Below are 230,686 nucleotides of genomic sequence, written 5' to 3' on the forward strand. Positions count from 1 at the left end.
GAAACATCTTAGTACCCCGAGGAAAAGAAATCAAAAAGAGATTCCCTGAGTAGCGGCGAGCGAAAGGGGAGGAGCCCAAACCATCGCAAGCGAAAGTTTGCGGTGGGGTTGTAGGACGGAAGCGCAGGGCCACTTGAGGCGCTTAGCCGAATGGTCTGGGAAGGCCAGCCGTAGAGGGTGATAGCCCCGTAGGCGAAAAGCGTAGTAGAGTGGTGCTTCTGATCCTGAGTAGCACCAGTGCCGTGGAAGCTGGTGTGAAGCAGGGGGGACCACCCTCCAAGGCTAAATACTACCGGTGACCGATAGTGGACGAGTACCGTGAGGGAAAGGTGAAAAGAACCCCGGGAGGGGAGTGAAATAGAGCCTGAAACCCTGTGCCTACAAGCAGACGGAGGGGGCGAGAGTTCCTGACGTCGTACTTATTGAAGAACGGTCCGGCGAGTTACTTACGCATGCGAGGCTAAGGCGCGAGAGAGCGCTGGAGCCGCAGGGAAACCGAGTCTGAATAGGGCGAAAGTATGCGTAAGTAGACCCGAAACCGGGTGATCTACCCTTGGCCAGGGTGAAGTGTGGGTGAGACCACATGGAGGCCCGAACCGGTCGTCGTTGAAAAGGCGTCGGATGAGCTGAGGGTAGTGGAGAAATTCCAATCGAACCCGGAGATAGCTGGTTCTCCCCGAAATAGCTTTAGGGCTAGCCTCAAGCGAGTAGCCGCTGGAGGTAGAGCACTGATTGGGCTAGGGGCGCAAAAACGTTACCGAACCCTATCAAACTCCGAATGCTGGCGGTGATAAGCTTGGGAGTCAGACCACGAGCGATAAGGTCCGTGGTCGAGAGGGGAACAGCCCAGACCGACTGCTAAGGTCCCGAAGATGTGGCTAAGTGTGAGAAGGATGTTCAGCCGCGAAGACAACCAGGAGGTTGGCTTAGAAGCAGCCATTCCTTTAAAGAGTGCGTAACAGCTCACTGGTCGAGCGGCTGGGCGCCGAAAATACTCGGGGCTGAAGCCACACACCGAAGCATCGGGTTGCAGCGGAAGCTGCAGCGGTAGGGGAGCGTTCTGCGGTAGGGCGAAGCCCAAGGCGGAAGCCAGGGTGGACGAGGCAGAAGTGAGAATGCCGGAATAAGTAGCGCGAGGCAGGTGGGAAGCCTGCCCGTCGGAAGCCCAAGGGTTTCTGGGGAAGGCGAATCCGCCCAGAGTTAGCCGGGGCCTAAGGCGAGGCCGAAAGGCGTAGCTGATGGGTATCAGGTTGATAATCCTGAGCCACCTGCCGGAGGATATCCTACGAGGCGGGACGCAGGAGGAGCAGGCAACCGGGGAGTTGGTCTACCCCGGCCAAGCGGCGAGCGGGGGTAAGTAGGCAAATCCGCTTACCCGATAACCGTGAGCCGTGATGGGGAGCCGAAATTATAGTAGGCGAAGTGCTGCGCTTCACACTGCCAAGAAAAGCGTCGCGTAGGCGAAGGCAGGTGCCCGTACTGGAAACCGACACAGGTGGGCGAGGAGAGGATCCACAGACGGACGGGTGAAGCACCGCTAAGGAACTCGGCAAACTGACCCCGTAACTTCGGGAGAAGGGGTGCCTAAGGCTTTAGAGGTCTTAGGTCGCAGGGAATAGGCCCAAGCGACTGTTTATCAAAAACACAGGTCTCTGCTAAGCCGAAAGGCGAGGTATAGGGGCTGACGCCTGCCCGGTGCTGGAAGGTTAAGGGAGGGGTGATGAGCTCCGAACCGAAGCCCCAGTGAACGGCGGCCGTAACTATAACGGTCCTAAGGTAGCGAAATTCCTTGTCGGGTAAGTTCCGACCCGCACGAATGGCGTAACGACTTGGGCGCTGTCTTGGCGGTGTGCCCGGCGAAATTGTGGTACCAGTGAAGACGCTGGTTACCCGCGGTTGGACAGAAAGACCCCGTGGAGCTTTACTGCAGCCTGGCACTGTGTTTTGGTGTGCCCTGTACAGGATAGGTGGGAGGCGGAGAAGTGGGGGCGCCAGCCTCCATGGAGCCGGCGGTGGGATACCACTCTGGGTGCACTGGAGCACTAACCAGACACTCTGAACCGAGTGATGGGACACTGTCAGGTGGGCAGTTTGACTGGGGCGGTCGCCTCCTAAAAGGTAACGGAGGCGCCCAAAGGTCACCTCAGCACGGATGGAAATCGTGCGGTATGAGTGCAAAGGCGGTAAGGTGGCTTGACTGTGAGAGAGACATCTCGAGCAGGGACGAAAGTCGGGCTTAGTGATCCGGCGGTTTTCAAGTGGGAGAGCCGTCGCTCAACGGATAAAAGTTACCCCGGGGATAACAGGCTGATCTCCCCCGAGAGTCCACATCGACGGGGAGGTTTGGCACCTCGATGTCGGCTCATCGCATCCTGGGGCTGAAGTAGGTCCCAAGGGTTGGGCTGTTCGCCCATTAAAGCGGTACGTGAGCTGGGTTCAGAACGTCGTGAGACAGTTCGGTCCTTATCCGCCGCGGGCGCAGGGTATTTGAGGGGAGCTGACCCTAGTACGAGAGGACCGGGTTGGACGGACCGCTGGTTTACCAGTTGTACCGCCAGGTGCACGGCTGGGAAGCCAAGTCCGGATGGGATAAACGCTGAAAGCATCTAAGCGTGAAGCCCACCCCAAGATGAGATACCCCACACCGATGAGGTGGTAAGGGTCCTGGTAGACTACCAGGTGGATAGGCCGCATGTGTAAGCGCTGTAAGGCGTTGAGCAAGGCGGTACTAATGGCCCGAGGAGCTTGACCGCAAGATAAGCTTTCCTCCTATTCACTTGCGAGGCTGCTTAAAAATGTGCTGGAAAAGATGAATACAGGTAACAAATCCGGTGGCGAAAGAGCGAGGGTAACACCCGTTCCCATTCCGAACACGGAAGTTAAGCCTCGCAACGCCGATGATACTGTGCTGGAGACGGCACGGGAAAGTAGGTGGCTGCCGGATTTTTTATTTTTGTGTATATGTTAAATGTTTAACAATATCTGCAATAAAAAAGAGAGTTGAGATAGGAGCATCCAAAAAATTACTAGAAATGGAATCTCAATTTATTTCTAAATTATTAAATCGAAAAACGGTTGTCACTAAAAATAGAACAGTCAGCAGAATGGTAATAACCAGCGTTGTTTTTGCATCTTGTAAGCCAAAATTATTTGTAAGCAAAATCAAATTATATGGGCTGAACTTCTTAAGTTTTTCAAACTGAGAGAGTAGAGCAGTAGAATATGCAACTGTACATGCCAAAATTCCAGCTGAGATATTTTTCTTTGTAAAGCTGCTAAGAAGTAATGTGAGCGAAATTACAAACAGGTAGTAAATACACAAAAGAAAGTAAACAGGAACTATGTCAGAGACAGCAATTTTTTGTCCTTCAAAAAGAAGATTGGCGTAATATTGGTCTAAAAACAACCCTACAATCAAGAACAAGCAAACTGCAGCAGAAAAATGTAGAAACTTTGCCATAACAATTTGAGATTTACTTGCACCTTTTGTAAGAGGAAAAACTATTTTTTGAGAATATACTTCCTCATTTATACTGCCTGCAGCAGTGAATATTATAAATAGCGTACCAATCTGGAAAAGATCTTTGATATAATTTGCCAATGCGTCTTTGGGTTTAAACTCAAATAGCTGGTGTATTAAATTGGCAGGAATCTTGTTGCTAACAAAAGATGGAAGGAGCTTTAACATTACTGGATCTAATATAGAGAACAATATTATACCGGTTGCAAGAGCAATGTATTTGTACTGTCTTATCCCTTCAAGGAATTCTTTTTTAAGATATGCTTTAAATGTCATCATTTTTATCTACCACCCTTATGAAGATATCTTCCAGCGAGGGCTTTTTTAAATAAAAGGATAAAATGGGTTTATCTATCTGTGCCAGTACTTTTATTAACTCTCTTTTTGCTATTTCAACATTGTTAACATAAATTGAGACTTTCCCATAGTTGTCAATATCGATTTTTCGAATATAAGGAAACTGAGACAATTTTTCTTCCAGCTTATCAGGGATACTTTCAAACTCAACACAAAAAACAGGACGTATGTATCGCTTTTGAAGGTTTTCTAAACTGTCACTGACAATTACTTTGCCTTCATGTAATATAGAGACATGGTCGCATATTCTCTCTACATCGCTCAATATATGTGTTGAGAAGAAAACAGTGATTCCTTCTTCTTTCAAAGATTTTATATGTTCTAACACTTCAGCTCTTCCTTCTGGGTCTAAAGAAGCGGTTGGTTCATCAAGAAGCAATAGTTTAGGCCTATTAAATATTGCGACAGCTATTCCAAGTCTTTGAAGCATTCCGCCCGAAAAAGTTGAGATTTTTCTTTTAGAAACGTTTGAAAGTTTTACAATCTCAAGAACTTCTTCAGTCCTCTTTTTAATAGTTCTACTTTCAAAATTACAAATTTGTCCTATTAAGCTTAAATACTCAACTGGTGTCAGATAACCATAGAATGTAGGATTTTGTGGGAGATATCCAATTTGCCTCACTATTTCACTTTTGCTTGTTTTAAAATTAAGGTTTTCAAATAAGATTGTTCCTTTATCAAAACTAATTAGTCCAGAAAGAATTTTCATTGTGGTTGTCTTACCTGCTCCATTTGGTCCAAGAAAGCCATGAACAGTAGCAGGTTTTACTTCAAATGATATGCCTTTTAAAGCTTTTACATTTCCAAAGCTTTTATGAAGATTTATCACTTTCAGCAAACTAATCACGCTCTCTTCCAATTAAAAGATAAAGTATGGGACCTATAAAATTAAAAATAATTATAATTAGCGCCCATACCCATTTTGGAAGATATTTAACTTTGTCATTCTTCAACTTGACAAGACAGAAAATCATAAGAGCAAACTGCAGAACAATTACAGGTGCAAGTAATTTTAGCATTTCTTCCATATCCATATTTCCGAGCATTCCAAAACACTCCTTTTCAGTAAGTTTATCTATTTTTATCTTTTAAAATTACCCTTGTTATAAGAAGGTAAATTATAAGACTGCTGGGGAAGTTCAGAAGTCCAAATAGCCCCCAGAGGAAGTAGTATTTTTCGCCACTGTTTTTAGCATCGAAGAATATATATACAGCCTGAGCCATCAACAGGGTAAATAAAATTATTAAAAGACCCAGTGGTATTTTCTCATCAGAAAACTGCTGTACCAAAAAAAATAAAAAACTCACACAAATAATAGAAGTTACGAGAAAGAGTATAAATTTTTTGTTAGCCTTCATTTTATCACACCTTTCCTTTGGAGAATATCAATGATACAGGAATTAAAAGCCAAGGAATAAAGGTTCCGATAAGAACCTGAAGCTTTATAAAAAATTCAAAACCGTTGATATTAATTAGCAATATATAAATAAAAAATACAAAAAAGCTCAAAAGGAAGAACAATATAAAATTAACTTTTTCTTGCTTTTTAGTTTTTGCCTCTATTGCATTTTCAATGATTTTCTGGATATCTATCTCTACTAAAGGAAGTTTATTCATAGGCTCAAGTTTGTTCTTTAAAAGTTTTAGCTTTTTTTCAAGCAAAGCATTATCACAATCTGATTTTTCTAAAGCCTCATTTTTTCTCTCTCCGTAATATTTATCAATAATTAAATCTTGAATTTTCTCATTCTTCTTTGCTTTCACTCTCCAGCACTCCTTTCTTTTCAAGCTCTTTTATCAGAAACTTTATGGCAAAATGAAGCCTTGACCTTACTGTCCCGACAGGACAGTTTAAAATTTTGGCAATTTCTTTGTATTTATATCCATAAAAATGTTTTAGAATAAAAACAGCCCTGAATTTATAATCAAGTGACAAAACAGCGCTACAGATGTCCTTGTATTCACTATTTGATATGGCAACATGTTCTACGTCCTGCACATAATCTTTGTATGAGTCATCCAAGTAGGCATATCTTTTATTTTTTTTCAAAAAATCCTTGTACACGTTTATAGAGATTTTTATAAGCCATGTTGAAAACTTTGCATCTGGTGAGAACTTATCTATGTTCATTATAGCTTTTAAAAGGGTTTCTTGAACAACATCCTGGGCAAAATGATAATCTTGAGTCATCTTCATCACAAAACCTGAGAGGATATTTAAGTTATTTTCAATGAGCGTGTACAGGGCTTCTTTGTTTCCTTTCTTTGCCTCTTCTATTAAACTTTTTTCATCCACTCTCTATCACTCCTGTTGTAAATTAAACGCTATTGATAGTAAAAAGGTTCAAAGTAATTTTAGTTACAAAAATATTAAAAAATCTTGTAAATTTGCTTATCAGTATTGATACCCCTTTTTTGATGCAGTATGATTATAATTAGAAGGATAGACATTATGTAAAGGATGAGTAAGAATGCTTAAAAGAATAATAACAAAAGCTCTGATATTACTTATAATTTCATTAGTAATAGCCTTTATTATCGAAAGCTTGTTTATGGCAGCAAGCGCTAAAAATTTAAACAAATTGCCGGCTTCAGTTCAAAAAGCTTCAAAATCTGCAAAGCAAAATATCCAGAGAGAATTGGTTTTCCAGCAGCAGATAGATTTGAACTCAGATGCGCAGGTAGATACAGTAAGCATTTGGCTTGATAAGAACCAGAAAAAATATGTGCTGAGTGTAAACAATGCGCTTTATCAACCAAAAGAAAACATTTTGCAGGTAATTGGAACTGATGTTGTAGATATAGACAGCGGTGATGAATACAAGGAAGTTTTGTTTCATTACAAATCAAATAAAGGCGAAAAGTATGTTATATTAGAATACAATGGGAAAACTTTAAGAGAGCTTCTGAATACTGATTCAAAACCAATCATCGATGGGAATAAAGAGGTTATTGTTGAAAGGAATATGGATTTCTGGGTAAAAAAAGAAAGATACGTTTTGGAGCAAACTGCATCTGGCGTGCGAACTTTAAAGTTTTCTCCGCAAGAGCTTTACTATGTTGGGGTGTTTGCATATGTTAAAAAACCTTTCGTGCTATATTCGTACAGGGAACAGAAAACTAAGCTCACAACCACAAAAAAGGGTGAAAAAATAGAGATAGTACAATGCGATCCTTCTAACTGGTTTAAGGACCAATCTAAGAAAAATAACAAGATGTACGATTGGTACATGATCAAGACCGAAAAAGGTCTGCTTGGGTGGGCAATGTTGAAAGATTTTATAAACTGCATTGACATTGAGAAAGCTCAGGGGCAGTAAAATAAAAGTTAATAACCAAAGAGGCCATTCACAAGAATGGTCTTTTATTTTTTCAATGGCAAAAATTTATGATATAATAGATACAAACTTTCACAGCAAAACTTAAATGAAAGAGGAAAGATACAAAAAATGAAAAACATTGTGCTCACAGGTTTTATGGGAAGTGGAAAGACAACCATAGGAAAATTAATTGCCGAAAAACTCGATATAGAGCTTATTGACACAGACTCAGAGGTAATAAAAGAGTTAGGTATGACAATTGATAAGATATTTGAAGTGTATGGTGAGAAAAAATTCAGAGAGGTCGAAACAATGGTAATTGAAAGAGTTTCAAAGCTTGAAAATGTTGTCATCTCAACAGGTGGAGGGGTTGTTTTAAATCCTGAAAACGTAAAGCTTTTGAGAGAAAACGGAGTAATATATTTTTTGTATGCTTCTGCCGAAAGCATTCTCAAAAGGCTAAAAGACGATGATACAAGACCTCTTTTAAAAAATGGTGATAAGCTCAGCAACATCATCAGGCTTTTGAACATGAGAATGCCATTTTATAAGAACTGCGATTTTGAAATAAATACAGACATACTTACTCCAGAGCTTGCAGCAGAAAAGATAATCTCAATTCATTTAGCAAAGGAGAGTAAAAGATGATAAGATTTGGTCCTGCAGGAAACTCCCAGAGTTTTTACGATGCTGGTTATAAATCAAGCGTTGATGCGCCAAAGTGGTTAAATAGCATAGGGCTTTCTGCTTATGAGTACCAGTGTAACAAAGGTGTGAATATTTCAAAAGAAAAGGCAAGACAAATCGGTCAGGAAGCACAGAAATATGATATACTTATCTCCATTCATGCACCTTACTATATAAACTTTGGAAGCCAGGAAGAAGAAAAGCTGCAAAAGTCAAAAGAGTACATCTACGAATGCGTAGAAGTTGCAAAGGAGATGAAAGCTCAAAGGATTGTATTCCATCCTGGTTCGTGCACAAAGGTAGAAAGGAGTTTGGCTTTTGAAACAGCCAAAAAGGCAATATTGGAAGTTGTAAATGTGGTAAAAGAGATGCAGGCAGATGGAATTTTTTTGTGCCCAGAGACAATGGGTAAAAAAAACAATCTTGGCAGTAGCGATGAGATAATAGAGATTTGCAAAATGGACGAGATGCTGCTTCCAACCATTGATTTTGGACACATAAATGCTTTCGAAGGAGGGAGCTTAAAAACAGAAGAGGACTTTGAAAATTTACTCAAAAAATTTATTGACCAGCTTGGGTATGAGAGGATGAAATGCTTTCACAGCCATTTTAGCAGGATAGAGTACACATCACAGGGTGAAAAAAAACATTGGAACTATGAAGACAAACAGTTTGAGCCTGACTTTGAACCATTGGCAGAGGCTCTTTACAAGTTAAAGCTTGAACCTGTGATAATCTGTGAGTCAAAAGACTACATGGCAGAGGATGCTCTTGTTCTGAAAAAGATCTATCAAGAAACTTTAGAAAAAAGGATGTGAGTATTTGTAATGAAAAAGGTCTTGGTCATAAACGGCCCAAATCTTAATCTTCTTGGAATAAGAGAAAAAAATATATATGGCAGCGTATCGTACGAAGATGTCCTCAAATCTATTTCACAAAAAGCACAGGAACTTGGATTTGAAGTTGAGTTTTTCCAATCAAACCATGAAGGCAGTATAATAGACAAAATTCACAGTGCATATAATGAGAAGGTTGATGCTATTATAATAAACCCAGGTGCTTTTACTCATTATAGCTATGCAATCCATGACGCGATAAAAGCTGTAAACATTCCAACGATTGAAGTGCACATTTCCAACATTCATGCAAGAGAGGAGTTCAGACACAAAAGTGTGATTGCTCCTGCTTGCACAGGGCAAATCTCTGGTTTTGGCATCAAAAGCTATATAATAGCACTTTATGCTTTGAAAGAAATTTTAGACTAATCAGCGCTGTACTTGTCATTCTAAAATGTAGAAAGGAGCAAAACTTTGGCAATGATTAGCACAAGAATCGAGAAAGTGTTCAAAAGAAATGAGAGTATTAAAGCAGTTTTTGTGTCCAAAAAAGAAAATGTCAGATACCTTAGCAATTTCAAAGGCGATGAAAGCTTCCTGCTTATTACAAGAGAAGGAGCAAAGTATCTTTTGACAGACTTTAGGTATACCGAGCAGGCAAAAAAAGAAGCAACTGAATTTGAAGTTATCGACTACAAAGGAAAACTTTATGATACTATAAAAGACTTGATGGTATCACATAATATTTCAGAGATTTTTATTGAAGGTTATCACCTGCCATTTTCGGTTGTCAATGAGATGAAAGAAAAGCTTGAAAACAGGGTATATGCACTTTCATTTTCTTTGGATGAACTAAGGTGTGTGAAAGACGATGAAGAGATAGAGAAAATAAAAAAAGCTGTTGAGATTGCTGACAGAGCATTTGCACACATTTTAAAACTCATAAAACCGGGTATTTCAGAAAACGACGTGGTTGCAGAGCTGAGCTACTTTATATTAAAAAACGGTGCAAAAGGTTTTTCGTTTGAACCTATAATTGCCTCCGGCAAAAGAAGCTCTTTGCCACACGGTGTTGCAACAGACAAAAAGATTGAAGCTGGCGATACTGTTACAATTGACTTTGGATGCAACTTTGACGGCTACATGTCTGATATAACAAGGACGGTATTTGTAGGGAAAGTAGAAAATCAGATGGTAAAGATATACCATATAGTAAAGGAAGCTCAGCAAAAGGCAGAAGAGTTTATAAAAGAGGGCTTAAAGGCAAACGAAGTTGACAAGATTGCCCGCGACTATATAGGCTCTTTTGGCTATATGGAAAAGTTTGGACACTCTTTAGGACATGGTGTTGGCCTTGAAATTCACGAACTTCCAAGACTTTCACCAAAATCTGAGACGGTTTTAGAAGAAAATATGGTTGTCACAATAGAGCCTGGCATTTATATTGAAGATTTTGGTGGTGTGAGGATAGAAGATATAGTAGTTATAAAAAGAAGTGGATGTGAGATTTTAACAAAGTCATCAAAAGATTTGATGGTAATTTAAAAATTTGGTATTGTCAGATAGTAAGATTTCTGATATACTTAAAGTACAGAATAGTCTTAGGTTTTAGAGAGAGTTTTAGAGAGATTAGAAAGAGCATATTTTTAAGTTTTTTAAGCTTTTAAAAAAGCTGAGAAGAGATGAGAAGAGAACAGAATTAGATGAGAGGAGATGAGCTGTAAAATGGAAAAGGTGGCAAACGTGCGCCCCGAGAGCTCATCGGGGCTTTTTTGTTATCATGATATTGGAATCAATATACCTTTCTTTGAAGAATATTCAAACGATTCAATTGACATATCAAATATAGATTTTGATTCAATCGAGGGGGATTTCTTTTTCTTTGAAAATTCCCAAATGGTGGCTTTTTGCTTTGATAGGCTTTTGTGCGTCACAGTCTATCGTAACAGGATCGAGGTTGATTCTGAAGGTACTAAAAAAGTTTTCTATGGCGATATTTGTACAATGCTTGATAGCATATTGGAAGGTCTAATTCAAAAGAATGCTTATATCACCTGTCAGTTTAGCTACCATGCGGTAAATCTGTTAGAAGACATATATTCTACTGACAGTCCTTATATAGTTCTAAATGTTTACAGAAAAAATGTGCTTATTGATAAACTTACAGGAAAGAAAACTCTTTTGGTGAGCAAAGAATTGGAAAAAGCTGCTGCAATAAATTTAAAGAAGTATCAAAGAACTTTGTTTGATGTAAAGAGCAATGTGGTTTTTTCAACTCCAAAAGAGTACTTTATCAGCACAGTCAAGCAGGCAAAAGAGGATATCAGAAATGGTGAGATTTTTCAGATTGTTCTGTCTCAGATAATATTGGTCAAGAGCAATATCCTAACCAGCCATCTTTTTTACACAATGAAAGAGAAAAATCCTTCAGAGTACAGCATTGTGATAAACAATGAAGAAAGCCAAGTGATTTGTTTTTCGCCAGAGACTCTTATAAAGAAGAAAGGAAACACAGTAAAAACATTTCCAATTGCAGGAACATACAGGATAAATGAAGGCGATGATATTGCCCAGAAAAAGATTGAGATACTAAAAGACAAGAAAGAAATAAGTGAACATGTCATGCTTGTTGACCTTGCGCGAAATGACCTTGGAAGGATTTCAAAACCCGGAACTGTAAAAGTAGAAGAGTACTTGAGAATAAAAAGACTTTATAATCTCATTCATATATATTCAATTGTTACAGGTGAACTTGAAGAAAAAAGCCTCACAAAAACCATACTTTCTGTTTTCCCGGCCGGGACGCTGACCGGCGCACCAAAGATAAGAGCTATGCAGCTGATTGAGAAGTACGAAAGGCAGAGAAGAGACCTTTACGGAGGAGCAATCGGGTATATCTTCAAAGACCAGTTTGACCTTGCTATAGCTATAAGAATGGCTGTAAAGGACAAAAAGGAAAGCATTATCAAGCTTCAAAGCGGTGCGGGAATTGTGAATTTGTCAGTGCCCGAGAATGAATATCAAGAGTGTTTGACCAAACTCAGAGCGTTTTTGAGAATAATGGAGGTGGATGAAAATGATATTGTTAATAGATAACTATGACTCTTTTACGTTCAATCTTTACCAAATGATTGCAAGCAAAACACAGGTTGCTGTGTTCAGAAACGACAAGGTTACAGTTGATACAATAAAAAAGTTAAATCCGGCTGGCATAATAATTTCTCCAGGTCCCGGTAGCCCCAAAGATGCAGGTGTGAGCAAAGAGGTTGTAATTACATTTGCTGGTAGTATTCCGATCTTGGGTGTGTGTCTTGGTCATCAGGTGATTGGAGAGTGTTTCGGAGCACGAATTACTCATGCCAAAACAATTTACCATGGAATGAGATCGAGGATTGACCTACTTGAAAGCGGAAAGAAAAGCAGACTTTTTAAAGGTGTACCAGAGAGGTTTTTTGCAGGAAGGTACCATTCACTTGTGGTTGAGAAATCTTCGTCTTTGAAACAGCTTGATATAGCTGCTGTGAGCGAAGATGATGAGGTCATGTCCCTGGTAAATGATGGCTTGAGAGTCTATGGGATTCAGTTTCATCCTGAGTCAATCCTGACTCCTGATGGTGAGACAATTATTCAAAACTTTTTAGAAATATGCTATGATGGGGTGGGAAAAGATGCTCATCGATGTGCTTGAGGCTGTCACAAACAAAAAGGATTTGGAATATGATCAGGTAAAAAATCTTCTCGACAGTATCTTGGAAGGAGAACTTGATGAGATAAAGTTTGGTGCATTTTTGGCAGCGCTAAAAACAAAGGGTGAAACAGAAAAAGAGATTTCAGCATTTGTTGATGCCTTTTATGACAGGGCAAGAAAAATTAACTTTGACCACCAAAGAACAATTGATACATGTGGAACAGGTGGCGATGGAAAAGGCACTTTTAACATCTCAACAGCTGCTGCTATTGTTCTTAGCTGTTTTGACGTAAAAGTAGCAAAACATGGTAACAGAAGTATTACAAGCAATTCAGGATCAGCCGACATCTTAGAAAAACTTGGTATAGATATCCAGCCTGAGGAAGATAAAGTTTTGAAAGGGCTTGAGAAACTGAACTTTGCATTTTTGTTTGCACCGCTGTATCATCCTGCCATGAAAAAGGTTGCAAATTTAAGAAGAGCGCTTGGTATCAGAACAGTTTTTAACATATTAGGTCCGCTTTTGAACCCTGTACCACTGAAATATCAAGTGGTTGGGACATTCAGCTTTGATGCGCAGGAGAAAGTGGCTTCTGTGCTAAGAGGCAAGAGAAAGAAAGCCGCTGTCATACACAGCCTTGACGGGCTTGACGAGATCTCAGTTTCTCAAAAGACAAGGGTGCTTGAGATACAAGACAACAATATCAAAGAATATTATATTGACCCAAAAGACTATGGAATTGAATTTGATACAAGCTCAATCAGAGGCTTTTCGCCTGAAGAAAACGCAAGGATTTTAATAAGTGTGCTTGAGGGAGAAAAGTCGCCTTATTTTTGGGCTGTTGTTTTAAATTGTGGATTTGCACTTTACATTTGCGAGGTTGCAAAAGATGTTGAAGAAGGAATTAAGCTTTCCTCAAAAGCAATCGAGAGCAGAGAAGCTTATTTAAAACTCCAAGAGCTTAAGCAGTTTTATAAATCGGGAGTGTAACTGGAAATGAGTGTGCTTGAGCGTATCTTGAGCTATAAAAAAGAAGAGGTAGAAAAGTGTAAAAATCTCATACCTGTTGAAAAAATAAAAAAACTTGCAGTTGAAAAGATTAAAAGTCAGTGTTCAGAAAACAAGTTCAAAAGAATATTCAAAAAAGAAAAATTCTGTATAATTGGTGAAATAAAAAGAGCATCACCTTCGGAGGGTGTAATATCAGAGGAGGCCAATGCAAAAGCAATAGCAAAGATGTATGAAGATTTAGGGTTTTTTGCTATATCAGTTTTGACAGAAAGGTTTTTTTTCAAGGGTTCGGAACAAGACTTGATTGAAGTAAAAAAAGCTGTATCTCTGCCTGTGCTAAGAAAAGACTTTATCATTGATATCTGGCAGCTTTACCAGACAAAGATGATAGGCGCAGACGCAGCTTTGCTTATTACGAAAGCTTTGTCAGAAAAACAGCTTACAATATTCATCAAAATTTTGGAAATTCTTGACATAGTACCGCTTGTTGAGGTTGAAAATGAATACGAAATTGAAAAAGCTTTGAAGTGTGGTGCAAAACTCATAGGAATCAACAACAGAAACCTGGATGATTTGTCGGTGGACATAACAAAGACAGAAAGGCTTTTGAAGTATATTCCAAAAGAAGTTGCTGTGATAAGCGAAAGCGGAATTAAAACAAAAGAAGATTTTGAATATATTCTTATGCTCGGTGTTGATGGATGTTTGATAGGGACATCTTTTATGAAATCACAAAATCCGCTTGAAATAATTGGTGATAGGATATGATAGTAAAGTTTTGCGGGCTAAAGAGGCTTGTTGATGTTGAGATGTGCAATAAACTTCAGCCTGATATGATAGGTTTAATATTTGCACCAAGTCCGAGAAAGGTTGAAAAGGACCTTGCAAAAGATATGGTTTTGGCAAAGAGTCCTTCAATAAAATCAGTGGGAGTTTTTAAAGACCAGAACATATCAGAGGTTATAGAAATAGCAACTTATCTTCAACTTGACTTTGTGCAGCTGCACGGCAAAGAAGATTATGAGTGTATAAAGCATTTGAAAGATCTTGGATTTAGGGTTATAAAGGCTATTGAAGTTGAAACTAAGGAAGATATAAAAAGAGCTAAACGCTATGTAGAAATAGCTGACTTTGTGCTTCTTGACAGACCTAAAGGCAGTAGTTTGGATATCACAGAATTTGCAAAACTTGCTGACTTTGATTATATCATTGCAGGTGGAATAACGCCTGAAAATATAGATAAGTTCTTAAATCTAAATCCAGTTGGGATTGACATCAGTTCAGGAATTGAAACAGATGGTTTTAAGGATTTTACAAAGATGAAAAAGATTATTGATAAGGTAAATAAATACAAGGTTGGTGAAACAAAAAATGGATAGGTATTTTGGAAGGTTTGGTGGAATGTATGCACCGGAAACTCTTATGCCAGCTCTTTTGGAGATAGAAGAAGAGTTTTGCAAGCTTGTGAAAGATGAAAATTTTATTCTTGAATATGAGTACTATCTTAAAAACTATGTTGGGAGACCATCGCCACTTTACTTTGCCAAAAACTTGAGCGAGCATCTTGGAGTTAAAATATATCTCAAAAGAGAAGACCTAAACCACACCGGTGCACATAAAATAAACAACTGCATTGGCCAGGCACTTTTGGCAAAGCATATGGGCAAAAAAAGACTTATTGCCGAGACAGGAGCAGGTCAGCACGGTGTTGCCACGGCTACAGTTGCTGCTCTTTTTGGGATGGAATGCGAGATATTTATGGGTGAAGAAGATGCAAAAAGGCAGTTTCATAACGTGCAGAGGATGAAAATGCTTGGCAGCAAGGTAAGAGTAGTTAATAAGGGAAGCAAGACCTTGAAAGACGCAATAAACGAGGCAATGCGTGACTGGAGCGAGACGTTTGAATACACCTTTTATCTTTTTGGCACGGCTGCAGGACCTCATCCATTCCCAACAATTGTAAAATACTTTCAAAGTGTGATCGGGAAAGAGACAAAAGAGCAGATAAAAAGGCTTGAAGGAAGACTTCCTGACTATATCTTTGCATGTGTTGGTGGTGGTTCTAATGCAATTGGCATCTTTTCAGCGTTTTTGGAAGATCATGAGATAAAACTTATTGGCGTTGAGGGTGCAGGAGAGGGAATACATACAGGCAAAACGGCTGCGACGCTATGTAGTGGGTCTGTCGGAATCTTGCATGGTGCAAAGACATATATTTTACAGGATGAGGAAGGGCAAATTCAAAACACACATTCAATCTCAGCAGGGCTTGACTACCCGGGTGTTGGACCAGAACATGCATATTTGAAAGAGACAGGAAGGGTTGAGTATGTAGGGGTTACTGACAAAGAAGCTGTGGAAGCATTTTTGCTGCTCACAAGGCTTGAAGGGATAATTCCAGCGCTGGAGTCGAGCCATGCCCTTGCAGAGGTTATTAAAAGGGCAAAGATGGGACTGTTCAAAACCGGTGACATTGTGGTTGTGAACCTTTCTGGAAGAGGTGATAAGGATATAAATACAGTACTTGAGCTTTGGAAGGATGATGAGCTATGAATTTAATAGATGAAAGATTTGAAAAGCTAAAAAAAGAGGGAAAAAAAGCCTTCATAGGCTATGTTACGTTTGGGTATCCCTCTTTTGAAGAGACACTTGATTATATAAAGCTTGTATATTCATATGTAGACATTTTAGAGATTGGTTTTCCTTTTTCTGACCCTATTGCAGATGGTGAGATTATTCAAAAAGCCTCAAGAAAAGCTCTCAGTGAAGGTGTTAAATTGAACCACCTTTTTGAAAGTATTGAAAAGTTTAAAAAAGATAAGCCGGTTGTGCTAATGCTGTATGCAAACACAGTTTACAAAAAGGGAATTGATAGATTTTTTGAAAGTAGCAAAACTTGCGGTGTGGATGGCGTGATAATTCCCGATGTTTCGTTTGAAGAGAGCTTTGAGTTCAAAGAAGTAGCTGAAAAGTTTGGTATTGTCTATATAGACCTTGTATCAATATCTTCTCTTGATAGAGCTAAGATGATAGCAAAGCAGGCTAAAGGTTTTTTGTACTGCGTTTCAAGAAAAGGTGTGACAGGCTTTAAAGGGCAGATTGATGATAGGATTTTTACTTTTCTAAAAGAACTAAAAACCGTTACCTCAACACCTTTGGCAGTTGGATTTGGTATAAAGAGTAAAGAAGATGTTGAGAAATTTAAAGACCTTGCAGATGGTATTGTTATTGGAAGCGCAATAATCACAAAGATAGATGAAGGAAAAGACAAACTTGAAGATTTTTTGAAAGAAATCTCAGAAAGTCTAAAAGACAAATAAATTTAAGGGGATGCGAAAACATCCCCTTTTTATATTTTCACCTTCCTACCGTGCTACGCTTCAGTTTACAGAAGCCTCCGTATTTTCACTTTCTTTCAAAAGCCGACTGATTTTCTTTGGTGTCTCCTCAATTTTTGAAAACTCTTCTGCTTCAAGATTCTCAAGTTCAACTGGCAGGTTGAATTCTTTTAAATTTATCAAGTTGTAATCAAAATAGATGTCACACCTGGGAGAAAACATTTCAAATCCCCCCTTCCAATATATATTATACCCTCTTTTTCGTTAATATGTTCGATGTATGCAGGGATACTTCAAAAATACATGTATATTTAAATCCCAAAATATTTGCTATAATTAAATATAGTTTGGCAAAAAGGAGAAAAGTAAAATGAGCGCTTTTATAGAGTTTAAAAATGTGAGCTTTTCGTATGTAAGCTCTGATGGGACAAGAACACCAGCTTTGATTGATATAAATCTTAAGATAGAAAGAGGAGAATTTGTTGCGATATTGGGACTGAATGGTTCTGGCAAATCAACCCTTGCAAAACTAATAAACGGTCTTTTAATTCCAGAAAAAGGTTACGTAATTGTAGATGGTATGAACACAAAAGATACAGAAAAAATCTGGGATATCAGAAGAAAGTGTGGATATATATTTCAAAACCCTGACAACCAGCTTGTTGCATCGATTGTTGAAGAAGATGTTGCATTTGGGCCTGAAAACTTAGGAATGCCGAGAGAAAAGATAAGAAAAGCTGTTGATAGTGCACTTTTGGCTGTTGAGATGATGGAGTACAAAAACCATCCTACGTACAAACTGTCTGGTGGACAAAAACAGAGGGTTGCAATTGCTGGTGTTCTGGCGATGAAGCCAGATTGCATAATACTTGATGAACCAACATCCATGCTTGATCCAAAGGGAAGAAAAGAAGTAATTTCAACTATAGAAAGGTTAAACAAGGAAGAGAAAAAGACAATTATTTTGGTTACACACAATGTCGATGAGATGCTCTTGAGCCAAAGAAGCATTGTGCTGGATAAAGGACATATAAAGTTTGATGGACCTTCGCTTGAGCTTTTAAAGCTTGACTGGTTTTATGATATGGGCTTTGACATGCCGCAAATTTTAAAACTCTCAATTGAGCTCAAAAAAAGAGGTGTAAAAACAAATAAGGAAATCTGGTCAGTTGACGAAATGGAGAGATTTTTATGTTCATTGAAATGAAAAATGTAGAGTTCATATATGGCTACAAAACACCATTTGAAAAAAAAGCGCTTGAAAATATAAACCTTTCGATAACAAAAGGTGAGTTTATAGGAATTATTGGCAAAACTGGTTCAGGCAAATCTACTTTGGTTCAGCTAATGAACGGGCTTTTAGTTCCGCAAATAGGTGATGTTTTTGTCGATGGTATAAATACAAGAGACAAAAAAAAGGTAAAAGAGATTCGAAAAAAGGTAGGGCTTGTGTTTCAATACCCTGAATATCAGTTGTTTGAAGAGACTGTTTACAAAGATATAGCGTTTGGTCCTCAAAACCTTGGATTTTCTGAAGAAGAAATAAAAAGAAAGGTAAAAGAGGTTTGCGACCTTTTGGAAATACCTCATCAACTTTTAGAAAAGTCGCCGTTTGAGCTTTCTGGTGGGCAGAAACGAAGGGTTGCAATAGCAGGGATACTTGCAATGGACCCCGAGTGCTTAATTCTTGATGAGCCAACAGCCGGGCTTGATATGCGTGGTCGGAAAAGAATTTTTAATATCATAGAAAGGCTTCACAAAGAAGCAAAGAAGACTATAATTTTGATATCTCATAGCTTAGAAGATGTTGCAATGCTCTGCGAAAGGGTTATTATTCTGAGCAAAGGAAAAATTAATTTTGACGGGTCAAAACATCAGGCTTTCGAGAATGTAGAACTTCTTGAAAAAAGTGGACTTTTACCGCCTGACATTCTTTATCTTCAGCACAGGTTAAAACTCAAGGGTTTTAAAATTGATAAATTTGAATATAGTATTGAAAAAGTTGCTGATATGATTGTAAAAAACCTACACTTGCCATTTGTAGAAGAAGGTGATGGATTCTGATGGTTGATTTTGTAATTGGACAATATATCAAGAAAGACTCTTTTGTTCACAGGCTTGACCCGAGAACGAAGGTGATAGTTCTCTTCTTTTTTTGTATTTCAATATTTGTAGTAAACAATTTTTATGGATATATATTTTTATTTGCTTTTATACTTTTATGGATTTTTCTTTCGCAAACAAACCCGCTTATACTTTTGCGCGGAACAAAACCTGTATTTGTATTTATACTTATAACAGTAGTTTTTAATCTCTTTATGACCCAGGGAAAGCCTCTAATAAAGATATCAGGGCTTGTTATAACCGACAAAGGAATAATACTTTCTGTTTTTTTGGTAATACGGCTTTTGTTGCTCATTTTTGCAACAAGCCTCCTTACTCTAACAACATCGCCAATTGAAATAACAGATGCTCTGGAAGTGTTATTAAAACCTCTAAAAAAGGTGAAATTTCCTGTTCATGAAATTTCTATGATGATGTCAATTGCCTTAAGGTTTATACCAACCATCTACGAAGAGGCAGACAAGATTATGAAGGCTCAAATGTCAAGGGGTGCGGACTTTGAAACAGGAGGATTAATAAAAAAAGCAAAATCACTTTTGCCGCTTTTAATTCCACTTTTTATTTCAGCTTTCAAAAGAGCAGATGAGCTTGCAATTGCGATGGAAGCGCGTTGTTACAGAGGGTCAGAAGGTCGTACAAAGCTCAAAAAACTTGAGTTTAGACTTTCTGACTATATTTCGTTTGTTGTATGTGGTATTTTAATCATACTTGCAATTGTTGTGAGGTGAAAGACTTGAGAAACATTCTCTTGACCATAGAATATGATGGAACAGGATATTTTGGGTGGCAAAAACAGCCCAATAAAAAGACCATTCAGGGAACAATTGAAGAGGCTATAAAAAAGTTGACAGGTGAAGAGGTAAACTTGATTGGTTCTGGAAGGACAGACAGAGGTGTTCATGCTTTGAATCAAAAAGCTAATTTTAAAACAAGTAGCAAAATACCAACAGACAAGTTTCCTCTTGCTTTAAATTCTGTGCTGCCTGGCGATATATCTGTAAAAGACGCAATTGAAGTGTCTTTAGATTTTTCTGCGCGATACAGTGCAAAGCAGAAGACTTATAAGTATCTCATTTATAACAAAAAAAGTCGTCCTGCGCTTTTGAGAAACTATGCGTATTATTATCCATACGAGCTTGATGTTGACGCTATGCAAAGAGCGTGTGAATATTTTATAGGAGAGTACGACTTTAAAAGTTTTTGTTCTGTTGATTCTGAGTCAAAAACAACCGTAAGGAGGATATACAATGCATATTTGACATTTGAAAATGAGTGTATTGCCATATATTTAACAGCCAATGGTTTTCTTTACAACATGGCAAGGATTATTGCAGGGACAATCTTGGATGTGGGAGCAGGAAAATTAAAACCAATGGATATTCCGCTTATAATAGAGAGCAAAGATAGAACCCTGGCAGGAAAGACCTTGCCACCCTGGGGGCTTTATCTTGTGGATGTGGCTTATTGACAAAAATAAATGGTGGGGATAATAGGACTCGAACCTATGACCTCTTGCATGTCAAGCAAGCGCTCTAACCAACTGAGCTATATCCCCACCACTTAACTATTTACTTTTTGCAATATGTATTATAACATATATTTTGTAAAATGCAAGTATCAAATAAAGGCTACCGTTGAACATAAAGGAAAATATAAATAAGGTAACAGGGAGTACGTTAAATGAGAAAGTTTTCGAGAATTTTACTCTACAGCATGGTTATTCTAATTTTTATATTTGTAATTACAGAAGCATCAATAATCGTTTTTGGCATTTCTGCAAAACCTAAAAAGTCAGACTGTATAATTGTTTTGGGCTGTGCAGTTTATGGCAATTTCCCAAGTCCGTTTTTTCGAGAAAGACTTAACAAAGCTTTTGAACTTTATAAAAAAGACTATGCAAGGTACATAATTGTCTGTGGTGCAAAAGGTGCGGGTGAAAACATTTCTGAAGCTGAGGCAGGAAAGAGGTATCTTATAGGTAAAGGAGTTTTGCCTGAGTTTATTTTAAAGGAAGATAGATCTTTTTCGACGTATGAAAATCTTCTCAATGTAAAAAGGATTATGAACAGAAGAGGTTTTAAGAGTGCTATAATAGTTTCAAACATGTTTCATCTGGAAAGAGCGTATTTGATTGCTAAAAAACTGAAAATAAATGCATCAGTTTCGGGTGTATATGTACAGCAGTATTCATATGAAGAATACAAAGGTTTTATACGTGAAATTATGGCTTTATGGTACGAAATTTTCAAAACTCTTAAGCCCTTCTGATTTTTCTCGACCAAATAACTATTGACAACTAAAAAATTAGGTATTATAATATTCACTGTGCAAAGGGGAAAAATGAGCGGGTGTAGTTCAATGGTAGAACACCAGCCTTCCAAGCTGGCAGCGTGGGTTCGATTCCCATCACCCGCTCCAAAAAGAATATAATACCCTCACCAGCAAATAAGCTGGTGAGGGTTTTTTGTTTTCTATTTAAAAACAAAATATTCTATTTCGACAAAATATTACATAAAATACTGAAGGGTTTTTTAGGGTAATATAGAATTAGAAATAATATAACTTTCAAATCGAGGTGCAATAAAATGGATTTTGAAGCAATCATTATGGAAGGAACACTGATTTTAAAGATAAAAGGTGAGCTTGACCAGTACAATGCAGACAGATACCGACTCAGATTTGATATGAAAATTGTAAGTCCAGAAGTTCAAAAGGTTGTAATAGACATTTCAGAGCTTTCGTTTATGGACTCATCAGGTGTTGGTTTTCTTGTAGGAAGGTTTAAAACAGCAAAAGCATTTGCAAAAGAACTTGTTCTTGTTTGCAACTCAAACTATATCAACAAGCTTTTATCAACTTGTGGAATAGAAAAGCTGATAAAGAAATATACAACTATTGAAGAGGCATTGAGTTAAATTAAAAGAATTGAAAGGGTGTGAATTTTTAACAATGAAGGTTTTGAATTATATGGAACTAAAAATTCCGTCAAAAGCTCAAAACGAATCATTTGCAAGAGTTGCTGTTGCTGCGTTTGTTGCCCAGCTTGACCCGACTCTGGATGAAATTACCGAAATAAAAACTGCTGTATCTGAAGCTGTAACAAATTCAATAATTCATGCATATGAGGATAAAATTGGGGAAATAATAATAAAAGGAAAGATTTATGAAAATTATGTTGTTGAGATTGAAGTAATTGACTTTGGTAAAGGAATTGAAGATGTTGAACTTGCTCGGCAACCACTCTTTACAACAAAACCTGATCAGGAGCGCTCTGGCATGGGATTTACTGTGATGGAAACATTCATGGATAAGCTTGAGATTACATCAGAGGTTGGTAAAGGTACATGTGTCAAGATGCTTAAAGCTATTAAAAAACGAAAGAGCGAGGGTGTAGAAAATTGAGCAAGGCTTCCCAGGAGGAATTGATAAGTAAGGCTAAAAACGGCGATAAAGTTGCACGCCAGCAGCTGATAGAAAGTAATCTTGCGCTTGTGTGGAGTGTTGTAAAAAAGTTTGCAGCAAAAGGAGTAGAGCTTGAGGATTTGTTCCAGATAGGTTGCATAGGGCTTATAAAGGCTGTTGACAGGTTTGACCCGTCGTTTAATGTAAGGTTTTCAACATATGCTGTTCCTATGATAATTGGTGAGATAAAAAGGTATTTGCGTGATGATGGCAGGATAAAGGTTTCACGAAAGATAAAAGAAAATCAGAGTAAAATAAAGAAACTGAGAAACCAGTTTGTATCAGACAATGGGAGAGAACCAACAATTTCAGAAATTTCACAGTTGACAGGACTTTCAAGTGAAGAGATTTTGCTTTGTATGGATGCGTCGTCAGAAGTTGCGTCGTTGAGTGAGGTTATAAATCAAGAAGAAGGGAAGCCTATAACTCTTATGGACCTTGCATCTGACGAAGAAGATTATTCAACAAAACTTTTGGATTTGATGGCACTAAAAGAAGGGCTTAAGAAATTAAAAGGACGGGAACGCTACATAATATTTATGCGCTACTTTAAAAACAAAACACAATCTGAGATTGCAAAACAGCTCAATATCTCCCAGGTACATGTATCAAGGATTGAAAAAAGAGCTTTGGAGAGGATAAAAAGGGAGTTTGTTTGACACGCTGTGATTGAGAAAGCGTGTCTTTTATTTTTATATAGAAATTTTTTCCCTTTTGTGATTTAATATAAGTAAAATTCCCTATTTAATTTTTAAAGACTTCAATGGAAAAACTAATTGAATTTTTCTTCCCGCCGAGGTGTGCATTTTGCGGCAAACTTGGCAAAAGCCCGTGCGAGGATTGTAAGAAAAATATAAGGTTTATTTCAGGCAATGCGTGTCAAAAATGCGGAATACCTATTGGTGATACTGCTTTGCCGTTTTGTCCTTCTTGTCTTAGAGAAAACTTTGCATTTGAAAGAGTTTTTCCAGTATTCTACTATGAAGGGGTAGTGCGAAAAGGAGTTCATCTTTTCAAGTACAGAGGTTTTTATCAAAATGCAATAACCTTCTCAAGGCTTATGGTTAAAAAGATTCTTGAAGCCAATATAAATGCCGATATAATAACCTTTGTGCCAACAAGTCGTGATAGATATTTGCAAAGGGGTTTTAACCATTCCTTTTTGCTTGCAAAAAATATCGGGAAGATACTTAAAATTCCAACGATTGACCTTCTTACAAGAGTAGGTTATACAAAACCTTTTTATAACCTTTCACGCCAGGAAAGGCAAAGAGAGATAAAGGGTAAAATTAAGCTTAAAAAAGGGTATGAAAATATTATAAAAGGCAAAAAGGTTATTCTTGTTGACGACATCTTCACAACAGGTGCAACAGCAAATGAGTGTTCAACAGTTTTGCTTGAAAATGGTGTAAAATGCGTTTTTGTCTCTGTTCTTGCGATAACAAAGTTTACAAGGTAAAGTGCCAATTTAAAATTTTAGAAGGGGGTTTTAAAATATGGATGTCAGAAACTGTCGAAGATGTGGTAAAATTTATATTTACGACGGAAGTCCTATCTGCCCTCAGTGCAGAAAAGAGGAGGAAGAGGATTTCAAAAAAGTGAAAGAGTATCTTTATGACCATCCTGGTGCAACCTTGCCAGAGGTGTCAAACGCAACAGGCGTGTCACCTGAAAAGATTTTAAGGTTTTTAAAGGAAGAAAGGCTTGAGATTGTCGGTGAGAGCAATATTATTTTAGAGTGTGAAAGGTGTGGGAAAGCAATTAAGACAGGAAGGCTTTGCGATGAGTGCAAAAGAGAAGTTGGGGCAAGGTTTTTGAGCTATCTTGACGACAAAAAACTTCAAGAGACTAAAAAGAAAAATGAAGAGTTTGCTAAAAGAAAAGAAGCAGGTTACAGGTATCTTTCAAAGGACATTGAAGAGAATGATGATAGATGAAAATTTAATGATATAAATTTGTTAAACTTTTTTGAATTTCTCACGATATATACTTTAGAAGAAGCTTTGGAAAGGTTAGGGCAGGGATATAAAATGAGAATAGAAGATAGGATGAGAATATTTCAGATTTACACACAGACTGCAAACACATCTAAAGTAGAAAAAAAGAAAGAAAGAATTTTTACTGACAAGATTGAAATATCAAGCGAAGCAAGAGATTTTCAGGCAATTTTGAATGCAATAAAGCTCACACCTGACGTTCGTGAAGAGAAGGTAAATGAAATAAAAAAGAAGATTGACTCTGGCATATACAATATATCTGGCAGAGATGTTGTTGAAAAGCTAATAAGAGAATACAAAGTTTCAAAAAAGAGTGAGTAAGTTTTCTGGCTGCTTTTAAATTGATAGCAGCCTTAATGTTTATTTGTAGGTGTCAGTCAGTAGTTTTTTATATTAAAGAGTGGGAAGGAAGCAGGAAAATGAATTATGTAAAAAAATAATTGAACTTTTAGAAGAAGAATATAAGGTGTTTGAAAAGGTGTTGAACCTCAGTAATGAAAAAACAAAATACATTGTAGAAAACAATCTTTCAGGCCTGATTGAACTTTCAAATCAGGAGAAAAAAGAGGCAGAGACAATCAGCAAGCTTGAAAGAGAAAGACAGGAAATTTTAGATGCCTTGTCAAAAGAAAAAATATTGCTATTGCCAATCTAAATGACCTTGCATTCATCGCCACACCTAATGAATGGCGAAAGATAAATGATTTGAAAGCAAAACTTGGCGAAATTATTTTTAAGCTTAAAAAAGCAAATGACCTTAACGCTTTTTTAGTTTCAAGTGCGCTTGAGTATATAGATTTTATGACAAATGTAATTTCATCGTATTTTTCGGACAACACTACATATCAAAAGGATGGGCAAACAAGTGCGCAAAAGAAAAACCTTTTTGATGTTAAGCTGTAGAAAAAAGGAGTTGAAATAGAATGTCGTTTTACGGACTTGAAATTGCAAGGACAGGTATATTTGTCAACAGAAAAGGGCTTGAGGTGACATCGCACAACGTTGCCAATGCTTCAACCCCAGGGTATACAAGACAGGTTTTAAATGTAAAGTCAAATCCGCCATCCAGCAAGGTTGGTTTTTACAGTCCAAAGTTTCAAGTTGGCATGGGTGCTGATGTGCAAAGCCTTGAGCAGATAAGAGACATGTTTTTAGATATGCAATATAGAAACGAATATTCACGCCAGGGAGAGTACGAAATAAAAGCTGATAACCTGAATTTTATAGAATCCATATTCAATGAACCGAGCGACACGGGACTGTCGGCTGTTATAGACCAATTTTTCTCAAGTTTGCAGGAGCTTTCAAAAAATCCAGAAAGCTTAACAGTTCGTGCGCTTGTTCGCCAGAGAGCTCAAGCTTTAACTGATGCGATACATAAGATGTATAAACAGCTTGAAGATTTGCAGAGCGAGCTAAATGACCAGGTATATGATAAAATTTTGGAAATAAACAGCATAGCTTCCCAGATTGCAGATTTAAACCAGCAGATATTTGTTTTAGAGCTCAGAGGCGAAAAAGCAAACGATCTTCGCGACCAGAGAAATCTTCTTGTTGACAAGCTTTCTAAGATTGTTGACACAACCGCTTATGAAGATAAAGATGGCAGGTTCGTTGTCCAGATAGCTGGAGGAGAGACTTTGGTAAATCACTTTACAGTCTATGAGCTTGAGACAGACAAATCAAAGATTATGAGAAAAAGCGGGTTTGACTCAAGTGGTCAGCCAACGGGATTTAAACCAGATGATCCTCTTTCACAACAAAATCTTTATGACGTTCCAGGACTTTTTGTTGTTATGTGGAAGGACACAGGGCAGGTTTTGAATATAAAGTCAGGTGAGCTAAAAGGACTATTGGATATGCGAGACGGTGTTGGTGGTCTGGATGAAGATGTGTCTGTAAATGGTCAGCCAGTTGATGTTCCCAATAAAAATTCTTTTACAGGTATTCCTTATTATTTGAACAGACTCAATGAATTTGCACAAAAGCTTATCGAAAAGTTCAATGAACTTCACACACAGGGCTGGTCACTCAACGGACAAAATACAGGTATAAACTTTTTCGAACCACCTGTTGGCCAGACATTTTTCTATGCAAGGTATATAAAAGTCTCTGATGCTATTATGAACGACCTTAACAACATTGCAACAACTTATGATGCAAGTAATCTTCCAGGTGGAAATGACCTTGTTGTTGATATGCTGAAGCTAAGAAATGACACCTCAATTTTCAAAGAAGGAAAGTTTGAAGATTTTCTAAAATCTTTGATTTCTAACCTTGGAGTTGACTCTCAGGGGGCAAAAAATTTTGCAGAAAACCAAAAAGTAATGGTTACCCAGCTTGACAACAGACGCCAGGCAGTATCAGGTGTTTCGATAGATGAAGAGATGACAAATCTTATCAAGTATCAGCATGGTTTTCAGGCCTCAGCAAGAATGATAAACGCTTTTGACGAGATGCTTGATGTTATAGTCAACAGGCTTGGTATTGTTGGAAGATAGCAGGCTTTTTAAAGAATGAGAAGTTTGTGAGGTGAAGCTTTCGTGAGAATTACAAACAATATGATGGTCAACAACTTTTTGATAAATCTTAATAAGAACTTAAAAAGATTAGATGATATTCAGTACAAAATGGCAATAGGCAAAAAAATTCGCTATCCATCAGATGACCCAGTAATCACTGCAAGGTCTTTGAGGCTAAGAACAGACGTATCTGAAATAGAACAGCTTCAAAAAAACGTAGATGATGCGGTATCGTGGGTTGATACTACAGAAAGTGCTCTTGCGGATATAAATGAAAGTCTTCAGCGGGTAAGAGAACTTGCTGTGCGTGGTGCAAACGGAACAAACACAAAAGAAGACATGGCTCAGATTGCAAAAGAGGTTGCACAGATAAAACAGCATATAATTCAGGTTGGGAATACAAACTATGCAGGAAGGTATATCTTCTCTGGGTTTAAAACAGACACAGCACCTATAAATTCTGACGGTTCTTTTTCAGACACGGGTGATTTTTCTTCTTCTGGTGGATATTCTATTGATTTGTCAACTGGCAATAACATTATTCAATTTGAGCTTATGAAAGCAAACTATATAAATATTAACAAGACAGCTAATCAGGTTTTTTATATTCAGGGTGAAACTGACGAAAACAAAGGGAACTTATTTAAGGTGCTGGATAATTTAATAAATGCTCTTCAAAATGGTGATGCAACTACAGTAAACTCACTTTTGAGCGATATTGACAGGCACATTGACAACGTTGTTGCACAGCGTGGCGATGTAGGAGCACTTCAGAACAGGCTTGAGCTTATTAAAAACAGGCTAAGCGACGACAATGTTAACTTTACAACATTGCTATCAAACAACGAAGATGTTGACATGGCAGAGATTATAATGCAGCTCAAAACTGCAGAAAATGTTTACAGGGCAGCACTTCAGACAGGTGCTCAGATTTTGCCACCAACACTTTTGGATTTTTTGAGATTTTAAATAGCGTTTAGCAAGATTGTATTGAGGAAGTGCTGAAAATGCAGATCCAAAGAATTCAAATTCATCAGGAATTTGTTAGAGTAAAGCTTTCTCAGGAGCATGTAAAGGTAAGGATAAACCAGGACAGGTGTTGGGAAGAGGTAAACCTTGGTTCAACAGACTACCTTGTTCGAAGTTCTGCACAAAGGGGTTATGAACAGGTTTTAAGATATATACAAAAGACAGCAGAAAATGGCAACAAGCTTGCAAGAATAGAAGATGGTGGTCAGCCTATAATTGACATCTGCATAGAAGAGGCATTTCCTGAGTACGACTATAATGTTGATATAATACCAAAAAGCCGCCCGCAAATCTATTTTGAAGGTGGCAAGGTTTATATAGATTTTGAGATGGGTAAGGTTGATGTGAGGGTATGAATTAATAAAGTTCTAAAGGAAATTGTGGATTATTTAAAACTATAAAAAGGGAGAATAAAAAATGGTAGTTCAAAAGTCAGTGGTACAGTCAAGGGTATTTGGAGAGCTTGAAGTAAATGAAGAGAATATAATAACCTTTGAAGAAGGAATTCCTGCGTTTGAAAATTTGAAAAAATTTGTAATTGTCAAAGAAGAAGACAGTCCATTTTTGTGGTTACAGTCGATCGAAGATAAAGACATCGCATTTGTTATCATCAATCCATTTAACATAAAACCTGACTATGAATTTGACATAAGCGAGGAAGTTTTAAAAAAGCTTGAGATAAAATCAGAAAAAGATGTTGCAGTTTTTTGCATTGTTGTAATTCCAGAAGATATAAAACAAACAAGAGTAAACCTAAAAGCCCCAATTATTATAAATGTGAACAAGAGAAAGGGAATGCAATATCTTTTAGATGATGAAAGATACCCGCTTAAGTATTACCTTTTTGAAAATTCAAATTCAAACGTGCAGAAATGAGGTATACAGAAGATGCTTGTACTTTCACGAAAAGAAGGTGACCAGGTTCTAATTGGAGAAAATATAATCATAAAAGTCATCAGCATAGAAAAAGACTGTGTAAAACTTGGAATAGACGCTCCAAAGAATGTGAAGGTTTTACGATATGAACTACTTCAAGAAGTCAAAAACGAAAATGTTGAAGCTTTGCAGGGTAAAGAGAGACTCAGCAAGATTAAAGATTTAAAAGAGATTTTGTCAGATGAGCAAGGATGAAATTGAAAAAATTTAGAAGTATTAATAGTGCCAGTGAAGGCAGGAACAAAACCTGCCTTCTTTATTTTTTGGGGGATAATTTTATTAAGGTGCACTCAAAAATGCAAAGTATACTTTAGAAAATTAACTTAAAAATGCAAAGTATACTTTATATTTTTTGACTAAAAATTAAAAGTATGTGTTATAATATTAAATAGGGAGGTGAAAAAATTGACCATCACAAGCTCAGAAAACATATTAAGAATTTTATACTCTTATAATCCCTGGTGGAGAGAGGGATATTTTCCACAAGATTTATCTAAACCTGTAAAAAGAATGGCATATTATAAGGTTTATAGTTTGCTAAATCACCCAACTATCAGAAGGTATCTAGGTTGTTGAATAAAAATTATTACCAACAATACATAAAATAAACAAAAGTTATTAATTCCATTCATATGCGAAAGAAAACTTCTTACCTTCTACTTTTCTGAGAAGTTGCTCAAACAAAAAAGTAATTAGTATCCAATCAATATACCTTTTATAATTCTTAAACCCCCTGAGCCTTACATTCTCAAGATTATATTCACCTTTTAATTTACTAAATAGTCTTTCAATCTTTGTTCTCTGTTTGTATAGCTTTTTACCCTCTTCAGTTTCTAAAAATCTTATGTTATTTCTTCTAAAAACATTCTTAACATTGTTTTTATCTTTCATGTTTCTTCTATTTATCCCAGCAACAAATTTAACCTTAAGCTCATTTGCTATATTAAACCATCTGCTACAATCGTATCCCGCATCTGCTAATACAATCTCACAGCCAAAGCCCCATGCTTCTTGCCAAAAGCTCTTCTTGTCTTGAGTCATGTTCATTTGCCCCTGTTAAAATCCAGAAAAGTGGTATTACTTCTTCTTTACCTGTACACAAAAGATGTAATTTGTATCCCCTGTAAAATCCTATTGTAATATGTATACCTATTTTTGCTTCTGAATCATTTTTGGCACTTCTCAGCGGCGTAGAGTCTACTATCGCTATACTCATATCAGGTTCTATCTTAGCTATTAATATGTCTTTTATATCTTGCATGTATTCTTTTTCTATTTTTCTTGACAACTTCGCAAAATATGAATAGTCCGGACTTTCTTCCATACCTATTGCTCTTTTAAACTCTGTGTCTTGATTTATTCGATATTCTAATTCTCTGAAACTCTTTATCCCCTTCTTAACTTTGTAAACCAGACAAGCTATTATTTGAAACAAATTAAATTTCCTTGGGCGTCCTCTTCTATTGTGCTTTATTCTCCTTGTCAGAGCTTCAGCAACCTTTTTCACTACAAAAAGTAGCTTTAAAAATTTCTTATTTTGTGCTTTAATATTCATGAGTGTATCTTTTCCCCCTTGTGTTTTGTTGTGGTTTTCTCTTAAATTAAATTATAACACAAGGGGCTTTTTTCATTTGTTACTATGTTTACTTTATATGGTTATTTCTTTTATTCAACAACCTCAGAAGATATCTTATACTTTCGGGTGCACGTCGAGTAGGTAAAACAACCATATTATACCAATTAATAGAGTCGCTCTTAAGAGATAAAGTTCATCCAAAAAAATATTATATGTTTCTTTTGATCATCCTTTGTTTAAACTTTGTTCATTTGATCAAATTTTAAGTCTTTATGAGCTAAATATAAACCAATCAGAGGAAGCTTATGTATTTTTGGATGAAATTCAATACGCAAGCGATTGGGACAGGTGGTTAAAAGTATATTATGATACAAAACCAAAATGGAAAGTTGTTGCAACAGGGTCTGCTTCACCAAAACTTATTGAAGGAGTAAAGGAAAGCGGTGTTGGTCGCTGGACAGTGGTTTGTGTTCCAACTCTTTCGTTTTATGAATTTTGTGAAATACTTGGTGCTAAGGAAAGACCCAAGGATTTACCAAATTTAGATTTAAGAGAGCTTTCAAATTTTAATGATCATCAGATTTCTGAACTTGTCTTTTTGCTTATGCCTTTGCAAAAATATTTTAACAGATACTTGATGGTTGGGGGATTCCCTGAATTTGTATTTTCGGAAGATTGGTTTTTAATTCAAAGAATTTTAAGAGAGGATGTAGTAGATAAGGTCATCAAAAGAGATATTCCTTCGCTATTTAATGTCAGAAACCTGACAGTATTAGAAAAAGTCTTCTTGTACTTGTGTTTTAACTCTTCAAGTGTAATTAATATTTCAACCATCAGTAAACAAATTGAAAACGTATCAGTAACCACAATAGAAAATTATATTCACTTGCTTGAAAATACAAACTTGATTTATAGGAGTCTTCCAATCGAATTAGGTGGCAAAAAGATTTTAAAAGCAAAACCGAAAATATATATATCTGACCCAGCTATTAGAAATGCAGTTTTAATGATAGATAGTCTCTTCACCGATAGCAAAGAACTTGGAATTACAGTTGAAACAGCAGTTTTTAAGTATATATACAGCTTTTATAGTGAAGAGAATGTAAAGATAGGCTATTTTAGAAAACCGACTGATAACCAAAAAGAAATTGATATAGTTGCTCAGTTTCCAAATGGTAAGAGCCTGATTGAGGTAAAATTTAGAGAAGATAGCACACCTGCCGAAAATGATGCAATTGTGCAGATCTGCCAAAAAGAAAAAGATATAATTTCAGCAGTACTTATTACAAAGAGAACAGAAGATTATGGCAAACTTGAGCTTACTGCAAAGGTTCCAATAATAAAGATTCCTGCGTTTGTGTTTATGTATTTGTTTGGGAGAAGGTAATTGAGAGTGTTATTTTGCTAATTTAGTGGGTAATAAAATATCAAATAATAAAAAATGAGGAGGTATGTAGATGAAAATAAGTATTACATTAGGCGATATTGTTTATTGGTTTTTCAGATTAAATGGTTGTTTTACAATACAAAACTTTATCGTGCATAGCGAAAGGAATGCGGTACAAGAGACCGAAGTAGACCTTTTAGCTGTTAGATTTCCAGATAGAAAAGAATTAGATATGCGCGACCATCCTATCTTCTCAAATCAAAAAGTGCAGTTATTTATTGTTGAAGGGAAATTGAATAAATGTTCTTTTAACCCTGCGACAAAGCGAAATTTCGATGAAATTTTACGACGAGTGGGTTTTGTTCATGATGAAGAGGCAGAGAAGATTAAAGAATGTCTGAATGCTAACGGGAAATGGGAAGATGGAAGATGATAAAAGATATATAGAATTAATTTTAGTTACGAAGAATAGAAATCATATAAATGACATAGGAAGGAATCTTTCATTAAAAGACGATATCTTACCGTTTATTTATCAAAGATTTCGACAATATCACGAACAAAAAAAGCAGCATAGGCAATGCTCCAAAACTGGCAAGTTATTATTCAGGCTGGCATCAAAGCTTGATGAAAATGCTTTTATTGAAGAGGTTTTAGCAAATGTTAGAGCAGAGTAATTAGAAATTTTTTAAATTTGAGCTAAACTGCAAAAACTATTTCACCGATATATATATTGAAAACAAAACAAAGCTTCACAGGGACGTGAAGCTAAAAAATTAAAACAGGGAGGGTGTTGTTAAGATGCGTATTAATAACAACATTATGGCTATGAATACTTACAGACAGATGGGTGTTAACAATTCCCAGTTAGCAAAGTCGGTTGAGAAACTTTCATCAGGTTTGAGAATCAACAGAGCAGGCGATGATGCAGCGGGTCTCTCAATTTCAGAAAAGATGAGAGCTCAGATTAGAGGTTTACAACAAGCATCAAGGAACGCACAAGATGGTATTTCTTTAATTCAGACAGCTGAGGGTGCTTTGAATGAGGTTCATTCAATTTTGCAAAGAATGAGAGAGCTTGCAGTTCAAGCAGCAAATGATACAAACGTTACAGTTGACCGTGGTGCGCTGAATGATGAGTTCAAGCAGCTTATCAGTGAGATAAACAGGATTGCTAATAACACACAATTTAACGAGAAAGATATTTTAAAGTCAAATTTTACAGCTAACATTCAAGTTGGTGCGAATAAGAGTCAGGTTATCACTTTGAGTTGGAAGGCCCACACGGCGACTGCGTTAGGGGAGGATGCAGTAGATATCTCAACTCAAACAATTTCTACTTATGGAAACGCACAAACAGCAATAGAAACAATTAATAAGGCGATTGTTTCTGTTTCAAAATCACGTTCTAAGATGGGTGCATTGCAGAACAGACTTGAACACACGATTGCAAATCTTGATAATGCTGCAGAAAACTTGCAAGCAGCTGAATCAAGAATTAGAGATGTTGATATGGCGAAAGAAATGATGAACTTTACAAAACTCAATATATTGAACCAAGCTGCGACAGCTATGCTTGCCCAGGCAAATCAACTGCCACAAGCAGTCTTGCAGTTACTCAGATAGTGATCATTGAGTTTGATTAGGAAAAAAGAAATAGGCTGATACTTCTAAGTATCAGCCTATTTTTAATACAATAAGTTCATCGCGTAAAGAATGTTTAATTATAAAGGAGATGAATTTGGAGCAATGAAAAATAGTAAAACAGCGATTAAAGAGAAAATAGAACAAATTGTAGAGTATTTTCGTGCCCAGGATGAAGGAAAAGCATATACCACACTAATAGAGTTAATTGATGTGCTAATGGAGTATTATACTAATGAAAATAATCAAAAAGAATCTGATATAGAAATGTTGAGAGAGTTGCTTACAGCCATGAAAAATAGGGATACTGTTTTAATTGCAGATATATTAGAATATGAACTGAAAGAAAAGTTTCAATGATGTTAAGCAAATAAGGGTGAAATTAGCAGATGATATTATACGAATGTAACTTACGATATTTAAAAAACACATATACAGAAGTGTATAATCTAATAATGAAAACAATAAAAAATGGATTTTCTGAAAATGCTGATATTATTGTTGAAGAGGCAAAAAATGGAGATCCAACTTTAAAATATTACGACGGAAGTGCTTATTATTATATCCACAGCATTTATAATCCGTGGAAAGAGGCGAAAAAATTTATTGAAACTAACGTCGATAATTACATTGGAAATTATATCGTTTTTGGTTTTGGATTAGGCTATCATGTGATAGAACTTCTAAAATATGAATTTGTAAAAAATGTTTTTGTGTTTGAATTTAACAAAAAAATTTTTTTGAACGCTTTAAACACAATAGATATTTCTCCAATTTTAAATGATAAAAAAGTACACTTTTTCTTGGTAGATGAAATAGATGCCTTTAACAAGTATTTACAAAGTATATTGAATAGTGTGACGCCAGATGATTATAAAGTAATTTATTATGAACCTTTAATAAGATCTATTCCACTTGAAATGAAAGAAGTAAGAGATCTTATATTAGAGTTCAAGATATTGAATTCGACTTTTAATAATAATGAAAATTATTATCTTCTCAGGGATAATTTTAAAAGCAACATTTTAAATTATGATAAACCAATTAATGAACTTTTTAACAAATACAAAAATGTTCCTGCAGTAATTATTGCTGCTGGGCCGTCATTAGAAGAAAATATTGAAAAAATTAAGAATTTAAAAACCAACTTAATATTAATTGTTGTTTCAAGAGTAGCAAGGAATTTATTACAAAATGGAATAAATCCTACTTACATTGCAATAAGTGATCCGTTGCCTATTATGTTAGAACATTTTAAAAATATTGAAATTCATTATGAGCTTCCATTAATAGCTCTTTCAACTGCTTATAAAGGAGTTTTAAAGAAGTGGAAGTGTACTAAATATCTTGCGTTTCAGAAAAACTTTGATTTGTCAGAAGAATATGCTAAAAGAAATTCGTTAGAAACAATAGAGGTAGGAGGTTCAGTTTCTACGTTTGCGACTGAGGTAGCGATCAAATTTGGATGCAATCCTATAATATTTGTAGGTTTAGATTTAGGGTTTACTAACAATAAAATGCATGCTTTTGAGAATTCTGTAATTGACAACTATGGGAGTGTAATAGAAACAACTAATTATTTTAATGAGAAAATTTATACGAATCACAGTTTAAATATATTTAGAAGATGGATAGAAAAGAAAATAGGAACCAACAAACATATAACTTTTATTAATACTTCTCTAAAGGGAGCAAAAATTAATGGTTCTATACCCATGGAAATGGATGAGGTTGTCAAATTGTTGTAAAAAATATAAGAATTAAATTTATGGTTTTTAGAATGGAGGTTATTATAGAAATGAAAAAACCCTTTATACAAATCGGTAACAGAAAAATAGGAGAAGATTATCCACCTTTAGTAATAGCAGAGATAGGAATAAATCATGGAGGAAGTTTAGAGGTAGCAAAAAAAATGGTAGATGCGGCATACGAAGCGGGGGCTGAGGTAATTAAACATCAAACGCATATTGTAGAAGATGAAATGAGTAAAGAAGCAAAAAAAGTTATTCCTGGGAATGCAAATGTTTCTATTTATGAAATCATAAAAAGATGTGCTTTGAGTGAAGAAGAAGAATATGAATTGAAAAGATACGTTGAATCGAAAGGTATGATTTTTTTAAGTACACCCTTTTCAAAAGCAGCAGTTGATAGATTAGTGAAAATGGATGTTCTTGCATTTAAAGTGGGTTCAGGTGAGTGCAACAATTATCCACTTATTGAGTATATCGCATCGTTCGGTAAACCAATGATAGTTTCAACAGGGATGAATGATATAAAAAGTGTTAAGAAAACGGTAGAGATATTGGAAAAGTATAATATTCAATATGCTCTACTACATTGTACTAATTTGTATCCTACGCCACCCCATTTAGTAAGACTTGGCGGCTTATTAGAACTGAAAGAAACTTTTCCGAATGCAGTTATTGGATTATCAGATCATACTGTTAATAATTATGCTTGTTTAGCAGCTGTAGCTTTAGGTGCTTCTATCCTTGAAAGGCATTTTACGGATTCTAAAGACAGACCGGGACCTGATATTGTCTGTTCAATGGACCCCAAAGAATTAAAAGAACTAATTGAAGCAAGTGCTCAAATTGCTTTAATGCGTGGTGGGAAAAAAGAACCAGTACCTGAAGAGAAAGTTACAATGGATTTTGCTTTTGCCACTGTTGTTGCAATTAAGAATATTAAAGCTGGAGATGTATTAACAAAGGATAATATTTGGGTAAAAAGACCTGGTATAGGTGAAATAAAGGCAGAGTATTACTATGATTTGTTAGGGAAGAGAGCAAAAAGGGATATATTGGAGGATGAACATTTAAGATGGGAAGATATTGAACTCTAAAAAAAGTTGATAAGTTGAAGAAACTAGGGAGAGAAAAACTTGCTTTGGAATGAAGTAAAAAGTTAATTAAATTAATAAGTACTAAAAAAAATTGTTTACGAAGCTATGGACGATTAAACTATATTGTTAGCAATAAAACAAACAGATATATCACGAGAAAGGTGATCCATTTGAGAAAAATATTATTTATAACTGGTACGCGAGCTGATTATGGCAAAATAAAACCCTTGATGAGAAAAGTTGAGGAAAGTAAAGAATTTGAATTACATATATTTGTAACTGGAATGCATATGTTATCAAAATATGGTTCAACATGGAAGGAAATAGAAAAAGATGGATTTAAAAATATTTACAAGTTTATTAATCAACAGTATAATTTTCACATGGATATTGCTTTAAGCAATACAATCATAGGTTTAAGCAATTTTGTTAATGAATTAAGACCAGATATGATAGTTGTACATGGGGATAGATTAGAGGCATTAGCAGGTGCAATTGTGGGGGCATTTAATAACATAAGAGTTGCCCACATTGAAGGTGGAGAAGTATCTGGAACGATTGACGAATCAATTAGACACGCTATTACGAAATTTTCGCATATCCACTTTGTTTGTAATGAGGAAGCAAAAAAAAGAGTTATTCAGCTAGGTGAAAAACCGGAAAGTGTATATGTAATTGGTTCTCCTGATATTGATGTTATGCTTTCTGATACACTACCTAGTTTAAGGGAAGTTAAGGAGCATTATGAAATTGAATTTGAAAACTATGCAATTTTTATATATCATCCGGTAACTACTCAAATTGATATATTACATAGAAATATTAAAGAAGTAATAGATGCTTTAATTGAGTCGGGGAAAAACTACGTTGTTATTTATCCTAATAATGATGAGGGCAGTAATATTATATTAAAGGAGTATGAGAGATTTAAAATGAACAAAAGATTCAAAATATTTCCTTCTTTGAGATTTGAATATTTTTTGACTCTTCTTAAACATGCTGATTTTATGATTGGAAACTCGAGTGCGGGGATTAGAGAGGCAGGGATATATGGAGTTAGAGTAATAGACATAGGAATCAGACAAAAGGGTAGATATGATATAAGCAAGTTTAAAAATATTATTCATGTGAATGAAAATAAAGAAGAAATATTAAAAGCAATACAAAAAGTGCAACTTGTGGATAAATTTTATATTAGTGCTTTTGGTGATGGTAAAAGTGCAGAAAGGTTTATTAACATATTAAAAAGTGAAGACGTATGGAATATTGAGATACAAAAAAATTTTGTTGATATAGAGTTTTAAATGGAGGGCATTTGAATGTATAAAGGGAAAACATTTTTAGGCGTAATTCCAGCAAGGGGAGGAAGTAAAGGTATTCCAAGAAAAAACATAATAAATGTTTGTGGAAAGCCATTGATACAATATACAATAGAAGAAGCGCTAAAATCTAATTTTTTGGATAAAGTTATTGTATCAACCGAGGATGAGGAAATTGCGAAAATTTCAAGAGAATGTGGAGCAGAAGTTCCTTTTTTAAGACCTAAGGAATTAGCGGAGGATACTACTAAGACAATTGAAGTTTTGATTCATGCAGTGAATGAAATGAAAAAACAGGGTTACACATATGACTATGTGGTTTTATTACAACCTACACAACCATTAAGAAGATATTGGCATATTGATGAAGCTATAGCGATGATTGTTGATAGAAATGAAGAAAGTTTAGTAAGTGTTAGTGAAGTGAGAGAACATCCTTTGCTAATGAGGAAGATTGATGAGAATGGAAAAGTTATTAATTTATTTGGAGACAATAGTGATTTAAGAAGACAAGAATTTCCTAAAATTTACAAAGTTAATGGCGCTATCTATATCAATAAAATAAACGAAAATTTCAATGCAAAGGTTAGTCCTAATGATAATAAATTGGCTTATATAATGGACAGGAAATATGATATAGATATCGACGAGCCAATTGATGTTGAGATATTCAAATTAATGCTTGAAAGAATTATAAACTAAAATATTCACTATGAGAGTATCTCTGTATTATAATTAGAGACTTGTCAAGAATTTTGTGTCTGATTAAAGTACGCAAACTGCTATAATATTCAGACAATCAAAAAAGAACTAATTTAGAAACACTATAATACAAATGATATATATGGTATTTTGAATTAGGAAAGAAGGGATTACAGTAATGGAATATTCCGTATATAAAAAAATAAAAGTATTTTGGAAAAGAGGTTTAAATACCTTAATAATGTTATAGAAAATTTTTGTATGAATACAGCAAATGTTAAATTGGTAAATGACATTGCTAAAGATGGCAGCATAATTCTTAAACTCATAGCACACAACAAGGTGTATTATTTGAGTAGTAAGTATAACCCCATTGAAGATGCTAAAAAATGGGCAGATTGCTTAGCTCCTAAAAAAGAGGGTTTAAATGTAATAATAGGGATAGGCAATGTTTATCTAATAAAGGAAATATTAACAAGAATTGGTGAAGAAGGACGCTTAATTATAATTGAACCTTTCATTAATGTTTTGATTTCACTTATGGAAACACTCGATATAAGCGATATTTTGAATGATAGACGTGTAATATTGATATTATATAACGATTTAGATGAATTAGAAGAAATACTATATAATTACATAAATTGGAGTGAAATAGGCAAAATAAAGTTTTTTGCATTACCTAATTATGAGAAGATATTAGGAGAAAATTATAGAAGCATTATTCAAGTAATTAATAAAGCAATTAAAAGAAAACAACTTGATATAAATACCTTAAAACAATTCGATAAAATATGGTTTAAAAATTTATTAGAGAATTTGTATTATGTCTTTAGAAGTGGAGAAATTAGTAATTTTGTTCATGCTTTCAAAGATGTTCCTGTAATAATTGTTTCGGCAGGTCCCTCACTAAATAAGAACATTCATTTATTAAAAGATGTTAAAGGAAAAGCAATTATAATAACTGGTGGCAGAACATTGAGATTATTACTAGAAAATGAAATAGTGCCTGATTTTATTGTAACAATAGATGGAAGTTATCGTAACTATGAATTTTTTGAAGGTATTGAATATTCACATATACCGTTGATTTATACTCCTAACGCTAATGCAAATATATTGCAAAATTATAGAGGGAAATATAAAATTCTGGTTAATAATGTTCCTTTTTTGGATAGGATATTCAAAAAGTATGGTGTTGAAACTGGTTTTCTTCCGGGCGGTGGCTCTGTTGCATGTTTTGCTTTTGAAATAGCAACCAAAATTTTTAATTGTTCACCTATAATTTTTGTGGGGCAGGACTTAGCTTTTACTAATGGTTTTAGACATGCTGTTGGTGCAAATGACGCTATGAATGAAGTTTCGCTAAAGGATAATCCAAATTTGCTTTTTGTAGATGGTGTAAATGGCGACAAAGTATTGACTGATTTTGTTTTGTATGATTTTTTGAAGTGGTTTGAAAAGAATATTCTTTATGATAATAGTGGAAGAGTATATATTAATGCAACAGAAGGAGGAGCACACATTAAAGGAACGATTCCAATGAAATTAGCCGATGTGATCAATGAGTATTTATCAGAAAGAGATGCAGTTGAAATAGAAGTAAGAAAAAGTAAGTTTTTTAAGGATTTCAAAACTCTCGATGAGAAATTTGAAGACTTTAAATATAGCTTTATTTCTGAACTGAAAACTATAAAATATGAGTTTGAAGAAATTTTGCAAAAAGTTAATAGGGCAATAGAGTTAAATAAAAAGATATTAGAGGATTATAATGAAAAATTTTTAGATGAATTGGATCTCATTGATAAGTATTTATTAGAGAAGTTTCAAGAAAACAAAATCATTGACGATATTTTGATGACAGTGAGTTATAAAGTTTTGAATTATGATATCGATTGTGAAACCGAAGAAGAGATAAAAACAAAAGTTGTTGAAAAGGGGAATATCTTATATAAAGGTCTTAAGGAAGCAATAGAATTTGCCTTGCCACTTTTGAGTGATTCAATTAACAAATTAAACAAATCAAGAGACAATTAAGCGATCAGAATTAAGTTAAATTATAAATTACTAAAGGAAAGGAGTCAAGAAATTGGTTTTCCAGTTTATTGTTCCACAGTATATGCAAAGTTTTAAATGCATTGCATCCGCCTGCCCAGACAGCTGCTGTATTGGCTGGCGTATTCCACTAGATGAGCAGACTTTTAAGCGGTATAAAGAGTTAAAAACATCACCTCTTAAAGATGAATTTGAAAAGTATATAAAGAAAAATCGTTCTAACCAAACAAGCCAGAATTTTGGTAAGATAGTCATGCAAAAGGATGGAAGGTGTCCTTTTTTGGACGAGCAAAATCTTTGCAAAATTCAAAAATTGCACGGGGAAGAATACTTATCAAATACATGCTATTTTTATCCAAGAACAATAAACCTTGTAAATGGCGTGCTTGAAATGTCTGCAACTCTTTCATGCCCTGTTGTTGCTAAAAGCGTTCAGCTTGAAAAAAGCGGAATAGATTTTGATGTGATACAACTTGATATTTCACCAAGATTTACTGTAAGCCGTGTCATTGACCAAAATGATATAAGAACGAGAAACAGTATAAAAAAATATTTTTGGGACATTAGAACGTTTTGTATCAATCTTTTGAAAACAAGAGAGATTTCTTTTTGGGATAGACTTTTGATTTTGGGATTTTTTATTCAAAAATTAAACGAGCTTGCTTCATCTTCTGATCGAAAAGATGAGGTTCTAAATATTGTCGAATCATATACAAGATATATTGAAAGTGGGTATTTTATAGAAGAACTTTCAAAAGTACCTGTGAATTATAATCTCCAATTAAAACTTTCAAAAGAAATTGCCGATATGCGTTTTTCAGCTGGCCTTCCTAACCAAAAATATTTGGACTTCTTTGCAAAGTTTTTGCAAGGGCTTGGTATAACGCAAGAAGCGGAAAATAGTCAAATTCTCCAAAACTATGAAAGAGCGTTTAATGAATATTTTGTGCCTTTTTTCAATGAACGTCAGTATATATTTGAAAACTATGCTGTAAATCATGTATTTAAAAACCTCTTCCCTTTTGACTGTGATACACCCTTTGAAAGCTATATGCTCCTTTGCACACATTTGGCAACAATCAAGCTTCTTCTCATTGGCCTTTGCAATTATTATAAATCTGATTTCACAGAAGATATAGCAGTAAATCTTATTCAGTCATTTTCAAAAACCATTGAACATAATACTGCCTACCTTGCAAACTTGCTTCAGATACTTGAGAAAAATAATGTTAATACATTGGCATATATGGCGATTTTGATAAGGGGATAAGGAAAATTGACATAAAAGTCTGGGATGGTGAGAAATGTATACGAAATTATGCTGAAGAACTTGCATATTGGTATTTTCGGCTTAATGGTTTTTTCGTTTTAGATAATTATGTGCTGGATAGAAATCGACAAGAGGAAAATAAAACGTATGAAACTGATATTATTGCTATTAGGTTTCCATATGTTTATGAAGAGATTGGGGGAAGGGAAGACGATTGGCATAAAGATTTAAAGAATATGATTCCCAAGTTTGAAGAAAATATTATAGGAGTAATTTGTGAAGTAAAGAGTGGAGAATGTGGTTATTTAGATAGGGATCTATTTATGGAATCTAAAGTAAGAAGATGTTTACAGCGATTGGGGTTTTTTAGAAATGGAAGTGATGAGTTCAAAAAATTTTATGATAAATTGTTAAACAACAGTAGCTATTATTATAAGAATTATACAATTGTTAAAATACTTATTTCACAGAGTAGGCATACAGGAGAGAAATTTGAAAACATCTTGCTTAGTGATATTGATAGCTTTATTACTAAGAGGATAAAGAAATACAGTGAAAAGTATTCTGATAGAAATTTTTTTAATTCTAATCTAATTCAATATAAAATTTGGGAAAGTAAAAAAATTAATGAAAAAAGTTGAATAGAATTTTAACAAGTATTATAATAGGTTGTTGAATAAAAGAGATAACCATATTAGAAAGATGTTGTAATAGGTAAAAAATCACCCTTGTGATATAATTTTAGTTTAGAAAACTCAAACCAACACACAAGGGGTACTTTAAATGAAACTTAATTATGTAAAAGAGGTTGTTGAATAAAAGAAATAACCATATAAAGTAAACATAGTAACAAATGAAAAAAAACCCTTGTGTTATAATTTAATTTAAGAGAAAACCACAACAAAACACAAGGGGGAAAAGATATACTCATGAATATTAAAGCACAAAATAAGAAATTTTTAAAGCTACTTTTTGTAGTGAAAAAGGTTGCTGAAGCTCTGACAAGGAGAATAAAGCACAATAGAAGAGGACGCCCAAGGAAATTTAATTTGTTTCAAATAATAGCTTGTCTGGTTTACAAAGTTAAGAAGGGGATAAAGAGTTTCAGAGAATTAGAATATCGAATAAATCAAGACACAGAGTTTAAAAGAGCAATAGGTATGGAAGAAAGTCCGGACTATTCATATTTTGCGAAGTTGTCAAGAAAAATAGAAAAAGAATACATGCAAGATATAAAAGACATATTAATAGCTAAGATAGAACCTGATATGAGTATAGCGATAGTAGACTCTACGCCGCTGAGAAGTGCCAAAAATGATTCAGAAGCAAAAATAGGTATACATATTACAATAGGATTTTACAGGGGATACAAATTACATCTTTTGTGTACAGGTAAAGAAGAAGTAATACCACTTTTCTGGATTTTAACAGGGGCAAATGAACATGACTCAAGACAAGAAGAGCTTTTGGCAAGAAGCATGGGGCTTTGGCTGTGAGATTGTATTAGCAGATGCGGGATACGATTGTAGCAGATGGTTTAATATAGCAAATGAGCTTAAGGTTAAATTTGTTGCTGGGATAAACAAAAGAAACATGAAAGATAAAAACAATGTTAAGAATGTTTTTAGAAGAAATAACATAAGATTTTTAGAAACTGAAGAGGGTAAAAAGCTATACAAACAGAGAACAAAGATTGAAAGACTATTTAGTAAATTAAAAGGTGAATATAATCTTGAGAATGTAAGGCTCAGGGGGTTTAAGAATTATAAAAGGTATATTGATTGGATACTAATTACTTTTTTGTTTGAGCAACTTCTCAGAAAAGTAGAAGGTAAGAAGTTTTCTTTCGCATATGAATGGAATTAATAACTTTTGTTTATTTTATGTATTGTTGGTAATAATTTTTATTCAACAACCTACGTAATATTATTAACAAACGAATGCCCTTAAAAAATAGTCCATCTAATATTCAAGGGCAAAAAGACAATACTATGCTAAAAGAAAAAGTAGTTATACTTAGAAAAATATAGCTTGTTATTGGGGTCACAAAATGTACATATAAATTATATTTAAAGATATTTAAAGAATATCCAAATTAGACCAGGAGGTATTTTATTGAAACTAATATATTCCATTGGCTATTCATCAACAAGATTTGTTGATTTTTTAGATATATTAAAAAAATATAAAATTTCAGCACTTATAGATGTCAAGGACAAATCCTTTTTCAAGGTTTGCTCCAGAGTATAGGAAGGAAAATTTAGAAAAAGCTTTAGAACAAGCAAATATAAAATACATATTTCTTGGGAATCTTCTTGGTGGGAAGCCAGAGAATCCTTCTTTCTATACTCCAGAGGATTACTGGGATTACAGCGCAATAATCCAGTCAATGGAGTTTAAAGAAGGTATAAATACTTTACTTAACCTTGCAGAAAAAGGAACAATAGCTTTAATGTGTAGTGAGTTTGATCCTGCACAATGTCACAGAGCTCTTATTATCGGACGATATTTATTGAGCTTTCACAATATATCTGTAAATCATTTGATGGGGAAGTGGGTAAAAGTAGTTCAGCGTGAATTAGAAGAGAGTCTTATTTTTGAATATTTTCCTCAAACAAGCGAACAGCATTCATTTTTTAGCGATGAAGAGCTTATCAATAAAGCATATGAACTGCAGATGAAGAAAATATTCAATGTTAAGAACAAATAAGTTTTAACATGGTATTCTAATTCCGTACTCTTTAATTTCTTTTACAAAAGGATTTTCATCGGTAAAATCTTCAGGTCTAAAAGGATGAGGTTCAATCCTAAGGTCAATATCTCTTCTTAGTCGCGTTAATAATCTATCTTCAATGCAGTTACCTTTGAACTGGTCAGAAACTACTGCAAGATCAATGTCGCTATCATTATGATAATTTCCTTTTGCATATGAACCAAATAGATATACATCAATAACGTTTATTTCTTTTTTGAGTTTGCTAATATACTCCATGATTGTATTTTTTACCCTTGAATCAATCTTTTTAACCATTCTGTAACATCCTTCACTTCTCTACAATTATATAACACATAAATAAACACCAATGTTCTTACTAGATATTTTACCACAAATCTAAAACGGCAAAAGTATTTATTAAACTTTTCCCTTTTCCCAACCGATAATATATAAAGAAAACCAAAAAGAGAGGGAAGCAGTATGGTTGTTGATGGCATTGGAGTCAAAAGTATTGACATATCAAACATTGTATCCAGAATTCAAGACAGCAAAAGCAAAATAGAAGATGTAGAAGTTAATTTGCAGTCAGAAAAGGGTATAAATAAAGAAGAAGTCAATTCTAAGTTTGGAGAAAAGAATAAAAATGAACTTGATGAAGATACACTTATTAAAATGATAAATAAAGCAAACAAAGCATTTGAGGCAAAATATACAAGGCTTGAATTTTCTATTCACAAAGAGACACATGAAATTGTTGTAAAGGTGTATGACAAAGAAACAAATGAACTAATAAGAGAAATACCACCAGAAAAGATTTTGGATATAATTGCAAAGCTGTGGGAGTTGGCAGGCATTTTTGTTGATGAAAGAAGATAAGGTGGTGAAAAAAGATGAACGTTAATTCAACAGGCTCTACAAGCTATACAAATCCCTATGATGCTTATAAATATTACACAAGAATAGGTGGGCTTGCAAGTGGACTTGATACAGACTCTATAATTCAGGGTTTGATGAGTGTAGAAAAACAACGATATAATAAGCTTTATCAACAAAAACAGCTTTTGGAATGGCAAAGACAGGATTATATGGACATAGCAAGTGCCATATCAAGCTTTAAAGATTATGTCTTCAGTCTCAAACTTTCCAGTAACTTCACTAAATATAAAACTACTGGTGAGGCAGTAGATGGTGGGTATGTATCTGTTACAGGTACTGCTAATGCTCTTGAAGGGAATTATCAAATAAAGGTTGAACAACTTGCAACACAGGCAAATGCAGTGGTAAGTGATCTAAGTTCAATTACCAAAGATTCTGAAAACAAAGTAAACCTCAAGATTGATTTAACAATTGGCAGTTCAACTGTATCAAAAAATATAACGCTTGTATGGAATCCGACAGATAGTGTGGATACTTTTGGAGCAAATTTAGCAAAAGAAATTAATTCAGCTTTCAGCAGTGATAAGAGTTTGAGAGCTTATTATGATGCAACTATACACAAACTTATAATATCTTCTCAAAAAACGGGGAGCAATGTAAGCTTTAGTGTAAAGGATTTGAATAATAATTCTCAAATAGCAAGTGCTACAGGAACTGATGCAATAGTTTATATTAAAGATAGCTTCAATAATGAATCATTTATTTCGTCACCAACAAATACAATAAACGTATATGGAATGAGCATTACACTTAACAAAACTACAGTAGATGGTTCAAATGTTGCTCAGTATAAATCATTTTCTATCTCCAAAGATGTGGATGCTATTGTAAACAATATTAAAGAATTTATAAACAAATATAATGACCTTGTAAGCAAAATATACAGCAAGATCACTGAAAAAAGAAATAGAGATTATTTACCATTGACAGAAGAGCAAAAATCCCAGATGAAAGATACAGACATTCAAAAGTGGGAGGAAGCTGCTAAAAAAGGACTTTTGTATGGTGATTCAATACTTTCAAGCTATTTGAGTAACATGCGAAACTACTTATATAAACAGGTCACAGGGCTTCCTTCTAACTTGGATACAATATCTGAAGCAGGAATTGAAACATATAGCTATTTTGATAGCAAAGAAGGTAAGATTTATATAAAAGATGAAAGCAAACTCAGAGACGCAATAGCAAATAATTTTGACGCATTTGTAAAACTGTTTACAAACAGTGGTAGTGATACAACTTCTGTTGATGATGATGGCATTCTTCAAAGATTTTACAATCTTGCCAATGATACTTTAAAGAAAATATATGATAAAGCTGGTAAACCATATTTTACAAGTTCTTATGATCCGAATAGTTCTATAGGAAAACAACTCAGAAGCATAATTGACCAAATGAATGCTGAGCAGGATAGGCTAAAACGAGTAGAGGATAGATATTATAAACAATTTTCCCAGCTTGAGAGTTTAATGGCACAGATGAGTACTCAAAGTTCGTGGCTTTCACAGCAGTTTAGCGGGAAATAGGGATATGGTAAATTTTGAATAAATAAAGAGTAAAAAAATATGAGGGGGCAAAATTTATGGATGCAGCAGCAAGGTATCAAGAAGAAATGATAATGACAAAGCCACCGGAAGAGATAACTCTTATGCTTTATGATGGATGCATAAGATTTATTAAACTTGCAATGCAGGCAATTGATGAAAAGAAATTTGATAAAGCAAATGAGAACATAATTAAAGCTGAGAATATCATCACAGAACTTATGTCAACACTTGATATGAGCTATGAGATATCTAAAAATTTGATGAGCCTTTATGATTTTGTTTACAGATGGCTTATTCAGGCAAACCTCAAGAAGGATAATAAATATTTGCAGGAAGCGCTTGAGATTGTGCAGGATTTGCGAAATACATGGGCAGAGGCAATAAAGATTGCCCGCCAACAAAAGAATAAGTAAAAAGGGCTGGGGTTTATGTATAATAAGCTTGTAAGTCTTCTTGAAGAGAAAGAAAAACTTGTTGATAGGTTTTTGACATTAACAAGTCTTCAACAGGAATATATTTTGAATGATAATTTCGATGAACTTTCTAAGATTGTCGACGAAAAAGCAGATCTGATTGAGAGAATAAATAAAATAGATGACCAATTTATGGATGAGTTTGAAAATATAAAAGTTAAAAAAGGGATAAAAAGTTTTGACGAAATAACAGACATTGACAAAGAGACAGGCATTTTGCTCAAAAGCCTCACATCATCTATTTTGCAGAAACTGCAGGTTATAAAGGATATAGACGAAAAGAATAATATTTTAATTCGAGCAAAGTTTGATGAGATAAAAAGGGCTCTGAAAAGTATGAGGTATAAAAAAGAGGCTTTAAAAGACTATTCTCAGTACAAGCAAAATCAGTTTCCAGCTGGTTTTGACAGGAAAGAATAGGGGCTTAAAAAGCCCCTTCTTTGTTGGTCTTTTGCCTAAATTCATTTTCAATTTTTTCAAAAAGCCAGATAGGCTCTTCCACCTCAGGGCAAGTTTCATACAAAACAAGCGGGTCTAAGTCAAGGCAAATTGTCTCATCGTAGTTTCCACTTACATCCCATGCAAGTGTTCCATTTAACACAGTACACCTTTCCATAAAAAATTTTTTATCTTTGAGTCTTTGAAATTCACCTTTTTCAAGCAGACTTGAAGCGTCAAAAAGTTTTATGCTACCATCGTCAAAATATATATACACCTTGTAATCTTCAGTCGGAATAACCTGCACAACCTCAGGGTAGTATTCCATCATGTATCAATTACCCCAATAGTTTTCAAACTAAAGGATTGATTCTCATCAGTAACATTTAGAATATCAACTTCTGCCTCAAATCCAGCAAAAATTATAATCTAATTTTCGTTTAAAATCACATCTAAAAATTGAAGCAAAAATTAGCTTTCAATTTTTATTTTTCTTACAAAATACAAATTCCCCAACGCAAAAATTGCTGCTAATAAAAATACATACTCATACCCAAATTTGTTCCACAGAAAACCAGATAGCATTGGAAGGCTCATTGAAACTGCGTGGTCCATGCTTGTGCCTGTTGAAAGAGTAGGAGTAAGGTCGTCAGGATGTTTTATAATTTTCTTTATGTATGTTGACCTTGCCATTGATGTTGCAAACATCAAGTTGTCGATGATATAACAACCATAAGCAAGGCCAAGTGCAAGCCATTTTATCTTTATGTTCTCAGTTGCTGCATATCCAAGACATATAAGAAAGATTACTATAGCGTCAAAAGTTAGTATCTTTTTTTCACCAAACCTGTCAATGAGCCTGCCAATTATATTTCTAAAGCCAATTCCTAAAAATGAACAGATAATTCCAACAAGCGCAAAATTTGCAACAGGTTGTTTGAAGATTTTTATTAACACCCATGGTGCAAAGGTGATAAATATTTGTTTTCTTGCTCCAAAGAAAACTGAAAGCACATAGTAAAGCCAGTAATCTTTTTTTATTACAAACTTAAATCCCTTATGCTGCGTCTTTTTTGGAAGTTTTATTGGCACAAGAAACAGGGCCGCAAAAAGATACATCACAGCAGCAATAACATACGCAGCTTGGAAAGAAAAATTTAAAAACTTAAAACCTACCATTACTATAAAATATCCAATTATAGATGCCGCTGTTGCCACAGAACCAATTATTCCTAAGATTTTGCCATATTCATCCTCTTTTGAAAGTTCCATTCCAATGCTTGAGGTTAAAACCATGTTAAGGTGTGTGCCTGTGTTGTATATGGCTGTCCAGACAATCAAAAGCAGAAAGCTTGGTGCTAAAAATCCAAGACCAATCAGCGAAAACGAACAAAGAAAAGTGGCAATTATACTTACCCTCAGGTCGCCAAGGAAATATAAAAAGCCAATAAGAAAAATAATTAAAAAACCGGGGGTTTCACGTGGAAACTCAAGAACTCCTCTTGCCATAGGAGATATCTTGTATGTTGCAGCAATATAGTTGTTGAATATTGTGTCATTTATTCCTCCACCAATTCCCATAAAAGCATTTGCTAAAATGAATAGGAAAAGACTTGAGAGAACAACTTTTAAACCTTGCTTTGAATTAAGCTGTGACACTATATTTCATCCCTTTCTGTAGAATTTAAGTCTAAATTATACAAGTTCAATATCAAATATGGGTGTATAGACTCTTTTTCTGTCTATCTCCTCACTCAAAAAGAGAATCACCTTTTCAACAGGAATTTCATCAAAGGTAAAGCTTTCAACAAACTTTTGAAAATTCTCAAAAGGCTCATTTAACACAACATCTTGAGCAATTGTTATATGTGGTGTATACTCTCTTTTTTCTCTTTCAAACCCAATCTCTGCCATTGAATCCTCAACAAGAGAAAAAAGGGTATTAAGTTTTTCAAGGTTGCCATCTGGTTTTAAATACACAACTCTCAGGTTTCCATGCCCTTTAAAGTATCCACACGATGAGATTTTCAATGAAAAACGGGAAAAGTCTTTCAGATTTTTTTCAAGCACCTGTCTGATTTTTTCAACCTTTTCGTATTCAATCTCACCAAGGAATTTGAGGGTTAAATGAAAATTATCAATATATTTCCATCTGCCTTTTTTGCTGATAGACTTTAAAAAGCTTTGCACTTCAACAATCTGTTCTTTTAAGCTTTTTGGGAAATCAATACCAATAAAAGTTCGCATGGTTAATCTTCATTCCTTTCAATACATATTTTTCATAAAAATCTTTGAATGGTAACATTATATTTGGTAGAATAAATATAAACAGTTTTCATCTTAAATTTTATCAGGGGGAAAGGCATTATGGAAGTACTTTATAGCGTAAAACTTTTATATCCAACAGACATTCCTGTATCACCAGGAGTTATAAGCGTTGAAATTTACAAACCTCAGCAGGGAAAACTGCCAATATACATAAAAAGCCTTGATGAAAATGACCCAAAACAATTTATGCAAAATATTGCTTCCATCATACAAGAAGAGCTTTTAAAGAGAATAAATATTGATATTACAACTCAAGCTCAGCTATATATCGTAGAAGGAGATGCAAAATATAAAGTTGTCTTTAACGACAGTTTGAATAACTTTACCATAGAAAAGGAGTAGAAAGTGAAAAATGCGAGATTTTGGAGATGTGAAAAAGATTGTTGTAAAGGTTGGAACAAGTACTGTAACATATCCAACGGGGAAATTAAATCTTTCACGGTTAGAAAAACTTGCAAGGGTTCTTTCTGACATAAAGAACGAAGGAAGGGACGTTGTGCTAGTCACGTCTGGTGCTGTTGCATCAGGTTTGGGCAGGCTTGGGCTTGCCAAAAATCACAAAACAACCCAGGAAAAACAGGCGCTTGCAGCTATTGGTCAGGGAATTTTAATGCAGATTTACGAAAAGCTTTTTGGTGAGTATGGAGTTGTGGTTGCACAGGTGCTTCTTACCAAGGATGTTGTTGATGAAGAGAAAAAGATGCTAAATGTTAAAAACACATTTGAATATTTGTTCAAATATGGTGCAATTCCAATTGTAAACGAAAACGACGTTGTTGCAATTGAAGAGCTTGAGTTTGGCGACAATGATACTTTGTCTGCTTATGTTGCAACAATAATTGATGCCGACCTTTTGGTAATTCTTTCTGATATAGATGGGCTTTATACGTGTGACCCGAGAATTGATAGCAGTGCAAAACTTATAACTGAGGTATTTGAGATTGATTCATATATAGAAAGCATTGCGGGTGGTGCTGGTACTGCAAACTCAACAGGTGGTATGCAGACCAAAATTGAAGCTGCTAAGATTGCAATGCAACATGGGATTCCTATGGTAATTGCAAATGGTGAGAATCCAACAGTTGTGAAGGAAATTTTAGAAGGTAAAGAGATAGGAACTTTGTTTATAAGCAAGAATGCTATTTCAAGGTAAATACAGAAGGGGGAAGAATTTAAATATGAGTGATTTGATAGAAAAAGCAAAGAAGGTTAAAGAAGCGTCAAAAAAGCTCATGAATCTTTCTGAAAATGAAAAGAACAGGGCACTTTCGTGCATATCTCAGAAGTTATTAGAGAAGATGGAGTATATCTTGCAGGAAAACCAAAAAGACATGGAAAATGCTGCGATAAAAGGCATCAAGGGAGCTCTTTTAGACAGGTTAAAACTTACAGAGGATAGAATAAAGCAAATCTGTAAAGGGATTGAGGATGTCATAAAACTTCCTGACCCTGTTGGCGAAGTTATTTCTATGTGGAAGCGTCCAAATGGGCTTATTATCGGGCAAAAGAGAGTGCCAATTGGTGCAATAGGAATAATTTATGAGGCAAGACCAAATGTTACTGTTGATGCAGCTGTGCTGTGTTTAAAGGCAGGTAACAGTGTTCTTTTGCGAGGCGGGTCTGAAGCAATAAACTCAAATATTGCTATTGTAAAGGTAATGAAAGAGGGTTTGCTTGAAGCAGGGATTGAGGAAGGTAGCATAGAGATTGTGGAGGACACATCACGTGAGACTGCTGTTGCCATGATGAAATTAAATGAGTATTTGGACCTTTTAATTCCACGCGGTGGTGCAAACCTTATAAAAACTGTTGTACAGAACGCAACAGTTCCTGTGATAGAAACTGGTGTTGGAAACTGTCATGTTTTTGTTGATGAAAGCGCAGATTTTAATATGGCAAAAGAAATTGTGATAAATGCAAAGACTCAAAGACCAGGCGTTTGCAATGCTGCTGAAAAGCTTTTAGTTCACAAAAACATCGCAGAGCAGTTCTTGCCGATGGTTGTAAAAGAGCTTATGCAAAGAAATGTTGAGATAAGAGGATGTTCTCAAACAGTTGAGATTTGCAGAAAAAACGGAATTGAGATAAAAGAAGCCACTGAAGATGACTGGTATACAGAATATTTAGATTTGATAATGGGTGTTAAGGTAGTTAGCAGCATCGATGATGCAATTGAACATGTCAATAAATATGGTTCTAAACATTCAGAAGCTATTGTAACTAAGGACTACTTCAACGCTCAAAAGTTCTTAGACTTTGTAGATGCTGCCGCCGTGTATGTGAACGCATCAACAAGATTTACAGACGGCTTTGAATTTGGTTTTGGAGCAGAGATTGGAATCTCAACTCAAAAACTTCATGCAAGAGGACCAATGGGTTTGAAAGAGCTTACAACCATAAAATATATCATCTATGGCAGCGGACAGGTGAGAAAATAAAGGTTTTGAGGACGACACAAAGTTGTCCTTTTTTCTTTATAAGGAAAAGTCTTGTGTGCTATAATAGTCAGAGAAGACACTTTGGATGTCTTCTAAAAAACCTGAATAAAAAGGGGTAAGATAAGATTGAATCAAAAAACCTTTAAAGCTTTAGAATACGACAGAGTATTAGAGATGCTGATAAATTTTGCACATTCTGAACCTGCAAAGAAATACTTTCAAAATCTTATACCCTCAACCGACAAAGATTTTATCCAAAAAGAACTTGATAAGGTTGAAGAGTGTTATATCTATATACTAAAATATGGAACGCCACCTGCTTTAGAGTTTTCAGATATTTCCTTAGTTTTAAAAAAAGCAAAAGCACAGGCAATTTTGACACCGCACGAAATCTTAGCAGTGAACAGAATATTAAAGCTTTCACAAGAGGTAAGGTCATATCTTGCAAATGCAGATGGTAACTATCTGAAAAGCAGTCGAGAAAGGCTATTTAATCTCAAAGAACTCACAGCCCGTATTGACCAGACATTTTTGACGCCTGAAGAGATTTTAGACACTGCATCGCCAAGGTTAAAAGATATAAGAGATAGGATAAGACGTCTTGAAGCAAAAATAAGAGATGAACTGAACAGGATGATAAGAGATCCTAAAATCCAGAGGTTTTTGCAAGAGCCGATTATAACAGTTAGAGGGGATAAGCTTTTGCTTCCTGTGAAGGCTGAACACAAAGACAGCATCAAGGGAATTATTCACGACCAGTCTGCAACAGGTGCCACACTTTTTGTTGAGCCGTTTGTGTGTGTTGAAATTTCAAACCAGATAAGGGTTGCAAGGTCAGAAGAAAAAGAAGAGATAGAGAAGCTATTGCAGGAGCTTTCCCAGCTTATTTCAGATAGCTATAATGAGATAAAACAAAATTTCGAGAGTCTTTCTGAACTTGATATTCTATTTACCAAAGCACAGTGGGCACATCAATTTCGGGCTTCAAAGCCAATCCTCAACACAGCTGGATATATTAATCTCAAAAAAGCAAGACATCCGTTGATTAAAAAAGAAAAGGTTGTGCCAATTGATGTGCATCTGGGTAAAGAATTTGATGTTCTTGTAATTACAGGTCCAAACACAGGTGGAAAGACTGTAACTTTAAAGACCATTGGGCTTTTCTGTCTTCTTGCTCAGAGTGGAGTATTTATCCCGGCTGATGATAGGTCTGAGGTGTGTGTGTTTTCAAAGATATTTGCAGATATTGGAGATGAACAGAGCATAATTCAGAGCCTTTCAACTTTTTCAGCGCATATGAAAAATATAATTGAGATAACACAAAATGCAGACAGTTCAACACTTGTTCTTTTGGACGAGATTGGCTCTGGTACAGACCCTGAAGAAGGTGCAGCACTTGCAAAGGCAATTTTGAAATTTCTCCACAATAAGGGTGCTAAAGTTGTTGCTACAACACATTATGGAGAGCTTAAAACATTTGCTCAGCAGGAAGAGAGGTTCGAAAACGCTTCTTGCGAGTTTGATATAAATACTTTAAAACCAACATACAGGCTTTTGATTGGAATTCCCGGTATGAGTAATGCACTTTATATATCTTCTAATTTGGGGCTAAACAAAGAAATAATAGAGCTTGCTAAAGGCTACATGTCTAAAAAAACGCTGGAGCTCACAGATATAATAAACGAGATGGAGAGAAAACGAAGAGAACTGGAAGAGGCTCTTGAAAGTGCAAATAAACTTAAGAGTGAAGCTGAAGAATTAAAGAAAACCTTAGAAGAAGAAAGAAGAAGATTTGAGGCAGAAAAGCAGAAGATAAAAGAAAGAGCATCAAAAGAGGCACGTGAGTTTGTGCAAAAGGTTGAAGATGAAGTTGAAAAGCTATTCAAAGAGCTTAAAAAGATTGCAGAGAGCCTAAAGGAAAAAGAGATGTTAAAACAGCTTGAAGAAAAGAAAAGAGAATATGAAAACCTTGTAAAGAGCATAGAACAGGCATCACGAAAAGAAGAAAAACTACAGTCAAAACTGCCTGAAAACCTTCGACTGGGGCAAAAGGTATATGTCAAAAGCTTTGATGCAGAAGGATTTGTTGAGTCACTGCCTGACTCTAAAGGAAATCTTACTGTTAGAATTGGCATTATGAAGCTTTCTGTAAATATATCAGACATTTTTGAAATAGAAGAAGAGACAGCTACCAAAAACTTGGTTTCTTCTAAAAAAGGAGTTGAAATCAATCAAAAGAGTATTGACATGTCCATTGATGTGAGAGGCAAAACAAGCAATGATGCCATTTTAGAGGTTGACAAGTACTTGGATGATGCATACACAGCAGGATTAAAACAAGTGACAATAATCCATGGGAAAGGCACTGGGGTTTTGCGCCAGACGATAAGGAGTTTTTTGAGGCGGCATCCACATGTGAAATCATTCAGAGATGGAACATATGGTGAAGGTGAACAGGGTGTCACAGTAGTTGAGCTGAAAGACTAATGATTTTCTTGATATTGACTTGGCAGATAAATTCAATTAAACTTATATTTAAGCTTCTATTTTTTAACTTCAGAAAAGAAGGAGACGAATATTGATGATGGAACAGCATCAAACACTGAAACTTCAAAACAAAGTGGTAAAAGAAGCAGTTGAGTGGATTTTATGGATTGGCGGAGCAGTGCTTATTGCTCTTGTCCTGCGCGCATATGTCTTTTCACTTGTAATTGTTCCAACAGGGTCAATGCTCAATACAATTCAGTTAAATGATAAGCTTTTTGTGTATAAGCTTGGGTATGTTCTTCATATAGAAGATGTCAAAAGAGGAGACATTGTAGTTTTCAAGTATCCAGACGATAGGAAAACTTTATATGTCAAAAGAGTTATAGGACTTCCTGGCGACACAATCGAGATAAAAGATGGTGTTTTGTACATCAATGGTAAAGTCTACAAAGAAAATTATCTGAAAGAACCCATGGTAGGAAGCTTTGGACCTTACAAAGTTCCGCCCGGACACTATTTCATGATGGGTGATAACAGGAACGACTCTCACGACAGCCGGTTTTGGGAACATAAGTATGTTCCAAGAGATGATATTATAGGCAAGGTAGTTTTCAGAGTTTGGCCACTCAGCCGCGCAGGAGTATTGAAATAGATAAAGATCAAAAATTTATGAGCGTAATCAATATATTTTAATAAATTGATTTCTGAAAAATTTAAGTGATTTCGGAGGGTTGATTTTAAGTTATGAACGATGTTTTCCATGAACAGCTGATTGTCAGAAAAAAGACCTCTGGTGAAAAGGCAAAACAAGTACTGATTATTGTTGGCGGGGTATTGGTTGGACTTATCACATTTTTAATCCCAGTTTTAAATACCTTGGGACCAGTTTTATTAGTTCTTACTATCTGGGGTGCAGTTTATCTTTCGAGAAACTATAACATTGAATTCGAATACGCAGTAACAAACCACTATCTTGACATAGACAAGATAATTGCTCAGAGAAAACGAAGTAGGGTGGTGTCTTTGGACATCCGAAAGATTGACTATTTTATTTCTTCGAAAGACTCAAGTATGTTCAACGCTCAAAAAAACGACAAGAGTATTGTCCAGTCATTTGACTGCACATCAAACAGCGGCGATGAGAATGTATATGCCATTGTTGCCAATGTAGAAGGCAAAAAAACAAGAATATTGTTTGAGCCGAACGAAGAGATAGTTCAGGCAATAAACAAGTTCTTCCAGAAAAAGCCTTACCAAATTTATAGATAAAAAATTTTCCAAAGGAGATTGAGATTGAGATGGCATTTGAAGATAAAATAATCAAAGAGGCACTGACATTTGATGATGTTTTGCTTGTACCTCAGTACAGTGAGGTTTTGCCAAAGGATGTGGATGTGTCAACTTATCTTACAAAGACGATAAAACTCAACATTCCCCTTATGTCAGCCGGTATGGACACTGTGACAGAATCACGCATGGCAATTGCCATTGCCCGTGAGGGTGGAATTGGTGTTATCCACAAGAATATGACAGTGGAAGAACAAGCAAGCGAGGTAGACAAGGTAAAAAGGTCTGAACATGGTGTAATAGTTGATCCATTCTATTTGTCTCCTGAAAATAAAATATATGAAGCAATGGAGCTGATGGCAAAGTATCGCATTTCAGGTGTTCCAATAACTGTAAACGGCAAACTTGTTGGTATCATTACAAACAGGGATATCAGATTTGAGACAGATTATTCAAAGCCAATCAAGGATGTTATGACGGCAAGTAACCTTATTACCGCAAAGGAAGGCATCACCTTAGAAGAAGCAAAGGAGATCATGAAAAAGCACAAAATAGAAAAGCTTCCTATTGTTGATGATGATGGGAATCTAAAAGGTCTTATCACCATAAAAGATATTGAAAAAGCAGTAAAGTACCCAAATGCAGCAAAGGACAGCAAAGGCAGGCTTCTGTGTGCTGCTGCTGTGGGTGTGTCAAGAGACACAGATGAGCGTGTTGATGCTCTTGTTAAAGCTCAGGTTGATGTGATTGTTGTTGACACAGCTCACGGGCATTCAAAAGGTGTAATTGAAACAGTAAAGAAAATTAAATCAAGGTATCCAAACATTCAGGTTGTTGCGGGCAATATTGCAACGGCTGAGGCAGCCCGTGATTTGATTGAAGCTGGTGCTGACTGTGTGAAGGTTGGAATTGGGCCTGGGTCTATCTGTACAACAAGGGTTGTTGCAGGCATTGGTGTGCCGCAGATAACTGCCATAATGGATGTGGCTAAAGTTGCAAAAGAATATGGTATTCCTGTTATTGCTGATGGTGGAATTAGGTATTCGGGGGACATAACAAAGGCGCTGGCAGCTGGTGCTGATGTTGTTATGATAGGGAGCCTTTTTGCAGGATGTGAAGAAAGTCCTGGTGAGTGTGAGATTTACCAGGGACGAAGGTTTAAGGTTTATAGAGGCATGGGTTCGCTTTCAGCAATGAAAGCAGGAAGCAAGGATAGATATTTCCAGGAAGATGCTTCAAAACTTGTTCCTGAAGGGGTTGAGGGTAGAGTTCCATATAAAGGTCCGCTTGAAGACACTGTTTTCCAGCTCATTGGCGGTTTGAAATCTGGTATGGGTTATTGTGGAGCAAGAACCATAAAAGAGCTTCAGCAGAAGGCAAAGTTTGTCAAGGTTACTCAGGCTGGTGTCAGAGAAAGCCATCCGCACGACATCTATATCACAAAAGAAGCACCAAACTATTCCGTTCATGTTGAGTAGTCAGAAGTTTTGAATAGGGGAGGAAAGTTGTTTTGGAGTTTGTAGAAAAATATCTTGAAAATGGTTTGGAGCTTGTTAAGATATATTCAAAGACAAAAAGTTCATATTTCACAGTTGCACCCGAGCGGGGTGCAATTGTTGTTTTACTCAATCTTTCCGGCAAAGAAATTCTTTATTTGAATGAAGCGACCCTTTTTGACAGAACAAAAAACATAAGAGGCGGAATACCAGTTTTGTTCCCGATATGTGGCAGAGTTGTGGACGGCAAGATTTTTTTCAAAGGTCAAGAGTTTGAGATGAAAAATCACGGGTTTGCAAGAGACAGCAGTTTTAACATAGCGGGGTATATTGACATGCCAGATAAAAATGGTATAGCCTTGAGGCTTTCAAGCAGTGAGTTTACAAAAAAGTTTTATCCGTACGACTTTGAATTTGTAATGCAATATCTAATTGATGATGAAATGTTTGAAGTAAAAATGATTGTGAAAAACGAGGATAGCAGTATAATGCCTTTTTATGCTGGATTTCATCCATACTTTTTGTGTAATAAGGATGAATTTACTCTCAAGCTTGAATGTGAAAAGTGCTTTGACGATGTTGAGAAGAGATTTATTGATCTTCAGGATTTCAAAGAGATTGATTTTTCAAAACCTGAGGTAAATCTTGACTTTTTGGATGTAGGAAGTAGCGAAGTTGAAATTACTCTTGACAGAGATAAAAAAATAGTGCTTTTGAAAGATGAGAATTTCAAAAACATAGTAGTTTGGTCTTTAAAAGATTTTGACTTTGTATGTGTTGAGCCTTGGATGGGCGAGCATGAAGGATATATCAATAACAAGTTTTATTACTTAGAGCCAGGAGCAATCTTTGAAGGATGGTTTGCAATTAAACTTGCAAATGAGTGATTAAAAAAGGCGGGGATTAAAACGTTGGTCGATAAAAAAATTGCATATGAAAAACTTGGAAGGCTAAAAGAAATTATAAAGGGCTATGAAAGTGTGCTTGTTGCGTTTTCGGGGGGAGTTGACTCTACATTTTTGTTAAAGGTTTCGTTTGATGTTTTGGGCGACAAAGTCATCGCAGTATTTTCAAGTTCAGTTTTGAGTCCGCAAAGGGAAAAGGAAGATGCAGAAAAAATTGCAAAAGATATTGGTGCAAAACTGATTGTTATAGAGAGAGATGTTTTTTCAAACGGTGATTTTATGAAAAATGATAGACTCAGATGCTATTATTGTAAGAAAGATTTAGTAAAAAGATTAAAAGTATTGAAAGAAGAATTAAATCTAAACGAAATAGTTGAAGGTTCAAATATAGATGACCTTCAGGATTTCAGGCCTGGAAGAAAAGCACTTGAGGAAGAAGGTATCAAAAGCCCCCTGTTTGAAGCAGGACTAACAAAAGAGGAGATAAGGTATTTGTCGAAAGAGTTTGGGCTTTCCACATATCAAAAACATTCTTCTGCATGTTTGGTTACAAGAATTCCATATGGTGATGAAATTACATTGGAAAAACTTCAAATGATAGAAAAGGCGGAAGATTATTTGGTTCAAAAAGGATTTTCACAGGTGAGAGTAAGACATCACGGAGCTGTTGCGCGAATTGAGGTTGCAAAAGAGGAACTTTCAAAATTTTTCGACACAAAACTACTTGATGAAGTTTCAAACGTTTTGAAAGCTTTGGGATTTAAGTATGTGACGCTTGACCTTTCTGGTTACAGGACAGGAAGCATGAACTGATTTGACACGAAAGGAAGAAGGTAGAAAATGGATGTAAGAAGAATACTTGAGAATGTCAAAGAGGGCAAAATTTCGGTTGACGAGGCACTGAAAGTTTTTGCCAAGATGCCGTTTGAAGACATTGACTTTGCAAAGATTGACCATCACCGCAAGCTCAGACAGGGTATGTCTGAGGTCATCTTTTGTGAAGGGAAGACAAAAGAGCAGGTTTTAAAGATTTTTGGGAGGATGATTGAAAGAGGAGAAGTAAACATTATTGGCACAAGGGCAAGCAGAGAGCAGTATGAATACTTGAGAGAACATCTAAAAGATGATGTGGTATATTATGAAACAGGTAAAATTATCTGTGCAAAGAGGGTTGAGATTATCAAAAATCCGAAAGGACACGTTGCTGTTGTGTCTGCTGGAACTGCCGATTTAAAAGTGGCGGAAGAAGCAGCTATAGTTTTAGAGATTTTAGGGAACAATGTAAAGAGAATGTACGATGTTGGTGTTGCAGGAATACACAGACTGTTTGCCCATCTTGAAGAGATTCAGTCAGCCAACGCAGTTGTTGCAGTTGCCGGTATGGAAGGTGCACTTGCGTCAGTTGTTGCTGGGCTTGTTTCAAAACCTGTTATTGCTGTTCCAACATCTGTTGGTTATGGCGCAAATTTTAAGGGGCTTTCAGCCCTTCTTACCATGCTAAACTCGTGTGCAAACGGTGTTTGTGTGGTCAATATTGACAATGGATTTGGTGCAGCCATTGTTGCACATATGATAAACTCACTTGCAAATCAGAACTTGTAAAGAGGGAAGAAAAAGAGGAGGATAAATTTTATGATTCTCTATTTTGATGCAATTTCAGGTGTTGCAGGTGATATGCTTGTTGCATCACTGATTGATTGCGGAGTTGATTTTGAATATATAAAATCAAATATTTCACTTTTAAAGCTTAACGTAGAGCTTTCTGTTGAGGAGAAGTTTGTAAATGGTATTAAGGCAAAAAGGTTTATAGTAAATACTAATTCACATAGCCATGAACATCACAGCGATAGCACCCATCATCACAGAACTTTTAAAGATATAAAAAAGATGCTGATAGAAAGCTCTTTGCCAGAGACTGTAAAAGAGATGTCGATAAAAATATTTGAGAAGATAGCTTTAGCAGAAGCAAAAGTTCATGGTAAAGAAATGGAAGATGTTTCTTTCCACGAAGTTGGAGCAGATGATTCAATAGTTGATATTGTTGCATTTTCTCTTTGCATAGAGTATTTAAAACCAGAAAAGATAATCTTTTCACCTCTTTGTGACGGCAGAGGATTTACAAAATCAATGCACGGCATTATTCCCGTGCCAGCACCAGCTGTTTTAGAGATTGCAAGGCAAAATAGCATTCCAATTTCTACAAATGATATTGAATCTGAGCTTATAACTCCAACAGGCATTGGGATTGCAGCAGCAGTGGCAAGCTCCTTTTCTCAAATGCCAAATATAACCATCGAAAAGATTGGGTATGGGGCAGGAACAAAAGAACTTCCTATTCCTAATGTTGTGAGAGCTATAGTTGGAAAAAAAAACTGAATTTTGATGGTGATTATTTTGAGATATTTGCAAACATTGATGATATGACAGGTGAGCATCTTTCGCTTGCACTTGAGAAGATAATGCAAAGCGGAGCTTTGGATGTCTATTTTACTCCAATTTATATGAAAAAAGGTAGACCTGCTTACAAGATTGGAGTAATTACAAAAGCAAAGAACTTTGATAATGTTGTCTATGCAATCTTTCGCTGGACATCTACGATTGGTGTGAGATTTGTAAAAATGCAGAGAATAGAGATGGAAAGATATGAAAAGATAATTCAAGACAACCCTGAACTAAGATTAAAGATAAGCTCTTACGAAGATATTAAAAGAATCAAATTAGAATTTGAAGATATTAAAAAGTTAACTGAATAAAAAAGGGGCAATCCAAAAGAGCAGAGTTGGAAAGCCCCTTTTTTGTTGAGCTTTTTAAACATTGAACCTGAATATTACCACATCACCATCTTGCATGACATAATCTTTTCCTTCTGACCTGACAAGCCCTTTTTCTTTTGCCTGGGCAAAACCGCCACACTCTACCAGCACTTCAAACGGTACAACTTCAGCTCTTATAAATCCTTTTTCGAAATCACTGTGGATTTTACCAGCTGCCTGTGGCGCTTTTGTACCTTTTTTGATAGTCCATGCTCTTACTTCTTTTTCACCAGCTGTCAAAAACGAAATCAGCCCTAACAGTTTATATCCTGCTTGAATTAAATTGTCAAGTCCAGATTTTTCAATTCCGAGTTCTTTTAAGAATTCCTTTTTTTCTTCATCTGGCAACGCAGCAATTTCTTCTTCAATTTTAGCGCAGATAACAATTACTTCTGACCCTTCTTCTGCTGCAATTTCCTTTATTATTTTTACATATTCGTTTTCTTTTCCAATATCATTTTCAGAGATGTTTGCTGCATAGATTGTGGGTTTGAATGTAAGAAGGTTCAAAGAGTTTACAAATTTCAAATCATCTTCATCATCGAATTTGAGCGTTCTTGCCATTTTGCCACTTTCCAATGTAGAATAAATCTTTTCCATGATTTCAACTTCATGTGCTGCTTCTTTGTTGTTTTTTGCAAGTTTTCTTGTCTTGTCAAGCCTTCTTTCCAGCATTTCCATATCGGCAAATATTAACTCTAAATTGATTGTTTCAATATCTCTTCTTGGGTTCACGCTTCCTTCCACGTGGACTATATCAGTATCATCAAAACAGCGAACAACATGAACAATTGCGTCAACCTCTCTTATATGAGACAAAAACTTATTGCCAAGGCCTTCACCTTTACTTGCACCTTTTACAAGTCCTGCAATGTCAACAAATTCAATAAAAGCAGGTGTAACCTTTTCAGGATTATATATTCTGGCAAGTATATCTAATCTTTCATCAGGTACTGCAACGACACCAACGTTGGGTTCAATTGTACAAAACGGATAATTTGCAGCTTCTGCACCTGCTTTTGTTATTGCATTGAACAGAGTGCTTTTGCCTACATTAGGAAGTCCAACAATACCAAGTCGCATTTTTCTTTTTTGCCCCCTATGAAAATCTTTTGTTTTTTACAAATAAACAGTATAGAATAATTTTTGTCAAAAATCAATTTAGATATTGTGCAAAATAAAAACACCACCCTGTAAATAAACTTTAACACTTTTTTAAGGTGGTGTTCATATAGTTAAAAAAGTTAATCTTTTTTAAGTTTTTTGCCGATTATCATTCCAATTATCATACCCTTGAAAAGTCCTGTAAGATAAGAGCCGAGCATACACAGCATATTCTTTTTTGCCTTGAGCATGTGGAATTTAGCCCTTTGAGGATTATATAGCTTTCTTTTTCTGACCATTTTTAATCTCCCCCTCATTACTATTAATTTGTACAAATCAAGAGGGGGATTATACATTATCATATTCTCTATATTTTTGCAAATTCATTAGCACTTTTTGCACATAGTTTACAGTTTCATCAAAAGGTGGAATTCCACCAAACTTTAAAACATTTGCTGGACCTGCATTGTAAGCTGCCAGAGCAAGTTCAATGTTACCATCGAATTGTTCAATCTTTTCCTTCAAATATCTTATACCACCATCTAAGTTTTCAATAGGGTCATATGGATTTACACCAAGAGATTTTGCGGTTTGAGGCATAAGCTGCATAAGACCAATTGCGCCAGCCTTAGAGACTGCATCTTGGCGAAAACCTGATTCTGCTTCGATAACACTTAAAACCAGGCTTGGCAAAACTCCATATTGTTTTGCCTTTTGTGTTGCAATAAGTATTATATCATCTTTGCTCAAATTATTAATTGAATTTCTAAAAGAATAACTTGAACTTTTCAGATTATAACTGTTCTGGATTCTAATATTTGAAACTTGCAAAGAAGCTCCAGAAATAGGTATATTACTTTCTACATTAGTTGTTTGAATAGCATTTTCAAAACTTTGGGCAAAAATTTCCTTGAAATTCTGAGGGAGGTTAGTTTTGTTTGACATTCGTTGTGCTATTTGTGAAAATTTCTGTGCAATTAAATCCTGAACGTTATAAATTGTCATAACAAAATCCCCTCATGTAATTTTATTTTTAAAAACTTTAGCATTCAAGATTCATATATTGAAGTTTCACATGATCAAGCTGTTTTACATCATTTTCAAATGCCTTTATCTCATCCTCTGTTGCCTGCATGTGCAAGATGATAAGTCCCTGGTTTGAACAGCTCTCACCTGCTTCATGAATTCCAAGTCTTGTTTTGATAATACATCCATGTTTTGTTAAAATCTCCTGAAGTTTTGGAGCATCATGAAGTCTGTTATCAACTAAAATTGCAGCAATAAAAGTTTTACACATTTTAAAAAACCTCCCTTTATTTTTATAATCGATATTTTGAAAGCTCTTCTTTAAACACGTTTGAAAGATTTTCAAGGTCAGCAACCTTGTTCAAGAGTTCTTTTATACTCTCTGCATACATAGAGATTGAAGCTGCCATCTCCTGGGCAGATGCAGAGTTCTCTTGAGATATTGCTGAAAGTGATGTAATTGATTCAAATACGTTTGAAATTCTTTCTGCTTCCTGAGACAATGACTCAATTTGCAAAATTAAAGTTTCCACTACATTTGATATTCTTTCAATGTTTTGGCTGTTTTTATTCACAACATCATTTAAAGTAGATTCACTCTTTGTAAGCTTTTCAAACTGCTGAGTTAAAGTGCTTGAAAGAGTTTCAATCTCTTCAACAAAAGTTTTAAGATTTTTATTGATTGTCTTTGCGAATGACATTGTGCTATCTGCAAGCTTTCTTATCTCATCTGCAACAACGGCAAATCCTACACCAACATTTCCAGCCCTTGCAGCTTCAATTGATGCATTGAGTGCAAGCATGTTAATCTGGTTTGAGATCTCTGCAACTGTTGATGTTATCTTCATAACCTCATTTGCCTCTTCAGAAAGTTTGCTGCCTTTTTGAACAATCTCAGAGAACTCTGTGCTAATTATGTTTATATCTTTTGCAGCCTCACTAATATCCTTTCCAGAATTATTTAGTGTTTGATTGACATCCGTCAAAATATCTTTTGTCTGAGTTTGCTGGGATACAATTTGTTTTAAATTTTCAATGTTTTCATTTAAAGTTGTTACAGCTTTTTCAATCTCTTCTGCCTGATGGACAGCACCTTGTGCAACATCATTTACGATACCAGAGACTGAATCTGAAAGACTTTTCATCTTGTCAGCAATCTCTTTTATATTTTTGGAGAAGTTAAATATCTCATCACTACCGCCTTTTAATAATAACAAATCTTTTTTAACAGAAGATTTTGTAGTTGCTAACATTTTTGCAAAGTTTTCTAATTTGTCATTTGTCTTTATAATCAGTGAACCGCTGAAGTCCAAGTTCTTGAGAGCGTTTAACTCATCATAAATAGGTTTTAGAGGTCTTAGTATAAAAAATGCAGCAACAAATGTTGTTACAAATGTGAGACCTGCCGTAAGAAGATGATTAGCATATTCAGATTTATTCGAATCAAGTATAAAGCTCAGAACAATTACAGCAATACTTGAGAATATAGAAATTTTAAACTCTAAGGATCTTATAAACCCTAAGCCTGCTATTATGTTAAAATAAGCTTTTTTGATCTTTCGATTTGTTTTTTCAAATCTAATCCTGATTTTTAAGTGATAAAATCCCTCTTCATCTTTGTACCTTTCAAACTCTCCAAAATCCAGTTTTTCATTGAAAAATTCAGCACTTCCTTCAAGAAGACCAAGAAAATAATCATAAAATCCTCTTTTGGATATATATGTTATGTAGGCTTCATTTGGCGATATCTCTTCAAAAATTATTCTGGGTGGTTTTGCACCTTTTATCATTCTGGTAAGCTGGCTGTGGACATCATCCATGTATTCTAAAAAGCCTTTTAATGAGAGCCTTTGAAAATATGAAGGGAACCATTTACTAAAAGTTCTTATATTATTTTTACCAATCTCTCTCCACATCTGCGAAGGGGTGATGTTTGCCTTTTCGCACGCCTTTTCAATCATCTTGTGAACAAGCTCATCATCGATATCATCTGTGGGTGAAATTATCGCTGATTCGTCAAGTCCCATACCCTGCCTTGCATACTTTTTGATATCCTCTCCCCATATATTTCCAATTGTTTCAAGCCAGGTTAAAACAACAGTTCCTTTCAAGCTTTCATTTCCCCTTTCTAAAAAGTGCGATATATTAAAATAATACCACAAAAAATGAAAAAGAGCACAACTTTTATGTGCTCTTTTCAATTCTTCTCTTTGCTTCGCTTTCAATTAGCCTATCTAAGAATATAGATTTTTCAAACACTTCTTTTCGTGCGATGATGCCTTTGTCAACCAAAACTTCAATCAGCGAGGTTATCATCAAAGTAGTCTTATAGTCAACCTCTTTGAGTTGTGAAATTTGAGATAAAATATCAATTGACCCTTTCATTTAACCTCAATACCTCTCCCTCTATATAAAAATTTTAATTGCTATCATTTTGATTATTGGCTAAAATGTAATTAGCTATACATTTGGTTGATTTGGGGGTATGTTGAAATGAACTATTTATGGCTAATATTCGGACTTTTATCAGCTCTGTTTGCTTCTCTTGTTGCAATATTTGGAAAGATTGGTCTAAAAGGCATTGATACGAACGTTGCAACAGCTATAAGAGCTGTGATTATGGCACTTTTTTTAATCGTTGTAGTTGCGTTCCAGGGGAGACTAAACAAGGTTGGGGAGATCTTAGGTGATAAAAAGGCTATTTTGTTTATTGTGTTAAGTGGTGTTGCAGGAGCTATGTCATGGCTTTTTTATTTTCTGGCTCTTAAAAATGGAAAGGTTCAGCAGGTTGCGCCAATCGACAGGCTTTCGGTTGTGTTTGCAATTGTACTTGCTGCCATTTTTCTTGGTGAGAAGATTTCATTTTACACAGCAATTGGAGTGCTGCTAATTGCCGCAGGTTCTATATTTGTTGCGCTGGGGTAAAAGATTATTCAATATAATAATATCATTTTACAGATTTTAGAGAACAAGCTTTGAGACTTTTAAGAGGGGAAAGACAACATTATGAAAACCTGCTTTATAGTCAACACTTCTTTGGAAAAGGGACTTCCTATTTATCTCAAAAGTGTAGGATACAACCGGTCTCAAGAACATATTATTCGAAAGAATGGGCATCCGGATTTTCATTATCTTCACACCGCACACGGTAGTGGAGTTTTGATTGTTGATGGGAAGGAATACATTGTTGATGAGTCTGTGGCATTTTTCTTGTGGCCAGGTGTTCCTCATGAATATTATGCTTTATCTTCCGGATGGTCAACAGTGTGGCTTACTTTTAATGGACCTGCCTCTGAGATGATATTAAAAACCATGGGAATAAAACCTTTTGAAATATTTAAACTCTCAAGCAAGCAGTATTTGGAAGGCATTTTAGAAGCTATTTCAAATAAAGCATCATTTTACAATTATATTATGTCAATTGAGTGTTCACAGCTCATTTATAGCTTCATCCTTCACATGGCATTAAATCTGCAAAATAAAATTGAGAGAAATTTTGAGAGCAACTATTTAAAGCTACTCCCAATCTTGAAATATATTGAAGAAAATTATTCCAAGAACATCACCTTAGATGAGCTTTCAAAGCTGATTGGTCTTTCACCACAGCATCTTTGTTCAGTTTTCAAAAAGACTTTTCAAACAACCCCTTACGAGTACTTGATAAGAATTAGAATTCAGAAAGCAAAAGAACTTTTGATAAAAAACCCGATGGTTCAAATAAAAGAAGTGTGTTATGATGTTGGATTCAAAAATCCAAGTTATTTTTGCTATATGTTCAAAAAGCTGGAGGGGATAACTCCGATGCAATTCAAAAGGCTTTTTGGATAAAAATTTTTTTAAAGGCAACATAACATTTGTAAAAGTGAAGCGTTATATAAAATAGAGCTTAAAAACAATAAAAAAGATGCTATGTAGGAGGGGATATAATTGAAAATAAAAAACAAAAAGATTATGGCTGGGGGTTTGGCAAGTTTACTATTACTATCAACTTTTTTGGTATTTTTCACATTTAAAGTTGATGCATCATCAGCATCTTCTCAACCAAAAACAGAGATTACTGTAAAAGGACAGGCATCGGTGTATGTAGAACCTGACATAGCCATTTTGACATTTGGAGTTTTGAGTGAAGATGTCAGTGCAGATGTTGCATATTCTCAGACCTCAGCAAAGATTAACAAAACTATTGAAGCAGTAAAAAGACTTGGAATTGACTCAAAGGATATAAAGACGCTAAGGATAAATGTTTATCCAAAATATTCTTACAACAAAGATAACGGTACCTCAAAGATAGTTGGATTTTATGCCTCAACTGATTTAACAATAACTGTAAGAAATCTTTTTATTGTTGGCAAAGTAATTGATATTGCATTTAAAAACGGTGTAAATACATTCAGCAATTTAACATTTGATATATCAAACTCATCACCTTATTACAATCAAGCATTATCAAAAGCACTCGAAAATGCAAAACAAAAGGCAGCAACAATTGCAAAAGGGCTTGGCATAAGCCTTGGCAAGCCAAAATCTGTTACTGAGAATAGCTATGTGAACACTCCTCCTATTGTCTACTACAAGGCAGAAGCTATGACTTCTTCAACATCAACCCAAATTCAGCCTGGAACAATTGAGATAAAGGCAGAGGTAACATTGGTATATTAAGATTTTCTAAAATATATGTAAAAAGGCGGCAAGTACAAAACTGCCGCCTTTTTAAGTAGTTTTAAGAGCTTTAGAGATTTCTGTTTATAAAGTTTACAAAGTCACTCTTAGGCCTTGCACCAATAATCTTGTCAACTGCCTTGCCGTTTTTGAACAGCATTATTGTCGGAATGCTCATAATCCTAAAAGCATATGCTATGTCACCATAATCGTCAACATTGAGCTTTGCGAATTTTACTTTTCCTGCATATTCCTGAGCAAGCTCTTCTATAACGGGTGCAACCATTCTACACGGGCCACACCACGCTGCCCAGAAATCAACAACAACAGGAATATCTGATTGCAAGACCTCTCTTTCAAAGTTTTCACTTGTTAAAGTTACAATGTTATCTGCCATCTTAATCACATCTCCTTTCAATTTTTATATATACCCATTTTTATTTATTTGATAAACCTTAATAAGGTTTCAATCAGCTCATCAATGCTTTTTTCATTTTCAGTATTTTTGTACTCAGCAATGCATGACTTTGAATACTTTTCAAGTATGATTGCTCCCACCTTGTTGAGTGCAGCTTTTACAGCTGCAATCTGTGTCAAAACATCGTTGCAAGATTTGTCATTCTCAATCATCTTCTGGATACCCTTAATCTGTCCTTCAATCTTTCGAAGTCTCAAGAGTAGATTTTCTTTTTCCTTGCTCAGTTCATCCACTTTCAAACCCTCCCTATACCATATACCCCTATCACTTATTTATTATACCCTCTTTTTTTATTTTGTCAACATGATTTTAAAAGTAATTTTTGAAAAAAGATTTTTCTAATAAACATTAGATTTTAGGAGATAATTAAAGATATAATCTATTTTGTTCAGAAAAATAGGCAATATTATTAAAATTTGAGCTAAAACTGTCGAAAATAAACTTCATTAAAAATTGACAAGTATTCACAAAATGATATAATCTAAAATCAAGGAAGGTCAAAGTAAAACAAATCAGGGTATAAAGTCAAAGTCTCATGTCGTCGGTGGGTTTCCAGCGGTTTTGTGGGTAAGGTATAAGTAAAAGTGGCAGTGGGAAAAATAATTTTAGCTACAAACTAAATATTTTTTGAGAAGGAGGGATTGAAATGGCTATAAAGCCAGTGTTTGTAAGCACATATCCTCCGAGAGAATGTGGCATTGCCACTTTTACACAGGATTTGGTAAATGCAATTGAAAAATATAATGATGTAAGACGTTGTTATATAATTGCTCTGAGCAAAGACAAGCATATTTATGACAATAGAGTGCTATATGATATTAATCAGGATAAATTTTCAAATTATGTAAAAGCAGCTAATCTTGTTAATATGTCGGACATTGATGTTGTGGTAATTGAGCATGAATATGGGATATTTGGCGGGGAGGATGGAGATTATATAATCCCATTTGTGAAGCTTATCAAAAAACCAATCATTACAACATTCCACACAGTTTTAAAAAACCCAACTGCAAAACAATTTGAGGTACTGAAAAAGTTGGCGGATGCAAGTTTCAAGGTCATTACAATGGCTAAAACCACCAAGGATATTCTCATGGAAGTGTATGACATAGAAGAAGAAAAGATTGAAATTGTTCACCATGGTGTACCATATATGGAACTAGAAGATAGAGAGACTTTGAAAGAAAAGTATGGATTAAAAGGTAGAAAAGTGATATCCACGTTTGGACTTATTAGCCCTGGCAAGGGTTTAGAGTATGCAATTGAAGCAATGAACAAGGTACGAAAAGAATTTCCAGAGGCTGTGTATCTGATTTTAGGTCAAACACATCCAAATATTAAAAGAATAAAAGGTGAAGAATATAGAGAAAAACTTATGAATATGGTAAAAGAATTAAAGTTAGAAAACAACGTCCAGTTTGTTGATAAATATCTAACAAAAGTAGAAATAATGGAGTATTTGCGCCTGAGCGATATTTACCTGACTCCTTACATAGGGAGGGAGCAGGCAGTATCAGGTACGCTCGCATATGCTATCGGTTCTGGCAAGGCTATAGTTTCGACACCATACACCTATGCTCAAGAGATGCTTTCAGATGGCAGAGGTGTTCTTGTAGAGTTTGAAGATGCACAGTCCATTGCAGAAGGTATTTTAATGCTTTTGAGAGATGAGAATCTCAGAAAAGAGATCGAAAGAAAAACCTTAGAGATTGGGAAAGACATGTACTGGCACAATGTTGCAAAGAGAATGATAGATATATTCTATGATGTTGTTGAAATAAACAAGAAGGTTGGGGTGATAGCATGAAAAGAGGAATAAAGCGTCTTGCCCTTCCTTCTTTGAACACAAAACATCTTTTTAGAATGACAGACTCAACGGGAATTTTGCAGCACGCTAAATTCTCAGTCCCAAACTACAAAGAAGGATATACAACAGATGACAATGCAAGAGCGTTGATTGTTGCCTTGAGGCTGTATGAAAAGACAGGAGACAAATCTTACCTTGACCTTGTTTACAGATACATGGCATTTCTATATAATGCTTATACTGAAGATGGCTTTTTCAGAAATTTTATGAATTATTCAAGGGTGTTTCTGGACGAAAGAGGCACGGAAGATTGTTTTGCAAGGTCTTTGATTGCTCTTTCGTATGTTTACAGTTCTGAGGTACTTGATAGCTCTATTAAGGAACTTGCATATGTAATGTTAAAACGCTCACTCAGAAATGTTTTGCACCTCAGCTATCCAATTAGCATTGCATATGCAGTAGTTGCACTTTCGATATTGCATGACATAAAGGAGTTTTCAAGTGAGGCAAAGATGTACTTAGAAGCCCTTTCTGAAAAACTTTTAAACTTTTACCATAAACACTCAGACGAGAACTGGAAATGGTTTTCTGACAAGCTCACATATGCCAATGCAATAATTCCTTATGCTTTGTTTAGGTCTTTTGCAGTTACAGAAAAAGAAAAGTATTTAAAGGTTGCAAAAGAAGCTCTTGATTTTTTGTCTGGTATTTTATTTGAAAATGGCTTTTTGAGAGTTATAGGGAATAGAGGATGGTATGAAAAAGGGAAAGAACGTCCTTATTTTGATGAGCAACCAATTGATGCATGTGATTGTGTGATTGCCTATACTGAGGCTTATAAAATCACTGAAGAAAAAGAATACAAAGAAAAAGCTCTCAAAGCTTTCAAGTGGTTTTTAGGTGAAAATATTCACAAAACGCCTCTGTATGATGAAAAAACAGGAGGATGTAGAGACGGTATAGAAGAGGATGGCATTAACCAGAACCAGGGTGCAGAGTCTACCATTTGCTACCTCTTAGCACGGCTTTTCATTGAAGAGCTTGTTAAAAGTGAGGAAAAGAACAAAGAGGTTGTGTAAGTTTCTCACAACCTCTTTTTTTCTTCTAATTTTTTAAAAATTGGTGTATTTTGATTTTCTATGGTTGTTTTGAGATCGCTTTGACTATCTTCTTTGCTAAGATTCAAATAGTTTTGCAGTGTTTCAGTTATTCTTTCAATATCACTTGGCTTTTTCATTTCTTTTATTCCTGCCAGAAAGTGTTTGATATTATTATTGACAAAAATTATAATTGTTATTAGAAAGAAAAAGATAAATTTTGGGGAGAAAGGTTTTAGTGATTTCAAAGCGAATTGAAGAAATCATAAATCTTTTGGATAGGTGCAATACTCTTGCTGATATAGGATGTGACCACGGGTATGTTGCGGTAGAAGCTATCAAAAGAGAAATTGCAAATAAAGTCTTTGCAGTTGACATCAATTTTCATCCTCTTTTGAAAGCAAAAGAGCTTTCTAAGAAAGAAAATGTAGATGATAAAATAGAGTTTTTGCTTGGCAACGGATTTGACCCAATTGAAGAAGAAGTTGATGAAGCTGTTATAGCAGGAATGGGAGCGGAAAACATATGTAGTATTTTATCTGAAGCAAAAGATAGAATATCTAATACTACTTTGATATTACAGCCAATGAAAGATATTGAACTTTTGCGAAAATGGTTGTTTGAAAATGGTTTTGACATATTGAAAGAAAAGGTTGTAAAAGATAAAAACAGATTTTATGTTATTATAAAATCTACCTTCTTGCTGGATAAAATTTCTTTTACAGACAAAGATATTTACATTGGAAGATACATTATTGACAGAACAGAAGAAGGTTATGAATTTCTTTTGAAAATTAAGGAGAAAATGCAAAAAATATTTAAGATGAAAACAATAAATTTTTTGGACACCTCGCATGAAGAAAAGATTTTAACTATGCTTGAGGAGGAATTGAAAAAGTGGTAAGTGTTCAGGAAATAGTTTCTTTTCTAGAGACCTATTTTCCCAAGAAGCTTTCATACGAATGGGATAACTGCGGTCTTCAGGTTGGAAGTTTTTCAGACAAGGTAGATTCGATTTTAGTCTGTATTGATATAACCGAAGAGGTTATAAAAGAAGCATTAGAAGTTGGGGCAAAGCTTATAATTTCTCATCATCCTCTTATTTTTCAGGGAATTAAAAGCATAAAAGATGACACACCAGAAGGAAAGATTATTATAGATGCCATCAAGAACGGCATAAATATATACTCTGCTCACACCAGTGCAGATGTCTCAAAACACGGTATAAACCACTGGCTTGCCAAACTGTTAGGGCTTGAAAACATTGAAGGTTTGAGCATAAAACAAAAAAATGGGTATTATAAAGTTGTTGTGTATGTGCCTGTAGATTATGCTGAAAATGTTTTAGAGGCTATGGCAAATGAAGGTGCAGGTTTTGTTGGAAAATATAGTCACTGCTTTTTTGCAGTTGAAGGTGAAGGTACATTCAAGCCTCACGAAGGTGCAAATCCTTTTTTAGGTCAAGTAGGAAAGATAGAGAAGGTTAAAGAGGTGAGGCTTGAGAGTATAGTACCTGAGGATAAGCTCAAAAATGTGATAAAATCGATGTTAAAAGCTCATCCTTATGAAGAGGTCGCATATGACATATACAGGCTTGAAAATGAAATATCATATGAAAGTTTAGGAGTTGTTGGTAAAAGAGAAGTTTTAGCAAAAGAGCTTATTTTGGAGCTGAAAAAAAAGCTGAATCTTGACTTTGTAAAAGCAAGTATTCAAAAAGATGTTTTTAAAAAGATAGCCATTGTCAGTGGTTCTGGTAAGGACCTTATAAAAGATGCATATTTCAAAGGTGCAGACTGTCTTATCACAGGGGAAGTTGGTCATCACGGGATTTTGCTGGCAAAGTCACTATCCATGAGCATAATAGAGCTTGGTCATTATGAGAGTGAGAAGGTATTTGTGGATATAGTTTACAACCTTTTTGAGGACTTTAAGAAAAAAGATGAGCTGAAGATACACAAGTCCAAAATCAAAACCAGCTTTACAAATATTTACTAAATCTAAATTTCAAAATTGTGCACAAAGAGGGTGAAAAAGGCACATGAGCGAGTTTATAAAAAAGAGAATAAGAGAACTTGTTGATCTTATCAATTATCATGATTATAAATACTATGTTGAAGATAATCCGGAGATAAGCGACTATGAATATGATATGTTATATCGTGAGCTTGTTGAGCTGGAAAAACAATACCCTGAATATGTTTTACCTGATTCTCCCACTCAAAGGGTTGGTGGAAAGGTAAAAGAAGGGTTTAAAGAGGTAGTACATCGGGTGCCTCTTCTTTCGCTTTCAAATGTGTTCAATGAGGGGGAACTTTACGATTTTGACAGAAGACTAAAGGAACTTCTTGGGACGCTTGATTTTGACTATGTTGTTGAATACAAGATTGATGGGCTATCTGTTGCGCTTGAGTATGAAAATGGTCTTTTTGTCAGAGGTGCAACCCGTGGTGATGGGAATATAGGCGAGGATGTGACAGAAAACTTAAAGACTATAAGGTCTATTCCGCTTAGGCTAAAAGAAGACGTCTCCATCGTTGTGCGTGGAGAAGTTTTCATGCCAAAGGATGAGTTTATAAAGCTCAACCAGGAAAGGGAAGAGAATGAAGAGCCTCTTTTTGCAAATCCACGAAATGCAGCGGCAGGGTCGCTTCGTCAGCTTGACCCAAAAATAACAGCCCAAAGAAAGCTTGATATATTTGTCTTCAATGTTCAGTGGTGTGAAAAAGAGCTTGAAACACATGCAGAGGCGCTTGAGTTTTTAAGACATCTGGGATTTAAAGTTTCACCTGATTATGTTGTTTGCAGAGATATTAAAGAAGCATTTGAAGCTATAAAGAAGATTGAAGAAAAAAGGGACTTACTTCCTTTTGAGATAGACGGTGCTGTTGTGAAACTGAACCAGCTAAGACTGCGAGATGTTGCAGGAGAAACAGCAAAATCACCCAGATGGGCTGTTGCTTATAAATTCCCTCCAGAGAAAAAAGAGACAAAGCTTTTGGATATTGAGGTCAATGTGGGACGCACAGGTATTCTAACACCAACCGCAATTTTGGAGCCTGTAAGAATTTCAGGCTCTGTTGTCTCAAGAGCCACTCTTCATAACATGGATTATATAAGACAAAAAGATATTAGGATTGGCGATACTGTTATAGTACAAAAAGCTGCAGAGATTATACCTGAGGTTGTTGAAGTTGTGTTTTCAAAGCGAACAGGACAAGAGAAAATTTTTGAGATGCCCAAAAAATGTCCTGTTTGTGGAGCAGATGTTATAAAATTTGAAGATGAGGTTGCTTACAGGTGCACAGGTGTTGAATGCCCTGCTAAAAGTTACAGGTTAATTTTGCACTTTGTTTCACGCGATGCAATGGACATCGCTGGCATGGGCGAAATGATTGTAAAAACCTTGTTTGAAAGAGGTCTTATAAAGACTCCTGCTGATATTTATTATTTGAAGTTTGAAGACTTGGTAAATTTAGAGCGTTTTGGTGTAAAGTCAACAAATAATTTGTTGAAAGCTATACAGGCATCTAAAAACAGACCGTTAGACAGGCTAATATATGCGCTTGGAATAAGGCACATTGGGCAAAAAGCTGCAAAGACTCTTGCTGAGCATATATCGTCTATAGATGACCTTTTTACTATAACAGAAGAGCAGCTTTTAAGTCTTCCTGACTTTGGTGAAAAGATGGCAAAAAGCGTTGTGACATTTTTCAAGCAGGAACAGACAAGACATCTAATAGAAAGACTAAAAGCAGCTGGTGTAAATACTGTTTCTGAAAAGAAAGCAAAGTCAGATATTTTAAAAGGCTACACATTTGTTTTGACAGGAGCTTTGTCAAAGTATAGTAGAAATGAAGCGAAAGAGATTTTAGAAAGTCTTGGTGCAAAGGTGACAGAAAGTGTTTCTAAAAAGACAACAGCTGTGATTGTAGGTCAGGACCCAGGAAGCAAATATACAAAGGCTCAGCAGCTTGGTGTTAAGATTTTGAACGAAGAGGATTTTGAAAGGTTAGTTAAAGCTTCATCCCGCGAGGAAGTAGAAAAGATGTTGATGGAGTGAGTTCGTTTGCCAAACACAAAAAGAAAAAGGATAAACAGGCTCAGGTTTATAATAAATGTCTTTGTAAAACATGGTTTTGGTTATATCTTTAGCAGCACACCGCTTGTAAAATTTAAAAGGTTTTCTGATAACAAGGCAAACAGGGGACAGAGGCTCAAAAATGCTTTAGAGGAACTTGGAACAACTTTTATAAAGATGGGGCAACTTCTTGCAAACAGACCTGACCTTGTGCCTGAGGATATTATAGCAGAGCTGAAAAATCTTCAGGAAAAGGTAAAACCATTTTCCTTTGATGAAGCAAAGAGTATTTTAGTCAGAAACGATATTTTTGATAAGTTTGAGTATATAGAAAAAGACCCAATTGCAACAGCTTCGATTGGTCAGGTGCACATAGGTTATTTAAATGGCAAAAAGGTTGCTGTAAAAATACGAAGACCTAATGTTGACTATGAGGTTAAGACTGATATAGAGATATTAAAAAGAATAAGCGCGATTTTAGATAAATATTCACCAGTAAGGAATATTGTGAGTTTTTCGGCTATAGTTAATGAAGTTGCAAATGTGCTTTTAAAAGAGATAGATTTCAGGTTTGAACAAAACAACATAAAAAAACTCAAGAAAGCTCTTTCAGCCAAGGAAGTTATTATTCCTGACATATATGAGGAGCTTTGCTCTGAAGAGGTGCTTATTACAAGTTTTGTTGAGGCAAAGACATTAGGTACTATAGAGGTTGAGAAAATTCCCTTGATAGAGAGAATGAAACTTGGTAAAAAACTTGTAAATCTGTATCTTTCGCAGATATTTGAGCTGGGAGTATTTCATGCAGACCCTCATCCAGGTAATATTTTAATTACAGACAATTTTGAAATTGCTTTTGTGGACTTTGGGATGGTAGGATATCTCAGTAGGCAGGATAGAGAAAATCTTTCTAATTTACTTTTGGGAATAGTTCTGAATGATAAAAAAAGGACATTAAAGGCTTTTAAAGAGCTTGGAATAATTCAAAAAGGCATTGATGCTAACAAATTTTACAATGATATTGAAAGTATTGTTAATCACTATATAAACCAGCCCATCAGTTCTATTAAGGTAGCAGATGTGTTCAATGATGTGTTTAAGCTTACGTTTAGGTATAAGCTAAAAATTCCGCAGCAGTTTGTTCTGTTTGGCAGGACGCTCAGCCTTCTTGAGAATGACATTGCTCTTTTGAAAGTTGATTTAAGTATTTTAGAAGCGATTTTGCCCTATGTAAACAGGCTTGTGTTCAAAAATAGGCTTTCCAAACTCAGCGTTGCTAATTTGTTTAACATCTTGTCATCTTACTTTAGTTTACTTGAGTTTTTGCCCAAAAAGACAGAGACAATATTAGAAAAACTTGAAGAGGACGAACTTACAGTTAATATTGAGATAAAAAATATAGAAAAAATTTTACATCAAATGGAAAGGCTCGCAAACAAAGTTTCGCTTGCAGTGATTCTTCTTTCGGTAAGTATAATAATTGCAGGTATGACGGTTGGAGGTTTGCTTTCCCCAGCATTGTATAAAACAATTTTATCAGCATGGTATTTATGGGCTTTAAGATTGGGTATATTAATATTGATTATTCTTATTATCATTATGCTTGTTATGATTATAAGGAAAGAAAAATGATATTTATGGAGGTGTAAAAAATGAAAGATTTATTAGAAAAGATTATCAACATTGGGCTTGGAGTTTTTGCCATCTCAAAAGAAAAAGTAGAAAAGTTTGTGAATGAGCTTGCTGAAAAAGGTGAGATTAGCAAAAATGAAGTGCAGGAAATGGTAAATAAGATTTTAGAAAAGGGTGAGGAGCAGAAAAGGGAGCTGAACGATTATATTGCAAAACAGGTTGAGAACATTTTAAACAAGATGAACCTTGCAACAAAATCAGAAATTATATCAGAGGAGAGAATAAGAGAAATAATAAGAGAAGAACTTTCAAAGCAAAAGAATGAGTAGAAAAATCACATCATTTTTTTTTGACATTTACACAAAAAAGATTTATAATTAAATTAAAACATACTATTTCGATTGGAATTGGAGGTATATTAATGATTCATAACAGTATTTTAGAACTGATTGGTAAAACGCCTCTGGTAAGACTAAATAAGCTTTCAAAAGATCTTGATGCAGAGATAGTGGCAAAAGTAGAATATTTTAATCCGGGAGGAAGTGTAAAAGATAGAATTGGACTTGCTATGATCGAAGATGCTGAAAAGAGGGGCTTAATAAACAAAGATACAGTTATAATTGAGCCAACAAGTGGCAATACAGGTATTGCTCTTGCTATGGTTTGTGCTGTTAAAGGGTATAAGCTTATTCTAACAATGCCAGAGACAATGAGCATTGAAAGAAGAAAACTTCTAAGAGCATACGGTGCCCAGATAGTTTTGACACCCGGTGAAAAAGGCATGAAAGGCGCAATTGAAAAGGCTTTTGAGATTTATAGTTCAACTCCTAATGCATTTATGCCACAGCAGTTTGAAAACCTTTCAAACCCTGAAATTCACAGAAAAACAACCGCACTTGAAATTTGGAATGATACAAATGGTAATGTTGACATATTTGTTGCTGGGGTTGGCACAGGTGGAACAGTCACAGGAGTAGGTGAGGTTTTGAAAGAGAAAAAGCCGTCTGTTAAGATTGTAGCAGTTGAACCTTTTGATTCTGCAGTTTTATCAGGAGAAACTCCGCGTCCTCATAAAATACAGGGAATTGGGGCGGGATTTGTTCCAAAGGTATTGAATACGAAAATATATGATCAAATAATAAAGGTAAAATCTGAAGATGCGTATGAGATGTCGAGATATTTAGCAAGAGAAGAAGGTATTTTAGTTGGAATATCATCTGGTGCAGCACTCTATGCTGCTGTTGAAGTTGCCAGAAAACAAGAAAATAAGAAAAAGATGATTGTTGTTCTTCTTCCAGACACTGGAGAGAGGTATTTATCTACTGATTTGTTTGATGTTGGGATATAATAGAAATTAAGGCTCTATGCCTCCTTAGACTGACATAGAGCCTTTTTCATTTTCTTCTTTCCATTTTTTGTATGCGATCTTTGCTATACCGCCTGCAATATGGGTTTTTTCGCTGTTTTCTGAGTTTTCTAATTTCATTTGAGCATATTCAGGTTTGCTTTGCAAGATTGTCTTTGCTGTTTGGCTGCTTATTCCTAAAAACTCAGCAATTTCGTCTGCTGATTTGTTTTCTTCGTTATGAAGATAAATCACAAATATTGCTTCCATCAATGATGCAAGCCATGTAAGTCTCTTATATTCAACAAGTTTTTTAGGACCACCTAAGATGTCTATAGCAATCATAAATATTTCTTTTATCACCTTATCCATATCTTGTTTTAAAAGCTCAATTTTTTTCATGGCTTGCACCCCCTCCTGTATAATCTTTTAGTTTTTTTCGTTTAAATTCGAATTTGTAATACTTGTAAGAGGATATAAAACCTTTATAAGTCCTGTTTGATCTATTTCAAACACATATGTTTTTGAGTCGTGACCGCACATTCTGCAGCCATCAACCCTCAAAAGACGTATAACCTCCCCAATTGGTTTTTTAAAAGTAGAGCTGTCAAACTTGTTCATGATAACCTGTTTTGAAAATACAATTGTACCATCTACAATGTGGCTCACAGCATATCCGCCTGCCGCCTCAGCTGACAAGTGTTCCTGTCCGCTTCTTTTTTGCGAAATCATAAGTGTAGTTAATTTCTTGGATTTTAAAAAGTTATAAATTGTTCTTACAATTTCACGTGCATAGATTTCCTTTGATTCAAAAAATCCAGTAATAGAGTCAATAACCACATTTTTTATGTTAAACTTTGATGCGGCATTATCAATAGTCTTTATAAAATTGTTTATGTTTCCACGTATGTTAAAATCTCTTGTTACATCAAGTATATAAATGTTTTCTTCCACTTTAGATTTGTCGATATTCATTGCATTTGCACGAAATAACAGTGATGAGTACAAAAACTCAGCAGGTGTCTCAACAGTAACATACAATACATTATTTCCCTCATTTGCCTGCGTAACTGCAAATTGTTCAGCAAAAAGGCTTTTACCTGTGTCTGCAACACCACTTACGTTTATGACCGAGTACGCAGGAATCCCACCGAGTGGTTTTATCACAGGTTTTTCCTGGTCTTTTGAAAACTCAAGCTTGTAAAATAGCTTGTCTATTCCATCTACTCCTGTCTTTACACCAAAAAGTTCAGGTGCATTTTTTGATAGGTCTTTGAGCTTCACAGCATCTTGTAGAATAGTTGTCTCTTGAGTTTTTGGAGCTGCTGTATCTTGAGTTTTCTGAGCTGTGGTCTCTTTTGCTGCCACTTTATTGCACCTCCTTTCTTTCTTTAAAGGAGGACCGTACAACCTTCCAATATTAAATATTATTACAAATTAATACTTTGTCAAGGTCAGAAAAAGTCAAATTTTTTAAAATTTTTTTGATTTTTTCGGACATTTGCTCTTTAATTTGGGCTTTTTCTTCTGAAAACTATTATTTGCTCTTTTTCTTAATTTCTGAAATACAAAACTATTGTTGTTGATCTGAAGGATTTTTTGTTATAAAATGTTATTGTTATAAATATTCAAGTTTGGTTTATAAACAATGAGAGGTGGAGTTTTGTGCTGTGGATTAAAAACGTCATAGCAAATCTGATATTTTTGATATTATATTTTTCTGTTATGACAGGGCTCAAAATATATATTGTGTCAAGGTATGAAAAAAGTGTGGAGAAAGAGAAGGAAGCAACTAAGTTAAACACATTTTTAATAAGATCAATATTTTTGGTTAATTTAATATTTGGTGTAGCTGGTAGTATATTTATTATAGTATTAAATTCCGATAAATTTACTTTTTCCAGGCACTTTTATTTATTCATAATCTATTTTATTGAAATTTTTATAATTTCAATCTTTTTTGCAACCTCTATTCAAGCTAAAATTTTAAATCAAAAGTTAAAAAATGCATTTTTTCTGCGACAAATTGTGTCTGGATTTTTAGGTTTAGTTTTGATGGTTGGTATAATCTTTTTGCCTATTGTTCAAATTTCGAGGACAGGGGATATCAAATATTTATATTTTTTGTCTGTTGCCATTTTTGTCGGTAATTACTTATTTTACTTAGTAATTTTTAATCTGCAGTATCCGAAAAGAAAACTCAAAGAAAATGAAGGGAAGATAATAAAAGATACTTTAAAAAAATTTGAAATTGAATCAATCGAGGTAGAAGTTCTTGATACACTTGGTCAAAAGTTTGCAAATCTTTTTGCAGCAGGTTTGTTCAAACAAAAGCTTTTGGTAACCTCATATGCTCTAGAAAACCTAAAGGAAGAAGAGATTAAAGCAGCTGTAGTTCACGAAATTGGTCATATTAAAGCAAAACATGGACGAAAAATTCTATTTGGTTGGTTTGTTGCAATACTTTATTACTTAAGTTTTGTGTTTGGTCTTGAAAGCATTGCTAATTATTTTGTTTCAAATTGTGAGTTTTATAATTTCATACAAATAGTAGTTTTTTTAGTTGGAACCATTCAATTCTTGTTTTTACCCAGCTTTATTAGCCGAACTGCCGAAATAGAAGCTGATTTGTTTGTTTTGAAAAGTGGTATAAAAAGAGAAGAGTATGAAAGTGCTCTAAAAACTTTGTATGCTATCAATTACATAAAAGGTGATATTTCGAATGCTTTAGAAAAAGTTCAGTCACACCCTTCGCTCAAAAATAGGATTAAGATATTAGCTGAAGCTGAAAACAAATTGGAAAGGGAATATGAGCACAAATTAAACAAAATTTGCAATAACTTAACAGCAGCCTGTGCATTATTTGCCACTGTTTATCTTATCTTTGGTGTTATTTTATCCTAATAAGATGTTAAAAGTTGGTTACAAGATACTGAAAAGATAAAAATAAAACAAAGAAAAGGTTTAGCTTAACAAATACAGTTCTCTGTTTATGAAATAGTTTGTGTGTGTTGATAGGAATTGATCAAAATATAAAAATCAGCGGGAATATTGATTGACAAAATAGTTAATAAAAATAAAAGTTTCAGAGATAACTTTTAGCATATTTGCTTTTTTGAAAAAACTGTTTAAATGAGGAGCTGATTCAATGCCTACGCTAAAGAAGCTAGTGTGTTTAGCGACAGCAGCTGTCCTTATTTTTGCTTTAATGGTTGGGTGCACAACTGAACAATTCCAATTGGATAAAGAAACTGAAATTTCAAAAAAGCCAATGTTAGAAAAGAAGAATGGTATTTCTTCACTGCCAAATACACCAGAACAAAGTTACAAAGAAAGTCTCATAAATATTCATGGTAAAACGATAGGGGAAAGAATAAAAGTACCAAAAGGATATGAAAGAGTTGAAGTTCCAAGAGGATCTTTTGCTAAATACTTAAGAAATTTACCTCTCAAACCCCATGGCGCAAAGGTGAAGTACTATAATGGTGAAGAAAAACCAAACGAAGTATATGTTGCAGTAATTGACATGGATGTTGGCACAAGAGATTTGCAGCAATGTGCAGACGCTGTTATAAGGGCTCTATTCAGAGTATCTTTATAAGAACAAGCAATATGACAAAATTCATTTTAATTTTACAAATGGCTTTAGAGCTGATTTTAGAAAGTGGATGCAGGGTTATAGAATCAAAGTTGAAGGGAATAAAGCTTATTGGGTAAAGAAGACTGGATACTGTGATGATTATGTGCGCTTTAGAAAGTATCTTGACATGGTATTTGCATATGCTGGAACACTATCACTTTCTCAGGAAATGCAAAAAATACCTCTGAGTGATTTGCAAAATGGAGATGTATTTTTAAAAGGGAGCGACCCTGGACATTGCGCTGTGGTAGTTGACACGGCACAAAATCCAAAAACAGGTGAAAAGATATTCCTGCTTGCTCAAAGCTACATGCCAGCCCAAGACATTCACATCTTAAAGAATACAGCAAATGATGATGACAATCCCTGGTATTCAATAAACTTTGGTGATATTTTAATAACACCAGAGTGGCTGTTTACAAAAGAGCAGGTGTTTAGGTTTGGGGAGTAAAATTAAGGGGGGAGTGAGGAGTGGGGAAAATATAGTGATTTTCGACATGATTCTACAAATTTTAATTTATGTAGTACGTTATAATAAAAGTCAAATATAATGAATCTAATACTTAGAAAGGAGAGGTATTCAAGTGTATATTAGTAAGATGAGAATAAGGAATTATAAATCGTTTTTAGATTCAGGGGAGATAATGTTGGACGAAAAAATTTTTGCATTTATTGGACAAAATAATACTGGAAAATCCACTATATTAGATGCTATAAAAATATTTTTTCCCAACTATAAGAAACAAGTTGACAGGAAGGATATTCATAGAGGTATTAATGATAACATTATTATTGAAATGTGGTTAGGCGGAGTAGAGTCTTTTTTTGAAAATACCCGTACAGATGAAGTTGATAGACAGGTAGAGAAATTGTTAAGAAAAGTTACTGACAACTCTCTATATATAAAGTTAGTATTAAATGTTGAAGACAGTACCAACAAAAATATTAGAAAATATTTTGACAAAGACGAAGAAGAGATAAAAGAAGCCACTTTAAAAAAATTACTTCCTGAGTTAGTAGTAATACCTGCCATACGAGATCCAGAAAAAGAAAGTACAGCTGACCGCAAATCATATTTGAGGAGTTTAATTGATATTTTAGATAGTGAATATGAAACTGATATTTTAATAAAAGATGAAGGTGCAGAAAAAAGAGTTAATTACAATCAATTAAATAATATTCTTACTAAAGAAGCAAGGAAAAGGTGTGAAAGTTTGTCACAAAAAATAACGGAATATTATAACAGTACATTAGGAAACAACAATTTTAGAATAAATTTAGAGCCAACAGTGGATATATATAGCGCAACAAAATATAACACTAGCATAGTGGAAATAATAGGGAATGAAAAAATAGAAAATGACATCTTAAATTTTGGAACGGGTTATCAAAGTGTACTTATTCTTTCTATACTGCAGACATATGTGGAAATAGCCCGTAGCGTAGGAAAGTATATATTTATAATTGAAGAACCAGAAATTTATTTACACCCAAATCTTCAGAGAAAAATGATTGAAACATTAATAAATATTTCAGAAAGAAATCAAGTAATTTTTACCTCGCACTCACCTATAACAATCAGTAATCTACCAAAGAAGAATGTAAAACTTGTCATAAGAGAAAAAGAAAAATCAATTGTTAAAGAGATTAACCCCAAAGAGGTTATAAACGAATTGGGAATTAAAGCTGATGATTTTCTCGGTAGCAAAGGGATCATCTTTGTTGAAGGTAAAGATGATTTTGAAGTTGTGCGAGAATTAATTTGTAAACTTGACGATAACTTATTAAACATGATTAACATAATTCCTGTAAATTCATGTTGTAATTTAAAATTCTTCGCAAATGCAGAATTATTTCTCAATAAATATTTTGAAATACCTGTTGTTATAATAAGAGATGCTGATACAAATGATCCTGAAAAGCTTAAAAGTGATTTTTTAAAAGAAATGTTTGAATTTATTGAGCAATATGAATTTGCTGATTCGGAAATTGTTGAAAAAAAGAAAAAATTAAGGCAGAATACATATATTCTTCAGCATTATTCGATAGAATATTATTTTCTTGATGAGCTTTTTTTAAAAGAGTATTATGATTATTATTGTGATGACCCGAAAAGCTTAGAAATAGCAATTACCTGTTATAAGTGTAAGTACAATCTATTTATAGATAAAGTCCGAAAAAATCAAATGAGTAAAGATGAATTTACTAAATTATATCAACCAAAAAGATTTTTAAGAGGGTTCCCGGATAAAAAGATTAATGAAAGAGAAAGATGTGAGATGTATTTTAAAGAAAAATGGGAAAAATTGTTTGATAGTTGTGATTGTAAGGATGTTGCCGAAAGAAAAAATAATTTCTTCAAAGTGAGAGATAATATTATCCAGAACATATCGATTAAAAGAAAAGATGAAAAGTCAAGCTTTTATACTGATGTTTTAAGGAAACACGATTTGCAGGAATTAGAAATGACGGAACTTCACGAAATAATTCAGATACTTAAGAATTTTGTTAATACAATTAATCAAAAATAATAACAAAAGTTAGTTTGTGGTTATCACTGCCAATTATTGAGAAAAGTAACTAATATTGCTTTTAATTACCTTTCATAAATATCTTACAGTTAGACAATATATTTTAGTGTCAGAATACTTGAAAGGATTAGCAAATTACTTAAAGTTTTTTCTAGCACTTTAAAAAATAAGAAATGAAATGTTTTTATCATACACTTAATAAAAGAGCAAGGGAAGATATATTCTCCTTGCACACCAAACAAATGTATGGTATAATCAAATCAATAGTTAATTTTAAATCTGGAGTATGATTTTGCAATGAGGACTCAAATTACTTTTTTTCGCCAAAAAGTTGTGCCCATAGTGAAGTGGGCAGGAGGTAAAAGGCAAATAATAAAAATCTTGGTCGAAAAGCTGCCAAGCCATTTTTCCACATATTTTGAACCCTTTTTGGGTGGCGGAGCACTTTTGGTAGAGCTTTATAATAGAGGAATCTTAAAGAATGCTGTTGTTTCAGATATTAATCTTGAACTCATAAACCTTTACACTGCAGTTAAAAATTGTCCAGATGAGGTAGTTTACTATATTAAAAATTTAGATTTTAAAAATGCCGAGGGCGATTACTATAAGGCAAGAGAACTTTACAATTCTATTAAGATAAAAAATCTGAATACAATTGAAAATGAAAATTTACTCAAAGCAGTATTGTTACTTTATTTAAACAGGCACTGTTACAATGGGCTTTACAGGGTGAATTCAAAGGGCGAATTCAATGTTCCTTTTGGAAGATATAAAAATCCTAAAATGCCAACCAGTGAAGAAATATTTACTTTTTCACAAATGCTACAATCTGTTGAAATTTTACATGCAGACTTTGAAGAAGCGGTGAAAAAAGCTTCTGAGTTTGATTTTGTATATTTCGATCCTCCGTACATGCCTGTGTCCAAAACAGCTAATTTTACTGATTACACAGTTGCAGGTTTTACAAAAGAGGAACAGGTAAGGCTGAAAAATGTTTGTGATAATCTTAGCAAAAAGGGTTGTTTTGTTATGATAAGCAACTCAGATTCAGAATTTATAAGAGATCTTTATGAAAGTTACAACCTTGAGGTAATAGAAGCAAAAAGGCTTATTAATTCAAGTGCAGGAAAGAGAACAGGTCATAAAGAAGTTATTATAACTAATTATTGAAAAGAAGGTGTTATTGTGTCACCCGGTGGAAGAGGTACTCGAACGGGAAGAGTTCATGAAAAACTTATTAAACAAGCGTTACTAGAAAATTACGATGATGCTTTTGAGGAACAAGTTGTAGTTGGCAATGATCTCTTTGGGAATAAATATAAAGCTGATTTTGTTTTAAATGATGAGATAATTATAAGTGCTAAATGGCAGCAAACACGCGGGACAGCAGAGCAAAAAATAGTTTATGAGATAATCACCTTGGTTAAAATTTTAAAGGAAAATCCAAAGTATAAAAAAGCTTATATTATAATTAGTGGAACAGGATATACTAAGAAAGCAAAAGATTTTTATTTAAATCAAAAACATGTTGAGTATATAAAAGAGGGAAACTTGGTAGAAATAATATCTTTTGAAGATTTTGTCAAAAGATCAAATTTAAAATTGCTGTAAAAGTAGAGAGATATTAAAAAACTCAAAAGGGCTAAGTGCAAATCTGTCATTAGCCCTTTTCCATTTTAACTGAGACTATAAATAATTTTGTGTAAAGTATAAAAACCTCCTTCTTGGTAAGAATCAGAATATAAACAAAAATATCCAAGAAGGAGGTTTTTTGTTATGGAAAATGTTTTAACAAAAGAGCAGCTCTTAGAGTTTATAAGAAAAAACAATATTCAGAGTGTGGGTGATATTTACGAAAGCTTAAAAGACTTGTTTAAGAGTGTACTTCAAAGTTTTTTAGAAGCAGAGATTGAAGAAACTCTGGGTTATGAAAAGTATGATGTTAAAAACAAACAAACTACTAACTCTCGAAACGGATATACTCAGAAGACTGTAAAAACAAAATTTGGAGAGATGGAAATTGATATACCAAGAGACAGAGAAGGCGAATTTGAACCCAAGATAATTCCCAAATATAAAAGAGATATCTCTGAAATTGAAGATAAAATAATAGCTTTATATTCCAGAGCAATAGCAACACGAGACATTCATGAGCAAATAAAAGATATTTATGGTATTGAAGTATCTGCTGAGATGGTAAGCAAAATTACAGAAAAATAATACCAGAGATAAGAGAATGGCAAAACAGACCGTTAGAAAAGATATATCCGTTTATCTTTATGGATGCAATTCATTACAAGATAAAAGATGAAGGCAGGATTGTAAACAAAGCTGCTTACGTTGTTTTAGGAATTAACATTGAGGGATATAAGGATGTTTTAGGGATATGGATTGGAGAAAGTGAAAGCTCTAAATTCTGGTTGGGTGTTTTGAATGACCTGAAAACAAGAGGAGTAGAAGAGGTATTACTGTTTTGTGTTGATGGCCTTACTGGTTTAAAAGAGGCAATAGAAGCAGTGTTCCCAAAAAGCGATATTCAAAGGTGTATTATTCATCAGTCAAGTCAATTCATTCAAATATGTTTCATACAAGCATATAAAAGAATTTTCAAAGGATTTTAAAAAAGTGTATCAGGCAACTAATGAAGAAGAAGCACTGGAAAATTTTTATCAGGTAAAAGAAAAATGGGGGAAACAGTATCCTTATGCGTTCAGGAGTTGGGAAAGCAATTGGGATTTGTTAACTTCGTTTTTTAAGTTTCCCCCAGAAATAAGGAAGATAATTTATACCACAAACATCATAGAAGGAATTCACAGACAATTTAGAAAAGTGACAAAGACAAAATCAGTATTTCCAAACGATACAGCATTAGAGAAGATGCTTTATCTTGCGACAAAAAATGTTGTAAGAAAGTGGACACAGAGGTACAGAAATTGGGATATAATATTAAATCAGCTTTTGATAATGTATCCAGAACGTTTAAGTGGATATATAAATTAATAACAAACTTCAGTTCGCTTTTAGATTGCTTCCATGGAAGCAATCTAAAACAAATTAGAACTAGAAAAATCAAAGCAATATATCCCAGTATTAAATTTTGTCCAGCTTTTAAAAAATTTATGCATAAAAATTTTTAAAATGGTAATACTAAAAAATAGAAGGTAGACAGGATTATCCTGAATGATTTCTTACCAAGAGGGATGGTTCAATTTAAATACACAAAATTATTTACAGACCCTTTTAACTTGTGCTTCATACCAATCAACAAACTGCTTAGCTGTTCTTGGTGAGCGACCGTTGTAGTTCATCTCCCACTGCAGAGCAAGCCTGTGAAGCTTTTCTGTAATTTCAATACCTCTTTTTTTGGCAATCTCGTCAACAATTGTAAGGTATTCTTGCTGGGTTGGAGATGGGTATGTTACTATTATTCCAAACCTATCAGCAAGAGAAAGTTTTTCTTCTAAAGTATCTTTAACATGTACTTCATCATCAGAGAAATTGCTTCTGTCGCTAAACCTTTCTTTTACAAGATGTCTTCTATTTGAGGTTGCATATATAACAACGTTTTGGGGCATTGCCTCTAAAGAACCTTCTAAAAGGGCTTTTAGTTTGGTATAGTTTTCCTCAATGTCTTCAAAAGACAGATCGTCTACAAAGATTATAAACTTAAGCGGGATATCTTTTAAGATTCTTATTAATTTTGGAAAAGTGTAAAGCTGGTCTTTGAACACCTCAACGACTCTCAAACCCATGTGAGAAAACTCGTTCAAAATTGCCTTTATAGTTGAAGACTTTCCAGTTCCTCTGCTGCCATAAAGCAGGATGTTGTTGACTCTTTGGCCATTTAAAAACGCCAAAGTGTTTTCAACAACAATCTTTTTCTGCCTTTCAATATTTACAAGGTCATCAAGTCTTATTGGGTCTAAATTTTCAATACCCACAAGATTATTTCCGTCCCATGAAAAGCCTTTGTACCTTGCAAAAATTCCAAAGCCATTTTGCTTGTGAAATTCTACAAGCTCCTCAATTAAACTGCTCCAAGGAGTTGTGTTTAAGAATTTTTCAATGAGATTTTTTGTAAAATTATCAACGGCAGTAGGCAAAAAAGCAATTGTACCTTTAAACTCTAAAAAACTTTCAGCTAAAAAGTTTGGTAAGGCAGTAGAATCTTTTAAATAATCTTTTATCTCTTTTGCAGAAAAGTTTGATATAAACTCAAGGCAGTCTAAATCACAAGCTGCAGCTTTTTTAAGACTCTCATTTATTGCTATATTGTTAACACTTTTTGCTGCTAATTTCGTAAAAGTATTTTCGCTAAAGAGAATTTTCTCAATAATGTATTCCTTTAAACTACAGCCCTTTCCAGCTTCTAAAAGATTGTAATAAACTGTGCTATAAAGATTTACAATTCTTGCAAGATCCTGATTTCCATCGTCAATGAAGCGGACAAGATTGTACAGCTTTTTAAAAACGCTATCATAAAGAAGATTTCGATAGACTTTTAAGTTTTCGAAACACAGTCTGTAGAGCTTTATTTTCTCATTCATTGCTGACATATCTCCTTTGTGCTGAAATTAAATCTTTTGTAATAAAAGTTTAGATCAACTATTCTCTTTAGCTCTATATTTATTTTAGAACAACTAATGTCTTTTTGAAAGATTTTTCTTGAGTTGAGTTAATAATAATTTGATATCCATAATATTGATGAAATAACTTGAATTTGATATAATATAAACAAATGAAATGGAAAAAGGAGTTGAAGATGGTTGATTAGAAAAAAGAGTAGGAGAAATTTTTTAGTAATAGCTCTTATATCTTTGAGTTTAATTTTGTTTTCTAATGTTTTAGCATCCGATATTTGGACAGAATGTGGCAAAAAAATAAAGGAAATTGAGCAGTCAAAAGATGGCAGAATAGTAGCAGTTGTAAACGGCGAAAAGATTTATAAAAAGGATTTAGAGATTGCGTATGCGTTAGAAGAAGCAAGCTATTTATATAAGAAAGAATTTTATCAAAAGCTTTCAAAGGAAGAAAAGATAAATTCAATAAAACCACCTGTACAAAAGACAAAAAAAGAAGTTTTAAATGAGATGATAGAAAATCTCCTTTTGCTTCAGGCTGCTAAAAAGGAAGGATATTTTATATCAGAGAAAGAAGCAAGAGACTACTATAAAAAAACAATGAAAACAATGCAGGATGTAATAAGTGGGAAAGTTTTAGGTGATGTGGAAAGTGCAAAGATTACAAATGATATGATTGAAAAGCTCGTCAAAGGATGGGGAATAACAAGAGAGGAGTACGATAAAAAAACTATTGAGCAAACGAGAAATATGCTTTCAATTCAGAAGCTTTTGGATGCGAAATTTAAACAGTTCAAGGCTAAATCTAAGGATTTGGTAATTGGAGATTTCAGGAAAGAATATATAACTTTATTGAAGAAAAAAGCTAAAATAACAATATATGAAAATAATATTTAAAAATAGAATTCATATAGAACAAAACCACAGGTTTGAAAGGTCTGTGGTTTTTATTTTTATAAATTTGCGTAAGATTTTTATTTACAAAACAAAGCCAGAAAGCACATCCCCTTCAGGGGATTGTGATGAATGGCAGTCCTTTTTCTTCTCTTGAACTATCTTGAGAGTACGAGGTATAATAGATGAAGTAGCAAAAAGTTTTTCGGTATTGTTAGAGGAGTTAAGAAGATGACAAAGGCAGAAAAAATTAAGCAAACATGGCAACAAACTAAAGAAAGAAGGAAAAACCAAATACCTGTGGTGTGTCAGTTAAAAATTAATCTTAACTCTGCCTCAAAAGAAACAAGAGAAAAACTTTTTAGGCTGTTTTTAGAAGCAAAATGGTTGTACAACTATATAGTTGCTGACATTGGAAACAGACTTGATAGCAATGCGGAGAAACTAAGAGAAGTTGAAATAAAGGTGGGGGAAAATTTCGAAAAAAGAAGAATTGAAAATCTCAGTTCACAGATGAAGCAAGCTCTGGTGGAAAGAATAAAGCAGAATTTGTATTCTCTTCACATACAAAAGGAAAACGGCTACAAAACGGGTAAACTGCAGTTCAAACACTATGTTAATTCAATTCCCCTCAAACAATTTGGGAACACTTTTAAGTTTGTTAACCAGCAAATGACCAGAGTTAAAATACAGGGTATTAATAAACCTTTGAGGGTACTGGGAGGAAATCAGATTCCAGAAGATAGCGAAATAGCAAAAGCACTTGTAAGAAAACCAAGTGGCATTTACCTTTTTGTAACTTGCTATATAGACAGGGACAAATACACAGGCGCGTGGGAAAGAAGAAAGAACAGAAAAGGTGTAGTAAAGCCGAGGGTATGGCAGATGTTCGATACTGCTGCTGGAATTGATTTTAAACCTGCCGGGCTGGTACTATCAAACGGTCTCAAACTTGAATGGCAGATAAAAGAGACAAAACGCTTGAAAAAGTTGCAAAAACAACTTGCACGCCAGCAGAAAGGTTCTAAAAGATGGTATAAAACAAAAGAAAAAATTGCAAGAGAGTATGAAAAATTAACAAACATCAAGTATGACGTAATAAACAAAACCTGTTCATTTTTGTACAGGTATAAGACAGTTTGTTTTCAAAAAGATAACATCAAAGGTTGGAAGGATGGATATTTTTCAAAGTCAGTACACTACAGTGCAGTAGGGACAATTAAGAGAAGACTGAGCACAGTCTTCGGGTTCCTGCTGTGGCAATCAAAAGTTCTGTGCCAACAACGAAGACATGCAGCAGTTGCGGAAGTCAGTATGATGTCAAGTTGTCGGAAAGAATTTTCAGATGTCCTGTTTGCGGTTTAGAAATTTACAGAGATTTGAACGCTGCGATAAACATGTTAAAGGTAGTAGGGCTGGACCGGTCCGAAGTCAAGCCCGTGGAGTGGGAGACCGCTGCCAGAATATTCAGGGATAACCCCTGTATTCTGGTAAGTCATACCACGTAGAAGCGGGAAGCCCAACCCCTGAAGGAATCCTATCCCCTTCGGGGGATTGGGAGGAGATCAAATCACATGACCAATAAGTCATAATAATCTTGAGGTGAGGTTTATGCCCAAGCAAACATTTTTGAACCTTCCAGAAGAAAAAAGAAATTTTATAACAGATACATTAATAAAATATTTTTCACAAAAACCTTATCATGAGGTTGATATATCAGATATTGCTAAAGAGTGCAATGTTGCAAAAGGGAGCATGTATCAGTATTTTGAAAACAAAAAAGAGATGTATTTTTACTCTCTTCAGGTTTCCTATGATAGGTTTTTGAAACTGCTCGAAAAGTTAGACATGATACATATAAATATCTTTGACTATTACGAAAACTCGCTTGAAGGCATATGGCTTGCAATGAAAGAATTGAGAAACGAGTACATGCTTCTTGAGAGAGCATTTTTTTCGCATGATTCACCTTTTAAGGAGGAAATAAATGAAAAGTTTTTGAAACAGTCGAGAGAATTTCTTATTGAACTCATCAGGTATAATCAAGAAAAGGGTTTTATAAGAGAGGATATAGACCCACTATTGATTGGAATTTTCTTAGAAGGTGCAAGCTTTTACATGAAAAAGTTTATAATAGAACAGGCTCTGATTAAAACATCAACAACACTTGATCTTGATATAAGTTATTTTAAAGATGCTCTTTCTCAATTTATAAAACTTTTGAAAGAAGGAATAGCGAAAAAATGAATATTGAGGTATGACTTGACGGTCATATGACCAATGAGTCATAATATAGTATATCAAGATTAAAATTTAAGGAGATGGTAGACTGTGTTTGTCAAGGTTGAGAATCTTTCGAAAATCTACAAGATGGGTAAGAATGAAATCAGGGCACTCAATGAAGTAAGTTTTGAGCTTGAAAAAGGGAAAATTTACACGGTTATAGGTCCTTCTGGGTCAGGTAAAACCACGCTTTTTAACATCCTTGGTGGGCTTGACAGGGCAGATAAAGGCAGAGTTTTTGTTGATGGCAAAGAGATAACTGCAATGGACCAAAAAAGGCTTTCTGAGTATAGGCGCGACTATGTGGGTTTTGTATTTCAGTTTTTTAACCTCATAAATGGTCTTACGGTATATGAAAATGTGCTCTCAAGTGCACATCTTAGCAAAAATCCATTGGATGTTGATATGGTATTAAAAATGGTGGATGTGTTTTCTGAAAAGGACAAATTTCCGTTTGAACTGTCTGGCGGACAGCAGCAAAGGGTGGCAATTGCAAGAGCAGTTGTTAAAAACCCTGCATTGATTTTGTGTGATGAGCCAACAGGTGCGCTTGACTATGAGAGCAGCAAACTTGTGTTAAAACTTTTAGAAGATGTAAATCAGAAGTTTGGCACAACCATTTTGATAATTACACACAACCTTGCAATTTCTAAAATGGCAGATGTTACGTTGAGATTAAGGTCAGGCAGGCTTGTTGAATTTTCTGAAAATCCTCACAAGATCTCTGCTCAAGAGGTGACATGGTAATGGTAATCAAAAAAATTCCCCTGCGAATAATGGAAAGAGAGTTTTTGCAATTCTTTTCTATAATGATGCTTGTAGCTATTGCCGTAATGACATATACACTCTTTGCTGTGTCAATGGAAGACATAGATATAAATTATAAGATATTTAAAAAAGACTTCGTCCAGGAAGATGGGTATTTTATAACATCACAAAAGATAGATAAGAAGCTTTTGAAAGAAAAGTTTGGTATTGAACTTGAAGAGAGACTTTTTTATGAAATTCAGCAAGATGGGGTTACTTTAAGAATATTTTCAATTTCAAATAAAATAAACAAGCCATATGTAGAAGCGGGTAAGATGCCAAGGCAAGGCGAAGTTTTGCTTGACCCGAGCTTTTTTAAAACCCAGCAGTATCACACCTACGATGAAATAGTCATTTCAGGAAAGAAATTCAGAGTAAGTGGAGTAGGGTATCTTCCTGATTACATTTACATTATTAAAAATGACCAAGACCTTCTCCCAGACCCCAAACACTTTGGTGTTGTGTTGATGCTAAAAAGCGAGATGCAAAAACTATTTCCTGTGGTTCCTGTTCATTACTATAGCTATAAAGGAAAAGTTAACAATATTGAAAATTTCAAAAGCTTTATAAATTCTAATTGGAGACTTTTAAAGTTTGTTGAAAGAGACCGAAATCCAAGAATAATATACACAGAGATGAAACTTGAAAATGCAAAGAGAATGACATTGCCACTCAGTCTTTTTATAATTCTTGTATCCTCATTTATACTTTTTATTGTCATGCGAAGGGTAATAAACACTATGCATGCGGAAATTGGCACACTTTATTCCATGGGTTATACTCAGGAAGATGTGGTCAAAGTTTTCATGAGATTTCCACTTTATATTTGGTTTTTTGGTTCTGTTGCTGGCGTTTTGATAGGATTTTTTGAGGCATCTTCGTTTGCACAGTTTTACAGGTCATACTTTACCTTACCAAAGATAAAAACAGTTTTACCTTGGCAGCATATATTTGTTGCAATGGTGCTACCAGCCATATTTATGTTTCTTTCAGGGTACCTTGCTCTTAAAAACTTTTTCAAGCTGACAATTGTAGAGATGCTTCATGGAATTGACGAAATAAAATTTGGCAAGCTTCCTACAATAAAGTTTTTTGATAGATTTGAATTTAAAACAAGGATTATGCTCAAATATGGCTGGAGACATATAGGAAGAGAGGTTATTTTGGCAGTTGGCATTATCTTTTCAACAATCCTTATGATGTATGGGATGACGGCAAAAGATTCAATCGTTGTTGCAATTGAAAGAACATATGAGAAGAATTTTAGGTACAATTATCTTTATTCTTTGAATTCTGTGTCCACACACCCTGAGATTAAACTCCAAAGCGCAGCTGAGCCATACAACCTTTTGTCTTTTGACATTGAAGGGACAAAGCTGAGTATTATGATTTACGGTGTGAAAAGTCACTCAAACATGATAAAGCTCTATGATGATAAAGGGAATGAAATCTCTGTGTCAAGTGAACTTATCATAACCAAACCTCTTGCAAGCAAACTCGGTATTGGCGAAGGAGATGAGATTAAACTAAAGAATGAATTTACAGGCAAAGAATATACTTTAAAAGTAAAAAAAGTAGCTAACCTTCCAGTCGGAAACAATGGGTACATGGAACTTGAAAGTTTTAATAAGCTTTTTGGATATAGAAATGGAGAGTATATTGGGATATTCTCAAAAGAGAAGATGGATATTCCTGAGAACTTGTTTTTTGAGAGTTATACTAAATCTGAGCTTATAAATACAATAAAGGCCTCAGCTGACGACCTTTCAAAGACTATTGGAGTTATAGCGCTAATTGCCGCTATTCTTGCGCTTTTAATTGTGTATGTTCTGTCTACTTTAACTCTCAATGAAAATAAGAAAAACATAGGGATTTTAAAAATGCTTGGATACAAGGAAGGAAATATTTTTAAGATGATTCTTGGCTTTAATTATGTTTCCTTAGTAACAGGGTTCATTATAGGTGTGCCTCTTTCTAAATTGACAATGGATAGTCTTATAAGTAGAGCCACAAAAAATATCGATTTTGCTATGAGCATTGATTTGAGCGTAAATAGCATTTTATCAACATTTGCAGTGTTAACTGTAGTGTTCCTGCTTTCAAGACTTTTGGCAAGACAAAAAATAGCAAAGGTAATGCCTGTTGAGATATTAAGACAGCAGGTTGATTAAAGTCAAAAGGGCTGACTCAAAAGAGAAAAGCGCAGCCCTTTTTGCTATCTCTTCGTATGTATATCCAGAGTATTTCAAAATTAGCAGCTCTCTTTGTTCCTCAGGCAGTTTTTCAAGTGTCATTTTGACCTGAAGTATTTCAATGTCATCTTGTGGGGTTTGAGAGCAAAGCAGGTATTTTTCTCCCATAGAAATTCTCTTTTGCGATTTTAAGTAGTTTATTGCAAAGTTTTTTGCAACAGTAATAAGCCATCCTTGGATATTATCCTCGCGAGGGGGATTTTTAATGAGCTTGTAAAAAACTTCTTGTGCAATGTCTTCTGCCTCTTTTGAAGTCTTCAACATGAATGTCAAGTAATTTAGCACCTTTTGATAGTATTTAGAGTAAATCTGCTCCAAATCCAGCGACCCAAAACCCCCTTTGTTTTTCGCTTTCTAATATTATAAACAATTTAAAAACAGGATTTGTGACATGTTTTAAAATAGTATTAAGAGATTTTTTAAAATTTCTGCATGCTAGTTTAGGGTGTATTTGGTATACTGCAAACTAAATCAGGATAAAAAATATTAGGAGAATTTTTGTAAAAGGAGGGCGAGATAATTGTGAAGATAAGCAAATCCATAAAAGAAGCAATATTAAATGGAGCAAAAATTGTCAAGGAACATTTCAGTGGGGAAGATGTTTATAGTGCTTTGCCCGAATCAGACAGGTTTGAAATTGAGTTTTGCATAGAAATAGAAAAAAGTGGTTATTTCAATCTATATTTGAATTATAAAATAGAAAAGTACACAAAAGCTGTCTATCTTGTAGATATAGATGGATTATGTCATGGCGATATTAGATTGCATACTGAATTGGATGAAGTTTCAAAAATGAAGATTGGAAGAACCTTCTTAGAAAAAGGTCCGAAAAGAATCAAAATTTATGGTGGCTGGGGAGTAGCTCGCATATATGCAATTGAACTTGAAGAAGATAAGTTGCAAAATTACAGTGCTCCTTCATTTGATCTTTCAAACAAAAATGCATCTGATAAATGCAAAAAATTGATGGAATATTTTTCAAAAATTTATGACAAAGCAATTGTTGCAGGCCAGCACACAAACACAGCAGCAGGACCAGAAATTGCATATTTAGAATATCAAACAGGCAAAAAACCAGCTCTTCGTGGTTTTGATTTTCTAAGCTATACAAGACACACCATTACTAATAATATGACCTACGATGCAATGTTTGAAGTAATTTTAAATAAAGGCTCTGTTGAAGAAGCAATTAAATGGCATAAGGAGTTAGGAGGAATTGTGACATTTTGCTGGCATTGGTTTTCTCCAATAGGAGGCAATGATAAGACTTTTTATACAAAAAACACCGATTTTGATATTGAGGTTGGTCTTTGCCCTAATACTGAAGAAAACAAGCTGCTAATGGAGGATATATATGAAATTGGCAAGTGGCTAAAAATCATGGCAGATGCAGATGTGCCTGTTATTTTCAGACCTCTTCATGAAGCAGATGGCAGGTGGTTTTGGTGGGGAGCAAAAGGGTTTAATGCTTACAAAAGGCTTTACTATCTTTTATATGATGTATACACTAATTACTTTAAGCTAAACAATCTTATATGGGTTTGGAATGCACCACATCCTGATTGGAGAATAGAAAAGGACTACTATGATATTGCAGGGGTTGATTTTTATGCCCCACCCCAAAACTATGGTCCTATTTCATTTTGGTATGATTATGTTTATGAGCTGACAGAAGCTAAAAAACCCATAGCTTTGACAGAAAACGGGCCAATCCCTGACCCTGAGGTCCTACAAAATACAAAAACTTATTGGCTTTGGTTTATGCCTTGGTGGGGTGGATTTACGGCTGATGGCAAGATAAATTCGTTTGAACATCTAAGAAAGGTTTATACCCACCCTTACGTAATAACACTTGATAAATTTGACTTATTTAGAAGATGAAAAAAATAAAAATTCAAGGCTGCCATTTGAAAAAGGTCATTTTATATGTTCTGAAGTGAACTGGCAGCCTTGGAATTTTGTTGTAACTGGGATTTTAAACTTTTGACCTTAAGTAGCTACTTTTCTAATACTAGAAAAGAAGGAGTTATTTACATTTTGAAAAATTCCCTCTATGTCAAAATCAGTTTTTAAGCTTTGTAAATTATATCCATAGTTTATATCTTGAAGTTTAAGACTGAAAACATCTTTTGCAAAAATCCATGGAATTTTATTCATGTAATCAGGGAAAGGTGAACATTGACTTGGGAGAATATCAATTCTTTTGCCAAATAGCGGTCTGTTTTTGCCAAAGCTGAGGTATATATCAATATTTTTAAGCGAAATATTTCGGATATTATTATCTTTGCCATAGATTAAGATCCCATTTTCTGAGTAAGCTTTTACATTTGAAATAGAAATATCTTCAATAAAATTACCGTCTTCAGGGGAAACAATTACAATTGGTTCACCTTTTCCCCACCATGTACCAGCAAATATTTTTGTTGTCATGATAACATTTGAAATTGTGACTGATTTGACATACCCATTTTTGCCGTTTGCGAATATTGCAATTCCTCTGTTTGAATTTAGGATGATAAGATTAGAAACAACCACATTCTTTACTTTGCTATCTAAATGTCCCATTCTCACAGCTGCTGAGCGTGTTTGCATAATACAGTTTGACACAATTATATTTTCACATGGTTTGTCCCAGTTTGTAATGCCAGATATAGCAACACAGTCATCACCGCATGTAAAGAAGCTATCTGTGAGTATTACATTTTCGCATGAGCAAAGATGTATACCGTCGCTGTTTGGGACTCTGAGGTTGTTCATAATCCTTATGTTGTGTACCTTGATGTATTTCGATGAATGGATGCATACTGTCCAGCAAGGTGAGTCAATAATAGAGACACCACTCAGGCTAATGTTTTCACAGTTATAAAAGAATATGGGTTGATTTGGTCTACAAATTGGCTTACATTCTGTCTCTTCAAACTGCTCTTTGTCAAGTTGAGATAGCTCTTCAAACTGATTAAATGCTCTTGAAAAATCCATAAAACTGCTTCCAGAAAGGTCAATTGTACCTTTTCCCTCAACTGCTATGTCCTTTTCATTCATCGCATACAAAAAGGAAGTAACCTCTCCCCATTCGTTATGGTAATAACCAATTTGGTAGTAATCTTCAATATTGTTGGTTGCTTTGATTACAGCACCTTCTTCTAAATATAGGGTTACATTAGATTTTAACCTTATAGGACGACTCAAGTAAATTCCAGCAGGTATAACTACAACTCCACCACCATTTTCAAAACAGATGTCAATAGCCTTTTGTATTGCCTCTGTACTGAAACTTACACCATCTGGTTTTGCTCCAAAGTCAGTTACAATTATTCTCAAGAGTTTACCTCCTATTACTTTAGGTTCATACATTTAAAATAACCTAAAAAATCACTAAAATCCTCTCAATAATTTTGAGAAAATGTTAGATTTTGATGGTTGCAAATAACAGTGATTGAATATATTGTAATAAACGAAAAAGAAGGGCATAAAGCCCTCCTTGCAATCCCTGTAGGGTTTGAGGAAAAACTTACTTTATCCACTCAACCACATTCCAGTTTCTTTCAGGTACTGTTTGAGGATAATTTTCAGTGTATCCTAAAGCAATTGCCCACAAAGGTTTGTATCCCTCAGGGATTTTGAGAAGTTTTATATAATCTTGTGCTTTTGGACTTGAAAAAAGTATCCCGACAAATCCTATCCAGCACGTTGCCAAACCGAGAGATTTTGCAGCAAGAAGGATGTTTTGGGTTGCAGCTGCACAGTCAACCTGGGCAGATTGACTATTTTCTTTTCCTGAAACGATTATAGCTATTGGAGCGTTGTGGAAAACGTTAAAATCTTCTTTTGATGCGAATTTTTTTAAGTTTTCATCAGAAGACTGGAGCATAATGTTTCTTATTTCTTGATTTATTTTGCTTAAAATATCAAGGTTTTGAACCACTGTAAAAAACCATGGCTGACCGTTTACAGCAGATGGAGCAAAGATTGCAGCTTCAAGTAAAAGTTTTATCTTTTCCTCTTCAACTTGAGTAGGTAAAAAACTTCTTACACTTCGACGCTCTTTAATTGCTTTTATTACTTCATTTTCAAAAACACTGCTCATTTTGCAAGCACTCTCCCTTCAAAAGAGTTTCAAAAAATTTAGTTTTCTAATTTCAAGACTCTAAAACTTGTTGGTTCTAACTTGATTTCATAGATATTTTCATTTTCTGATATTATAGAAACTTTAAGATCAGAAGCTTTTAAAGGATCAATAAGTTTTTTGTTTTTGTTCTTAATGTGTAAGTTTACCTTAGTTCTGTAAGGCAAGAAGGACTCTATTATGAAAGCGCCATTGCTGTATGCAAAAATGCCTATCTTTTCGCCAGCTTCAATGTAGAAATCAAAATTTTTCATAAATACCTTTCGAATTTCTGTCAATACCTCAGGTGGCCAGTTGTAAATGTCAGAATAATTTTCGGGTGTAGTCAAAGTATAAACAGTCCCTCTGCCATAAAAGTCTTTCATCAGGACAGGAAAGTTGTTTTCGCCTGAGATTGCGACAATCTCCTGCCATGACGCATTTGTCCTGTGTTCTAAAACAGGAATTAGCATTTCTTTTTTACCATATACATACTTTGAAAATGAACACACTTCTGTTTTAATGGCAAATAAGTTTGTAAAAACCTTTTTGTCTGTCACTCTCACAGAAGTTAAATCTTCAATTCCTCTTCCTTGCATGGCTTTTAAAAAACCAGAGGTCATTATTACGTCTTTTCCGGCTAAGAGATGATTTTTAAGCTTCTGCAGGATATCTTTGTCATTTGCACAGTCTGCTGTAATAAAAACAATATTACTGTTTTCAGGAAAATGTGGTGTAAGTTCAAAGGGTATTCCAACCATTCCTAAGTAGTCATAGATATGGTCTTCACCGTATGAATTAAATGGATGGTAAACAGGAATTCCTATAGGATTTTCAATATGTTTACAAATTTCATCAAGATGTTGAAGCTGCAGCCCAAGTGCTGGGACAAATACAGAGTTTCTCAGATGTGAGAAGTCAAACAAGGTGATTTCTTTAGCTTTGGCAAATACAGTTAAATTTGCTTGTTCAAGGTAGCTACCAATATTGTATATGCAATCTAAAGCGTCAAACCAGCCACCAAGATTTTTACCAGGTTTTAGATTTTCAAACCATCTCAAAAGTGAATAGCTTGCATACCTTGGAAGATGCTGCTGAGTGTGTACAGGGTCGCGAGTTTCTGTACCTGTGTAGACATAGTCAAATAGTTCTACCTGAGTTTGAGGGTTGTAACCTGTTTCTTGATACGACTCTATCCAATTTGGATATTTGATTATTAATTTTACATTTGGATTGACACTTTTTGCGGGTTTTATTATATACTCACTTGAAACTTTTGTCATTAAGTTTAACCTAAATTCACTCCAGCTAAGATTTCCTTTTGCTCTAATGCAAGATGGGCATGTGCAAGCAGTGAAGAAAAAGTCGTCTAAAATAATTTCATCAAACAAAGAAGCTGTATATTGAACAATTTCTTTTAGCTTTTCTAAATGCTTCTGGTTTGTATAGCAAAAGGTGTTAAAGATTCTATAATAATCAAGTTCCTCATTTCCAAATACCACAGTTGCAGTAATACCACCAGAAGTTTTGATGTTTTGTTCTTCAAAAAACTCCTTTATTTTGAGCATCTTTTCTTTTGAGAGGGTATTTGCACCTCTGTGCATTTCAAGGTATACCTTAGAGATGTCTAAATATCTTTGGAAGAATTCCAAATCTTTTTTAAACGCCTCAAACTCTACATTTTTCAAAAATCCAGCAGGACAGTATATTGCCAGTTTAAAGTTTTCGTATGCCATTTGTCAAAACCTTCCTTTCAATGTTCGAGTGAATCGATTACAAGAAATATTATACTACTTGAGATTCTTATTACAACCCTTTTGAATAAAATGAAAAGTAACATAATGCTGTATGGTATAATAATTCTCAAAATTTATCTTAAAGACCAGGTAGTTTTGAGATGAAGCTATATCAGGTAGATGCATTTACAGATAAGTTATTTCAGGATAACCCAGGGGAGGTTTGTATATTAGAAGATTCATCAGATGAAGAAACAATGCAAAATATTGCAATGGAGATGAACTTGTCTGAAGCGGCAAGGCAATTACCTTTTTCAAAACAGAAATAAAGGACTGCCCATAGCATCAGTTCAGGCAGTCCCTGGTCTCTTTTCTAATTTTTACAGCTTTCTCAAATGCTTCTTTTACAATATCTGCACAGCACTTTCCAGTAGGGTTATTTATCTCGCATTTACAATCTTTCATTGCACCTGTAATTTTACATACTTCACTGAGAGTTTTTGCTCCTTTTTTCAAAACTGCTTCCATTATGTCATCTTCTGTAACCTTGCCGCAATAGCACACGTACTTAGGATTTGCATCTTTTTTAAGCCAAATAGGTACCTTTAGCTGCTGCTTGTAAAAGAGTTTTTCGCCTTGGTAATATCCCACATCACACTCTGGGTTTGTACACAAGAAATAGTCATTGCTTCCTACTTGAGATAAATACTCATCTAAAACTATATGCTTTACAGTGAAATTCTTAACAAGCATTCCTTGGTGCTTGCAAATAGGGCAGGTTTGAGAGGAAGCTTTAATATAGCTGCTTTCACAGCATGAGCAGCTTGAAGTTGTACAGCAGTCCATATTTTTACTCCTCCTTCTTTAGCACTTTGAGAATTTCACCTATAAACATTCTATGATAATCTTTTGCAGGATAAAAATTGTCAATGCTTTTATCCAGAAAATTCTCAGGGATTATATCTTGAAAATAAATCTTTTTGCAAATCAAAACAAGATTAGCTTGCTCAAAAAACACTGTCTTGAACTCTTCATCTTCTTTGGGAGTAAGTCTTGCCATCTCAACCTTGTTAACATTTTTACCAGAGTATTTGCCGCAGATTTCAAGAGCTGACCTATACTCCATGCCGAAAAATGAGAGTGTAAAAAATTCATTTTCTTCAACAAACTTTCTTGTAAACCTCTGAGGTCTTATTACACAAGAAACAACAGGCCTTTCCCAAATATAGCCCAGGCTTCCCCAGCTTGCAGTCATTGTGTTAAAGGAATTGATATTTCCTGCTGTAATAAGCATCCAATCTCGTCCAATTAAGGTAAAAGGGTTAAACTTGAGTTCTTCAATTTTGATTGTTTTGTGTATCATTAAAGAAATCACCTCGTTAAAAATTTTAAGCTTCTTAGAGCTTGCATTATTATCTTAAATTAAAATATACGACAATAAATTTTAATTTTCAAATCATTTTGGTTGAAAAATTTAACACATAAAGATGTTCCTAAATTTAAAGACTATAAGAATAAACTTTTAGACAGAAATAAGCTGGTTGAATGTTTGTAGTTAAGAGTGGCTTCAAATATTCTTCTTGACCCAGAAAGAAAAATCTGTTATTATATAATTGAAAATGATTTTCAATTAACACAAAATATCAATTACAAGTTGTTTTCAAAAAACAGGTAGTTTTATATGAAATAACATGAGAGGTGATCAGCTTTGACGCTTGATATGATTTCAAAAGGTCAAGAAGTTGTGATAAAGAGTATAAAGAGCAAAAATGCACGCGTGTATGCTTTGAGATTTGGTATAAATGAAGGAAGCAAAGTAAAATGTGTAGCTAAAATAAATAATGGTCCCATTATTCTCAGGAAAAATCACCAAGAGATTGCAATAGGAAACGGTCTTGCTAAGCAAATTGAAGTTGAGACTCAAAAGTAGAAAGGGGTTAGATAGATTTGAACTGTCACTGTGTTCAAGAGATGCTAAATATTCCAGATAACAAGGAGGTAATAGCACTTGTTGGGAATCCTAATGTTGGGAAGTCAGTTATTTTCAATAAACTGACAGGAAGATATGTAGAAGTTTCAAATTATCCCAGCACAACTGTAGATGTTAATTATGGTTTTTACAAGGATTATGTTATTGTCGATACACCAGGCGTTTATGGAATTTCTTCTTTCAATGATGAAGAGATTGTAACGCGTGATATTGTGCTAAATACTCAGAAGATTATAAATGTAGTCGACAGTGTACATCTTGATAGAGATTTATTTTTAACGCAGCAACTCATTGACTATCAAAAAGAAGTAATAGTAGTACTTAACATGTTTGATGAGATTGAAAAAAATGATATCAAGATTGATATAGAAAAGCTAAAAGATATACTTGGTGTTGAAGTGATAGCCACATCGGCAAGCAGGGGAGAGGGTATTGACAAGTTAAAAGAGGCTATAGATAAAAATCTTTTTAAAAAAGGCAAGTCCACACCTAATTTAGAGAAGATTTTAGAATCTGAAAGAAAGAAATTTTCTTGGGGAAGCCTTGCCGAAGCTGAAAATGTGTTCAGTTCATCAGTATCTGAACTTCAAGAAAAGATATACGCTTTGAGACGCAGTTATGTAGATGAAATATTCAATAAAACAGTCAAGTTTGATACCAGAAAGCTTGAGTTCAAAAACAAACTAAGTCAAGTTCTCATAAATCCTGTTACAGGCATTCCTATTTTAATCTTCACTTTGTATGTCATGTATTATTTCATGGGTGTTCTAGTTGCGCAAAGACTGGTTGACTTTACTATGAATACAGTGATGGGAGAGTATTACCTTGGCTTCATCAAAGGGATTGTGAAAAAGTTTGTTTCAAATGCATTTTTAGAAAAGATTATTATTGGCAATTATGGAATGCTTTCTATGTTTCCAATTATCTTTTTGGGATTGCTATTTCCTCTTGTTGTAGCCTTCCACCTTTTTATGAGTATATTAGAAGACAGCGGTTATCTCCCCAGAATTGCAGCTCTTGTTGACAGAGTATTTAATAAAATAGGTTTAAATGGAAGAGCAATAATTCCTATAATTTTGGGCTTTGGTTGTGTTACAATGGCAACAATTACAACAAGGATATTGGGGTCTAAAAGAGAAAGGCTTATCACTATGTTTTTGCTTGGCCTTACAATACCTTGTTCTGCTCAACTTGGAATAATCAGTGGGCTTATTTCCAGACTTGGATTTGAGTATTTGGTTGCTTATATTTTGATAATTGGGAGCATCTTTGGAATTGTTGGTATGATATTAAACAAAATTTTAAAAGGAGAATCAACATCGCTTTTTATAGATCTTCCAACTTTGAGATTTCCTCAACCTACTAATGTTTTGAAGAAGACTTATTATAAATCAAAAGGATTTTTGATAGAGGCTTTTCCAATTTTTGTTATGGCAACGCTTGTTCTTGGGATTTTAGATGCCACAAATCTTCTTCATGTTATAGAAAATTTTGCACAGCCGGTTATTACAGGATTTTTAAAACTGCCAAAGCAGATAACAGAGGTATTTATTCTGAGTATAATAAGACGTGATTATGGGGCTGCAGGGCTTGTGACAATCCCAACAACAAAAGGTCAGATGTTTGTTGCGCTTGTAACAACAACATTGTTTGTTCCTTGTATTACTTCTTTTGCTATGATGACAAAAGAGAACGGGCTTAAATATTCAGGTTTTGTATGGGTTTCTTCAGCTGTGATTGCGATTTTAGTGGGAGGGGTTCTTGCACATATAGTACTTTAAAGATTCAGTCCAAAACAAAAGGGAGAGTGTTTTTATGATGAAAGTAAAATGTCCTGTATGTGGTTATGAGATGGATATTTCAAATAGAAAATGTCCGCGATGTAACGCATCTTTGTTTGAAGCACTTAAGTGTTCAGGAAATTGCAAAAGCTGCAAAAAGAACTGTTCAATGAAGTCTTGACATCTGAGCTTTTGGGAGAATAAAATGTATATCATAAATAAATTGCAAATTACAAATTGATGTGGCGGAGCAGTGATAATTAGAATGAAAAAAGAACAGTTAGAAGAAATAAAAGATCAGCTTAAGCAAAAAGGTTATAAGCTCACAACCCAAAGAAGAATAATATTAGATTCAATTCTTGACAATCAAGATAAACATTTGAGTATTGAGGAGATTTACAAGATAGTAAAAGAGAAGATGCCAGAGATTGGACTTGCAACAGTATACAGAACCATAATGCTTTTGAACGATTTAAAAGTTCTCAACAAGATTGACCTTGACGATGGATGTTCACGTTTTGAACTTTCAAATAGCGAAGATTCTCACAATCATCATCACTTGATATGTGTAAAGTGCGGGAAAGTGGAAGAAGCAGAGGATGATTTACTTGAAAGTTTAGAGGATCAAATAGAAAAAGAAAAAGGATTTAAAGTTGTCAATCACATAGTTAAGTTCTATGGTATATGTAAAGATTGCAAAAAGGAATGAGAAGAATGTTCTTCTCATTCCTTTGATTTTACACCTATCCTATAGAAAGTTCGGTTGTTATCATCTGTATTTCTAAAATTGTCTTTAAATGCAATAAACAAAAAACCGCTTTTGAGCAGAGGGACCACTGTTAAATATTCACCATTTTTTTTAATCATTTTAGACTCAAAAACTTTGCCTTCTATAAATTCATCTCCAAACCCGAATTTAAGATAAATATTCTTTTCAAGGCCATCCAGTAAAATTCCATTATTATAGCTTATTATCAATTTATCACCTGCAATGGGCTGTTTAGGATAAAATTTGAATGGCAATTGCATTCTTGACTTATTCACCTTCCTTTACCTTGCAAACACATGATTGCCTATAACGGCAACAATTGGTCTACTCCAAATCCATTTGTTTGTGGTTTTTGCTGGATTGAAAAAGTAGAGAGCGCCGCCAGTAGGATCCCATCCGTTGAGTGCATCTCTTGCAGCATTTATTGCTGATACTGTTGGTGAAAGATTTATCTGACCGTTTGCTACAGATTCAAAAGCTCCTGGTTGATAAATTACACCTGCTATTGAGTTTGGAAAACTTGGATGTCTTACCCTATTTAGCACCACTGCTCCTACTGCAACTTGTCCAACATAAGGTTCTCCCCGCGCTTCTGCACTAATTAGGTGGGCAAGAAGATTAAGGTCTGAACTGTAAGATGAACGTGTTGTTGTTACAATTCCAAGTGCTCTGAGAGTTTCGCTTCCTGCAATTCCATCTACTTTAAGGCCATTTTTAGCCTGGAAGTATCTTACCGCCATATATGTTTTATATCCATAAATACCGTCAATTGGCCCATCGTAATATCCCCACTGTTTGAGTCTTCGCTGGATTTCAATAACCTCTGGTCCAGTAGAGCCATAGTATGAAAGAATAATGGGAGAGAGAGTATACTTGAATTTTAGATGGTCGTAGTTTGCTATGGTATATATGCTTAAACTTAAAAACAGCAGTGTTATAAATAATTTTACAAATCTCATTTATCATCACCCCATGCAGTTTAATTAAGGCTGCAATAAGATTTTACAAATAGTATTATGCATCTAGATTTTTGAGAATATGTATAATGAATAACCAAAGCTGAATGTGCAGATAATTTAAAAGTAGGAGAATTAAAGAATTGGGGTGATGACAAGGTGAGAAAGGCTATAGCAATTTTAATTTTGATTCTCCTATTATTTGGAAATTCACATATTGGCTGCAAGAAGGTATTTGGCGAGTCCCTTCAAACCCAAACACCGTCCTTAGAAATTTCAGCAAAATCAGCAATACTTGTTGACTTTGACACAGGAAAGATTCTTTACGAAAAGAACTCACATGAAAAACTTCCCCCAGCGTCAATTACCAAGATAATGACTATGATTTTGATATGTGAAGCAATAGAAAAAGGTAGGATAAAACTTTCTGACAAAGTTGTTGCAAGTCAAAATGCATCAAGCCTTGGAGGGTCTCAGGTTTATCTTAAGGAAAATGAAGAAATGACAGTTGAAGAACTTTTAAAATCAATTGCAATTGCCTCAGCAAATGATGCGTGTGTTGCACTTGCTGAGCACATTGCAGGAAGTGTTCAAGAATTTGTTTATATGATGAACAAAAAAGCAAAGGAACTTGGAATGCTCGACACAAACTTTGTAAATCCGTATGGACTTGATGCTGAAAATCATTACACCAGCGCATATGATGTTGCAATAATGTCAAGAGAACTTTTAAAACACAAGATCATCAGAAAATACCTTACAACATGGGTGGATACCATAAGAGAAGGTAAATTTGGTCTTACAAATACAAACAAGCTCGTAAGGTTTTATAGAGGATGTACAGGTGTCAAAACAGGTTCTACCGACAAAGCAAAGTTTTGTATATCAGCATCAGCTTTGAGAAATGGTCTTCATTTAATTGCGGTTATAATGGGAGCACCAGACAGCAAAACAAGGTTTAATGATGCCACAAAGGTTTTAGATTGGGGATTTGCAAATTTTTCAATGTACAGCCCTTATTCTAAAGGATTTTGTTTTGGGAAGGTAAAGGTGAAAAATGGAATTGAGAAAGAAGTAGAAGTAATTTTGAGTACAGATGTCAAGCTTCTTGTTAAAAAAGGTGATGAAAGTACAGTTGAGTCAAAAGTAACCTTGCCTCAGCAAATATCAGCGCCTGTGAAAACTGGACAGAAGATTGGAAAATTAGAACTATGGAAAGATGGGAAATTGCTGGGCGCATATGACTTAATTGCAAAGAAGGATGTCCAAAAGAGAAATCTTTTTGATATTTTTCTCATGCTTTTTAAACTTGAAAGCTAAGCTTATAGTAGAAATAAAATGGTCGGGGCGACTGGACTTGAACCAGCGAACCTCTAGCACCCCAAGCTAGCGCTCTAACCAAACTGAGCTACGCCCCGACCTTTTGTTATTTACATCATCAATTATATTCTAATTTTTTTAATATTTCAAGGAAAAAATTTGCTGGTAAATTTTCAAAGTATTCATAACTGTTTTTTCCCAGCTATAACTTTTTGAAAGCAAATAACCTTTTTGAGCAAGCTGATTTCGCAGCTCTACATTTTCTAAAACAAGCAGTATTTTTTGAGCGATGTCTTCTTCAGAATAAGGGTCCACATACAGGGCAGCATCCTTTAAAACTTCAGGCAGGCAAGTTGTGTTGCTTGCTATAGTCGGGACTTTGCAAGCCATTGCCTCAAGTGGTGGAAGACCAAACCCTTCGTACAGCGATGGATATACAAAAAGCAGAGCCCCATTGTATATATATGGCATGAATTCTACGTCTACATAAGAAAGAAAATGTACATGTGAAGTAAGATTTAAATTTTCAACTAAATTTTTTATTTCATCATAACTTCTGCTAAACTTTCCAGGTATTATAAGATGGATATCTTTGATGTGCTCTTTTATTAAAGAATAAGCTTTTACAAGTCTTTTAAGATTTTTTCTTGGCGAAAATCCGCCAACATATAGGATATATGGAAAGTCTATATTGAATTTTTGCAAGAGAAAAGTTTTGACTTCATCTTCTGGTAAAGGTTTGTATATATCTTCTGCTGCTAAATATGTTACAAATACTTTTGATGGATTGATGTCGAAGTATTCGCAAATATCTTTTTTAGAAAACTCAGATACAGTGATGATACAGTCGGTTATTTTTATAATTTTTGGGACGACCTCTCTAAATATTTTCAAATAGCCTGGTCCAACTGTTTCAGGAAGTCTGAAAGGAATTATATCATGCAGAGTAATAATGTAGCTGCATTTTTTTGACAGAGGAAGTCCAATTCCATTTTGAGGGACATGGTATATATCGATATCATTTTGAAGTATAATCTCTTTTATCATAATTTCTTCCCAGAACTTATCTATCTGATGAGGTATAAGGTTGATGTTTATATTCTGTGCAAGTACAAATTCTGTCTCGGAGCTATCAGGCCAGATTATTAAATATTCATTTTCTTTGTCGAGTTTTTTGATATAATTTAAAAGCTGATAGGTGTAAGTGCCAATACCAGAGCCTCTATACCATTTAGCAGCTCTGCCATCAATGCCAATTTTCATGATTTTTTCATTTTCAATTTGGTCAATTTTATTATATGATATTAGTATTCTCATGTGTTAAAAGGGAGTGATCAAGAAGTGACGGTGAATTTTGTTGTTGATAAAGAGCTGGCAGGGGTAAAAGTGGAAAAAGCCATAAAAAAGAAGTATCCTACAATTCCGATGAGTGTAATTTTTAAGATGCTAAGAAAAGGAGAAATTATTGTAAGTTTTCTTCCTGCTCAAAAAGGACAGGTTTTGAGGTTTGGAGACACTGTAAGTTTTGAAATAGAAGATAGATTTTTAGAGCACAAAAAAGTAGAGATTATTAAAGTGTACGAGGATGACAACATTGTTGTAATCGACAAACCATATGGAATTCCATCGCATCCAGATTCGAACAATGAGTACTCTGTTGTCAGCTGGATAGAAGACAATTACTCTAAAGGTGAGCTTCCTCAGCTTTGTCACAGGCTTGACAGGAACACAGCAGGGCTTATGATCATTGCAAAAAATAGACAAGTTTTAAGCGAGATGTTAAAATATATGAGTAGAAGGACAATTATAAAGAAGTATTTATGTATAACTAAAAAGGCTGATTTGCCAGAAAGTGGAGTGCTTGTTCACTATCTCAAAAAAGATTCAAAGAAAAGCAAGGTATATATTTCTGACTTTCCACAAGATGGCTATTTAGAAGTGGTGACGGCATATAAGATTGTGAGACAAAAAGATGATTTGCAGCTTGTAGATGTTGAAATCAAGACTGGTAAAACCCATCAAATCAGAGCGCAGCTTGCTCATGTTGGACTTTGCATCTTGGGCGACAGCAAGTATGGTGATTGGGAGCTGAATAAAAAGTACAAGGCAGATATGCAAGCCTTGTGTGCTTATTATCTTAAATTTGAGATTGGTAAAAAAGGTATTTTAAGGTATTTAGATGGGCAAAAGATAGTAAAAGAGACAGTAGAATTCCCGGTTGATATCGAAGGTTTTTCTTCAATAAACGTATATAAAGAAAGAGGGCTGGAGATATGAAAAAGCTTTTATATGCATTAGGGTCGTTTATCATAATACTTTTGATAGGCATAAATGCTCTTTTTTACTATGAAAATATGTATATAAAGAAATACATTCCTGTTATGGAAGAGGTTTACAAAAAACCTCAGCAAACAACTTTGCGAAATATCAAGAGCAATAATAACAGTACTTCTACTACTAATAAAAACAATTCTTTGTCTGTTAAACTCAAGACTCAGCCAAAAGAATACAAGGCAAGTATATTTATGGCAGGAGATGTGTTTTTCAACGGCTATCTTTTAAAATCTTATTATGATAGGCAATCCCAGGCTTATACATTCGGGGATATACTGGAGAACGTAAAAGACATCACTTATGCAGACCTTAGCATTTTCAAGTTTGATAGTGTGGTTTCTGACAATATCCCTATTTCAACATATGGAAAATACAATGCTCCAAAAGAGGCTTTAAATGTACTCAAATCAGGCCGATTTAATCTTGCAGTACTTTCATCATCACACATATTTGATGGAAAAGTGGAAGGTTTGCAGAAAACAATAAATAATTTGAAAGAGGCAAAGATTGAAACTGTAGGCGTTAAGCTTTCTCAGGAAGATCATACCTCAAAGGTTTTTGATATAAACAACATAAGAATTGGCGTTGCTGCATTCACAAAAGAGCTTTCATCAGTCTATTTGGAAGGAAGCTCTACTTATAAAGATTTTGTTAGTCTTCTTGACAAGGATGAGATACAAAATGAGATTGAGTACTTGAAAGGGCTCGGCTGTGACATTATAATAGCATATGCAAACTGGGGATTTGAGAATTCAAACACAGTTAGTTTTGAGCAGAAAGAGTTTGCAAAAGAGCTTATAAAGAATGGTGTTGATATTGTAATTGGTACTCATACTCATACAATTCAGCCGTTTGAAAAGGTTAAGGTTGAGGATGAGTCAGGCAACGTAAAAGAGGGGATAGTATTTTATTCGCTTGGTAATTTCCTGTGCGACCAGACAGTTATTTTTCCATACAATAGATTTGGTTTGACAGTGAGACTTGATCTTGTTAAAAAAGAAGATAAGCTCACTAAAAAGATATCAGTTGAGCCAATATATATCTTTAGAAAGACAAGAAGGAATGCAAGTTACTATGATTTTATTGTCCTTGAAGCAAAGGACATTTTAAATAGAACTGATGTAAAAACATCCTACATTAATTATGCCAAAAAACTGCTTGAAGATATTGATAAATGGCTTAAAACTGTGCAATAAACAAAATTTTTTGTGCGTAGGGGGATTATTCTAAAGTGGAGAGAAGACAGGAAAGAATTCGCAACTTTTGTATAATAGCTCATATAGATCACGGGAAGTCAACTTTGGCTGACAGAATAATTGAGCTTACAGGAGCGCTCACAGAAAGAGAGATGCAGGACCAGGTACTTGATACCATGGACATAGAAAGAGAAAGAGGGATTACCATAAAAGCCCAGGCGGTAAGGCTCAACTACAAAGCAAAGGATGGCAAAGAATATATCTTTCATCTTATAGATACTCCTGGTCATGTAGACTTTACCTATGAAGTTTCACGAAGCCTTGCTGCTTGTGAAGGCGCGATTTTGGTTGTTGATGCAACTCAAGGTATTGAGGCACAGACACTTGCAAATGTATATCTTGCACTTGAGCACAACTTAGAGATAATACCTGTTATAAACAAGATTGACCTTCCAAGTGCAAGACCTGAAGAGGTCAAAAAAGAAATAGAAGATGTGATTGGACTTGATGCTTCAGATGCACCGCTGATTTCAGCAAAGATGGGTATTAATATAGAAGAGGTCTTGGAAAGAATAGTCAAAGATATTCCACCGCCAAAAGGTGATGATACAAAACCGCTAAAAGCTTTAATTTTTGATTCGCTTTATGACAACTACAAAGGAGTTTTGGCATATGTTAGAGTATTTGATGGAGTTGTGAAACCTAATATGACTATTAAGATGATGTCAACAGGTGCTCAGTTTACTGTAACAGAGGTTGGATATTTTAAACCAGGGATGCTTATTCCTTGTGATGAGTTAAGAGCGGGAGATGTTGGCTATATTGCAGCTTCAATTAAGACTGTGAGAGATACAAGAGTTGGTGATACTATAACTGATGCAAATAATCCTGCAGATGAGCCTCTGCCAGGTTTTAGAAGATTAAATCCAATGGTGTTCTGTGGAATTTATCCAACAGGAGATACAAAATATGAGGAACTTAAAGAGGCTTTAGAAAAGCTTCAGCTCAATGATGCAGCATTGTTCTTTGAACCAGAAAGTTCTGCTGCTCTTGGTTTTGGTTTTAGATGTGGATTTCTTGGACTTTTGCATATGGAGATTGTTCAAGAAAGGCTTGAGAGGGAATATGATTTGAACATAATCACAACAGCACCTTCTGTTGTATTTAAAGTTACAAAGACAGATGGTGAGGTTTTGTACATTGACAATCCAACAAAACTGCCACCCCCAAACGAGATTGCCAAGATGGAAGAACCAATGGTAAAGGCAACTATCATGGTACCAAACGAATTTGTAGGTAGCGTAATGGAGCTGTGCCAGGAAAGAAGAGGAATTTTTAAGGACATGTCATATATTGAGACAACACGTGTTATTCTCACTTATGAGATGCCTCTTATGGAGATTGTGTACGACTTTTTCGATGCTCTAAAGTCAAGGTCAAAAGGTTATGCGTCGTTTGACTATGAATTTATAGGATATGCTGAGTCAAAACTTGTAAAGCTTGACATTATGATAAAAGGCGAGGTTGTTGACGCACTTTCGTTTATTGTCCACAAGGATAAAGCTTATCAGAGGGCAAGAAGAATTGTTGAGAAGTTAAAAGAGGAGATTCCACGACACTTATTTGAGATACCAATTCAGGCTTGTATTGGGAGCAAGGTTATAGCAAGAGAAACAGTAAAAGCTTTGAGAAAAGATGTGCTTGCGAAGTGTTATGGCGGGGATGTCACCAGAAAGAAGAAACTTTTGGAGAAACAAAAAGAAGGTAAAAAGCGAATGAAGCAGGTTGGAGAAGTTGAGATACCGCAGGAGGCATTTATGGCTGTTTTGAAGCTAGAAGACTAATACGAAGGTAAAAAAGGAAGTGTTAATTGGAGTTGAGGAAGATAGGACTTTATATTCATATTCCGTTTTGTAAAAAAAAGTGTTATTACTGTGATTTCGTTTCATACGAAAATGCAAATGATAACTTGGTATTTGAATATTTTAGTTCACTTGAAAGTGAACTTATTTTTTATAAAGAAAATTATGAATTTGAAATAGATACAATCTATATAGGAGGTGGGACTCCTTCCTTTATTTCTGCTAAATATATCTTAAAACTATTTGAATTTATATACTCAAATTTCAAGATTAAAGACAACTACGAAATAACTATTGAAGCAAATCCTGAAAGTATCACTCACGAGAAACTTCAAAGTTATAGCTTGGCAGGAGTAAACAGGCTCAGTGTGGGGATACAGTCTCTAAACGATACAGAATTAAAAGCAATTGGTAGAATTCATAACTCTGAGGTTGCATTGAAGAGTTTAAGTATTGTACCTTTATATTTTGAAAATTTTAACGTTGATGTTATCGTGGGGCTTCCATATCAGAATTTTGAGAGTTTTATGCAAACACTCAATAAACTTTTAGATTTTTCACCGCCTCATATATCCATTTATTCATTAAAAATAGAAGAAGGTACACCTCTTTTTGAAAATTATGAAAAGTATGAAAGCTTTTTGCCGAGCGAAGATGAAGAGAGAAAAATGTTCTGGTGTGCAAAGAGAATACTTTTTGAAACAGGATTTTGTCATTATGAGATTTCTAATTTTGCCAAGAAAGGTTTTGAATGCAAGCATAACTTAAAATACTGGAATTGTAATGAATATATCGGGATTGGTTGTGCAGCTCATTCATATTTTGATGGTTACAGGTATTATAATACATCTAATATAAGCGAATACATTAATAAAATCAAAAAAAATGGTTTAGCTGTGGAAGGGAAAGAGTTTATTTCGGTTGAAGAAAGTGAAAAGGAATTTATTATATTAGGGCTCAGGAAAATAGAAGGTTTTTCTCTTAATGAATTTAGAGAAAGATTTGGCGCAGATTTCGAAAGAAAGTACAAATATCAAATTGAAAAGCTAAAAAAATATGGATTGATAGAAATAGAAAAAAACTGCGTAAAACTTACGGAGAGAGGGATAGATCTTGCGAATTTAGTATGGCAGGAATTTGTGTAAAAAGGTCAAAGAAAGTCAAAAATATACTTGACAAAAATCTACTGAAGTGATATCTTATATCTTAGAATTAGCACTCATCAACAGAGAGTGCTAACAGTAAGGTGAGGAAAATGCTGGATGAAAGAAAAAAAAGAATACTTGAGGCTATTATAGATGATTATATAAATACAGGTGAACCTGTTGGCTCAAGGACAATTGCAAAGAAATACATTTTTGGTATTTCTTCTGCTACAATCAGAAACGAGATGTCGGACTTAGAGGAGATGGGATACTTAGAGCAGCCCCACACGTCAGCTGGTAGAATTCCTTCAGATAAGGGTTACAGGTACTATGTTGATGAGCTGATGAAGGTGTCAAGGCTTTCGCCACAGCAGGTGGAAATTATCAGGTCGCTGCTTGATGTCAAATTCAATGAAATAAACGAATATATGGAGAACATTGCTAAGATAATATCTAACCTAACAAACTATACAGCAGTAATTTCAACACCAAATGTAAAAAAGAGCTTTATAAAATATCTCCAGCTTGTTCCTGTTGACAGCAAAAGATATATACTAATTTTAGTAACAAACACAGGTCTTGTAAAAGATATTCTCTTGGACAAACCAGAGAATGTCGATATAAAAGACTTCATATATATATCAAATATCCTCAATGAAAAACTGAGCGGGCTTAAACTTGAAGACATTGACCAAAAAATTATACTTGACATTGAAAACATACTTGGCAAAAACAAGACAATCTTGTCACCAATAATTGAAAATGTACTGCGCACGATCAGTGCAGCTGACAGCACAGAAGTTGTTTTAAGTGGAATCAAGAACATGTTTGATTTTCCTGAGTTTAGTGATGTTTTAAAGGCAAAGATATTCCTGCATATATTTGAGCAAAAGGAGATGCTAAGACAAATAATAAACTCTGCAATGCATGAACATATAACCATCAGGATTGGTACAGAAAATCCAATAGAGGATTTAAAAGAGTGTAGTGTTGTTCTTTCCAGTTACAGAATAGGTGATAGCATAGCTGGTTCGATAGGTATAATTGGTCCAAAAAGGCTGAGATATTCTCAGACAGTTTCACTGATTGATCACATTTGCGATACTTTATCTGATATTTTGACAAGACTTTTTACAGAATAAATTTAAAGAGGTGATTTGTGAAGATGCTTGATATGGAAAACAAAGATCTAAAGAGCGAGGAGGTAAACTCTTCTGAGGCTCAGACTTTAGAAGAAACTAATTCCGTGGGAAAAAATGAGAATATGCAACATTCTCAAGAACCTCAAGAGGACGCAGCAAAAACACAGGAAAATGATGGGTCAAATGAAAGTAGTGAAGATATTGAGGTTGAGCCTCGCCAAGAGGACACGGTGGAAACTTTGAAAAAGCAGCTGGAAGAGAAAGAAAGGGAGGTTGAAGAATACAAAAGTTTATGTCAGAGGATAGCTGCTGATTTTGATAACTACAAAAAGAGAATAGCAAAGGATAAAGAGAATATGTATTATGAGGTTGTTGCTGATGTTGTTGGCAAACTTCTTCCGATTGTTGACAACTTTGAAAGAGCGATTGACTCTGCAAAAAATTCAAAAGACATAAATGATGAACTTTTAAAAGGGCTTGAGATGATAAAAAAACAGATTGATGATATCTTTTCAAAACTTGGTGTTGAGCCAATTGAGGCTTTGAATAAAGAATTTGACCCGTACCTTCACAATGCAATTATGCATGTTGAAGATGAGAGGTACGGTAAAAATGTTGTAATTGAAGAAATCCAAAAAGGTTATAAGATAAAAGACAGAGTTATTAGATATAGCCTTGTAAAGGTTGCAAATGCTAATTAAATTTAAAAGAATTTAAAACTAAATTTTTAAAAATAAGGAGGTTGATAACAATGGCTCATATTTTAGGTATAGACCTTGGTACAACAAACTCTTGTATGGCAGTTATTGAAGGTGGTCAGCCTGTTGTAATTCCTAACGCAGAAGGTTTTAGAACAACACCTTCAGTTGTAGCTTTCACCAAGACTGGTGAGAGACTTGTTGGTCATGCAGCGAAAAGACAGGCTATCACAAACCCTGAAAGGACTATTATATCAATAAAGAGAGATATGGGTACAAACAGAAGAATAAAAATAGATGACAAGGAATATTCGCCAGAAGAGATTTCTGCTATGATTTTGATGAAACTCAAAGCTGATGCAGAAGCATATCTTGGTGAGAAGATAACACAGGCTGTTATAACTGTTCCAGCTTACTTTACAGACTCACAAAGACAAGCAACAAAAAACGCAGGTAGAATTGCAGGACTTGAGGTTTTGAGAATCATCAACGAGCCAACAGCAGCAGCTTTAGCTTATGGTCTTGACAAAGAAGGTCATCAAAAGATAATGGTATATGACCTTGGCGGTGGAACATTTGACGTTTCAATCTTGGAGATTGGCGATGGTGTTATTGAAGTTTTGGCGACATCTGGTAACAACAGACTTGGTGGTGATGACTTTGACCAAAGGATTATCGACTATATAGCTGACGAGTTTATGAAAGAGCACGGAATTGATTTGAGACAAGACAAAGTTGCGCTCCAGAGACTAAAAGATGCAGCTGAGAGGGCAAAGATTGAACTTTCATCCGCGCTTCAAACAACTATTAATCTGCCGTTTATTACAGCAGATGCAAACGGTCCAAAACACATTGATATGGTATTGACACGCGCAAAGTTTGAAGAACTTATAAAAGACCTTGTAGAAAAGACAAGAGAGCCTGTTGAGACAGCACTTTCTGATGCAAAGCTCACCCCAGAGCAGATTGACAAGGTCATTTTGGTTGGTGGTTCCACAAGAATTCCTTATGTTCAGGAATTTGTAAAGAAACTCACTGGCAAAGAGCCGTTTAAAGGAATAAATCCTGATGAGTGTGTTGCAATTGGTGCTGCAATCCAGGCGGGTGTGCTTGCAGGTCAGGTAAAAGACATATTGCTTTTGGATGTAACACCACTTTCACTTGGTATTGAGACTCTGGGTGGTGTGTTCACCAAGATTATTGAAAGAAACACAACAATTCCGACACGCAAGAGTCAGATATTCACAACAGCTGCAGATGGTCAGACGCAGGTTGAAATTCATGTTCTGCAAGGTGAAAGACCACTTGCAAAGGATAACAAGACACTTGGAAGATTTATACTTGACGGTATTCCACCTGCACCAAGAGGGGTGCCACAGATTGAGGTTACATTCGATATAGACGCAAACGGTATTGTACATGTTTCTGCAAAGGACCTTGGTACAGGTAGAGAGCAAAAGATTACAATAACATCCCAGACGCATTTGAGTGAAGAAGAGATTCAAAGAGCTATTAAAGAGGCTGAAATGTATGCTGAGCAGGATAGAAAGAGAAAAGAACTGATTGAGGCACGAAACAGAGCAGACTCTATCATTTACCAGACGGAAAAGTTGCTTCGCGAACTTGGTGACAAGATGACAGAAGCTGAAAAGCAGCAGATTGAGGCAAAACTAAAAGCCTTGAAAGATGTTATGAATGGTGAAGACAAAGAACAGATTGAAAGGGCAATTGATGAGCTCACAAAGTCGTTCTATGATGTGTCTACAAGACTTTATCAGCAAGGTTACACTACATCAGGACCACAAGGTGGACAAAACCCGGGTGGCGGTCAAGGCGGTCCTGATGGCAATGTAAATACTGATTATAAAGTATACTAAAGACTGCGATAAAAACAAGGTAAAGGACCAAAGTCATGAAGCTTTTAAAAATGGCTTTGGTCCTTTTTATGATTATTTGTTAAATTCATATTGTTGGTATATAATAATATTCAGTAAAATAAGCGGGTGATAGAGATGGCACAAAAAAAGGACTACTATGAAATTTTAGGTGTTCCAAGGAATGCAACAGAAGAAGAGATAAAAAGGGCTTATAGAAGACTTGCAAAACAATACCATCCTGATGCAAATCCAGGTAATAAAGAAGCAGAAGAAAAGTTCAAAGAGATAAACGAGGCATATGAAGTTTTGAGCGATCCTGAAAAAAGAAAACTTTATGACCAGTTTGGGCATGCAGCGTTTGATCCAAAATATGGCGCACAAGGTAGTGGAGGCTTTTCTGGTGGATTTGGTGGTGGGTTTGCTGACTTTGATTTTGGCAGTTTTGGCGATATTTTCGAAGACCTATTTGAAGGCTTTGATATATTTGGAACTTCAAGAAGAAGAAAAGAAGCACCGAGAAAAGGTGCTGATATATATGTCGATTTAGAGCTGACTCTCAAAGAGTCTGTATTTGGCTGTGAAAAAGAGATTCCAATTTACAGAACTGAAAAGTGTAGTGTTTGTGGTGGAAGTGGTATAAGGCCCGGTTCTGCACCTGTGAGATGTCAAAAATGCGGCGGCACTGGTCAGATAAGGTCAAGACAGGCAACATTCTTTGGAGAGTTCACCACCATAAAAACCTGTGATGCGTGCGGCGGAACAGGAACAATTATAACAGACCCATGTAGAGAATGTGGCGGAACGGGAAATGTAAGAAGACAGCGAAGAGTAAAGATTAACATTCCGGCTGGAATTGATGATGGTCAGGTAATAACATTGAGAGGCGAGGGCGAAAGTGGCATCAAAGGCGGACCTAACGGCGATTTGCATATTAGAATAAAAGTTGCGCCCCATCCTGTATTCAAAAGAGTCGGGCAGGACCTTTATATTGAGGTTCCAATAACATTTGTTAATGCAGCTTTGGGTGGAGAGATAGAAATTCCGACCCTTGATGGAAAAACAAAAGTGAAAATTGAACCAGGAACGCAAAATGGTGATGAGGTAAGGATTAGAGGCAGAGGTGTTCCAAACCTGCGTTCGCGAGGAAGAGGCGACCTTGTAGTAAAGTTTATAGTGGAGGTTCCAAAAAAGCTTACAGAAAAGCAAAAAGAACTTTTAAGAGAATTTGAAAGACTTTCATCAGAAGATGGATATGAAAAGAGGAAACATTTTTGGGATAGAATAAGAGAAGCTTTTTCTTAAATGATTAAGTTTTAAGAAAAGGAGAAGAAAGTGTAGATGAAATGGTATGAAATATCAATCAAGACCACCGAAGAGGCAGAAGATGCTATTTCAAATATTTTGTATGAGCTTGGAGCAAATGGTGTTGTCATTGAAGACAATGAGATTGTCTCAAAACCAAATTTATGGGATTATATAGACGAAGACCAGTTTACAAAAAAGGACTATGCGAAAGTTTGTGCTTATTTTCCTGAAAGCATTAATATTTTAGAGCTTATTCATACTATTGAGCAAAAACTTAAAGAGACTGCAAAATATATAAATATAGGTGAGGGTAAGATTGCTGTTTCTGATGTTGATGAAAAAGATTGGGCAGAAGAGTGGAAGAAATATTATAAGCCTGTTGAGATAGGGGATATTGTGATTGTTCCTTCGTGGGAAGATTATAAAGCTGAAGACAGCAAAACAATTGTTAGGCTTGACCCTGGTATGGCATTTGGTACAGGAACTCATGAGTCGACTGTTCTGTGCCTTGAAGCTATTCAGAATTATGTAAAGCCAGGGATGAATGTTCTTGATGTTGGGACAGGTTCAGGGATATTAGCAATAGCTGCAAAGAAGTTATTGGCAAAAAGAGTTTTAGCAGTTGATATTGATGAGGTTGCTGTTAAAGTAGCTAAGGAGAATGCAAACTTAAATGGAGTAGAGATCGAAATAAAAAAGAATAATCTTGTTGAAGGTATAGAAGAAAAATTTGATATAGTTGTGGCTAATATTGTCGCTGATATCATTATACGGCTTTCAACATATGTAAATAGAGTTTTAAAAGACAGTGGAATTTTTATTTCTTCTGGAATTATTGAAAACAGGCTTGAGGATGTTTTAAAAAGCTTTGCTAAAAATGGACTTAAAGTTGTAGAAGTAAAAAAATGGGTACATGGTGCTTGGTTGTTAGCAAAAAAACTGTGTAGGGTGATATTAAGTGCCAATCTTTTTTGTTGAAAAGCAGAATGTTGAGAATGATATTGCCTTCATTACAGATAAAGAAGATATAAATCATATAGTCAAGGTTTTAAGAAAAAGAGAAGGAGATAAAATAAATCTATGTGATGGCAATTATGACTACTCATCGCGAATACTTGAAGTTTCCAAAGACAAAATAAAACTTTTGATAGAAAGCAAAACTTTGAATGATCGAGAAAGTACCAAAAACATTTTTTTATTTCAATGTATTATCAAAAATCAAAAAATGGATTTTGTTGTGCAAAAGGCAACAGAGCTTGGAGTAAAAACAATTGTACCTGTGGTTTCAAAAAGAGTTGTGATTGATGTTTCAGAAAAAGAGGAAAAAAAGCTTGATAGGTGGCGCAAAATCGCGCAAGAGGCCCAAAAACAGTGTCTTCGCCCCAAGCCACCTTTAATCGAAATGCCAATTAGAATTTCTGAGATTAAAGAGAAATATTTAGATAAACTTGATATTCTTTTTATTCCCTATGAGAAGGAATTAGAAACTTCAAGATGGAGTCTATCTTCAAATTATAATAATATTGGGATTTTAATTGGACCTGAAGGTGGTTTTGAAGAGGAAGAAGTAGAAGAGTTAAAAACCTTTAAAAATGTGCAAGTTATTTCGCTTGGAAAAAGAATCCTCAGAAGTGAGACAGCCTCAATTGCTGCGCTTTCCATCCTAATGCATGAACTTGGAGAAATGTGAAGGGAAGTGCAAAATTATGAATGTGTACTTTGACAACGCTGCAACTACAAGGCCTTTTGATGAGGTAATTGAGCAGCTTTCAAAGTTTTTGCTAGATATCTATGGTAATCCTTCATCGCTTCACAGACTTGGTGTTGAGGCAGAAAGAAGCCTGAAAGAGGCAAAAGAAGCTATTGCAAAAAAACTCGGTAGCAATGCAGATGAGATTTATTTTACGTCGGGTGGAACAGAAGCAAACAATTTAGCACTTATTGGCTGTGCGTTTGCTTATCAGAAAAGAGGAAAAAGGATTGTATCAACACCTGTTGAACATCCTTCTGTTATTTCTACACTTGAGTATTTAGAAAGAAATGGATTTGAGATACAATATGTACCTGTGGATGCTGAGGGTAATGTAGATTTTGACCAGTTTGAGAAGCTTGTGGACCAGAATACCATTCTGGTAAGCGTGATGCTTGTCAACAACGAAACAGGGCATATATTTGATGTAAAGAAACTATCTGAAATTGCGAAAAAGAAAAACCCAAATGTTATTGTTCACACAGATGCTGTCCAGGCTTTTATGAAAGAAAAGACCAATGTTAAAGAGTTGAATGTGGACCTTATGTCGATAAGTGGTCATAAAATACACGCATTAAAAGGAATAGGAGCTTTATATATAAGAAAGGGTATAAACATCCAGCCGATAATCTTTGGAGGACAACAGCAAAAAGGTATAAGACCTGGAACAGAAAATATGCCTGGCATTTTTTCGTTTGCTAAAGCAATTGAGGTATATGAGAAGCTAAAAGCTTCTGAACCTGATAAGCTAAGGAATATAAAACAAAGATTTATTGAAGGGCTTTCAGCCGTGGATAGCGTTGTGATAAACTCTCCTTTAGATAAGACATCCGATGCGATATTAAACGTATCTTTTTTGGGTATTAAATCTGAAGTTTTTCTTCATACGCTTGAAGGTTATGGCATATTTGCGTCTTCTGGTTCTGCCTGTTCATCAAAAGGCAGAACTTACAACAAGGTTTTGCACAGTATGGGAAAAGGGAGGGAAATTGCAGAAAGCAGTATCCGCTTTTCATTTTCTTACCTTAATCAAATTGAAGAAGTTGACTATACGCTTGAGTGTATTGAAAAAGCACTTAGGTTTTTAAGAAAAATAAAAAAGTAAAGGATGGGCTCAAAATTGAAAGCAATATTGGTAAGATACGGTGAACTTGCATTAAAAGGTCAAAATCGACCTTTTTTTGAAGATACGCTGGTCAGGAATATCAAAAAAAGACTTTCTGATTTTGATTCAGTTACGGTTAAAAAAGAGCAGGGCAGGATTTTTGTTGAAAATTTGAGTGAAGAATATTTTGATGAAGCTATTGAAAGGCTCAAACGCGTTTTTGGGATTGTAGGAATTACCATATGCGAGGTTGCTGAAAAGAATTTAGAGGAAATAAAACAGGCTGCTGAAGTTGTTACCAAAAATGAGCTTGAAAATGGTAAGAAGACTTTTAAGGTGGAGACTAAACGAGCAGATAAGAAATTTGATCTAAAGTCTCCAGAGGTATCTAAGTTGATAGGTGCGCATATCTTGAGAAAGTTTGCTGAGATGTACGGACTTTGTGTTGACGTTCACAACCCTGATTTTATTTTGAACATTGAAATAAGAGACAAAGTGTATGTCTATTCGTCAGAGGAAAAAGGTATTGGAGGAATGCCGCTTGGCACAGGTGGCAGGGCGCACCTACTTTTGTCCGGTGGTATAGACAGTCCTGTTGCCGGTTTTATGATTGCCAAAAGAGGTGTTGAGATAGAAGCAATTCACTTTTACAGTTTTCCTTACACTGGCGAGAAAGCAAAGGAAAAGGTAATAGACTTGTGTAAGGTTTTGGCAAAATACACAGACAAGATAAAGCTCTATATAGTTCCATTTACTGAAATTCAGCTTTCTATTTATGAAAATTGTGATGAGAGGTTCTTGACAATAATAATGAGAAGGTTCATGATGAAGATTGCACAGAAGATTGCCATGCAAAATGGTGGACTAGCTTTGATTACCGGTGAGAGTATAGGTCAGGTTGCAAGCCAGACAATGGAAAGCCTGTTTTGTACGCAGGCAGCTGTGTCAATGCCGGTTTTCAGACCGCTCATTGGCATGGACAAGGAAGAAATAATAAGACTTGCAAAGAAGATAGGGACATATGATATCTCTATACTTCCTTATGAAGACTGCTGTACTGTGTTTGTTCCTAAGCATCCAAAAACTAAACCAAAGCTTGAAGAGGTTTTAGCTGAGGAAATCAAGCTCAAGACAGAAGAATTGATTGAAAATGCAGTAATAAATACCGAGTGGATGGTGATAAGAGATAGGTGAACTTGTGAGACTCCAGAAATTTATGGCACAGTGCGGTGTTGCTTCCAGGCGGAAGTGTGAAGAGATTATCCAGCAAGGAAGAGTAAAGGTAAATGGAAAGACTGTGAATCAGCTTGGATTCAAGATTGATCCAGAAAAAGATATAGTTGAAGTAGACGGGGAAAGAATATCATTGCAAAGTCATAAAGTATATATAATGCTTAACAAGCCTTTTGGGGTTATTTCTTCTGCGAAGGATGAAAAGGGAAGAAAAACAGTGGTTGATTTGGTTAAGGACAAAGTAAATGTGAGAGTATTTCCTGTAGGGAGGCTTGATTTTGACACAACGGGTTTGATTCTTCTTACAAATGATGGCGAGTTTGCATACAAAGTGACACATCCTAAACATGATATTGAGAAGACTTATATAGCCTTGATCAAAGGCATTCCTTCTAAGGAAGAGATAGAAAGGTTTGAAAAAGGTCTTTTGATAGACGGGAAAATGACTGCACCTGCTAAATTTAAGGTTTTAAAGCAAATAAATGGTAATGCTATGGTTGAGATAAAAATCCATGAAGGTAGGAATAGGCAGATAAGAAAAATGTGTGATATGATTGGTCACAAGGTTTTAAAATTAAAAAGAATAGCAATTGGTAAGCTACAGCTTGGAAAACTGAAAGAAGGAGAGTTTGTTTTCTTGGATAGAGAAACAGCAAACAGAGTATTTGAAAAATGAAAAATGGAAAAATTGAAAGGGGAGTATTAAATTTGACTGATGAAAGATTGAAACTTCTTGCAAAGAATCTTATTGAATATTCAGTTGAATTAAAAGAAGGCGAGAACATTTTAATTGAACTTATTGGACAGGAGATTGAACTTGCAAAAGAACTTGTAAAACTTTCATATTCAAAAGGAGCAAAACCGTTTTTATGGATAAAACATCCTACATTGCTCAGAACTCTTCTTTTGAATGCAACAGAACAGCAGATAGAAATGATCGCTCAAAATGAAAGAGATCTTATGGAAAAGATGGATGCATATATAGGTATTAGATCTTCGCCAAATCCATTTGAACTTTCAGATGTTCCAGACGAGAAGATGAATCTGTATCAAAAAATATGGTTTCACAAAGTTCACGGAGAAGTCAGAGTTCCAAAAACGAAGTGGTGCATATTAAGATATCCCAACTATTCAATGGCACAACAGGCAAAGATGAGTTTGGAAGAGTTTGAAGATTTTTATTTTAACGTTTGCAATCTTGACTACAGCAAAATGTCAAAAGCAATGGACGCTTTGGTTGAGCTTATGCAGAACACAGATGAGGTTCGGATAGTAGCAAAAGACACAGATTTGAGATTTTCAATAAAAGGCATGAAAGCTGTCAAATGCGATGGGCACATGAACATTCCCGATGGTGAGGTATACACTGCGCCTGTCAAAGATTCTGTAAATGGTCATATAACATACAATACACCTTCGAACTATGCAGGGTTCAAGTTTGAAAATATAAGATTCGAATTTAAAGATGGAAAGATTGTAAAAGCAACTGCTAACAATACAGAGAAGCTCAACAATATACTGGATACCGACGAGGGTGCAAGGTATATTGGTGAATTTTCAATTGGTCTAAATCCCTACATTACAAAGCCAATGGAAGACACCCTTTTTGATGAGAAGATTGCAGGAAGCATCCATTTTACTCCTGGTAGTGCATATGAGGATGCTGACAACGGTAATAGATCAGCTGTTCATTGGGATATTGTACTCATTCAAACACCTGAATATGGTGGAGGGGAAATTTACTTTGATGGAAAGCTTATTAGAAAAGATGGGAGATTTGTGATAAAAGAGCTGGAAGGCTTAAATCCAGAGAACTTGAAATAAGGACTATTTGTTTGAAAAAATTTTTTTCACAGTATTTGCCTTTTGAGAATATCATAGAAGTAGACATAATATATTAAATTGAGGATTGAAAATGGAAAATTATTTTTCTGCTCAGCAGCTTGGGACATTTGCTGGTATTGCTATCGCTACAAATATAATTGTCCAGTTTACAAAAAGTATTTTTAAAAAACGCTGCAAAGATTATGTGATCAGAATATACACTTTTGCAGTAACTCTTATTCTTTCTTTTATATTTATTCCTCATAACAATACACTTAAAGATATTGTCCTTCTTATTATCAATTCCATACTGATTTGCATGACTTCATTTGGAAACTATGAAGTTTTGAAGGATACTTATAGAAAGACTGGAGGACAATAAAAATCAAAAGGCTGCCATAAAAGGGTTTTAGACCTGTGAAAAGGCAGCCTTTATTTTTATCAAATTTTACCAAGGGACACAAAAATCATTATAGCCTTGTGAGCATGAAGCCTATTTTCTGCTTCATCAAATACCCTTGATTGCGGACCGTCTATGACATCTGAGGTTACTTCAAACCCTCTGTATGCTGGAAGACAGTGTAAAAATATTGCATCATCTTTTGCTAATCTCAAGAGAGAGCTATCTACCTGATATCCTTCAAAATCTCTTATTCTTTTTTCCTTTTCTTCTTCCTGCCCCATCGAGACCCATGTGTCTGTATAAACAACATCAGCATCTTTTACAGCCTCTTTTGGATTCTCAGTAAAGATAACATTACTTTTGTTCTTTTTTGCCTCATCAAGTGCAAAATCTACAACTTCTTTTTTTATTTCATAGCCGGGTGGAGTTGCAATTGCAATGTCAAGACCAAGTTTTGCTGCGCCTACTAAAAGTGTGGCTGCTACATTGTTGCCATCTCCCACATATGCAATCTTTAGATTACTTAGTCTTCCTTTCTCCTCAAAAATTGTCTGAAAATCTGCTATAATTTGGGTTGGATGATAATCATCAGTAAGGCCATTAATAACTGGGATAGAGGAGTATTTTGCAAACTCTTCAACCTCTTTTTGTTCATACGTTCTTATAACAATTAGGTCAAGGTATCGCGACAGAACCTTTGCTGTATCTTCTATTGTTTCACCTCTGCCAAGCTGAAGGTCGTTTTTCCCAAGATAGAGTGAATATCCGCCAAGCTGATGGATTCCCACTTCAAATGATACACGTGTCCTTGTTGAAGCCTTTGTAAATATAAGTCCCAGCGCTTTGTTCTTTAAATAGGGAAAGTAAAAACCTTTTTTAGCTTCTTTTTTGAGTCTGCTTGCAAGCTCAACCAAATACAGAATATCTTCTTTTGAAAGGTCATTTAGATGAAGAAAATGTCTCATAGCACTTCATCCTTTCATCTTTAAATAAATCATTCAAACAATAAATATCTTTTTCAATCTCATCCAGTGAAGATAGAACGTCCACATAATACAGTGCTGTATCAATCGACGTCAATGTTGTGATTCCAAACTCAACAGAGAGCCTTCTTAGAGCAAATCCAAACTCTTGCATTTTGTCCTTAGATGGAATATTTATTACAAATGAGAATTTGTCTTCAAGTAGCAACTTTTGAGCAGTCTCTTTGTCTATAAACTCTACATTTAAACCTTTTATATAATCCTTCATGCTATTTAAGAGGAAAACTTTGTAGTTTACTTCATATAGTTTTCGTATGATCTGCTGTATAGCATCCTTCTCGCTTTCAGGTGCTAAAATCAAGCAGCTTCCGTTTTTTACAAATTTGTGATTGGAGGATATGAAAGCTTTATAAAGAGCAACTTTTAGGTTTTTGGAGATACCAAGAACTTCGCCGGTGGATTTCATCTCTGGTCCCAAGTATGCATCAACCTTTGATAATTTGGAAAACGAAAATACAGGAGCTTTTACTGCAAAAAAGTCTGGTTCTTTTACAAGGCCAGTTTGGTATCCCAAGTCTTTGAGCTTTTTGCCAAGTATGAGTTTAGTTGCAATCTTTATCATAGGAATTCCTGTAACCTTGCTCAAAATTGGCACAGTTCTACTTGCGCGAGGATTTACTTCTATTACATAAACATTTTCATCTTTGTCAATTACAAATTGAATATTGAAAAGTCCTACAACTCTCAAGGCACGGGCAAGTTTTATGGTATAATCAACAATTTTTTCTTTTACCTTCTCAGAGAGTGTATGGGGAGGAAACACTGCCATACTGTCTCCAGAATGAACGCCAGCTCTTTCAATATGTTCCATGATCCCAGGAATTAACACATCTTCTCCATCCGAGATTCCATCAACTTCTGCTTCTTTTCCAAGGATGTATTTATCGATCAAAATAGGATGCTTTATTGATATCTCAATTGCAGCTTTGATATATTTTTCGAGCTCGTCACGGCTGTAGACAATTTCCATTGCCCTTCCGCCAAGAACATAAGACGGTCTTACTAGAACAGGATAGCCAATCTTTTCAGCAACTTTTATTGCATCTTCCAAACTGTATGCAGCCCCACCTGGAGGATAAGGGATATTAAGATCTTTTAGAAGGTTTAAAAACTTGTCTCTATCTTCTGCAGCGTCGATGCTTTCCATGGAAGTTCCAAGAATCTTTACACTGTTTTTTGCAAGGTATGAAGCCATGTTTATTGCTGTCTGGCCACCAAATTGAACTATTACCCCCATTGGTTTTTCCTGTTTTATTATGTCTAAAACACATTCTTTTGTTAGAGGTTCAAAAAAGAGCTTGTCTGATGTATCAAAGTCGGTTGACACTGTCTCAGGGTTGTTATTGATGATTATAGCTTCAACTCCTTCTTCTTTTAACGCGAATATTGAATGAACACAGCAATAATCAAATTCAATTCCCTGACCAATTCTTATAGGACCTGAACCAATTACAATTGCCTTAGGCTTTGAATTTACAACCAGGTCTGTTTCTTTTTCATATGTGGAATAAAAATATGGTGTTTTTGCTTCGAACTCACCTGCACAGGTATCAACCATCTTGAAAGAAGGTTTTAGTTTACATTTCTCTCTTATTTCTATTACCTCGTCCACATCCTCTTTTAAAAGGTTTGCAATGTATGAGTCACCAAACCCAAGTCTTTTAGCTTTTTGTAAAAGATCATATGGCAGTGATTCTATGTCATATTTTTTGAGCTGTTTTGACATATCAACTATGTTTTTGAACTTTTCAATAAAGAAGTAATCAATCTTACTGAGGTCTGAGATGAACTTGCAGTCATAATTTCGGGAAAGAGCTTCACATATTGCAAATACTCGCTCATCATTTGGAGTTTTTATATACTCTAAAAGCTCACTATCTGTCATCTCTTCAAATTTTTTAAGCCCAAGCTGGTAGTTAATCTTAATATCCAGTGAATCTATTGCTTTCAAAAATGCTTCTTCAAATGTTCTTCCAATTGCCATGACCTCGCCAGTTGACTTCATCTGTGTGCCAAGTCGTCTGTCTGCCTTTTCAAACTTATCAAACGGCCATCTGGGTACTTTTACAACAACATAGTCTATAGAGGGTTCAAAGCTTGCATATGTGTTTTGGGTGATAGGATTTATTATTTCGTCAAGTGTAAGACCAATTGCAATTTTTGCAGCAATTCGAGCGATAGGATAGCCTGTTGCTTTTGATGCTAAGGCAGACGAACGGCTTACTCTCGGGTTTACCTCAATTACCACATATTCCATGCTGTTTGGATTTAGTGCAAACTGAACGTTGCATCCACCTTCAATTTTTAAACTTCTTATTATGTTCAAAGATGCACTTCGAAGCATCTGATACTCTTTATCAGAAAGAGTTTGTGATGGAGCAACAACAATACTGTCACCTGTGTGAATTCCCACAGGGTCTATGTTTTCCATGTTGCACACAGTGATGCAATTGTCGTTGCTGTCCCTCATGACCTCATATTCTATTTCTTTCCAGCCAAGGACACTCTGTTCAATCAATACCTGATGAATTAAAGAAAGTTTCAATCCTTTGCTTGCAATATATCTTAGTTCTTCTTCATTATAAGCAATTCCACCGCCTGTGCCGCCAAGAGTATAGGCAGGACGAACAATAACAGGGTATCCAACTTCTCTTGCAAATTCTATAGCTTCTTGTACAGAGTGAGCTATAATGCTTTTTGGCACAGGTTCTCCAATTTCAATCATGGTCTTTTTAAAAAGTTCCCTGTCTTCTGCCTTTTTAATTGTTTCAAGCGATGTTCCAAGAAGACAAACTCCATACTTTTCTAAAATTCCTGCTTCGGCAAGCTCAAAAGCCATATTAAGAGCTGTCTGCCCCCCAAGTCCTGCTAAAAGTCCTTGTGGTTTTTCTTTTTTGATTATTTCTTCGATATAATCAACTGAAATTGGTTCGATGTATACTCTATCAGCAATTTCTGTATCAGTCATAATTGTTGCAGGGTTGGAGTTTACAAGTACAACTTCTATTCCTTCTTCTTTCAAAGCACGGCAGGCCTGAGTTCCTGAATAGTCGAACTCGGCAGCCTGCCCAATTACTATAGGACCAGAACCTATTATCAACACCTTTTTTATATCTTTTCTCTTTGGCATATTTTTCTACACTCCATTCAAAAGTTTAGTAAATTGATCAAATATATATTTTGAGTCATGTGGACCCGGGCTTGCCTCGGGATGATATTGAACAGATACTATTGGCAAATCAAGATGCGCAAAACCTTCAACAGTCTTATCATTTACATTTACATGCGTGATTTTTATTTTTTCATATTCTTTATATTCAATTGCATAATTGTGATTCTGTGAAGTTATATAAACTTTTCCCGTAGTCAAGTCTTTAACAGGGTGATTTCCCCCATGGTGACCAAACTTGAGCTTGTATGTTTTGAGTCCCAAACACAAACCCAAAAGTTGGTGGCCAAGACAGATTCCCAAAATAGGTTTTTTTAACTCTATTATTTGTTTTAAAGTAGGAAATATTTCTTCTAAGTCAGTAGGATCACCCGGTCCGTTTGAAAATACAAACCCTTCAGGATTAATTTTCATTATCTGATCAAGTGAGCTGTTATATGGAAATACATACAGATCAAGCTCTCTTTTTGAAAGTTCTCTTAAAATATTTTGCTTAATTCCAAAATCTAAAACAGCAACCTTCTTGCCACTACCTTCAATTCTGTATACCTGAGTGGTTGAAACCTCTTTTACCAGAGATGGCTTTTGTTTTTTATATTCAAATATTTTACTCAGGAGAACCTCTTTATTGTCAGTCTCTGTTGAGATTATACCAAGCATTGAACCTTTATTGCGTATGTGTTCTGTTATAGCTCGTGTATCTACACCCTCAATTGCCACAATATTATTTTCTTTTAAATATTCATGCAATGTCTTTTGAGCCCTAAAATTTGAAGGTGTTTTGCATGCTTCTCTGACAATAAAACCTTCAACATGAGGTTTATACGACTCCACATCTTCACTATTTATTCCGTAGTTGCCTATAAGAGGGTAGGTCATTGTAACAATCTGACCATTGTAAGAAGGATCAGTCAACACTTCTTGGTATCCTGTCATGCATGTATTGAATACAATTTCACCAATTGTTTCGCCTTCACTGCCAAGAGAAATTCCTTCAAATGTCAGTCCGTCTTCTAAAACAAGTATTGCCTTTTTCATTTCCATTCTCCTTCTTGAGCATTTTTAAATAAAAGAGTACCAAAATCTCGACTGAAGTTCAATACTAAAAAGTTGTCAAAATAAATTATAAACCAAAATGAATAAAAATACAACATTAAATTTATTTTTATTCGAAATCTATATTGTAGGTCTTTATCCAAAAATCAAGCTGGATAATATATCCAAAAAACTGTGGGAGGGTCATTAGTTGACCAAACCAAGGCTTATCTAAAGGAAATAGTTCCTTTTCTGTTATGTTTTCTAAATATGTCTTATCTATTATCTCAAATACAGGAGAGTTATTTTTAATAATCTCTAAAACCTTTTTCTTTGTTTTTTTGAGATACTCGGGATTATATGTTTTAGGATAAGGACTTTTTTTACGACTCTTTATTTCATCGGGAATAATTCCTTCAAATGAACGTCTTAAAAGTCCTTTTTCCATATTTTCAAGGTATTTTATCTTCCACGGAATATTATATAAAAGTTCTACAATTCTATAATCTGCAAATGGAACTCTAACTTCCAAAGAATTTGCCATACTCATTCTGTCTTTTCTGTTTAAAAGTGTTACCATAAACCATTTAATATTCAGGTAGTACACAATTCTGTGTCTTATTTCTTCTTGAGAGTCACTATCAAGATATTTTACTTTTCCGACTGACTCTTTATATCTATAATCAACGTACTCTTCAAGTTCAGATTTTGAATATTTTTGGGATAAAATATTTTTTCTAAATTCCAATGAAGGAGACCATGGGAAAGTTTTAAAATTTTTATAATCTTCTCTCCAGTACCAGGGATATCCCCCAAAAATCTCATCAGCGCACTCTCCTGATAGAGCAACCTTTGCATATTTTCTCACCTCATTTGTGAACAGCAGAAGTGATGAGTCAATGTCAGCCATACCAGGAAGGTCATTTGCAACTGTGGCATGTAAGAGGGCATTGCATAAAAGTTCATTATCAATTTCAACTGTAATATGGTCTGTACCTATACTTTTTGAGGCTATCTTAGCATAGGTGCTATCTAATGTGGGCTGATACTGATTGAATTGGTAATATCTTGCATTATCTTTATAATCAATAGAAAAACTCTTCAATCTTTTTCCTTCTTTTCTTAACTGGTTAGCAGAAATAGCTGTGATAATGGTTGAATCCAGCCCGCCTGATAGAAAGCAGCATATTTCAAAGTCAGAAACAAGCTGTCTTGTTATGGCATCTGTGACAAGGTTTTTAACTATCTCAATGATTTCATCTACTGTTTTGTTAAACTTTTCTGGTTTTAACTGCCAATATTCTTTTATTTCATATCTATCTTTGCTGTATATTACATAATGTGCAGGAGGAAGTTCTATAATGTCCTTGAAAATTGCTGAAAATGGAGACCTTGCAGGGCAAAGACCTATAAGTTCAAAAATACCCTCTTTGTTTACCTTAGTAGAGATTAAAGGATGTTTTAGAAGAGCTTTTATTTCTGAAGCAAAAATAAAATTGTCATTTTTAAGAGAGAAAAACAGTGGTTTTACTCCTAAATGATCCCGAGCTACAAAAAGTTCATTGGTACTTTCATTAAAAATGGCAAAAGCAAATATGCCATTTAAATATTTCACACACTCTTCTTTCCATTGGATATATGAGGTCAATACAACTTCAGTGTCTGAGTATGAACTGAAATGATACCCTGAGCTTTGAAGCTTTGCGCGCAGCTCTGGGGTGTTGTAAAGCTCACCATTGTAAACTATAATAAATTTTTGTTGATCATGGAATTTGATCATTGGCTGTTTGCCACCTTCAGGGTCAATAATGGTGAGTCGTTTGTGTCCGAGCAGAGCATGTTTAGTGACATAGTAGCCTTCTTCATCAGGTCCCCGATGACTAAGTGCATCTGTCATCTTTGTTATTACATCCTGGAATTCAGTGATGTCTGAGCTAAAGCATATCCATCCGCTAAATCCGCACATTTTCCCACAACCAATTTTAGAATTTCAGTATCAATATATTAAGCAAAAGGTAAGATGGTGAATGAGGATGTTTTGGGTTATTGACATATTAGTTGAGATGTTTTATAATAAATCTTGCGTCGTAAACAAAATATCTTTGCGGAAGGGTGTCCGAGTGGTTTAAGGAGCTGGTCTTGAAAACCAGTGACCCGCGTGAAGCGGGCCGTGGGTTCGAATCCCACCCCTTCCGCCATTTAATTTTTTATTAGGATTTTTTTAAGTACCAACACAAAAGTGCTTGCAAGTTTTTGGACACATAGTGTAATATTATAATTGAGCGAGTAATTTAAGGACCATGAAGAGAATATGGTCTTTTTTTATTACATCTCATCTTGCGATTATAATTGTAAGGATCAATTTCCTCATATTTCTTTATATTTTGTGATAATATAATTTTTGAGGCCAAATAGAAGAATACAATATACACAATAAAATAACTCTTTACAATCATCATGGCGAAAGGTGTGGAATGAGTTGAAACTCAAGGCTTATGCAAAAATCAACTTAGCATTGGATGTGCTTTCGAAAAGAGAAGATGGCTATCATGAAATAAGAACTATAATGCAAACAGTGGATTTGTATGATATAATCAATATTGAAAAGATAGAAGAAGACAACATAATTGTAACAACTTCAAGCGAAAATATTCCAACTGACAATAAAAACCATGCATACATTGCAGCTTCACTTTTAAAAGAGCGTTTTGGTGTAAAGCAAGGCGTGAGAATACATATTGAAAAGAATATTCCTGTCTCTGCGGGTTTAGCTGGTGGAAGCACTGACGCAGCAGCAGTTTTAAAAGGTCTGAATGAAATATTTGAGCTAAATCTTTCTGAGCAGCAGCTTATGGAAATCGGAAGAGAGATTGGCGCTGATGTTCCATTTTGTTTAGTAGGCGGCACAGCCCTCTGTGAGGGAATTGGCGAAAAGGTGATAAAGCTAAAATCAGCTCCTCAGATGAATATCCTCATTGCAAAGCCAGAGGTATATGTTTCTACGCAGGCTGTGTATGAGGCGCTTGACCTTAGCAAAGTAAAAAAGAGACCGAATATTGAAGCTATGATTTCGGCAATTGAAGAAGGCAATGTAAAAGAGATAGCAAAGAACCTTTGCAATGTTTTAGAGGTGGTTACGGTAAATCAATATCCAGTTATAAACAGAGTCAAGGACATTATGAGAAATAACAATGCTCTTGGGACAGTTATGACAGGAAGCGGGCCAGCTGTATTTGGAATTTTTAGCAACAGGTATGATGCTTTGAAAGCTGCAGAGAGACTTAAAGTGTTCATAAAAGAAATTATCTTGACTACAACATGTGAAGGTAGCGGATTTTAGTAATTTAGTATAGTAGGAGTTGTGATAAAAAATGAATGAGAAGAATGAGTCACATTATTTTTTAATAGAAAATTACAAACCTCTGCGCGAGATTGTGTTTGAAAAGCTAAGAGATATGATTGTGAACGGAGATTTAAAACCTGGCGAAAGACTTATGGAAATAAAACTTGCAGAAATGCTTGGTGTTTCAAGAACTCCTATCAGAGAGGCGATAAGAAAACTTGAACTTGAAGGGCTTGTTGTGATGCTTCCTCGGAAAGGTGCTTATGTTGCAGATATTTCTAAAAAAGAGATAATGGATGTATTGGAGATACGGGCTGCACTTGACAAGCTTGCGACAGGTCTTGCAGCCCAGCGAATGACAAAATCTGAAAAAGAGCAGCTCAAAAAGGTTCTCTCTTCATTTGAAAAGAATTTTAAGTCGGGCAATATTGAAGGAATGATAAATGACGATATAAAGTTGCACGACTTGATATATTTGGGTGCAAAGAATGAGAAACTTCAGCACATAATAAATAACCTTCGCGAGCAGATAACCCGTTTCAGGATAATATATCTTAAAGAGATTTACAGGAAAAGTGAAAATCTTTTGAAAGAACACAAAGAGATTGTAGAAGCAATTATAAGCGGAGATGTCGAAAAAGCACAGAAAATAGCAGAAGAGCACATAAAAAATCAGGAAATAGAGCTTATCAGTAGTTTAAAATTTTAACAAAAAGGTGAAAAATATGATAAATGCTGTAATACTTGCTGGATCTGATAAAAACAAATCAGGTACTCCTTATGAGTGCAAGGCATTGATCAAAATAGGAGAAAAATTTTTAATAGAATATGTGCTTGATGCAGTATGCAGTTCCAAACATATTTCGCGCAGAGTTGTTGTAGGCCCGGTTCAGCTAAAAGAATTTTTAATTTCAAGGTATCCACAGGTTGAATTTGTTGAAGAAGACACCTCAATAATGAAAAATGCTAAAAAGGCGATAGAATTTTTGAATGATAATAAAAAAATTTTATTTTTAACTGCAGACCTGCCATTTATTACCGCTGAGGCGATAGATCATTTTATCGAAGAGTCAATAAAATCCGGAGCGGACATTTGTTATCCAATTGTTGAAAAGAGCATAAACGATGAGAAATACCCTCAGATGAAAAGGACATATGGAACTGTGAAAGAAGGAACATTTACTGGTGGGAATGCCATTATAATAACTCCGTCAGTATTTGAAAAGTGCTATTCACTTGCCGAAAAGCTTGTGGAAAAGCGTAAAAATCCTATTGCTATGGCGCGGCTAATAGGACCCACCATTTTGTTGCTTTTTTTAACTAAGAGACTTTCAATACGGAAAGTTGAAAAAAGGGTATCTAAGGTTTTTAAGGTTAAAGCTAAAGCTATCATATCTACATATCCTGAATTGGGACAAGATGTAGATAAAGACTCTGACCTTATGGTGGCAAAGTTCTATCTTGAAAAAAAGAGGTAGAATTCCGATTGAAATTGTGGTATAATGTAAAAATAATACTTTTATTTCGCGAAGGAGGCAAATAGGAATGCCAAGAATTACAACTGATACAATAATTGCAGATGTATTGAGGATTGATAGAGGGACCATTCCAATATTTTTGAACAATGGTCTTCACTGTTTGGGTTGTCCTTCTGCTCAAGGAGAAAGCATTGAAGAGGCATGTGCGCTTCATGGAATAGATGCGCAAAAACTTGTGGACGAGCTAAACGAGTATCTCAAAAGCAAAGGTCTTTTGGATGAATAAAAAAAAGACTTTACATCTTAAGCAAATCGTATTAAAATAATAAATGGTAGTGCGGGTGTAGTTCAATGGTAGAACACCAGCTTCCCAAGCTGGCAGCGTGGGTTCGATTCCCATCACCCGCTCCAAATGACAAAAAGGGGGGTATGCTCCCCTTTATTTTTGTAAGCGCCCACGTAGCTCAGCAGGCAGAGCGTCGCCTTGGTAAGGCGGAGGTCGCCGGTTCGAGCCCGGTCGTGGGCTCCATTTTAGTTATTGACAATTTTAATTGTTTATGATAGATTTAAAAAGTCAAGAAAAGAAGGGTTATTTTTTTTTGCTAATTTTCATTGTTGAAGAATACAAGTTGTTCTGAAAAAAGAAAAGAGAAAAAGGATGAGGTCATTTACAGAAGGTTTGAGATGGAGGTGAACAATATAACATGGCGGCAAAAGGTGCGAGAATGATAATTCATCTTGAATGTACCGAGTGCAAAAACAGGAATTACACGACAGAAAAGAATAAAAAGAATGACCCAGATAGACTCGAGCTTAAAAAATACTGCAAGTTTTGCCGAAGACACACCATCCATAGAGAAACTAAATAGTTAAGAAAGAGGATGTGTGAATAATGGTGGAGAAGAAAAAGGTGGAAAAGGTAGTTGCAAAACCTCAAGGGAACAAAAAGAAGTTGAGTTTTAAAGAATGGTGGGCAAAGACTCTTAAGTTTTTCAGAGATGTTAGAATAGAGATGAAGAAGGTTGTATGGCCTTCTCAAAAACAGGTGGTAAAACACACAATTGTGGTGTTGACATTTACACTGTTTTTCACAGTGTTCATTTTGCTTGCTGACCTTATATACGATCAGCTTATTTTCAAACTTTTATTGAAGATAAAATAAAAAGCAATTCTTGAGAAAAAAGGAGGGCGGGCTTTTAGCCCTTCAAAATGGGTGATAAAAGAGCAAAATGGTATGTTGTCCATACCTATGCAGGCTATGAAAATAAAGTAAAAGCCAATTTAGAAAAAATAATTGAAAATAGAAATTTGTCTGATAGAATCTTAGACATTAGGATTCCCACTGAACTTGTCACTGAAATTAAAGATGGAAAGAAAATTGTTAAAGAAAAAAAGAAGTTCCCGTCGTATGTGTTAATCAAAGCTGTAATGGACAATGAGATATGGTACACGATAAGAAATGTCAGAGGCGTGACTGGTTTTGTGGGACCTGAATCTAAACCCACACCTCTTACAGATGAAGAAATAGAAGCGATGGGTATAAAGGAAGAGGTTGTGGAGGTATTTGACATTGAAGTTGGTGACAATGTGAAGATTGTATCTGGTCCATTTACTGATTTTTATGGGCCAGTTGTTGAAATAAATAAAGAACGAAAAAAGGTAAGAGTAATGCTAAACCTATTTGGGAGAGAAACTCCTGTGGAATTTGATTACCACCAGGTAGAAAGATTATGATACATTTAAACTCAAGTCAAACAGGAGGTGAAAAGAGAAGATGGCAAAGAAGGTTTTAACACAAATAAAACTTCAAATTCCAGCAGGCAAAGCAACACCAGCACCACCAGTCGGACCTGCGTTGGGTCAGCATGGTGTTAACATTATGCAGTTTTGCAAAGAGTTTAATGAAAGAACAGCAAAAGATGCTGGATTGATTATTCCAGTTGTTATAACTGTTTACTCTGATAGGTCTTTTACATTTATTACAAAGACGCCTCCAGCATCAGTTCTGTTGAAGAAAGCTGCGGGAATTGAAAGTGGGTCTCCAAAGCCAAACAAACAAAAGGTAGCTACATTAAAGAGGGATGTAATTAGAAAGATTGCTGAGCAAAAGATGCCAGACTTGACTGCTGCATCTTTGGAGGCTGCTATGAGAACCATTGAAGGTACTGCAAAGAGTATGGGAATTGTAGTTGAAGACTAATATTTTTTGTACACACGACAGGGTGTGGGAGGTTAATTTATAGCCGCAAATACCACAAAGGAGGTTTATAAAGAGAATGTTCAGAGGTAAAAAATATCAAGAAGCCGCAAAACTTGTCGATAAGACAAAGCTTTATGACCCGGAAGAGGCAATTGAACTTGCATTAAAGACATCTTATGCAAAGTTCGACGAGACGGTTGAAGTTCATGTAAGATTAAACGTTGATCCAAGACATGCTGATCAACAGGTAAGAGGCACTGTGGTTCTGCCAAATGGTACAGGTAAAAACGTAAGAGTTTTGGTTTTTGCAAAAGGTGACAAGGCAAAAGAAGCAGAAGAAGCAGGAGCAGAGTATGTCGGTGCAGAAGAGCTTGTTGCAAAGATTCAAAATGAAGGCTGGACAGATTTTGATGTATGTATTGCAACACCCGATATGATGGGTTTAGTGGGAAGACTTGGTAAGATTTTAGGTCCTAAAGGTTTGATGCCAAACCCAAAATCAGGGACTGTAACAATGGATGTTGCAAAAGCTGTGAAAGAAGCAAAAGCTGGTAGAGTTGAATTTAGGCTTGACAAGACAGCTATAATCCACTGTCCAATTGGCAAGGTTTCATTTGGTAAAGAAAAACTTCTTGAAAACTATAGAACACTAATGGATGCAATCATCAAAGCAAGACCACCTGCTGCAAAAGGGCAGTTTATAAAGAGCATCACAGTGGCAACAACAATGGGACCTGGTATTAAAATAAACCCATTAAAACCATTATAATGTTATAAAAATTTAGAAAGTGAATAGCCTACAACCGAAGACAGTAGGTGCAAAGTACTTTTAAAAAGTACTTTGCTTAAAAGTTTGCCTACCGAGGTTGTAATTATTTAAAAACCCGTCGGTCAAAGAGGATTAAAATTTGTCTTTTGGCATTGGCCGAATGGGGGAGGGATAATTACAGCCTCTTTAAGGTGAACTTAAAGAGGCTTTAATAATTTTATGGGATACAAAAGGGAGGTGAATTTGTTGGCAAAGTCAAGAGCGGTAAAAGAGCAGCTTTTAAATGAATACAAGGAAAAACTGTCAAAAGCGAAAGCTGGTGTGATTGTTTGCAATCATGGAATTACCGTTGAACAAGACACAGCGCTCAGAAAGAAGCTAAGAGAAGCAGGAATTGAGTACAAGGTTGTAAAAAAGACTTTGTTTACCTTTGCTGTAAGGGAAAATAATCTTTCTGAGCTTGAACAATTTTTTGAAGGACCTATTGCTGTTGCATTTTCGTACGACGATCCTGTAAAGGTTGCAAAGATATTAAAAGAAGGCGCAAAAGACCTTGAAAAGTTAGAAATAAGAGGCGGATTTATTGAAGGTAAAGTAATTTCTGCGAAAGAGGTTGACGCACTTTCCAAACTTCCATCAAGAGAAGAACTTGTTGCAAAGATGCTTGGCGGCTTGAACGCGCCAATGTCTGGTCTTGTTTATGTACTTTCTGGTACAATTAGGAAGCTTGTTCTGGCACTCGATGCTATTGCTAAGAAGCAGAGTGCTTAACATAAATAAAAAAAATTAAAAATTTTAAAATGGGAGGTTGTTCAGAAGATGGCAAGCGAAAAAGTTCAAAAATTGATTGAAGAGATCAAAACATTGACAGTATTAGAGCTTTCTGAGATGGTAAAAGCTTTAGAAGAAGAGTTTGGCGTTACAGCAGCAGCTCCAGTTGCGGTTGCAGCAGCTCCAGTTGCTGGCGCTCAGGCAGCAGCTCCAGCTGCAGAAGAGAAGACAGAATTTAACGTTATTTTGGCAGATGCAGGTAGCGATAAGATCAAAGTTATCAAGGTTGTAAGAGAGATAACTGGTCTTGGATTGAAAGAGGCAAAGGACCTTGTTGACGGTGCTCCAAAGCCAATCAAAGAAAATGTATCGAAAGAAGAAGCTGAGCAGATCAAAAAGAAACTTGAAGAAGTTGGAGCAAAAGTTGAACTCAAATAATGAATGTCAAATTACTGAAAAAGGGTGGGGATTTCCTGCCCTTTTTCAATTTAATGGATGAAATCTTGATTTTATTGTGGTATTATAAAATAAATATTACACTAAGTTTAGGAAGGTTGGGTTAGAAAAATGAATGAAAAGTACTTAGAGATTGTCCAAAAGATAAATGAGCTTACCTCTACCATGTCAGAAGCTTTTGATCATATCATGAATGTTCAAATTCCGCAGCTGAGGTTTGAAGACTCTTTTTATCTTTTAAACGATATCATTGAAGCATTCTTAAGCATTTCAAGTGCTCTGAAAGTAATTCAAGACGAGTTTGACGTAGAAAGTCTTCAGAACACAGAAAATGAATTTCAGGAAAGGTTGAGCGAGCTTCTTCAGATGTACAAGCAGCCAGTAGCCGAAAAGCTTCTTGCCAAGTATCAAAACGAAATAATACCGGTTTATGAAAAATGGCAGACACAGCTTCTTAGTAGAATAAACAGATACCAGGCATGAGTCATAAAAAATGGCTGGCTTTATTTACCAGCCATTTTTTACTTAGGTCATTATTTTTCAAAATATTTGAACTGTGAGGTGTAGAGATTATAATAATAACCTTTCTTCTCAAGAAGCTGAGTATGACTGCCTTCTTCAACAATCTGCCCATCATGGATGACAAATATCCTATCAGCATTTCGGATGGTAGACAGTCTGTGAGCTATAATAATTGAGGTCCTGCCCGATGTTAGCTTTTCTATAGCCTGTTGGATTAGGATCTCTGTTTGAGTGTCTACTGCTGAGGTTGCTTCATCTAATATCAGTATTTTTGGGTCAGCTAAAAGTGCTCTGGCAAATGCGATGAGCTGTCTTTGGCCGATAGAGAGGCGGCTTCCTCTTTCGTTGACTTCTGTATCATATCCGTTTTCCATTTTCATAATAAACTCGTGCGCATTAACGATCTTTGCAGCCCTTATTACCTCATCCATTGTGGCATCAGGTTTTGCGTATCGAATGTTGTCTGCAATTGTACCAGAGAATATAAATGTATCTTGAAGCATTATGCCCATTTGCTTTCTTAAAGAAGACAAAGTTACGTTTTTAATGTCATGTCCGTCAATCAAGATTCTTCCCTTTTGAGGGTCATAAAACCTTGCGATGAGATTTATTATTGTGGTTTTTCCTGCACCTGTTTCTCCTACGAGTGCAATTGTCTCACCAGCTTTAATAGTGAATGGAACATCTTTTAAAACAGGTTTTTCCTCGTCATATGAGAAGCAAACATTTTCAAATGTTATTTCACCTCTAATTGGTGGTAAATCATATGCATATGGACTGTCTTGAACATCTGGTTGAGTGTCAAGGATTTCAAATATGCGTTCGGTTGATGCCATTGCAACCAGCAGCTGATTGTAAAAATTAGATATGTTATTGATAGGTTGCCAGAACATTCCCATATAATTAGAAAATGCTATGATTGTACCAAGTGTTGTGTACCCCTTTCTCATCATCCAGATGCCAAAAAGAAATATGAGAACGCTTGAAAGAGTTCCAGTGAATTCTATGGTTGGCCAAAATAGATTATTTACTCTGATTGCTTTCATCCATGTATTTTTGAATGTGGTGTTTAAATTTTTAAATATTTCGGCGTTTTTTTCTTCTCTTGTAAAAGCATGAGTTATTTTCATTCCTTGTATGCTTTCATGTATATAAGCATTGAGAGTAGAAGATTTCTTTCTAACATCTTGCCATCTTGTCCTTATTGAGTTTTTTAATATCATGATTATTGAGATTAACAAAGGAAGAACACCAAGTGCAACAATGGATAGTTTTATATCAATTGAAAGCATTATTACTATGATAGCCCAAAGGCTTAAAGTGTCAACCAGCACATTTAAAATACTATTTGACAAAAGCTCTGATAAAGAATCCACGTCATTCATTATTCTTACCATTATTTTGCCTGCAGGTCGACTGTCGAAAAAGTTGAGAGACAGTTTTTGAAGATGAGTAAAAAGATGCATTCGAATATCTGAGACCACACTGTTGCCGAGTTTTGTCATAAAGATTGTTCTCACGCGAAGACTTATTACGTACAATAAGGTAAGCACAATATAGAAAACTGCTTTATACATAAGAGCATGGATGTTTCTGTGGGGAATATCAATATCAATAACCAATCTTATCAAATAAGGTCCGGCAAGATTGTAGAATGTAGCAAGTATCATTAGAAGAAAAGAATATATAAAGTACCTTCTATATGGCTTTATATATCTCAAAAGTCTTACAAACTGTGACCAGTTAAAAGGTTTTGTTATTGGTTCATCTTCTTCAATTCTAAGTCTTTTTGTGGAATTGCTCAAAACCTATCACCTTCTTTTTGTGTACTCAGAATATCTTTGTATTGTTGAACAAATATATTGTAATATCTACCTTTTTTAACTAAAAGTTCATTGTGGGTTCCTTGTTCTACAATCTTTCCATTTTCAAGGTAAAGTATCAGGTCGCAGTCTTTTGCCATTGAAATCCTATGAGCAATGATAAATACGGTACAATCTTTGAAATATTCTTCTAACGCTTTGCTTATCAAATATTCTGTTTCCATATCAACCGCTGATGTTGCATCATCGAGGATCAATATCTTGGGTTTTTTCAAAAGAGCTCTTGCTATTGCAATTCGCTGTTTCTGACCACCTGAGAGGCCAATTCCTCTTTCTCCAACAAGAGTATCATATCCCTCTGGGAACTGAACAATAAACTCATGTGCCTGAGCAAGTTTTGCAGCGTTTATGATATCTTCAAGAGAAGCATTTTCCACACCGTACGCTATGTTATTTGCGATGGTATCAGAAAATAGAAATGTCTCTTGAGGAATTACAGAGATTGCACTTCTGAGCTTTTTAAGATCGTAATCCCTCACATCTATTTCATCTATTAGTACTCTTCCGCTTGATACGTCATAAAAACGGGGTATAAGATTTACAATAGAAGATTTTCCTGAACCTGTTGGTCCCATTATAGCAACCTTCATTTTAGGTTTTACTTCAAAATTGATATTTTCTAACACAAGATTTCCAGAGTGTTTGAAATATACATTTTCAAACCTTACATACCCTTCTTTAACTTCAAATGGAGTTGGCTTTCCTTTGATTTTGACAGGTGTACTGAGCAATCCAAAAACTCTCTCACAAGAAGCGTTTGCTCTTTCCACCATGCTTATAATCCATCCCAATGACCTCAAAGGCCAAATTATAGCCCATAGATAACCTTGAAAAGCCATAAGTGTTCCAATCGTGATTGTATTTTTAATTACCATGAAACCACCCAGCGCGAAAATAATCAGAACAAGTAATGATGTCACTGCTTCAATCATAGGAAAGAATTTGCCCCAGATAAGTCCCACTGTTATATTTTGTTCTTTGTATTCGGCGTTGGCAGACGAAAATTTCTCTATTTCAAAGTTCTCTTGTGAGAAAGCCTTTACAACTCTGATACCTGTAATATTTTCCTGAGTTGCTGTGTTGAGTTTAGAATACTTTTCTCGTATCTTAATAAATTCTGGTCTTATAGTTCTGTCAAAAATATAAACCAAGATTAACAATATAGGTGTTGAGAGAAGCAAAGCAAATGTCAACTTTACATTTAAAATAAACATTATGGTAAGAGATATCGAAAAATTCAAAATATTTTCAGCAAGCAGAGCTAAGGCAGTGGAGAAAAACATTCTAATTCCTTCCAAGTCACCTGTCATGCGTGCCATGATTTCTCCTGTTCGAGTTTTGTCATAAAATTCATAGGTCTGTCTTTGTAAAAAATTGTAAAGCGTTTCTCTGAGTTCATACAGTATATTCTGGGATACGTTTTCAAATAAGTAGGAGTGGCCATATCTTATAAGACCCCGCACCAAACTCACACAGAGCATTGTGAGGACAAATGGTAAAAGCAAATGATACTTTTTCTTTGAAATTGCTTCGTCAATGATCAGTTTAGAGATATATGGATTTACCATTCCAAGGGTTATAGATATGGAAATAAGCATAAAACCTAAAATTAAAAGTTTTTTATATTTTTGGAAATATGGTGACAGTCTTTTTAAGTTATTCACTTGAGCAGCACCCTTCCAAACTTAAAATTTTATTCGCTGGCCACTTTAATACATTATAACCCTGTTATATGTGAAAATAAATATAAGAATTTTAATATTTAGCTCACTTTTTTAAGCCTTTATTTGTTCTTCATAAAACATTGAGCTTTTTAATAATATTGTTTATAGATATTCAGGCAAGGATGATAAAACCACGATGGTGAACAATCTTAAAAGCTTTGAAAAAGGGCTTTCTTTCAAAGAAGCTGAAGAAAATTTGGAAAGATTTGGTATAAACGAGATTGAAATTGAAAAAAGAAAGAAACCTCTTTCAATATTTTTAGACCAGTTCAGAGATATTCTGGTTCTGATTTTGGCTGTGTCTACAGCTTTATCATTTTTGCTTGGCGAGTTTTTAGATGCTATTGTTATCTTTTTCCTTATAATTTTAAACGGAACGCTGGGGTTTATTCAGGAATACAAAGCCGAAAGAGCTTTGGAATCATTAAAAAACTATATTTCCTACAAAGCAAAAGTCATAAGAGACGGGAAATTAGAAGTAATTGAAGCAAAATATGTAACAGTAAGAGACATTGTAGTAATTGAAGAGGGAGACAGAATTCCAGCAGATGGAATATTAGTCGAAGGATATTCACTGAAAGTTGATGAGTCTATCTTAACAGGTGAGTCTATAGCCGTGGACAAGGATGTTCACACTGAGAATAAACTTTATATGGGCACATACGTAGTCAAAGGTAAGGGTTTGATGAGGGTTACTTCAATAGGGCTTAACACCAAAATGGGACAAATAGCAAAGGTACTGGGAGAAACACATGAGACCAAAACACCTTTGCAAGTCAGATTAAACCAGCTTGGCAAAATACTTGCTGTAATTTGTATTGCTATATGCAGTGTAATAGTAATACTGGGAATAATTAGAAAACAAAATATCTACGATATGTTTATGATAGGAATAAGTTTAGCAGTTGCAGCAATTCCTGAAGGTCTTCCTGCTGTTGTAACAATTACCTTGGCAATAGGGGTTCAGCGTATGGCAAAGAAAAATGCACTTGTAAGAAAGCTTTCATCTGTTGAGACCTTAGGGTGTGTAAATGTTATTTGTTCAGACAAAACAGGGACTTTGACAGAGAACAAGATGACTGTGAAAAGGATAGAGACAGTTGACATGAGCATAGAGGTTGAAGGGACAGGGTATGATTTGAAAGGAAGGATTCTTTTAAACGGCCGAATTGTAAAAAATCAGCTTCTTGATTACATAATGATGTGTGCTGTTAACTGCAACAATGCAGAGTTAGAAAAAATCAGAAATGACTTAAGAACAAGCGGTGACCCAACTGAAATAGCACTTTTGGTTTTGGCAAAAAAATATAAAGAGTATATAAAAAGAGAAGAAAAAGTGGCAGAAATACCTTTCGATTCTAACAAACGGTATATGGGTGTAACAGTAAGATATGGTGATAATAGTATTTTATTTGTCAAAGGTGCATATGAGAGCTTGATTGGAAGATGCAAGTTTTATATGTGTCAAGATGGGACAATAAAAGAACTTACCTCCAATGAAAAGAGGATAATTGCCAAGAAAAATGAACTGATGTGCAGTGCAGCATTGAGAGTTTTGCTTATGTGCATGAAATTTAATTCACAAGATGTAGATAATATGATTTTTTTAGGACTTATTGGAATGATAGACCCACCTAAAAGAGGTGTCAAGCTTGCAATTAATAAGGCAAGAAAAGCTGGAGTTAAAACAGTTATGATAACTGGCGACCATAAACTTACAGCGTTTGCAATAGCAAGAGAACTTGGAATTTCAGAAAGCTTTGAAGAGGTTGTTACAGGTGAGGAGCTTGAAAAAGATGAGAAGTTTATCGAGAAAAATATTGACAATATTTCAGTATTTGCGAGGGTAGACCCGCTTTGCAAACTGAAAATTGTAAGACTTTTAAAAAGAAAAGGAAACATTGTTGCCATGACAGGCGATGGAGTAAATGACGCACCAGCGGTCAAAGAAGCAGATATTGGTATTGCTATGGGAATAAGTGGGAGTGATGTTACAAAAGAAGCTGCTTCAATGATATTGCTTGATGATAATTATGCCACAATTGTTCATGCTATTGAAGAGGGAAGAGTTATATATGACAATATAAAAAAGTTTGTTAAATATCTTCTTGCTTGTAATATTGGTGAGGTATTGATAATGCTTTTTACTTCAATATTAAATTTGCCAACTGCACTCTTGCCCATGCAAATTTTGTGGGTAAATCTTGTGACAGATGGTCTTCCCGCAGCAGCCCTTTCTCTTTCCAGAGGCGATGAAGACTTAATGAAGAGAAAGCCAAGACCAAAAAAAGAAAGCCTTTTTGCAGGTGGACTAATGCAGGAGATAATATTGAGAGGTATTTCAATTGGGGTATTTGCAACTTTATCATTCTATTTGCCCCTTTTAAAAGGTTATGACCTCAAAACAGCAAGAACAGTTGCATTTGCTACGCTTGTAATATCTCAACTCATTTTTGCCTTTGAGTGTTCAACAAATAAAAGAAACATACTCTCGATGTTGTTTGGGAACATATATCTTTTAATTGCTGTAATTTTATCATTTGTTTTATTTTTACTGGTAATATATATACCACAGCTGGGTATAGTATTTGAAGTGAGTTCCTTGAAAAGTCTCGAATGGGTTATTATCATAATCTGCTCATTATTTCCATCTTTGCTTCATAATATATTTGCAAAAAATATCTAAAGTGATAAAATGAAATGAGAGGATAGTTTGATAAAGAAATGACGTATAAAATTAAAATTACTGATAGAAAGGGGAATTGCAAACAAATGAAAATTGTGATAATCGGTGGAGTTGCAGCTGGAGCATCGGCAGCCACAAAAGCCAGAAGAACAAATGAAAATGCTCAGATTGTACTACTTGAGCAGGGAGAGTATGTATCATTTGCAAACTGCGGTCTTCCGTACTATGTTGGTGGAACAATCCCAAAAAGAGATAGCTTGCTTGTTGTGAGAGAAGAGCTGTTCAGGAAAAGATATAACATTGATGTTCGCACGTTATCCCAAGTTACAAAAATCAACAGAAGTAAGAAAACTGTGACCGTTTTAGACAAAAGAAATAATACAACATATGAGGAAAGCTATGACAAGCTTATCATTGCAACAGGTGCAAGACCTTTTGTTTTACCTTTTTTGAAAGATTGCAAAAACTCTTACACATGTTTTACACTCTATGATGTTGATAAAATAAAAGAGGCTTTCTCTGCAGCTCCAGTAAAAAAAGCGGTTGTAATTGGAGCGGGCTATATTGGCATGGAACTTGCTGAGCAGCTAAATCTTCTGGGTGTCGACTGTACAATTGTTGAACTAAAAAGTTCTATTTTGCCTCAGTTTGACAAAGAGATGACAAACCCTGTTGTATATACGTTAAAAGAAAAAGGTGTTGATGTGAAAACGGGCGTATCTGTGGTTGATGCAGATGTTATTGACGGGGTTGCAAAGAGGTTAAAACTTTCGAACGGTGAAGAGATAGAATGCGATGTTGTTTTTCAGACAGCAGGTGTGATACCAAATGTTGAACTTGCAAGAGAAGCAGGTCTTGAAGTGAACAGGGGAATTGTGGTAAATAACAAGATGCAGACCTCTGACCCTGACATTTATGCAGCCGGCGATGCGGTTGAAGTAAAAAGTATTATCACAGGCAAAAATGTATGGATTCCTTTGGCAGGACCTGCAAACAAGCAGGGAAGAGTTGCTGGGTGCAATGCAGCAGGCGGAAATTTGGAATTCAAAGGAGTTGTGGGTAGTTCTATTATCAAGGTATTTGACTGGGCTTTGGCAAAGGTTGGGCTTAGCGAAACTGAGTGTAAAGACCAAGGACTTAATTACAATGTGACCATTGTTCATCCTCTTCATCATGCTGGTTACTATCCTGGAGGAAAGCAGCTGACAATAAAACTTATATTTGACAGCACAACTGGCAGAATTTATGGTGCACAGGTTATTGGGAAAGAAGGAGTAGACAAAAGAGCTGATGTTATTGCAACTGCAATATATGCAGGTTTGACTGTATTTGATTTGGAAAATCTTGATCTTGTGTATGCGCCGCCATTTTCGTCTGCAAAAGACCCTGTGATAATGGCTGGCATGACAGCTTCTAATATAATACGTGGAGAGGTTAAAAATATTTTGCCTGATAGAGTATTTGAACATCTTGATAACCCAGATTATATTATTTTAGATGTAAGAACACCAGAAGAGTACGAGTTTGGACATATAAAGGGAGCAGTAAATATTCCTGTAGATGAGCTGAGAAATAGACTGAGTGAACTTCCAAAGGACAAGAAGATTATTGTTTACTGTGGTGTTGGATTCAGGTCATACCATGGATGTTTGATTTTAAAAGCAAATGGTTTTGATTGTTTGAATATGAGCGGTGGCTGGACGTCATGGAGAATGTACTATCCTGATATGGTAGAGTAAGTGGAGGGAAAAGGGTGAAAATATGCGCTATTTTGTGTGCGGCAGGTAAAGGCACAAGGTTTGGGGGGGATACCCCCAAACAATTTTTATTTTTAAAGGGTAAGATGATAATTGAATATTCTCTTGAAATGTTTGAAAAATCGCGTTTTATTGATGGAGTTGTGCTGCTTGTACCTCAAGGTTTTGAAGATATTGCAAGGAGTTTGAAAGAAAAATACAGTAAAGTTGTTTATTGGGATTATGGAGGAAAAGAGCGAGCAGACACTGTAAAAAAGGGATTGGAGATTTTAAAAAACAAGTGTGATATTGTTGCAATCCACGATGCTGCAAGGCCTTTTATCACTTTACAGCTGATTGAAAAGCTTGTTAAAGAGGTTGAGGTTCATTTTGCAGTTGCACCTGGCATTTTGGCAAAGGATACTGTAAAGTTTGTAGTTGATGGTCACATTCAAAAGACATTGCCACGATCTAATATTTGTCTGATACAAACCCCCCAAGTTTTTAAGTTTGATTTGATATATAAAGGATATGAAATGTTTAAGAATGAGTTATTTACAGATGACCTTCAGTATGTTGAGTTGATGGGTATAAAGCCTAAGATAATTGAAAATAGTAGCGTAAATTTCAAAATAACCACAAAAGAAGATCTGTTGATTGCGGAGGCTGTTGTAGAAAAGGGGTATTGGTAGTAAAATATCTTTTGAAAGGTTTTAAAACTTTTTGAAGAGGTTGTGATGCTGTGAAAGTGTATGCTTTAGTTGGACCAAGTGGTACAGGTAAAAGCTACAAGGCAATAGTGGTTGCAAAGATGCTGGGAGCAAGCGCTATAATAGACGACGGCATTTTAGTTTACAACTCAAAGCTTGTTGCAGGAAAGTCTGCAAAGAAAGAACCTACATATTTGGCTTCGGTCAGGAGAGCACTTTTTATGGAAGATGATCATGCAAATGAGGTAAAAAAGGCCATAAAAGATTTGAACATTGATTCTATTTTAATCTTAGCTACATCCAAACAGATGGCACAGATGATAGCTAAAAGATTAGAATTGGGAAGTATTGAAAGGTTTGTTGATATCAAAGAAGTTTCAAGCGACCTTGAGATAAAAAAAGCAATAACCATGCGAAATAAAGAAGGAAAACACGTTGTACCTGTTCCAACTTTTGAAATAAAAAAGGACTTTTCGGGTTTGCTGATATATCCTTTAAAGCTTTTTAAGAGAATTAACCTCAATGATTATATTGTTGCCGAAAAAACTATAGTAAGACCTACCTTTAGCTATTTGGGTGAATATACTATTTCAGAAAATGTCTTGATTGCATATGTTCGCAGAGTACTCAAGAAAAGCAAGGATATTGCCAAAATACTTTCAATTGACCTTGCTATCAAGAATAATCTGTTGTATATAAAGATTGAGGTTATATTAAAATTTGGTTGCAACATAAAATCTGTACTTGAAGGAATACAGAGAGAGATAAAAGAGGAGATAGAATATTATACCTCAATAAATGTAGAGTATATTCACATCATTGCAAAAGGAGTACAAGTGTAAAAATACTTTTACTTGTATTTTCCAAGTTTTTCAGTGGCATTCAAAAGCGAGTTTCTTATCTCTTCAGTAACAGTATTATTTGCGTTTCTATAATCAAACTGTTTGTTGAAGTCACAGACGTTTGTATAGATTCGAGAAAGATTGTCAAGTTCAATTTTACAAATTTTTTCGACAAAGTTATTAAATTCTTTTCCAGACAAGTGGTCTATAGAATATTTCAAAAGTTCATTAAAGTGATGTAAGCAAAATCCTTTTGAAGAAAGAACTTTTTGCTGAAATTCTTTCTGGTTTTTCCACATGAAAAAGAATACTTCAAAATAATTTTTCATCCTTGATTGAATCCTTTCACAGATAACGCACTTGGAAGAGAGGTTTTCTAAGTATTGGATTATATCTGTCAATTTGTTTTTGTTCAAATTTTGATTGCCAAAAAGTTTTTTGATGAACCCTTCTTTTTGTTGCAAGTTTGATTCTGAAAAATTGGAATATATAAGATTTTCAAGATGTTTTTTTATCTCATTGAGGTGAGTTTCCAATATAAGTCCGTAAGGAAGTTTATTTTTTTGTTCAAGCAGCATGTGAAAATGCCTTCTGCAAAACCCTTTTTTGTTTGTCTCTATTCTTGCATCAACCTCCATAACACTTTCACCAAGCACAATTTCAATACATTGTTTTTCGAAATTGTTTTCAAGGTAACAAAAAGCACATTCGCAATTTATTGAAAAAGCGTCGTTGACAGGAATCATATATATCTTTTCGTTTCCCATGTGCATTCAACTCCTTGTTTTTTTGTTTTATTAATTGTTACCAGTTTTAAAATGGTTCATAACATTTATTTTACAGCCATTTTCTCATTCTAACAACAACAAAGTTGTTTTTATAAAAAAGAATAAATATCTAAAAAAAGGGTATAAAATTTTTAAAGAAAAACTGCAAAGATGGAGTGAAATGTTTATGAAACTTACACCAGATAAATTAAAAAAGAATGTAGATTTGTCTAGTTTTGATTTTAAAACAACAAGCGAAATAGAACCTTTGACCACAATAATTGGTCAAGAAAGAGCTAAAAGAGCTTTTGAATTTGGGCTGAGTGTTACCACAAAAGGATACAACATTTACATGTGTGGTCCCACAGGTACAGGTAAGACAAGCTTTGCTGAAAATTATTTAAAGGAGATAGCAAAAAACAGACCTGTTCCGAACGACTGGGTTTATGTTTATAATTTTGTCAATCCTGACTCACCTATTGCAATATCTCTGCCAAAAGGAATGGGTAAAGTTTTCAAAAAGGATATGGCAGATTTTCTTGAGTTTGTAATTAATGATTTGAAGAAGGTTTTTAACAGCGAGGAATATGAAAATGATAAAAATAATATCTACAATGAGTATCAAGAAAAGAGGACACAGCTTTTAGATAGTTTAGCTGAAGAAGCAAGGAAATATGATTTTGAGATAAAGTATACTCCAAGTGGGGTATATTTTATTCCTATTGTAAATGGTAGGGCTATTTCAGAAGAGGAATATCCTGAGCTGGAAAAGACTATTAGAGATGAGATAGAAAGAAAGGTTAAAAAACTTCAACTTGAGACTCAAGAAGTTTTAAAGAAGATAAAGATTCTTGAAAAAGAGTTGAAAGAAAGAATAAAAGAATTACAAAAGAGAATAGCCGTTTTCACGATAAGTCATTATGTATATGAAATCAGAAGCAAGTATAAAGATAACACAAAAATTTTGGACTATATTGATAATGTAACAGATGACATAATTGACAATCTTGAAGAATTTTTAGATAAAGAAGAAGAGGATACACCTCTTCCTCTGCAATTTGCTTCTTACAAAAAGATGTCAAGACTTGATAGATATAAGGTCAATGTTATTGTTGATAATTCAGAATTAGAAGGGGCACCCGTTGTTTATGAAATAAACCCGACCTATTACAATCTTATAGGTAAAATTGAATACGATAATGAGATGGGCAATATCCTTGTTACAGACTACACAAAAATCAAGGCGGGAGCGATTCACAGGGCAAACGGAGGATATCTTATCCTTCAGGCAAAAGATTTACTGAGCTATCCACAGGCATGGGAAGCTTTGAAAAGAGTACTAAAAACAGGTCAGATATACATTGAAAATCTAAAGGATATCTATGGACTATTTATAACTCCTTCCTTAAAACCAGAACCTATACCAGTTGATTTAAAGGTTATTTTAATTGGCAGTGAGTATATTTATAACATCTTATACACATACGATGAAGATTTTAAAAAGCTTTTCAAGATTAAAGCTGATTTTGACATAGAAATGGATTACAATCAAGATAATCTTTACAAGATGATCCAGTTTATTAGTTCATTTTGTAAAAAAGAAAATGCATTGCCATTTTCCAAGGATGCTGTTGAGAAAGTGATTGAATATTCCTGCAGACTTGTTGAGAACCAGGAAAAGCTTTCAACGCGATTTAATGAAATTGTTGAGATATTGGCAGAAGCTAACACCTGGGCTGAACTGGAAAAGAGCAAAGTGGTGAAGAAAGAACATGTGAGCAAAGCAATTTGCGAAAAAGAATTTAGAAGTGCAAAATATGAAGAAAAGATAAACCAGATGATTGAGGAAGGTACTATTTTAGTTGATGTGGATGGCTACAAGCCTGGGCAAATCAATGCACTTGCAATTCTGGATGTTGGAGACTATATTTTTGGCAAACCTTCTTTAATAACAGTTACCACAAGTAGCGGAAGAAGTGGTATAATAAATATTGAACGTGAAGTACAAATGTCTGGAAAAACTCATAGCAAAGGCATTTTGATTATCTCAGGGTATATTTCCCAGCTGTTTGCCCAAGATATGCCACTTGCATTAAACGCCACTATATGCTTTGAACAGTTATATTCTGGCATTGAAGGGGATTCTGCATCCGCAGCTGAACTTTGTGCACTGCTTTCAGCTTTGAGTGATGTGCCCATCTATCAGGGAATAGCAATAACAGGTTCTGTAAACCAAAAGGGAGTGATTCAGCCTGTTGGTGGCGTGACAAAAAAGATAGAAGGTTTTTATTATGTTTGCAAGAAAAAGGGTTTAAATGGCAAGCAGGGTGTTATAATCCCACATCAAAATATAAAAAATTTGGTATTGTGTGACGAGATAGTAGAAAAAGTTGAGAATGGAGATTTTCACATCTGGGCAGTAAAAACAATCGATGAAGCTGTTGAGATTTTGACAGGCAAAAAGTTTGAAGAAGTGATACTTTTGGCAAGACAAAAGCTAAAAAGATACTTAGATAATTTGGTAAGTCTTAGTGATAAAAAAGATGAGTAAGAAAGGAGAGATATTTTGAGGTGTCTATGGATATGTTAGAAGTTTTAAAGTCTCGAAGAAGTATCAGGAAATACAAAAAGAATATGGCTATTAGCAAAGAAGTTATTGAAAAGATAATTGATGCTGCAAGATTTGCACCTACTGCAAGAGGAAATGAAGGTTGGGAATTTGTGGTGGTGACAGATGAGGAGATTAAAAAACAAATTGCTCAAAAGGCTCGATATGGCAGATTCATAGAAGATGCTTCATGCTGTGTTGCTGTGCTTTATGAGAAAGATTTCGAATATATTTTAGAAGATATGTCAGCAGCAACAACATATATTTTAGTGGCTGCAAAAGCTTTAGGGCTTGGGAGTTGTTGGGTTGCAAGCTATAAAAAGGAGCATTCAGAAGATGTCAAGAAGCTGCTAAACGTTCCAGACAATTTAGAACTTTGTGCCCTCATTGCAATAGGTTATGCTGATGAAGAACCTGTAAGAAACAAAAAGCCCCTATCTTCAATACTTCACTGGAATAAGTACCAAAGAAAATAATTCGGGAGGGAATTTCTAATTTGTTTAGGGAAATTGAGATAAGAACAAAAGATAGAGTAGATTTTGTTGATATTACAAGTAAATTAAAAGAAATTGTTAGACAGTCTAATATCGAAGAAGGACTCATGACAGTATTTGTTCCACATACAACTGCAGGTATTACAATCAATGAGCATGCTGACCCGTCGGTTGTAAATGATATAAAAAAACAACTTGAAAAGTTAGTGCCAGCAAATAATGGCTATAGTCACAGTGAGGGGAATTCTGATGCGCATATAAAGGCAAGCTTGATAGGTTCATCTGTTAACATTATAATTCGAAACGGTGAGATGATGCTTGGTACATGGCAAGGTGTGTTCTTTTGTGAGTTTGATGGTCCAAGGAGAAGAAAAATATATGTGTATATAAAATAAAAATTTATATGCTCCGAACACCTTATGAGTTAATTGCAAGAATTAAGACAGGTGTTCGGAGCAAAAACCTTTATATTTGACAAAGAAGAAAGCTTGTGCTAAAATATAATACGCAAAAACAAGCGGGTATGGCGGAATTGGCAGACGCGCTAGACTTAGGATCTAGTGGCAACAGCCGTGGGGGTTCAAGTCCCTCTACCCGCACCAAGAGAAAAATATCTTGACAAAAGTAAGTGAAATCATTAAAATATATAATTGCGATGCCGGAGTGGCGGAACTGGCAGACGCACAGGACTTAAAATCCTGGGACCTGAATAAGGTCGTACCGGTTCAAGTCCGGTTTCCGGCACCAGATATCGCGGGGTGGAGCAGCTGGTAGCTCGTCGGGCTCATAACCCGAAGGTCGGAGGTTCAAATCCTCCCCCCGCAACCAAAAAATTAGTTAAATAAAAAAGATGGCGGCGTAGCTCAGTTGGCTAGAGCATGCGGTTCATACCCGCAGTGTCAGCGGTTCGAATCCGTTCGCCGCCACCATTTTATGTAAAAAGAGGTATGGCCCCGTGGTCAAGTGGTTAAGACACAGGCCTTTCACGCCTGTAACAGGGGTTCGAATCCCCTCGGGGTCACCAAAACAGAAAATATGAGCAGAAAGGGCTTTTAAAAAGCCCTTTTTTGTTTTAGTTGAAAAAATACAAAAAATTTTTATAATAAAAGTAAGTAAGTACTTACTAAAAAACTTAGGGGAGGGAGAGATATTAAAATTGAGGAAAAGTGAAGATACTAAGAACAGAATAATTCAATCAGCCATAAAGTTGATTTCACAAAATGGTTATGCTGCCACAACAACAGCACAAATAGCAAAAGATGCAGGGATTTCTGAAGCTACACTATTTAAGTATTTTAAAGATAAGGAGAATTTACTTCACAAAGTTGTAAGTGTTGCCCTGACACAAATCTTAGGTTCTGTTGTTCTTTCTCCTCTTAAAGAAAATATCGAAAAGAACAAGGATTTAAAAGTTTCTGAATTTTTGAGGTCTATAATAAATGAAAGACTTGAAATGCTGGACAAAAACATTGACCTTTTTAAGATTGTTCTAATAGAGATTCAGTATAATGACTCCCTCAAAAATGAGGTTATAAAAAATATGGTACCTAAAACCTGTGAGGCAAAGGGTTTGATTGAGAGGATACTAATACGAAAAGGAAATATTTCAAAAGAGATGGCGAAAGGCATTTCAAGAATGATGATAGGCACTCTTCTTACTTTTTTATTCCAAAAATATATTCTGGGCATTGAGACAACAAGTGATGAGATTAAAGAGGAGATAGAAAATGTATTAAATGTGATAAAAAAGTCTATTGGGGAGGAGTAAAAGGATGATAAAGGCGATATTGCAATCTAAAAACTTTAAGGTATTTTTTACTGTCCTTTTTTTAATTTCAATTTTTACTCTCTTTTTGACAGGGTGCAGAGAAGAAAATACTGAAGATGTATACTCATCAACTGTAGAGGTATCGACTATTGATATAAACACTGAGATTGCTGGGAGAATAGTGAAAGTCTTTGTTGAAGAAGGTTCTAAAGTTAAAAAAGGTGACATAATAGCAAAGATTGATTCAAGCCTTTATGAAGTTCAAAAGAATATTGCACAGGCAAACCTTGAAGTTGCTAAATTGTCTGCGGATATCGCTGAGCAAAACTGGGAATTAGCAAAGCTAAAATATCAGCTTCTTTCTAAAAAACCATCGAAATACAAGATTAATCAGATAAAAGAAAATATTCTACAGCTAAAAGACATAAAATTAGGAAATGAAAATAACATTGAATTTTTGGAAGAAAACATAAAAAATTTAGAAAAGATGAAAATGGCTGATTTGGACACAATAAAGCTATTATCAGAACTAAAAATGCAATTAAATTCCCTAAAGGCTCAAAATAGTAGTCTAACACATCAGATTAATTCATTAGAAAACCAACTTGAAATGGTGAAAAACGAATCTGTTACAGATGAGGATAAAATGATTGCTGAGATTTCTGTTGACATTGCAAAGAGAAACTATTTGCAAGCTCTCTCTTATGTAAAAGTGGCAGAGCAGAACTTAAAAATTTCTGATTTAAATTTGGAAAAAACCACAATTACCTCACCTGTTGATGGTATTGTTTTAACAAAAGGGGTTGACCAAGGACAGTTTGTTGGTATTGGTACATTTATAGCTCAAATAGGCTTAAGCGACTACTATCTTAAGATATATGTTCCTTCAGCACAGCTACAAAAACTTTCGCTTGGTAAGAAGGTTGAGCTTATCTTAGATAACAACAAAAAAGCGTATGGTGAGATTGTGTTTATTTCTGATAAAGGAGAGTTTACACCAAGGAACGTAGAGACAAAAGAGGAAAAACAAAAAGTGGTTTTTATGGTCAAGCTAAAGATAATAAAGCTAAAGATAATAAAGGATAAAGAGATTTTAAGACCTGGGATGCTTGTTGATGTAAAGATTTAATTTTACAAAATTTGGGGTGATGATAGGTGGCATATGCAATCAAGGTAGAGGGGCTTACAAAAAGGTTTGGAGAGTTTGTTGCGGTAAATGACATATCATTTAGTATTCCCAAAGGTAGCATTTTCGCCTTGCTTGGGCCAAATGGGTCTGGGAAGACAACTACAATTAAAATAATATGTGGTGTTTTAAGAGCAACAAAAGGATACGTAGAAGTGCTTGGAAATGACGTTTCAAAATATCCAGAACAAGTAAAGCAAAATATAGGTTATGTTTCTCAAAAGTTTAGTCTGTATGAGGATTTAACGGTTGAAGAGAACATTGAATTTTATGGTGCGATATATGACCTTTCTAAGGACGAGATTGAAGAGAAAAAGGCAAAGCTACTTAAATTTTTTGGGTTTGAAGGCAGAGAAAAATCACTTGTTGGCACACTTTCTGGCGGAATGAAGCAGAAACTTGCTTTTGCTTGTGCCACACTTCACAATCCACAAATCTTAATCTTAGATGAGCCAACAGCTGGAGTTGACCCTATTTCAAGAAAAGAGTATTGGGAGATGATAAGAGTTTTTTCTCAAGTGGTGTTACAGTATTAGTAACCAGCCATTATATGGATGAGGCTGAGAGGTGTGACTATGTTGCTTTTATGTTTAATGGGATTTTGAAAGAGGTAGACACACCTGCAAATGTCAAGACAAAGTATTCGTCACATAGTATTGAAGATGTGTTTATGAAAGTATTCTCACAGTAAAAAGATTGCTTAAGATAGAGGTGAGATTTAAAATGAATGGTTTCTCAATAAGAAGATTTGTTGCCATTGCGAAAAAGGAGTTTATACAAATTAAAAGAGATAAGGCAAGTTTTGTTTTAGCATTTGTGGCACCATTTATTATGCTTATGCTCTTTGGCTATGCTGTCAAAATGGATGTCGAAAATGTAAGCATAGGAATACTTGACATGGCAAAGACACAAGAGAGTAGAGAACTTGTAAGAAAACTTCAGAACACAAGGTATTTTAAGCCAACCTTTTTTGCACAAAATCAGGTAGAGATAGAAAGTAGTCTTGACAGTGGAAAAATCAAAGCAGCTTTAATTATCCCTTCTCACTTTGCAAAACTTCTTAAACAAAACAAAAGTCCTGAAGTACTTTTTATAGTAGATGGGACAGATCCCACAATTGCAAAGACAGTATTTTCAAGCGGTATTTTGACAATGCAAAACTTTGCACAGAAAAACTATTTTGCACAGAAAAACTATGTTGTAAAACCTATTGTTGATGTCAGAACACGTGTAAAATACAATCCTTCTATGAAAAGCGAACTTTTTACAATCCCTGGTCTTATGGGACTTATTATGCAAAATATAACTATAATACTTACAGCCTTTGCAATTGTAAGAGAAAGAGAAAAAGGTACAATGGAACAGTTAATAGTAACTTCAATAAAATCAATCGAGCTAATTTTAGGGAAACTTGTTCCTTATACATTTCTTGGACTGGGTGACTTTTTAGTTGCGCTCCTGTTTGGAATACTATGGTTTAAGGTACCTGTGAGAGGCAATATTCTTTTGCTGTTTGTCTTGGGGATGGAATTTGTCATTTGTGCGCTCATGATAGGAATGCTCATATCTTCTGTCTCGAAAACACAGCTTCAGGCAATGCAGCTTGCACTTTTGTTTTTGTTGCCAAGTGTGCTACTTTCAGGTTTTATGTTCCCCCGTGAAGCAATGCCAGCTGTGATAAGGTTTGTAGGTAATTTTGTTCCTCTTACTTACTTTTTGATAATATTAAGGGGTATTGTTCTCAAAGGTGTCGGGATAGAATATCTGTGGGATGAGGTCTTGGTGTTAATATTTTTAGGGCTTGTACTTCTTTTTATTTCAATAAAGAGATTTTCAAAGAGGTTTGACTGATTTAACATCTTGGAAAAATTGAAAATCTTTTTGGTTGACATCAGGTGGGAGTTTGGCTTAAAATATTATAATGTAAAGAAGAATTTATAAGCTTTTGCGGATGTGGCGGAATTGGCAGACGCGCAAGACTCAGGATCTTGTGGGGCTCTCCCCATGGGGGTTCAAATCCCCCCATCCGCACCAAAGCAGATGTGAGAAGGTAAAAGAGAAATAGGATAAAATGGTGGCAAAATGAAAAGTCGCAAGGTTTTGTGGAGTAGAATAGAGGGCTAATTATCCCACAGAACTTGAAAACAGTAAGCCACGACCACCAATCGCAAAGTCAAAAAACTTTGCGAGAGGTGGTTTTATTATGCCCAAAAAAGAAGCGTTGTCAAACTGGATTGGCAGGAAGCTATGCAACAATTCCTGTTTTACAAGCGAGCCGAGGGAAGAAGGGAATCAACAATCGGTGAGTATGAGGCTCATATTACCCGCTTCTTTAGGCTCTACCCCGACTGTTTTCATGACGAGCAAAAACTTAAAAAGTGTGTGCTGGAATATTTGTCTCAACCCGTCAAACCCGCCACTTACAATTTGCGGCTCACGTATTTGAAGGCATTTTTCAAATAGTGCGTTGAAGAAGGCATTCTTAAGACCAACCCACTGGAGAAGATCAAGAAACAGAAAGCCGAGGGGCGAATTGTCAACATCGACATTGAGATTTTAGAAAAGCTTTTGAAACTACCCGACAGGAACACTTTTTGCGGTTTGCGTGATTATGCCCTGATTCTGCTTACATTAGACACTGGCATACGACCAAAGGAAGCTTTTTCGCTTCTCATTGAGCACTTTGACTTTAAGACGTTGCAAGTCTACATTCCAAGCGATGTAGCAAAGACAAGGGTATCGAGGGTAATTGCCTATTTTGCCAGTTACCGCAAATGCAATCAAAAGGCTAATAGCCGTTTAAAATTTGATAATAATTTTTTGCTGCAAAACTCGGACAAAACTCGGGGGTTACTTCTTTTTATAGACAGAATTTATGAGATATAATATAATAGAATAAAAGTATAATTGAACTGTATTTTTGGTAAATGTAAATATATAACATTATTGAAAAAAAAAAAAAAAAAAGGTTGCTACTTGAAGACAATGGATTGTTATAAATGGGAGGAAGACTTGTGAGTACTGAAAAAATAGCAATTGAAAAAGAATACATAAAAATTTCATGGTTTTTAATTTTGGCAATAGTAGTGTATTTGCTTTTAGATAAACTTTTATTTTCACCCTCAATGGAAGTTCATTCCTTTTCACAATGGCTTGTTCCCCTAATATTTTTGGTTATTTCAACAGGTTACAATTTATTTAAAACGTGGCTTTTCAATGAAGAAGAACATATTAGTGAGGAACTCTTTAGATATCTCAAATATTTTGAGGTTATAAATCTTGTATTCTTTTTTGGATATGAGAGACTTTTTGATTTAATGTTTGTTATATCGCTGGTATTTCTGTTCTATATTGAAAGAATAAATATAAAGAGTTTAAGACAAATTGCAATAGTCTTAATTTTTGCCTATATATTTTTTGTATTTCTCGATTTTGTTACTAATAATGTCAACAGTGAAGATTTGAGAAATCTATTTTATGTTTTTTATTATATATTTTGGTTTTCTTCGTTTATAAAAATCGAATTCTTTGAAAAAAGCCAAACTAATGAGATAGATATAAAACTAAGGCAATACGATGAAAATTTCAAAAAGCTGCAAAAGCTTAATGAGGCAAAAGAGGCAAAGATCAAAGAATTGGAAAGAGAAATAAGTTATCTAAAGGAAATTAATAAAAGACTTAATATTTCTCTTGGGGAGTTTTTTAATCTTCAGGAAATCAGTAAGATAATAACACAAATACTGGACACAAATGAGCTTCTGAAATTTGTAAATGATGTTTTAATTGGTGTGACTGGTGTTGACAAAAGCTCGATATTATTATTTAATAAAGACAAAACAGAGCTTTACGTTGCATTTTCTAACCTTCCAGAAAACGAGCAAAAAGAAAGCTTCAAACAGGAGAATATAGAATGGCTCAAAAGTGTTGCGTTAAATTGTGAAAATGGTTATAGAAATAAGGTAAGCAGTGCTGATTGTCCTTTTATAAACGGAAGAGCTACAAAATCGATAATGTATGCTTCATTAGCAACAAAGAATGACAAGTATGGAATAATATTACTTGAACATATATTTGAAGATGTGTTTACAGAAGACAATCTTAGATTTTTAACATCTATTGCTGCACAAGTTTCAATTGCACTGGAAAACTCCAGTTTGTATCAGCAGATGAGATCAATGGCTATGGTTGATGGGCTAACAGGTGCATTTAATAGAATTTATCTTTATGAATTCTTGGAAAAAGAGATTCAGACATCTGGTAGAAGATATCCGATTAGCATTGCTCTTTTTGATGTTGACAACTTTAAAAAGCTAAATGATACGTATGGACATTTATTTGGTGACAAGGTTTTGCAAACAGTAGTTAGAATAGCAAGAGAAAAGGTGCGAAAAGGTGATATTGTTGCACGCTATGGTGGTGAAGAATTTATAATAGTATTTAATCATCTTGAAAGCAATGAAGCCTATAAGGTGGTTGAAAGAATAAGAAGAGCTATTGAAAGTGAAACAATAGAAGATAATTTGATTCAAACACGGGTAACAGTTAGCTTTGGTATTGCTTCTTATCCTTTACATGCTGACAATGTAAAGGATCTGATCAAATGTGCAGATGTTGCCATGTACAGAGCAAAAAGCAGTGGTAAAAATTGTACTGTAATATATAATCAGGAATTGGAGATGAAAGTATGAGATGTCCTTTTTGTGGATATGAAGACAGTAAAGTTGTTGATACTCGACCAACTGATGAGGGAAGAACTATTAAAAGGAGACGTGAATGTTTAAAGTGTCAGAAAAGGTTTACCACATATGAAAAGGTAGAAAGGCAGCCAATTTTAGTTATTAAGAAAGATAATAGGAGAGAAGAGTTTGACAGGAATAAAATCTTAAATGGTATTATAAAAGCTTGCCAGAAAAGACCTGTGTCTATTGAGCAGATGAATAAGATTGTAGATGAGATTGAAAATGAGATTTATAATTCTATGCGTGAGGAGATATCGTCAAGAGAAATTGGTGAGATGGTTATGGAAAAACTCAAGAAGATTGATGAGATTTCGTATGTGAGGTTTGCTTCTGTTTACAGGCAGTTTAAGGATATCAATACCTTCATAGAAGAGCTTCAGAAGCTTTTAACAGAAAAGATAGAATAATCTTGAGAAAGAGTGAGAAAAATATAGATAGAGTAAGAAAAATCACAGAAAATCGTCGATTTTGAGCAAATTTGAAAATTGAAAGAAAGAGAAAAAGGTATATAATAGTAATTGAAAGTCAAAGATAGTCAAAATCAAAAATTGCCCTAAAAATAAAAATGGAAAAGAGGAGGGTGATGTAAGATGCTCAGAGACATAGTTCCATTTGGCAGAAAACCATTTGACATCATGAGAAAAATTGAAAGAGAGTTTTTTGACATTGATGACTGGTTTGAAGATTTCTTTGCACCTGAAAAAGGTACAAGATTCATGAGGACTGACATTAAGGAGACTGAAAATGAGTATATTATAGAAGCAGAACTTCCAGGGGTCAAAAAAGAGGATATCAAGATAGAGCTTTATGATAACAAGCTTACAATAAAGGCAGAGACAAAGAAAGAGGAAAAAGAAGAAAGAGAAAACTTTATAAGACGAGAAAGAAGATATGGTGCATTTTCCCGAACATTCTATCTTGACAATGTAAAAGAGGATGGTATCAAAGCAAAATACGAGGACGGAATCTTGAGAATAGTACTTCCAAAAGAACGACCTTCAAAACCAAATGTAAGAACAATTGATATAGAATAAGCAAATTCTCAGGGAAGGCAAAGTCCTTCCCTGATTGTTTTATACTATCCTTTGTATACTTTTTACGTGAGGTGTTGATTCAAAATGAATATGGAAAGATTTACTCAAAGTCTTCAAACAACTCTTTTAGATGCTCAAAATACAGCTATTGTTTACAAGCATCAGGAAATAGGAGTAGAGCATCTCCATTATGCACTTGTGAATGAAGATGATAAACTTGTAGCAAAGATTCTTAAAAACATGGGTATTGACATAGAGCTTTATAAAAGAGATATTGAAGAGCAGCTGAAAAAGATTCCAATGGTATACGGACCTGGTGCTTCAACGGTATACGTAAGTAGATATGTAAACGAAATTTTAATCAAAGCTGAAGAAGAAGCAAAAAAGTTTAAAGACGAATATATAAGCGTTGAACATGTTTATTTAACTATGATAGACTCAGATATCCCTTCCGCCAAGAATATATTTAGAAAATATGGAATTACACACGAAAAATTTTTACAGCAGCTTTATAAAATTAGGGGAAATCAAAGAATAACAAGTCCTAACCCCGAGGAAGTCTATGAGGTTTTAAAAAAGTATGGACGGGACCTTACCGATCTTGCGAGAAAAGGCAAGCTTGATCCTGTAATTGGAAGAGATGATGAAATAAGGAGAGTTATTCAAATTCTTTCTCGCAGAACAAAAAATAACCCTGTTTTGATTGGTGAACCTGGAGTTGGTAAAACTGCTATTGTTGAAGGACTTGCACAAAGAATTGTAAAAGGAGATGTTCCAGAGGGGCTTAAAGACAAGACAATTTTTGCTCTTGATTTGGGTGCCCTCATTGCAGGTGCAAAATATAGAGGTGAGTTTGAAGAAAGGCTGAAAGCTGTTTTAAATGAAATCATTGCTTCTGAAGGTAAGATAATACTTTTTATTGATGAAATACACAACATAGTTGGAGCAGGAAGAGCAGAAGGTGCTATGGATGCAGGAAACCTTTTAAAGCCCATGCTGGCGAGAGGAGAACTGCATTGTATCGGTGCAACAACAATTGATGAATATAGAAAATATATAGAAAAGGATGCTGCACTTGAGAGAAGATTTCAGCCTGTTTTAGTAAATCCTCCATCTGTTGAAGATACCATTTCTATTTTGCGAGGACTTAAAGAAAGATTTGAAATCCATCATGGAGTACGAATTACAGATGATGCTTTGATTGCAGCAGCAAAGCTTTCAGACAGATATATTTCAGATAGATTCTTGCCTGACAAAGCAATCGATTTGATTGATGAAGCAGCTGCACTATTGAGAACAGAGATAGACTCAATGCCCACAGAACTGGATGAAATTACAAGAAAGATTATGCAGCTAAGAATTGAAAAAAATGTCTTGCAAAAAGAAGAAAATACGAGCGCAAAACAGCGCATAGAGGAGATTGAAAAGGAAATTGCGCAGCTTCAATCCAGAGCAGATGAACTTTCAGCTCAGTGGGAATATGAGAAAGAGTTGATAAAAGATATAAGAAGAATAAAAGAGGAGATTGAAAATGTTAAGATTCAAATTGAAGAGGCTGAAAGAAACTATGACCTCAATAGACTTTCTGAGCTGAAATATGGCAAGCTCATAGAACTGCAAAAAGCTTTAGATAGAAAACGTCAGGAGTTAGAAAAAATACCACCAGAAAAAAGACTTTTAAAAGAGGAAGTAACAGAAGAAGAAATTGCAAAGATTGTATCAAAGTGGACAGGAATTCCGGTTGCAAAGCTTGTAGAGACTGAAAGGCAAAAGATTTTAGAGCTTGATAAAATCTTGCACAAAAGAGTTGTTGGTCAAGATGAAGCAATTGAAGCTGTGTGCAATGCAATAATGAGAGCGCGAGCTGGAATAAAAGATCCGAGAAAACCAATAGGTAGCTTCTTGTTTTTAGGTCCAACAGGTGTTGGTAAAACAGAACTTGCAAGAGCGTTAGCTGAAGCTCTGTTCGATTCTGAAAACAATATGATAAGAATTGACATGACAGAGTATATGGAGAAACACTCAGTTTCGCGCTTGATTGGTGCACAACCTGGGTATGTGGGATATGAAGAAGGAGGTCAACTTACAGAGGCTGTTAGAACCAAACCTTATTCAGTTGTACTTTTTGATGAAATTGAAAAAGCACATAGAGATGTTTTTAATATTCTCCTACAAATAATGGATGATGGTAGACTTACTGATTCTAAAGGCAGAACAGTGGATTTTAAGAATACTATAATTATAATGACTTCTAACTTGGGAAGCGAATATCTTTTGAACGCTAAGATTTCAAATGGTGAAATAGATGAAGAGACACGGAAACTGATAGATAGAGAATTAAAATTACATTTTAGACCAGAGTTTTTAAACAGACTTGACGAGATAATAATCTTCAAACCTCTCACAAAGGAGCAGATTATAAAAATTATCGACCTTCGAGTTGCAGAAATTCAGCAAAAGCTGATAGAAAAAGGAATTTCAATAAGGTTGACCCAAAAGGCAAAAGAGTTTATTATGGAAAATGCCTTTGATATAAACTTTGGTGCAAGACCAATAAAGAGATTCTTGCAGAAAAATGTTGAAACACTTATAGCAAGAGAGATTTTGAAAGGTACAATTGTTGAAGGTGAAAGTATTGATATAGATGTTGAAAACGGAAGGTTTGTTATAGTAAAATAAAAAAGTTGACTAAAACATAAGTTTCCAGTATATTGTATAAAAAAGGCTGTCCAAGTATCTTTGTGGACAGTCCTTTTTTTTAGCTTTTTGCTTGAAAAAGAAAAGATATTAAAATATAATACTTAATAAGTTTTTAAATACATACATAAAAGTTTAGGAAGGATGGTAGGTTGGTATGATATGGTCTGAGTATGAAAAACTCAACAGAAAACAATACGAAGAATTACAATTGGAAAGGCTTAAAAGAACGGTAGAAAGGGTTTATGAAAACGTTCCTTTTTACCGAAAGAAGTTTGATGAGATAGGAATAAAGCCACATCATATCAAAACTTTAAAGGATATTCGACTTCTTCCATTTACAACTAAGGATGACTTGAGAGAAAACTATCCATATGGTCTTTTTACTGTTCCTCTTTCGAAAATTGTTAGAATTCACGCTTCCTCAGGTACAACTGGTAAGCCAACTGTTGTAGGATATACAAAACATGACATGGAAATCTGGACAGAAGTGGTTGCAAGAATGGTCACAGCAGCAGGTGTAAGAGAACATGATATCGCCCAGATTGCCTTTGGTTACGGACTATTTACTGGTGCATTTGGACTTCATCAGGGTTTAGAAAGAGTTGGTGCTACAGTTATTCCAATTTCCAGTGGTAATACTGAGAAGCAGTTGCTGGTTATGCAAGATTTTGGTTCTACAGTTTTGGTGTGTACCCCCTCTTATGCACTTTACATGGATGAGGTTGCAAACGAGCTTGGCATTGATAAGTCAAAGATAAAGCTAAGATTGGGTCTTTTTGGTGCAGAAGCTTCAACAGTTGAGATGAGGAGAGAAATTGAAAAGAAGTGGGGACTTTTTGCAACAGAGAATTATGGTCTTTCAGAAATAATTGGACCAGGAGTATCTGGTGAATGTGAATATAGGGAAGGCTTACATATAAATGAAGATCATTTCTATCCTGAAATAATAAATCCCGAGACAGGTGAGGTTCTTGAAGAAGGAGAGACAGGAGAACTTGTACTTACCACCATCACAAAAGAAGGTATGCCTCTTATAAGATATAGAACCAGAGATATTACATCACTGATATATGAGCCTTGCAAGTGCGGAAGGACAAATGTGAGAATGACATCTGTTAAAGGAAGAACAGATGATATGCTCATAATTCGAGGTGTCAATGTGTTTCCATCTCAGATAGAAAGTGTTCTGATGGGAATTGAAGGTATAGGTCCTCACTATCAACTTGTTGTTACAAAGAAAGGATATTTGGATGATTTAGAAGTTCATGTAGAGCTTGTAGATGGAAAGCTTTTGGAAAGATATGCTGAACTTGAAAAATTAGAAAACAAGATAAAACATAGAATATTTACTGTATTAGGTTTAAACGTGAAGGTAAAACTTGTTGAACCAAAAACTATTGAAAGAACTACTGGAAAAGCAAAAAGAGTAATTGATTTGAGAAACAAAACCAATTAAAAATAATGGAGGCTGAGATAAATTGAAAAAATTACTGCTTGGGAATCATGCCGTTGCAAGAGGATGTTATGAAGCAGGAGTTAAAGTTGCAACAGCTTATCCTGGAACACCTTCAACGGAAATTACAGAGGCAATAGCAAAGTATGATGAGATATATTGTGAATGGGCACCAAATGAGAAAGTGGCGCTTGAGGTTGCAATTGGTGCATCTATTTATGGTAGACGTGCCATTTGTTCAATGAAACATGTAGGTTTGAATGTGGCAGCAGATCCTCTTTTTACTGCATCTTATACAGGGGTAAATGCCGGGCTTTTGATAGCTGTTGCAGATGACCCAGGTATGCATTCATCCCAAAATGAACAAGATACCAGAGATATAGCTAAAGCTGCAAAAGTGCCTGTTTTAGAGCCAGCTGATAGTCAAGAATGTATTGATTTTGTTAAGATTGGTTTTGAGATAAGCGAAAAGTTTGATACTCCTGTGATTTTGCGTCTTACAACAAGGGTTGCTCATTCACAATCTGTTGTAGAAGAAGGGAATAGAGAAGAAATAATATCTGAGTATAAAAAAGATATACAAAAGTATGTTATGATGCCTGCAATGGCACGGATGCGCCATGAATTTGTGGAAAAGAGGTTGAGTGACTTAAAAGAGTTTGCAGAAACGTCAAAAGTAAATAAAGTTGACATAGGAACAAAAGAAATTGCTTTTATTACATCTGGAATAGCATACCAGTATGTCAAAGAAGCTTATCCTGATGCATGGGTTTTGAAGCTTGGTATGGTATGGCCGCTTCCAGAGAAATTAATAAAAGATTTTTGTATGAAATTTGATAAGGTATATGTTGTAGAAGAACTTGATCCATTTTTAGAGGAAAATATAAAGACATTGGGAATAAATAATGTTGTAGGTAAGGAGATTTTTAAATTAACAGGCGAATACTCCCCTTCATTTATCAAAAAGTCTATAGAAAACAAAGAAATAGAAATTCCATATAAAGCAAATCAAACCCTTGCACCAAGATTTCCTGTGCTCTGTCCAGGTTGTCCTCATAGGGGAATTTTTTATGTTTTGAGCAAGTTAAAAAATATTATTATAACTGGGGATATTGGTTGCTATACCTTAGGGGCACTTTCACCGTTTAATGCTATGGATACATGTGTTTGTATGGGTGCGAGTATTGGAATGGCACATGGAATATCAAATGCATCAGATAAAAAGCAAAAGGTTGTTGCAATGATTGGAGATTCTACCTTTATTCACTCAGGGATAACAGGTATAATTGATGCGGTTTACAATGGGTCTGACATACTTGTTTTGATTTTAGATAACTCCACAACTGGTATGACAGGTCATCAAGATCATCCTGCAACAGGTTATACAATAAAAGGTGAACAAACGTATAAAATTGATTTAGCAGCTCTTTGCAAAGTGTTAGGATGTTCAGTTGTAGAGGAGATAGACCCTTACAAAATAGATCAAAATTTAGATAAAATAAAAAATCTTATTAATATCCCAGGTGTTAAAGTTGTAATAGCTAAAGCTCCTTGTAGGCTACATCGTAGATACAAGTTTACTATTTCCAAGAGATATATAGATTCACAGAAATGCAGAAATTGCAAGATGTGCTTGAGTTTGGGTTGTCCAGCAATATCAATAAAAGATAAACCTTTTATTGATGAGAATTTATGTCTTGGGTGTGGCATGTGTGAGGATATTTGTAAATTTAACGCAATTTTAGCTCAGAAGGAGTAGTGATTATATGAAAAGGGAAATGAATATTTTGGTTGTAGGTGTGGGTGGTCAGGGTAATATTTTGTTTAGTAAAATATTGGGTGAGACTTTACTGAGTGCGGGTTATGATGTAAAAATTTCTGAAGTTCATGGTATGGCACAAAGAGGTGGAAGTGTTGTTACATATGTAAAAGCTTCTAAAAAGGTGTTCTCTCCACTTGTTGATATAGCACAGGCAGACTTCATTATAGCATTTGAGAAATTAGAAGCACTAAGATGGCTTGAATATCTCAAAAGAGATGGTACATTGATTTACGCTGACTATGAGATTCCTCCTATAAGTGTAACAACAGGTTCATATGAGTATCCTGATGTAGAAAAAGTCCTAAAAGAAATTGGTGTGAAAGCTTGCAAGGTTGAGATAAAAAAGCTGCTTTCTTCTCTTGGAGATGCAAGAGTTCAAAATACCTTGATGCTTGGATTTTTTAGCAAGTTTTTGAGTGTAGAGGAGGCTTTATTTATAAGTTCTATAGAGAAGAATGTAAAAAAAGAGTTTATTGAGATAAATTTAAAAGCCTTTGACCTTGGTAGAAGAATAGAAAATATGTGAGGTGGAAAAGCAAAGATGAAATATTGGGATGAACACATGGAATGTATGGATAGAAATAATCTACAAGAGATTCAATTCAAAAGATTAGTTGAGACTATAAAAAGGGTATATACAAATGTACCCTACTATAGAAAAAAGATGCAAGAGCGTGGAATTATTCCTGAAGGCATAAAGAGCTTGGATGACTTAAGAAAACTTCCATTTACTACTAAGCAGGACTTGCGCGATAATTATCCATATGGACTTTTTGCTGTCCCTCTGAGCGAAATTGTAAGAATTCATGCTTCTTCTGGAACAACAGGCAAACCAACTGTTGTGGGATATACTAAACATGATATTGGTATTTGGTCTGAGGTTATGGCAAGGACACTTGTGGCAGCTGGAGCTGACAAACACTCGTTTGTCCAGATTGCATATGGTTATGGACTTTTTACAGGAGGATTAGGAGTTCATTATGGTGCGGAGCGGATTGGTGCATCGGTAATTCCAATTTCGTCTGGCAATACAAGAAGACAGATTCAAATTATGGTGGATTTTGGAACAACGGTTTTGGCTTGCACACCTTCATATGCTCTTTATCTTGCTGAGACTATGGAAGAGATGGGAATTGACAAATCTCAGCTTAAGTTAAAATCAGGGGTGTTTGGTGCAGAGCCGTGGTCAGAAAATATGAGGAAAGAAATAGAAACAAAACTTAATATTAAAGCTTATGACATATATGGTCTTTCAGAAATAATTGGACCTGGGGTTTCGTTTGAATGTGAATATCAGTGTGGAATGCATATAAATGAAGACCATTTCTTACCTGAAATAATTAATCCCGAAACAGGTGAGGTTTTAGGTGAGGGAGAATATGGGGAACTTGTCTTTACAACAATTACAAAAGAAGGACTTCCACTTATAAGATACAGAACACGAGACATAACTGCTCTTCACTATGATAGGTGCAGGTGTGGTAGAACATTAGTAAGGATGGAAAAGGTAATTGGTAGAACAGATGATATGATAATTATTCGTGGTGTCAACGTTTTCCCGTCTCAGATAGAAAGTGTCCTTCTTGAGATGGGTGAGGTTGAACCGCATTATCAGCTGATTGTTGACAGGGTAAACAATCTTGACGTTCTTGAGGTTTTGGTAGAAGTTTCTGAAAGAATGTTTTCTGATGAGGTCAAAAAGCTTGAACAGCTTGAGAAAAAAATAACAAAGGCTATTGAAGAGACGCTGGGGATTTCTGTAAAGGTTCGACTTGTTGAGCCAAAGACAATTGAAAGAAGTGAAGGAAAGGCCAAAAGAGTTATTGACAAGAGAAAAATATAATTAAAAAATTGGGTATCTATATAATAGGTAAAATGACAAGTTTGTTATTGTAGGAGGTAAATTATAATGTTTGTAAAGCAAATTTCAGTTTTTTTGGAAAACAAATCAGGCAGGCTTGCAGAGGTGACAGGGATATTAGGTAAGCACGATATAGACATCTCAGCTTTGTCAATTGCTGATACAACCGATTTTGGTATTTTGAGACTGATTGTTAATAAGCCTGATTTAGCCTTGCAGGTTTTAAAAGAAAATGGTTTTACAGTTTCAGCAACAGATGTAATTGCGATTGCTGTAGAAGACAAGCCAGGAGGGCTTGCAAAGGTTCTTGAAATACTCTACAAAAAAGACATAGGGATAGAGTACATGTATGCTTTTGTTGGTAAGCTTAGTGACCAAGCTCTTGTTATACTAAAAGTAGAGAAAGCTGATGAAGCAATTGAAGTGCTAAGTGAAAACAATGTAAAAATACTTCCAGCTGAAGAGGTATATGCATTGTAACAAGTTAAATCTGATAATTAAGATGACGGGGAGGAAAGTTTTAATTTTCCTCCCCGTCTTGTTATTGTTGATTTTTTGCCCTGTTTTGATAGTCCTGTATCATCTTTTTAACCATATATCCACCGACGGTTCCAGCTTGTTTTGCAGTGATGTTAGGATTGTAGTTGTCAAGAGTTACACCAACTTCGCTGGCAGTTTCCTGTTTTAATTTGTCAAGTTGTGGTGCTGCCTCTGGAACAAGTCTCTTTTTTCTTGGCATCTTAGTTTTCCTCCCTTTTAGTTGAAAAAGATTTTTGTTTTATGCTTTCAATAAAGAAGTGTGCACCAAGTACTAAAGAAATATTAAGAAAAAAATGGGAGACTTTAAGATATTATAATTTGATAAATAAAATGCTATAATAAAGCTTGTCAAATAAAAAAGTTTTGAGGGGGATAAAATTGGAAAGCAAAAACATTTATTATATAGATTTTGGAACACAGGCACGGTTTGTTGAAGAGATTGAAAAAATGAATACAGAGTATTACCTTGCAAATGGCAAAAATAAGAAATATCATATTGTGACATATGGTTGCCAAATGAACGTTCATGATTCTGAAAAATTAGCTGGAATGCTAAATGCAATGGGATACGTTGAAACTGAAAACATCCAAGAAGCTGACTTGATAATATTTAACACGTGTAGCGTACGAGAACATGCAGAATCAAGAGTATACGGAAATATTGGACCTTTAAAGAGACTAAAGGACAAAAAGCCTGATTTGATAATTGGTGTGTGTGGGTGTATGCCGCAGCAGGTTGAAGTTGCACAAAAACTTGCAAAATTGTTCCCTTTTCTGGATATAATATTTGGTACAAAAAGTCTTCATAAATTTCCGCAACTTCTTTATACTGCTATTACTGAGAAAAAAACTGTTATTGACATTTCGGAAGATGAGGATGTGGTTGTTGAGGGAATTCCGACTGCAAGAAGGCAAGGAGTTAGCGCTTTTGTCAATATAATTTATGGATGTAACAACTTTTGCACTTATTGCATAGTTCCATATGTCAGAGGAAGAGAAAGAAGCAGGCGACCTGAAGAGATTATTTATGAGATTGAACAGCTTGTTCAAAATGGAGTAAAGGAAGTTACTCTTCTGGGGCAGAATGTTAATTCATATGGAAAAGATTTAGCAAATGGTATTACTTTCCCCAAGCTACTTGAGAAGGTAAATGAAATAAAAGGAATAGAGAGAATTAGATTTGTGACTTCTCATCCCAAGGATTTGTCAGACGAGCTTATTGTAGCTATGAGAGATTTGGATAAGGTGTGTGAACATATACATTTGCCAGTTCAGTCAGGGTCAACAAGAATATTGAAGGCTATGAACAGGCACTATACAAAAGAAGACTATCTTAGACTTGTTGAAAAGCTTAAAACAAATATTCCTGATATAGCAATTACTACTGACATTATTGTAGGTTTTCCGGGAGAGACGGATGAAGATTTTGAAGATACTCTTGATGTGTGCCAAAAAGTAGAGTTTGATTCTGCATATACCTTTATCTATTCGAAAAGAAGAGGAACACCAGCTGAAAAAATGCCCAATCAAGTTCCGGAGGATATAAAACACCAAAGATTTCAACGTCTTGTAAAGCTTGTTGAAGAGATAGCTTTGAAAAAGAACAAGCAGATGCTTGGCAAAACGTATGAAATTCTTATTGACAGTCGCTCTAAAAGAAATAATTTGCTTGTTGGAAGAACGAGAACAAACAAGGTTGTCAATGTGAAGTGCCCTGATGAGTATATGTTTAAGTTTGTTAATGTAAAGATTTTGGAAGCTGCAGAGCATTGGCTGTACGGCGAGGTGATTTAAATTATGCAAGAGCTAACTCCTATGATGCAGCAGTATATGGAGATAAAACAGAAGGTGAAAGATTGTATTTTATTTTTTAGACTTGGCGATTTTTATGAGATGTTTTTTGAAGATGCGATTGTGGCGTCCAAAGAACTTGAGATAGCACTAACCAGCAGAGATTGTGGAAATAATGAAAAAGCTCCTATGTGCGGTGTGCCGTACCATTCTGCGACCAGCTACATTGCAAAGCTTATAGAAAAGGGTTACAAGGTTGCGATCTGCGAACAGGTGGAAGATCCAAAGCTTGCAAAGGGAATTGTAAAAAGGGAAATTACAAGAATAATAACTCCAGGCACATTTATTGACGAGAATTTTTCAACAGCCAATAATTTCATCTGTTGTATATCAAGAAACAGGTCTGAATTTGCATTGACATTTGTAGATGTTTCAACTGGTGAGATGTACTCTTGCCTTATTGAAGAAGACCTTCAAAAGCTATTAAATGAAATTGGCAAATACAATCCCAGTGAAATCTTAATCTCACGTTCAGAAGATGAGCTTTATGAATATCTGAAAAAAAACTGCACTTCTTTTGTACAAATGATAGAGTTTGTGGATTTACAAGAGTGCTATGAGGTTATAGAAAATCAGATAAATGTGGGTAAAATAGACGAAAGGCTGATTTTGAGCGTAGGAAATCTGCTGAAGTACTTGACAGAGACCCAAAAAATTTCTTTTGATTATATAAGAAGGTTTGAATTTTACAGAGTCCAAAACTATCTTCAAATTGACATAAATACAAAACGAAATTTAGAGCTCACCGAAAGCATCATTCAGCGCTCTAAAAAAAATAGCCTTCTTGGTATTTTGGATCAAACAAAGACCTCAATGGGTTCAAGGCTATTGAAGAAATGGATTGAAAGACCTCTTATTGATGTTATTGAGATTAACAGAAGGCTTGACAGTGTTGAGCAGCTCAAATCAAGCTATTCTATTTTAGTACAGATAGAAGAGCTTTTGAGTAGAATGTATGACATAGAAAGGCTTTCTTCAAAGTTTGCATATAAGAATGTTAACGCCAAAGATTTGCTAAGTTTGAAAAGGTCGATTGAAGTATTACCAGCTTTAAAGAAACTTCTTTCTTCATTCTCAGCACAGCTTTTAAAGGAGATTTATGAGGATTTTGATACATTAGAAGATATACATTCACTTATTGACAGTTCTATAAACGAAGATGCACCTGTAACATTAAAAGAGTGTGGAATAATTAAGGATGGTTTTAATGAAGAAGTAGATAGATTAAGAAATATATCAAAAAATAGTAAGGAACTTTTAGTACAGTACGAAGAAAAAGAGAGAAATCTCACAGGCATAAAAAATCTCAGAATTGGTTATAACAAGGTTTTCGGATATTATATAGAAGTCACTAAGTCAAACTACTCTCTTGTTCCAGACAGATACATTAGAAAACAAACTCTTGCAAATGCAGAAAGGTATGTAACAGAGGAACTCAAAAAATTGGAAGATGAAATATTAGGCGCTGACCAGAAACTCATCGAACTTGAATACCAACTTTTTTGCGAAATAAGGGATAGAATTGAGGCTCAGATTGAAAGGATTCAAAAAACAGCAAGTTATATTGCCATCTTGGATGTTTTGTGCTCATTTGCTCGTATTGCAATTGACAATGAATATGTCAGGCCAAATGTTTACTTAGGGGATAAAATATACATTAAAAACGGTAGACACCCAGTGGTTGAAAAGATGATAGGAAGAGGTAATTTCATCCCAAACGATACCGAACTTGACCAAGTAGAAAATAGGGTTTTGATTATAACAGGTCCCAATATGGCTGGTAAGTCTACATACATGAGGCAGGTAGCCTTAATTGTTATAATGGCACAGATGGGGTGTTTTGTACCCGCTGATGAGGCACACATTGGTATAGTGGATAAAATCTTTTCAAGGATAGGAGCATCTGATGATATTTCATCTGGGCAGAGTACATTCATGGTAGAGATGTCAGAGGTTGCAAACATATTGAAAAATGCAACGCCAAAAAGCCTTATAATTTTTGATGAGGTTGGGAGAGGAACAAGCACATATGATGGACTTTCTATAGCATGGGCGGTTTTAGAGTATGTTGCTGATAAATCTAAAATTGGTGCAAAAACCCTTTTTGCAACTCATTACCATGAGCTAACAGAGCTTGAAGAGAAGATTCCAGGGGTAAAGAACTACAGGGTTGATGTCAAAGAAGAGGGTAAAAACGTTGTATTTTTGAGGAAGATTGTCAGGGGTGGATGTGACTCAAGTTATGGGATTCATGTTGCCCGACTTGCTGGAATTCCAGAAGAAGTATTAAAGAGGGCTGAGGAAATTCTAAAACAGCTTGAAGAGGCTGATATAAATAGAAAAAGTATTAGAAAGCTTAGAAAGGAAATTAAAAAAGAGTTTACTGAGCAGATTGATTTTTTTTCGTATAAAAAAGAGGAGATAATAGACAAAATTGAAAAACTTGATATTTTGAATATAACTCCATTACAAGCTTTAAATATCCTAAGTGAACTCAAACATGAAATAATCAAAGCTAAAGAGAGGCAATTGATATGAGAGAGCTTTACAAACTTCCTGAACAATTAACTCATATCTTGGCGGCGGGTGAGGTTGTAGAAAGACCGGCATCGTGCCTCAAAGAACTTCTGGAAAATTCAATAGATGCTGGAGCAAGTTTAATCGATGTTAAAATAGAAAAAGGCGGTATGAAGAGAATTGAAGTATATGATAATGGGAAAGGAATCCACTCTGATGATATCGAATATGTGTTTGAAAGACATACAACAAGCAAGATAAAGTCTTTGGAGGATATATTCAGCATCAAAACAATGGGATTTAGAGGGGAAGCGCTTTGTGCAATATCGAGCGTAGCAAAGGTGACACTTGTTTCCAAGCATTTAGAGGAAGAACAGGGGTGCATGGTAAAAGTAGAAGGTGGCAAGGTCCTTTCTAAAAGTTTTTGTCCTTTTAAAGAAGGAACAAGGATTGTTGTTGAAGATATTTTTTACAATACTCCTGCAAGGCTAAAATTTTTAAAATCTCCGTCAACTGAACAAAAGTACTGTCTTGAGGTGGTTGAAAAGATTGCAATTGCCTGGCCAGAGATTTCATTCAGGGCAGAGGCAGATGGCAAAAGACAAATTTTTACACCAGGAGATAATAAGATTGAATCTGTCATTGGCTCTATATTTGGGATAGAGATAGTAAAAAATATTGTTGAGTTTTCTCTTGAGAAAGAATCTCTAAAAGTTTGGGGTTATTTTGTAAACCCCACTGTGAGCAGAGCCACACGTTCAGGTTATCATTTTTATGTCAACAGAAGATATATCAAAAGCAAACTTCTTTCGTCATGTGTTGATGAGGCATTTAAAAATTCAGTCATCACAGGAAGGTTTCCAATAGTTTTTCTGTTTGTGCAAATTCCACCTTCTGAGATTGATGTGAATGTCCATCCATCAAAACTTGAGGTAAAGTTCAGGGATGAACAATTTGTTTATAACACCGTTTATAAAGCAATAACAGACTCATTAAAATCTGAGAAAATGATTGCAAAACTTGATTTGAGCAAAGTTGATGACGCAAATGATGCTGAACTTGAACAAAAACACATTGAAGTTTTGTCTACAAACTCAAACGATATATCTTTGGTTATTTCCGAGCAGCCAAATTTCTTTGAAATGTTTTCTGATAAACCAAGAGAAGTTGTAATTGAGCAGCAGGGCTTTGAAAACTTTGGTGCAGGAAACTACAAGATTGTTGGTTACGCTTTTGATACCTATATCATTGTGCAAGGTGATGACAGCTTATACCTTATTGACCAGCACGCAGTACACGAAAGAAGGTTATTTGAAGATTTTAAAGGTCAAATTTATTCTTCAAATGTTCAAAGCCAAGTATTGGCTGTTCCTGTTGTTGCTCAGCTTCCCTCTTCACAAAAAGAGTTTGTGCTTTCAAACCGCTCTATCTTTCAAAATATGGGTTTTGAAATTGAGGATTTTGGGAAAAATGAAATAGTAGTGAGAACCTGGCCTGCTATACTGACTAAGAGCATCGATAAAGTGTTTTTACTTGACGTAATAGAGATGGTATACGAACAAATGGTTGAAGATAAGAGTCTTGTAGGAATTTCTGAGGACCTGTTAAAAAGAATTGCTTGCAGAGCAGCAGTAAAAGGAAATAGTAAAATTTCAGACTTAGAGAAAAAAGAAATAGTTGAACTTGTACTTGTCAAAAAAGAAATTTTTCACTGTCCGCATGGAAGACCAGTTGTAGTAGAAATTACCAAGAAAGATATCGAAAAAATGTTCAAAAGAATTGTATAAATTTCAGTGTAGGTGAGGCAACAAGAATGGAGAAGATACCTTTAATTGTAATTGCAGGCCTTACTGCCACCGGAAAAACAGATGTTGCAGTAGAGCTTGCTCAGCTTGTAAACGGCGAGATTGTGTCTGCAGATTCGATGTGTGTGTACAAGCTTATGGATATTGGCACAGCAAAGCCTACAAAGGAGCAAAGAGAAGCTGTCAGACATTATGTTATTGATGTGGTATTTCCAGATGAGGATTATAATGTTGCGATGTTTCAAAAGGATGCCACAAATGCAATTTTGGATATTTATAAAAGAGGTAAAATACCTTTGCTTGTAGGCGGCACAGGGTTTTATATAAAGTCGGTTGTGGACGATGTCGAATTTCCTGAAATGGGGGATTCAAAACAAATAAGAAGAATGCTTTACGATGAACTCAATAGGAAAGGCAATGTGTATCTTTACGATTTGCTCAAAGGTATAGATCAGGATGCAGCAAACTCTGTACATCCAAACAATGTAAAAAGGGTGATAAGATATTTAGAAATCTATTTTTTGACTGGCAAAAAACCAACAGAGTTTTTAGACAAGGTAAGAAGAAAGGGAAGCGAAAAGTATAATGTATTGCCTCTGTGTTTTATAATGGAAAGAGAAGCTCTTTGGCAGAGGATTGAAAAAAGGGTTGAAAAGATGTTTGATATGGGGCTTGCAGATGAAGTTAAAAAGCTTTTGGATATGGGATATTCAAAGGATTTAAAATCTATGCAGGGGCTTGGATATAAGCAGGTAATACCGTATGTTGAAGGGAAGATTTCTTTGCAAGAGGCGAAAGAAGAGCTTAAAATAAGGACAAGACAGTTTGCTAAAAGGCAGAGGATTTGGTTTAAATATCAGGGAGAATTTATGTTTTTGGATATTACAGGTATGAGGTTTGAAGAAGTTGTGAAAAAATGTTTTGAACTTTGCAAAAGTGTGGTATAATTTAAGAAAAACATATAAAAATTATAATATAAAAAACTTTTAAGTTTGGGGAGGAATACATAAAGTGGCGAAAGGAAGTTTAAACTTGCAGGACTTATTTTTAAATCAGTTAAGAAAAGAAAAAGTGAATGTTACAATTTTCCTGCTCAGTGGTTTTCAGTTAAAAGGAGTTATCAAGGGTTTTGATAACTTTACATTGATTGTAGAGACTGACAATAACAAGCAACAGCTAATTTACAAGCACGCTATATCTTCAATCATGCCCTCAAAGCCAATAAACTATATGGCTCAGGCACAAAATAATCAGCAAGCTTCTCAACAAAATAGCAATCAAGGTTAGAAGACTAAATAAAACGCACAATTTCAAAAGAAAGCTCATGAACGTGTGTTTCATGAGCTTTCTTTAATTTTTGACAATCAGAATTTAAAAGAGAGGTGCAAATGATATTGAAGATAGATATCGAGGCATTAAAAAAATTTTATAATTTTTCTCATGATTTGCTAAGCTTAACAGAGCAAGCTTTAGAAGATTTAAAAGAGAATTTCGAATATATAGAGGAAATAAAATCCTTCAATCAGCTAAAGGTTTTAAATGCTTTTCACCACAGCAGGCTTTCATACACCCATCTGAATAAGACAGATGGATATGGATACTCGGATAGCGGGCGAGATGTGATTGAAAAAATCTTTGCAAAAGTTTTCGGATGTGAGGATGCACTTGTGCGAATCCAATTTATTTCTGGGACACAGGCAATTGCAACAATGCTATTTGCTCTGCTCAGGCCAGGCGATACTCTTCTTTCAATCTGTGGGAAACCTTATGATACACTGCAAAAAGTGATTGGAATAAAAGAAGGTGGACATGGAAACCTTATTGAGTTTGGAATAAGATACCAAGAAATTAATTTAAAGAATAATGATTTTGACTTTAGAAAAATAGAGAGCACTTTAAAAGAAAATTTTATAAAAGTAGTTTTTATTCAACGTTCACGCGGTTATTCATTGAGAGAGTCAATTCCAATCGGAAAGTTGGAAAAGGTAATTAGGTTCATAAAAGACATTTCTCCTCAGACAGTTATTGTGGTTGACAACTGTTATGGAGAATTTGTGGAGAAATTAGAGCCCACAGAAGTAGGAGCAGATCTGATAGCAGGTTCCCTTATTAAAAATCCTGGTGGGACGATTGCTTCATGTGGCGGCTATATCGCGGGAAAAAGAGAACTTGTTGAGATGTGTGCAGACAGGCTGAATTCTCCTGGCATGGGAAAAGAAGTTGGACCATCACTCGGATTTAACAAAGAGATTCTACAAGGGCTTTTATTTTCACCACACATAGTAGCCGAAAGTTTAAAAGTGGCTGTGTTTACTTCATATATAATGGAAAAGTTAGGATATGAGGTTTTGCCAAAGTTTGATGAAAAGAGAACAGATATAATTCAGATTATAGTTTTTAAAAACGAATATGAACTTGTAAGATTTTGTCAGGGAGTGCAAAAAGGTTGTCCGGTGGACAGTAATGTTTTGCCTGAAGCATGGAATATGCCAGGATATTCTCACAAGGTAATAATGGCAGCAGGTGGATTTGTCCAAGGAACATCTTCAGAGCTTTCTTGTGATGCCCCAATAAGAGAGCCATATGCTGCATATCTACAGGGCAGCTCTTCGTTTGAAATCGGACTTGTTGGAATTTTACATGCCATTGAAAATATTAGGAGGATGTAGTATTACATCCTCCTAATAAGTCCTATAACCTTACCAAGAATTTTTACATCTTTGACGATAATAGGCTCCATGGCCTTGTTCTCTGGTTGAAGTCTTATATGGTCGTGTTCCTTGTAAAATCTCTTTACTGTTGCTTCATCGTCAATTAAGGCGACTACAATATCTCCATTTTCAGCCACATTTTGTCTTCTGACAATTATTATATCATTATCGTAAATTCCTGCCTCAATCATACTATCTCCTCTAACTCGAAGCAAAAATGCATCTTCTGTTCCCACAAGGTCGTACGGCAGGGTCATAGTTTCTTCTATATTTTCCACAGCTAAGATCGGTTCGCCTGCAGTTACCTTCCCAACAAGAGGTAGTTGCACAACATTTCTGTGTACATAAAACTCGTCGTCTACGATTTCGATAGCTCTTGGTTTTGATGGGTCGCGCCTAATATAACCTTTTTTTTCAAGCCGTGTCAGATGACCGTGCACAGTTGAAGTTGACTTAAGACCTGTTGCCTCACAAATTTCTCTCACAGCAGGAGGATAGCCCTTTTCTTTAATTCTCTTTTTTATAAATTCTAATATTTCCTCTTGCTTTTTTGTAAGTTGTTTTTTCATACTACTTATTTCCCCTTTTCAAGATTATTATTTTGAAATAATTATAACACAAAAACATACATTCTTCAAACTTTTGTTTAGTATTTTGAAGTGAAAATTAATTTTAAAAGTAAAATAATTCTTGTATACAAGATACAATTTGTTTTATAATATATAAGGTACTAATATGACAGATAATAAACGAAAGGAGCATCAAAAAAATGGCTTTTATTGATACAATTATCGAAAAAGCAAAATCAGATATAAAGACAATTGTACTTCCCGAAAGCTACGAAGAAAGAAATTTAAAAGCTGCCTCCATAGCTCTAAAAGAAAAGATAGCCAAGATAATTTTGATTGGGAAAGAAGATGAGATTAAAAAAGAAGCAGCAAAATTTGGAGCAAATGTAGATGACGCTATTTTTATTGACCCAGAGAATTTTCATAGATTTGATGAATTTGTTAATGAATTTTATGAGCTGAGAAAAAATAAAGGTATAACATTGGAAGATGCAAGAAAGATTATGAAAGACCCGATGTATTTTGGTGTTATGCTTGTATACAAAGGTTTGGCAGATGGTATGGTATCTGGTGCTATTCACTCAACAGCAGATACCTTACGACCAGCCCTGCAGATATTAAAAACAGCACATGGAGTAAAGCTTGTTTCAAGCTTCTTTATTATGGTGGTACCAAACTGCGAATATGGTGAAAATGGAGTTTTTATATATGCTGATGCAGGTTTGAATCCTAATCCAACAGCAGAGGAGCTTGCAGATATAGCTATTTCATCCGCAAAGAGCTTTGAAACCTTGGTTGGAAAAACTCCAAAAGTAGCAATGCTCTCATATTCAACAAAAGGTTCTGCAAAGTCAGAAATGGTTGATAAGGTTGTTGAAGCAACTAAGATTGCAAAAGAAAAAGCACCAGACCTTTTAATAGACGGTGAGCTTCAAGCAGATGCTGCAATAGTTCCTTCTGTTGCAAAGCTGAAAGCACCGGGAAGTCCTGTTGCAGGGCAAGCAAATGTTCTAATCTTCCCTGACCTTGATGCAGGCAATATTGCATACAAACTTACAGAAAGGCTTGCGAAAGCAGAAGCGTACGGGCCTATTACCCAGGGAATAGCAAAACCTGTAAATGATTTGTCCCGAGGTTGCAAAGCGGAAGATATTGTGGGAGTTATTGCAATTACTGCTGTTCAGGCTATGATGAAATAAATTATTTATAGAAGGGGAATGAAAAAATGAAAGTTTTGGTATTGAATTCAGGGAGTTCATCTTTAAAGTATCAATTTATTGATACCGATACAGAGGTTGCACTTTGTAAAGGTGTTGTTGATAGGATTGGTTTGCCGGGAGCATTTATTAGACATCAGAAAAACGGTCAAGAGATTGTAAAAGAACAGGAAATAAAAGACCACAATGTCGCTATTAAGCTTGTGTTAGAGATGCTCACACATAAAGATGCAGGCATTATCCATTCTATGGACGAGATTGATGCAATTGGCCATAGAGTTGTGCATGGCGGAGAGTATTTTAGTGATGCAGTGGTTGTCAATGAAGAGGTAAAAAAAGCGATAAGAGAATGTATTGAACTTGCGCCTCTTCACAATCCTGCTAATTTAATGGGAATTGAAGCGTGTGAAAAAGAAATTCCTGGAAAACCAAATGTGGCTGTATTTGATACAGCATTTCATCAAACAATGCCAAGATATGCGTATATGTATTCGCTTCCATATGAGGTGTATGAGAAATATAAAATTAGAAAATATGGATTTCATGGAACGTCACATAAATATGTTGCAATTAAAGCTGCAGAATATTTAAAAAGACCACTGGAGGAATTGAAACTTATAACTTGTCATCTTGGTAATGGTTCAAGTGTGTGTGCAATAAAATATGGAAAGTCAGTTGATACAAGCATGGGATTTACTCCTTTGGCTGGTCTTGCAATGGGAACAAGAAGCGGAACAATTGACCCGGCTGTGATACTGTACCTCATGGAGAAGGAAAAAATGGATGTGAAGCAGATGAATGATTTTCTGAATAAAAAGTCGGGTGTGCTTGGTATATCAGGGGTGAGCAGTGACTTTAGAGATTTAGAGAAAGCTGCAAATGAGGGTAATGAAAGGGCAAAGCTTGCAATTGATATGTTCTGTTACAGGGTAAAAAAATATATTGGTGAGTATGCAGCTGTATTAGGCGGGGCAGATGCTATTATATTCACTGCGGGAATTGGTGAAAATAACGCTCTTGTGAGAGATAAATGTTTGACTGATCTTGAATATATGGGTGTTCTGTATGATAGAGAGAAGAACTTCAATGTAGAAAAAGGCAAGATTTCTGAAATAAATAAGTCTGAGAGCAAGGTAAAGATTTTAATAGTTCCTACAAACGAAGAACTTATGATTGCGAGAGAGACAAAAAGGCTTCTTTCAAAATAAACTTGCTAAAATAGGGGGTTGCAGACGAGAAAGAAAACCAAAAATTTTTATGCAACCCCCATTTATTTTCTATTCTTTTTTCCACAGTCCATGTAAATTGCAATATTCGTATGCCACTACACTCTCAGCTGAAACTTCAAACAGTGCCTTTGGTTCATCGCCTGGTTTTAGATATTTTCTGTAAAGTTTGTTGTCTGCAATGAGTTCAATCCACATGATGTAGTGTTTTTCTTCCATTGGATGAGCAACTTCACCTACTTTGACCAAGATGCCCTCTTCTGTCTTTTCGATAACAGGGACATGCTTTTCTAAACTTGCATCAACTGTGTTAGCTTCAAGCAGCGTCATGGGTTTTCCACAGCATACAAGCTGGCCACCACCTGCATGCAAAACCTCTACTATGTTTCCACAAATCTCACATTTGTATACATTTCCTCTTTTAATCATCGATTAAGACCCTCCCTTGTAAAAATTAATTTTTTCAATTACAATTACTTTATACCCATCAAATTAATCTTTCTAACACGAAGTTTGAAATAAAATTAAAATTGAAATAATATAAAAAATGAAATAAAAACACTTATTTAAGGGGGATGTGAAAGTGCAAAAAGTATATAATCCGAAAGAGGTAGAAGACAGGCTCTACAAAATGTGGCTTGATAAAAAGTATTTTCATGCAAAGATTGATTATTCAAAAAAACCTTTTACAATTGTTATTCCACCTCCAAATATCACAGGGCAGCTACATATGGGCCATGCACTGAACAATACCATCCAAGATATTCTTATTAGGTTTAAAAGGATGCAAGGTTACTGTGCTCTTTGGCTCCCTGGTACTGACCATGCAAGCATTGCAACAGAGGCAAAGATTGTTGAAAAGATGAAAGAAGAAGGCTTAACAAAGGAGATGATAGGGCGAGAAAAATTTTTAGAGAGAGCATGGGAGTGGAAAAGAGTATATGGTGGCAGGATTATAGAGCAGCTCAAAAAACTTGGCGCATCGTGCGACTGGGACAGAGAAAGGTTCACAATGGATGAGGGCCTTTCAAATGCTGTAAAGGAGGTTTTTGTAAGGCTTTACGAAAAAGGGCTCATTTATAAAGGTGAGAGGATGATAAACTGGTGTCCAACTTGTCATACCACCATTTCTGATGCTGAAGTTGAGTATGAAGAGAAAAAAGGGAAACTCTATTATATAAAGTATCCGGCAAAGGATAATTCATATTATGTAATTGTTGCTACAACAAGACCTGAAACAATGCTGGGTGATACTGCTGTTGCAGTGAACCCTAATGATCAAAGGTATAAGCATCTGATTGGTAAAACAGTTGTACTACCCCTTGTGAATAGAGAGATACCTATAATTGCAGACGATTATGTTGATATGGAATTTGGAACAGGTGTTGTAAAGATAACTCCTGCCCACGACCCGAACGACTTTGAGATTGGGCAAAGACACAACCTTCCAATGGTCCAGGTGATAGACACAAAAGGGTATATGAACGAAAATGCGGGGAAATATTCAGGACAAGAGAGGTATGAAGCAAGAAAGAATATTATTAACGATTTAAAAGATCTTGGCCTTCTTGTGAAAGAAGAGGACTATACACACAATGTTGGACACTGTTATAGGTGTTCAACCGTAATAGAACCACTTGTTTCAAAACAGTGGTTTGTCAAGATGAAACCTTTAGCAAAGCCTGCAATAAGAGTTGTAAAGGAAGGGAAAATTAAGTTTATACCAGAAAGATTTGAAAAGATATATTTTAACTGGATGGAGAATATAAAAGACTGGTGTATTTCAAGACAGCTATGGTGGGGACACAGAATTCCTGCTTATTACTGTCGCGACTGTGAGAATATGATGGTAAGCAGAGAAGAAGTAAAAGTATGTTCAAAGTGCGGTTCTTCTAACGTATATCAGGATGAAGATACGCTTGATACATGGTTTTCGTCTGCTCTGTGGCCATTTTCTACACTTGGTTGGCCGGAAGAGACAGAAGACTTGAAGTATTTTTACCCAACAGATGTTTTGGTAACTGCATATGATATCATTTTCTTCTGGGTTGCAAGGATGATTTTTTCTGCTTTAGAGCACATGGGTAAAGAACCCTTTAAGTATGTTTTGATACACGGTATTGTAAGAGATGCTCAGGGGAGAAAGATGAGCAAATCCTTGGGCAACGGTATAGACCCGCTTGAGGTAATAGAAAAGTATGGTGCTGATGCGCTTAGATTTACACTTGTCACTGGTATATCTCCTGGAAATGATACAAGATTTCATATGGAAAAGGTTGAAGCTAATAGAAACTTTGCAAACAAGATTTGGAATGCCGCAAGGTTTGTGCTCATGAATCTTGACATTGATACAAGCTTTAAGCCTGATGAGAGCAAGTTTACATTTACCGAAAGGTGGATTCTATCGAGGCTTGATACACTTATCAGCGAAGTTACAGAAAACCTTGAAAAGTTTGAAATTGGGATTGCTGCTCAAAAACTTTATGATTTTATATGGGACGAATTCTGTGACTGGTATATTGAGATGTCAAAACCTACACTTTATAACAAAGAAGCAAGTAATAACAAAGAGGTACAATATGTTCTTTTGACAGTTCTTACAGATATATTAAAGCTTTTGCATCCGTTTATGCCGTTTGTGACAGAGGAAATCTATTTGAACCTTCCACATGTTGAAGAAAGTCTTGTGATAGCAACTTGGCCCAGGCCAAGAGGATATAAATATCTTGAGGATATTCAAATGGTTGAAAAGCTTGTAGAACTTATAAGAACCCTAAGAAATTTAAGGGTAGAGAAAGATATCAAGCCCGATATAAAACCTAAGGTGTATATAAAGACAGATGACTTTTCAATGGTAAATCAGTTAAACTTATGGGAGATATACGTCAAAAGACTTGCAAATTTTGATCAGGTGATAATTTCAAATGAGGTTCCGGAAGATAGCATAGCTTTAGTGTTATCTTGGGGAGTTGCGTATGTGAAATTAAAAGAAATAGTAGATATACAAGCAGAGCTTAAAAGGTTACTTGGTGAAAAGGAAAGACTTTTAAAAGAGGTTGAGAGATCTGAGAAACTGCTAAATAACCAGAACTTTTTACAAAAAGCACCTGAAAAGGTTATAAATGAAGAAAAGGAAAAATACGAAAGATATAAACAGATGCTGCTTTCAGTTGAGCAACAGATAGAACGAATAGAAAGTCTCAGGTGATGTTAAAAATGACTATGACTTATGAGCAGGCTTTAGATTTTATTCATTCAACATATAAATTTGGTACAAAGCTTGGGCTTCAGAACATAAGAAAACTTCTTGAGTTTATGGGGAATCCCCAGAAAGGGTTAAAGGTTATTCACATTGCAGGCACAAATGGGAAAGGTTCCACATGTGCTTTTATAAATCAGATGTTAATTGAGGCAGGATTTAGGGTGGGGCTTTATACCTCACCCTTTCTTGAATATTTTAACGAGAGGATAAAACTTAATAATCAGCCAATAGATAATCAAGAGCTTGCCAGTATTACAGAGTTTGTAAAAGATAAAATTGAAGAGATGTTGAAACAAGGTTTTTCACATCCCACTGAGTTTGAGGTTGTAACTGCCATTGGTTTTGAATTTTTTAAAAGAAAAAATGTAGACTTTGTAGTACTTGAGGTTGGGCTTGGAGGAAGATTTGATGCAACCAATGTGGTAGAAAACCCTGAACTTTGCATAATTACATCCATTGGTTTTGACCATATGGACATTTTGGGTTCTACAATTGAAAAGATTGCTTTTGAGAAGGCAGGAATAATAAAGCAAAATAGCAAAGTAATACTGGGAGTTCAGCGATATAAAGAGGTAAAAGAGGTTATTTCAAAAGTGTGCAAGCAGCAGAGTGCTCAGCTAATTGAGGTAGAAAAAGATTATCATATATTGAAAAATGCTCTGGATGGAATGGTTTTTGATTGTGTAACTCCAAGAGGAATTTATAAAAACCTTGAGATTAAGCTACTTGGCACTCATCAGATAGAAAATGCTCTTAACTGTATCTATGCGTATGAATGTTTGCGAGAAAATTACGATATAAAAACTGAAGCGTTAGTAAGGGGACTTTTGAATGCTCGGTGGAACGGACGGTTTGAGGTTTTTATGAACTCACCTTTGATTGTATTAGATGGTGCGCACAATGTTGATGGGATGAAAGTGTTGGTAGAAAACTGCAAAACGTACTTAAGTAATAAAAAGATTGTGGCTGTAGCCGGAATTTTAAAGGACAAAGAGTATGAGAAGATGATTTCCTTACTTAAAAGCGTGGCGAGGGAAGTTATATTTACTCTTGTCCCTTATCAAAAACGGGCTTTCTCAGAAGAAGAAGCTCTTGATGTTTCAAATAGGTTTGGACTTGAATTTATAGCTGATTTTAAAGATGCAATTAAATATGCAATAAGTTTGTGTGGAGAAGATGGTGCAGTTATAATTTGTGGTTCTTTGTATCTTGTGGGGGCTGCAAGAGGTTTTCTAAAAAACATGTTAAGTGTGTTGTAATTATACACCAGTTAGTATAAAATATAATACGAAGAAAATTGGAGGAAAGAGGTGTTGTCAAAAATGAAACTTTTTATTGATACTGCAAATGTGAATGAGATAAGGGAAGCTCATTCGTGGGGAATAATATGTGGTGTTACCACAAATCCATCTTTGATTGCGAAAGAGGGCAGAGATTTTAAAGAAGTAGTCAATGAGATTTGTTCTATTGTGGACGGTCCAATCTCTGCAGAGGTAATTTCTCTTAAAGCAGAAGGTATGATTGAGGAAGCGAAAGATTTAGCAAAGATTCATAAAAATATAGTGATTAAAATACCAATGACTGCAGAAGGGTTAAAGGCTGTATCTGTTCTTTCAAAAGAAGGTATTAAGACAAATGTAACCCTTATCTTCTCAGCAGCTCAAGCACTTTTAGCGGCAAAAGCGGGTGCAACTTATGTATCACCATTTGTGGGAAGACTTGACGATATTGGCCAAAATGGTATAGAGCTTATAAAGGAGATTGTACAAATATTCAAGAATTATCCTGATATTAAAACAGAGATAATTGCAGCAAGTATAAGACATCCTATACATGTCATTGAAGCTGCAAAAGCAGGTGCTCATATAGCAACAGTACCATTTAAGGTTTTAGAGCAGATGACAAAACATGCTCTGACTGATGTTGGTATCGAGAGATTCTTGAAAGACTGGGAGAAGGTGCCTAAGAAAAGTTAAAGCAACCCTGAAAGAAGGGTTGCTGTTTTTTTAAATTTTTAACTGGAGGGGAAAGATGGGATTTATAAAAGAGAATATTAAGGGAATAGAAATATTTGGAATAAGTGAATTTAAAGATTATGGTATAGAAGGATTTTTTACAACACGACAATGTTGTGGACATGATAATTTTAACCTGAGCTATAAATGGACAGAACGAAAAGAGGAAGTAGACAAAAACTTTCGCATTCTTTTTGAAGCTTTGCAAATAGACCATAGAAATATTTTCTATGCAAAACAGGTGCATAAAAATGATATAATAATTGTAGAAAGAGGATTTGATTTTTTTGAATATACTCCGCAAATAGAGGCAGACGGACTTGTAACGAATGTCCCCGGAATTACACTTATAACAATGCATGCCGATTGCTTTCCTGTTTATATTGTTGATACAAAAAAAAGAGTAATTTCTCTGGTTCATTCTGGTTGGAGAGGGACTTTGCGGCATATAACCGAAAATGCCCTACAGATTCTGAAGAAAAAATTTTTATCTGCAGCTGAAGATTTACTTGTTGCAATTGGTCCAGGGATATGTAGAAAACATTTTGAGGTGGGTAAGGATATTTACGAGATGTTTTTGAGAGAGTTTGGAGATGAAGTTTGTTTAGAATCTGAAAAGGGTCTTTTTGTCGATTTGAAAAAAGCAATAATGATTGACTTGAAGAAGAATGGTATCGGAAGTTCTCAGATAATATGCTGTGAAATGTGCACCTATGAAAATGAAGAACTGTTTTTTTCGTATAGAAGAGACCACAGCAAACCAGAAAGATTGGGAAGTATGGTGGCAATCTTGAGGATGGTGAGAAAGTAAGATGAAAAGCATTTTAATAGTTGATGATGAGCAGCATATTCTTGAACTTCTCAAATTTAATCTTAGGAAAGAAGGATATAATACATTTGAAGCGGACAGTGGAGTACAGGCATTGGAGATTTTAAAGAATAACAAAGTTGATCTTGTCATACTTGATATTATGATGAGTGACAAGGATGGATATGAAGTTTTAAAAGAGATTCGATTCAATAGAGATACTAAAAATCTTCCGGTGATTTTGCTGTCTGCTAAATCTGAAGAGATTGATAAGATACTTGGGCTTGAGCTCGGAGCAGATGACTATATAACAAAGCCTTTTAGTGTAAAAGAGCTGGTTGTAAGAGTGAAGGCACTTTTAAGAAGAGTAGAGAGTTTAAAGCCTGAGGTTGAAGATAAGGTCAAGTTTGGAGATGTAGAAGTGGACTTTTCAAAAAGAACTGTCAAGAAAAATAACCAGGATGTATCTCTTTCGTTCAAAGAATTTGAGCTTCTGAAGCTTCTTATCGAAAACAAAGGCAGGGTGTTGGACAGAGACTTTATTTTGCAAAGGGTATGGGGATACGAGTTTGATGGAGATACACGAACGGTTGACGTACACATAAGGTTTTTGAGGAGAAAACTTGAAGATGATGAGAAAAATCCGCGTTACATAGAAACTGTCAGGGGTGTGGGATACAGGTTTAATGAAAGGTCTGAGTAAAGCATGAGGTTAAAGCTTTTTGGTTATACCATATTGGTTGTGGTGGTTATTACTTTTCTTCAAGGAGTTCTCTCGTATGAGGCTTATAAAAACATATATATAGATGAAAACAAAAGATGGCTTGTTGCCAAAATAAATGAAGTAGAAAAGTACATTTGGTCTTTTGGCATTGATAAGCTAAAAGACATCTACAACAAGGGGGATTTTAGGGTAACTATTGTGGGTAGCAGTGGGGTTGTTCTTTACGACTCTGAAGCAGATATAAAGAAAATGGAAAATCACTTAAAAAGACCAGAGATTGCAAATGCCAATAGAGTTTTTGGAAAAGTAGAGTTTTCGATGAGAAGGAGCAAAACACTGGGACATTACTTTTTGTATGCAGCTAAAAAGGTTAAAATTCACAATACAATAATATTTATAAGAGTTTCAGTCTTGCTGAACAAAGTTGACTCAATTTTAAAAAAAGTTTTGTTTAATACTCTGAAATTCGCAATTATATGTATTTTTCTGGGTATAGCATTAGCAATAGGGATATCATCGGTTTTATATCAACCATTAAAAGGGTTAATTTCTCTTATTTCAGAAGGCCTTGAAAAGTTCAGCATACACGATGTAAGAAGTACTAAAGATTTCAGATGGCTGAGTCTAAGCTTTTCAAAGATGTATCAGCTTTTAGAAGAAAAGATTAGCGAATCTAATATATTGAGAAAAAGGCTCACTTCGCTTTTAGACTCAATAGACATTGGTATAATATTCTTTGATGTGAATAAGAGAATACTCATGTTCAATAGAGGAGCGGAAAACATTCTTGAAACTAACCTCAAGATTGGATTTAGTTTGCTTGAATGCGTCCGAGTATATGAACTGTTTGAATTTCTTTTTCAGCAGGATACAAAAGAAAAGGAATTGGAGATTAGTATAAATAATAAACTAAAATTTTTAAAAGTGAGCAAAAAGAAGATTTCTTATGAAGATGGTAAAGAGGGAATACTCCTCATCCTAAGTGATATTACTTTTTTGAAAAAATTAGAAAGAGTTCGATCAGACTTTGTGGCAAATGTCTCGCATGAACTCAAAACACCACTTACTTCAATAAAGGGTTTTGTAGAAACGCTTAAAGATGGTGCAATTGATGATAAAGATGTTGCCCTTAAGTTTCTTAACATAATTGAGGTTGAGGTAGAAAGGCTTGTGAGACTCATCAATGACCTTCTCTATCTTTCGGAAATAGAGAATGCAGCAATGCCCATTTTAGATGAAAAAGTGGTGGTTAAAGAGGTTGTGCTTGAGAGCATTGAACTTTTAAAGATAAAAGCTGAGAAAAAAAATATTCAATTTGTTGATATTAAAGTTCCAGATGGTCTTGAGATGAACATATATCGGGATTGGCTAAAGCAGATTTTTATAAATCTTATAGACAATGCAATTGTTTATAACAAAGAAAACGGAAAAGTTTGGGTAACAGTAGAGAAATCAAATGGTATGGTAGTTATAAAAGTTAAAGATACAGGAATTGGAATTCCCGAAAAAGAGATTGAAAGAATATTTGAAAGATTTTACAGAGTGGATAAAGGAAGGTCAAGAAAACTTGGGGGTACAGGCTTAGGTCTTTCTATTGTAAAGCATATAGTAGAACTTTATGGAGGAAAGATTTGGGTTAAAAGTCAAGAAGGTTACGGCAGTGAATTTACAGTTATAATTCCAATTAACAAAAAGGCCGACCTACATCAGTAAGTCAGCCTTTTTGTAGCTATGCTATCCAATTAATTAAGATAGAAATAATAGCTCCTAAAATAGCACACATTGGGATAGTCAAAACCCATGCAATAACGATATTTCTCGCAATTCCCCATCTAACGGCTGAAAACTTTTTACATGCACCTACTCCCATAATAGAGGACGAGATGACATGGGTTGTGGAAACTGGTGCACCTATATGAGTTGCAAACTGAATTGTTAGTGCTGCACCAGTCTCTGCTGCAAAGCCGTTTATTGGTGCAAGTTTTATTATCTTTATTCCCATTGTTTTAATTATTCGCCAGCCACCTACGGATGTACCGAGAGCCATGGCAAGAGCACAGGCAAATTTAACCCAGTCAGGTACAACAAACTCATTTAAAATTCCACTTCCTACCAGTGCCATGGTTATTATTCCCATGGATTTTTGAGCATCGTTTGAGCCATGACTGTATGCCATCCACATTGCAGATAGTATTTGAAGCTTTGAAAAATATCTATTAATTATGGTTGGATGTACTTTGGCAAACACTATGTAAAGAACCATCATAAATAAATATCCAAATACAAAACCTAAGATAGGAGATACAATAAGAGGAAGAACAATCTTTTTGACAAATCCTGCCCAGTTTATATCGGCAAGTGATTTTGTTGCAGCAATTGCAGCGCCTACAAGACCGCCAATTATTGCATGTGATGAAGAAGAAGGTATTCCCCACCACCATGTAATCAGGTCCCAAACAATTGCTGCAATTACAGCCGCAAGTATAAGATTTTGTGTAACAAATCTCGGGTCAACAATTCCATGACCAATGGTTTTAGCAACCTCTGTGTTTATCATTGCACCAAAGAAGTTAAATACTGCTGACATAAATATGGCAGTACGTGGTGTTAAAACTCTTGTTGAAACTGAGGTTGCAATAGCATTTGCTGTATCATGAAACCCATTTATAAAATCAAAAGTCAGCGCTAAAATGATTATTAAAAGTAGGTCCAGTGGTATGTTATGCATTTTTTGTCACAACTCCTTCTATCACATTTGCTACATCTTCACACGCATCAAGCGTGTCTTCCAGGAAACCAAAAATTTCTTTCCAAATAATTACTTCAATAGGTTTGTCTTTATTTTCGGCAAATAGTTTTTTGATTGCGTTTCTGTACACAATGTCGCCCTCATCTTCAATTCTATTGACTTCTATTATTTTTTCCTTTATGAGTCTAGTATTTTTTAAATCTTTTAAGTTTTCCACAACTCCTTTTAACTCTTTTGTGCAGTTTATGATCATCTCCGATAATATTTTTGCTTCAGGTCTGACGGTGTTTACATTATAGATTTCAAATCTGTGTGCAACTGTTTCGAGTGAATCGACAATGTTGTCAATCTCTTTGATTATTGCAAACAAATCTTCTCTGTCAAGAGGTGTGATAAAAGTTTTGTTGAGAAGTTCAATCACTTGGTGGGTAATATCATCCCCTTTGTTTTCAGCTTTTTCAAGCTTTGAGATTAGCTCTTGCATATTTGAGAGGTTATTGAGGAGTTGATTTAGCATCACCGCTGATTGATAAGCATTTTCAACAGCATCTTCTAGTAAAACAAAAAACTGATTTTCTTTTGGAATTATACTCCACATATTTCACAACCCCTTCTTTGAAGAATTTTTGTCACAAAGACCATTTTAATAAAAGTGATTTTTGTTTATCAATCCTGCGAACCTCATAAAAAGTTTTACATCGCACAAAGAATATTATATAATATTTAACACAGTTTTAACATACATTAAACAAGAATTTAATGTTGGAATTATAAAATATATAAGTTGTAGCTATTAAAAAGTAGGGAGAGGTTGCTTCAAGATGGTAATAATAGAAACAAATGATTTAAATCTATATTATGGTGAAAACCACGCTCTCAAAAATATAAACATAAAAATAAACGAAAAAGCTATAACCGCCCTAATAGGACCGTCTGGGTGTGGAAAATCTACTTTCTTGAGAACTCTAAATAGAATGAATGATCTTATTGAAAATGTTAAGATAGAAGGAAAGGTATATTTTGAAGGTAAGGATGTTTACAAAGAAATAGATGTAATTACGCTTAGGAAAAAGATTGGAATGGTATTCCAAAAACCTAATCCTTTCCCAATGAGCATATATGACAATGTAGCATATGGACCAAGAATTCATGGTATTAAAAAGAAAGAAGTGCTTGATGAGATTGTAGAAAGCAGTCTTAAAAAAGCCTATCTGTGGGATGAAGTAAAGGATAGGCTGAAAAAAAGTGCATTTTCACTCTCTGGAGGTCAGCAGCAAAGACTCTGCATAGCAAGAGTTTTGGCGGTTGAACCTGAAGTAATTCTACTTGATGAGCCAACATCTGCCCTTGATCCTATTTCAACATTAAAAATAGAGGAGCTTTTAGAACAGCTCAAGAAAAACTACACAATAATAATAGTCACTCATAATATGCAACAGGCTGCTCGAATTTCTGATTTCACAGGATTTTTCTTAAATGGAGAACTTGTAGAGTTTGACAAAACAATCACTATATTTAATACTCCACGGGACAAAAGAACAGAGGACTATATTACCGGCAGGTTCGGATAATTATTATGTTGAGAGGTGAATTTTTGATATGACAAGACCGACATTTGAAAATGAGCTTAAAGAAATCCATCTTGATATTCTCAAGATGGGAGCTATGGCCGAAGAGGCTATTGACAAAGCAATTTTGGCACTTAAGACAAAAGATGTTGAACTTGCACAAAGAATAATAGACAATGATGATAAGATTGATGAGCTTACCGAAGAGATAGAGAAAAAATGTGCTATTGTGATTGCGACCCAGCAGCCGCTTGCAAGTGATTTAAGACTTATTATAACTGCAATGAGAATTGCAACAGATATTGAGAGGATTGCTGACCATGCAGAGGATATTTCTCAGATAACACTCAAGCTTGCAAAAGAGGATTATGTAAAACCTTTAATTGACATTCCTAAAATGGCTGAAATCACTCGTTCGATGTTGAAAGATGCGTTAGACTCGTATGTAAATTCTGATATAGAACTTGCAAAATCTGTTGTCAAGCGTGACGATTTGGTTGACACAATGTATCAAAACCTTATTGATGAGCTTGAGCAAATAATGAAAGAAAATTCGGCAGCAGTTTCTCAGTGTATCCAGTTCTTGTTGGTTATTAAATACTTAGAGAGAATTGCAGACCATTCTACCAACATAGCCGAATGGGTTGTGTATAAGATAACAGGTATGCACAAGCATGAATGGGAAGGCAGGGAAAAGGAAACAAAGTGAATAAGAAAATTAAGATTGACAATAAAGTAATTGCACGGGCTGCTCTGATTGCAGCGCTATATTTTGTTTTAACTGCATTTTTACCGGCTATATCGTATGGACCAGTGCAGATAAGAATATCAGAGGCTCTTACTCTTCTCCCTGCCCTGATGCCAGTTTCGGCTACGTTGGGTTTATTTGCTGGATGTTTGCTGGCAAACTTGTATGGTATGGCAATGAGCATCACAGGAATATATGACGTAATTTTTGGTTCTCTTGCAACACTGGTAGCGGCGCTACTTACAACAAGGATAAAGAAAAAACCTTTTTTACCTCTGCCAACTATTATAGTAAATGCTGTGGTTGTATCAGCTTATATATGGCAGTATTTTATAGGCAGCTTGAAAATTGAGTGGTTGAAAAATCTAAGTCCAATTATCAGGTATCTTTTTACAATAGTGTCTATTGGAATGGGAGAGGCAATTGCCACATACTTCTTAGGTCTGCCTTTATTTTTAGCACTTGAAAAACAGCTAAAAGGCAAAAAACTTTTATAAGATTCTAAACAAGTGGGGCCTTGTGTGTAAATAATGGCTCCATTTTTTTATTGCTTTTTCAGCTCTTTTGTAATATAATATAACATGATATCTATTCATCACTTCATTATGATAAAGTAATGAAAGGAAGTAAAAAATGAGCAAGAAATTTGTAGATTACTACCCCCCAACATCTGAGATGTTAGAAGAGATAAGAGAAAAGACCCTTTCTCTATTTAAAAAGTTTGGGTACAAAATAGTGGAACCATCGACTTTTGAGGATTATGAGAAGTCAAAAAGTTTAAATGGGAACAACACCATAAAATTTATGGACAGTGACGGAGCAGTACTTGCTTTAAGAAATGAATTTACTCCAAAGGTTGCAGAGATTGCTGCTAAGCTTCAAACAAATGTTTATCCGCTCAAATATTGTTACTTTGGTAGAGCATATCAATTCATTCAGCAAGAAGCTGGAGATTTAAGAGAGTTTTTTCAAGCAGGGATAGAAAATTTTAATATATCTGATAGTTTTTATATAGACTTAGAGGTATTAGTACTTGCGGTAGAAAGTCTACGTGAACTCGGTGTGAATGGTTTTACAATAGATGTGGGTGAAGTAAATTTTTTCAAAGGAATTGCTAAAGACTGTGGAATTGATGAGGCTTCATCAGAAGTGCTCTGTAGGCTTGTTGACAAGAAGGACTATATAGGGATTGAAAACTTTTTGATTCGAAAAGGTATTTCCCAAAAGGTGATAGATGTTTTTAGGAGCCTAACAAGACTTTATGGTAGAGAAGATAAGATAAAAGAGGCTAAAAAGTTTGCAAACAACGAGATATCTAAATTGGCGATAGAGAGACTGAGCGAGATATATAACAACATAGTGAAACTGGGTTATCAAAGGTATATTACTATTGACTTTGGAATGGTTAAACATCTGAACTATTATACTGGCATCATATTTTCTGGGTATCTACCACAGCTTGGTTATCCTGTCCTAAATGGTGGAAGGTATGATAATTTGTGTGAAGTATTTGGTAAAAAACTGAATGCCATTGGATTTGCAATTGGTGCAGATAGAATTTTAGAGTGGAAACTAAAAAATGCTCAAAGAAGGGAAAGACAATACGACAGCCTTGTTTTATATAAGGAAGGGCACTTTGAAACGGCATTAAAACTGCTTCTTAATACAGACAATGAAAAACAGAAGATTTACTTTTATACAGTGCCTGCAAAAATAGAAGAAGCCTTTCTTATTAGCAAAGCTATGAAAGTTGAAAAATTCATGTATGTAGATGAAGAAGGTGTAAAAACATATGTTTTGGAGGATTTAGAATGATCACTATCGCGTTGCCAAAGGGAAGATTAGCCCAGCAAACAGTTGAACTTTTGAAAAGAGCATCACTTGTAGACATTGAAATATCTGAGGAAAGCAGAAAATTGATCATGGAAGACGCTCAAAATTCTCTGCGTTTTCTCATGGTAAAACCTTTTGACGTACCCACTTATGTGGAATATGGAGTTGCAGATGTTGGTGTTGTGGGTAAAGATGTTCTACTTGAAATGAATAAGAGAGTGTACGAACTTTTAGATTTAAAGATTGGGAAATGTTTTGTAGCCTTGGCAGGGCCTAAAGGGATGAGCAAACTGTTTTTAGAAAAGCCTGATAAAACAATTGCAACCAAATTTCCAAACATTGCCAAGGAATATTTTGAAAATGTTAGAGGAGAAGATGTAAAGATAATAAAACTCAACGGCTCGGTTGAACTTGCTCCTATTTTGGGGCTTTCAGACATGATAGTAGATATTGTGGAAAGTGGTAGGACTTTAAAAGAAAATGGACTTGAAGTGTATGAAAAGCTATACGACATCAGTGCTCGGCTTATTGCAAACAGGGCAAGTCTAAAATTGAAAACTCAGATAGAAGATATTATAAATCGTTTGGAAAGGATGGTTGAAGAGTGAGAATATTGAATAGTAAGCAACAGGTTGAAAACTACATAGAAATGGCTCAGATAAGAAAATGGGAAAACGAGGAAGAAATTGAACAAAAGGTTCGCAGAATAATCTCTGATGTAAAAGATAAAAAAGATGAAGCGTTGCTTTACTACACCCGGCTTTTTGATTGTGAGGGTATTTGCTTGGATGAGCTGCAAGTAAGCCAAGAAGAAATTGAAAGAGCATATTTTGAATGTGAAAGAGAAGATAAGGATTTCATAGATGCTTTGAACACTGCCTATAAGAATATCTATGAGTATCACATGAAACAAAAAGAGGAAAGCTGGTTTTATATAAAAAATGGATCGGTTCTTGGTCAGATCATAAAGCCTCTTGAAAAAGTAGGGATTTATGTTCCGGGAGGGAAAGGTGCGTACCCTTCAACAGTTTTGATGAATTCAGTTCCTGCAAAGGTTGCAGGCGTAGAGAAGATAATAATGGTAAGTCCACCTGACAAGAACAAGAGCATCAGCAAATACACTTTGGCAGCAGCAAAAATTTGTGGGATTGATGAGATTTATAGAGTAGGAGGGGCTCAAGCAGTTGCAGCACTTGCGTTTGGGACGCAGATTATACCCAAGGTAGATAAGATTGTGGGACCAGGAAATATCTATGTAGCAACTGCTAAAAAGTTGTTGTTTGGATATGTAGATATTGACTCAGTAGCAGGACCAAGTGAAGTCATGGTTATTGCAGACGAGTCTGCAAATCCGAAATACATTGCTGCAGATTTGCTGTCACAGGCGGAACATGATCCAATGGCAAGGTGTATTTTAGTAACAACATCTTTGCAGGTGGCTCAAAAGGTTTCTGAGAGTGTTGAGAAGATGCTTGCAATCTTTGAAAACTCAGTTGCTTTGGAAGCTATAGAAAAAAACGGTGTGATAATAGTTGTTGAAAGTCTTTTTGAAGCTGCTGAGATTGCCAATATAATTGCACCTGAACACTTAGAGATTTGTTGCAATGATACAGAGGAAGTTTTGCTTAAAATTAAAAACGCTGGTGCAATTTTTATAGGTGAATATTCTCCTGAGCCTATTGGTGATTATATCGCAGGACCAAATCATGTGCTGCCAACGTCTGGCACAGCAAGTTTCTTCTCTCCCCTTGGGGTTTATGATTTTGTCAAAAGGATGAGTTTAATAAAATATTCAAAAGAACAGTTTTTTTTAGATGCTCAACATGCAATAAACATAGCGCAAAAAGAAGGTTTCCTCTTTCATGCAAATTCGTTGAAGGTGAGGTTGGAAGATGTTTAAAAAAAGATTAGAAAATTTTTCAAACTATACAACGCCCCAAATAGAATGTTTGGTCAAAGCGGATGCCAACGAAAATCTTCTTGAACTTCCTGAAGAGTTAAAAAATATAATTTTGGACACCTTGAAAAATAGCATGTTTGATTTGCGTTTTTATCCAGAAATCAATTCTCAACCACTTAAAGAAGCTTTAGCAAGGTTTTACAGTTTGAAAAGTGAAAATTTTATTGTAGGAAATGGATCGGATCAGATAATTCAGCTTATTATTCAAGCATGCTGTGAGGAGAATGACCAGATATTTTTTCTATATCCTTCGTTTACGATGTATAGAATAACTGCTGACCTTTTTGGAGTTGGGTCCTGTTTTTTTGATATTACTCCCCACTGGGAAATTGATGTTGAAAAGGTGATTGATAAGATAAGAGTGAATGAGAGAATAAAAGTAATATTTATTGATACTCCAAATAATCCAACCGGGATTGTATGGAGCACTGAAAATTTAAAGGCTGTTGTGGAAGCATTTCCTTCAAAGCTTGTGGTAATTGACAATGCTTACGGTGAATACAGCAATATTGACTATATAGAGTTTGCAAGAAGATACAATAACACAATAATTATTAAAACCTTTTCTAAAATAGGTTTTGCGGGTATAAGATGTGGTTATGGCATTGCAAATGAAAATATTATAAAAAACCTTCACAAAGTAAAACCGCCCTATAATGTCAATGTATTAACACAGCACATCGCTATCAAGGTTCTTGAAAATTTCGAGAAGCTAAAAAATAACATCCAGCTCATAAAAGATGAAAGAGATAAGATGATACAAAAACTTAAAGAATATTACTTTGTTATTCGGTCTGAAGCAAACTTTGTAACAGTTGTAGATGAGTATGCCGACAAAATATTTGAATATCTTATTGCAAACAAAATTCTTGTAAAAAAATTCGAGGTAGGGGAAAAAAAACTTTTAAGAATTACATTGGGCAAGCCTCAAGATAATGATATAATAATAGAAAATCTCATTCGATTTAAAAAGGAGAACGCAAAAGATGGGTCAAAGAGTGGCTGAAGTTCAGAGAAAGACAAAAGAGACAGATATTAAGCTAATTCTCAATATTGATGGAAATGGTGATTATAAAATCTCAACAGGGATAGGCTTTTTTGACCACATGCTTCAGCTATTTTCTCATCACGGGAAATTTGACATTCAACTTGAAGCCAAAGGTGATATATATATTGACGACCATCACACCATAGAAGATGTTGGAATAGTTTTGGGGCAGGCTTTTTTAAAGGCTTTGTCAGATAAAAGAGGTATAAAAAGATATGCGCATGTTATTCTTCCCATGGATGAAGCACTTGTAATGGTGGCAGTGGATATCTCAGGAAGGCCTTATTTGGCGTTTGATGTAGATTTTAAGCTACCAAAGCTTGGGGATATGACTTCTCAGATGGTTGTAGAGTTTTTCAAAGCTTTTGTTTGGTCTTCTAAAACCACAGTTCATATAAAGAAACTGAGTGGTGAGAATGACCATCATGTATGCGAGGCCATTTTTAAAGCTGTTGGGAGAACCTTAAAAGAGGCTTGTACAATAATCGATGATAGAATTCCATCCTCAAAAGGAGTGTTATAAGTTGTGAAAAAGATTTGTATTGTGGACTATGGTATGGGGAACTTGAGAAGTGTACAAAAAGCATTTGAATACATAGGCTTTGAAGCTTTTGTTACGTCAAGCAAAGACGAAATTGAAAAAGCTGAAGCGATTGTTTTGCCGGGTGTAGGAGCATTTGATGTCGCTATTTTTAATCTTGAAAGATTTAGGCTTGTTGACGTATTAAGAAAAAAAATAAAAGAGTCTTTATTTTTAGGTATATGCTTAGGTTATCAGCTTTTGTACGAATTTAGCGAAGAAGGCAGTTGTGAGGGTTTAAAAATTTTGAAGGGAGATGTCAAAAAGTTTTCTCAAAAAGAGAATATCAAGATTCCTCACATGGGATGGAACAGGATAAAAGTTAAAGGAAATTCAAAGCTTTTAAAGGGTGTGGATAACCAGTTTGTCTATTTTGTTCACTCATATTATGTAGAAAATAAAGACAAATCGATAGTATCTTCTGTTTGTGAGCATGGTATTGAGTTTGACTCTTCAATAGAAGTTGGCAATATATTTGCTACTCAGTTTCATCCTGAAAAAAGTGGGGAAGTAGGACTGCAAATACTTAAGAACTTTGGAGGTTTGTTATGATTGTTATACCTGCAATAGACATTATAGATGGAAAGTGTGTAAGACTTACACAGGGGGATTATAACCAGGTTCAACTGTTCAATTTAGATCCGGTTGAGCAGGCAAAATTTTTTGAAAAAAGTGGTGCTAAATACATCCATGTTGTTGATCTGGATGGAGCAAAAACAGGAAAACCAGTGAATTTTGAAGTTATAAAAAAGATAAAAATATCTACATGTTTGACAGTTGAATGTGGTGGAGGCATTAGGGATAAGGCTACAGTTGAACTTTACCTTTCTTCAGGAATTGATTATATCATTTTTGGTTCTGTTATTTTTAAAAATCCTGATTTTGTAAATGAAGTTATAAATCTGTTTGGTAAAGAAAGATTTATTGCTTCTCTTGATTTTAAAGATGGTTTTGTAAAACTTTCTGGATGGCAGGAAGCAACAACAATTACCATTGAAGAAGGGATTACAACAATAACAAATTTAGGATTTGAGAGGCTTATTTACACAGATATAACTACTGATGGAATGCTAAGAGGGCATAACTTCGAAGCTGCAAAATATATTCGGAAACTTTTTAATGGGTTTTTAACAGCATCAGGTGGGATTTCATCAACAGAAGATATTGTAAGACTTAAAAGTATAGGGGTTGATGCGGCAATTGTAGGAAAGGCTCTTTATACAGGTCAGCTCAAGTTAGAGGAGATAATTAATATACTATAAAATTTCAAAAAGGAGAAGGAGAAAAGTGGTTGCAAAGAGAATAATTCCCTGTCTTGATGTCAACAGAGGAAGGGTTGTTAAAGGTATAAACTTTATCAATCTTGTTGATGCTGGTGACCCTGTCGAGAGTGCTCAAGAGTATAATCAGCTCGGTGCTGATGAGCTGGTATTTTTAGATATTACAGCGTCACATGAAGAAAGAAATATAATGATAGAAGTTGTAAAGAATGTGGCTGAAAAAGTTTTTATTCCTTTTACAGTAGGTGGCGGAATAAGAAATTTAGATGACATTAGAAATTTGCTTTTGGCTGGGGCTGATAAGGTTTCGATTAACTCTGCAGCAGTTAAAAACCCCGATCTTGTAAATGAAGCTGCAAAGGTTTTTGGTTCGCAGTGTATTGTGGTGGCAATTGATGCAAAGAGACATAATGATGGTTTTCATGTTTATATAAACGGCGGAAGAGTTGATACGGGACTTGACGCTGTAAAATGGGCAAAAGAAGTTGAAATGAGAGGGGCAGGAGAAATATTACTTACTTCGATGGACAGAGATGGGACAAAAGCAGGATATGATTTAGAGCTTTTAGAGGCTATATGTAGTAGCGTGAACATTCCTGTCATTGCCTCAGGTGGAGCAGGCAGGCCAGAACATTTTTTGGAGGCTTTCAAGGCTGGAGCAGAAGCTGCTTTGGCTGCTTCTATATTTCATTTTGGAGAGATTTTAATTGAAGATTTAAAAAATTACTTAAAAAATCACGGTATTGAGGTGAGGATATAAAATGATAGATATTTCACAATTGAAGTTTGACCAAAATGGACTTATACCTGTTATTGTTCAAGATAGTTCAACAGGCAAAGTACTTATGCTGGCGTACATGAACAGGGAAGCTTTGGAACTTACAATTCAGACAGGATACATGCATTATTTTAGCCGAAGCAGAAACAAGATATGGAAAAAAGGAGAGACTTCAGGCAATGTCCAAAAACTGAAAAATTTGTTTTTGGATTGTGATGGTGACACTTTGCTTGCAATTGTCGAGCAGACAGGGGTGGCGTGTCACACAGGAAACGAAACATGTTTTTTCACTACTTTAGAAGGTAATGGAGAAAAGATTGCAACTGATATTATCTTTTCATTGATGGAAACAATTAATGATAGAAAGCAAAATTATGTAGAAGGTTCATATACCTGTTATTTATTTGAAAAAGGACTTGATAAGATAGTTAAGAAGATTGGCGAGGAGGCAACAGAGGTAGTAATTGGAGCAAAGAATGGTCAAAAAGAAGAGATTATCTATGAAATATCTGATTTGATGTATCACTTGAGTGTTTTGCTGGCGTATTTTAACCTCGACTGGCCAGATATTTTCAAAAGTTTGAAGGAGAGAATGAAATAATGTTTTTTAGCATTTTTCAGTTGTTTAAAATTTGAAAAATATTGTATAATATAAATTGTTGAAGTTTTCTATATTTCTTAAAGAGGAGGGGTTTAAAAATGCAAAGATTTGCAGTGGTTATGGCAGGTGGTGGCGGTACAAGGTTTTGGCCTTTGTCACGAAGCTCATCGCCAAAACAATTTTTAAACCTCTCTGGAAATGACATTTTGATAAATGAAACAATTGATAGGATATCAAAGGTCATCCCTAAGGAAAATATCTTTATTGTTACCAACATAAATCAAAAAGAGATGATAGAAAAGGTTCTTGATGAAGAGATAGATAGAAACAACATCATTTATGAACCAATTGGAAGAAACACAGCAGCTTGTATTTTATATGCTGCACTTAAAATTAAAAAGATACATGAAGATGGAATAATGTGTGTATTTCCATCTGACCACTATATTAAAGATAATGATGGATTTGCTGAAGTAATAAATACCTGTATTGAAATTGCTGAAAAGCATGATAAACTTATAACAATTGGAATAAACCCCACTTTTCCTTCGACTGGTTATGGTTATATAAAGTTTGACAGAGATTCCAGTGATAAATATGAGAAAAAAGCTTACGAGGTTTTAGAATTTGTTGAAAAGCCATCATTTGACAGAGCAAAAGCGTATATAAAAAGTGGTAATTACTTGTGGAATAGTGGGATGTTTGTATGGAAGATAGACACAATTATTCAAAACTTCAATAGATTCTTGCCCAGAATCTACAATAGGTTTTATTCTATATATGAGTATCTTTGGACAGACCAAGAGTTTGAGAAAATAGAGGAAATATATCCATCTCTTCAGGATATATCTATTGACTATGGAATAATGGAAAGAACTGACGAGGTAGTAGTGGTACCCGGTGATTTTGGCTGGAACGACGTAGGGTCATGGGATTCACTTGGTGCAATATTTCCGCCAGATGATGATGGTAACATTGTGAAAGCTTTGCATGTTGGGATTGATACGCGTGACTGCATAATTTATGGAAATAACCGACTTATCGCCACAATTAATGTGTCTGATGTAATTATTGCTGAAACAGAAGATGCAGTTCTTGTTTGTTCAAAAAACAGAGCACAGGATGTTAAAAAGATTGTTGAAATGCTCAAAGAACGAAAGCTGGATAAGTTTATTTAATCTTTTTTGTTAATTTATTATTTTAAGAAGGGCGGTCTTATATGTCTGACAGTGCCAAGAAAATTACTAAAGCAACTTTTTTTGTTATCGTTGCAACTATACTGTCAAAATTGTTTGGATTTTTGCGTGAGGTTGTTTTAGGTGCTTTCTACGGGACAAGTTATAAATTGGACTCTTTAATTGCAGCCCAGCTGTTGCCGGGCGTTTTTTTTGCAAGTATTTTAGCTTCTTTTTCTACTACCTTTATCCCTATATACAATGAAATATTAGTAAAAGAGAACAAAGAGAAAGCAAGCAGATTTGCAAGCAAGTCCCTTTTTTTAATTGTCTTAGCTGCGCTTGTAGTGGCGGTGATAGGTTCTATCTTTTCACCGTTTATAGTTGAAATGATATTTAGGGGATTTGATAGATCTACAAAACAGTTGACCTGGCAGCTGATGAGAATCACATTTTTTTATATAATTTTTTTAGGCGCTAACTATATCTTGCAAGGATTTCTTCAGTCTAATGAAAATTTTGTGGTGCCTGTACTTGTAGGACTACCATTCAATGTAATTATCATCTTTTCAGCCTTTTTAAAGAAAGAATTTGACATTTATGGTGTTGCTGTTGCATTTGTACTTGGATACTTTTCGATGGTATTGTTTCAAATACCATTTGCAGAAAAAAAAGGGTTTAAGTTTAAATTAGATTTTAACCTACGTGACCCGTATATAAATAAACTCTTTAAACTTGTTCTGCCCGTATTTATCGGTTCGTCGGTGATGTCGCTTAATTCTTTTGTTGACAGGTACTTAGCTTCATTTTTACCTGAGGGAAGTATTTCAGCTTTGAATTTTGCAGATAAACTCAATGGAGTAGTTTATGGTATATTTAGTGGTTCAATCTCGGCTGTAATTTATCCGTATTTATCACGATTTTTTTCAAGTGAAAAGAAAGAAGAGTTCAAAAAATACTTAGTACTTTCTATAAATTCTCTCATATTAATTATGGTGCCAATTACAGCTACAGTTTTGGTGTTATCACGCGAAATTGTTCAGTTTGTATATGAAAGAGGAGCGTTTGACAGCCGTTCAACTTATCTGACAAGTGGTGCGCTTATGTTTTTTTCTTTGGGGTATTTAGGATATGCGGTGAGAGAAATTCTTAGTAGGACTTTTTATTCGATTCAGGATACTCTCACACCTATGAAAAATGGTATTTTTGCTGTAGTAATTAATATAATTTTAAATATTGTGCTTGTTAAATTTTTAAAACACAGAGGTTTAGCACTGGGTACCAGCATTGTTGCTTATGTGTCAGTGTTTTTGCTTATGCGTAGTTTATTTAAAAAGATAGGAAAGATTGAACTAAAAAGCTCCTTGGTAGTATTCATAAAAGCCTTGTTTGCTTCTTTTGTAATGGCTATTAGTATTATTTTTGCAAAAAATCTGATACAAGTAAAAACGCCTGTGACGTTTATAACTAAGGTAATCAATCTTTCGATTTGGGGATTTTGTGGAGTAATTTCATATAGTACAGTAATTTATTTATTGAAAATAAAAGAGGCCCAATGGGTATTGGAAAATTCAATAAAAGTGATTAAAAAGGTTAGAGGATTAGCTGCAAAATAATAACATCCAAAAACCTACCAAATTTGCTACCAACTTTGGTGAGCTTTCCGACTTCTACAAAACCAAATGATTTGTGTAGATGCAAACTCATACAGTTTTCAGCGCACACTTTTGCAATTATGTTTGCAGCCCCTGTGTCTTTAGCTCTTTTTATTAAAAATTTTAAAATCTGCTTGCCAATCCCTCTGCCCCTATACAATGGATGTATGTATATAGTGTCTTCAACTGTGATTGAATAAGCTTCTTTCTCTGAGAACGGGGAGAGATAACCATAACCCAATATAGTGGAATTTTCTTCTGCTACATAAATAGGGTACCTGTGACTGTGGCTATCGAACAATTTCAAAAAATCCTCTTACTTTTTTTCTCCTTTTATCAAAATATTTTTTGGGAGTGAACGAAGATTACTAAAAAAGAAAAAGCAAACTATGTGATAAAAGAACTTTTAAAGATTTATCCACAGCCAAAGTGTACTTTAAATTATAATAAACCATATGAGCTTTTAATTGCAACCATTTTAGCAGCACAGAGTACAGACGAGCGTGTAAATAAGATTACAGCTGAGCTTTTCAAAAAATATCCTACGCTTGAAAGTTTTGCAGAGGCAGACCTTTCTGAGCTTGAGAATGATATAAAGCCTGTTGGGTTTTATAAAAACAAAGCTAAAAGTATAAAAGAGACTGCAAGAATCTTAGTTGAAAAATATAATGGTACGTTGCCAACTACTATTGAAGAACTTGTAAAACTTAAAGGAGTTGGGAGAAAGACAGCAAATGTAATAATGGCAAATATCTATGGAATACCTTCCATAATAGTTGACACTCACTGTATGAGACTTTCAAACAGGCTTGGACTTGTAAATAGTAAAGATGCAACAAAGATAGAGCTTGAGCTGAGAGATATTGTAGAGCCTCAGTTGTACACTATATTTAGCAATTTGATGGTTTACCATGGGCGAGCAGTTTGCAAGGCAATAAAACCAAAATGTGAAGTGTGTACTATAAAAGATGTTTGTAAGTATTTCAAGGCCCGAAAATAGAAGGGCCTATTTTTTTGTATTTTTACTGCCAAAGTGGTGAAAAATAAGTAAATAGAAAAAACGGTCTCAATCTTTGAAAGGGAGAATTGAAAAAGTGAAGGTAGGAGTTCCAAATAGTTTTTGCTATGCTGGAATGGAAAACTTTTTTATAAGAGTTATACCAGAAGTCTTAGAAGATTCTCAAATAATCTTTTCAGGCAAGACAACAAAAGAAATCGTAGAATATGGTCTTAAAAATAGTTGTGATGAACTCTGTATTCCCGTAAAAATCTTTATTGGACATGTAGAGTATTTGATAAAACAAAACCAGGTAGATGCCTTGTTTTTACCACGCCTTGTGTCTGTATTGCCAGGCACCTATTCATGTCCCAAAATTATTGGTATTCCGGATATCATAAAATCTAATTATCATGGGATTGAATTGGTGGTACCTGAGATAAATTTAAGAAAAAAGCGGAAAATAATGTCGGAAGAAAGTATGAAAAATGAACAACTTTTTGATTTTCCTATGGCCAAGATAGCTAAAACCAAAAATATAATGGTATTGGCTCATAGCTATGTTATTTTTGATGAATTTCTAAACAAAGGTATATTGGAAACTATAAAAAACGCAGGCTACAATCCTATTTATCCCGCATACTATCGTTTTAATTCTTTTTATATTTCCTCTGATTTGCCGAAAGAATTCTTCTGGTCCTCTGCTAGGGACATCTACAATTATTTTGAGTGGGCAAGAAATAGTACAAATGTTGATGGAGTAATATACCTTATGACATTTGGATGTGGAATTGACTCTATTTTGCAAGAATTAATAATGAAAAAATGTAATAAAATTGGACTACCTTATCTTTGTATAACTGTGGACGAGCATTGTGCTGGTGTGGGGATACAAACAAGAATAGAAGCGTATTTAGATATGATTGAATGGAGGAGTAATAGAAATGAAAAAAGTTGCCTTCCCGCACATGGGTAATCTTTTTGTTATTGCTAAGGCTCTTTTTGAAGAACTTGGATTTGAAGTGGTCATTCCTCCATATAACAACAAAAGCGCTCTTGAAATTGGAAAGAGACTTTCGCCCGAATGTATTTGCCTGCCTTTTAAATTGAACATGGGGAATTTCATCCAAGCAATTGAAATGGGCGCAGACACCATTGTAATTTTTGGTGGCTGTGGACCATGTAGATTTGGATACTATGGTGCACTTGAAAAGGAGATTATCAAAGATTTGGGCTATGATGTGGAGATGATAGTCATTGAACCTCTTTTTTATGGTCTTAGGAATTTTTTGGAGCAGGTGAGTAAGATATTTGCAAGAAAAAATATAGCCAGTGTATTAAAGAGAGTGTATAGGTTAGCCAAAAAGGTAGATGGAATTGAGAAAAAAGTACATTTTTTAAGACCAAGGGAAATGGTTAAGGGAAGCGTAGATAAAATATATGAAAGGTTCAGAAAGGAAGCACTAAAAGTTTGCGGAATTGATCAAATGGAAAGATTGGTTGATACCACGAATGTTTTGCTTGACAACTTGTACATTGTAAATGAGAAGGTCAGAAAAATAGGAATTGTAGGAGAGATATACACCATTATTGATAGTTTTTCAAGCTTGAACATTGAAAAAATACTTGGTGATATGGGATGCGAGGTTGAACGAAATCTTTATATTTCCCAGTGGATTGATACACATCTAATATATCCAATATTTAAAAGAAAAGATCCAATTATTAAGAGATATTCTAAAGGTATAATGCCAGCTTTAATTGGAGGCCACGCAAGAGAGACTATTTCTTATGCCAAATACTTTGCAGCCCAGAAATATGATGGAATATTGCATATTTTTCCTCTCACATGTATGCCAGAAATAATAGCAAAATCAGTATTAAATGGTATCAAAAATCAAATTAATATTCCTATCCTACACGTTGTAGTAGACGAGGTTGACAGTGACGTAGGTATCAAAACACGTTTAGAAGCTTTTTTAGACTTAATCGAAGCAAGGAGTGATAACGTTGAGCAAAGACTTCTTTCTTGGGATTGACATTGGTTCTGTTAGTACTAATGTAGTATTGCTTGACCAAAGTGACAGAATTATTGAAAGCATGTATCTCAGAACCCAAGGAAAGCCTATTGAAATTTTACAAAAGGCTCTTGGCGCATTGTACGAAAAGTATGGAGATAGCTTGAGGATAAAAGGAGTTGGAACTACAGGGTCAGGAAGGCATTTAGCATCGCTGGTGGTAGGAGCAGACATTGTAAAAAATGAGATAACTGCTCATGCAAAGGCTGCAATCTTTTTTGTACCTGATGTAAGAACTATAATTGAAATAGGTGGACAAGATTCGAAAATAATCTTAATAAAAGATAGAATTGTTATTGATTTTGCTATGAATACAATCTGTGCTGCGGGAACAGGTTCTTTTTTGGATAGACAAGCAGAGAGACTTAATATTCCGATTGAAAAGTTTGGTGAAATAGCAATAAAATCACAAAATCCTGTAAGAATAGCTGGCAGGTGTGCTGTGTTTGCTGAGTCAGACATGATTCACAAACAGCAGCTTGGACATCCTTGTGAAGATATTCTTTTTGGGCTGTGTTTAGCTATGGCGAGAAACTATCTTGCCAATTTGGCGAAAGGGAAAAGCTTGGAAAGTCCAATACTGTTCCAGGGCGGTGTTGCGGCAAATATAGCAATGAAAAAGGCTTTTGAGCAACTTCTTGGAACACAAATTATAGTTCCAAAATACTACAATGTTATGGGAGCAATAGGTATTGCCCTGCTGGCAAAGGAGAGGACAAAAGGTCTTATCACCAAATTCAGGGGTTTTGAAAGCATCAATGGTTGCAAGTTTGAGACAAAAGGATTTGAGTGTCGGGATTGTTCAAATTATTGCGAGGTTGTTGGTTTTTATAGTAATGGCAATTTAGTGGCAAGGTGGGGTGATAAATGCCAAAAATACTCATCTAACAGGAATTATCATATTGAAAACTCTAAAAATCTGTGATATATTTAAATTAGAAATAGCAAAACAAAGCTATGGCAGGAACTCTGCCGTGTGCGTTACAAGATGGTGAAGTTCCAGGCCAACACCATCAAAAAAGGGAATCCGGAGTCCAATAGTGGCGCATAGGCTTCCCACCCAAGTATATCTTGGGTGACAAACAGGAAGTAATGCAAAGCTATTGGCAGGATACCCACCTGCTGAGGCAGGGTCTGGGAAACTCCCTGAGGACGGCATGGTGGAGTTCCTGACATGTAAAGAAGAAAGACCCAAAACCAAAAAGGGTCTTTATTTTTTTTGAAAGGGGAGAATTTGAATATTGATAGGTCCAGAAGATATTTTCCAAAGAACTATGATGCTAATTGGAGAAGATAAGATTGAAAAACTGTCAAAGGCAAAAGTAGCAGTGTGTGGGCTTGGTGGAGTTGGAAGTTTTGCGTTTGAAGCTCTTGTTCGCTGTGGAGTAGGAAATTTTGTTATTGTTGACAAAGATAGAGTTGTTCCCTCTAATTTGAACCGCCAACTAATAGCAACTATGCCGAGTATAGGAAGATATAAAGTGGAGATTGCACGTGAAAGGGCAGTTGAAATAAACCCTTTTGTGAAAATAGAAATAATACCTAAGAAAGTTACATCCGAGAATATTTATGAGATTTTTGAGAATGTGAATTTGGATTATATAGTAGATGCAATAGATGATATTGGGGCAAAGGTTGCACTTATCAAATTTTCTTCAAAAGAGAACATAAAAATAATAAGTTGTATGGGTATGGGCAACAGGATAAATCCTTTGCTTGTAAAAGTTTCTGATATATATTCTACACGTTATTGTCCGCTTGCTAAAAAACTTAGAAGTATTCTGAGAAAAGAAAATATTAAGAGTTTAAAGGTTGTATACTCTGAGGAAAAACCATCAAAACCCGATTATAGATATTTAAAAGAAAAGTCAGAAAAAAAGCATGTTCCAGCAAGTATTTCGTTTGTTCCACCTGTTGCAGGATTTATTATGGCTTATGAGGTGGTAAAGGACCTGGTTTTTGGTGATTAATTTTGATATACAAAAATAATCTTTTTTGTGTTAAAATATTCAAAAAGGTCTTAAGAGAATCTGGAGGGAAAAATGAATACATACAAATTTGCAAGGGCTTTTAGGGGTTTTAAACCAAGTTCTGTGATAGAGTATTTAAATAATTTGGAGATGACCTATGAAAAAGAAATAAAAGAGAAACAGGAAAAGATTGAAGAGCTCCAGAAAGAAAATGAGGAGTTAAAGAATACTTTGAAAAAGCTTGAGGAAGAGCTTTCAAAGTTGAACGAGCAAAAAATAAAAATTGCTGAGCTTCTCATAATTGCTCAGGAAAAGGCAGAGAGTATCGTATCAAAAGCAATTGAAGAGGGAGAAAACAAAAAGAGAGCTCTTCTTGCTGAAATTGAGGAGCATGAAAAGCTTCTTCAAAATTTAAAAGACGAAATAAAGCGAATAAAAGGAGAACTTCAATCCTTCATTTCTAAATTTGATGAGAAAGCTATAGGTAGCTCTCAACCTGAACTTCAAGAAGAGAGTAGCATTATGTAAAAAGTATGCTACTCTAATTTTTTCATATTATTACTGTCATTTTCATAAATTTACCTTAGAACAAACTTTGTAGAATGAATAATGATAAAAGTTTTTAACATTTCCAAAATTATAAGGCTGGTCTTACTCGCAATTCTTATTTTGCTCATAATAAACACTATTTTTATCTATTCAAGGCTAACTGTAGAGGTTGTAACTCTAAAAAAGCTTCTACCAATCTACTGTGTTAACAGGGATGACAAGAAAATAGCTCTAACATTTGATGCTGCATGGGGAAACGACGATACAAAAGAACTGCTTAGTATACTCAAAAGATTCAATGCAAAAGCTACTTTTTTCCTTGTAGGTTTTTGGGTAGAAAAATATCCCGAAGATGTAAAGAATATCTTCAGTCAAGGGCATGAAATAGGAAGCCATTCTGACAAACATCTTCACATGTCAAGATTATCTGAAGCTGAGATAATTAGAGATATTAAAAGCTGTGAAGAAAAAATTATAAAGATTATTCACAAAAAACCAGTGGTTTTCAGACCTCCATATGGAGATTACAATAATACTTTAATAAGAACTCTTTCTTCCTTGGGATATTATGTTATTCAGTGGGATGTTGATTCACTTGATTGGAAAGATTTATCTGCCCAAGAGATTGCACAGAGAGTATTGAAGAGAGTAAAAAGCGGCTCTATTGTATTGTTTCATAATAATGCCGAAAATACTAAATTTGCTCTGCCGATTATACTCAGTAGTCTTTCCAAGCAAGGGTATCAATTTGTAACAGTATCAGAACTAATATATAAAGATGGTTATTATATTGACCACCAAGGTGTTCAGAGAAAAATAGAAAGGTGATTTAATAATTGAAAAAAGAATGGTCACACTAATAAATGCGGTAAAAACAATGAGGAGAAAAATAAAATGGTAAAGATAGGAGTGTTGTATGAAAACCCCTTGTACAAGAAGATATTTAAGAGTGATTTTGTTGATTTTGCAAAAAAAAAGGGTAAAAAAATATTAGAGATAGATTTAGCGAACGAAAAGATCAGTGCCGAAAAAATTACAAATTTGCTTATAGACTTTAATCTTCCATTTGATTATATCATTTTTTATTTGGATTGTCCACAAAATGTTGTAAAATATTGTGAATTCATTGTTGTCCTTCAGAATGAGATTTTAAGTAGGTGGAAAGACACTTTTAATAAACACCATAAAATTTTAATCTTTATGGATAATAACGTACCTTTGGCATTAAAAAATACTTCTTGTAATGTTATTGATATAGGCTTTTCATCCCAAAACACCATAAATATAACTCATCTTGATTATGGCAGTGACAACAAGGTAAGCCTGAGCCTATTTTTCCAGAGAGCTGTTGAGACCATTGATGGCAATATTATTGCCGAGAAAGAAATAAAAGAAAAAGAAAATCTACAAAAAGAGGAAGAGGGGATATCTGTCTGTGTAATTTCTGCCACTTTAAAAAGTTTGTGTGGTTTGAATTTGAATGTCTAAAAATTTACTTTGTTGAATAGTATAAAAATAGGCTAAAAAAGTACGAAAGGATGAGTGTTTGCCATGTCTCAAAACCCTTTAGAAAACAACAGAGTTTACTTGTGTGGAAAGGTTGTTACTCCACTTAATTTTAGTCATGAGAGTTTTGGTGAAAAATTTTTTACATTTAAGCTTGAAGTTCCCCGACTTTCTCAGCAAAAGGATATTTTAATTGTAACAGTTTCTGATAGACTTTTAATCAATGTAAATCTTGAAGAGGGAAACTCGGTAGAGGTAATAGGACAGTTTAGGTCATACAATAATCCTTCAAATGTAGGAAACAGACTCATCTTAACAGTATTTGCAAGGGACATTAAAAATGTTGAGAGTATTGACCCTTCGAAGAATATCAATGAGATATTTTTAAATGGATATGTGTGCAAAAAACCTCAGTATCGCACCACGCCTTTAGGAAGGGAAATAACAGATATTTTGCTCGCGGTAAATAGACTGTATGGGAAGTCAGATTATATTCCTTGCATTGCTTGGGGGAGAAATGCCCGTTTTGCAAGTACATTTCAAATAGGTGATAACATAAAAATATGGGGAAGAGTGCAAAGTAGAGATTATCAAAAGAAATTGGAAGATGGTAGGGTAGAGATAAGAACTGCTTATGAGGTTTCTATATTTAAGCTTGAAAAAGTAGAAAAGGAAGAGAATGCGAACTAAAGATGTGATATAGATATTATCTTTGAAATATGATAAAATCATAAAAAGTGACAAAAGAAAAAAGAGGTGTAGTTGTTGAATCTACCAAATATTCTCACAATTTTAAGATTTATATTAGTACCAGTATTTGCTGCAATATTTCTTTCTCATCTGAAGTACAATTATCTGATAGCGCTAAGTATGTTTTTATTATCAGGCCTCACTGATGTTTTAGATGGTTTTATTGCACGAAGATACAATATGGTTACACAATTTGGAAAACTATTTGACCCGCTTGCAGACAAGTTGATGATACTTACTGTCTTGTGGTGCCTTGTTTTGAAAGAATATATACCTTCATGGGTTTTTTATATTGTTCTTGCAAAAGAGATTTTTATGATAGTAGGTTCAGCTCTCTTATATGGGAAAATAAAAATAGTGGTTTCTGCTAATATATATGGAAAAATTTCAACTTTTTTGTTTTACATAGCCATTGTCGCGTTAATCTTAAGATGGCAGATATCCTTTTTTACACTCATATTAGCTCTAATTTTTGCTGTTTTTGCACTTGTAATGTATGTATCAAAATATGTAAATGAATATAAAAGACTCAAAAGCACCTCCCGTGAATAACTGCATTATAAGTTGGTTAACCTACAAATAGGAGGTGCTTTTGTTATGAGTGAAAAAACTGAAAAAAGGTATGCAAGCTGGCTTGGTATAATTGTGAGATTTGTTGTTGCTTCATTTATGATGCTTTTGATGCAGCTCATTTACCCTAACTTTGTATTCAGTAATTGGATGATAGGAATAGCTTTAATTGTAGCAATATCTGTGATAACATATATAATTGAAAGAATAACAACACTTTATAGAACCCCTATAGGAAGAGGAATAATTGCTTTTTTAGTAACTTTTGCCATCTTATATTTTGGTAATATGTCAGTACCAGGTATCAAAATACCAATTATCGCTAATTTGGTTACCTCTTTTGTGGTGGGAATGTTTGATATATTTTTGCCAGACAGGGTATTTTAAATTAGAAAGGCAAAGGGGGTCTTTTTTTGGATATAGGAAAGGTACCTGTAGAGATACTACAAAAACATATCTTTAGTAAATCAAAAACAAGCAAAAACATTTTGTTGTTTCCTAATATTGGAGAAGATTGTGCTGCTGTAGATATTGAAGGAGAAATAGCTGTTCTTACTATGGATCCAATTACAGCAGGCGATAGTATGAGCGGTTTTTTATCGGTTATTGTTGCTTGCAATGATTTGGCGGCAGCTGGAGCACAGCCACTTGGAATACTTACTACTGTGCTTCTTCCCCCTGGAAGTGGTGAGGATGAATTTGCGCATATATTAACTCAAATAAGAGATGCTTGCAATAAATTAAACATACATCTTTTGGGCGGACACAGTGAAGTGACAACTGCAGTTACAAGACCATTGATTGTTTCAACTGGATTTGGAAGGGTAAAAAAAGAGTTTCTTGTTTCTACAGGTGGAGCAAAGCCTGGTGATAAAATTGTTATAACAAAAACAATAGGTTTAGAAGGTATTTTTATTTTATATAACAAGTATAAAGAAAAACTAAAGGATATATTAAATAGCCACGAAGAAAAAGAAATAGAAAGCTTTGTAGAAAAATTAAGTGTTGTAAAGGAAGGGATGATAGCAAGAGAATATGCCTCCAGTATGCATGATATTACAGAAGGTGGACTTTTTGGAGCTATATATGAGGTGTGCAGAGCATCAAGTAAAGGTGCAGTAATATATGAAAATATGATAAATCTCAGTAGTGCAGTTCAAAAAGTGTGCGCTTTTTTTAATTTAAATCCATATAAGCTTATCTCAAGTGGAAGTATGTTAATTACGACAAACAGGGCAGATGAACTGGTAAAAAAGCTTTGGAGAAATGGCATTGAATGCTGTGTAGTAGGAGAAATTATGGAAAGACCAAATATAGAATTTATATCTAAAAGTGGAGAGATAATTTATATCAATGAGTTGCCAATAGATGAAATATATAAAGTTGTGTAAAAGAGAGGTAGAAAGAGGATGAAAATCCTTGTTATTGATGATGATATAAAGATATGTGAGGTAATAAAACTCTACTTAGAAAAAGAAGGGTTTGAAGTGGTAGTTACTCACAATGGTATGGATGGAATTTCTGTTTTCAAAAATGAAATGCCCGACCTGGTTATATTAGATATTATGTTGCCCAAAAAAGATGGATATGAGGTTTGTAGAGAACTCAGAAAGATTAGTAACATTCCAATTATAATGCTCACTGCTAAAGGAGAGACTTTTGATAAGGTACTTGGATTAGAGTTAGGAGCAGATGACTATATTGTAAAACCGTTTGATCCTAAAGAGTTAATTGCACGTATAAAAGCAGTACTGAGAAGAACACAGGGTGAAGTCAATGATGAAAAGGTTGTGGTATATCCAAATCTGACAGTAAATCTCACTACATATGAGGTGAAACTTGAAGATAAAGTAATAGATATGCCGCCGAAAGAGATAGAGCTTTTGTATTTTTTAGCATCGCATCCTAATAAAGTGTTTACCCGTGAACAACTTCTTGACCATATATGGGGTTACAATTTTGTTGGTGACACTCGAACAGTTGACGTACACATCAAAAGAATAAGAGAAAAGATCGAAAATAATAAGTATCCTTGGAAGATAAAAACCGTATGGGGTGTAGGTTATAAATTTGAAATTTAGATTTATTTAGGGAAGTGAAAAGAATTGAAATCCATATATTTTAAATTTGTACTGACATATACAATCATAATTGCAGTCGGATTTTTAATTTTTGGAACAGTACTCAATAACTTGACAGAAAACTATTTTATCTCTCAAAAGCAGACTCAGCTTGTTCGTGAAGCAGAAAAGATTGCAACTGGACTGGCTCTGTGGTATATCACAGGTTTTTTGGAGCAAGATAGACTTAGGTTTGAGATTAGATTTTTACGAGATTATCTTAATGCTTCAATCCTATTGATAAACAAAAATGCAAATGTAATATTAAACTCGGACGAACAGGTGTATATAGATGACTTTAATCTGAGAAAGATAAGAGACAAGGTCTTTGAAGGCGAAATTGCTGTAAAAAAGCTTCTTATAGGTGATATTATAAAAAGAGAGTATTTGGTTATAGGGTATCCGGTTGTGATAAACAATCATATTATTTCAGGACTGCTTCTTATCACTTCCACCGATGAAATAAGGCAAACATTAAAGATGTACAACAGAATAATTTGGCTTGTTACATTATTCGAAGTTTTAGTTGTCCTGATAATAACATATGCACTGACTCAAAGGATTATCACTCCCATTAAAAAGCTTGCACAGGCTTCAAGAAGGATAGCCGAAGGTGATTTTTCGCAAAAAATACCTATTCCAAATAACAGTGATGATGAAATTAGCGAACTTATTTCATCTTTTAATTATATGACAGAAAAATTAGAAAACTTGGAGATGATGCGAAAAAGTTTTATTTCTAATGTGTCACATGAACTCAGGTCTCCTCTTACTTCAATAAGAGGATTTGTGGAAGGTATATTAGATAGAACTATTCCAGATGACAAAAGAGATTTTTATTTGACTCTTGTAAAAGAGGAAGTTATAAAGCTTAACAACTTGATTAATCAACTTTTAGAATTGTCAAGACTTGAATGGGGAAAAATAAATGTTAATTTGAGTGAATTTAAGATTTATTCTGTGATTGCAGAAGAACTCATTAAATTTGAAAAGCGAATAGAAGAAAAAGAAATAGATGTAAGTTTACAAGTGGATGAAGAACTTGTTGTCAAGGCTGATAGAGATTTGATAAGCAGAGTTATTCACAATCTTCTGGACAATGCTATAAAGTACAACAAGGTTGGCGGGAAGATATATATATATTCTGAAGTAGTAAATGGTAAAGCCTATATAACAATACAAGATACAGGCGTGGGTATTCCTGAAAAGCTACAAAAGCTTATCTGGGAAAGGTTTTATAAGGTTGATGAGTCAAGAAGCCTTGAAAATGGAGTTGGGTTAGGGCTTTCAATTGTAAAAGAGATTATAAAGCTTCATAAACAGAACATCTGGGTTGAAAGTGAGGAAGGTGTGGGCTCAAAGTTTACATTTACGCTTGATTTAAAATAATTTTTATTATTTGTTAACAATTCGTTAATAATTTTTTCAAAAACAAGGGGTAGAATTATAAGTGAAAAAACAAAGTGAGAGGTGAACAAAGATGACAGATAAATTTGATTTCGAAACTCCAAACTATCAACCATATTACAGTCCTATTAATTTTGAGATTCCTAAAACAATTAGAAAGAAAAAATCTATAAAAGAGTATTTAGTTGCAGGACTTATAGGTGGCATAATTGGTGCGTTGTTGGTTTCAATATTTTTTATTGGTTATTTTGGAGTAAACTTTAATAATTTCAAAAATAATGCAAATTCAACGCTAAATACCCTAAACTTGAATAGTTCGAGCAATGCAGAACCACTGACAAAAACAGTTGTCCTGAATTCAGGTAACAGTTCTTTTGTGACAGATGTAGCTCAAAAAGTTGGTCCGGCTGTTGTGGGTATTAAAAATAAAGGGACAGCTTATAACTGGTGGACTGATGAAGAACAGGAAATCACAATAGGTGAGGGTTCTGGTGTCATAATTAGTAAAGATGGTTATATTGTAACAAATAACCATGTTGTTTCGGGTGCAAAATCTGTGTCCGTGATTTTATCAGGCGAAAAAGAAGTTCCAGCTACAATTGTTGGTACAGACGCTTTGAGTGATATAGCGCTTTTAAAAATTGATCCGAAATATGTAAAGGCTGTTGCTCCTCTTGGTGATTCATCTAAGGTAAAAGTTGGAGAGTTTGTTATTGCAATAGGAAATCCTTTGGGACAAGAGTTTGCTGGCACAGTTACATTTGGCGTTGTGAGTGCAGTAAATAGAAAGCTTGATATGGGAAATGGTGTTCAGATTCCACTTATTCAAACTGATGCTGCAATAAATCCGGGTAACAGTGGTGGTGCACTTGTAAATAGTAATGGTGAAGTTATTGGTATTAACACAGCCAAGATTTCTCAAACAGGTGTTGAAGGAATGGGATTTGCTATTCCAATAAACTATGTAAAACCGATTATAAATGATTTGATGAAATACAAAAAAGTTTTAAGACCAACCATAGGCATATCTGTTATGGAATATTATGATAGAAATGGTAATGTAATGGGGATGTATATTTCAAAGGTTTATTCAGGTACGGGCGCTGCCAAAGCTGGTTTAAAAGAAGGAGATATAATTTTGCAGATAGATGGTAAGAAAGTTACTACATTTTCAGATATTCAATCAATACTTTCAAATCATAAAATTGGTGATGTAGTAATCATAAGAGTTCTGCGGGATGGCCAGACCAAGGACTTCAAAGTGACTTTGGGTACTCCTGTTGATACAACTACTGATGACTAAAATTAATTTCGGAAAGATTTGATCAGGTTACATCTTTTTCCTAAAAGATGTGACCTGTTTTTTTGTATATTATCATTCCGAATATTATCCCGAAATATTTTAATTTTGTTCACAATTAATTATTGACATAAAGCGTGTTGCTTTGATAATATGTACTTGTAGATGCCAAACATTCGGATAATATATTAAAAAAATGTTCGAAGAAAGGTGGTATACTTGTGTTAGAAAATATTTTTAAGCTCAAGGAAAGAAAAACTGATGCGAAGACAGAGGTCATTGCAGGTTTTACCACATTTATCACAATGGCGTACATAATCTTTGTCAATCCTTCTATTCTCAGCACAACTGGACTTGACAAGCAAGCTGTCTTTTTTGCAACATGTATTGGTGCGGCGGTTGGAACTCTTATTATGGCACTTTACGCTAATCTTCCATTTGCTCTTGCACCTGGCATGGGTCTTAACGCTTTCTTTACCTACACTGTATGCCTTCAAATGAAGTATACTCCTCAACAAGCATTGGCAGCGGTGTTTATATCAGGTATTATATTCATAATAATTACTCTAATGGGGCTTCGACAAGCTATAATTAGGTCAATTCCCATTTCGCTAAAGCATGCCATGACAGCAGGAATAGGGTTATTTATTTCATTTATTGGATTTATAAATGCAGGAATTGTGGTTATTGATTCAGGAACGAAATTGCCTAAATTTGGAGATTTTACAAGTGCATTTAAACCACTCACAAGCAATCCTAGTATAAATCAACAAATACTTACTTCTCGAGGGGCAGTACTTGCCTTGATTGGGCTCTTACTGATAGGCGTGCTAATAGCTAAGAGAGTAAAGGGTGCAATTATAATAGGAATAGTAATTACTACACTACTAAGTTTTATAGCAAAGTTGGTTGATATTTCTAAATTTACTTTTTCATTAAATTCATTCAGATTAAAAGCTTTCAATTTTGATTTTAAGGGATTATTTGCTGCACAAACTCATGATAAAGGCTTTGTAGCTTTATTTTTGAGTTTGTTTGCAGTTGTATTAACATTTACACTTATTGATATGTTTGACAATATAGGAACGCTTGTAGGTCTTGCTGATAAAGCGGGCATGCTTGACGAAAAAGGTGATATTCCTAACATGGATAGGGCGTTGATGGCAGATGCGTTTGCTACAACTATAGGGGCAATTTTGGGAACCTCCACAGTTACAACATATATTGAAAGTGCAGCTGGTATAGAAGAGGGCGGAAGGACAGGTCTTACATCCTTGGTTACAGGTATTTTATTTATCCTTGCATTGGTGATTGCGCCGTTTATAGGGCTTGTGCCATCCCAGGCAACTGCTCCAGCCTTGATTGCTGTTGGTGTGATGATGATCAGCTCTATCAAAAAGATTGATTTTAACGATTTTGAGGAAGCTCTTCCAGCGTTTTTAACAATTGTAATTATGCCGTTTACTTACAGCATTGCGAACGGTATTTCGGCGGGTATTATATTCTATGTTTTGGTTAAACTTTTAAGAGGAAAAGCAAAAGAGGTTCATCCTATAACATATATTCTTGCTATACTTTTTATTCTGAGATTCATGGTTATTGCACACTAAATAAAAAGGGGAGCATATAAGTTGCTCCCCTTTAAAAATCCAGGTATTGCATAAATATACATTGCTTACATTAAAGAATGCTTATACTTTTACACTAATTGATAAGTGGGAGGTTTTTCCAATGAGTTATGTTATTACAAAACTTTTGTATGAAGGCAAAGCAAAGAAGATTTATGAAACTAATCATCAAGATGTTGTTGTGATTGAATACAAAGATGATGCGACAGCTTTTGACGGCACAAAAAGAGGTATAATTAATAATAAAGGAATTGTCAACAACTTAGTATCAAACCATTTTTTCAAAATATTAGAGTCCAACAAAATTCCTACACATTTTATAGAACAGATTGATGAGAGAAAGACAGCTGTTAAGAAAGTACAGATAATTCCAGTTGAAGTTATTGTGAGAAATATAGCTGCAGGTTCACTATGCAAAAGACTTGGACTTGAAGAAGGAGCGATTTTGAAAAGACCCATCTTAGAATTTTGTTACAAGAACGATGCCCTTCGCGACCCTCAGGTGAACCAATACCATATCTTGGCTTTGGAACTTGCAACTGAGGATGAGATTAAAAAGATTGAAGAGTATTCTTTTAAAATTAACGATGTGCTCAGAAACTATCTAAAACAAGTTAACATCAACCTTATCGATTTCAAACTTGAATTTGGCAGGTACAAAGGAGAGATAATCTTGGCTGACGAGATTTCTCCAGACACCTGTAGGTTTTGGGACGTTGCGACTAAAGAAAAGCTTGATAAGGATAGATTTAGAAGAGATCTTGGAAATGTCGAAGAGGCGTACATGGAAATATTAAAAAGACTTGGTCTTGATAAGACGAAGTAATTAAACTGAAAATAATTGTTTGAAAGGGGAAATATCAATGCTTAAAGCTGAGATTTTTGTATATTTAAAAAAATCAATTTCAGACCCACCAGGAATTGCTGTGTTGAATTCTTTAAAGAGTCTGGGATTTGACAATGTAGAAAAAGTCAGAATGGGAAAGTATATTGTGGTATATTTGAACGAAAATGATATTGAAAAAGCAAAAGAACAGGTAAAACTCATGTGTGAAAAGCTTTTATGCAACCCTGTCATGGAAGAATACAAGTTTAACATTTCGGAGGAGTAAGAGATGAAGTTTGGCGTTGTAGTGTTTCCGGGTTCTAACTGTGATAGTGATTGTTTTCATGTTATTAAAGATGTTATCAATGAAGATGTCGAGTATATTTGGCACGACAGTGATGAAAAATTAACGGGGTTTGATTGTATAATCTTGCCTGGCGGATTTTCGTACGGGGATTATTTGAGAGCTGGAGCAATAGCAAGGTTTTCGAAAGTAATGCCAAGGATAGAGGAATTTGCGCACAATGGAGGACTTGTGATAGGGATATGCAATGGGTTTCAGATCCTTACTGAGAGTCATCTTTTGCCAGGTGCGCTGATAAGAAATAAAAATCTTAAATTTATCTGTAGTGACCAGTATGTAAAGGTAGTGAATACAAACACTCCTTTTACTAATCTCTACACAAAAGGTGAAGTAATAAATCTGCCTATTGCCCATGGTGAGGGTAACTATGTTGTAGATGAAGAAACATTAAAACAAATGATTCAAAATCAGCAGATTGTTTTGCAGTATTGTGACAAATATGGCAACGTCAATGATGAAACAAATCCCAATGGTTCTATTCTAAGTATAGCAGGTGTGTGTAACAAGGAGAAAAATGTTTTTGGACTGATGCCCCATCCTGAAAGAAGTAGCGAGAAAATCTTAGGTTGCGAAGATGGTAAAAGAGTATTTTTAAGTATTGTCAATTTTTTGAAGTCGAGGTGAGAGGTTTTGAAAAAACATCTTTATGAAGAAGTAGGTCTGACATACGATGAGTACAAAATGATTGTGGAGATTTTAGGGAGAGAACCGAATGAACTTGAGCTTAATCTTTTTGGAGTTATGTGGTCTGAACACTGTGGATATAAAAACTCAAAAGCCTATTTAAAAAACCTTCCTACAAAAGGTGGACATATACTTCAAGGTCCAGGTGAAAATGCAGGGATTGTTGACATAGGTGATGGATATGCAGTGTGTTTTAAAGTAGAGAGTCACAATCACCCCTCAGCAGTAGAACCGTACGAGGGTGCAGCAACAGGAGTTGGCGGGATAATACGAGATATATTTACAATGGGAGCAAGACCAATAGCTCTTTTAGATTCGCTCAAGTTTGGTAATCTCAATGATAACAGAACTAAATATTTGTTTGAAGGGGTTGTAGCTGGTATTGCAGGATATGGTAACTGTGTAGGTATCCCTACTGTAGGCGGTGAGACTACATTTGACCCTGTTTACAAAAACAATATCTTGGTCAATGTTATGTGTGTAGGTATTATGAAAAAAGATAAAATTTTCAAAGGGGTTGCGCAAGGAGTAGGCAATTCTGTGTTTTATGTTGGGCATACCACTGGCAGAGATGGAATGGGTGGAGCCACATTTGCATCAACCGATCTTACAGCTGAATCAGAAGAAAAAAGATCTGCTGTGCAGGTTGGAGATCCATTTATGGAAAAACTTCTTCTAGAAGCGTGTTTAGAGCTTTTTCAGACTGATGCAGTTGTTGGTATTCAGGACATGGGCGCAGCAGGGCTTACTTCTTCAACGTGCGAAACAGCTGCAAGAGCTGGAACAGGCATCGAAATAGATGTAGCACTTGTTCCAAAAAGAGAAGAAGGTATGAACCCAATTGAAATTATGCTTTCAGAGTCACAAGAAAGAATGCTTGTAATTGTTAAAAAAGAAAGAGAGGAAGAAGTATACAAAATATTCGAAAAATGGGGACTTCATGCAGTAAAGATAGGAAGAGTAACAGATGATGGTATGCTCCGAGTTCTTGACAATGGCAAGGTGTTAGCAGAGGTTCCTGCGAAGGCACTTGCTCATGCGCCAGCCTATGTCAGAGAAGTAAAAGAGCCAGCGATAATAAAAGAGGCTGAAAAATTTGATGTATATTCAATTCCGCAACCAAATGATCTAAACGAGGTTATTTGCAAGATGATTTCAAATCCTAACCTTGCAAGCAAAGAGTACATCTATCGCCAGTATGACCATATGGTCAGAACAGATACTGTCATAAGACCAGGTCATGATGCAAGTCTTTTGAGAATAAAAGGAACAAAGAAAGGAATTGCTGTCACAATAGATAGCAACGGTAGATATTGTTATTTAAATCCATATGAAGGAGTTCAACTTGTGTTGGCAGAAAGTTATAGAAATATCGTGGCTGTGGGAGCAAAACCGCTTGCAATCACAGATGGACTTAACTTTGGAAATCCGCACTATCCAGAAATTTATTACCAATTTGTCAAAACAATTGAAGGAATGAAAGTTGCATGCGAGTATTTCGAAACTCCTGTAACTGGCGGAAATGTATCGTTCTACAACCAGTCAGAAGAAGGAGCTATTTACCCTACACCTGTAATTGGAATGATAGGTAGAATTGACGATATCGAAAAAGCGGTTGACATTTCTTTCAAAAATGAAGGTGATTTGGTTGCAGTTATTGGAAAAACCTCAGATGATATTGGAGCAAGTGAATATCTAAGTTTTTATCATGGAATAGTTTCTGGTAGGGTGCCAAAACTCGATTTAAAGCTTCACAAAAAAGTATGTGATAAAGTCTTAGAATGTATCAACAAAGCTCTTTTCAACTCTGTTCATGATATTTCAGATGGAGGTTTTGCAATTGCTCTTATAGAAAGTGCAATAAGAGGTTCAAAGGGTGCTGAATTGCAAATAAAAACAGAGCTAAGAGAAGATTTTTATCTTTTCAGTGAAACGCCAGGAAGGTTTGTTGTTACATTCCAAGAAAGTAATTTAAGAAAAATACAGGATATATTAGATGACATTGAGCTTACTGTGGTAGGAAGAGTAACAAATGAGTTTGTGATAAATGGTAAGATAAATAATAAGGAGATTCTTTTGGACCTAAAAGAGGTTGAGAGGATATATCAGGAGGCAATACCATGTGCTTTAAAGAGTTAGAAGAGAGTTTTAAAGACCATTGCGGAATATTTGGCATATATTGTCCAGATGGTAAACTTGATGTTGCGAAGATTACTTATTTTGGACTTTACGCTCTTCAACACAGAGGTCAGGAAAGTAGCGGTATAGCTGTAAATGACTCGGGAAATATCATTTATCATAAGGACAATGGCCTTGTCAATGAAGTTTTCAACGAAGTGGTGCTAAATCATCTAAAAGGATATTCAGCAATTGGTCATGTAAGGTATTCTACTACAGGCAAAAGTGACAGAGAAAACGCTCAGCCTCTTGTCATAAAATACAGAAAAGGTCATATGGCTCTTGCGCACAATGGCAATCTTGTTAATGCACATATAATAAGAGAGAAACTTGAGCAAGAAGGAGCAATCTTTCAGACAACTATTGATTCTGAAGTTATTGCAAGTTTGATTTCACGTAACAGAATAAAGTCCGAAAATATTGAAGAAGCCATTTTAAAAACTATGGATGAAATAAAAGGAGCGTATTCTTTGCTGATTTTAACACCCAACAAACTTATTGCAGTAAGAGACCCTTATGGTCTCAGGCCTTTGGTTATGGGAAAGATAAACAACAGTATTTGTTTTGCATCAGAAACATGTGCCCTGGACACTATCGGAGCAGAATATATCCGAGATGTTGAACCAGGAGAGATAATTTCGGTAACTAAAAGTGGTATTAAGAGTGAAAAATACAATAATAACACTAAACACTTATGTGTATTTGAATTTATCTACTTTGCAAGGGCTGATTCATACTTGGAAGGAATAAGCGTTTATGAAATAAGAAAAAGGCTTGGGAAACAACTTTGCAAAGAGTCTTATGTGGACTGCGACATTGTAATTGGTGTGCCAGATTCTGGGACAACTGCTGCCATCGGTTTTGCCGAAGAAGCTGGTATTCCATTTTCAGAAGGTTTTATAAAGAATAGGTATATAGGAAGAACATTTATAAAGCCTGAACAGACCCAAAGGGAAATAGCTGTAAAAATAAAGCTCAATGTTTTAAAAAATAATGTGGCAGGCAAAAGAGTGGTTTTAATTGATGATTCTATTGTAAGGGGAACAACATCGCGAAAGATAATAAAAATGTTGAGAGATGCAGGGGCATTGGAGGTTCATCTTAGAATAAGTTCTCCGCCTGTTCTTTTCCCTTGTTACTATGGTATAGATACACCTGACAGGAAAGAACTAATCGCAGCAAATTACTCAACTGAGGAGATTGCAAGAATTTTAGGTGCTGACTCTTTAGAATACCTAAGCTTAAATGGGCTGAATGAGGTCTTTGATGGGAAAATCTATCAATTTTGTACAGCATGTTTTAGCGGAGATTATGTAACTGAGATACCAGGAAATTTTAATAAATATATTCTTGAAGAGGGTGTTTGAAGAATGACCACATATAAAGATGCAGGTGTGAACATTGAAGAAGGCTACAAAGCAGTGAATTTAATTAAAGGTTTGGCGAGAGAAACTTTTGATTCAAATGTTATTACTGACATAGGTAGTTTTGGGAGTATGTATCTATTGAATATTGGAAGTTCTGAATATATCTTGGTTTCTGGTACAGATGGAGTTGGTACTAAACTGAAGATTGCATTTTATCTTGATAAGCATGATACAGTTGGAATAGACTGTGTTGCTATGTGTGTGAATGATATTTTATGTCATGGAGCAACACCTCTTTTCTTTTTAGATTATATTGCATGTGGAAAACTAAGCAGTAGCAAAGTTGCAAGTATTGTGAAAGGTATTGTGGAAGGTTGCAAAATGGCTGGCTGTTCACTTGTAGGCGGGGAGACTGCTGAGATGCCAGGATTTTACAAAGATAATGAGTACGATTTGGCAGGGTTTGCAGTTGGGATTGTAGAAAAGCAAAAAGCGGTGTATGGCAAAGATGTAACTACGGGAGATGTATTAATTGGTCTTGCTTCAAGCGGTGTTCATAGTAATGGTTATTCACTTGTAAGAAGAATTTTTGGAATAGATGATGACCCCAAAGTGCTTGGAAAGGTATATGAAGAACTTGGAGTATCACTTGGTGAAGAACTATTGAGACCAACAATGATATATGTAAAACCTGTTTTGAAAGTGCTTGAAAAGGTAAAAGTTAAAGGAATAGCTCATATAACTGGTGGAGGATTTTTTGAAAACATACCCCGAGCTTTTCCGAAAGGTTACTCTGCTGTTATTGAAAGAGGTAGCTGGGAAGTTCCTGCTATATTTAAGTTGATTCAAGAACATGGGAAAGTAGAAGAAAAGGAGATGTTTTCAACATTTAACATGGGAATAGGTATGGTTCTAATAGTTTCCAAAGAAGATGTAAATTTAACGTTGAAGATATTAGAGCAAGAAGGAATAAAGGCATGGGTGATAGGTACAATTCAAAAAGGTGAAGACGGAGTTGTCCTAAGATGAAAAAGTTAGCTGTATTTGTATCAGGTTCAGGTTCTAACCTTCAGGCCATCATTGACCAAATAAAAGTTGGGGAAATTCCTGCTACAATTTCCTGCGTTATATCCAACAAAAAAGATGCATATGCGCTTGAAAGAGCAAGAAAAAACAATATTCAGGGAATTTATATATCTAAAAAAGATTTTTCCTCTTCTTTGGAGTATGAAAAGTATCTTGTAAACTTTCTTAAAAGTCAAAAAATTGATTTTGTCATTTTAGCAGGTTTCCTTTATATATTCTCCGAATATTTTGTAGAAGAGTTCAAAAACAGAATTATAAACATTCATCCTTCCTTGCTTCCGGCATTTGGTGGAAAAGGTATGTACGGTATAAACGTGCATAGAAGCGTGTTAGAGTATGGAATGAAGGTAACAGGTGCAACAGTTCACTTTGTTGATGTAGTACCAGACGGTGGACCAATAATATTGCAAAAAGCTATATATGTAAAAGATGATGATACTCCTGAAACCCTCCAAAAGAGGGTACTTGAGGAGGTTGAATGGAAGATATATCCTTTAGCTATAAAGCTTCTTTGTGAAGATAAAATAGAAGTTGTAGGTAGGAAAGTTATTATAAAGGACAAGGAAATCTTAAAAAAGGTGGGAATTGAAATATGAACAAGAGAGCAATTATAAGTGTTTACAATAAAAACGGGATAGTGGAATTTGCAAAAAAGCTAAAAGAGTTTGGATATGACATTATCTCAACGGGCGGTACTATGAAGTATTTGACCGAAAATGGGATTGAGGTTATAAACATCTCTGACGTGACCCGTTTTCCAGAAATTTTGGATGGCAGAGTAAAAACTCTTCATCCAAATATTCACGCAGGAATTCTTGCAATAAAGGATAATAAAGAACATTTAGAAACTTTAAAGGCATTGGATATTCTACCAATCGACATGGTTATAGTTAACCTTTATCCCTTTAAAGAGACTATTTTCAAAAAGAATGTTAAGCTTGAAGAGGTTATAGAGAATATAGATATAGGCGGACCTACTATGATTCGAGCGGCTGCAAAAAATTTTAAATACACAACGGTAATAGTTGACCCTGAAGATTACGATACAGTAGCAATGGAAATAGAAAAAAATGGAGAGGTTTCTCTTGAGACAAGATTTTATCTTGCTACAAAAGTTTTCGAGTATACCTCATATTATGATTCAATGATTTTTAACTATTTCAAACATGTGCGAAAAGATCAGACGTTTTCAAAACATTTTACAGTTCCATTAGAACTTTTGCAAAGCTTAAGATATGGTGAAAATCCTCATCAAAAGGCATCTTTCTATAAAATATCATTACCATTTATTGAAACTTCAAATATTGTGAACTGCGTTCAACTTCATGGCAAAGAACTTTCATATAATAATATCCTTGATAGTGACAGTGCTATAGAGCTTTTGAAAGAGTTTGATGAACCTACATGCGTTGCTATAAAGCACAACAACCCATGTGCGGTAGCATCGGCAGAGAATATCTTTGATGCTTACAAGAAGGTATATGAAAGTGACCCAGTGTCTATATTTGGTGGCATTGTTGCTTTTAATAAAAAGGTTGACAAGGACACAGCAGAGCAACTCAAAAAGATTTTTCTTGAAATTGTTATTGCCCCAGAGTTTGATGAGGATGCTCTTTCTATTCTATGTTCTAAAAAAGATTTGAGGATTTTAAAATTGGCTTCTTTGGAGAGAACTGAAGCTTTCTATGATATTAAATCTGTAAATGGTGGTGTTTTAGTACAAGAAAAGGATAGAATGCTTCTTGCAGACCAGCTTCAGGTTGTCACAGAAAGAAAACCTTCGGAAAAGGAATTGGAAGATTTAATCTTTGCTTGGAAAGTTGTAAAACATGTAAAATCGAATGCTATAGTAATAGCAAAGAATAGAATGACTCTGGGCATTGGAATGGGTCAGACAAATAGAATATGGGCTGTTGAACATGCAATTTCAAGATCGCGTTTTGATTTACAAGGATCAGTGCTTGCATCTGATGCATTTTTCCCATTTTCAGACAGTGTAGAGGCTGCAGGTAAAGCGGGAATTAGCGCTATTATACAACCAGGGGGGTCTATCCGCGACAAGGATTCTATCGAAATGGCAAATAAATTTAATATAGCTATGGTATTCACAGGCATAAGACATTTTAGGCATTAAATAAAGAGGTGATATTTTAGCTATGAGAGTGTTAATTATTGGGAATGGTGGGCGTGAGCATGCAATTGCATGGAAAATATACAATGAAGGTTACAAAGAGTTGTTCTGTGTTCCGGGCAATGCAGGAATAAGTGAAATAGCTGAATGCACTGATATTAAAGTAAATGAGTTTGAAAAGATAAAAGATTTTTGTTTAGAAAAAAAAATAGATTTTGTGATTGTTGGTCCTGACAATCCACTGGCTGACGGGATTGTTGACTATCTTGAGTCCTTTGGTGTAAAGACTTTTGGACCTACAAAAGATGCTGCAATGATAGAAAGCAGTAAAGCTTTTGCAAAGGATTTGATGAAGAAATATGGAATTAAAACTGCAAGATATGAGGTGTTTACCAACTATGAAGATGCATACAAGTTTGTAAATCAAACATCTAAGTATCCAATTGTGATAAAAGCAGATGGGCTTGCTTTGGGTAAAGGTGTTATTATTGCAAAAACTAAGCAAGATGCTATAGAAGCTTTGAATCTCATTATGAAAGAAAGAGTTTTTGGAACTGCAGGCAACAGGATAGTTATTGAAGATTATCTTGTGGGCGAAGAAGTTTCAGTATTTGTTGTTTCTGACGGAAAAGATATTGTTCCTCTCACAACAGCAAGAGATCATAAAAAGGCATTTGATGGTGATGAAGGTCCAAATACAGGTGGGATGGGGGCTTTTTCACCATCTAAACTTGTCAATAAAGCTATTTTTGAAAATATATTAGAAGACATAATGTTAAGAGCAGTATATGGTATGCGAAAGGAAGGACGAACTTTCAAGGGAGTATTGTATGGAGGACTTATTTTAACAGAAGAGGGGCCAAAGGTTTTAGAGTTTAATGCACGTTTTGGGGACCCAGAAGCCCAGACAATTTTGCC

General features: G+C 35.0%; 233 protein-coding genes, 12 tRNA genes, 2 rRNA genes, 1 other RNA gene, 6 pseudogenes and 1 other annotated feature (2 of these 255 cut by a window edge). Of the genes and pseudogenes, 206 read left to right on the plus strand and 48 right to left on the minus strand.

The features are described from left to right. Both COB47_RS04390 and rrf read left to right on the plus strand, forming a co-directional pair. Positions 1–2,753: ribosomal RNA gene (locus tag COB47_RS04390) — 23S ribosomal RNA — on the plus strand (it extends 195 nt beyond the left edge of the window). A gap of 74 nt (positions 2,754–2,827) precedes the next feature. After that, a 5S ribosomal RNA gene (gene rrf, locus COB47_RS04395) occupies positions 2,828–2,944 on the plus strand. 96 nt (positions 2,945–3,040) lie between these two features. On the opposite strand, the gene COB47_RS04400 is transcribed toward rrf, so the two are convergent. From COB47_RS04400 to sigY, 6 genes are read right to left on the minus strand one after another with little or no spacing between them, the layout of a single operon-like run. Next, positions 3,041–3,799, minus strand: coding sequence for an ABC transporter permease (locus COB47_RS04400; RefSeq protein ID WP_013290187.1), 759 nt, complete (start codon positions 3,797–3,799; stop codon positions 3,041–3,043). After that, positions 3,786–4,724, minus strand: a complete 939-nt coding sequence (locus COB47_RS04405) for an ABC transporter ATP-binding protein (protein WP_013290188.1) — start codon at positions 4,722–4,724, stop codon at positions 3,786–3,788. Before COB47_RS04405 ends, COB47_RS04400 begins: the two co-directional genes overlap by 14 nt. After that, positions 4,717–4,923 (minus strand): PLD nuclease N-terminal domain-containing protein, encoded by a 207-nt coding sequence (locus tag COB47_RS04410; protein WP_013290189.1) that lies wholly within the window; start codon positions 4,921–4,923, stop codon positions 4,717–4,719. Before COB47_RS04410 ends, COB47_RS04405 begins: the two co-directional genes overlap by 8 nt. A gap of 25 nt (positions 4,924–4,948) precedes the next feature. Further along, a complete protein-coding gene (locus COB47_RS04415; protein ID WP_013290190.1) occupies positions 4,949–5,236 on the minus strand; it encodes a hypothetical protein in 288 nt (95 codons plus the stop codon). A 4-nt stretch (positions 5,237–5,240) separates the two neighbouring features. Next, positions 5,241–5,642 (minus strand): hypothetical protein, encoded by a 402-nt coding sequence (locus COB47_RS04420; protein ID WP_013290191.1) that lies wholly within the window; start codon positions 5,640–5,642, stop codon positions 5,241–5,243. Beyond that, the gene (gene sigY / locus COB47_RS04425; RefSeq protein ID WP_013290192.1) at positions 5,623–6,174 is read right to left on the minus strand and encodes an RNA polymerase sigma factor SigY; all 552 of its coding nucleotides are present in this window, start codon (positions 6,172–6,174) and stop codon (positions 5,623–5,625) included. Before sigY ends, COB47_RS04420 begins: the two co-directional genes overlap by 20 nt. A gap of 175 nt (positions 6,175–6,349) precedes the next feature. Between sigY and COB47_RS04430 the strand changes: the two genes are divergently transcribed. The 12 genes from COB47_RS04430 (at position 6,350) to trpA (ending at position 16,741) form a co-directional block, all read left to right on the plus strand. Continuing rightward, the gene (locus COB47_RS04430; RefSeq protein WP_013290193.1) at positions 6,350–7,198 is read left to right on the plus strand and encodes a hypothetical protein; all 849 of its coding nucleotides are present in this window, start codon (positions 6,350–6,352) and stop codon (positions 7,196–7,198) included. 129 nt (positions 7,199–7,327) lie between these two features. Further along, positions 7,328–7,846 (plus strand): shikimate kinase, encoded by a 519-nt coding sequence (locus tag COB47_RS04435; RefSeq protein ID WP_013290194.1) that lies wholly within the window; start codon positions 7,328–7,330, stop codon positions 7,844–7,846. Further along, on the plus strand, positions 7,843–8,703 hold the full coding sequence (locus COB47_RS04440) for a TIM barrel protein (RefSeq protein ID WP_013290195.1): 861 nt from the start codon (positions 7,843–7,845) through the stop codon (positions 8,701–8,703). Before COB47_RS04435 ends, COB47_RS04440 begins: the two co-directional genes overlap by 4 nt. Positions 8,704–8,712: 9 nt before the next feature. Beyond that, positions 8,713–9,150 carry a type II 3-dehydroquinate dehydratase gene (gene aroQ, locus COB47_RS04445; protein WP_013290196.1) on the plus strand — a complete coding sequence of 146 codons (438 nt, stop codon included), beginning with the start codon at positions 8,713–8,715 and terminating at the stop codon, positions 9,148–9,150. A gap of 51 nt (positions 9,151–9,201) precedes the next feature. Then, on the plus strand, positions 9,202–10,266 hold the full coding sequence (locus COB47_RS04450) for an aminopeptidase P family protein (protein ID WP_013290197.1): 1,065 nt from the start codon (positions 9,202–9,204) through the stop codon (positions 10,264–10,266). Between the two features lie 180 nt (positions 10,267–10,446). Then, a complete protein-coding gene (locus tag COB47_RS04455; protein WP_013290198.1) occupies positions 10,447–11,817 on the plus strand; it encodes an anthranilate synthase component I family protein in 1,371 nt (456 codons plus the stop codon). Next, positions 11,798–12,409, plus strand: coding sequence for an anthranilate synthase component II (locus COB47_RS04460; protein WP_013290199.1), 612 nt, complete (start codon positions 11,798–11,800; stop codon positions 12,407–12,409). The genes COB47_RS04455 and COB47_RS04460 overlap by 20 nt, the downstream gene beginning before the upstream one ends. After that, a complete protein-coding gene (trpD, locus tag COB47_RS04465) occupies positions 12,390–13,400 on the plus strand; it encodes an anthranilate phosphoribosyltransferase (protein WP_013290200.1) in 1,011 nt (336 codons plus the stop codon). The genes COB47_RS04460 and trpD overlap by 20 nt, the downstream gene beginning before the upstream one ends. Before the next feature lie 6 nt (positions 13,401–13,406). Beyond that, positions 13,407–14,189: an indole-3-glycerol phosphate synthase TrpC gene (gene trpC, locus COB47_RS04470; RefSeq protein WP_013290201.1), complete on the plus strand. Its 783-nt coding sequence runs from the start codon at positions 13,407–13,409 to the stop codon at positions 14,187–14,189. Continuing rightward, entirely contained in the window at positions 14,186–14,800 is a 615-nt protein-coding gene (locus tag COB47_RS04475; protein WP_013290202.1) for a phosphoribosylanthranilate isomerase, read from the plus strand. Before trpC ends, COB47_RS04475 begins: the two co-directional genes overlap by 4 nt. Next, positions 14,793–15,974 carry a tryptophan synthase subunit beta gene (trpB, locus tag COB47_RS04480; RefSeq protein ID WP_013290203.1) on the plus strand — a complete coding sequence of 394 codons (1,182 nt, stop codon included), beginning with the start codon at positions 14,793–14,795 and terminating at the stop codon, positions 15,972–15,974. Before COB47_RS04475 ends, trpB begins: the two co-directional genes overlap by 8 nt. Next, positions 15,971–16,741, plus strand: a complete 771-nt coding sequence (gene trpA / locus COB47_RS04485) for a tryptophan synthase subunit alpha (protein ID WP_013290204.1) — start codon at positions 15,971–15,973, stop codon at positions 16,739–16,741. The genes trpB and trpA overlap by 4 nt, the downstream gene beginning before the upstream one ends. A gap of 60 nt (positions 16,742–16,801) precedes the next feature. On the opposite strand, the gene COB47_RS04490 is transcribed toward trpA, so the two are convergent. Continuing rightward, positions 16,802–16,981 (minus strand): hypothetical protein, encoded by a 180-nt coding sequence (locus COB47_RS04490; RefSeq protein WP_013290205.1) that lies wholly within the window; start codon positions 16,979–16,981, stop codon positions 16,802–16,804. A gap of 148 nt (positions 16,982–17,129) precedes the next feature. Between COB47_RS04490 and COB47_RS04495 the strand changes: the two genes are divergently transcribed. From COB47_RS04495 to truA, 4 genes are read left to right on the plus strand one after another with little or no spacing between them, the layout of a single operon-like run. Continuing rightward, positions 17,130–17,966 (plus strand): energy-coupling factor transporter ATPase, encoded by an 837-nt coding sequence (locus COB47_RS04495; RefSeq protein ID WP_013290206.1) that lies wholly within the window; start codon positions 17,130–17,132, stop codon positions 17,964–17,966. Beyond that, positions 17,951–18,823, plus strand: a complete 873-nt coding sequence (locus tag COB47_RS04500) for an energy-coupling factor transporter ATPase (protein WP_013290207.1) — start codon at positions 17,951–17,953, stop codon at positions 18,821–18,823. Before COB47_RS04495 ends, COB47_RS04500 begins: the two co-directional genes overlap by 16 nt. Next, complete coding sequence (locus tag COB47_RS04505) at positions 18,823–19,611, plus strand: energy-coupling factor transporter transmembrane component T family protein (protein WP_013290208.1); 789 nt, start codon at positions 18,823–18,825, stop codon at positions 19,609–19,611. The genes COB47_RS04500 and COB47_RS04505 overlap by 1 nt, the downstream gene beginning before the upstream one ends. A gap of 5 nt (positions 19,612–19,616) precedes the next feature. Beyond that, positions 19,617–20,351 (plus strand): tRNA pseudouridine(38-40) synthase TruA, encoded by a 735-nt coding sequence (truA, locus tag COB47_RS04510; protein WP_013290209.1) that lies wholly within the window; start codon positions 19,617–19,619, stop codon positions 20,349–20,351. 10 nt (positions 20,352–20,361) lie between these two features. Here the strand turns inward: truA and COB47_RS04515 are convergent. After that, positions 20,362–20,438 (minus strand) — tRNA-Val (locus COB47_RS04515). 125 nt (positions 20,439–20,563) lie between these two features. Here COB47_RS04515 and COB47_RS04520 point away from each other — a divergent pair. The 16 genes and pseudogenes from COB47_RS04520 to COB47_RS12970 form a co-directional block, all read left to right on the plus strand. Next, positions 20,564–21,151 carry a YdcF family protein gene (locus COB47_RS04520; RefSeq protein ID WP_013290210.1) on the plus strand — a complete coding sequence of 196 codons (588 nt, stop codon included), beginning with the start codon at positions 20,564–20,566 and terminating at the stop codon, positions 21,149–21,151. A gap of 76 nt (positions 21,152–21,227) precedes the next feature. Beyond that, positions 21,228–21,301 (plus strand) — tRNA-Gly (locus COB47_RS04525). A gap of 167 nt (positions 21,302–21,468) precedes the next feature. After that, positions 21,469–21,798 (plus strand): anti-sigma factor antagonist, encoded by a 330-nt coding sequence (locus COB47_RS04530; RefSeq protein ID WP_013290211.1) that lies wholly within the window; start codon positions 21,469–21,471, stop codon positions 21,796–21,798. Positions 21,799–21,850: 52 nt separating this feature from the next. Continuing rightward, positions 21,851–22,285 carry an anti-sigma F factor gene (spoIIAB, locus tag COB47_RS04535; RefSeq protein WP_013290212.1) on the plus strand — a complete coding sequence of 145 codons (435 nt, stop codon included), beginning with the start codon at positions 21,851–21,853 and terminating at the stop codon, positions 22,283–22,285. After that, on the plus strand, positions 22,282–23,004 hold the full coding sequence (locus COB47_RS04540) for a SigF/SigG family RNA polymerase sporulation sigma factor (protein ID WP_013290213.1): 723 nt from the start codon (positions 22,282–22,284) through the stop codon (positions 23,002–23,004). Before spoIIAB ends, COB47_RS04540 begins: the two co-directional genes overlap by 4 nt. A 104-nt stretch (positions 23,005–23,108) precedes the next feature. Then, positions 23,109–23,804, plus strand: a complete 696-nt coding sequence (locus COB47_RS04545; protein ID WP_013290214.1) for a ComF family protein — start codon at positions 23,109–23,111, stop codon at positions 23,802–23,804. A gap of 37 nt (positions 23,805–23,841) precedes the next feature. Beyond that, entirely contained in the window at positions 23,842–24,282 is a 441-nt protein-coding gene (locus COB47_RS04550; RefSeq protein WP_013290215.1) for a TIGR03826 family flagellar region protein, read from the plus strand. A 93-nt stretch (positions 24,283–24,375) separates the two neighbouring features. Beyond that, positions 24,376–24,663: a flagellar biosynthesis anti-sigma factor FlgM gene (gene flgM, locus COB47_RS04555; protein WP_013290216.1), complete on the plus strand. Its 288-nt coding sequence runs from the start codon at positions 24,376–24,378 to the stop codon at positions 24,661–24,663. A 79-nt stretch (positions 24,664–24,742) separates the two neighbouring features. Continuing rightward, positions 24,743–24,997: a flagellar export chaperone FlgN gene (gene flgN, locus COB47_RS12760; protein ID WP_013290217.1), complete on the plus strand. Its 255-nt coding sequence runs from the start codon at positions 24,743–24,745 to the stop codon at positions 24,995–24,997. A gap of 50 nt (positions 24,998–25,047) precedes the next feature. Continuing rightward, positions 25,048–25,245 carry a flagellar export chaperone FlgN gene (flgN, locus tag COB47_RS12765; RefSeq protein ID WP_272941044.1) on the plus strand — a complete coding sequence of 66 codons (198 nt, stop codon included), beginning with the start codon at positions 25,048–25,050 and terminating at the stop codon, positions 25,243–25,245. Between the two features lie 20 nt (positions 25,246–25,265). Next, a complete protein-coding gene (gene flgK, locus COB47_RS04565) occupies positions 25,266–26,843 on the plus strand; it encodes a flagellar hook-associated protein FlgK (RefSeq protein ID WP_013290218.1) in 1,578 nt (525 codons plus the stop codon). Positions 26,844–26,885: 42 nt separating this feature from the next. Continuing rightward, entirely contained in the window at positions 26,886–27,833 is a 948-nt protein-coding gene (flgL, locus tag COB47_RS04570; protein ID WP_013290219.1) for a flagellar hook-associated protein FlgL, read from the plus strand. Between the two features lie 38 nt (positions 27,834–27,871). Beyond that, on the plus strand, positions 27,872–28,249 hold the full coding sequence (locus tag COB47_RS04575; RefSeq protein WP_013290220.1) for a DUF6470 family protein: 378 nt from the start codon (positions 27,872–27,874) through the stop codon (positions 28,247–28,249). Positions 28,250–28,310: 61 nt separating this feature from the next. After that, positions 28,311–28,769, plus strand: a complete 459-nt coding sequence (fliW, locus tag COB47_RS04580; RefSeq protein WP_013290221.1) for a flagellar assembly protein FliW — start codon at positions 28,311–28,313, stop codon at positions 28,767–28,769. 12 nt (positions 28,770–28,781) lie between these two features. After that, positions 28,782–29,024 (plus strand): carbon storage regulator CsrA, encoded by a 243-nt coding sequence (gene csrA, locus COB47_RS04585; protein ID WP_013290222.1) that lies wholly within the window; start codon positions 28,782–28,784, stop codon positions 29,022–29,024. A 210-nt stretch (positions 29,025–29,234) separates the two neighbouring features. Further along, positions 29,235–29,396 (plus strand): annotated as a pseudogene (locus COB47_RS12970) (AAA family ATPase); the annotation flags it as partial. Between the two features lie 51 nt (positions 29,397–29,447). Here COB47_RS12970 and COB47_RS04590 read toward each other — a convergent pair. Continuing rightward, positions 29,448–30,384, minus strand: a pseudogene (locus COB47_RS04590) (transposase). 122 nt (positions 30,385–30,506) lie between these two features. On the opposite strand from COB47_RS04590, the pseudogene COB47_RS12975 reads away from it, so the two are divergent. The 14 genes and pseudogenes from COB47_RS12975 to COB47_RS04660 form a co-directional block, all read left to right on the plus strand. After that, positions 30,507–31,792: pseudogene (locus COB47_RS12975) on the plus strand (ATP-binding protein); the annotation flags it as partial. 70 nt (positions 31,793–31,862) lie between these two features. Further along, positions 31,863–32,225 carry a hypothetical protein gene (locus COB47_RS04600; RefSeq protein ID WP_013290223.1) on the plus strand — a complete coding sequence of 121 codons (363 nt, stop codon included), beginning with the start codon at positions 31,863–31,865 and terminating at the stop codon, positions 32,223–32,225. Next, positions 32,215–32,469, plus strand: a complete 255-nt coding sequence (locus COB47_RS04605; protein ID WP_013290224.1) for a hypothetical protein — start codon at positions 32,215–32,217, stop codon at positions 32,467–32,469. Before COB47_RS04600 ends, COB47_RS04605 begins: the two co-directional genes overlap by 11 nt. A gap of 124 nt (positions 32,470–32,593) precedes the next feature. Further along, positions 32,594–33,418 (plus strand): flagellin N-terminal helical domain-containing protein, encoded by an 825-nt coding sequence (locus COB47_RS04610; protein WP_013290225.1) that lies wholly within the window; start codon positions 32,594–32,596, stop codon positions 33,416–33,418. 123 nt (positions 33,419–33,541) lie between these two features. Beyond that, entirely contained in the window at positions 33,542–33,796 is a 255-nt protein-coding gene (locus COB47_RS04615; protein WP_013290226.1) for a hypothetical protein, read from the plus strand. A gap of 95 nt (positions 33,797–33,891) precedes the next feature. Further along, positions 33,892–35,184 carry a motility associated factor glycosyltransferase family protein gene (locus COB47_RS04620; protein ID WP_237699007.1) on the plus strand — a complete coding sequence of 431 codons (1,293 nt, stop codon included), beginning with the start codon at positions 33,892–33,894 and terminating at the stop codon, positions 35,182–35,184. Positions 35,185–35,234: 50 nt separating this feature from the next. Further along, entirely contained in the window at positions 35,235–36,281 is a 1,047-nt protein-coding gene (neuB, locus tag COB47_RS04625; RefSeq protein WP_013290228.1) for an N-acetylneuraminate synthase, read from the plus strand. A 170-nt stretch (positions 36,282–36,451) separates the two neighbouring features. Then, entirely contained in the window at positions 36,452–37,585 is a 1,134-nt protein-coding gene (gene neuC, locus COB47_RS04630; RefSeq protein WP_013290229.1) for a UDP-N-acetylglucosamine 2-epimerase, read from the plus strand. Positions 37,586–37,600: 15 nt separating this feature from the next. Then, positions 37,601–38,302 carry an acylneuraminate cytidylyltransferase family protein gene (locus COB47_RS04635; RefSeq protein ID WP_013290230.1) on the plus strand — a complete coding sequence of 234 codons (702 nt, stop codon included), beginning with the start codon at positions 37,601–37,603 and terminating at the stop codon, positions 38,300–38,302. A gap of 261 nt (positions 38,303–38,563) precedes the next feature. Continuing rightward, a complete protein-coding gene (locus COB47_RS04640; protein WP_013290231.1) occupies positions 38,564–40,339 on the plus strand; it encodes a motility associated factor glycosyltransferase family protein in 1,776 nt (591 codons plus the stop codon). Positions 40,340–40,391: 52 nt separating this feature from the next. Further along, entirely contained in the window at positions 40,392–41,627 is a 1,236-nt protein-coding gene (gene fliB / locus COB47_RS04645; protein WP_013290232.1) for a flagellin lysine-N-methylase, read from the plus strand. Positions 41,628–41,737: 110 nt separating this feature from the next. Further along, complete coding sequence (locus COB47_RS04650; protein WP_013290233.1) at positions 41,738–42,268, plus strand: hypothetical protein; 531 nt, start codon at positions 41,738–41,740, stop codon at positions 42,266–42,268. Between the two features lie 288 nt (positions 42,269–42,556). Next, positions 42,557–43,493 (plus strand): annotated as a pseudogene (locus COB47_RS04655) (transposase). Positions 43,494–43,833: 340 nt separating this feature from the next. Further along, positions 43,834–44,337, plus strand: a complete 504-nt coding sequence (locus tag COB47_RS04660) for a DUF488 domain-containing protein (protein ID WP_237699008.1) — start codon at positions 43,834–43,836, stop codon at positions 44,335–44,337. A gap of 3 nt (positions 44,338–44,340) precedes the next feature. On the opposite strand, the gene COB47_RS04665 is transcribed toward COB47_RS04660, so the two are convergent. Beyond that, positions 44,341–44,658 carry a nucleotidyltransferase domain-containing protein gene (locus COB47_RS04665; protein WP_013290234.1) on the minus strand — a complete coding sequence of 106 codons (318 nt, stop codon included), beginning with the start codon at positions 44,656–44,658 and terminating at the stop codon, positions 44,341–44,343. A gap of 165 nt (positions 44,659–44,823) precedes the next feature. On the opposite strand from COB47_RS04665, the gene COB47_RS04670 reads away from it, so the two are divergent. Genes COB47_RS04670 through COB47_RS04685 form a run of 4 tightly spaced genes read left to right on the plus strand, consistent with a single transcriptional unit; the run spans position 44,824 to position 47,719 of the window. Next, the gene (locus tag COB47_RS04670) at positions 44,824–45,219 is read left to right on the plus strand and encodes a flagellar protein FlaG (RefSeq protein WP_013290235.1); all 396 of its coding nucleotides are present in this window, start codon (positions 44,824–44,826) and stop codon (positions 45,217–45,219) included. A 14-nt stretch (positions 45,220–45,233) separates the two neighbouring features. Beyond that, a complete protein-coding gene (fliD, locus tag COB47_RS04675; protein ID WP_013290236.1) occupies positions 45,234–46,805 on the plus strand; it encodes a flagellar filament capping protein FliD in 1,572 nt (523 codons plus the stop codon). Between the two features lie 56 nt (positions 46,806–46,861). After that, positions 46,862–47,239, plus strand: coding sequence for a flagellar export chaperone FliS (gene fliS / locus COB47_RS04680; protein ID WP_013290237.1), 378 nt, complete (start codon positions 46,862–46,864; stop codon positions 47,237–47,239). A gap of 15 nt (positions 47,240–47,254) precedes the next feature. Further along, entirely contained in the window at positions 47,255–47,719 is a 465-nt protein-coding gene (locus COB47_RS04685; protein WP_013290238.1) for a flagellar protein FlgN, read from the plus strand. Positions 47,720–47,723: 4 nt separating this feature from the next. Here COB47_RS04685 and COB47_RS04690 read toward each other — a convergent pair whose 3' ends face one another. The 3 genes from COB47_RS04690 to thpR all read right to left on the minus strand — a co-directional run bounded on the left by COB47_RS04690 (position 47,724) and on the right by thpR (position 49,984). Continuing rightward, positions 47,724–48,065, minus strand: coding sequence for a DUF2442 domain-containing protein (locus COB47_RS04690; protein WP_013290239.1), 342 nt, complete (start codon positions 48,063–48,065; stop codon positions 47,724–47,726). A 143-nt stretch (positions 48,066–48,208) separates the two neighbouring features. Next, the gene (locus COB47_RS04695; protein ID WP_013290240.1) at positions 48,209–49,396 is read right to left on the minus strand and encodes an MFS transporter; all 1,188 of its coding nucleotides are present in this window, start codon (positions 49,394–49,396) and stop codon (positions 48,209–48,211) included. 36 nt (positions 49,397–49,432) lie between these two features. Continuing rightward, entirely contained in the window at positions 49,433–49,984 is a 552-nt protein-coding gene (thpR, locus tag COB47_RS04700; RefSeq protein ID WP_013290241.1) for an RNA 2',3'-cyclic phosphodiesterase, read from the minus strand. 120 nt (positions 49,985–50,104) lie between these two features. Between thpR and COB47_RS04705 the strand changes: the two genes are divergently transcribed. From COB47_RS04705 to larC2, 12 genes are all read left to right on the plus strand, one after another. After that, positions 50,105–50,407 carry a hypothetical protein gene (locus COB47_RS04705; RefSeq protein ID WP_013290242.1) on the plus strand — a complete coding sequence of 101 codons (303 nt, stop codon included), beginning with the start codon at positions 50,105–50,107 and terminating at the stop codon, positions 50,405–50,407. Between the two features lie 10 nt (positions 50,408–50,417). Further along, positions 50,418–51,218 (plus strand): glutamate 5-kinase, encoded by an 801-nt coding sequence (proB, locus tag COB47_RS04710; protein ID WP_013290243.1) that lies wholly within the window; start codon positions 50,418–50,420, stop codon positions 51,216–51,218. Positions 51,219–51,243: 25 nt separating this feature from the next. Then, the gene (locus COB47_RS04715; RefSeq protein ID WP_013290244.1) at positions 51,244–52,503 is read left to right on the plus strand and encodes a glutamate-5-semialdehyde dehydrogenase; all 1,260 of its coding nucleotides are present in this window, start codon (positions 51,244–51,246) and stop codon (positions 52,501–52,503) included. 126 nt (positions 52,504–52,629) lie between these two features. Continuing rightward, positions 52,630–54,990 carry an endonuclease MutS2 gene (locus COB47_RS04720; protein ID WP_013290245.1) on the plus strand — a complete coding sequence of 787 codons (2,361 nt, stop codon included), beginning with the start codon at positions 52,630–52,632 and terminating at the stop codon, positions 54,988–54,990. 94 nt (positions 54,991–55,084) lie between these two features. Then, on the plus strand, positions 55,085–55,642 hold the full coding sequence (gene lepB, locus COB47_RS04725) for a signal peptidase I (RefSeq protein WP_013290246.1): 558 nt from the start codon (positions 55,085–55,087) through the stop codon (positions 55,640–55,642). 92 nt (positions 55,643–55,734) lie between these two features. Then, entirely contained in the window at positions 55,735–56,259 is a 525-nt protein-coding gene (locus COB47_RS04730) for a DUF6106 family protein (RefSeq protein WP_013290247.1), read from the plus strand. Positions 56,260–56,288: 29 nt separating this feature from the next. After that, a complete protein-coding gene (gene guaB, locus COB47_RS04735) occupies positions 56,289–57,755 on the plus strand; it encodes an IMP dehydrogenase (RefSeq protein WP_013290248.1) in 1,467 nt (488 codons plus the stop codon). 32 nt (positions 57,756–57,787) lie between these two features. Beyond that, positions 57,788–58,660: an aldose epimerase family protein gene (locus COB47_RS04740; protein ID WP_013290249.1), complete on the plus strand. Its 873-nt coding sequence runs from the start codon at positions 57,788–57,790 to the stop codon at positions 58,658–58,660. 24 nt (positions 58,661–58,684) lie between these two features. Further along, entirely contained in the window at positions 58,685–59,491 is an 807-nt protein-coding gene (larE, locus tag COB47_RS04745) for an ATP-dependent sacrificial sulfur transferase LarE (protein ID WP_013290250.1), read from the plus strand. 27 nt (positions 59,492–59,518) lie between these two features. After that, positions 59,519–60,280, plus strand: coding sequence for a nickel pincer cofactor biosynthesis protein LarB (larB, locus tag COB47_RS04750; protein WP_013290251.1), 762 nt, complete (start codon positions 59,519–59,521; stop codon positions 60,278–60,280). Between the two features lie 30 nt (positions 60,281–60,310). After that, positions 60,311–61,054 (plus strand): nickel pincer cofactor biosynthesis protein LarC, encoded by a 744-nt coding sequence (gene larC, locus COB47_RS12770; protein ID WP_041742423.1) that lies wholly within the window; start codon positions 60,311–60,313, stop codon positions 61,052–61,054. Positions 61,055–61,098: 44 nt separating this feature from the next. Beyond that, entirely contained in the window at positions 61,099–61,431 is a 333-nt protein-coding gene (gene larC2 / locus COB47_RS12775) for a nickel pincer cofactor biosynthesis protein LarC2 (RefSeq protein WP_041742706.1), read from the plus strand. A gap of 54 nt (positions 61,432–61,485) precedes the next feature. Here larC2 and ychF read toward each other — a convergent pair whose 3' ends face one another. The 6 genes from ychF to COB47_RS04785 all read right to left on the minus strand — a co-directional run bounded on the left by ychF (position 61,486) and on the right by COB47_RS04785 (position 66,006). Beyond that, a complete protein-coding gene (gene ychF, locus COB47_RS04765) occupies positions 61,486–62,574 on the minus strand; it encodes a redox-regulated ATPase YchF (protein ID WP_013290252.1) in 1,089 nt (362 codons plus the stop codon). A gap of 161 nt (positions 62,575–62,735) precedes the next feature. Then, positions 62,736–62,894 (minus strand): hypothetical protein, encoded by a 159-nt coding sequence (locus tag COB47_RS12280; protein ID WP_167317446.1) that lies wholly within the window; start codon positions 62,892–62,894, stop codon positions 62,736–62,738. A gap of 49 nt (positions 62,895–62,943) precedes the next feature. Beyond that, on the minus strand, positions 62,944–63,600 hold the full coding sequence (locus COB47_RS04770; RefSeq protein ID WP_013290254.1) for a lytic transglycosylase domain-containing protein: 657 nt from the start codon (positions 63,598–63,600) through the stop codon (positions 62,944–62,946). Positions 63,601–63,637: 37 nt separating this feature from the next. After that, a complete protein-coding gene (locus COB47_RS04775) occupies positions 63,638–63,892 on the minus strand; it encodes a hypothetical protein (RefSeq protein WP_013290255.1) in 255 nt (84 codons plus the stop codon). 22 nt (positions 63,893–63,914) lie between these two features. Then, on the minus strand, positions 63,915–65,732 hold the full coding sequence (locus COB47_RS04780) for a heme NO-binding domain-containing protein (protein WP_013290256.1): 1,818 nt from the start codon (positions 65,730–65,732) through the stop codon (positions 63,915–63,917). A gap of 73 nt (positions 65,733–65,805) precedes the next feature. Continuing rightward, a complete protein-coding gene (locus COB47_RS04785) occupies positions 65,806–66,006 on the minus strand; it encodes a hypothetical protein (protein WP_013290257.1) in 201 nt (66 codons plus the stop codon). Positions 66,007–66,114: 108 nt separating this feature from the next. On the opposite strand from COB47_RS04785, the gene COB47_RS04790 reads away from it, so the two are divergent. The 3 genes from COB47_RS04790 (at position 66,115) to COB47_RS04800 (ending at position 68,280) form a co-directional block, all read left to right on the plus strand. After that, on the plus strand, positions 66,115–66,546 hold the full coding sequence (locus COB47_RS04790; protein ID WP_013290258.1) for an EamA family transporter: 432 nt from the start codon (positions 66,115–66,117) through the stop codon (positions 66,544–66,546). A gap of 81 nt (positions 66,547–66,627) precedes the next feature. After that, positions 66,628–67,449 carry a helix-turn-helix domain-containing protein gene (locus tag COB47_RS04795; protein WP_013290259.1) on the plus strand — a complete coding sequence of 274 codons (822 nt, stop codon included), beginning with the start codon at positions 66,628–66,630 and terminating at the stop codon, positions 67,447–67,449. A 99-nt stretch (positions 67,450–67,548) separates the two neighbouring features. Continuing rightward, positions 67,549–68,280, plus strand: a complete 732-nt coding sequence (locus COB47_RS04800) for an SIMPL domain-containing protein (protein WP_013290260.1) — start codon at positions 67,549–67,551, stop codon at positions 68,278–68,280. Positions 68,281–68,350: 70 nt separating this feature from the next. On the opposite strand, the gene trxA is transcribed toward COB47_RS04800, so the two are convergent. Beyond that, positions 68,351–68,677 carry a thioredoxin gene (gene trxA, locus COB47_RS04805; protein WP_013290261.1) on the minus strand — a complete coding sequence of 109 codons (327 nt, stop codon included), beginning with the start codon at positions 68,675–68,677 and terminating at the stop codon, positions 68,351–68,353. Between the two features lie 44 nt (positions 68,678–68,721). After that, positions 68,722–68,991: a metal-sensitive transcriptional regulator gene (locus COB47_RS04810; RefSeq protein WP_013290262.1), complete on the minus strand. Its 270-nt coding sequence runs from the start codon at positions 68,989–68,991 to the stop codon at positions 68,722–68,724. A gap of 413 nt (positions 68,992–69,404) precedes the next feature. Here COB47_RS04810 and COB47_RS04815 point away from each other — a divergent pair, with 413 nt between their 5' ends. Together COB47_RS04815 and COB47_RS04820 are read left to right on the plus strand one after the other, a co-directional pair. Beyond that, entirely contained in the window at positions 69,405–70,565 is a 1,161-nt protein-coding gene (locus COB47_RS04815; protein WP_013290263.1) for a glycosyltransferase family 4 protein, read from the plus strand. Next, positions 70,562–71,644: a glycoside hydrolase family protein gene (locus COB47_RS04820; protein WP_013290264.1), complete on the plus strand. Its 1,083-nt coding sequence runs from the start codon at positions 70,562–70,564 to the stop codon at positions 71,642–71,644. The genes COB47_RS04815 and COB47_RS04820 overlap by 4 nt, the downstream gene beginning before the upstream one ends. Before the next feature lie 5 nt (positions 71,645–71,649). On the opposite strand, the gene COB47_RS12285 is transcribed toward COB47_RS04820, so the two are convergent. After that, positions 71,650–71,802 carry a hypothetical protein gene (locus tag COB47_RS12285; protein ID WP_013290265.1) on the minus strand — a complete coding sequence of 51 codons (153 nt, stop codon included), beginning with the start codon at positions 71,800–71,802 and terminating at the stop codon, positions 71,650–71,652. 98 nt (positions 71,803–71,900) lie between these two features. On the opposite strand from COB47_RS12285, the gene COB47_RS04825 reads away from it, so the two are divergent. From COB47_RS04825 to cysK, 6 genes are all read left to right on the plus strand, one after another. Further along, positions 71,901–72,566, plus strand: coding sequence for a tRNA (adenine(22)-N(1))-methyltransferase (locus tag COB47_RS04825; RefSeq protein ID WP_013290266.1), 666 nt, complete (start codon positions 71,901–71,903; stop codon positions 72,564–72,566). Further along, positions 72,560–73,660 carry a Nif3-like dinuclear metal center hexameric protein gene (locus tag COB47_RS04830; protein ID WP_013290267.1) on the plus strand — a complete coding sequence of 367 codons (1,101 nt, stop codon included), beginning with the start codon at positions 72,560–72,562 and terminating at the stop codon, positions 73,658–73,660. The genes COB47_RS04825 and COB47_RS04830 overlap by 7 nt, the downstream gene beginning before the upstream one ends. Positions 73,661–73,703: 43 nt before the next feature. Beyond that, complete coding sequence (ligA, locus tag COB47_RS04835; RefSeq protein ID WP_013290268.1) at positions 73,704–75,725, plus strand: NAD-dependent DNA ligase LigA; 2,022 nt, start codon at positions 73,704–73,706, stop codon at positions 75,723–75,725. A 6-nt stretch (positions 75,726–75,731) separates the two neighbouring features. Then, entirely contained in the window at positions 75,732–77,375 is a 1,644-nt protein-coding gene (locus COB47_RS04840; protein ID WP_013290269.1) for an ABC1 kinase family protein, read from the plus strand. 20 nt (positions 77,376–77,395) lie between these two features. Then, on the plus strand, positions 77,396–77,704 hold the full coding sequence (locus COB47_RS04845; protein ID WP_013290270.1) for a phasin family protein: 309 nt from the start codon (positions 77,396–77,398) through the stop codon (positions 77,702–77,704). A 92-nt stretch (positions 77,705–77,796) separates the two neighbouring features. Continuing rightward, positions 77,797–78,723, plus strand: coding sequence for a cysteine synthase A (cysK, locus tag COB47_RS04850; protein ID WP_013290271.1), 927 nt, complete (start codon positions 77,797–77,799; stop codon positions 78,721–78,723). Positions 78,724–78,747: 24 nt separating this feature from the next. On the opposite strand, the gene COB47_RS04855 is transcribed toward cysK, so the two are convergent. Together COB47_RS04855 and COB47_RS04860 are read right to left on the minus strand one after the other, a co-directional pair. Further along, positions 78,748–79,122, minus strand: coding sequence for a hypothetical protein (locus COB47_RS04855; protein WP_013290272.1), 375 nt, complete (start codon positions 79,120–79,122; stop codon positions 78,748–78,750). Positions 79,123–79,149: 27 nt separating this feature from the next. After that, the gene (locus COB47_RS04860; protein ID WP_013290273.1) at positions 79,150–80,088 is read right to left on the minus strand and encodes a KaiC domain-containing protein; all 939 of its coding nucleotides are present in this window, start codon (positions 80,086–80,088) and stop codon (positions 79,150–79,152) included. 297 nt (positions 80,089–80,385) lie between these two features. Here COB47_RS04860 and COB47_RS04865 point away from each other — a divergent pair, with 297 nt between their 5' ends. From COB47_RS04865 to COB47_RS04890, 6 genes and pseudogenes are all read left to right on the plus strand, one after another. After that, positions 80,386–81,624 (plus strand): M56 family metallopeptidase, encoded by a 1,239-nt coding sequence (locus COB47_RS04865; RefSeq protein ID WP_013290274.1) that lies wholly within the window; start codon positions 80,386–80,388, stop codon positions 81,622–81,624. Between the two features lie 244 nt (positions 81,625–81,868). Continuing rightward, positions 81,869–82,811 (plus strand): annotated as a pseudogene (locus tag COB47_RS12980) (DUF4846 domain-containing protein). Positions 82,812–82,944: 133 nt separating this feature from the next. Beyond that, complete coding sequence (locus COB47_RS04875; protein WP_013290275.1) at positions 82,945–84,891, plus strand: ATP-dependent nuclease; 1,947 nt, start codon at positions 82,945–82,947, stop codon at positions 84,889–84,891. Positions 84,892–85,188: 297 nt separating this feature from the next. Beyond that, a complete protein-coding gene (locus COB47_RS04880) occupies positions 85,189–86,061 on the plus strand; it encodes a DNA adenine methylase (RefSeq protein ID WP_013290276.1) in 873 nt (290 codons plus the stop codon). A 15-nt stretch (positions 86,062–86,076) separates the two neighbouring features. Next, positions 86,077–86,502: a PD-(D/E)XK nuclease superfamily protein gene (locus COB47_RS04885; protein WP_013290277.1), complete on the plus strand. Its 426-nt coding sequence runs from the start codon at positions 86,077–86,079 to the stop codon at positions 86,500–86,502. A 165-nt stretch (positions 86,503–86,667) separates the two neighbouring features. Then, positions 86,668–87,891 (plus strand): annotated as a pseudogene (locus COB47_RS04890) (IS256-like element ISCob1 family transposase). A gap of 224 nt (positions 87,892–88,115) precedes the next feature. Here the strand turns inward: COB47_RS04890 and COB47_RS04895 are convergent. Continuing rightward, on the minus strand, positions 88,116–89,438 hold the full coding sequence (locus COB47_RS04895) for an ATP-binding protein (protein WP_013290278.1): 1,323 nt from the start codon (positions 89,436–89,438) through the stop codon (positions 88,116–88,118). A gap of 219 nt (positions 89,439–89,657) precedes the next feature. On the opposite strand from COB47_RS04895, the gene COB47_RS04900 reads away from it, so the two are divergent. The 6 genes from COB47_RS04900 to COB47_RS04920 all read left to right on the plus strand — a co-directional run bounded on the left by COB47_RS04900 (position 89,658) and on the right by COB47_RS04920 (position 95,626). Beyond that, on the plus strand, positions 89,658–90,368 hold the full coding sequence (locus COB47_RS04900) for a SurA N-terminal domain-containing protein (RefSeq protein WP_013290279.1): 711 nt from the start codon (positions 89,658–89,660) through the stop codon (positions 90,366–90,368). Positions 90,369–90,596: 228 nt separating this feature from the next. Further along, entirely contained in the window at positions 90,597–91,730 is a 1,134-nt protein-coding gene (locus COB47_RS04905) for a transposase (RefSeq protein WP_237699010.1), read from the plus strand. Then, a complete protein-coding gene (locus COB47_RS12550; RefSeq protein WP_237699011.1) occupies positions 91,640–91,873 on the plus strand; it encodes a transposase in 234 nt (77 codons plus the stop codon). The genes COB47_RS04905 and COB47_RS12550 overlap by 91 nt, the downstream gene beginning before the upstream one ends. Before the next feature lie 103 nt (positions 91,874–91,976). Further along, complete coding sequence (locus COB47_RS04910) at positions 91,977–92,612, plus strand: TetR/AcrR family transcriptional regulator (protein ID WP_013290280.1); 636 nt, start codon at positions 91,977–91,979, stop codon at positions 92,610–92,612. A gap of 84 nt (positions 92,613–92,696) precedes the next feature. Continuing rightward, the gene (locus COB47_RS04915) at positions 92,697–93,395 is read left to right on the plus strand and encodes an ABC transporter ATP-binding protein (protein ID WP_013290281.1); all 699 of its coding nucleotides are present in this window, start codon (positions 92,697–92,699) and stop codon (positions 93,393–93,395) included. Beyond that, complete coding sequence (locus COB47_RS04920) at positions 93,395–95,626, plus strand: ABC transporter permease (RefSeq protein WP_013290282.1); 2,232 nt, start codon at positions 93,395–93,397, stop codon at positions 95,624–95,626. Before COB47_RS04915 ends, COB47_RS04920 begins: the two co-directional genes overlap by 1 nt. On the opposite strand, the gene COB47_RS04925 is transcribed toward COB47_RS04920, so the two are convergent. Next, a complete protein-coding gene (locus tag COB47_RS04925; protein ID WP_237699012.1) occupies positions 95,606–96,025 on the minus strand; it encodes a sigma-70 family RNA polymerase sigma factor in 420 nt (139 codons plus the stop codon). The two genes, COB47_RS04920 and COB47_RS04925, sit on opposite strands and share 21 nt — an antisense overlap. A gap of 204 nt (positions 96,026–96,229) precedes the next feature. On the opposite strand from COB47_RS04925, the gene COB47_RS04930 reads away from it, so the two are divergent. Beyond that, a complete protein-coding gene (locus tag COB47_RS04930; RefSeq protein WP_013290284.1) occupies positions 96,230–97,588 on the plus strand; it encodes a glycosyl hydrolase in 1,359 nt (452 codons plus the stop codon). A 108-nt stretch (positions 97,589–97,696) separates the two neighbouring features. On the opposite strand, the gene COB47_RS04935 is transcribed toward COB47_RS04930, so the two are convergent. From COB47_RS04935 to COB47_RS04945, 3 genes are all read right to left on the minus strand, one after another. After that, the gene (locus COB47_RS04935; RefSeq protein WP_237699013.1) at positions 97,697–99,028 is read right to left on the minus strand and encodes a glycoside hydrolase family 28 protein; all 1,332 of its coding nucleotides are present in this window, start codon (positions 99,026–99,028) and stop codon (positions 97,697–97,699) included. Between the two features lie 190 nt (positions 99,029–99,218). Continuing rightward, positions 99,219–99,794 (minus strand): nitroreductase family protein, encoded by a 576-nt coding sequence (locus COB47_RS04940; protein ID WP_013290286.1) that lies wholly within the window; start codon positions 99,792–99,794, stop codon positions 99,219–99,221. Between the two features lie 38 nt (positions 99,795–99,832). Further along, the gene (locus COB47_RS04945) at positions 99,833–101,548 is read right to left on the minus strand and encodes a hypothetical protein (protein ID WP_013290287.1); all 1,716 of its coding nucleotides are present in this window, start codon (positions 101,546–101,548) and stop codon (positions 99,833–99,835) included. A gap of 161 nt (positions 101,549–101,709) precedes the next feature. Between COB47_RS04945 and COB47_RS04950 the strand changes: the two genes are divergently transcribed. Further along, positions 101,710–101,877: a PhzF family phenazine biosynthesis protein gene (locus COB47_RS04950; protein WP_013290288.1), complete on the plus strand. Its 168-nt coding sequence runs from the start codon at positions 101,710–101,712 to the stop codon at positions 101,875–101,877. 16 nt (positions 101,878–101,893) lie between these two features. Here the strand turns inward: COB47_RS04950 and COB47_RS04955 are convergent, their stop codons facing one another. Together COB47_RS04955 and COB47_RS04960 are read right to left on the minus strand one after the other, a co-directional pair. Next, positions 101,894–102,394, minus strand: a complete 501-nt coding sequence (locus tag COB47_RS04955; RefSeq protein WP_013290289.1) for a Csac_0668 family 2Fe-2S cluster-binding (seleno)protein — start codon at positions 102,392–102,394, stop codon at positions 101,894–101,896. Between the two features lie 4 nt (positions 102,395–102,398). Beyond that, positions 102,399–102,911, minus strand: a complete 513-nt coding sequence (locus tag COB47_RS04960; RefSeq protein ID WP_013290290.1) for a flavin reductase — start codon at positions 102,909–102,911, stop codon at positions 102,399–102,401. 345 nt (positions 102,912–103,256) lie between these two features. On the opposite strand from COB47_RS04960, the gene COB47_RS04965 reads away from it, so the two are divergent. The 4 genes from COB47_RS04965 (at position 103,257) to COB47_RS04975 (ending at position 106,028) form a co-directional block, all read left to right on the plus strand. After that, positions 103,257–103,478, plus strand: a complete 222-nt coding sequence (locus COB47_RS04965) for a FeoA family protein (protein WP_013290291.1) — start codon at positions 103,257–103,259, stop codon at positions 103,476–103,478. Positions 103,479–103,495: 17 nt separating this feature from the next. Next, complete coding sequence (feoB, locus tag COB47_RS04970) at positions 103,496–105,319, plus strand: ferrous iron transport protein B (RefSeq protein ID WP_013290292.1); 1,824 nt, start codon at positions 103,496–103,498, stop codon at positions 105,317–105,319. A gap of 34 nt (positions 105,320–105,353) precedes the next feature. Continuing rightward, positions 105,354–105,500, plus strand: coding sequence for a hypothetical protein (locus COB47_RS12205; RefSeq protein ID WP_154646009.1), 147 nt, complete (start codon positions 105,354–105,356; stop codon positions 105,498–105,500). A gap of 84 nt (positions 105,501–105,584) precedes the next feature. Further along, positions 105,585–106,028: a Fur family transcriptional regulator gene (locus tag COB47_RS04975; protein ID WP_013290293.1), complete on the plus strand. Its 444-nt coding sequence runs from the start codon at positions 105,585–105,587 to the stop codon at positions 106,026–106,028. Between the two features lie 14 nt (positions 106,029–106,042). Here the strand turns inward: COB47_RS04975 and COB47_RS04980 are convergent, their stop codons facing one another. After that, positions 106,043–106,348, minus strand: a complete 306-nt coding sequence (locus COB47_RS04980; RefSeq protein WP_013290294.1) for a hypothetical protein — start codon at positions 106,346–106,348, stop codon at positions 106,043–106,045. Between the two features lie 21 nt (positions 106,349–106,369). Next, positions 106,370–107,047: a spore cortex-lytic enzyme gene (gene sleB / locus COB47_RS04985; RefSeq protein WP_013290295.1), complete on the minus strand. Its 678-nt coding sequence runs from the start codon at positions 107,045–107,047 to the stop codon at positions 106,370–106,372. Positions 107,048–107,203: 156 nt separating this feature from the next. Between sleB and COB47_RS04990 the strand changes: the two genes are divergently transcribed. Continuing rightward, positions 107,204–108,364 (plus strand): D-alanyl-D-alanine carboxypeptidase family protein, encoded by a 1,161-nt coding sequence (locus COB47_RS04990; RefSeq protein WP_013290296.1) that lies wholly within the window; start codon positions 107,204–107,206, stop codon positions 108,362–108,364. A gap of 19 nt (positions 108,365–108,383) precedes the next feature. On the opposite strand, the gene COB47_RS04995 is transcribed toward COB47_RS04990, so the two are convergent. Together COB47_RS04995 and COB47_RS05000 are read right to left on the minus strand one after the other, a co-directional pair. Beyond that, positions 108,384–108,462: transfer RNA gene (locus COB47_RS04995), tRNA-Pro, on the minus strand. Positions 108,463–108,502: 40 nt separating this feature from the next. After that, the gene (locus COB47_RS05000) at positions 108,503–109,627 is read right to left on the minus strand and encodes a glycosyltransferase family 4 protein (protein ID WP_013290297.1); all 1,125 of its coding nucleotides are present in this window, start codon (positions 109,625–109,627) and stop codon (positions 108,503–108,505) included. Between the two features lie 78 nt (positions 109,628–109,705). Here COB47_RS05000 and COB47_RS05005 point away from each other — a divergent pair, with 78 nt between their 5' ends. The 15 genes from COB47_RS05005 to COB47_RS05075 all read left to right on the plus strand — a co-directional run bounded on the left by COB47_RS05005 (position 109,706) and on the right by COB47_RS05075 (position 126,217). Then, positions 109,706–110,641 (plus strand): RluA family pseudouridine synthase, encoded by a 936-nt coding sequence (locus COB47_RS05005; RefSeq protein ID WP_013290298.1) that lies wholly within the window; start codon positions 109,706–109,708, stop codon positions 110,639–110,641. After that, on the plus strand, positions 110,638–111,894 hold the full coding sequence (locus COB47_RS05010) for a CapA family protein (protein WP_013290299.1): 1,257 nt from the start codon (positions 110,638–110,640) through the stop codon (positions 111,892–111,894). The genes COB47_RS05005 and COB47_RS05010 overlap by 4 nt, the downstream gene beginning before the upstream one ends. A 35-nt stretch (positions 111,895–111,929) precedes the next feature. Beyond that, positions 111,930–113,738, plus strand: a complete 1,809-nt coding sequence (gene lepA, locus COB47_RS05015; protein ID WP_013290300.1) for a translation elongation factor 4 — start codon at positions 111,930–111,932, stop codon at positions 113,736–113,738. A gap of 32 nt (positions 113,739–113,770) precedes the next feature. Beyond that, positions 113,771–114,901, plus strand: a complete 1,131-nt coding sequence (hemW, locus tag COB47_RS05020) for a radical SAM family heme chaperone HemW (RefSeq protein WP_041742711.1) — start codon at positions 113,771–113,773, stop codon at positions 114,899–114,901. Positions 114,902–115,011: 110 nt separating this feature from the next. Continuing rightward, positions 115,012–116,043, plus strand: coding sequence for a heat-inducible transcriptional repressor HrcA (hrcA, locus tag COB47_RS05025; protein WP_013290302.1), 1,032 nt, complete (start codon positions 115,012–115,014; stop codon positions 116,041–116,043). Between the two features lie 23 nt (positions 116,044–116,066). Then, on the plus strand, positions 116,067–116,744 hold the full coding sequence (gene grpE / locus COB47_RS05030) for a nucleotide exchange factor GrpE (protein ID WP_013290303.1): 678 nt from the start codon (positions 116,067–116,069) through the stop codon (positions 116,742–116,744). A gap of 50 nt (positions 116,745–116,794) precedes the next feature. After that, a complete protein-coding gene (dnaK, locus tag COB47_RS05035; protein ID WP_013290304.1) occupies positions 116,795–118,618 on the plus strand; it encodes a molecular chaperone DnaK in 1,824 nt (607 codons plus the stop codon). 135 nt (positions 118,619–118,753) lie between these two features. Further along, the gene (gene dnaJ, locus COB47_RS05040) at positions 118,754–119,920 is read left to right on the plus strand and encodes a molecular chaperone DnaJ (RefSeq protein ID WP_013290305.1); all 1,167 of its coding nucleotides are present in this window, start codon (positions 118,754–118,756) and stop codon (positions 119,918–119,920) included. 36 nt (positions 119,921–119,956) lie between these two features. After that, positions 119,957–120,901, plus strand: a complete 945-nt coding sequence (gene prmA, locus COB47_RS05045; RefSeq protein ID WP_013290306.1) for a 50S ribosomal protein L11 methyltransferase — start codon at positions 119,957–119,959, stop codon at positions 120,899–120,901. Then, positions 120,882–121,613 (plus strand): 16S rRNA (uracil(1498)-N(3))-methyltransferase, encoded by a 732-nt coding sequence (locus COB47_RS05050; protein ID WP_013290307.1) that lies wholly within the window; start codon positions 120,882–120,884, stop codon positions 121,611–121,613. The genes prmA and COB47_RS05050 overlap by 20 nt, the downstream gene beginning before the upstream one ends. Positions 121,614–121,629: 16 nt before the next feature. After that, entirely contained in the window at positions 121,630–122,778 is a 1,149-nt protein-coding gene (locus tag COB47_RS05055; protein WP_013290308.1) for a cysteine desulfurase family protein, read from the plus strand. 3 nt (positions 122,779–122,781) lie between these two features. Next, positions 122,782–123,972 (plus strand): tRNA uracil 4-sulfurtransferase ThiI, encoded by a 1,191-nt coding sequence (gene thiI, locus COB47_RS05060; protein ID WP_041742428.1) that lies wholly within the window; start codon positions 122,782–122,784, stop codon positions 123,970–123,972. A gap of 22 nt (positions 123,973–123,994) precedes the next feature. Next, a complete protein-coding gene (locus tag COB47_RS05065) occupies positions 123,995–124,687 on the plus strand; it encodes a pseudouridine synthase (RefSeq protein WP_041742714.1) in 693 nt (230 codons plus the stop codon). Between the two features lie 32 nt (positions 124,688–124,719). Further along, positions 124,720–125,835, plus strand: a complete 1,116-nt coding sequence (locus COB47_RS05070; protein ID WP_041742716.1) for an aminopeptidase — start codon at positions 124,720–124,722, stop codon at positions 125,833–125,835. 91 nt (positions 125,836–125,926) lie between these two features. Continuing rightward, positions 125,927–126,217, plus strand: coding sequence for a hypothetical protein (locus tag COB47_RS05075; RefSeq protein WP_013290312.1), 291 nt, complete (start codon positions 125,927–125,929; stop codon positions 126,215–126,217). A 59-nt stretch (positions 126,218–126,276) separates the two neighbouring features. On the opposite strand, the gene argF is transcribed toward COB47_RS05075, so the two are convergent. The 4 genes from argF to asnB all read right to left on the minus strand — a co-directional run bounded on the left by argF (position 126,277) and on the right by asnB (position 133,451). Then, entirely contained in the window at positions 126,277–127,203 is a 927-nt protein-coding gene (argF, locus tag COB47_RS05080; protein WP_013290313.1) for an ornithine carbamoyltransferase, read from the minus strand. Then, positions 127,178–130,411 carry a carbamoyl-phosphate synthase (glutamine-hydrolyzing) large subunit gene (gene carB / locus COB47_RS05085; RefSeq protein WP_013290314.1) on the minus strand — a complete coding sequence of 1,078 codons (3,234 nt, stop codon included), beginning with the start codon at positions 130,409–130,411 and terminating at the stop codon, positions 127,178–127,180. The genes argF and carB overlap by 26 nt, the downstream gene beginning before the upstream one ends. Before the next feature lie 6 nt (positions 130,412–130,417). Further along, the gene (gene carA, locus COB47_RS05090; protein WP_013290315.1) at positions 130,418–131,488 is read right to left on the minus strand and encodes a glutamine-hydrolyzing carbamoyl-phosphate synthase small subunit; all 1,071 of its coding nucleotides are present in this window, start codon (positions 131,486–131,488) and stop codon (positions 130,418–130,420) included. A gap of 127 nt (positions 131,489–131,615) precedes the next feature. Beyond that, the gene (asnB, locus tag COB47_RS05095; RefSeq protein WP_013290316.1) at positions 131,616–133,451 is read right to left on the minus strand and encodes an asparagine synthase (glutamine-hydrolyzing); all 1,836 of its coding nucleotides are present in this window, start codon (positions 133,449–133,451) and stop codon (positions 131,616–131,618) included. A gap of 140 nt (positions 133,452–133,591) precedes the next feature. Here asnB and COB47_RS05100 point away from each other — a divergent pair. The 15 genes from COB47_RS05100 (at position 133,592) to COB47_RS05165 (ending at position 140,985) form a co-directional block, all read left to right on the plus strand. Beyond that, positions 133,592–133,683: transfer RNA gene (locus COB47_RS05100), tRNA-Ser, on the plus strand. Positions 133,684–133,964: 281 nt separating this feature from the next. Continuing rightward, the gene (ispE, locus tag COB47_RS05105) at positions 133,965–134,825 is read left to right on the plus strand and encodes a 4-(cytidine 5'-diphospho)-2-C-methyl-D-erythritol kinase (protein WP_013290317.1); all 861 of its coding nucleotides are present in this window, start codon (positions 133,965–133,967) and stop codon (positions 134,823–134,825) included. A 31-nt stretch (positions 134,826–134,856) separates the two neighbouring features. Further along, positions 134,857–135,537 (plus strand): GntR family transcriptional regulator, encoded by a 681-nt coding sequence (locus tag COB47_RS05110; RefSeq protein ID WP_013290318.1) that lies wholly within the window; start codon positions 134,857–134,859, stop codon positions 135,535–135,537. A gap of 16 nt (positions 135,538–135,553) precedes the next feature. Then, positions 135,554–136,306, plus strand: coding sequence for a nucleotidyltransferase family protein (locus COB47_RS05115; RefSeq protein ID WP_013290319.1), 753 nt, complete (start codon positions 135,554–135,556; stop codon positions 136,304–136,306). Positions 136,307–136,373: 67 nt separating this feature from the next. Continuing rightward, the gene (locus COB47_RS05120; protein WP_013290320.1) at positions 136,374–136,592 is read left to right on the plus strand and encodes a DUF1858 domain-containing protein; all 219 of its coding nucleotides are present in this window, start codon (positions 136,374–136,376) and stop codon (positions 136,590–136,592) included. 51 nt (positions 136,593–136,643) lie between these two features. Further along, positions 136,644–136,717, plus strand: a tRNA-Gly gene (locus COB47_RS05125). Between the two features lie 42 nt (positions 136,718–136,759). Next, positions 136,760–136,835, plus strand: a tRNA-Thr gene (locus COB47_RS05130). 175 nt (positions 136,836–137,010) lie between these two features. Beyond that, positions 137,011–137,175: a 50S ribosomal protein L33 gene (gene rpmG / locus COB47_RS11930; RefSeq protein ID WP_013290321.1), complete on the plus strand. Its 165-nt coding sequence runs from the start codon at positions 137,011–137,013 to the stop codon at positions 137,173–137,175. Positions 137,176–137,198: 23 nt separating this feature from the next. Then, on the plus strand, positions 137,199–137,468 hold the full coding sequence (gene secE, locus COB47_RS05135) for a preprotein translocase subunit SecE (protein WP_013290322.1): 270 nt from the start codon (positions 137,199–137,201) through the stop codon (positions 137,466–137,468). A gap of 47 nt (positions 137,469–137,515) precedes the next feature. Further along, positions 137,516–138,040, plus strand: a complete 525-nt coding sequence (gene nusG / locus COB47_RS05140; protein ID WP_013290323.1) for a transcription termination/antitermination protein NusG — start codon at positions 137,516–137,518, stop codon at positions 138,038–138,040. A 40-nt stretch (positions 138,041–138,080) separates the two neighbouring features. Beyond that, entirely contained in the window at positions 138,081–138,506 is a 426-nt protein-coding gene (gene rplK, locus COB47_RS05145) for a 50S ribosomal protein L11 (RefSeq protein WP_013290324.1), read from the plus strand. Positions 138,507–138,582: 76 nt separating this feature from the next. Next, positions 138,583–139,275 (plus strand): 50S ribosomal protein L1, encoded by a 693-nt coding sequence (gene rplA, locus COB47_RS05150; RefSeq protein WP_013290325.1) that lies wholly within the window; start codon positions 138,583–138,585, stop codon positions 139,273–139,275. A gap of 16 nt (positions 139,276–139,291) precedes the next feature. Further along, positions 139,292–139,497, plus strand: a sequence feature (ribosomal protein L10 leader region). After that, positions 139,495–140,046: a 50S ribosomal protein L10 gene (gene rplJ, locus COB47_RS05155; RefSeq protein WP_049770048.1), complete on the plus strand. Its 552-nt coding sequence runs from the start codon at positions 139,495–139,497 to the stop codon at positions 140,044–140,046. It overlaps the preceding feature by 3 nt. Positions 140,047–140,094: 48 nt before the next feature. Continuing rightward, on the plus strand, positions 140,095–140,484 hold the full coding sequence (rplL, locus tag COB47_RS05160) for a 50S ribosomal protein L7/L12 (RefSeq protein WP_013290327.1): 390 nt from the start codon (positions 140,095–140,097) through the stop codon (positions 140,482–140,484). Positions 140,485–140,613: 129 nt separating this feature from the next. After that, positions 140,614–140,985 (plus strand): hypothetical protein, encoded by a 372-nt coding sequence (locus COB47_RS05165; RefSeq protein ID WP_013290328.1) that lies wholly within the window; start codon positions 140,614–140,616, stop codon positions 140,983–140,985. A gap of 50 nt (positions 140,986–141,035) precedes the next feature. Here the strand turns inward: COB47_RS05165 and COB47_RS05170 are convergent, their stop codons facing one another. Both COB47_RS05170 and COB47_RS05175 read right to left on the minus strand, forming a co-directional pair. Beyond that, a complete protein-coding gene (locus COB47_RS05170; RefSeq protein ID WP_013290329.1) occupies positions 141,036–142,829 on the minus strand; it encodes an ABC transporter ATP-binding protein in 1,794 nt (597 codons plus the stop codon). Further along, entirely contained in the window at positions 142,826–144,571 is a 1,746-nt protein-coding gene (locus COB47_RS05175) for an ABC transporter ATP-binding protein (RefSeq protein WP_013290330.1), read from the minus strand. Before COB47_RS05175 ends, COB47_RS05170 begins: the two co-directional genes overlap by 4 nt. Positions 144,572–144,728: 157 nt before the next feature. Here COB47_RS05175 and COB47_RS05180 point away from each other — a divergent pair, with 157 nt between their 5' ends. The 4 genes from COB47_RS05180 to COB47_RS05195 all read left to right on the plus strand — a co-directional run bounded on the left by COB47_RS05180 (position 144,729) and on the right by COB47_RS05195 (position 150,605). Further along, entirely contained in the window at positions 144,729–147,317 is a 2,589-nt protein-coding gene (locus COB47_RS05180) for a calcium-translocating P-type ATPase, PMCA-type (RefSeq protein WP_307189133.1), read from the plus strand. Between the two features lie 86 nt (positions 147,318–147,403). Further along, positions 147,404–149,056 (plus strand): FAD-dependent oxidoreductase, encoded by a 1,653-nt coding sequence (locus COB47_RS05185; protein WP_041742430.1) that lies wholly within the window; start codon positions 147,404–147,406, stop codon positions 149,054–149,056. 14 nt (positions 149,057–149,070) lie between these two features. Next, positions 149,071–149,745 (plus strand): 2-C-methyl-D-erythritol 4-phosphate cytidylyltransferase, encoded by a 675-nt coding sequence (gene ispD, locus COB47_RS05190; protein ID WP_013290333.1) that lies wholly within the window; start codon positions 149,071–149,073, stop codon positions 149,743–149,745. A gap of 56 nt (positions 149,746–149,801) precedes the next feature. Then, positions 149,802–150,605: an Asp23/Gls24 family envelope stress response protein gene (locus COB47_RS05195; RefSeq protein ID WP_041742721.1), complete on the plus strand. Its 804-nt coding sequence runs from the start codon at positions 149,802–149,804 to the stop codon at positions 150,603–150,605. Positions 150,606–150,613: 8 nt separating this feature from the next. On the opposite strand, the gene COB47_RS05200 is transcribed toward COB47_RS05195, so the two are convergent. Then, the gene (locus COB47_RS05200) at positions 150,614–151,372 is read right to left on the minus strand and encodes a DUF6062 family protein (protein ID WP_013290335.1); all 759 of its coding nucleotides are present in this window, start codon (positions 151,370–151,372) and stop codon (positions 150,614–150,616) included. 187 nt (positions 151,373–151,559) lie between these two features. Here COB47_RS05200 and COB47_RS05205 point away from each other — a divergent pair, with 187 nt between their 5' ends. The 24 genes from COB47_RS05205 to COB47_RS05310 all read left to right on the plus strand — a co-directional run bounded on the left by COB47_RS05205 (position 151,560) and on the right by COB47_RS05310 (position 171,517). Next, positions 151,560–153,923 carry an ATP-binding protein gene (locus COB47_RS05205; protein WP_013290336.1) on the plus strand — a complete coding sequence of 788 codons (2,364 nt, stop codon included), beginning with the start codon at positions 151,560–151,562 and terminating at the stop codon, positions 153,921–153,923. A gap of 20 nt (positions 153,924–153,943) precedes the next feature. Then, entirely contained in the window at positions 153,944–154,456 is a 513-nt protein-coding gene (locus tag COB47_RS05210; protein WP_083771535.1) for a nitroreductase family protein, read from the plus strand. A 20-nt stretch (positions 154,457–154,476) separates the two neighbouring features. Further along, positions 154,477–154,869 (plus strand): secondary thiamine-phosphate synthase enzyme YjbQ, encoded by a 393-nt coding sequence (locus COB47_RS05215; RefSeq protein ID WP_013290338.1) that lies wholly within the window; start codon positions 154,477–154,479, stop codon positions 154,867–154,869. Positions 154,870–154,991: 122 nt separating this feature from the next. After that, positions 154,992–155,076, plus strand: a tRNA-Leu gene (locus COB47_RS05220). Positions 155,077–155,131: 55 nt separating this feature from the next. After that, positions 155,132–155,221, plus strand: a tRNA-Leu gene (locus COB47_RS05225). Positions 155,222–155,226: 5 nt separating this feature from the next. Next, positions 155,227–155,302: transfer RNA gene (locus tag COB47_RS05230), tRNA-Met, on the plus strand. A 24-nt stretch (positions 155,303–155,326) separates the two neighbouring features. Further along, positions 155,327–155,403, plus strand: a tRNA-Met gene (locus COB47_RS05235). Between the two features lie 20 nt (positions 155,404–155,423). Beyond that, a tRNA-Glu gene (locus COB47_RS05240) sits at positions 155,424–155,498 on the plus strand. Between the two features lie 132 nt (positions 155,499–155,630). Next, positions 155,631–156,242, plus strand: coding sequence for a TetR/AcrR family transcriptional regulator (locus COB47_RS05245; RefSeq protein WP_013290339.1), 612 nt, complete (start codon positions 155,631–155,633; stop codon positions 156,240–156,242). Between the two features lie 4 nt (positions 156,243–156,246). Next, positions 156,247–157,371 (plus strand): HlyD family secretion protein, encoded by a 1,125-nt coding sequence (locus COB47_RS05250; RefSeq protein WP_013290340.1) that lies wholly within the window; start codon positions 156,247–156,249, stop codon positions 157,369–157,371. Between the two features lie 26 nt (positions 157,372–157,397). Beyond that, on the plus strand, positions 157,398–157,964 hold the full coding sequence (locus COB47_RS05255) for an ABC transporter ATP-binding protein (RefSeq protein ID WP_237699015.1): 567 nt from the start codon (positions 157,398–157,400) through the stop codon (positions 157,962–157,964). Positions 157,965–157,978: 14 nt separating this feature from the next. Then, complete coding sequence (locus COB47_RS12895; RefSeq protein ID WP_237699016.1) at positions 157,979–158,119, plus strand: hypothetical protein; 141 nt, start codon at positions 157,979–157,981, stop codon at positions 158,117–158,119. Between the two features lie 32 nt (positions 158,120–158,151). Further along, positions 158,152–159,279, plus strand: coding sequence for an ABC transporter permease (locus COB47_RS05260; RefSeq protein ID WP_013290341.1), 1,128 nt, complete (start codon positions 158,152–158,154; stop codon positions 159,277–159,279). A 96-nt stretch (positions 159,280–159,375) separates the two neighbouring features. Beyond that, a tRNA-Leu gene (locus COB47_RS05265) sits at positions 159,376–159,462 on the plus strand. 567 nt (positions 159,463–160,029) lie between these two features. Beyond that, positions 160,030–160,314: a tyrosine-type recombinase/integrase gene (locus COB47_RS12565; RefSeq protein WP_237699026.1), complete on the plus strand. Its 285-nt coding sequence runs from the start codon at positions 160,030–160,032 to the stop codon at positions 160,312–160,314. A gap of 128 nt (positions 160,315–160,442) precedes the next feature. Further along, complete coding sequence (locus COB47_RS05270) at positions 160,443–162,116, plus strand: sensor domain-containing diguanylate cyclase (protein WP_013290342.1); 1,674 nt, start codon at positions 160,443–160,445, stop codon at positions 162,114–162,116. Beyond that, complete coding sequence (gene nrdR, locus COB47_RS05275) at positions 162,113–162,574, plus strand: transcriptional regulator NrdR (RefSeq protein ID WP_013290343.1); 462 nt, start codon at positions 162,113–162,115, stop codon at positions 162,572–162,574. Before COB47_RS05270 ends, nrdR begins: the two co-directional genes overlap by 4 nt. A gap of 183 nt (positions 162,575–162,757) precedes the next feature. Then, the gene (locus COB47_RS05280; protein ID WP_013290344.1) at positions 162,758–163,201 is read left to right on the plus strand and encodes an Hsp20/alpha crystallin family protein; all 444 of its coding nucleotides are present in this window, start codon (positions 162,758–162,760) and stop codon (positions 163,199–163,201) included. A gap of 84 nt (positions 163,202–163,285) precedes the next feature. Continuing rightward, the gene (gene clpB / locus COB47_RS05285; RefSeq protein WP_013290345.1) at positions 163,286–165,880 is read left to right on the plus strand and encodes an ATP-dependent chaperone ClpB; all 2,595 of its coding nucleotides are present in this window, start codon (positions 163,286–163,288) and stop codon (positions 165,878–165,880) included. Between the two features lie 175 nt (positions 165,881–166,055). Continuing rightward, positions 166,056–167,357, plus strand: a complete 1,302-nt coding sequence (locus COB47_RS05290; RefSeq protein ID WP_013290346.1) for a phenylacetate--CoA ligase family protein — start codon at positions 166,056–166,058, stop codon at positions 167,355–167,357. 22 nt (positions 167,358–167,379) lie between these two features. Continuing rightward, positions 167,380–169,113, plus strand: a complete 1,734-nt coding sequence (gene iorA, locus COB47_RS05295) for an indolepyruvate ferredoxin oxidoreductase subunit alpha (RefSeq protein ID WP_013290347.1) — start codon at positions 167,380–167,382, stop codon at positions 169,111–169,113. 7 nt (positions 169,114–169,120) lie between these two features. Then, positions 169,121–169,702, plus strand: a complete 582-nt coding sequence (locus COB47_RS05300; RefSeq protein WP_013290348.1) for an indolepyruvate oxidoreductase subunit beta — start codon at positions 169,121–169,123, stop codon at positions 169,700–169,702. 15 nt (positions 169,703–169,717) lie between these two features. Continuing rightward, positions 169,718–171,019 (plus strand): phenylacetate--CoA ligase family protein, encoded by a 1,302-nt coding sequence (locus tag COB47_RS05305; protein WP_013290349.1) that lies wholly within the window; start codon positions 169,718–169,720, stop codon positions 171,017–171,019. A 66-nt stretch (positions 171,020–171,085) separates the two neighbouring features. Continuing rightward, the gene (locus tag COB47_RS05310) at positions 171,086–171,517 is read left to right on the plus strand and encodes an ACT domain-containing protein (protein WP_013290350.1); all 432 of its coding nucleotides are present in this window, start codon (positions 171,086–171,088) and stop codon (positions 171,515–171,517) included. Positions 171,518–171,578: 61 nt separating this feature from the next. Here the strand turns inward: COB47_RS05310 and COB47_RS05315 are convergent, their stop codons facing one another. Next, a complete protein-coding gene (locus tag COB47_RS05315; protein WP_013290351.1) occupies positions 171,579–171,776 on the minus strand; it encodes an alpha/beta-type small acid-soluble spore protein in 198 nt (65 codons plus the stop codon). 179 nt (positions 171,777–171,955) lie between these two features. Here COB47_RS05315 and miaB point away from each other — a divergent pair, with 179 nt between their 5' ends. The 6 genes from miaB (at position 171,956) to COB47_RS05345 (ending at position 180,419) form a co-directional block, all read left to right on the plus strand. Then, the gene (gene miaB / locus COB47_RS05320) at positions 171,956–173,371 is read left to right on the plus strand and encodes a tRNA (N6-isopentenyl adenosine(37)-C2)-methylthiotransferase MiaB (RefSeq protein WP_013290352.1); all 1,416 of its coding nucleotides are present in this window, start codon (positions 171,956–171,958) and stop codon (positions 173,369–173,371) included. A 3-nt stretch (positions 173,372–173,374) separates the two neighbouring features. Beyond that, a complete protein-coding gene (gene mutS, locus COB47_RS05325) occupies positions 173,375–175,966 on the plus strand; it encodes a DNA mismatch repair protein MutS (RefSeq protein WP_013290353.1) in 2,592 nt (863 codons plus the stop codon). After that, positions 175,963–177,732: a DNA mismatch repair endonuclease MutL gene (gene mutL / locus COB47_RS05330; RefSeq protein WP_013290354.1), complete on the plus strand. Its 1,770-nt coding sequence runs from the start codon at positions 175,963–175,965 to the stop codon at positions 177,730–177,732. Before mutS ends, mutL begins: the two co-directional genes overlap by 4 nt. 26 nt (positions 177,733–177,758) lie before the next feature. Continuing rightward, positions 177,759–178,697: a tRNA (adenosine(37)-N6)-dimethylallyltransferase MiaA gene (gene miaA / locus COB47_RS05335; RefSeq protein ID WP_013290355.1), complete on the plus strand. Its 939-nt coding sequence runs from the start codon at positions 177,759–177,761 to the stop codon at positions 178,695–178,697. Positions 178,698–178,761: 64 nt separating this feature from the next. Next, positions 178,762–179,037: an RNA chaperone Hfq gene (gene hfq, locus COB47_RS05340; RefSeq protein WP_013290356.1), complete on the plus strand. Its 276-nt coding sequence runs from the start codon at positions 178,762–178,764 to the stop codon at positions 179,035–179,037. Positions 179,038–179,138: 101 nt separating this feature from the next. Then, entirely contained in the window at positions 179,139–180,419 is a 1,281-nt protein-coding gene (locus COB47_RS05345) for a methionine gamma-lyase family protein (protein ID WP_013290357.1), read from the plus strand. 2 nt (positions 180,420–180,421) lie between these two features. On the opposite strand, the gene lexA is transcribed toward COB47_RS05345, so the two are convergent. Then, on the minus strand, positions 180,422–181,030 hold the full coding sequence (lexA, locus tag COB47_RS05350; protein WP_013290358.1) for a transcriptional repressor LexA: 609 nt from the start codon (positions 181,028–181,030) through the stop codon (positions 180,422–180,424). A gap of 200 nt (positions 181,031–181,230) precedes the next feature. Here lexA and pta point away from each other — a divergent pair, with 200 nt between their 5' ends. Together pta and COB47_RS05360 are read left to right on the plus strand one after the other, a co-directional pair. After that, positions 181,231–182,229 carry a phosphate acetyltransferase gene (gene pta / locus COB47_RS05355; RefSeq protein WP_013290359.1) on the plus strand — a complete coding sequence of 333 codons (999 nt, stop codon included), beginning with the start codon at positions 181,231–181,233 and terminating at the stop codon, positions 182,227–182,229. A 26-nt stretch (positions 182,230–182,255) separates the two neighbouring features. Beyond that, the gene (locus COB47_RS05360) at positions 182,256–183,455 is read left to right on the plus strand and encodes an acetate kinase (RefSeq protein ID WP_013290360.1); all 1,200 of its coding nucleotides are present in this window, start codon (positions 182,256–182,258) and stop codon (positions 183,453–183,455) included. Between the two features lie 69 nt (positions 183,456–183,524). Here the strand turns inward: COB47_RS05360 and COB47_RS05365 are convergent, their stop codons facing one another. Then, complete coding sequence (locus COB47_RS05365; RefSeq protein WP_013290361.1) at positions 183,525–183,902, minus strand: desulfoferrodoxin; 378 nt, start codon at positions 183,900–183,902, stop codon at positions 183,525–183,527. Positions 183,903–184,056: 154 nt separating this feature from the next. Between COB47_RS05365 and COB47_RS05370 the strand changes: the two genes are divergently transcribed. The 6 genes from COB47_RS05370 to COB47_RS05395 all read left to right on the plus strand — a co-directional run bounded on the left by COB47_RS05370 (position 184,057) and on the right by COB47_RS05395 (position 191,995). Continuing rightward, positions 184,057–186,681 carry a valine--tRNA ligase gene (locus COB47_RS05370; protein ID WP_013290362.1) on the plus strand — a complete coding sequence of 875 codons (2,625 nt, stop codon included), beginning with the start codon at positions 184,057–184,059 and terminating at the stop codon, positions 186,679–186,681. Next, positions 186,681–187,994, plus strand: a complete 1,314-nt coding sequence (locus COB47_RS05375) for a bifunctional folylpolyglutamate synthase/dihydrofolate synthase (RefSeq protein WP_013290363.1) — start codon at positions 186,681–186,683, stop codon at positions 187,992–187,994. Before COB47_RS05370 ends, COB47_RS05375 begins: the two co-directional genes overlap by 1 nt. A gap of 63 nt (positions 187,995–188,057) precedes the next feature. Next, positions 188,058–188,711, plus strand: coding sequence for a fructose-6-phosphate aldolase (fsa, locus tag COB47_RS05380; protein ID WP_041742434.1), 654 nt, complete (start codon positions 188,058–188,060; stop codon positions 188,709–188,711). A gap of 55 nt (positions 188,712–188,766) precedes the next feature. Beyond that, the gene (gene pgeF, locus COB47_RS05385; protein WP_013290365.1) at positions 188,767–189,561 is read left to right on the plus strand and encodes a peptidoglycan editing factor PgeF; all 795 of its coding nucleotides are present in this window, start codon (positions 188,767–188,769) and stop codon (positions 189,559–189,561) included. A 1-nt stretch (position 189,562) separates the two neighbouring features. After that, positions 189,563–190,261: a response regulator transcription factor gene (locus COB47_RS05390; RefSeq protein ID WP_013290366.1), complete on the plus strand. Its 699-nt coding sequence runs from the start codon at positions 189,563–189,565 to the stop codon at positions 190,259–190,261. Positions 190,262–190,264: 3 nt separating this feature from the next. Beyond that, positions 190,265–191,995 carry a sensor histidine kinase gene (locus COB47_RS05395; RefSeq protein WP_013290367.1) on the plus strand — a complete coding sequence of 577 codons (1,731 nt, stop codon included), beginning with the start codon at positions 190,265–190,267 and terminating at the stop codon, positions 191,993–191,995. A 16-nt stretch (positions 191,996–192,011) separates the two neighbouring features. Here COB47_RS05395 and COB47_RS05400 read toward each other — a convergent pair whose 3' ends face one another. Both COB47_RS05400 and COB47_RS05405 read right to left on the minus strand, forming a co-directional pair. Continuing rightward, positions 192,012–193,010, minus strand: a complete 999-nt coding sequence (locus COB47_RS05400; RefSeq protein ID WP_013290368.1) for an inorganic phosphate transporter — start codon at positions 193,008–193,010, stop codon at positions 192,012–192,014. Then, complete coding sequence (locus COB47_RS05405) at positions 193,003–193,629, minus strand: DUF47 domain-containing protein (RefSeq protein ID WP_013290369.1); 627 nt, start codon at positions 193,627–193,629, stop codon at positions 193,003–193,005. The genes COB47_RS05400 and COB47_RS05405 overlap by 8 nt, the downstream gene beginning before the upstream one ends. A gap of 223 nt (positions 193,630–193,852) precedes the next feature. Between COB47_RS05405 and pstB the strand changes: the two genes are divergently transcribed. The 14 genes from pstB (at position 193,853) to murJ (ending at position 206,218) form a co-directional block, all read left to right on the plus strand. After that, a complete protein-coding gene (pstB, locus tag COB47_RS05410) occupies positions 193,853–194,602 on the plus strand; it encodes a phosphate ABC transporter ATP-binding protein PstB (RefSeq protein WP_013290370.1) in 750 nt (249 codons plus the stop codon). A 28-nt stretch (positions 194,603–194,630) separates the two neighbouring features. Then, positions 194,631–195,308 carry a phosphate signaling complex protein PhoU gene (phoU, locus tag COB47_RS05415; RefSeq protein WP_013290371.1) on the plus strand — a complete coding sequence of 226 codons (678 nt, stop codon included), beginning with the start codon at positions 194,631–194,633 and terminating at the stop codon, positions 195,306–195,308. Continuing rightward, positions 195,278–195,844, plus strand: a complete 567-nt coding sequence (locus COB47_RS05420) for a QueT transporter family protein (protein WP_013290372.1) — start codon at positions 195,278–195,280, stop codon at positions 195,842–195,844. The genes phoU and COB47_RS05420 overlap by 31 nt, the downstream gene beginning before the upstream one ends. A gap of 136 nt (positions 195,845–195,980) precedes the next feature. Next, positions 195,981–197,162, plus strand: a complete 1,182-nt coding sequence (locus COB47_RS05425; protein ID WP_013290373.1) for an ATP phosphoribosyltransferase regulatory subunit — start codon at positions 195,981–195,983, stop codon at positions 197,160–197,162. After that, positions 197,159–197,788, plus strand: coding sequence for an ATP phosphoribosyltransferase (gene hisG / locus COB47_RS05430; protein ID WP_013290374.1), 630 nt, complete (start codon positions 197,159–197,161; stop codon positions 197,786–197,788). Before COB47_RS05425 ends, hisG begins: the two co-directional genes overlap by 4 nt. Continuing rightward, positions 197,785–199,080: a histidinol dehydrogenase gene (gene hisD, locus COB47_RS05435; protein ID WP_013290375.1), complete on the plus strand. Its 1,296-nt coding sequence runs from the start codon at positions 197,785–197,787 to the stop codon at positions 199,078–199,080. Before hisG ends, hisD begins: the two co-directional genes overlap by 4 nt. Beyond that, entirely contained in the window at positions 199,073–200,146 is a 1,074-nt protein-coding gene (hisC, locus tag COB47_RS05440) for a histidinol-phosphate transaminase (RefSeq protein ID WP_013290376.1), read from the plus strand. The genes hisD and hisC overlap by 8 nt, the downstream gene beginning before the upstream one ends. Further along, on the plus strand, positions 200,127–200,711 hold the full coding sequence (hisB, locus tag COB47_RS05445) for an imidazoleglycerol-phosphate dehydratase HisB (protein WP_013290377.1): 585 nt from the start codon (positions 200,127–200,129) through the stop codon (positions 200,709–200,711). Before hisC ends, hisB begins: the two co-directional genes overlap by 20 nt. Positions 200,712–200,714: 3 nt before the next feature. Next, positions 200,715–201,320 (plus strand): imidazole glycerol phosphate synthase subunit HisH, encoded by a 606-nt coding sequence (gene hisH, locus COB47_RS05450; protein WP_013290378.1) that lies wholly within the window; start codon positions 200,715–200,717, stop codon positions 201,318–201,320. Continuing rightward, positions 201,317–202,030 (plus strand): 1-(5-phosphoribosyl)-5-[(5-phosphoribosylamino)methylideneamino]imidazole-4-carboxamide isomerase, encoded by a 714-nt coding sequence (hisA, locus tag COB47_RS05455; protein WP_013290379.1) that lies wholly within the window; start codon positions 201,317–201,319, stop codon positions 202,028–202,030. Before hisH ends, hisA begins: the two co-directional genes overlap by 4 nt. A 25-nt stretch (positions 202,031–202,055) precedes the next feature. After that, positions 202,056–202,808, plus strand: a complete 753-nt coding sequence (hisF, locus tag COB47_RS05460) for an imidazole glycerol phosphate synthase subunit HisF (RefSeq protein WP_013290380.1) — start codon at positions 202,056–202,058, stop codon at positions 202,806–202,808. Position 202,809: 1 nt separating this feature from the next. Next, entirely contained in the window at positions 202,810–203,427 is a 618-nt protein-coding gene (hisIE, locus tag COB47_RS05465) for a bifunctional phosphoribosyl-AMP cyclohydrolase/phosphoribosyl-ATP diphosphatase HisIE (RefSeq protein WP_013290381.1), read from the plus strand. Between the two features lie 98 nt (positions 203,428–203,525). Beyond that, positions 203,526–204,605, plus strand: a complete 1,080-nt coding sequence (locus COB47_RS05470; RefSeq protein ID WP_013290382.1) for a mannose-1-phosphate guanylyltransferase — start codon at positions 203,526–203,528, stop codon at positions 204,603–204,605. Between the two features lie 41 nt (positions 204,606–204,646). Then, the gene (murJ, locus tag COB47_RS05475) at positions 204,647–206,218 is read left to right on the plus strand and encodes a murein biosynthesis integral membrane protein MurJ (protein ID WP_013290383.1); all 1,572 of its coding nucleotides are present in this window, start codon (positions 204,647–204,649) and stop codon (positions 206,216–206,218) included. On the opposite strand, the gene COB47_RS05480 is transcribed toward murJ, so the two are convergent. Beyond that, positions 206,196–206,564: a GNAT family N-acetyltransferase gene (locus COB47_RS05480; RefSeq protein WP_013290384.1), complete on the minus strand. Its 369-nt coding sequence runs from the start codon at positions 206,562–206,564 to the stop codon at positions 206,196–206,198. The genes murJ and COB47_RS05480 overlap by 23 nt on opposite strands. 57 nt (positions 206,565–206,621) lie before the next feature. Between COB47_RS05480 and nth the strand changes: the two genes are divergently transcribed. The 26 genes from nth to purD all read left to right on the plus strand — a co-directional run. Continuing rightward, entirely contained in the window at positions 206,622–207,257 is a 636-nt protein-coding gene (gene nth, locus COB47_RS05485) for an endonuclease III (protein WP_041742436.1), read from the plus strand. A gap of 94 nt (positions 207,258–207,351) precedes the next feature. After that, a complete protein-coding gene (locus COB47_RS05490; RefSeq protein WP_013290386.1) occupies positions 207,352–208,230 on the plus strand; it encodes an acyl-CoA dehydratase activase-related protein in 879 nt (292 codons plus the stop codon). Continuing rightward, on the plus strand, positions 208,199–209,293 hold the full coding sequence (locus COB47_RS05495) for an acyl-CoA dehydratase activase-related protein (protein WP_013290387.1): 1,095 nt from the start codon (positions 208,199–208,201) through the stop codon (positions 209,291–209,293). The genes COB47_RS05490 and COB47_RS05495 overlap by 32 nt, the downstream gene beginning before the upstream one ends. Continuing rightward, on the plus strand, positions 209,265–210,257 hold the full coding sequence (locus tag COB47_RS05500) for an acyl-CoA dehydratase activase (protein WP_013290388.1): 993 nt from the start codon (positions 209,265–209,267) through the stop codon (positions 210,255–210,257). The genes COB47_RS05495 and COB47_RS05500 overlap by 29 nt, the downstream gene beginning before the upstream one ends. A 38-nt stretch (positions 210,258–210,295) precedes the next feature. Beyond that, a non-coding RNA gene (gene ssrS, locus COB47_RS11940) (6S RNA) lies at positions 210,296–210,503 on the plus strand. A gap of 70 nt (positions 210,504–210,573) precedes the next feature. After that, positions 210,574–211,302 (plus strand): tRNA threonylcarbamoyladenosine dehydratase, encoded by a 729-nt coding sequence (locus COB47_RS05505; RefSeq protein ID WP_013290389.1) that lies wholly within the window; start codon positions 210,574–210,576, stop codon positions 211,300–211,302. A 72-nt stretch (positions 211,303–211,374) separates the two neighbouring features. Then, entirely contained in the window at positions 211,375–211,830 is a 456-nt protein-coding gene (locus tag COB47_RS05510) for a DivIVA domain-containing protein (protein ID WP_013290390.1), read from the plus strand. Positions 211,831–211,911: 81 nt separating this feature from the next. Beyond that, a complete protein-coding gene (locus tag COB47_RS05515; protein ID WP_013290391.1) occupies positions 211,912–212,679 on the plus strand; it encodes a polysaccharide deacetylase family protein in 768 nt (255 codons plus the stop codon). Between the two features lie 66 nt (positions 212,680–212,745). Next, positions 212,746–213,339 (plus strand): hypothetical protein, encoded by a 594-nt coding sequence (locus COB47_RS05520; RefSeq protein ID WP_013290392.1) that lies wholly within the window; start codon positions 212,746–212,748, stop codon positions 213,337–213,339. 63 nt (positions 213,340–213,402) lie between these two features. Then, positions 213,403–214,047, plus strand: coding sequence for a single-stranded DNA-binding protein (locus COB47_RS05525; protein WP_013290393.1), 645 nt, complete (start codon positions 213,403–213,405; stop codon positions 214,045–214,047). 72 nt (positions 214,048–214,119) lie between these two features. Continuing rightward, positions 214,120–214,659: a CDP-diacylglycerol--glycerol-3-phosphate 3-phosphatidyltransferase gene (gene pgsA / locus COB47_RS05530; RefSeq protein WP_013290394.1), complete on the plus strand. Its 540-nt coding sequence runs from the start codon at positions 214,120–214,122 to the stop codon at positions 214,657–214,659. 45 nt (positions 214,660–214,704) lie between these two features. Next, positions 214,705–215,064 carry a phage holin family protein gene (locus COB47_RS05535; RefSeq protein ID WP_013290395.1) on the plus strand — a complete coding sequence of 120 codons (360 nt, stop codon included), beginning with the start codon at positions 214,705–214,707 and terminating at the stop codon, positions 215,062–215,064. Between the two features lie 26 nt (positions 215,065–215,090). After that, positions 215,091–216,068, plus strand: coding sequence for an AIR synthase family protein (locus COB47_RS05540; protein ID WP_013290396.1), 978 nt, complete (start codon positions 215,091–215,093; stop codon positions 216,066–216,068). 18 nt (positions 216,069–216,086) lie between these two features. Beyond that, on the plus strand, positions 216,087–216,758 hold the full coding sequence (locus COB47_RS05545; protein WP_013290397.1) for a response regulator transcription factor: 672 nt from the start codon (positions 216,087–216,089) through the stop codon (positions 216,756–216,758). Between the two features lie 24 nt (positions 216,759–216,782). Further along, positions 216,783–218,186 carry a sensor histidine kinase gene (locus COB47_RS05550; protein WP_013290398.1) on the plus strand — a complete coding sequence of 468 codons (1,404 nt, stop codon included), beginning with the start codon at positions 216,783–216,785 and terminating at the stop codon, positions 218,184–218,186. 91 nt (positions 218,187–218,277) lie between these two features. Then, positions 218,278–219,507 (plus strand): S1C family serine protease, encoded by a 1,230-nt coding sequence (locus COB47_RS05555; RefSeq protein WP_013290399.1) that lies wholly within the window; start codon positions 218,278–218,280, stop codon positions 219,505–219,507. A 218-nt stretch (positions 219,508–219,725) separates the two neighbouring features. Then, positions 219,726–221,114 carry an NCS2 family permease gene (locus COB47_RS05560; protein ID WP_041742440.1) on the plus strand — a complete coding sequence of 463 codons (1,389 nt, stop codon included), beginning with the start codon at positions 219,726–219,728 and terminating at the stop codon, positions 221,112–221,114. Positions 221,115–221,235: 121 nt separating this feature from the next. Next, the gene (purC, locus tag COB47_RS05565; protein WP_013290401.1) at positions 221,236–221,958 is read left to right on the plus strand and encodes a phosphoribosylaminoimidazolesuccinocarboxamide synthase; all 723 of its coding nucleotides are present in this window, start codon (positions 221,236–221,238) and stop codon (positions 221,956–221,958) included. 37 nt (positions 221,959–221,995) lie between these two features. Beyond that, positions 221,996–222,244: a phosphoribosylformylglycinamidine synthase subunit PurS gene (purS, locus tag COB47_RS05570; RefSeq protein WP_013290402.1), complete on the plus strand. Its 249-nt coding sequence runs from the start codon at positions 221,996–221,998 to the stop codon at positions 222,242–222,244. 3 nt (positions 222,245–222,247) lie between these two features. Further along, positions 222,248–222,946, plus strand: coding sequence for a phosphoribosylformylglycinamidine synthase subunit PurQ (gene purQ, locus COB47_RS05575; RefSeq protein WP_013290403.1), 699 nt, complete (start codon positions 222,248–222,250; stop codon positions 222,944–222,946). 6 nt (positions 222,947–222,952) lie between these two features. Beyond that, on the plus strand, positions 222,953–225,145 hold the full coding sequence (gene purL / locus COB47_RS05580) for a phosphoribosylformylglycinamidine synthase subunit PurL (RefSeq protein WP_013290404.1): 2,193 nt from the start codon (positions 222,953–222,955) through the stop codon (positions 225,143–225,145). Next, a complete protein-coding gene (purF, locus tag COB47_RS05585) occupies positions 225,127–226,551 on the plus strand; it encodes an amidophosphoribosyltransferase (RefSeq protein ID WP_013290405.1) in 1,425 nt (474 codons plus the stop codon). Before purL ends, purF begins: the two co-directional genes overlap by 19 nt. A 3-nt stretch (positions 226,552–226,554) precedes the next feature. Continuing rightward, positions 226,555–227,580: a phosphoribosylformylglycinamidine cyclo-ligase gene (gene purM, locus COB47_RS05590; protein ID WP_013290406.1), complete on the plus strand. Its 1,026-nt coding sequence runs from the start codon at positions 226,555–226,557 to the stop codon at positions 227,578–227,580. Then, a complete protein-coding gene (purN, locus tag COB47_RS05595) occupies positions 227,577–228,233 on the plus strand; it encodes a phosphoribosylglycinamide formyltransferase (protein ID WP_013290407.1) in 657 nt (218 codons plus the stop codon). Before purM ends, purN begins: the two co-directional genes overlap by 4 nt. Then, positions 228,230–229,771 carry a bifunctional phosphoribosylaminoimidazolecarboxamide formyltransferase/IMP cyclohydrolase gene (gene purH / locus COB47_RS05600; RefSeq protein ID WP_013290408.1) on the plus strand — a complete coding sequence of 514 codons (1,542 nt, stop codon included), beginning with the start codon at positions 228,230–228,232 and terminating at the stop codon, positions 229,769–229,771. Before purN ends, purH begins: the two co-directional genes overlap by 4 nt. Positions 229,772–229,793: 22 nt before the next feature. Next, on the plus strand, positions 229,794–230,686 hold the 5' portion of the coding sequence (gene purD / locus COB47_RS05605) for a phosphoribosylamine--glycine ligase (protein ID WP_013290409.1). Its footprint extends 370 nt past the window's final position; 893 of the gene's 1,263 nt are visible here — the first part of the coding sequence; its start codon is at positions 229,794–229,796; the stop codon falls past the right edge of the window.

The sequence above is a fragment of the Caldicellulosiruptor obsidiansis OB47 genome (assembly GCF_000145215.1).
GTDB classification, from domain to species: domain Bacteria; phylum Bacillota; class Thermoanaerobacteria; order Caldicellulosiruptorales; family Caldicellulosiruptoraceae; genus Caldicellulosiruptor; species Caldicellulosiruptor obsidiansis.

Bases quoted from the DNA above. Each gene is read 5' to 3' on its own strand.
- COB47_RS04635 (WP_013290230.1), top strand. From the start codon at position 37,601: ATGTATAAAGGGAAAACATTTTTAGGCGTAATTCCAGCAAGGGGAGGA.
- clpB (WP_013290345.1), top strand. From the start codon at position 163,286: ATGAATATGGAAAGATTTACTCAAAGTCTTCAAACAACTCTTTTAGAT.
- purC (WP_013290401.1), top strand. From the start codon at position 221,236: ATGAGTTATGTTATTACAAAACTTTTGTATGAAGGCAAAGCAAAGAAG.
- COB47_RS04600 (WP_013290223.1), top strand. From the start codon at position 31,863: ATGAAAATAAGTATTACATTAGGCGATATTGTTTATTGGTTTTTCAGA.
- COB47_RS04460 (WP_013290199.1), top strand. From the start codon at position 11,798: ATGATATTGTTAATAGATAACTATGACTCTTTTACGTTCAATCTTTAC.
- purH (WP_013290408.1), top strand. From the start codon at position 228,230: ATGAACAAGAGAGCAATTATAAGTGTTTACAATAAAAACGGGATAGTG.
- COB47_RS04945 (WP_013290287.1), bottom strand. From the start codon at position 101,548: ATGGCATACGAAAACTTTAAACTGGCAATATACTGTCCTGCTGGATTT.
- COB47_RS05305 (WP_013290349.1), top strand. From the start codon at position 169,718: ATGAAATATTGGGATGAACACATGGAATGTATGGATAGAAATAATCTA.
- trpA (WP_013290204.1), top strand. From the start codon at position 15,971: ATGAATTTAATAGATGAAAGATTTGAAAAGCTAAAAAAAGAGGGAAAA.
- COB47_RS04895 (WP_013290278.1), bottom strand. From the start codon at position 89,438: ATGAATGAGAAAATAAAGCTCTACAGACTGTGTTTCGAAAACTTAAAA.
- fsa (WP_041742434.1), top strand. From the start codon at position 188,058: ATGAAACTTTTTATTGATACTGCAAATGTGAATGAGATAAGGGAAGCT.
- trpD (WP_013290200.1), top strand. From the start codon at position 12,390: ATGCTCATCGATGTGCTTGAGGCTGTCACAAACAAAAAGGATTTGGAA.
- COB47_RS04775 (WP_013290255.1), bottom strand. From the start codon at position 63,892: ATGTGTAAAACTTTTATTGCTGCAATTTTAGTTGATAACAGACTTCAT.
- COB47_RS04455 (WP_013290198.1), top strand. From the start codon at position 10,447: ATGGAAAAGGTGGCAAACGTGCGCCCCGAGAGCTCATCGGGGCTTTTT.
- rplJ (WP_049770048.1), top strand. From the start codon at position 139,495: ATGGGATACAAAAGGGAGGTGAATTTGTTGGCAAAGTCAAGAGCGGTA.
- COB47_RS05470 (WP_013290382.1), top strand. From the start codon at position 203,526: ATGCAAAGATTTGCAGTGGTTATGGCAGGTGGTGGCGGTACAAGGTTT.
- miaA (WP_013290355.1), top strand. From the start codon at position 177,759: ATGGAGAAGATACCTTTAATTGTAATTGCAGGCCTTACTGCCACCGGA.
- COB47_RS05300 (WP_013290348.1), top strand. From the start codon at position 169,121: ATGAAAAGGGAAATGAATATTTTGGTTGTAGGTGTGGGTGGTCAGGGT.
- fliD (WP_013290236.1), top strand. From the start codon at position 45,234: ATGAACGTTAATTCAACAGGCTCTACAAGCTATACAAATCCCTATGAT.
- COB47_RS04615 (WP_013290226.1), top strand. From the start codon at position 33,542: ATGAAAAATAGTAAAACAGCGATTAAAGAGAAAATAGAACAAATTGTA.
- COB47_RS05425 (WP_013290373.1), top strand. From the start codon at position 195,981: ATGAGCAAGAAATTTGTAGATTACTACCCCCCAACATCTGAGATGTTA.
- COB47_RS04845 (WP_013290270.1), top strand. From the start codon at position 77,396: ATGAAAGATTTATTAGAAAAGATTATCAACATTGGGCTTGGAGTTTTT.
- COB47_RS04490 (WP_013290205.1), bottom strand. From the start codon at position 16,981: ATGTTTTCTCCCAGGTGTGACATCTATTTTGATTACAACTTGATAAAT.
- COB47_RS04785 (WP_013290257.1), bottom strand. From the start codon at position 66,006: ATGAAAGGGTCAATTGATATTTTATCTCAAATTTCACAACTCAAAGAG.
- COB47_RS04880 (WP_013290276.1), top strand. From the start codon at position 85,189: ATGAGGACTCAAATTACTTTTTTTCGCCAAAAAGTTGTGCCCATAGTG.
- pgeF (WP_013290365.1), top strand. From the start codon at position 188,767: ATGGGATTTATAAAAGAGAATATTAAGGGAATAGAAATATTTGGAATA.
- ychF (WP_013290252.1), bottom strand. From the start codon at position 62,574: ATGCGACTTGGTATTGTTGGACTTCCTAATGTAGGCAAAAGCACTCTG.
- dnaK (WP_013290304.1), top strand. From the start codon at position 116,795: ATGGCTCATATTTTAGGTATAGACCTTGGTACAACAAACTCTTGTATG.
- proB (WP_013290243.1), top strand. From the start codon at position 50,418: ATGCGAGATTTTGGAGATGTGAAAAAGATTGTTGTAAAGGTTGGAACA.
- guaB (WP_013290248.1), top strand. From the start codon at position 56,289: ATGGCATTTGAAGATAAAATAATCAAAGAGGCACTGACATTTGATGAT.
- COB47_RS04450 (WP_013290197.1), top strand. From the start codon at position 9,202: ATGATTAGCACAAGAATCGAGAAAGTGTTCAAAAGAAATGAGAGTATT.
- COB47_RS04665 (WP_013290234.1), bottom strand. From the start codon at position 44,658: ATGGTTAAAAAGATTGATTCAAGGGTAAAAAATACAATCATGGAGTAT.
- rpmG (WP_013290321.1), top strand. From the start codon at position 137,011: ATGGCGGCAAAAGGTGCGAGAATGATAATTCATCTTGAATGTACCGAG.
- COB47_RS12895 (WP_237699016.1), top strand. From the start codon at position 157,979: ATGGATGAGGCTGAGAGGTGTGACTATGTTGCTTTTATGTTTAATGGG.
- cysK (WP_013290271.1), top strand. From the start codon at position 77,797: ATGATTCATAACAGTATTTTAGAACTGATTGGTAAAACGCCTCTGGTA.
- COB47_RS05510 (WP_013290390.1), top strand. From the start codon at position 211,375: ATGAATACATACAAATTTGCAAGGGCTTTTAGGGGTTTTAAACCAAGT.
- fliW (WP_013290221.1), top strand. From the start codon at position 28,311: ATGGTAGTTCAAAAGTCAGTGGTACAGTCAAGGGTATTTGGAGAGCTT.
- larC2 (WP_041742706.1), top strand. From the start codon at position 61,099: ATGACAGGTGAGCATCTTTCGCTTGCACTTGAGAAGATAATGCAAAGC.
- COB47_RS05310 (WP_013290350.1), top strand. From the start codon at position 171,086: ATGTTTGTAAAGCAAATTTCAGTTTTTTTGGAAAACAAATCAGGCAGG.
- COB47_RS04940 (WP_013290286.1), bottom strand. From the start codon at position 99,794: ATGAGCAGTGTTTTTGAAAATGAAGTAATAAAAGCAATTAAAGAGCGT.
- COB47_RS04660 (WP_237699008.1), top strand. From the start codon at position 43,834: ATGTCAAGGACAAATCCTTTTTCAAGGTTTGCTCCAGAGTATAGGAAG.
- murJ (WP_013290383.1), top strand. From the start codon at position 204,647: ATGTCTGACAGTGCCAAGAAAATTACTAAAGCAACTTTTTTTGTTATC.
- lepB (WP_013290246.1), top strand. From the start codon at position 55,085: ATGATGGAACAGCATCAAACACTGAAACTTCAAAACAAAGTGGTAAAA.
- COB47_RS04505 (WP_013290208.1), top strand. From the start codon at position 18,823: ATGGTTGATTTTGTAATTGGACAATATATCAAGAAAGACTCTTTTGTT.
- COB47_RS04910 (WP_013290280.1), top strand. From the start codon at position 91,977: ATGCCCAAGCAAACATTTTTGAACCTTCCAGAAGAAAAAAGAAATTTT.
- COB47_RS04960 (WP_013290290.1), bottom strand. From the start codon at position 102,911: ATGATACACAAAACAATCAAAATTGAAGAACTCAAGTTTAACCCTTTT.
- COB47_RS05110 (WP_013290318.1), top strand. From the start codon at position 134,857: ATGAATGAGAAGAATGAGTCACATTATTTTTTAATAGAAAATTACAAA.
- COB47_RS04575 (WP_013290220.1), top strand. From the start codon at position 27,872: ATGCAGATCCAAAGAATTCAAATTCATCAGGAATTTGTTAGAGTAAAG.
- COB47_RS04530 (WP_013290211.1), top strand. From the start codon at position 21,469: ATGGATTTTGAAGCAATCATTATGGAAGGAACACTGATTTTAAAGATA.
- COB47_RS05120 (WP_013290320.1), top strand. From the start codon at position 136,374: ATGCCAAGAATTACAACTGATACAATAATTGCAGATGTATTGAGGATT.
- COB47_RS04905 (WP_237699010.1), top strand. From the start codon at position 90,597: ATGACAAAGGCAGAAAAAATTAAGCAAACATGGCAACAAACTAAAGAA.
- purS (WP_013290402.1), top strand. From the start codon at position 221,996: ATGCTTAAAGCTGAGATTTTTGTATATTTAAAAAAATCAATTTCAGAC.
- COB47_RS04955 (WP_013290289.1), bottom strand. From the start codon at position 102,394: ATGGACTGCTGTACAACTTCAAGCTGCTCATGCTGTGAAAGCAGCTAT.
- COB47_RS05075 (WP_013290312.1), top strand. From the start codon at position 125,927: ATGGAAAATTATTTTTCTGCTCAGCAGCTTGGGACATTTGCTGGTATT.
- ligA (WP_013290268.1), top strand. From the start codon at position 73,704: ATGAGCGAGTTTATAAAAAAGAGAATAAGAGAACTTGTTGATCTTATC.
- COB47_RS04920 (WP_013290282.1), top strand. From the start codon at position 93,395: ATGGTAATCAAAAAAATTCCCCTGCGAATAATGGAAAGAGAGTTTTTG.
- COB47_RS04495 (WP_013290206.1), top strand. From the start codon at position 17,130: ATGAGCGCTTTTATAGAGTTTAAAAATGTGAGCTTTTCGTATGTAAGC.
- hisA (WP_013290379.1), top strand. From the start codon at position 201,317: ATGATTGTTATACCTGCAATAGACATTATAGATGGAAAGTGTGTAAGA.
- COB47_RS05345 (WP_013290357.1), top strand. From the start codon at position 179,139: ATGATATTGAAGATAGATATCGAGGCATTAAAAAAATTTTATAATTTT.
- pstB (WP_013290370.1), top strand. From the start codon at position 193,853: ATGGTAATAATAGAAACAAATGATTTAAATCTATATTATGGTGAAAAC.
- lexA (WP_013290358.1), bottom strand. From the start codon at position 181,030: ATGAAAAAACAACTTACAAAAAAGCAAGAGGAAATATTAGAATTTATA.
- COB47_RS04520 (WP_013290210.1), top strand. From the start codon at position 20,564: ATGAGAAAGTTTTCGAGAATTTTACTCTACAGCATGGTTATTCTAATT.
- hisIE (WP_013290381.1), top strand. From the start codon at position 202,810: ATGATAGATATTTCACAATTGAAGTTTGACCAAAATGGACTTATACCT.
- COB47_RS04610 (WP_013290225.1), top strand. From the start codon at position 32,594: ATGCGTATTAATAACAACATTATGGCTATGAATACTTACAGACAGATG.
- COB47_RS05115 (WP_013290319.1), top strand. From the start codon at position 135,554: ATGATAAATGCTGTAATACTTGCTGGATCTGATAAAAACAAATCAGGT.
- COB47_RS05315 (WP_013290351.1), bottom strand. From the start codon at position 171,776: ATGCCAAGAAAAAAGAGACTTGTTCCAGAGGCAGCACCACAACTTGAC.
- COB47_RS05420 (WP_013290372.1), top strand. From the start codon at position 195,278: ATGGGAAGGCAGGGAAAAGGAAACAAAGTGAATAAGAAAATTAAGATT.
- COB47_RS05535 (WP_013290395.1), top strand. From the start codon at position 214,705: ATGAGTGAAAAAACTGAAAAAAGGTATGCAAGCTGGCTTGGTATAATT.
- flgM (WP_013290216.1), top strand. From the start codon at position 24,376: ATGAGAATAGAAGATAGGATGAGAATATTTCAGATTTACACACAGACT.
- purN (WP_013290407.1), top strand. From the start codon at position 227,577: ATGAAAAAGTTAGCTGTATTTGTATCAGGTTCAGGTTCTAACCTTCAG.
- COB47_RS05360 (WP_013290360.1), top strand. From the start codon at position 182,256: ATGAAAGTTTTGGTATTGAATTCAGGGAGTTCATCTTTAAAGTATCAA.
- COB47_RS04815 (WP_013290263.1), top strand. From the start codon at position 69,405: ATGGCTATAAAGCCAGTGTTTGTAAGCACATATCCTCCGAGAGAATGT.
- COB47_RS05260 (WP_013290341.1), top strand. From the start codon at position 158,152: ATGAATGGTTTCTCAATAAGAAGATTTGTTGCCATTGCGAAAAAGGAG.
- spoIIAB (WP_013290212.1), top strand. From the start codon at position 21,851: ATGGAACTAAAAATTCCGTCAAAAGCTCAAAACGAATCATTTGCAAGA.
- aroQ (WP_013290196.1), top strand. From the start codon at position 8,713: ATGAAAAAGGTCTTGGTCATAAACGGCCCAAATCTTAATCTTCTTGGA.
- COB47_RS12205 (WP_154646009.1), top strand. From the start codon at position 105,354: ATGATGAAAGTAAAATGTCCTGTATGTGGTTATGAGATGGATATTTCA.
- COB47_RS04715 (WP_013290244.1), top strand. From the start codon at position 51,244: ATGAGTGATTTGATAGAAAAAGCAAAGAAGGTTAAAGAAGCGTCAAAA.
- carA (WP_013290315.1), bottom strand. From the start codon at position 131,488: ATGAAAAAGGCAATACTTGTTTTAGAAGACGGACTGACATTTGAAGGA.
- purF (WP_013290405.1), top strand. From the start codon at position 225,127: ATGTGCTTTAAAGAGTTAGAAGAGAGTTTTAAAGACCATTGCGGAATA.
- COB47_RS04640 (WP_013290231.1), top strand. From the start codon at position 38,564: ATGAATACAGCAAATGTTAAATTGGTAAATGACATTGCTAAAGATGGC.
- neuB (WP_013290228.1), top strand. From the start codon at position 35,235: ATGAAAAAACCCTTTATACAAATCGGTAACAGAAAAATAGGAGAAGAT.
- trpB (WP_013290203.1), top strand. From the start codon at position 14,793: ATGGATAGGTATTTTGGAAGGTTTGGTGGAATGTATGCACCGGAAACT.
- COB47_RS05375 (WP_013290363.1), top strand. From the start codon at position 186,681: ATGTTAAAAATGACTATGACTTATGAGCAGGCTTTAGATTTTATTCAT.
- trpC (WP_013290201.1), top strand. From the start codon at position 13,407: ATGAGTGTGCTTGAGCGTATCTTGAGCTATAAAAAAGAAGAGGTAGAA.
- COB47_RS04855 (WP_013290272.1), bottom strand. From the start codon at position 79,122: ATGAAAAAAATTGAGCTTTTAAAACAAGATATGGATAAGGTGATAAAA.
- pta (WP_013290359.1), top strand. From the start codon at position 181,231: ATGGCTTTTATTGATACAATTATCGAAAAAGCAAAATCAGATATAAAG.
- hrcA (WP_013290302.1), top strand. From the start codon at position 115,012: ATGCTGGATGAAAGAAAAAAAAGAATACTTGAGGCTATTATAGATGAT.
- COB47_RS05405 (WP_013290369.1), bottom strand. From the start codon at position 193,629: ATGTGGAGTATAATTCCAAAAGAAAATCAGTTTTTTGTTTTACTAGAA.
- COB47_RS05250 (WP_013290340.1), top strand. From the start codon at position 156,247: ATGATAAAGGCGATATTGCAATCTAAAAACTTTAAGGTATTTTTTACT.
- COB47_RS05010 (WP_013290299.1), top strand. From the start codon at position 110,638: ATGAAAAAGCTTTTATATGCATTAGGGTCGTTTATCATAATACTTTTG.
- COB47_RS04950 (WP_013290288.1), top strand. From the start codon at position 101,710: ATGAAGCTATATCAGGTAGATGCATTTACAGATAAGTTATTTCAGGAT.
- COB47_RS04690 (WP_013290239.1), bottom strand. From the start codon at position 48,065: ATGGAATACTACCCTGAGGTTGTGCAGGTTATTCCGACTGAAGATTAC.
- COB47_RS04545 (WP_013290214.1), top strand. From the start codon at position 23,109: ATGGAAAAACTAATTGAATTTTTCTTCCCGCCGAGGTGTGCATTTTGC.
- COB47_RS05515 (WP_013290391.1), top strand. From the start codon at position 211,912: ATGATAAAAGTTTTTAACATTTCCAAAATTATAAGGCTGGTCTTACTC.
- purM (WP_013290406.1), top strand. From the start codon at position 226,555: ATGACCACATATAAAGATGCAGGTGTGAACATTGAAGAAGGCTACAAA.
- COB47_RS05400 (WP_013290368.1), bottom strand. From the start codon at position 193,010: ATGCATAACATACCACTGGACCTACTTTTAATAATCATTTTAGCGCTG.
- COB47_RS04705 (WP_013290242.1), top strand. From the start codon at position 50,105: ATGGAAGTACTTTATAGCGTAAAACTTTTATATCCAACAGACATTCCT.
- COB47_RS05365 (WP_013290361.1), bottom strand. From the start codon at position 183,902: ATGATTAAAAGAGGAAATGTATACAAATGTGAGATTTGTGGAAACATA.
- COB47_RS04820 (WP_013290264.1), top strand. From the start codon at position 70,562: ATGAAAAGAGGAATAAAGCGTCTTGCCCTTCCTTCTTTGAACACAAAA.
- COB47_RS05165 (WP_013290328.1), top strand. From the start codon at position 140,614: ATGAATGAAAAGTACTTAGAGATTGTCCAAAAGATAAATGAGCTTACC.
- purQ (WP_013290403.1), top strand. From the start codon at position 222,248: ATGAAGTTTGGCGTTGTAGTGTTTCCGGGTTCTAACTGTGATAGTGAT.
- larB (WP_013290251.1), top strand. From the start codon at position 59,519: ATGGATGTAAGAAGAATACTTGAGAATGTCAAAGAGGGCAAAATTTCG.
- COB47_RS05525 (WP_013290393.1), top strand. From the start codon at position 213,403: ATGTCTCAAAACCCTTTAGAAAACAACAGAGTTTACTTGTGTGGAAAG.
- csrA (WP_013290222.1), top strand. From the start codon at position 28,782: ATGCTTGTACTTTCACGAAAAGAAGGTGACCAGGTTCTAATTGGAGAA.
- rplK (WP_013290324.1), top strand. From the start codon at position 138,081: ATGGCAAAGAAGGTTTTAACACAAATAAAACTTCAAATTCCAGCAGGC.
- COB47_RS12280 (WP_167317446.1), bottom strand. From the start codon at position 62,894: ATGGTCAGAAAAAGAAAGCTATATAATCCTCAAAGGGCTAAATTCCAC.
- dnaJ (WP_013290305.1), top strand. From the start codon at position 118,754: ATGGCACAAAAAAAGGACTACTATGAAATTTTAGGTGTTCCAAGGAAT.
- COB47_RS04415 (WP_013290190.1), bottom strand. From the start codon at position 5,236: ATGAAGGCTAACAAAAAATTTATACTCTTTCTCGTAACTTCTATTATT.
- COB47_RS04430 (WP_013290193.1), top strand. From the start codon at position 6,350: ATGCTTAAAAGAATAATAACAAAAGCTCTGATATTACTTATAATTTCA.
- COB47_RS05555 (WP_013290399.1), top strand. From the start codon at position 218,278: ATGACAGATAAATTTGATTTCGAAACTCCAAACTATCAACCATATTAC.
- COB47_RS04685 (WP_013290238.1), top strand. From the start codon at position 47,255: ATGTATAATAAGCTTGTAAGTCTTCTTGAAGAGAAAGAAAAACTTGTT.
- COB47_RS05395 (WP_013290367.1), top strand. From the start codon at position 190,265: ATGAGGTTAAAGCTTTTTGGTTATACCATATTGGTTGTGGTGGTTATT.
- COB47_RS04440 (WP_013290195.1), top strand. From the start codon at position 7,843: ATGATAAGATTTGGTCCTGCAGGAAACTCCCAGAGTTTTTACGATGCT.
- carB (WP_013290314.1), bottom strand. From the start codon at position 130,411: ATGCCAAAGAGAAAAGATATAAAAAAGGTGTTGATAATAGGTTCTGGT.
- sleB (WP_013290295.1), bottom strand. From the start codon at position 107,047: ATGAGATTTGTAAAATTATTTATAACACTGCTGTTTTTAAGTTTAAGC.
- COB47_RS05495 (WP_013290387.1), top strand. From the start codon at position 208,199: ATGAAAAAAGTTGCCTTCCCGCACATGGGTAATCTTTTTGTTATTGCT.
- COB47_RS04730 (WP_013290247.1), top strand. From the start codon at position 55,735: ATGAACGATGTTTTCCATGAACAGCTGATTGTCAGAAAAAAGACCTCT.
- COB47_RS05000 (WP_013290297.1), bottom strand. From the start codon at position 109,627: ATGAAAATTGGCATTGATGGCAGAGCTGCTAAATGGTATAGAGGCTCT.
- thpR (WP_013290241.1), bottom strand. From the start codon at position 49,984: ATGCGAACTTTTATTGGTATTGATTTCCCAAAAAGCTTAAAAGAACAG.
- COB47_RS04400 (WP_013290187.1), bottom strand. From the start codon at position 3,799: ATGATGACATTTAAAGCATATCTTAAAAAAGAATTCCTTGAAGGGATA.
- COB47_RS05290 (WP_013290346.1), top strand. From the start codon at position 166,056: ATGATATGGTCTGAGTATGAAAAACTCAACAGAAAACAATACGAAGAA.
- COB47_RS04475 (WP_013290202.1), top strand. From the start codon at position 14,186: ATGATAGTAAAGTTTTGCGGGCTAAAGAGGCTTGTTGATGTTGAGATG.
- larC (WP_041742423.1), top strand. From the start codon at position 60,311: ATGATTCTCTATTTTGATGCAATTTCAGGTGTTGCAGGTGATATGCTT.
- COB47_RS05065 (WP_041742714.1), top strand. From the start codon at position 123,995: ATGGCACAGTGCGGTGTTGCTTCCAGGCGGAAGTGTGAAGAGATTATC.
- COB47_RS04410 (WP_013290189.1), bottom strand. From the start codon at position 4,923: ATGCTCGGAAATATGGATATGGAAGAAATGCTAAAATTACTTGCACCT.
- COB47_RS04500 (WP_013290207.1), top strand. From the start codon at position 17,951: ATGTTCATTGAAATGAAAAATGTAGAGTTCATATATGGCTACAAAACA.
- COB47_RS05200 (WP_013290335.1), bottom strand. From the start codon at position 151,372: ATGGGAAACGAAAAGATATATATGATTCCTGTCAACGACGCTTTTTCA.
- flgK (WP_013290218.1), top strand. From the start codon at position 25,266: ATGTCGTTTTACGGACTTGAAATTGCAAGGACAGGTATATTTGTCAAC.
- mutS (WP_013290353.1), top strand. From the start codon at position 173,375: ATGCAAGAGCTAACTCCTATGATGCAGCAGTATATGGAGATAAAACAG.
- COB47_RS05055 (WP_013290308.1), top strand. From the start codon at position 121,630: ATGAATGTGTACTTTGACAACGCTGCAACTACAAGGCCTTTTGATGAG.
- hisB (WP_013290377.1), top strand. From the start codon at position 200,127: ATGGGTCAAAGAGTGGCTGAAGTTCAGAGAAAGACAAAAGAGACAGAT.
- COB47_RS05280 (WP_013290344.1), top strand. From the start codon at position 162,758: ATGCTCAGAGACATAGTTCCATTTGGCAGAAAACCATTTGACATCATG.
- COB47_RS04980 (WP_013290294.1), bottom strand. From the start codon at position 106,348: ATGCAATTGCCATTCAAATTTTATCCTAAACAGCCCATTGCAGGTGAT.
- COB47_RS04435 (WP_013290194.1), top strand. From the start codon at position 7,328: ATGAAAAACATTGTGCTCACAGGTTTTATGGGAAGTGGAAAGACAACC.
- thiI (WP_041742428.1), top strand. From the start codon at position 122,782: ATGGGCTCAAAATTGAAAGCAATATTGGTAAGATACGGTGAACTTGCA.
- COB47_RS05390 (WP_013290366.1), top strand. From the start codon at position 189,563: ATGAAAAGCATTTTAATAGTTGATGATGAGCAGCATATTCTTGAACTT.
- COB47_RS04795 (WP_013290259.1), top strand. From the start codon at position 66,628: ATGAAAACCTGCTTTATAGTCAACACTTCTTTGGAAAAGGGACTTCCT.
- trxA (WP_013290261.1), bottom strand. From the start codon at position 68,677: ATGGCAGATAACATTGTAACTTTAACAAGTGAAAACTTTGAAAGAGAG.
- argF (WP_013290313.1), bottom strand. From the start codon at position 127,203: ATGAGACATTTTCTTCATCTAAATGACCTTTCAAAAGAAGATATTCTG.
- nrdR (WP_013290343.1), top strand. From the start codon at position 162,113: ATGAGATGTCCTTTTTGTGGATATGAAGACAGTAAAGTTGTTGATACT.
- COB47_RS04620 (WP_237699007.1), top strand. From the start codon at position 33,892: ATGAAAACAATAAAAAATGGATTTTCTGAAAATGCTGATATTATTGTT.
- fliS (WP_013290237.1), top strand. From the start codon at position 46,862: ATGGATGCAGCAGCAAGGTATCAAGAAGAAATGATAATGACAAAGCCA.
- rplL (WP_013290327.1), top strand. From the start codon at position 140,095: ATGGCAAGCGAAAAAGTTCAAAAATTGATTGAAGAGATCAAAACATTG.
- COB47_RS04770 (WP_013290254.1), bottom strand. From the start codon at position 63,600: ATGACAATTTATAACGTTCAGGATTTAATTGCACAGAAATTTTCACAA.
- secE (WP_013290322.1), top strand. From the start codon at position 137,199: ATGGTGGAGAAGAAAAAGGTGGAAAAGGTAGTTGCAAAACCTCAAGGG.
- COB47_RS04605 (WP_013290224.1), top strand. From the start codon at position 32,215: ATGGAAGATGATAAAAGATATATAGAATTAATTTTAGTTACGAAGAAT.
- grpE (WP_013290303.1), top strand. From the start codon at position 116,067: ATGCTTGATATGGAAAACAAAGATCTAAAGAGCGAGGAGGTAAACTCT.
- mutL (WP_013290354.1), top strand. From the start codon at position 175,963: ATGAGAGAGCTTTACAAACTTCCTGAACAATTAACTCATATCTTGGCG.
- COB47_RS04550 (WP_013290215.1), top strand. From the start codon at position 23,842: ATGGATGTCAGAAACTGTCGAAGATGTGGTAAAATTTATATTTACGAC.
- rplA (WP_013290325.1), top strand. From the start codon at position 138,583: ATGTTCAGAGGTAAAAAATATCAAGAAGCCGCAAAACTTGTCGATAAG.
- hisC (WP_013290376.1), top strand. From the start codon at position 199,073: ATGTTTAAAAAAAGATTAGAAAATTTTTCAAACTATACAACGCCCCAA.
- asnB (WP_013290316.1), bottom strand. From the start codon at position 133,451: ATGTGCGGATTTAGCGGATGGATATGCTTTAGCTCAGACATCACTGAA.
- COB47_RS04790 (WP_013290258.1), top strand. From the start codon at position 66,115: ATGAACTATTTATGGCTAATATTCGGACTTTTATCAGCTCTGTTTGCT.
- COB47_RS04670 (WP_013290235.1), top strand. From the start codon at position 44,824: ATGGTTGTTGATGGCATTGGAGTCAAAAGTATTGACATATCAAACATT.
- prmA (WP_013290306.1), top strand. From the start codon at position 119,957: ATGAAATGGTATGAAATATCAATCAAGACCACCGAAGAGGCAGAAGAT.
- hisG (WP_013290374.1), top strand. From the start codon at position 197,159: ATGATCACTATCGCGTTGCCAAAGGGAAGATTAGCCCAGCAAACAGTT.
- phoU (WP_013290371.1), top strand. From the start codon at position 194,631: ATGACAAGACCGACATTTGAAAATGAGCTTAAAGAAATCCATCTTGAT.
- COB47_RS05185 (WP_041742430.1), top strand. From the start codon at position 147,404: ATGAAAATTGTGATAATCGGTGGAGTTGCAGCTGGAGCATCGGCAGCC.
- COB47_RS05545 (WP_013290397.1), top strand. From the start codon at position 216,087: ATGAAAATCCTTGTTATTGATGATGATATAAAGATATGTGAGGTAATA.
- COB47_RS05520 (WP_013290392.1), top strand. From the start codon at position 212,746: ATGGTAAAGATAGGAGTGTTGTATGAAAACCCCTTGTACAAGAAGATA.
- COB47_RS12285 (WP_013290265.1), bottom strand. From the start codon at position 71,802: ATGAAAAAGCCAAGTGATATTGAAAGAATAACTGAAACACTGCAAAAC.
- nusG (WP_013290323.1), top strand. From the start codon at position 137,516: ATGGGTGATAAAAGAGCAAAATGGTATGTTGTCCATACCTATGCAGGC.
- COB47_RS05205 (WP_013290336.1), top strand. From the start codon at position 151,560: ATGAAACTTACACCAGATAAATTAAAAAAGAATGTAGATTTGTCTAGT.
- COB47_RS04975 (WP_013290293.1), top strand. From the start codon at position 105,585: ATGAAAAAAGAACAGTTAGAAGAAATAAAAGATCAGCTTAAGCAAAAA.